Below are 230,686 nucleotides of genomic sequence, written 5' to 3'. Positions count from 1 at the left end.
GCGCTCGGTCATCAGCGCGAAGAGCCGCGTCGGATCGTCGGACTTGACGCTGATGCGGGCCGCGCCGGTGGGGCGGTCGGAAAGTGCCTCGAACCCGCCTTCGACGCTGATGCGGGCGCCGTAGAAATCGCCGAGCGTCAGCCGCGCATCGGTGAGCGCGCCCTGCGACAGGGAAATCGCCGCTTCGACGTCACGGCCTTCCAATCCGAGGCCGGAGAAATGATCGAATTTCAGTCGGGCGCCGATACGGTGATCGAGAAAATCGCCCATCTGGGTTTCGCCTGTCACGAGGCTGGCGAGCGCCGTCATCGTTTCCAGGTCGAAGTCGTTGCCGGCGAGTTCGGTGGAGAGCGCCGGCTGCTCGCCGTCGTTCATTTCATGTTCGAGCCGGCCGGTCAGGCGCGCATTCCCGAAGACGATCTCGAGATTCTCGAAACGCTGCAGGTCCGGGGTGAGGCTGACATTGGCCGAAAAGCCGGCGGTCTTCAGCCGACGAATGGCGTCAGGAGTCTGGCCGGTCACCCATTCGGCGAAGCCGGAGGGCTGGTTGGACGCGAGCAGCAGTTCGCCCTGGAAACCCTGCGCGGCGGCGAGCGTCAACTTGCCCTTGGCGGAGAGCCGGGTGCGGCCCGGAAGCTCGGCCTCGGCCTCGTCGATCAGCCAGCCGTCGCCCGCAGGCCGCGTCTTGAGGGTGATGTTGCGGATCACCGTGTCGTCGGCGATCACGGCGGGCAGGGTGATCTCGGCGCGGCCGGGCATCGGCGGGACCGGAATGTCGCCGGCCAGGGCCAGGAAAGCGCGCAGACGGTCTTTGAGAGGCAATGCGGCGCTTTCGCCTTCGCCGCCGCCGATCCGGCTCATATCGACCTGTTGTCCCGCCGCCGTCAGCAGAAACTCCGGATTGCGGCCGGCGTCGATCGTCGCTTCGCCGGTCACGGTGTACGGATCGTCGACCGGCCCCATGCTGAACTGGTATTTGTCGATGCGGAGTCGGTCGTTGTTGAGCCTGAAATCGCCCTGGATGCGCGGGGCGGACGCCGAAACGGGATCGGCAGTTTCGCCGCCCTCGCGCTCGGAGGCCATCTGACGGCGCAGGCGGAAGGAGCCGGCATATTCAGGGCGCAGGTCTTCGAGCCCGATCAGACCTTCCATCTCCGCGACGATCGCCGGGTTCTGGGGCAAAAGCCGCAGCTTGAGGAAGACCTTGTCGTTTTCCGGCACGTTGGTCGACAGGCTGACGCTGCCGCGCTGGCCGTCGGCGGCGCCGGTTCCAGAGATCTTCCAGGGACCGGCGAGCGTCTTGGCGGAAAGATCGAGATCGAGATCGGTCAGCTTGCGGGTGCGGCCGGTCTGTTCGTCGATAAATTCGACCGCGCCGTCGGTGACCTCGACCTTTTCGAGCACCACGCTCGAGGCGGGGATGCGCGGCTCGCCCGTTTTGACCCAGTCGAGCGCGCCGTCGGCGCCGAGCCTCAGCGTAACCTTGGGCTGGTCGACCCGCATATTGTAGATCAACGCTTCGCCGCTGAGGAAGGGCGCGAGTTCCGTCTCCATCGAAAAGCTCTTGGCGGAGACGAGCGCGCCGCCCTTGCCATCCTCGCCGACGCGGACGTCGGTCAGCGTCACCGAAGGGAAGGGCAGGAGCCGCGCGTCGACCGAGCCATGCACCACCACCTTCTTGCCGATGATGCGGCTCGCCTGATTTTCGAAGTCCTGCCGAAAATCGGTCCAGTCGACGAAATAGGGCGCGATCAACGCTGAAAACAGCGCTGCGGCCACCAGGCTTCCGACGACGATGAACAGGCGCGCCAGCACGGTCTTGTCTTCCTCAGGTCCGTTTGGTCAGGAAGCGCGGCTGGACCATCCAGCCACGCTAGTCGTTTGTAGGTTAAGGGATATTGCCGATGACGCAAGCGCGAAGGCGGCTCATCCCCGGTCGAGCGCGAAGATCTTGCCGGGGTTGAAGATGTTGAGTGGATCCAGCGCGGTCTTGATCTGCCGCATCAGGTCGACGGCGCCGCCCAATTCGGCTTCGAGAAATTCCTGCTTGCCCTGGCCGACGCCGTGCTCGCCGGTGCAGGTGCCGTCCATGGCGAGCGCGCGGGCGTTCAGGCGCTCGATAAAGGCTTCGGCGCGGGCGATATCGGCGGGATCTTTGTCGTCGACGATCAGCGAGACATGGAAATTGCCGTCGCCGGCATGGCCGACGATCGGTCCTAGCAGGCCGTTGGCGTCGAGATCGGCCTCGGTTTCCGTGACGCAGTCGGCAAGCCGTGAGATCGGCACGCAGACATCGGTGGCGAGCACCGCCTTGCCCGGCGCGAGCGCCTTGACCGACCAGAACACATTGTGACGGGCTTTCCAGATTCTTGCGCGCTCCTCGGCGTTCGAGGTCGCGACATAACCGGTCGCGCCGTTGTCGCGGGCGACCTCGCCGAAGGCTTCGACCTGCAGCGCCACCGAGGCGGGCGAGCCGTGGAATTCGACGAAAAGCGATGGTTGCACCGGCAGGCTCAGGCCGGAATAGGCGTTGCAGGCGGCCACTTGCGGCGCATTCATCAGTTCGATGCGGGCGACGGGAATGCCGAGCTGGATCGTCATGATCACCGCTTCGCAGGCGTGCTTCAGCGTGGGGAAGGTGCAATAGCCGCCGGCGATTTCCTCCGGAATACCTTGCAGCCGAAGGGTCACCGAGGTGATCACGCCGAGCGTGCCTTCGGCTCCGACGAACAGACGAGTGAGGTCGTAGCCGGCCGAGGATTTGCGCGCGCGATGAGCGGTGCGGATTTCCTCGCCATTGGCGGTGACCACCGTCAACGCCAGCACATTGTCCTTCATCGTGCCGTAGCGCACGGCGTTTGTGCCCGAGGCGCGGGTCGAGGCCATGCCGCCGATCGAGGCGTTGGCGCCGGGATCGATGGGGAAGAACAGGCCGGTGTCGCGCAGTTGCGTGTTGAGCTCCTCGCGGGTCAGTCCAGGCTCGACGGTGCAATCGAGATCCTCGGCGTTCACGGCAAGCAGGCGGTTCATGCGGCTGAAATCGAGCGAGAAGCCGCCCGAGGCGGCGTTGACCTGGCCTTCCAGGGACGAGCCAGCGCCGAACGGCACGAGCGGAACGCGGTGCTCGGCGGCAATCCTGACCGCCGCCTTCACGTCCTCGGCGCTCTCGACGAAGATCACGCCGTCGGGCGGCTGCGGCGGCACCCAGGTCGTGGTGTGGCAATGCTGGTCTCGATAGGCCTGCGCAGTCGAAAAGCGCGCGCCGAAAACCTCTTGATAGGCGGACGCTGCGGCTAGAATGCCTGCATCGTTGCGGACTCCCGGTCGGATCTTGGAGATGCCCATGTCTCGATACTCCCTGCGCATGCTGACGGCGCGACGGCTTGAACTTCCATTATATCGTTGTAAATAAGAATGTTATGACCTTCTTGAGCATGAGCCCGCCTTGATTGATCCCGTCACTTTCGATACGCCCGTCATCGCCTATGGTCTGCACACGGAGCAGGACTGGTTCGACGCCACGGGCTGCCTCTCGAGCTGGGGGACGAGCCGGATTTTCGACGGAATCGCGGCGACCGGCTTCGCCATCCTCGACTGTGGCGAGGCATATCGCGCGCGGAGCGGCTGCGCAATGGCGCTGCGCCAGGCGATGACCAGCATTCTCGAGCCTGTCCGACAGGCGACACCGCTTCGAGGGGCTTTCCGGCTTCTCGACGCCGGCGGCGGCGCTTTACATGTCTATCTGGAGATCTACGACGCGCTCGGCCGGCTTTCCGCCGCCCAGGAGGCGGTTTATGCGCTTACAGCCGCCAGCGGGGCGGTCGCCGCGTTCACCGACGCCCAGCGCGCAAATATCGAGATCATGCTTCGCTACCACGCTCCGCTGCCGAAACCGAAGCATCGCGGCAGGATGGTCACGTTGGATGCGGCATAAAACGACCTGTTTCCTGATGAATGACCGGTAGTGGGGCGGTCGTGAAAGTTTAGCGGCGTAAATCAACCGAAAATTAGCGGTTGCTGTCGATCATCGGCCCCGTTGACAACGGGGGAATGCAGATGGCGGCGGCAAACTGGACGCTCGATCAGGTCCTTGGGCAACTCAACTCCGGCAATTCCTGGTCCGGCGACGAGATCACCTATTCGTTTCCCCGCGACGCGTCGCAATTCATCGGTTGGGACGAGGCGGACGGCTTCGTCGCCATGAACGACGCCCAGATCGAGATCGTGGAATATGCGCTGGCCGGTTGGGACGAACTGATTGCCGCGGATTTCACGCGGGTCGACAGCGGTTCCGATATCGAGATCGCTTACACCACCACGGGCATCGACTACGCCCACGCCTATTTTCCCGGCACGGGGAGCGTCTGGTTCAACTCTGACTACGACGACGTGAAGAATCCGGTCGTGGCTCAATACGGCTATGGGACCATCATCCACGAACTCGGCCATGCGCTCGGCCTCGACCATATGGGCGAGTATAATGGCGAAGGCGAGTGGGCGCCGTCGAGCTATCAGGACAGCACGGTTCTGTCGATCATGTCCTATTTCGGTCCCGATCATTTCGACGGCGAAGGACAGGTGATGTGGGCGGATTGGGAGAAGGACGGTCAGCTCTATTCGCCGCAGACCGCCATGCTCAACGACATCATGGCGATCCAGCATATCTATGGCGTCGAGACGTCGACGCGTCTCGGCGACACCGTCTATGGCTTCAACAGCAACATCGTCGGCGCGGCCGCCAAGATCTTCGACTTCACCATCAACGAGAACCCCATCCTCGCCATCTTCGATTCTGGCGGCCGGGACACGCTCGACTTCAGCGGCTTCCTCAGCGACAGCGTCATCTCGCTGGTGTCGGGAACCTATTCGGCCGTCAACGAGATGACCAACAACATCGCCATCGCCTATAACGCGGTGATCGAGAACGCGGTGGGCGGCGCGGGAGACGACGAACTCATCGGCAACGACATCGCCAACATGCTGAGGGGCGGCGCAGGCGACGATTTGTTGAAGGGCGGGGCGGGCACCGATACGGCGATCTTCAGCGGCGCGGCCTCGGACTACGCGATCACCGCCAATGACGACGGCTCCTATGCGGTCCGGGCGCTCGGCGGCGATGAAGGCAAGGACACGCTGATCGATATCGAGAAGCTCTCCTTCAGCGATGGCGAGGTGAATCTCACCGGCGACGTCGTCACCAACAGCGCGCCAGTCCTGGCCTCGGCCATCGCCGACATCCAGGCCGAAGCCGGGACGAATTTCCTCGTCGAGATTTCGCCCGGCGCTTTCGAGGATCCCGATGGCGATCCGCTGACCTATTCCGCGACCCTGGAAGACGGATCGGATCTGCCGGACTGGTTGAGCTTCGATCCGCAGACGCTGACGTTCAACGTCGCCCCCGGGGCTGGGGATGTCGGCGCGGTGTCGGTGCGCGTGACGGCCAGCGACGGCAAACTGACGGCGTCCGACCTTTTCGCAATTGTGGTCGATGAGGCCAATACGGCGCCGGAGATCACGGCCGACATCGCCGCCGTGACCGAAGGCAAGACGGTGCTGGTCGACGTTCTGGCCAATGATGTCGACGCGGACGACGACGGGCTGACCTTGATGTCGGCCTCGGTCGTCTCCGCCAACGGCACGGCCGTGATGGAAGATGGTCAGTTGCGCGTCGCCTATGAAGGCATGGATCTCGCCCGTGGCGAAAAGGCCGAAATCGACGTCGTTTACATGGTCACCGACGGGTCGGCGATGTCGGAGGGCAGCCTCACCGTAACGGTAAACGGCGTATGGAACACGATCAGGGGCACGGCGAAGAGAGATACGCTCTTCGGAACCGACAGCGACGATTTCCTCCAGGGTTTCAAGGGCAATGATACGATTTACGCCTTTGGCGGAAACGACACGCTGGATGGCGGCGGCGGCAGCGACACTCTGTGGGGCGACTTTGGCGCCGACACATTCCGGTTCGCCTCGAAAAGTGGTCGCGACATCATCTTTGATTTCACGGAGTCGGACAAAGATCGCATCGATCTCTCCCGCGTCTCTGAGATCAGCAATTATCGGGATCTCGTCAAAAACCATCTGAAGGATGAGGGCGACGCGGTGATCCGTATTTCGAACGGCAACTCGATCACCCTCGACGGCGTCGACGCCGGCGGTCTTGATCGCGGCGATTTCATCTTCTGATCTAAGCACGAAAAAAGCGCGGCAGACACTGCCGCGCCGATGCATAAGATGATCAATCCGTCAGTTCTCGTCAGGCCGTTCCAGCTTGCCCTGATCGAGCGCTCGTTCGGCCTTTTCATTCAGTGACTTTGTCAGCTGCTTTTCGGCCTTGGTGCGTCCGAAGGTCAGGCGGTTCTGTTCGGCCGTCCTGTCTTTCTCCGCCCGGGCTTTCACTTTTCTGGCCTGCCGGAGATTGATGATGTCGGCCGCCATGGCGTCTCTCAGTTCTTCTTGCGGAACGCGTCGAGCGAGACGACCGAGCCGCCGGCCTTGGCGTCGTCGCCCTTGGCTTCGCCTTCGACGGTCTTGGCTTCGTCCGAAGACACCGGGTAAGCGGTGATCTCGGCGCTGTCGCCGGTTTCCTCGGCGACGGAAACGTCGAATTCGAGTTCGAAATTCACGGAAGGGTCGTAGAAACCGCGCACGGCGGCGAAGGGAATGGTCAGCTTTTCCGGCTTGTCGGAGAAGCTCAGGCCGATCTCGAAATAGGCGTCATGCACCTTGAGATCCCAGAACTGGTGCTGGACGACGATGGTCATCTGTTCGGGATATTTCGACTTCAGATGCTGCGAAATGCGCACGCCGGCGGCCTGGGTCAGGAAGGTGATGAAGAAATGATGGTCGCCCGGCAGGCTGCCCGTGGCGGAAACTTCCGACAACACCTTGCGGATCACGCCTCGCAGCGCATCCTGAGCCAAAATATCGTAGCGGATGTGATCCTGCCCCATGTCGATTCCCATTTCCAATTCCAGATGTTGCTCTGACTATGCCATTTTCTGCTGCTTTGGCAAAGCTTTTCGTGGTCGGGAGGCGGCGCGCGGACGGGGGAAGGTAAGTGGAGGCTTCTGTTGCCAGGCGCCTCCGAGCCCCGCCTTACAGTGCTACCCGTAAGGACTTAATTTGGGTTTCTGGCACCGCGATTAAGCAGCGACAGCGTAACCCTGAGCGTTGTTGTCGTTTGCAACTACTCTGTTGACCCGATAACGGTGGTATCATGCCGAGCAAAAAGTCGATCTTTACGCCCTTGTCGATCCTATTTCGCCCCCATCAAAAGCGGCTCGTCGGATGAGCCGTTTTTGGTGGAGGCGCCGGGTACCGCCCCCGGGTCCAATGGGTTTATTACACCGCCCGTTTATTGCCATAGCCGGCGAACCGGCAACGTCTATATAGGAGCCGGGGCTCGGTTTGGGAAGTGCATAGACGAAGTTTTCCGCTCTCGCCGTCATCTTCTCGTCATCGTCCCGTCACTCCGGTCGAACGGGTCGTCTTGACGGATGCCGTCTCCAGGTCCACCTAATATCCGTCGGTGGAGACCAGGGAGAGGATCGATGAACGACTATCTCGAGAATGTCCGGAAATATGACGCGTCTGCGGATGAAGCGGTGGTCGCCAAGATCGTCCGCCATCTCGGCATCGCGCTGCGAAATCGCGATTCTTCGCTGGTGTCCGCCTCCGACGCCCAGGAACTCGCCCGCGTCGAGGAGAAATGGTGCGGCAAGAAGCTCGGCGTCGTCGGGCCGGCGGCGAAAGCCGCTGTGGACGCGGTCTGCGAGGTCATGGCGTCGGAACGAGCGAAATCGCGGGTCACCTTCTACTATCTCGTCGCCAAAGAGCTGGGCAAGCTCGAAACGCTCTGACGGAGCGGCGTCGCCACCTTGGATAAGGTTGGCGCGGGCACAAGAGATTGTTGAGCAGGGGCGGCATTTGCCTATATGTGGAGCGACGCAGAAAGCGGAGCGCCGACGATGAAGCAATATCACCAACTCCTGTCGCATGTTCTGGAGCGCGGCGTCGACCGCGGCGATCGCACCGGCACCGGCACGCGCGGCGTGTTCGGCTATCAGATGCGTTTCGATCTGGCCGAGGGCTTTCCGCTCGTCACCACCAAAAAGCTGCATCTGCGGTCGATCATCCACGAACTCCTTTGGTTCCTGAAGGGCGACACCAATATCCGCTACCTGCAGGACAACGGCGTGACGATCTGGGACGAATGGGCGGACGAGAACGGCGACCTCGGCCCGGTCTACGGCTCGCAATGGCGTTCCTGGCCTGCGCCCGACGGCGGCCAGATCGACCAGATCGCCAATGTGATCGAATCCATCAAGACGAACCCCAATTCACGCCGGCATATCGTCACCGCCTGGAATCCGGCCGAGGTCGAGCGCATGGCGCTGCCGCCCTGCCATTGCCTGTTCCAGTTCTATGTCTCCGAAGGCAAATTGTCCTGCCAGCTCTATCAGCGCTCGGCGGATATCTTCCTCGGCGTGCCGTTCAATATCGCCGCCTACGCGCTGCTGACGATGATGGTTGCGCAGGTGACGGGGCTGAGGCCCGGCGATTTCGTCCACACGCTCGGCGATGCGCATCTCTATTCCAACCATTTCGAGCAGGCCAGGCTGCAGCTCACGCGTACGCCGAAGGCGCTGCCGACCATGAACATCAACCCGGAGGTCAAGGACATTTTCGGCTTCCGCTACGAGGATTTCGAACTCTTGGGCTACCAGGCCCATGAAAGCATCAAGGCGCCGGTGGCGGTATGAAGATCTCCCTCGTGGTGGCCATGGCCGAAAACGGCGTGATCGGGCGCGACAATGGCCTGCCCTGGCGTCAATCCTCCGACCTCAAGCGCTTCAAGGCGATGACGACGGGCAAGCCCGTGGTGATGGGGCGCAAATGCTACGCCTCGATCGGCAGGCCGCTGCCGGGTCGCCCCAATATCGTCATCACGCGCAACCGGGATTTTACGGCCGACGGCGTGGCGGTCGCGCATGATTACGATGCTGCGATCGCCCTGGCCGCGGGTGAGGCGAAACGTCTCGGCGTCGAGGAAATCTGCGTCATCGGCGGCGGAGAGATCTATCGCATCGCCATAGAGACCGCCGACCTGCTGCATGTGACACATATTCTGGCGGAGATCGACGGCGACACCTTCTTTCCCGCGATCGATCCGGAGATCTGGGCGGCGGGCGAGGCGGAAGAACTGCCGTCCGGCGAGAAAGACGATCATCCGACCCGGTTCGTGACCTACCGGCGGCGGTCCGCATCCCCGACATAATTTTAGCAAAAGAACGCTGTTCTCTGGCGCTCGTCGTTGAAAGACCGGGGGTGGATACCTATAAAGTGTCCGGGAAACCGACGGTCGTGAACTGCCGGTGTTGAGGTTTGGCAAAAAGAGGTGTGAATGCCCTGGAGCAATCAGAACGGCGGCGGCGGCCCATGGGGCGGCGGCGGCGGCGGCAAGAATCAGGGTCCCTGGGGGCAGGGACCGAACCGGCCGCGCGGCGGCGGAACGCCACCGGATCTCGACGAGATCATCCGGCGCAGCCAGGATCGGTTGAAAACCATGATCCCCGGCGGCATGAATGGCGGCATCTTCGTCATCGTGCTGATCCTCGCCGCGGTGTTCTGGCTTCTCAACGCCGTCTACACCGTCCAGCCGGATGAGCGCGGCGTCGAATCCCTGTTCGGCAAGCCCAAGGAAGAAATCTCCGGCCCCGGCCTGCATTTCGTGATGTGGCCGATCGAAACGGTCGAACTCGTCAACGTGGCCGAACAGCAGCAGAAGATCGGCGCCGTGGGCGACCAGGGCGAGGGGCTGATGCTCACGGGCGATCAGAACATCGTCAATGTGCAGTTCTCGCTGCTGTTCTCGGTCGGCGATCCCCGCGCCTATCTCTACAATGTGTCCGAACCCGGCCGAACGCTGGCGCAGGTCGCCGATTCCGTGATGCGCGAAATGGTGGGACGTCGACCCGCTCAGGACATTTTCCGCGACAACCGTCAGGCTGTCGCCCAGGAGGTCAAGGACGCGATCCAGCAGACCGCCGATCGCTACAAGCTCGGCGTCGTGGTCAACACCGTGTCGATCGAGGACGTGTCGCCGCCCAAGGAAGTCTCGAGCGCCTTCGATGAAGTCCAGCGCGCCGAGCAGGACGAAGACAAGATGATCGAGCAGTCCAACCAGTACGCCAACCAGGTTCGTGGTCAGGCGAATGGTGAGGCGGCCAAGATCCGCGAAGAGGCCGCCGCCTACAAGAACCGCGTCGTCAAGGAAGCGGAAGGTGAAGGTCAGCGCTTCCTGTCGGTCTATGAGCAATACAAGAAGGCGCCGGATATCACCCGCAAGCGTCTCTATCTGGAAACCATGGAACAGGTGTTGCAGAACTCCAAGAAGGTCATCACCGACACTGCGGCGGGCCAGAACGGCGTCGTGCCTCTTCTGCCGCTCAATCAGTTGACGCAGCCGGCGCAGAAGGAGACGCAGAAATGACCAATCGTCTCGCTGTCGCCGCCATCGGCCTGTTCATCATCGTGGTCGGGCTGTTCTCGTCCTTCTACATCGTCAACGCCCGCCAGCAGGCGATCGTCATCCGCTTCGGTCAGATCACCGACGTGAAGACGGAGCCGGGCATCTATTTCAAGATGCCTTTCGCCTTCCTCGACGCCGACCGAGTCCAGTATGTGTCCAACCAGGAACTCCGTCTGGACCTCGACAATATGCGCGTGCAGGTCTCGGGCGGCAAATTCTACGAAGTCGACGCCTTCGTGGTCTACAAGATCACCAACGCCCGGCTGTTCCGCGAAATAGCCGCCGGCGACGTCGTGCAGGCGGAAAGCCGGTTGCGCACCCGCCTCGACTCGGCTTTGCGCCGCGTCTACGGTCTGCGCGGCTTCGAAGCGGCGCTGTCCAACGAACGCGCCTCGATGATGAAGGAAGTGAGAAACGACATCACCAAGGACGCCGAATCGCTCGGCCTCACCATCACCGATGTCCGCATTCGCCGCACCGATCTGACCAAGGAAGTCTCGCAGCAGACCTTCGACCGCATGAAGGCAGAACGTCTGGCCGAAGCAGAAGCCATCCGTGCTCGCGGTAACGAAGGCGCGCAGCGCCGTCGGGCCGTGGCCGATCGCGGCAAGGTCGAAATCGTCGCGGCCGCCAGCAAGGATGCGCAAATCCTGCGCGGTCAAGGCGATGCGGAGCGCAACCGCATCTATGGCGAGGCGTTCTCCCGCGATCCGGAGTTCTACGCCTTCTATCGGTCGATGCAGGCCTACCAGCAATCGCTGGGTTCGGGCGACTCCACCCTGGTGCTGTCGCCGGAATCGGAATTCTTCCAATATTTCAGCAGCGAAGTGCCGAAGCCTGGAGCGCCTCCGGCGCAGTAAATTCGCTGCTCACGGTGAATTCAACAGATCGAGAAGGGGTTGCTCTAGCCAGCAGCCCCTTCTTCGTCAAAAATCAAGGGCATGCTGCCGGGATGATTCCGGGCGATGCGCGTCCGGCTTGGTGAGGGTGACGATATGAAGGCAGAACAGAACAGCATCGGCGGCGTCGCCGCGGGGCGGGTGCTCGCCCTGGCCGTGAGCGCCGCGGTCGTCGGCGCAGCCATGCCGGCGTCGGTTTGGGCCCAGGCCCAGAACAGCGCCGTCACCAAGCCCGACCACGGTCCGGAATCGGTGGCCGATCTCGCCGAGAGCCTCACCGACGCAGTGGTCAATATCGCCATCCTGCAGAACGCCAAGGCCGACGGGGAGGAAGCCGACCAAGGCTTTCCGTCGCCGAACCTGCCGGACGGATCGCCGTTCCAGGATCTGTTCGACGATTATTTCAAGAAGAAGGATGGCGGCTCCGGCAGCGCGGAGAAGGTCAGTTCGCTCGGTTCCGGCTTCGTCATCGATCCGGCCGGCTATATCGTGACCAACAATCACGTTATCGAAGGCGCGACGGATATCGAGGTCAACTTCGCCAACGGCTCGAAATTGAAAGCGAAACTGGTCGGCGCCGACACCAAGACCGATCTCGCGGTGCTGAAAGTCGAGCCCAAGAAGCCTCTGCGCTTCGTGCGGTTCGGGGAGTCCCGCAAGATGCGGATCGGCGACTGGGTGATGGCGATCGGCAATCCCTTCGGTCTCGGCGGCTCGGTCTCCGTCGGCATCATCTCGGCCCGAAACCGAAACATCAATGCCGGACCCTACGACAATTTCATCCAGACCGACGCCGCCATCAATCGCGGTAATTCAGGCGGTCCGCTGTTCAACATGCATGGCGAGGTGATCGGCATCAACACCGCGATCATTTCTCCGACCGGCGGGTCGATCGGCATCGGTTTCGCGGTGCCGACGGAAATCGCCGCCAACGTCGTCAATCAGCTGCGTCTTTATGGCGAGACGCGGCGCGGCTGGCTCGGCGTCCGCATTCAGCCCGTCACCGACGACATGATCGAGACGTTGAAGCTGGAGACCGCGCGCGGCGCGCTGATTTCCGGCGTCATCAAAGGCGGCCCCGTCGACAACGGCGTGCTGAAGATCGGCGACATCGTGCTGAAGCTCGACGGCTTCGACGTCAACGAAATGCGCGATCTCACCCGCATCGTCGCCGAAAGTCCGATCGGAAAGCCGCTCGACATGGTCATCCTGCGCGACGGCAAGGAAATGACGGTCAAGGTCACGCTCGCCCGCCAGCCCGACGAAGAGGCCAAGAAGAAGACCGAGGAGGCCGCCGCCGCCAAGCCCGCGCCGGACGCAGGCTCCGCCGATGGCGCCGACAAAGGCGACAAGCCGGTTGATCTCGACCCCGCCGATACGCTGGGACTGACGGTCGCGGCGCTGACGCCCGAGAACCGCAAGGAATTGAAGATCCCCGAAACCGTGGAAGGCGTGGTCGTGCTCGAAGCGCCGGAGGATACCGAGGCCTACGCCAAGGGCGTGCGCAAGGGCGACGTCATCGTGGAAGTCGCCCAGGATTTCGTCGACACGCCGGAGCAACTGGCCGAAAAGCTGGCCGGTCTGAAGGAAAACGATCGCCGCAACGCCTATCTGATGATCGCCAACGCCAAGGGCGAATTGCGTCTGGTGGCCGTGCCGCTGGAATAGGCTCGGCTACGGAGAGAGCGTTTTCCTCCCGCCATTCCTCTGAAGTCGGCGCATAAACCGCAGGCCGCTTCAGGTGCGGCGCGCTCGCGGGCGGATCACGGATCCGTCACGCGCTCTGGAAATCCGTCTTCCTGTAGCCCTGGATGTAGAGAAGCGCGGTCAGGTCGCCGTGGTCGATGCGCATGCCGGCCTCGGCCGCCACGACGGGTTTGGCGTGAAGAGCCACGCCCGCGCCGGCGAGCTTGATCATGCCGAGGTCATTGGCGCCGTCGCCGACCGCCATGGCCTCTTCGGGGGAAATGCCGAGCTTGCCGGCGATGTCGAGGAGCGCGTCGACCTTGGCCTGCTTGCCGAGGATCGGTTCGGCGACGTCGCCGGTCAGCACGCCGTCGTCGTGCAGCAGGATGTTGGCGCGGTTTTCGTGAAAGCCGATCGTCGCGGCGATGGGCCCCGTGAAGACGGTGAAGCCGCCGGAGACGAGGGCGGTGTAGTGCCCCTTGGCCCTCATCGTGCGCACGAGCTCGACGCCGCCGGGCGTCAGCGTGATGCGCTTGGCGATGACCTCGTCCACTACGGAGAGCGGCAGGCCCTTGAGCAGCGCCACCCGTTCTCTGAGCGCCGGCTCGAAGGCGAACTCGCCATTCATTGCGCGTGCGGTGATCGCCGCGACCAGATCTTTGAGGCCGACTTCGGCGGCCAGTTCGTCGATGCATTCCTGGCCGATCATCGTCGAGTCCATATCGGCGATCAGCAGGCGCTTGCGGCGCGTCTCATAGTCTTGCACGACCACGTCGATCTTCTCGCCGTCCAGCGCCTGGCGCAAAGCCGCATCCGCTTCCAGCGCGCTGACGCCGTCGCGAAGCGTGATGTCGGCCGCGACGCCGTCGGCGAGCCAGTACAATCCCGATGCGGAAATCGCCGCCGCCGCCTTTTCAGCCAGACGCGGAACCAGTACAGGATGGGACGGATTGGCAATGAGAGTGGCGACGAGAGCCATCGGACTTCCTCGGATGGATGAATGGATGCGATTCTGATAACCGGGCCGACGGCCAGCGGCAAGTCCGCTCTGGCGGCGGAACTGGCCGCTCGCCACGGCGGCGAAGTGATCAACGCCGACAGCATGCAGGTCTATTCCGTGCTCGACTGGCTGACGGCCCGACCGCGGCCGGAGGAAATGGCGGGCGCGCCGCATCATCTCTATGGCGAGGTCGCGCCAAACGAACCCTTTTCTACCGGCGCCTGGCTGCGTCGCGTCGAGCCGCTGCTCGTCGATGTCAAGGCGAGAGGGAAGCTGCCGGTCTTCGTCGGCGGCACCGGGCTCTATTTCAAGGCGCTGGCCGGTGGTCTTTCCGAAATGCCGGAAATTCCCGAGGACGTTCGCGCGTCGTTGCGTCGACGGCTCCTGGAAGAGGGGCCGGAGGCGCTGCATGCGGAGCTCGACCGGCGCGATCCGCTCGCCGCGGCGACGCTCAATCCAGCGGATGGGCAGCGCATTCTGAGGGCGCTGGAAATCCGCGCCGTCACCGGGCGGTCCATTCGCGACTTGCAGGCGGAGGCGGGACCGGCGTTGATCGATGCTGCGTCCGCCGTGAAGATTATCCTGGAGCCGGAGCGTAGCCTGCTGCACGGCCGAATCAACCGCCGCTTCGAAAAAATGATGGAGGAGGGGGCGGTCGCCGAGGTGGAAGCTCTGTTGATGCTCGATCTGCCTCCGGCGACGCCGGCCATGAAGGCGATCGGCGTCGCACAGATCGCCGACATGCTCGCCGGCCGTATTACGCGGGCCGAAGCGATCGAACGTTCTTCGGCGGCTACGCGCCAATACGCCAAGCGCCAGTCCACCTGGTTCCGAAACCAGATGGACGAGAGCTGGATGCGGATCGCCGCGTCAGACGAATTGACCGCGCTCAGCGTTTGATCAGGCTGTCGAGCGGCTTTCTCAGGATGCTCTGCCGCCTCGCGGCCAGATCTTCGCGCGAGGATGGGGCGCCGCCGGGCGCAAAAGGCGTTTCTTCTCGCCGGTAATCGGATTTGAGCAGGGACGAGTAGCGATCCAGGCGTGAATCCGCCCGGGCGGTGTCCGGAGACTCGACACGGGCCTGGCCCGGCAACATGCCGGGATTGTAGGGCTCCAACGGCGAAGGACCGATTTCCTTGCGCAGAGACGGAATGTCCAGATCGTCGCCGCCCGAAGCGGTGACCACGGCGTCGAAGATCGAGGCCTCCACCGCCGAGATGCGCGATTGGAAATCGGAAATATCGGGGCCGCCGCTCGATCGCATGCGCTCGACCACCATGCCGAGATTGATCGAGTTCGGATCGAGTTCTGCTTCTTCCACCTCGACGCCGTGAGCGCTCGGCAGACGGTTTTCGGGCACGCGGTTGAATTTCAGCCGCATCGGCACCGGCACCGCCTCGCCAAAGGCGATGGCTTCGCCATTGGCGAGCGAGGAGATGAAGCTGAGCGCCGAGCCGGACGAGTTCGGCAGCGCCTTGCGGATGATGTCCTGGTCGCGATCATTGGACAGCCTCAGCGCAAAGACGGTCGAGCATTGCGACAGGATGGTCTGGTCGAGTTCGCCGGGACGCTGGGTGATCACCCCCAGCGAACAGCCATATTTGCGGCCCTCCTTGGCGATGCGGGCGATGGCCTGGCGCGTGGGCACGAAGCCGAGATTGGCGTCGGCGGGCACATAGCGATGCGCCTCTTCGCAGACGACCAGCAGCCTCACCGCGCCTTTGCTCCACAGCGCGATTTCGAACGCCATACGGCAGAGCACGGAGGCGACGGAATTGACGACTTCTGACGGAATGCCGGCGAGCTGGAAGGTGCTGATCGGCCTGTCGCCGCCGGGGATGCGGAAGATGGTGGCGATCGTCTCGTTGATCGTGTCGCTGATCGTGTTGGAGGAGAACATGAAGCGATAGCGCGGATCGTTGATCGCGGCGGCGAGTCTGAGTTTCAGGGCGCGCAGATAGGGCTTTTCGTTTCTGCCGTCGAGCTTGCCGATGCGTTCGTCGATCAACGCCATGAGATCGGCGATGCGATAGGGAACCGGCGTGTCGGCGGTGATGCCGTTCTTCTCCGACAGGCGCCGGGAGCCGGCTTCGGCTCCGCGAAAGCCGCGCTTCGCTTCCGGGATCATGTCGCGCAGGGCGTCGAGTTCGTCGGGAACGGCGGGTCGCCCGCGGAACAGCACTTCGGAAAATTCCTCCAGGCGAAACAGCCAGAAGGGCAGGTCGAGATTGCCGGTTTCGATGACCACGCTCTTGTCTGGGAAAGCGGCGGCGAATTCGTTGTGCGGATCGAGAATCAGCACGCGCAGTTTCGGATCCGACGCGATGGCCTCGCGCAACAGCAGGGTGACGGCGGTGGATTTGCCCGAACCGGTCGAGCCGACGATGGCGAAATGCCGCGACAGCATGGAGGGCATATGGATCGAGGCTTCGATCGTCTCGTCCTGGCTGAGCCTGCCGACGATGCAGTTTTCCCGCTTGCCGTTGTCATACATGCGCATCAGGTCCATCGAGCGGATCTGATGGGCGGGCGCGCCGAGATGGGGATAACCGGAAATGCCGGAGGAAAAACGTTCGACGCCGTCGGCGCCCACGCTCACTTCCCCCATGAGTTCGAGATCGACGAGAAATTCGTTGGTCTGGCCGGTTTGCCAGTGGTCCGAGGCGGCGCGCGCGGCGCGGGTGAGCGCCACGACCCGTCGGTCCTCCACCGAGATCGACAACAACCTGCCGACCGTCAACTGACTGGCGACGTCGCCGGCTTCGCCGCCGGTCAAAGCGAGTAGCGTCGCCGTGGAGCCGTTGCAGGCCACGACATGGCCGAGCGCGCGCGCGGCTTCGCCATGGACGCGCCGCTCCTGCAATCCCGCCTGCGGGGCGCTCTGCAACTCCCTGCTAAACAATGAATTCTCCAATATCCGTCGCGGCGCATGCAATAGACGCTCCAGACGGAATCCTCTGAATGCGTAGTCAAAACTAACGCTCCGGAGTTAATATCCTGTTTAGAGACAGGCGCCCCGTTCAGGGACGAGCGGGCTCTCCACATGCGCCGTTTCGATCCGGCGGCGGCGGCGGCGGCCGCTGCTCAATCCTTTGAAACGAAACGGTGGTTGCGGTTGACGAAGCCGGAAAATGCGATTATGACGGCATCCATGATCAAATTCGCAAACATTCTTGTAGTGGGAAAGCGCATGGGCAGGACGGTGTGACCGTCCGGCGATAGCCACCCATGCGCAAAACGAGGCTCCTCCGGGGGCCTTTTTTTATGCCCTGAAACTTGGTAATGCGCGCGGTAATTCGAAGGGAAGGAAATCGAGACAATGAGCGACATGCGGATGACGGGGGCGGAGATCGTCCTGCAAGCTTTGAGGGACAACGGCGTCCAGCACATTTTCGGCTATCCCGGCGGCGCCGTGCTGCCGATCTATGACGAAATCTTCCAGCAGGACGACATCCAGCATATTCTCGTCCGTCACGAGCAGGGCGCGGGCCACGCCGCCGAAGGCTATGCGCGCTCCACCGGCAAGGTCGGCGTCATGCTCGTCACCTCCGGCCCCGGCGCGACCAATGCGGTGACGCCGCTGCAGGACGCGCTGATGGATTCCATTCCGCTCGTCTGCATCACCGGCCAGGTCCCGACCACGCTCATCGGCTCCGACGCCTTCCAGGAATGCGACACGGTCGGCATCACGCGCCCCTGCACCAAGCACAACTGGCTGGTCAAGGACGTCAACGATCTCGCCCGCGTGCTGCATGAAGCCTTCCGCATCGCCCAGACCGGCCGCCCGGGCCCCGTCGTCGTCGACATCCCGAAGGACGTGCAGTTCGCCACCGGCACTTATGTGCCGCCCTCCGAAGTGCCGCTGAAGGCCAACTACCAGCCGAAGATCCAAGGCGATCTGAGCGAGATCGAAAAGGCTGTGGCGCTCATGGCCGGCGCGCGCAAGGGCGTCATCTATTCCGGCGGCGGCGTGATCAATTCCGGTCCGGTCGCGTCCAAGCTGCTGCGCGAACTGGTCGACCTCACGGGCTTCCCGATCACGTCGACGCTGATGGGCCTCGGCGCCTATCCGGCGTCCGGTCCGGCCTGGCTCGGCATGCTCGGCATGCACGGCACCTACGAGGCCAATATGGTCATGCATGACTGCGACGTCATGCTCTGCGTCGGGGCGCGCTTCGACGACCGCATCACCGGCCGCCTGAACGCGTTTTCGCCGAATTCGAAGAAGATCCATATCGATATCGATCCCTCCTCGATCAACAAGAACGTCCATGTCGATTGCCGCATCGTCGGCGACACCGCGTCGGTGCTCGAAGACATGCTGAGGATCTATCGCTCTCAGGCGAAAGCCGCCTCCAAGGATCGTCTGGCCGACTGGTGGGCGCAGATCCAGAAATGGCGCGGCCGCAATTCGCTGGCTTACGCCAAGAGCAATGACGTGATCATGCCGCAATACGCCATCGAGCGGCTCTACGAACTGACCAAGGATCGCGACACCTACATCACCACCGAGGTGGGGCAGCACCAGATGTGGGCGGCGCAGTTCTACCGTTTCGAAGAACCGAACCGCTGGCTGACCTCGGGCGGGCTGGGCACGATGGGCTATGGCTTGCCGGCGGCGCTGGGCGCGCAGATCGCCCATCCCGAGAGCCTGGTCATCGACATCGCCGGCGACGCCTCGATCCAGATGTGCATCCAGGAAATGTCGGCGGCGGTGCAGTATAACGCGCCGATCAAGATCTTCATCCTGAACAACCAGTATATGGGCATGGTGCGCCAGTGGCAGCAACTGCTGCACGGCAACCGCCTGTCCAACTCCTATACCGAAGCGATGCCCGACTTCGTCAAGCTGGCGGAAGCCTATGGCGGAAAGGGCATCCGTTGCGACAAGCCGGAGAACCTCGACGCGGCGATCATGGAAATGATCGAAAGCCCGCTTCCGGTGATCTTCGACTGCCGCGTGGCCAATCTCGCCAACTGCTTCCCGATGATCCCTTCGGGCAAGGCGCATAACGAGATGCTGTTGCCGGACGAGGCGACCGACGAAGTCGTCGCCAACGCCATCGACGCCAAGGGCCGCCAGCTGGTTTGATAAAGATCGGCGGGAGGGATATGCTCCGGCTCATCCTTCCCGCCAGGAGATCGCAATGGCCAAGGTGAAGATCAGTCCCGACGACGTGGTGGCGCTGCCGAGAGCGGTGCTCGAGGCGCATGGCATCGCCGAAGGCGACGACGTCGAAGTCACTGGCGGCCGCAAAGAGGTGCGGCTTACGGTGGCGTCTCCGGCGGCGGGTCCGCAGCGGAAGCTGACGGTCGAGGAGTTCCTCGCCATGCGACCGCGCTACAACGGTCCGCCGATTACGGATGAGATGATCGAAGAGGCTATTGCCGAGGAAGTCAGGGAACGCTGGGAGCGGAAGAACCAATAACCATGGAAGCCCGTGTTCCAACCGCGCTCTGGCGCTAGCGGCGCAGAAGTTTCGAAATTCAGTCAGCGTCGAGCTGGCGCACTAAACACAAGGGCAGGAAACAGACATGAACGCACATCTTCAGCCGACCGGTTCGGCTTATTTCATCTCAAAGGAAACCGAGCTAGCCGAGAGCCATACGCTATCGGTTCTGGTGTCCAACGAGCCGGGCGTGCTCGCCCGCGTCATCGGCCTGTTCTCGGGCCGCGGCTACAATATCGAGAGCCTGACGGTGTCGGAGACCGAGCATAAGTCGCATCTGTCGCGCATCACCATCGTCACGCGCGGCACGCCGCATGTGCTCGAACAGATCAAGACCCAGCTCGACCGTATCGTGCCGGTGCATCGAGTCGTCGATCTGACGGTTCGCGCCCACGAGATGGGCCAGGAGCGTCCGATCGAACGCGAGCTCGGCCTGATCAAGGTGGCGGGCAATGGCGAACATCGCGTCGAGGCGTTGCGGCTCGCCGACGCCTTCCGCGCCAAGGTCATCGACGCCACGACCGATCACTTCGTGTTCGAGATCACCGGCAAGCCGTCCAAGATCGACCAGTTCATCGCCATCATGCAGCCGCTCGGCCTCATCGAGGTGTGCCGCACCGGCATCGCGGCGATGAACCGCGGCGCGCAGGGCATGTAAGATCTTCTTCGGCGGCCATCGCGGCCGCCGCTTCCTTTCCTCAGATCATTTCGAGCGGGATCTTGCGTGTCGGTCGAGGGAAGACTTCGTCGAGCGTCGCAAGAGCCTCTGGCGTCAGCGTGACGTCTGCCGAGGCGCGATTTTCTGCGACCCGCTCCGGGCGGCTGCTCTTCGGGATGGCGATTACGCCGGCCTGTCCAAGCAAATAAGCGAGGGCGATCTGGGCCGGCGTCGCCTGATGCGCCTTGGCGATCCGAATGAGTTCGGGGTCGCTCAGCAGCTTCCCCTGTTCGATGGGCGAATAGGCCATGATGGCGACGCCTTGGTCGCGACAATAGGGGATCAGGTCCACCTCCGGTCCGCGGCGGCAGAGATTGTAGAGGATCTGGTTGACGAGGCAATTCTCACCATTTTCGACCTCCATCAATTCCCGCATGTCGTCGGTATCGAAATTCGATACGCCCCACGCGCCGATCTTGCCGTCGGTCTTGAGCTGTTCGAAGGCGGCCACGGTGTCGGCCAGCGGATGTTCGCCGCGCCAGTGCAGGAGATAGAGATCGATGCGATCGACGCCGAGCCGCGTCAGGCTCCGCTCGCAGGCGTCGATCGTCCCCTGTCGGCTGGCGTTCCAGGGATAAACCTTGGACACGAGATAGAACTCGTCGCGGCGTCCGCGGATGGCCTCGGCCACCACCTTTTCGGCGCCGCCTTCGGCATACATTTCCGCCGTGTCGATCAATGTCAGACCGAGATCGAGGCCATGGCGGAGGCTCGCCGCTTCCGCAGGCGTCTGTGAGGCGCTTTCGCCCATCATCCAGGTGCCCTGGCCGAGAGTGGGGAGTTCGGCGCCGTTCTTGAGGCGAAGCGTCGGGATCGGGGCAGCGGGCATCATGTGTCTCCTTGCGTTCATTCTGATCATTGCAGAGCCAACGCCAAGGATCAATTTTCGTTCACGGTTGCTCAAGACTTCTCATTGGACAGAAAAATCGCGACCTCTATGGTCCCTCGAACTTGGTGAGGGTTCAATGTCTCCTGAAATTCTGCTGTCGCTGGTCCTGTTCGCGTTCACCACTTCGGTCACCCCCGGCCCGAACAATATGATGTTGCTCGCCTCGGGCGTGAATTTCGGGCTGAGACGGACGATCCCGCATATGATCGGCATCGAGGTCGGCTTCGGCAGCCTGCTGATCGCCTGCGGCTTCGGACTGGGCGCGCTGCTCGAAGCGGCCCCGATACTCTATACGCTGCTGAAGATCGCCGGCGGGCTTTACCTTCTGTATATCGCCTGGTCGATCGGCATGTCGCGATCGCTGGGAGAGGGCGGCGAGGCGAGCGAGCCCATGCGCTTCTTGTCGGCGGCGGCGTTTCAATGGGTCAATCCGAAAGCCTGGGTCATGGCCGTGTCGTCGATGGCCGCCTATGCCGATCCGGCCCATCCGGTGCTGTCCGTCTTTATCGTCGCCATCGCCTTCCTGCTGCTCGCGCTGCCCTGCCAGGGCGGCTGGACCGTGTTCGGCGCGCTGCTGCGCGACTGGCTGTCTGAGCCGGTGCGGCTGAAATGGTTCAACCTGACCATGGCGGGGCTCCTGGTGCTGAGCCTCTGGCCGATGCTGCGCTGAGCCGATTTGCCGAGTCTCAGCAAGGGCTTGGCGCCAAACGCTTCAGTTCATGAAGAGAGTCAGGTCGGGCTTGTTGAGCATCAGCCAGAAGATGCCGATGACGGCGGCGAAGGCGGGGAAGCCGCAGGCGAACCAGATGCGATAGAGCCCGAAGTAAGCGGACGGCAAGGCCGCGCCGTCGGCCGCGGCGCGGCGAGCGAGATCGCGCATACGGATCTGGATCGCCACCACCGGCAGCCAGAACAGGCCGGTGAAGACGTAAAGCGCCAGCGACAACAGTATCCAGCCCTCCGTCAACGGCCAGCCGATTTCGCGCGCCAGCAGATAGCCGGTGACGGGCTGCAGGATCGCGGCAGTGGCGGTGAACAGAGTATCGGCCACCACCACCGTGCCCGACACATGGGCGATGAGTTTCGCGTCGCGGCTGCGATGCGCCATGACCATGAAAAAGGCGATGCCCGCGCCGGTGCCGAGAAGCACGGCGGCGCCGACGACATGGGCGAGCCGCAGGAAAGGTTCGAGCTCCATCACCGTTCCTCGAGTATGGCGAGCGTGACCAGCGACAGAAGGATGGCCGGCAGGACCTTCACATAAGGGCCGATCGGATCGAGCCACAGCGCCGGCTCCAACAGGCTGCCGCCCAGCAGATAAGCGGACGCGAGCCCCATTTGCCCCAAGAGCGCCAGGCGCGCCGTGGGACGATAGAGCAACATCAGGCCCAGGGCGATGTCGGCCAGCGATGTCACGACCACGGCCAGCGTCGACAAACCCGGCGACAGGAAGGGGAGGAAATGGCCTGCCGCCTGTTCCAGCGCGAAAAACGGAATCAATCCGGAGACGAGCCAAAACAGGCTCAAGACTAAAATCACGACCGGCTTAAGCAGATACATCCGCGCGAACCAGAGATCCTGAACGCCGGAGGAATGCCGCCCTAGGATCGAATTCAGCGACTGAAACGGCATCGGCGCCAGTTCTGAACTTACATGGACGCCGTCGACCATCACCCGCATGGCCGTGGAGCGCAGGGGCGATCGCCAGCCGAGCCACCCGGCCAGATCGGCGATGGCGGAGATCGGCCGGGCAACGCTGTCCGGCAGGGCGATGACGGGAGCATCGCCGAGACCCAGCCAGCGACGATGGGTGGCGACGAGATCGGCGAGCCTCATTCTCTCTGGTCCGGTCAGCGCGAAATCGCTTCCCGCGGCAATCTTGCCTGCGACGGCGCGCGAGATGGCTTCGGCGACATCATCGAGCGCCACGGTCGCCATGCAACGGTCGGCATGCACGAGCGGCAAGATGAAGGGCAGGGCCGCCAGCCCGCGCAGGAGGGCCGTGCCGCCATAGGCATTGCGGCCAACCACGAGCGACGGCCGCAGGATGACCCAGTCGAGCGGGGAGGCCTTGAGAGCGTCGTCGGCCTGTCGCTTGGTGGATAAGAAGGCGGTGTCGGCGGCTCCGCCTCCGGTTTCGGCGGAGATCTGGACGATGCGCCGAATATGGGCTGGTTCTGCGGCCGCATAGAGCGCGATCATCGCAGCCGTCTGTACGGCGGCGAGATCGTCCCGCAGGCCGTCCTGCAATGCGCCCGCGCAGTTGACGACCATGTCGACGTCGGCCAGAATTGCAGTCCAATCAGAGGCTTGCGTCATGCGGCTGAGATCGACTTTCAGCCAGTTGATGTTCTGATTCAGTCGGCGCGCCCGCGATAGATCCCGACCGAGGCCGGTCACCGAATGTCCGTCGGCAAGCAATCGATTGGCGACGGCCGAACCGATGAAGCCGGTTGCGCCGAGGACAAGAATGTTCATGCGTCACTCATCGTCTGGAATGTTATCGGGGGTCAATCGAAATACACATCATTGCTTGTCAATGTTGCAATCGTCATGCCTTCGACAATCAATCGATCCTGCCCGGAGAAGATCACCAGATCGCCCGCCGAATTCTCCATGACGTGATGCGCCTTGAGATCGGCAAATCCGGTTACCCCGTTCAGCTCCTTGAGCGCCAGCTTGTCGGTATCGTCCTGAAAGTCGATGATCGTATCGCCGCCATAACCGGTCTTGAAATAGAACGTGTCCTCATCGCCGATCGCGCTGCCGCCGCTCAGCATGTCATTGCCGGCGCGCCCATCGAGAAAGTCGTTGTTGTCCTGGCCGAACAGCTTGTTATTGGCGCTGTTGCCCGTCAGGCCGTTGCCGCTGGCGTTGCCTTTGCCTGTCGTATTGCCGGCGCCGAGCAAGACCAGCATTTCGACATCGGCGGCCAGCGTGTAGCTGACCGTGGATCGGACTATGTCTGTGCCGCCGCCGAAGGCTTCGACCAGCCGTATCGTGCCGTTTGACGTCCAGAGCGTGTCGTTGCCGGCGCCGCCGATTACGTCTTGATCGACGGTTCCTTTGCGGGTGTCAAAACTGTCGTTGCTGCCGCCGAGATCGATCTTGCCCTGAATATCGCCGCTGTTGACGACGATTTCGCGACCATTGAAGCCCTTGATTGCCGTGGTCTTGCCGATCAGCAGACCCTCGTTGTTGATGCGCAGGACATCGAATTCGTCGCTGAGCGAGTTGATGCCGTCCTCGTTGCTGCGTATCGTCGCTCCGCCGAGATTATCGACCCGGCCGCCGGCGATGGTGACCGCGTCCGATCCCGCCTTCAGCGTTCCCGCGTTGGTGAAGTGTCCCTGGTCGTAGTAACCAATGCCATCGCCAAACATGCTGATCAGGCCGCGGTTGGTGATTTCGCCGCCATGCACGGAATAGATCCCGTCGTCGCCGATCAATTTCCCTGTGCCGGTCACGAGAATGATGGATCCTGTTCCTTGGTCGAATATCGTGTCTTCTTCACAGCGCAAGACGCCCCTGATCTCGACGCGGTTGTTGGTGGCCGTACCGGTAAGGTGAATGGCCATGTCGGGATCACGGATCGTCACGCCCTGATCAACGATAAAACGATCGCCGCCGCCATCGATGATCAGTGTGGTATTGCGGTTGCTGCTCACATGGAAGGTCGACACGCCTTTACTCCGGATGTGGTTTCAGGTTGCGCATAGCGTTGCTATCCTAGCCCGGATTCTCGGTAATGTCTCAGGCCGTCATCATATCGATCCTGTCGCGCACTTGCATCGCGCCCCCGAATCCTGCCTAGTCCCGCCATGCAATTTTCGACCCAACAGGATGAGGCGCTCCAAGCCGTCGCGCGCTGGCTCAAGGACGGACGGAGCCAGGTGTTCCGGCTGTTCGGCTATGCCGGCACCGGCAAGACCACGCTCGCCAAGCATTTCGCCGAGAATGTCGACGGCGAGGTGCTGTTCGCCGCCTTTACCGGCAAGGCGGCGCAGGTGTTGCGTTCGCGAGGCGCCTCCAACGCCAAGACGATCCATTCGCTGATCTATCGCCCGAAAGGCGAGGAGGAGGTGGAGGACGAGGTGACGGGCAAGACGAATATCGCTCCTATGTTCTCCATCAACCGCCAGAGCCCGGTGGCGAAAGCGCCGCTGATCGTCATCGACGAATGCTCGATGGTCGACGAGGCGCTGGGAAAGGATCTCCTGAGTTTCGGCACGAAAGTGCTGGTGCTCGGCGATCCCGGCCAGCTGCCGCCGGTGTCGGGCGGGGGGTTCTTTACCGAGCAGGAGCCGGATTTCCTGCTCACCGAAATCCACCGCCAGGCGCGCGACAATCCGATCATCCAGCTGGCCATGCAGATCCGCGAGGGTCGCGAAATCATGCATGGCGACTACGGGACCGCGCAGGTGATCTCGCGCAACGATGTGACGCAATCGCTGGTTCTGGAGGCCGACCAGGTGCTGGTCGGCACCAACAAGACCCGCAAGCGCTACAATCAGCGCTTGCGCGAGCTCAAGGGGTTCGCGAGCGGCTATCCGGCCGCCGGCGACAAGCTGGTCTGCCTCAGGAACGATCAGGTCAAGGGCCTGCTCAACGGATCGCTCTGGCAGGTGATGTCGTCGTCGAAGGAGACGACGAAGCCGGGCATCAACCTGCTGGTCCGGCCCGAGGACGACGACATGGATCGCGGCGCGGCCAAGATCAAGCTGCTGAAAGCCGCCTTCGAAGAGATCGACGGCGAGATCCCCTGGTCGATGCGCAAGCGCTATGACGAATTCGACTACGGCTATGCGCTGACCGTGCACAAGGCGCAGGGCTCGCAGTGGAACAATGTCGTTCTGTTCGACGAAGCCTGGGCCTTCCGCGACAGCCGCGAGCGCTGGCTCTACACCGCCGTCACCCGCGCCGCCGAAACATTGACCATCGTGCGCTGATCGGGGATCGAGCCGCGAGCGAGGTCGAATTCCAAGAACAGCGCAAAATAAGAAATATGGTCGGTCGTGGCCGAGCCGGTGACTGGGAGCGTCGCGCAGCGCCGGCTGCCTGCAAAATATCCTTTTCCAGGCTTCATCATGGATGGAGCTGTTGCGGGTCGGCTACCTCGTCCTTCTATCCGGAAACAAGTCTCATTCGTCAGGCATGGGCGGCGACTGCGCGGAGGTGTCGCCGATGAGCTTCAGAAAGGCTTGGCCAGCCTCGCCTGCATCCTTGATCGCGGCAGTCTCGGCGAAGATCGGTTTGAACTCGGCGATACGGGCATGAAAGGCCGCCTTGACAGCTTCGATCGCGTCGGCGACCCCCGCTATTCCTTCCAGTCGCGCCATTTCTTCGCCGAGCCCTGAAGCGCAGCGCGTGATCCAGTCATTTCGCATGGCGTTTCTGGGCGTATAGAATTCCATGAAATCCCGGAGGAACTCCTTTGTGATCGAGATGCCGTCTCGGCCGGTCTTCTTCGCGTAATCGCCTCTATTGCGGGAAAATTTCCAGAGAAACTCCTCGGCCGACTTGAAGAAGTAGTGATAGATGCAGGCAAAATCCCGGTTGGGATTGTCGCTCAGGGCGGTGCCGTAGATTCCCGAATGCGCCGAGGCTTTTTGATGGCTGTGAAGCGCCGATGTCGAATCTCTGAACAGGATTGTGGATTTGACAGGCGCGATCGGAAAATGCGGTTCTGAATAGATAAATTTGCGGGGCTTGCAGAGTGATTTCACATGCGCGTCCACCGCGGGATTCCCGAGTTGGTCGACGAACCTTTCGCGCAGCGGAAGATCCCGCCAGTGCGACTCGCCGGTTGGGCCGATAAAGACCCAGTTCAGCGCGATAGCGTCGACGTCCTGGCGCTCCTGCCAGTCGAGATAGTCGATGACGGAGGAAAAGCGCGCCGGATTGACGACGAAATACTCGTCCATGTCGATGGTCAGGCACCAGCGATAGTCCAGGATATCCGGCAGAATGCCGAACGCATGCCCATAGGCCTTCAGTTGAGCTGCGCCGCCCTCCGGCACGAGATTTCTGATCCAGACGATCTCGCCGGCTTCGGCGAGCGCCGCAAGAAGCAGGTCGGATTGGTCGTCGTTGTCGTTGCTGTAGATGAAGATTTTTTCAAAGCCCAGCACACGATGATGCGCCAGCCATTCGATCAGGTAGATGCCCTCGTTGCGGGCCGTGGCCACAATACAGGCGTTTTTGGTCGGCTCGACCATGCGGCGCGCGGCGCTTGCGCAGGCATGCGGCAGCGATCGGTAAACACGGTCGCGGGCCGCTTTGGTGATGGCGTCGAAAGACGAGTCGATCTCGCGGATCGAATGTCCGGGCCTTTCGCGGGCCGCCGCCTTCAAGAGGTCCACGAAGCCGTGTTTCGCCCAGATGTCGTCCGGAAACTTGGCGGCGAACGTCTCGGCAATCTTCGGGTCGGCGAACAATTGCGATGCAAAGGCATTCAGCCGCTTTTCGCCGACTATGGGCAGAACTCCGTTGACCGTATCGACAAGATCCGGCTTCATCTGCTTCACCGCGCCGGCGATATCGACGTCGACCATCAGGCTGCGCAGGACAGGCGCCAGGGCCTCGAGCCGGTCACGAAGATAATTGAAGCGTTCTGGGAGAGCGACTTCGGTCAGCCGGAACTCTTCCCATTGCCTGGCCTCGCGTCGATTGGCCGAAATCACATGCTCCGTGTCATCAGAGTTGACGGGTGGCGCGCACAGGTAAAGCCCATTTTCAAAGGAGACGAGATTGTAGATCTCTTCGCGGCCGGTCTGATACGCCATGAGCGGCAGGAAGGGGGCAGGTAGCCCGAGATTGTCGCAGCGGATCGGCAGGGCTTCGGCCACTGCGCTGGCCACGAAAATGAAGCGATCGTCGTCGTTCAGTCTCGCTGCGATCACGGGCACATGGCGTTCGTCGAGACTGTCGTAAGTCGTGTTGAGCAGCCTGCCAGATCCATCTTCCGCGCAGACGACTTCGTCTCGTGACGTCCTAAACCTGAAAAACTTCATGCGACGGCCCAACATACAGCATTAGGCGTCGTATAGATGAGATCGGCGGGCGTGTATACTCATCGTCGAGCGTCTCGAACAGTTGGGGTGTGGCGGGCGACAGCGCCGATATTGCGAACCTGTCGGGACGCCGGGGCCGTCAGTCCCCCACGATGCCGAGCAGCACCGCCTTCGCGACCGCCTGAAAGCGATTGGAGGCGCTGAATTTACGAACGATTCCGCCTTCCATCGTCAATACCTGTTCGAGCGCGATGTCGAGGGCTTTGGAAATGCGGACGGGATTATAGCCCTCGGCCATCAGTTTCAGGCAATGGAATTCGCTGTCGCTGAGGAAGGGCGGGTGCGCCGGGAAGTTCTGATTGTCGGCGTCGTCGCGCACCGCGTCCATTTCCGTGAGCGCCGTGGTGATCTGCTGCATCTGGCGACGGATCAGCGATTCTTCGGCGACGAGTTCGTTGCGGCGGGCGATCAGCGCGGCCCGTAGCTTGGCCTCGCTCTCGGCGACGCTTTCGGAATAGGTGAGTTCGGTCAGAAGATCCTGGATCTGCGCGATGGCCATACCGGTCTCACGGCAGAGATTGATCAGGCCCATCATGCGGATCTGTCGATGCGAATAGATGCGCATCGCGCCGTGACGATCGGGTTGCAAGAGCCCCTTTTCCTCGTAGAAATGTAGGGTGCGATGCGTGACGCCGAAGAAATTCGCCATTTCGGCGATCGGCAAGGGGTGTTCCGGCAGCGGGCGCGGCAACGGCGCTTCGGGTAGATGGGCGATCGCCTGCCAATCGGACGAGGCGTCCGAGACGAATTGAAGACGATCCGGGCTCTGCTCTTGCATCTCGTCCTACTCTCTCCGGGGCTCTGTCCGGATCGGCGTTTCCTCTTCCCGCCAGCGATGTTTTGATGATCATTCGCCGTTACGGGGATTCACTTCATGCTCAGCGCCTCATGCACCTCCGGTTGTCGCCCGCGTTGTCGCCTGGCATAACGTCCGGATCCAGGAATTATCGTCGTATCAGTAAACTGCGTGTGGATTCGCCACAAAGCATCATCTAATATTCGATAATACTCATACACTATTTTTCAATTTCAGGTAATGGAAAAATACTGTTTCCACCTTCGTCTTTCGTCCATGCGTCGTCAACGACATCCTAGCGCAACCATGCCCGGCAAACCTAGCGCCAACTTTGTGATTGATCAAATTTGCGCGTAGAAAGATGAAGAAAAGTCGCTGGAGTCGCGATCTGCGATCGGTTAGTTAAGCCTGATACAGGGATCGGGAGTAAACGTCATGGCCGCCAGCCTATCGGTGAACCTCAACGCCATCGCCATGCTGCGAAATCGCCGGGATTTGCCGTGGCCGAGCGTGGTCGGGTTGGGCCGCGCGGCGCTCGAGGCGGGAGCCGGTGGATTGACCGTGCATCCGCGGCCCGACCAACGCCATATCCGCTTCTCCGACGTGCCGGAATTGAGGGCGCTGATCGATCGGGAGTTTCCCGGTCGCGAATTCAACATCGAAGGATATCCGTCGGAGGATTTCCTGCAACTGGTCGAGGCCGCCCGGCCGGATCAGGTCACTCTCGTGCCCGACGACCCCTCACAGGCGACTTCCGACCACGGCTGGGATCTTGCTGAAAACCGCACTCTGCTGGGCGAGATCTGCGGGCGTCTGCGTGACGGCGGCATGCGTTCGTCGCTCTTCGTCGACGGAGGCATCGGCGGCGAACTCGTTTCCATCGCCCGTGACGTGGGGGCGGACCGTATTGAACTCTATACCGGTCCCTATGGCGGATGTTACGACGACCCGGTTGCAGCGGCGGACTGGATCGAAAAGCTGGGCGGAACCGCCGACCATGCCCGCGATTTTGGTCTCGGCGTCAATATCGGCCACGATCTCACCGTCGAGAATCTGCCGGCCCTGATGGCGCGCATTCCCTATGCCGACGAAGCGTCGATCGGACATGCGTTGACGGCGGACGCGCTTCTGTACGGGATGCCGGAAACGGTTCGCCGGTTTCGCCGCGCCCTCGGCCAGACGCTCTGATCGGCGCAAGGGCGGTCCGCGCCGCCCTTGCCGCCAGTGAATCATACAATTTTATGTGTATTGTCGCTGTTCACTATTAATTGAAACCATGCCCGCACTATTCGTCTTAAATACCGTTTTCACGGCGGGTGAGACGAATTGTTTGTCTTTTATTCGTCTATTTGAGGAGTTATGGACTGGCTTGTAAGAGCGTTGACCGCAATGCTGCGAACGGCTGGGATTTGTCCTTATGTTGACCTTGCCCGAAAGGGTGCGTTTCAAAAAGAAACCCTATCTCTCCTTGAGATCGCGCCTGAACGCGCGGCAGGTGATGACGCAGGCGCAGGTCTTTTTCAGTGAGGTGCGGGCGGAGCTGCACCGTCAAAAGACGACCGACCATGGCCTCGCTTTCTTCCGGTACAATCTCTTCGCGCCGAATGGCGAGATGGAAATCGATTTCGGCTATTTCACGCCGCGCCTGCTCGTCGCCAGGACGCCGTTCCGTTCCGCCTATATGCCCGCCGGCAATTTCGTCAGCGTAAACTGGCATGGCCACTACGACCGTCTGCGCGAGGTGCATTCCATGCTCCGCGGCTGGATGGAGATCATGGGGTGTCCGCCGGAGCAGATGCCCTCGGCGGACGGTCAGGCCTTTGCGTGCAGCCTCAATATCTTTCACCGCAGCATGGTCCATGACCCCGATCCGAAGAACTGGGTCACGGAAGTCGCCTATGCGCTGCCGCAGTCGGCTGGTTGAAGGCACAGGCCGCCTTCCGAATCACGGGGCCAACCCGGCCCGGTCTGTTATTCTCCCGGAGACCTCAGCGCCTTGTCGCGCTTGCAGGTCTTGAGCGGCAATTGCTTGAAGCTGGAAATCGAAACGATCCGGCTTTCGCCGACATCGACCTCCGCGTCGACGCAGGCGCAACCATAGCCGTAATTGCCATTGGTCGCCACATAGTCGCCGGCCGAGATGTCGCCGATCAGGTCCATGCCTTCGGCTTCGCCGCTGCCCTGGGCCGCGAGGATCCAGGACCCGTCGCGGTCGGTGAGCCACCAGTTGCCGGGGGTGGGATTTTCGATCCAGCCGCAGAGTTTTTCGGCGGACGCCGCCCCGGCCGTCGCGGTGAGGGCCAGGGCGATGAGAAGAGTCTTGATGCGCATGAATTGCCTCCGGATGTGCGGGCCGGATGATACCAGCCCGCGCATCTGAGGCGAAGGGGTTCGGGACTATGATTTCCGCGTCGCGCGTCCTGGCCGGAATTCAGTGAGGAGCGCGAGCAGAGCGAGGGTGGGGAACGCAAGGCCGACCCAGCTCGTCCGTTCCCAGCCGCCGGTGGCGTAGGCCCAGCCGCCCAACGCCGAACCGACCGCGCCGCCTGCGAAGAAGAAGGCCATGAACAGGCCGTTCAAGCGGCTGCGGTTTTCCGGCGACAGGCTGTAGATGGCGCGTTGCCCGCAGACCAGACTGGTGGTGACGCCGAAATCGAGGATGATGGCTGCGGCGACCATGAGCCCGAGCGCCAGCTTGGAGCCGTCCGTCGCCACATGGCTGATCAGGAAAGCGACTATCGCCATCAGCATCGCCGCGATGGTGGCGAAGCGGGTGAGGCCTCGGTCGGCGAGACGTCCGGCGATCGGCGAAGCGATGGCGCCGGCGGCGCCGGCCAGCGCAAAGAGCGCGATGCCGGTCTGGCTGAGACCGAAAGCCGGACTGGCGAGCAGCAGCGGCGAGGCGGTCCAGAACAGGCTGAAGGCGGCGAACATGCCGGCCTGATAGACGGCGCGGCGCTGCAGCACCCGTTCGGTGGCGGCGAGCCTGGCCATGGAGGCGAGGAGCGCGCCATAGCGCATGCGGGCGACCGGGCGACGTTCCGGTATATTCAGCCGGAGCACGATGGCGATCACGGCCATAAGCGCGGCGGTGATGAAATAGACGGCGCGCCAGGACATGAATTCCGACAGGAAGCTCGAAAAGGGCCGCGCCATCATGATGCCGATCATCAGGCCGGACATGACGTTGCCGACGACGCGGCCGCGGGCGTGATCCGGCGCCATGCCGGCGGCGAAGGGCACGACGACCTGGACGGCGACCGAAGCGAGGCCGATGGCGAGCGAGGAGGCGAGAAACAGTCCGGCCGTGACCGAAAAGCCGGCGCCGAGCAGCGCGAGGCCGGCGGCCAGGATGAGCCCGATCATCAGCCTCCGGTTTTCCAGGAGATCGCCGAGCGGCACGAGGAAGAGCAGGCCGAGGCCGTAGCCGATCTGGGTCAGGGTGACGATGAGGCCGGCGGCTGCGGGGCTCATGCCGAGTTCGAGGCTGATCGGCCCGGCCAACGGCTGGGCGTAATAGAGATTGGCGGCGACCAGCCCACAGGTCGCGGCGAACAGGAAGGTGAGAAGAGGCGAGATCGCCTGCGGCGCGCGCGCGCCTTCAGCGGTGGTGGCGATGGACATCGGAGGCTCCGGTCGGGGTTTTCGTCTTGGGAGGACGGTTAATCGAGAAGTTTCATGGCGGTGGCGGCGATGGCCTGCATCTCCGCCTCGCTGCGTCCGGTCTTGCCGATGACGCGCATGCCGTAGAGCAGGCAGAGCATCGCCTTGGCGGTCGCCTCGGCATCGACATGCACGGGAATCGAGCCGTCGGACTGGCCGTCGCGGATCACGTCGAGGATCAGGCTTTCACGGACGGAGACGGCGTTTTCGATGCGGGCCTGCAGATCGGGATCGAAAAGGGCGAGATCGCGCGCCGACCCGATGACCAGGCAACCGCGACGACCGGACTCGCCATGGGAATTTCCGGCGTAATAGTCGATCAGCCGCCTCAATCGTTCTCGGCCAGTGGCGGCCTCATTGAGATGGTCGGCGATGCGGAGATCACGGGTGGAGGTGTAGCGGTCGAGCGCGGCGGCGAAAACGCCGCGCTTGTCGCCGAAGGCCTTGTAGATGCTGCCGGCTGTCAGGCCCATGGCTTCGCCGAGATCGCTGATCGCGGCCGCCGCATAGCCTCGCTCGATGAACAGGGCCATGGCGGCGTCGAGCGCCGCTTCGGTGTCGAATTCGCGCGGGCGACCGCGGCTTTTCTGCAGGTCCAGAGTATCGGACATGATCGCGCCTTTCGGAAATGATCGTTTCCCATTTAATAGGGAATGATCATTTCCAAATCAAGCGTTTTTTCGTCCATCGTCAGGCGCTGAGGCGCATTTGCTTCGGAAAGGCGAAACGGGCCGCCGCGTCGCAATGGATCGCAGTGGAATCGAAGCCCGGCAGCGGCGTCTTCTCCGGGTCGAGGCTCAGGCAGATTTCGGTGCAGCCGAGAATCACGCTGTCGCAACCCTGATCCTTCGCGGCTTCGATCAGGCCGGTGAGGTCGGTGCGGGAGCCGTCCAAGACATGGCCGGCGCACAGCTCTTCGAAAATGATCGCGTGGGTGCGGGCGCGGCCGGATTCGTCAGGCGTCGCCAAGTCCAGCCCATGCTGTGCGAAACGGCGGTGATAGAAGCCGTCCTCCATCGTGTATCGGGTGGCGAGCAGCAGCGGCTTGCGTTTGCCCGCCGCCTTGAGCGCCAGCGCCGTCTCGTCGATGATGTGGAGCAGGGGGACCGAGACCGCCGCCTCGACCTCGTCGGCCACTTTATGCATGGTGTTGGTGCAGATCAGCACGCAATCGGCTCCGGCCAATTGCAGCTTCGCGGCGGCGTCCGACAGCACCGCGGCGGCCTTGTCCCACCGACCGGCTTTCTGCAGCGTGACAATCTCGTCGAAATTCACCGATCGCAGCAGAATGTCGGCGGAGGCAAGGCCGCCATAGGCGGCGCGCGCCAGACGGTTGAGATTGGCGTAATAGACTGCTGTGCTTTCCCAACTCATGCCGCCGATCAGGCCGATTTTTTTCATCTCGTGTCCCCTATGACTCGTTCCGACATGAAATCTAGCGCGTCGATCGCGGCGGATGTTTGCGAATTGGGTCGAACTCATCTATCTTGGCGCTGAAAAATTGCATCATTTAGCTTCAGGGCGCGCGAAACGAGGCGCGAAACGGATATGCTCGACGATCGAGATCGCAAACTTCTGGATCTGATGCAATCGGATGCCGGTCTGCCGGTGGCGGAACTCGCCGAGCGCGTGGCGCTGTCGGTGTCGGCCTGTTCGCGACGGATACAAAGACTGGAGGCCGAGGGCTATATCATCGCCCGCCGGGCGGCGCTCGATCCCAACAAGATCGGCCTGCCGACCACGGTGTTTGCGCTGATCAAGACCTCACGGCATTCCGACGATTGGGTCGAGGCCTTTCATAAGGCCATCGCCCGTATTCCCGAGATCGTCGAGGCGCATCGGCTGACGGGCAACTACGACTATATCCTCAAGATCGCTCTGCCGTCGGTCGAATATTACGATGTGATCTACAAGCAGATCATCCGCCAGGTGGAGCTGTTCGACATGTCCGCCTCGATCTCGATGGAGGCGCTGAAACAGGGCGGCGCGCTGCCGGTGACGCATGCGGTCTAGCCATGTCCCGGCTCGCGCCGGGCCATGGCGGGGCGTCGCGCCGTCAGCCGCGCTTTTCGCTGTCGAGATGGGCCATCATCTGTTCGGCGTAGCGTGTGCCGGCCACGGCGTCGGCCGGCACGGCGGCCTCGATATGGGCGATATCCTCGGCCGTGAGCGTCTTATTCAGCGCTCCGAGCGATTCCGACAATTGGGTCCGCTTGCGGGCGCCGATCAGCGGCACGATGTCTTCACCCTGGGCGACGACCCAGGCGATGGCCGCTTGCGTCGCGCTCATGCCGCGTTCCGTCGCGACCTCCTGCAAGGCTTTGGCCAAGGCCATATTGCGTTCCGCGTTCTCGCCCTGGAAGCGCGGGCTATGGGCGCGGAAATCGCTGGCCGCGATGGCGCCTGTGTTGAACGATCCGCTGAGCAGGCCGCGCGACAGCACGCCATAGGCGGTAACCGAAATGCCCAGTTCACGCGTCGTCGGCAGGATGTCGGCCTCGATACCGCGCGACATCAGCGAATATTCGATCTGCAGATCCGAAATCGGATGGACGCTGGCGGCGCGGCGGATCGTATCCGAGCCTACTTCCGACAGGCCGATATGGCGGACATAACCTTCCTTGACCATGTCGGCGATCGCGCCGATCGTGTCTTCGATCGGCACATCCGGGTCGAGCCGCGACGGGCGGTAAACGTCGATATAATCGACGCGCAGCCGCTGAAGCGTATAGGCCAGCGCCGATTTCACCGCCTTCGGGCGGGCGTCGTAACCGAGCCAGGCGCCGTTCGGCGCGCGCATCGCGCCGAATTTGACGCTGAGCAGATATTTGTCGCGCGGGACGTTCGCCAGTCCTTCGCCGAGCAGCATTTCGTTGTGGCCCATGCCGTAAAAGTCGCCGGTGTCGAGCAGCGTGACGCCTGCATCCAGCGCCGCATGCAGCGTGGCGATGGATTCGGCGCGGTCGGCCGGTCCATACATGCCCGACATGCCCATGCAGCCGAGGCCGACAACCGAGGTCTGTGGGCCGGTTTTTCCGAGTGTGGTGGTCTTCATGTTCCGTCTCCTTTGCATTCGTCCCGCCCTGCGGTTCCGGGAATGAGGGTCTTTTACCGCGCTCTCGGTTGTGCGATAATCCGGATGAGATGAAACACCCCGTGCGGAAAATCGTACAATGAGCCAATTGCCGCTCGCCGACCTCGAAGCCTTCGCGGCCGTCGCAGAATCCCGCAACTTCAGACGGGCGGCATCATTGCGCGGCGTCTCGGCCTCCGCGCTCAGCGAAGCGGTGCGACGGCTGGAGGCGAAACTCGGCGCTCGCCTGCTCAACCGCACCACCCGCAGCGTAACGCCGACCGAAGAGGGTGAGCGGCTTCTGGAAAAGGTGCGGCCGCTGATCTCGGAGATCTCCACGGCGCTCGAACGGGTGGCGGAAACATCGGACCGCCCTGCGGGTCGTCTGAGGTTGAACGTGCCGTCTTTCGTGGCCCGACAGATCCTGCCGCCGATCGCGATCGCCTTTCTCAGGGAATATCCGGCCGTCACCCTCGAAGTGCAGGCGAGCGACACTTTCGTCGACGTTTTCGCCCAAGGCTTCGACGCGGGCATCCGCTATGACGAGAGCCTGGAACAGGACATGATCGCCGTCCCGATCGGCCCGCGTACCCAACGCTTCGCCGCCGTGGCCTCGCCGGACTATCTCGCCCGACATGGAACGCCGCGGCATCCGCACGACCTGCTCAAGCACGCCTTTATCCGCCATCGCTTCGACAGCGGCAGAATGTCGGCGATGGAGTTCGAGAAGGACGGCGACGTCATCCGCGTCGCCCCCGATGGACCGCTGGTCGCCAACATAATCGATATCGAACTCGCGGCGGCGCTCGGCGGTCTCGGCGTGCTCGCGACCTTCGAGGAGGTCGGTCGCGCTCATGTCGCCACGGGCGCGCTCGTGGAGGTGCTCAGGGATTGGCAGCAGCCTTTTTCCGGACCCTATCTCTACTATCCCAGCCGACGGCATATGCCGTCGCCGCTTCGGGCGTTCGTGGATTTCATCCGGCGCTGGCCAGGCTGATTCTCAGGGAAAAAGACGGCGACAGGTGTTTGTCGCTTGTACGGGAGAATATGCGTCATCGCGTCGAAGGACGATCCCTCCTTATTGTTCCGGTCCGTCTCTGAGGTGCGGACCCTGTTTGAATAGCTGTTGCCGAAAATCCAGCCTGGGCCCCTTGACCTCCCCCATAATCCCCTGCATAACCATCGCGAACCGTACCGTACGGTACCGCACTGCAGCATTGAGGTGGAGCGATGTTGACCACGGCAGAGACCAATCCGGATCAGTTTTCGCCACGGCAGAACGCCGTGCTGGAAGAGGCGCTTCGCCTGCTCGTCTCAGGCGGCGAAAAAGCGTTGACGACGGCGGGGGTGGCGCGCGCGGCCAATTGCTCCAAGGAGAGCCTCTACAAGTGGTTTGGCGATCGCGACGGGCTGATGGAGGCGATGATCGCCTATCAGGCCTCGAAGGTGAAGACGGGCGAGGCCAATGCCGGCGCGCTGACGCGCGACAGCCTGGAAAAGATGCTCGACGATTTCGCCATCGCGCTGCTCGACGTGCTGTCGGGCGATGTGTCCCTGGCGCTCAATCGCCTCGCTATCGGCCAAGCCAGCCGCGACGGCTCGCAGCTCGGCGAAATGTTGCTGGAGCGCGGGCGTAAACAGATCGGCCGCCGCGCCGCGACCCTGCTGATCGCCGCCAAGCGGGCGCGCCTGATCGAATTCGACGATGTGACGGAAGCCTACGAGGTTCTGTACGGATTGATCGTCAAGGACTGGCATGTCCGGCTGCTGCTCGGCGAAGACATGTCGGCGGCGAAAAAAGAGTTTGGTTCGCGGGCGAAGAGGGCGGTTGCCGCCTTCCTTCGGCTCTACGGAACCGATAAGGGGATGGCGGGCTAAGACCGCCGAATTCAAAGACAGACAGCTAAGGGAAGGACATTCAACATGCGCGTCTATTACGATCGTGATGCCGATCTCAATCTCATCAAGTCCAAGAACGTCGCCATCATCGGCTACGGTTCGCAGGGTCGCGCCCATGCGCTGAATCTCAAGGATTCGGGCGCCGGCAATGTCGCCATCGCGCTGAAGGCCGGCTCCAAGACCGCCGCCAAGGCCGAAGCCGACGGCTTTAAGGTCATGACCGTCGCCGAAGCCGCCGCCTGGGCCGACCTGATGATGATGGCCACCCCGGACGAACTCCAGGCCGACATCTATCGCGACGAAATCGCCGGCAACATCCGCGACGGCGCGGCAATCGCTTTCGCCCACGGCCTCAACATCCATTTCGGCCTCATTGAGACCAAGGCTTCGGTCGACGTCGTCATGATCGCGCCGAAGGGTCCCGGCCACACCGTGCGCGGCGAATATCAGAAGGGTGGCGGCGTTCCCTGCCTCGTCGCCATCCATCAGAACGCGTCGGGCAACGCCCTCGAGCTGGCTCTTTCCTACGCCTGCGGCGTCGGTGGCGGCCGTTCGGGCATCATCGAAACCACCTTCAAGGAAGAATGCGAAACCGACCTGTTCGGCGAGCAGGTCGTTCTCTGCGGCGGCCTGGTCGAACTCATCCGCGCCGGCTTCGAGACGCTGGTGGAAGCCGGTTACGCGCCGGAAATGGCCTATTTCGAATGCCTGCACGAAGTGAAGCTGATCGTCGACCTGATTTATGAAGGCGGCATCGCCAACATGAACTACTCGATCTCCAACACGGCCGAGTGGGGCGAATATGTCACCGGTCCGCGCATCATCACCGCCGAAACCAAGGCTGAGATGAAGCGCGTGCTGCACGACATCCAGACCGGCAAGTTCACCTCGGACTGGATGCAGGAATACCGCGCCGGCGCCGCCCGCTTCAAGGGCATCCGCCGCATGAACGACAATCACCAGATCGAAGAAGTCGGCGCCAAGCTGCGCGGCATGATGCCCTGGATCGGCAAGAACAAGCTGGTCGACAAGGCCCGCAACTGATCGCGTTGCGCTTTTCAGGATTTGAGATTGAGAAACCGGGGGCGACCCCGGTTTTTTCGTGATCGGCCTTCAAGCGGTGGCGATATCCCCGTCGCCGTCGACCGCCACGCGGTTGCGGCCCTTCTGCTTGGCGCGGTAGAGCGCGCGGTCGGCGCGGGCGACGAGATCGGCAGGGCTCAGATCGGCGCGGGTGCGGGTGGCTGCGCCGAAGCTCGCGGAGATGGACGGCGCAGCGTCGGCGAGATCGCCCAACTCCGCCGCCGCGATGGCGCGACGGAGCCTTTCCGCCAGGCGCGCGGCTTCGAAGGCGTCGGCGCCAGGCAGGATGAGGGCGAATTCCTCGCCGCCATAGCGCGCGGCATGGAAGTCGCTGCCGTCCAAGACCTCGGCGATGACGCTCCCCACCAACCTCAGACAGTCGTCGCCGACCTGATGGCCGTGGCTGTCGTTGAACGCCTTGAAGTGATCGATGTCGAGCAGAATCAGCGACAGCGGCGCCTGGGTGTCCGAGGCGAAAGCCGCATTCAGCGCCGCATCGAAGCTGCGGCGATTGGCGATTCCGGTCAGCCCGTCGGTCAAGGCGTGGCGCGCAAGTTGCTCATTGGCCTGTTTCAATTTTCTGTTGGCGTCGGCCAGCTGCTGCAGCGCGGTTTCGCGCTCGTATTCGGCCAAGATTTCGCCGAGATAGAGATCGCTGAGACGAGCGAGATAGGTGAGTTGAAACAGAAAATAAACAAGGCATATCAACGCCATCATCCACTGGCCTTCGAGGGCCGCCGCGATCGACACGGTGCTCATCAGAAGCGCGATATTGATCAGCATTGGGGCGGGCGACATGAAGGCCCGCGCCGCCGAGGACTGGATGATGCCGCAACCGACGGCCAGGATGATCAATTTGCTGTCGGGGGTTCCACCGAGATAGAGCGAGGCTAGGGAAAGGGCCCAGCACAGGCCGGAGGCTACCGACAGGATGGCGAAGATCCGCGTCCATTTCGTCAGCGAATGATCTCGGCGGCGTCGGAACGCGATCTGACCGAAGACCCGCAGAGAGAGTTGTAGGGCAATAAGGCATGCTACAAAGGAGACGGGACCCGTCTGGCCGTTCAGCCAGGGCTGAAGGGCGGCAAGGCCTATGGCGAGCGCAGCCATGACATGCGGCGTGATGTGAAAAAGTTGGGCGAGCTGCCGCCAATGGGTCTCGGGCAGGCCGAGATCCAATCCGATCATGATCCGGGTCAGTTGATGGAGCCGCTGCACGCTGTCCTCTCGTCAAGCATCTCAGTGGCTATTTATTTTAACTTGTATAAAAAACTACTACTATTGCGAAGCAATGCGCCTGCAAACTCTCGTAAAAATACCCTCCGTAGCATGGCAAGCGACGTTTTCGCGCTTCGACAGTGACCAAAAAGCGTTGCTTGAAATTAGGTCAGTATTGTTGACTTATTGTCCCTGCCGTGATCTTCTGGCGGCATAATATCGGAGAGGAAACGAATCCATGGATTGGCAACAGGTCTTCGCCACGCGCGCGAGCCGCATGAAGGCGTCTGAAATTCGCGAATTGCTCAAGCTTCTCGAGCAGCCCGACATCATCTCCTTCGCCGGCGGCATTCCCGACGTCAACCTGTTCCCCAAGGCCGAAGTGGCCGAAGCCTATGCCGAAGTGCTCGCGAGCCCGCAGGGCGACGCCGCGCTGCAATATTCGGTGTCGGAAGGCTACAAGCCGCTACGCGAATGGATCGCCAAGGAAATGGGCAAGATCGGCATCGCCTGCACGGCGGATCACGTCTTCATCACCTCCGGCTCGCAGCAATTGCTCGATTATCTCGGTAAGCTCTTCCTGTCGAAGGACGATACGGCGCTGGTGACCTGGCCGACCTATATGGGCGCGCTCGGCGCCTTCAACGCCTATGAGCCGAATTATGACAAGCTTCTGCCGCTCTCTAACCGCGAGCCGTCGTCCTATCACGACGCCGCCAAGGAGAAGGGCGGCGCGGTGAAATTCGCCTATTGCGTGCCGGAATTCCACAACCCCACGGGCGTGACCATGACGCGTCCCGAGCGCGAATGGCTGCTCGATCTGGCCCAAAAGCTCGATGTGCCGGTGATCGAGGACGCCGCCTATCAATCGCTGCGCTATGCCGGCGAAAGCGTGCCGCCGATCCTGGCGCTCGATCTCGAGCGCAATGGCGGCGACATCGAAAAGACCCGCACCTTCTATTGCGGCACTTTCTCCAAGACGCTGGCGCCGGGCCTGCGCATCGGCTGGCTGGTTGGCAATTCCGAAGTCGTGCGCAAGCTGGTGCTGATCAAGCAGGCCGCCGATCTCCACTCTTCGACCATCAACCAGATGGCCATCCACAAGGTCGCCGAGCGGCTGTTCGACGATCAGATCGCCAAGATCCGCAAGGCCTACGGCCACCGCCGCGAGAAGATGCTGGCGGCGCTCGACGCCTATATGCCGGCGGGGCTGGAATGGACGCGGCCGGAAGGCGGCATGTTCGTCTGGGTGACCCTGCCCAAGGGCATGGACGGCGCCCGGCTCCTGGCCCGCGCCATCGAAACGGTGCGCGTCGCCTTCGTGCCCGGCCGCGCCTTCTTCGCCGACGGCTCGGGCGAGAACACCATTCGCCTGTCTTTCTCCTGCGCTTCAGACGAGATGATCGACGAAGGCGTCAAACGACTGGGCCAACTGATCGCCGCGGAAAGCGCAGCGTTGGCGGCTTGAACGGATCTGGCGCAGCCAAGGGCGGCCGCTCAAGCGCCTGATCTATCGTCGTCTCGCGGATCGACTGACGGCGTATTCCGACCGTCATTCGGCTGCCGCTCCTTCTTCCCGCAGGCGCGGGGAGAAAGTCCCGGCGAGGGATGGGGGCTGCGTAGGCCGTCAAACTCCTGCCCCGAACGCCACCCGCGCCACCTTTACCGTCCCGGACCCCCATGGAAACCAACCTCTATCTGCCGGTGAAGCGTTTCCTCGAAAGCCTGGGCTTCGAGGTCAAGGGCGAGGTGGGCGGATGCGACGTGGTCGGGCGGATGCAGGGAGAGGCGGGCGAGGTGGTGGTCGTCTGCGAACTCAAGATGAGCTTCAATCTCGAACTGCTGCTGCAGGCGGTCGATCGGGCGCAGGCCGCCGATGAAGTGTGGATCGCGGCCAGGGTGTCCGCCAAGGGCAAGGGGCGCGAGACCGACCGGCGCTTCCGCGACCTCTGCCGTCGCCTCGGGCTCGGCATGATCGGCGTCGACGATCGCGGCGAAGCGCAGGTGCTCGTCAAATCCGTTTCGCCCATGCCGCGCACAAATCCCAAACGCCGATCGCGGCTGATGCGCGAATTCGATCGCCGGCGCGGCGACCCGATCCTCGGCGGCTCGACGCGAACGCCGCAAATGACCGCCTATCGCCAGCAGGCGCTGGCGGTCGCCGCCGCTGTGCGGGACGGTCGCGTCCGCCCTGCCGAGATCCGCCCCGATTGTCCCGATGTCGGAAAAATCCTCCAGAGCAATGTCTATGGCTGGTTCGCGCGCGTCGAGCGCGGCGTCTACGCGCTGACGGCTGCGGGGGAGGAGGCGCTGACGCGTTGGAGCGCGCAAGCGCCGGGCGGCTGAGAGGCGGCCATCACCCGACACAGCATGCCGGCGAGCAAGGCCGCGCACCGCGGATCGATGCAAATTTCCGTGAAACCCTGGAAGGAAGACGTCTGGTGGGTGATGTAGGGCTCGAACCTACGACCCGCTGATTAAGAGTCAGCTGCTCTACCAACTGAGCTAATCACCCGTTCCAGAAGCGCTCGTTGCGCGTCTGACCGGGCGTATAAAGGGCTTCTTCGGGCTTGGCAAGTCCCTTAACCCGGGAAAACACCACGCTTATCAACAGGGTTGAGGACTCATTTCGAAACGCCGCGATTCTCTCAGACCTTGCGGCGGAGCCGCCTTCGGGCGGGCGCCGCCGCCGGCATGTGGCTCGCGATCAGGTCCTGGGCGTCGTCCAGCGTCAGGGGGCGGCCGAGATGGTAGCCCTGGCCGAGGTCGAAGCCGAGACTGGCCACCGCCGCCGCCTGACTTTCCGTCTCGATCCCTTCCGCCACAGTCGTCGCGCCAAAGCCGGACGCGATCGCCACCACGGCTTTGGCGATCGACACGGAGCCCTTGCTGCAGTCGAGGTCGGCGATGAAGCTGCGGTCGAGCTTGATCTTGTCGAACGGGAAGTCGCGGAGATAGGCGAGGGAGGAATAGCCGGCGCCGAAATCGTCGATCGAGATTTTCACGCCGAGCGCCTTGAGCGATCTGAAGAGTGCGAGACTGTGTTCGGCGTCGCCCACGAACACGGATTCGGTGATCTCGAGGTCGAGGCGATGTGGTTCGAGCCCGCTCTCGGCGAGAGTGTTTTCCACGAGTTTCGGAATGTCGGAGCCTTGTAACTGTCGGGGCGATAGGTTGACCGCCATCGTCAATTCCTTCGGCCAGCCGGCGGCGACGGAGCAGGCGCGCCGCAACACCGATTCTCCGAGCGGAGCGATGAGCCCGGTCGTCTCGGCGAGATCGATGAAGTGGCCCGGGCCGATCAGGCCGAAACGAGGATGCCGCCAGCGCACCAGCGCCTCGAAGCCGGCCAGACCGCGGTCGCCCAGTCGAAAGAGCGGCTGATAATGCAATTCCAGCTCATCGCGCCCGATGGCGTCGCGCAGTTCCGCGGTCATTTGACGGCGACGCTGAGCGGCGGCGCTCATGATCGGCGAATAGACGCGAAAGGTCGCGCGGCCCGCTTCCTTGGCGGCGTAGAGGGCGATGTCGGCCAGTCGCAACAGCTCCTCGTCGCTGTCGGCGTGATGCGGCGCGAGCGCCACGCCGAGGCTGCAACTGAGCATTTCCTCGCCGTTTTCGAGAACGAACGGCGTGTTGAACACCGCCTGCACCCTTTCTCCGAAGGCGTCTACTTCGCCGGCGTCCGGAAAACGGGCCATGAGCGCGAATTCGTCGCCGCCCAGTCGGGCGACCAGCGTGTCCGGCAAGGTCTTCGTCAGCCGGGCGGCGAGCTGACGCAGCAACGCGTCGCCGGCGCTGTGGCCGCCGGTGTCGTTGATGTCCTTGAAGTTGTCGACGTCGAGAAAAGCCAACGCCACGACGCCTCCGGCCGCCATGGCCTCGTTCAGCCCTTCCATGAAAGCGGCGCGATTGGCCAGCCCGGTCAGGGGATCCTCCAGCGCCAGACGTTCGAGTTTCCGGGCGAACATCCGCGCCTCGGTGACGTCCTCGGAGACGCCGAGCAGGAAGCGCTGCGGCTGGTCGGCGCCCAGCCGCAGCATTTTCTTGGTAGTCTTGATGATCCGCTCGGAACCGTCGGCGACGCGATGCCGCGCCTCATAGACATAGGCTTCGCCGGAGGCGGCCGCCACGCGGTCCGATTCCTGAAAGACTTTCGTTGTCTCCGCCGAGAAAATGTCGTCGTCGCGGCGACCCAGCACATCGGCGGGATCCTTGCCGTCGATGGCCGCGCTCACCGCGTTGAAGATGATATAGGCGCCGTCCGCATCCATGTCCTTCACGAACACGCCGTTCGGCATGTTTTCGATGATGGCGTTGAGAATGATGTGCGCTTCCTCGACCTGTCGCTTGGCGAGGTTGAATTCGCTGCGGTCCTGCACGATCGCCAGGATGGCATCGGCGCCGTCGAAGCGGATGGTCCGCCCATAGGTCTGCACTTCGAATGTCTCGCCGTCGGCCTTGAGGTGCAGCCAGCTGTCTCTGCGCTCGATATCGCTCCGCGCCGTCACGGCGCATTGCATCCTCTGCCGCTCATGGTCCGGGCGGATGTCGAGGACCGTCATATCCGCGAGTTGTCTGCGGCTGTAGCCGTAAAGCGAGACCATGGCGTCGTTGACAGCCAGGAACTTCAGCGTTTGCGGATCATAGACCCACATCGGCGACGGGTGGGTTGCAAACAAGAACTGGAAATCATCTTGGCCGATCGATTGGCGAGGCTCGTTGAAATTTCGCATTATTAGTCACTTTGAATGAATAATTATGAGAAGGTATCGGAAAAGTGTGAACAAATGAAAAAACACATCACGCAGTACATGATCTCTAGAGACAGTCGAGGCGTTCGGATGATCATTATTTCCGCGTCTTGTGCGCAGCTTGATCGCGATGATGAAATCGACGAGTCGTCGCCCCGATAATCGGGCCGGGAGCATTGAGACGCCATATCGCGCGACAAGAAAAGGCCCAAGCCCGGTCTTTTTCCGAAAGTCTGTGCACAAAGGCCGGGGAAAGTGTCTGGTGGGTGATGTAGGGCTCGAACCTACGACCCGCTGATTAAGAGTCAGCTGCTCTACCAACTGAGCTAATCACCCGTTCCAGAAGCGCTCGCTGCGCGTCTGACGGGGCGTATAAAGGGGTTGCCGAGCCTTGGCAACCCCCGGTCCGTCACAAAAATGAAAAAAATCCCCGTACTCGAACCGGCGGCGCGGAGGGTTGAAAAATCACAGGAAAATCTCGCCTGCCGCCAACTTCACCGCCTGTCCGCCGATGCGGGCGCGGATGACGCGGCCGGCTTCTGTGTCGATATGCAGATGGATATGCGACGTCCGACCCATCTCCACGCCCTGCTCGATGAAGAGGGCGTGGCGTCCGTCGGTGAGCCCGTCGAAGTGGTGGATGGCGCCGCTCATCGCCGCCACCGCCCCGCCGGTCGCAGGGTCTTCGACGATGCCCATGTCGGGCGCGAACATGCGGGCGTGGAAGCTGGCGCGGTGATCCTCGCCGCCGCGGCAATAGAGATAGCAGGCGCCGGACGGGACGGCTTTCGTCCACAGTTTCGGATCGAAACGAACGGCCGCGGCAGCCGACAGTCCCGAGACCGGGACCATGACGAAGGGCACGCCGGCGCTCCACAGCGACAGGCGGTGGTTTTCGAAGCCTATATCGCCGGCGCTGAGGCAGAGCGCGTCGGCGACGGCCTGTATGTCGAATTCAGCAGGGATTTCTTCAGACAGGCGTGGCAGGTCGAATTCGGCAAAAGAAATCTCGCCCGCTGCGAGGCGGACGGCGGCGCGCACGGGGCCGATTTTCTCCTCGAGCATCGAGACGAGATCGATGCTCGCGCCGGGCGACTGGCGTTCGGCGAGCGCGATGGCCGCGCCCACCGTCGGGTGACCTGCGAAAGGCAGTTCGCGGCCGGGAGTGAAGATGCGCAGCTGCGCCGTATGCGCAGGGTTGTCCGCCGGCAACACGAAGACGGTCTCCGAAAGGTTGAACTCGCCGGCGATGGTCTGCATCGACTCATCGGAAAGGCCCGAGCCGTCGAAGACGACGGCGAGCGGATTGCCTTTCAGCGCGTTGGCGGTGAAGACGTCGTAGATGGCGTAGGCGCGGGACATGGTCATCCTTTCCGGTCGAACAGCCAGGTGAGCAGGGGGGGCATGAAGGCGGGATAGTCGTGCGCCGCGGGATCCGAGTCGCGAATCGCCAGCGCGCCGTCGATTTCCGGTTCAGGGTCGGCGGCGACATGGGCGGCGATGCGATCGAGCATCTCCTGCGCGGTCAGGTCGAAGAAGAAGCGCCGAAACACGGTGACGGTATTGTCCGATTGCACGGCGTAGGTTTGCGCATCGGCGCGGGCGGTCGCGATGTCGAAGCCGGTTTCCTCCAGCACCTCCCGGCGCATGTTGAAGTCGAGATCGCAACGGCCTGATACGACGTCGTTTTCGTCCATGGAGCCCGCCGCGCAATAAACCCTGCCGGGATTGGCGGTGTGGGCCCCCATGCGTATGGCGATCAGCGCGCCGTCCGACGAGATCGGCAAGGGCAGGGCGAAAAGGTGGTATCCGCCTGCCGGACGCGCCAGACGCCGCCAATGCAGGAAGGTGGCGAAGGGCGCCAGATAGGCTTCGCCTTCGATGCGATCGTCGACCAGGGACAAGCGACGCTGGAAGACCATGCGGCCGTTGAACAAAGCGGGATTGGCTGCGACTTCGCGCGCCCAGTTTTCCTCGATCGCCGCCTGGTTTTCCAGAACCCAGGGATGATCGCCGTCATGCACGACGAGGGTATGGGCGGCGAGCGGAAACACCTGACCGGCCGGCGGGAAACCGGCGTTTTCGAGATCGTGATCGATGTTCACGGCAGATGGAGCTCCATGACGACGGGGCAATGATCGGACGCCTTCGGCCGGTCCCAGCCGATGCGGGGATAGCGCTCGACCTCCTGCCCAGGCGGAAAGGGGGTGCGGAACGGTTGACCGGACCTGACGATATCGGGCGCGGCCGCGGGATTGGCTTCGGACAGCGACGGCGACAGCCAGATGTAATCGAGCTGGCAGAGATGCCGTTCCTCGAGTCCCCGGGCGTGAAACAGGGTCCAGCGATCGTCGGGCGCGCGGCGCCTGACGACGTTCTCGGCGAAGCCGTCGCCGCTGAACACGTCGAGCGCGCTTTCGCGCTCTTCCGTCGGCGTGAAGGCGAAGCCCGTTCGGCGGTCGCCGGAGATCAGCAGCTTTTCCTGGTAGTCGTTCATGTCGCCGCAAATGACGAAGTTGCGATGGGTGACGCCCTGGCCGAACCGCGTCTCGATGATGCGCCTGACGGCGCGCGCCTCGGCGCGGCGCAGCGCCATGGTGGCCGTGCGGCCGTCCATGCCGTCGCGCGGGCTGGTCATGGACTTGAAATGGCTGACGAACACCGTCAGGCGCTTGCCGCCGATCCGGACGTCCAGCTCCAGGCAGTCGCGCCGGAAGATTCGGTCGTCGGGCTTTTCCGTCGCGGTCAGAGCTTCGTCGTAGAGGCCGAAATCGCGGAAGGTCACGGCGGCGTGGCTGCGTATGTCGATGAATTCGATCGGCGCGCCGTCGCGGGTGCGTTCGCGCATCATCACCGCCACCTCGATGCCGCGGCTGTCGTTTCCCTTGATCAGATATTTCTGCCGATAGCCTTCGCCGACCATCTTGTAGAGATAGCCGTATTCGAAGGCGTTCAGCGCCTCGAGGCTTTCGACCTCCTGCAGGCAGAGAATATCGGCGTCCGCGTCGGCGATGGCCAGCGCCGAATGCTGTCGTGTGTCGTCGGTGGAGGCGATCATGCGCGCCTCCTCCAGCCGGCGATAGTCGGCTTCCGAATCGATCGTGTAGAGCCTGAGGGCGCGGTCCTGGCGGAGCTGATTGCGAAAGCCGGTGAAATCGAAGCGATTCAATAGGTTTTCGATGTTGAATGTTCCGATCCGAACGGCCATCACTGTCTCCGCTGATGCGCCGTGACGCTAGCACGGGGCCTGACGGCTAGGCAAACCGCCTATCCCGGCGCCTGCGCTGTAAACTTATTTTGGGTGCAGCTAAAATGTCGATTGAAGGTCTCGCGGCCGACGTGATTTACTGCCGGCCGGGTAGGGCAAGGCCCGTAAATTTTGGGAAAACAAAGGGGAGTTCTCCGCAATGAAACAGTTTCTTCTCGCTTGCGCCATCGCCTCGGCTGCGATGGCGAGCCCGGTCGCAGCGCTGGCTGACGATCTTTTCGGAGCGATCGCCTATTCCGGCAGCACGGGATCCTATGGCTGGAGCACGGGCTTCAGCACCCGCCGCGCCGCCGAGCGCGAAGCCCTGGGCAATTGCGGCGACCGCGCCAATGACTGTGAGGTCGCAACCTATTTCAAGAACGCCTGCGGTTCGCTGGCCGCCGGCGCGAATGGCGGCTGGGGCGCCAATTGGGGCGATCACATGGGCGAAGCCGAGCGCAAGGCCATGCGGGTCTGCAAGAAAAACGACAGCGGCTGCTCGGTCGTGGTCACCAAATGCGCCGACGATTGATCTGAAGATCTCGGCCTGAAACCTCTCGCCCGCCGTTCCGATCGGCGGGCTTTCCATTTCGATCGTCGTTCGCATGACGACCCTCCCGCGCAATCGGGCTTGCGCCGCCGGCGGGGCGGTGTACCGTCTCGACCACAGCGAGTTTTTTTCAGATCCGTGGCCTTACAATCCGCTCCGAGGAAACTATGTCTGCTAAGCGATTGCCGACCCGGACTTTGGGGCTGTTTGTGAAACGGTTTTGGGCGGCGGTCGGACAGTCGAGAGGGCATACAGAGAATGACGATAGCGCAGGACGATCAAAGAGCCGCGCGACCAGACCATGACGGCGTGGGCGAACCCGTATGGCCCGTGGCGCGCAATCCGGTTTTGGACTGGCTGGTCGGCGAGACGCGCAGCGAGAGATTTCTGGACAACCTGTTTCTCGACATGTGTGAGCGCCTGAACGCCGCCGGCCTGATGATCGGTCGCGCGACCATTCACCTGAGGGTGCATCATCCGCAATGGCTCGGCGCGCGGATTCTGTGGCGGCGCGGCATGGTCGAGGCGGAAATCGACACGTTCGACTACGGCATCGAAGAGACGCCGCAATTCCAGCGCAGCCCGGCCCGGTTGCTCTATAGCGGCGTCAACGAGGTACGGCAGATCCTCGGCGATCCCGCGCTCGACGAGCCTTTCCCATTGTATGGCGATCTCTACCGCCAGGGCCTCACCGAATATCTCGCCTGGCCGCTCGAATACACGCTGGACAAGAAGCACATCATCACCTTTTCCAGCGATCGGCCCGGCGGTTTCCGGGATTGGGAGATCGTCGCGCTCCGCGATATCCTGCCGATCTTCGCTCTGGCGTCCGAGGTCCGCGTCAAGAATCGCATGGCGCGCACGCTGCTCGAGACCTATGTCGGCCCGCATGCCAGCGAGCAGATCCTCGCCGGCGCCTCGACCCGTGGCAGCGGGGCGACGATCGAGGCGGCGATCATGATCTGCGATCTTCGCGATTTCACGTCGCTGTCCGATCTCTGGCCGCGCGACGACGTCATCGACATGCTCAACGCCTATTTCGATGCGCTGTCCGAGCCGATCGAGCGGCAGGGCGGCGAGATCCTCAAATTCATGGGCGACGGGCTGCTTGCGATATTTCCGCTGTCGGACCCGGAAGCCTGCGCCAAGCTGCTGCTCGCAATCCGCGACACTCGCCGGCGCATGGAGGCGCTGAACCTGGTTCATGAGGAGCGGGGCCTGCCCAATCTCCGCTTCGGGACCGGCGTGCATATCGGCGACGTCATGTATGGCAATATCGGCTCGCGTCGTCGGCTCGATTTCACCGCCATCGGTCCTGTGGTCAATATCGCGTCTCGGCTAGAAACCCTGACCAAGGATATCGGCCGAAGCGTTCTGCTTTCCGGTGATTTCGTCGAGCGCGCCGGTTGTTGGGACGAGGTCGACAGCGTCGGGCCGCATGTGCTGAAGGGTCTGAACCATCCCGTGGATGTCTACGCGCTGCAAACGTCGACCAAGATCTCCTCGGATTGATCGGACAATCACGCGTCGTCCGGAGACGTATCGCACCGCGAGCCGATCTCAAGCAGAGGGAGACGTCGCATGTCGATGACGAGCCGAGGGTCCGTCGGACATTCCAACTGCTTTGCCTGAGAACGCAACGATTTCGGAAAAGCGCGCGGCGGACGGAAAGGGCTCAGCGGGCCGGCATGAGCGTCTTGGTCCGCCCCGACAGCCAGTAGCCGACAAGGCCGATCCATTCATGGGCGGCGAGATCGAGATTGGTCAGGCCGACCGCCGTGGAACGCGGACGGTTGAGCGGATGGGCCAATCCCCGGGTGCGGTAGTCGACCGGGTAGGGGACAAGGTCCAGCCCCTGTTCGCGGAACACCGCCACCGAACGCGGCATATGCGAGGCGGAGGTCAACAGCAGCCAACGCTCGCCGGGCTTCGGCTCGATCGCCTTCCTGGTTTCGACGGCGTTTTCGAAGGTCGTGCGGGAATTCTCCTCCATCTCGATCCGTTCGGGGGCGACGCCCATGCCGATCAGCGCCTGCCGGGCGAAGGAGGATTCGCTGACGCGACCCTTGTCGGTGTCCGAACTCCAGCCGCCCGAGAGAAAGACGCGCATGGTCGGGAAGCGATTGGCGAGCGCCGCCGTCTCGGTCACCCGTTCCGCGGCGTCGTTGAGAATCACCTGACCCCGCGTGACGGACAGATGCAGGTCGACCGCGCCGCCGAGCATCACCACGCCGGTCGGCGGCTCGGTGAGGTCGGGAACCGGGAAGCGATCCTCCAGCACGGCGACCGGCAGATTGCCGAGCGGGGTGAAACCCGCGGCGAGCGGAATGGCGAGCGCCAGCGCGCCCGCGACATATCCGAGCCGGCGCCAGCCGACCAACAGCAGCAACGTCGCGAGAGCGCCAAGCGCGACCATGATGTTGGACGGCAGGATCAGCGTGTCGACGAGCTTGGACAGAAAGAAGAACATGTCGGCTCCTGAATGGCGCGGGCGGTTGTGACAGCCCGACCCTATAGGCAAATCCTTTTCGAAATCGAAAGGCCGCGCCGTCAGCCGCGTCGGCGGTTCATCAGCAGAGCCAGCATCGGCGCGCCGATCATCGCCGACACCAGGCCGGCCGGGATCTGATAGGGGAAGGCGAGCATGCGGCCGCACCAATCCGCCAGCGCCATCAGGGCCGCGCCGATCAGGGCCGCACCGAGCGTCTGGGCGCCGGCATGGCGCAGGCCGGCTTCGCGGGCGAGATGCGGCGCCATTAGGCCAATAAAACTCATCGGTCCGACCGTCAGCGTCGCGGCGGCTGTGAGCAATGCCGCCAGCGCATAGAGCGCCAGTCGTATCTTCGGTAATGCGAGACCCAGCGCCTGCGCCGGCGCCGGGCCGAGCGGCAGGATCTGCAGCCAACGTCGCGCCAGCGTCGCCAGCGCGACGAGGACGAGCATCGCGACCAGCGACATCACGGCGGTCTGAACATCGACCGCATAGGTCGAGCCGCTCATCCAGCGCATCAGCGCCATGCCGCGCGGATCGCCCATCGCGCTCAGGGCGCCGGACAGGGCGTCCGCCATGGCGCTGATCGCCACGCCGGTCAGCAGCACCCGCTCGGCGGCGAAGCCCGATCTGCGCCCCATGGCGAGGATGCCGAGCAGCACGCAACCCGCGCCGAGGCCGGCAAAGCCGAGTTGCAGCGCCAGGACAGGGGTGGCCACCACCAAAAGCGACAGCGCCATGCCCATGGTCGCACCGGCGCTGATCCCCAGAACCTCCGGGCTGGCCATCTCGTTGCCGGTCAGCCGTTGTAGGATGACGCCCGCCACGGCCAGCATCGCCCCCGCGCCGATGGCTGCGAAGATGCGGGGCGCGCGATAGGGCATCACATCGTAAAGCGCCTGACCCAGGGACAGCTCGAAACCGCCGTCGAGGCCGCGGCCGACGAACAGGGCGATGACGATGATCAGGGTCGCCAGGACAATAGCCAGAACCGGCGTCCAGCCCGGGGTGGAGCGTTGCGAGGTCGTCGGAGCGGCGCTGGCGCGAAAGCGCGTTTTCAGCCGCGGCAACAGGATGAGCAGCAGCGGCGAGCCGAAGACGGCGGTGACGGCTCCGGTCGGCAGCGAATCCGAGAGATCGCCGAGCATGGCCACGAGCGCCGCGTCGGTCAGCGTCAGCAGCGCCGCGCCGATCAGGCTCGACCAGACGAACAGCGACAGCGGCCGACGTGCGCCGCTGATCCGGGCGAGCAGCGGCGCGACGAGACCGATGAAGCCAATCACCCCGACGGCGGCGGTGGCGACGGCGGCGAGCGTCACGGCGATGGCGACCGCGGCGAACCGGGCGTAACGGATCGACAGGCCGCGGCCGGCGGCGCCCTCCTCGCCGAGATCGAGCAGGCCGAGCGGCCGGATGACCAGAAAGGCGAGCGCCGAGAGGATTGCGAGTTTCGGCGCCAGCGCGAGCGGGACCGCCCAACTCTGCTGCGACAGCGAGCCCGCGCCCCAGACATACAGGCCGACCAGATAGCGATCGTTCATCAGGATCAGGATGGCCGACAAAGCGCCGCACCACAGGCTGATCACCATGCCCGACAGCACCAGCGAGAAAGGGGTGAGGCCGCGCCGGGCGCCGATCAGAAAGACGAGGCCCGCAGCGACGGCGCTGCCCACAAGCGCGATCCCGTCCCGACCAAGGGAGAGGAGCGCGGGCGCATAGAGCATCGTGGCGGCGAGCGCTAGTTGCGCGCCGGCTGCGATGCCGAGCGTGGTGGGCGAAGCGAGCGGATTGCGCAGCGCCTGCTGGAGGATCGCGCCGGACAGCGACAGCGCCGCCCCGACCATCAGCGCGGTTGCGATGCGCGGCAAAGCGGCGTTCAGGAAGACGAGCCGCGCCATCTCGTAATCGACGGCGGACGGGTCGAGCGCAAGAAACCGGTCGATTCTGCTGAAGACCAGCAAACCTGCGAGCACCATGAGCGTGACCGTGAGCGCGAGCGGGCTGCGGCGCGGGTCGAAAGCGGAAAGGGTCATGAGCGCGCCTCGATCGCCGATGTCAGAAGGCGCGCAAAACGCGTGGCCTCGCCCACCATCCCGAAAGCGAGCGCAGGCGGCAGGATGGACAGGCGTCCCGTGCGATTGAAGGGCAGCGCCTTCCAGATTGGGCTGTCGCCGATCCTGGTCATGACGTCCCGCGGCGTCGGCTCGAACAGAATGGCGTGGACGCCGTCGCCCGCCGCCGCGCCGAGGCCTTCGAGGCCGGTCGCGGTGAAACCCCAATAGTTGCAGGGCGATGTCCAGGCGTTGCTCAGGCCCAGGCGGTCGAGCGCGCCCTGATAGAGGCCCGGCGCGCCATAGACATAGGCGTGGCGGTCGTCGATCAGATAAAACATCAGGACTTCGCGCTCCGGCAGGCGCGCGAGACGGTCGCGGCAGTCGGCGAACAGCCGATCGGACCGGTCGAGATAGGCCGACATCGATGCTGACGCGCCGAGATAGTCTCCCATGCGCCGTGTTTCGGAGATCGCCTTCGGCAGCACCGGCTCGCCCGAGCCGTCGAAGACGGAGATGCGCAGGCAGGGCGCGATATCTTTCAGCTTCGGCAGCAAGGCGTCGAGAAAAGGCGTGGTGATGATGAGATCGGGTTTCAGCGCCGCCAGCAGTTCGAAATTCACCTCCCAGGCGCTGCCGAGATTGACGACGCCGGCTGGCAAGGCAGGCGCGCCCATCCATTTGTCCCAATCGGCGGCTTCGGCGACGGCGGCGAGCGCGCCACCCGTCTCGATCAGCGTCGAGGCGACGGCGTAGTCGAGCGTGGCGATGCGGCGGAAGCGCGGCGTCTCGGCGCGGGCCGAAAAGGCCAGGGGCGCGACGGCGAGGCTGGCGATCACCGCGCGGCGGCTGAGGGGGAGGCGATCAGGAAACATAGGCGAGCGGAATGTCGAGGGCGGGATGCGGCATCACCGTCATGTCGACGCCGTAAATCATGCGCAGCGTGTCATCGGTCATGATGGCGCGCGCCGGACCGGAGGCGACCAGTCGGCCGCCCTTCAGGGCGTGGATGTCGTCGGTGAAACGGGCAGCCATGTTGACGTCGTGCAGTACGATGATCACCGACAGCGACTTTTCTCGAGACAGGCGGCGGATCAAGGCGAGAAGTTCGAGCTGGTGGGCGATGTCGAGCGCCGAAGTCGGTTCGTCCAGAAGCAGGCAACGGCTGTCCTGGGCCATCAGCATGGCGATCCAGGCGCGCTGCCGCTCGCCGCCGGACAGGGTTTCCACCAACCGGTCGCGCATTGCGGCGGTGTGGGTGATGTCGAGCGCCTCTTCGACCTTGGCGCGGTCGAGCGCCGTAAAGCGGTCGAGCGCGCCATGCCAGGGGTAGCGGCCGGCTGCGGCCAGTTCACCCACCGTCATGCCGGCCGCCGCCGTGAGGTCCTGCGGCAGATAGGCGACCTCGCGGGCGAAGCGGCGGGCGCCGAAGGCGGCGACAGTTTCGCCGGAAAACAAAATGTCGCCGCCCGTTGGCGCAATCTGCCGCGCCAGCAGCTTGAGAAGCGTGGATTTTCCCGATCCGTTGTGGCCGATCAGGGCCGAAACCGAGCCGCTCTTGAAATCGATCGACACGTCGTCCAGAAGCTGCCGGTCCGAAATCTTGAAACTGAGGCTGCGTGTGGAGAAGACCGGCTTTGTATGAGACATGTCAGTTCCTTTCGCTCCGCCCGTTTCACGGAGGCCTGCGGCGTCAGCCGCGTTGAAACGCCGCTATATAATATGATAAGGCAAGTCAAGTTAGCTTGCGGCCCATGCCGCCGCCATGGATAAGGTTTCGCGTCTCGATGAATTTCGTTCCCCGCATGAGCAACCGCATCGGCGGCTACACCGTCGAGCGCTACTTCCATCGGCGATACTGGAACGGCATGGCGGCCGACCTCTGGGATGTGACCTGCGCGCCGGGGGCTGGCGGCTTCTACAGCGCCCGGGATCCTCGCCTGTTCGTCGCGCTCGCCGCGGATGGCGGCAGCGACGCGTTGTTTGAGATGCGGGAGATCGGCGGCGACAGTCGCGCGCGCAGCGTCGCGCCGTTCATCTCCTTCATTCCGGCCGGCATGGATATCGAGGCCTATTCGCACGGCATCCGCTCGGTTCGGCATCTCGATCTGCATTTCGACGCCGATACGCTGGAACGCAGATTGGGTGCGGATTACGCGGCCGCGGCCTTTCAGAGACCGCGATTGATGATGTCGGAGCCGCAGCTCTTCGCGCTGTCCGAGCTTCTCGCGCAGGAATGCCTGGCGGACGAGCCGCTGCATGATCTCTATGGCGACGGCCTGGCTTTGTCGTTGCTGCTCGCCGTGATGAAACTGCCCGCTTCCGAACGGCGGATGGGCGGCAAGCTCGCGCAATGGCAGCTGCGCCAGGTGACCGATTTCATCGAGGATAATTGCCTTCGGACCATCCGGCTCGATGAGCTCGCCACGATCGCCGGCCTGTCCGCCTGCTATTTCAGCCACGCCTTCAAGGCGTCCACCGGCCTGCCGCCGCATCAGTGGCAGATGCGGGCGCGGATCAGTCGCGTCAAAGCGAGGCTGATCGAGACGCGTCAGCCGCTCGCGGAGATCGCGGCGGAAATGGGGTTTTCGGACGCGGCGCACCTGACCCGGATGTTCCGCCGGCATGTCGGATCTCCGCCATCGGTCTGGCGTCGGGATCAGGCTGATTGAACGGCGCGGCCGTCAATGCTGGTGATTTTGCGCAAAAACGTTCAAGCCCGCAAAAGAATGGTCAAGCGGCTCGGGATAAGATGACTTATCGAGTCATCTTATCATCAAGCGAGAAGCAGGCGCGTGAGCGCCCGCGAAGGGGACAGGCATGACACGAAGAATCAGAAAGGCGCGTCTCGCGCCTTGGCTTGCGGCCGGCGTCGCGGCGACCGCGATCCTTTCGGCGCAAGGCGCCCTCGCGCAGGAAGCCACCCAGCTCAAGAAGCTCGTCGTCGAGACGGACAAGGCGGCCGAAGCGACCGGTCCGGTGGACGGCTACGCCGCCGTGGCGACCGAAGCGGGCGCCAAGACCGCCATGCCGATCAACCGCGTGCCGCAATCGGTCAGCGTGATCGGTCGCGAGGAGATCGAGGATCGCGCCGTATCCGGCAAGATCGACGAAGCGCTGCGCTACGCCTCGGGCGTCACCGCCCAGCCGTTCGGCAGCGATCCCGACACCGACTGGGTCTATATTCGCGGTTTCGACGCCACCCAGACCGGCGGCTTTCTCGATGGCCTCAATCTCCAGAGCTATGGGTTCGGCGGTTTCCAGATCGATTCCTATTTCCTGGACCGGATCACCGTGCTCAAGGGGCCGTCGTCGGCGCTGTATGGCGGCGGCAGCCCCGGGGGCATCATCGACATGGTCCGCAAGACGCCGACCGCCGAGCCGCTCCTCTCGACGGAAGCCGGCGTCAACAATTTCGGCAACGGCTATGTCGGCATCGACGCGTCCAACGCGATCAAGGACAGCGCTTTCAGCTATCGCATGACGGCCAAGGTGTCGGGCGGAAACTACCAGACCGACTACGGCAACGATCTGCGCGCCGCGGTGATGCCGCAGCTGACCTGGAGCCCCGACGACGCCACCACACTCAACGTCTTCGCTTATTATTCGACGCTCGACCAGCGCCACGGCGCAGGCAGCTTCCTTCCCTATTACGGCACGGTGAAGAACGCGCCGTTCGGCAGGATCGATCCGGACAACTTCTACAGCGAGCCCGATCTCGACGAAGGCTCCTCACGCCAGACCCTGATCGGCTACAGCTTCAAGCACGAGCTGGAAAACGGCGTCACGCTCAAGCAGACGCTGCGCTACGGACATGTGAAGAAGTACGAAAACGCGCCTTACACCTATGGCTGCTATGACGCCGTCACCTATTTCAGCGATTGCTCGTCGGCGGATGCGGCCAATGCCGAATTCTACCGGATCGGCTTCGAGCATCGGACCAGCGTCGACTCCTTCAATGTCGATACGCATGCCGAGGGCTCCTTCGACACCGGCCCCGTCAGCCATGATCTGATGGTCGGGATCGACTATCGGTATTTCGGCATCGACCAGGTGCAGGCGTCGGGTTATGCGGCGCCGATCAGCGTGCTGGATCCCGCTTATGGCGCCGACATCGTCACCTCTCCCTACCTGGTCCAGGATCTTGTGCAGCAGCAGGTCGGTCTCTACGCGCAGAACCAGATGCGTTTCGGCTCCGGCTGGGTCGCCACGCTCAACGGTCGCTACGACTTCGTGCATACGGATTCGGATTACGACCTCGGCGGAACGGACTATGTCGCCGACAACAAGGCGCTGAGCGGCCGGGCCGGCCTCGCCTATGAATTCGCCAACGGCGTCACGCCCTATGTCAGCGCGTCGACCTTCTTCGATCCGGTGATCGGCACGACCGCGGGCGGCGATGGACTCGATCCCGAGGAAGGCTACCAGCTCGAGGCAGGCGTCAAATACCAGCCCGATTTCATCGAGGGGGTCTTCACAGCCTCGGTGTTCCAGATCGTCAAGCAGAACTGGACGCTCACCAATCCTGCGACCTACGCCAGCGAGCAGGTCGGCGAGGTGAGGTCTCGCGGGATCGAGCTGGAAGCCAAGGTCGATCTGACCGAGCAATGGCGGGCCGTGGCCGGCTTCACCTATCTCGATCTCGACATCACCAAGCACAATATCGCGACCTATGTCGGCAATTCACCCTATCTGATCCCGGAAGTTTCCGCCTCGGCCTGGCTGGATTACAAGCTGCCGGCCGGCATGCTCGAAGGCGTCAGCCTCGGCGGCGGCCTGCGGTACCAGGGCAAGAGCTGGGCCGATATGGACAATACGCTCAGGGTGCCCGATGCGGTCGTCGCCGACGCCGCTATCCGCTATCAGAAAGACAATCTCGGCGTCTCCCTGACCGCGACCAATCTGTTCGACAAGGAGTATGTCACGGGTTGCCAGGGACCGCTGGTCTGCTCCTACGGGGCAGGGCGAACCGTGATGCTGAAGATCAACAAGCTCTGGTAAAACGAGTCCCAAACGGGCCGAGTTCGAAAAGAAAAGGCCGGCGGATCGAGCATCCGCCGGCCTTTTCAATGAGAATGCCGTCGTTCAGGGGCGATGCGGATCCGGGGTGATCTCGGGCATGGCCTCGTTGGCCTGCTTGGCCTCGTAGACCCATTCCCGCCAGATCGACACCAGCAGCGCCATCAGCACCGGGCCGACGAACAGACCGAGGAAACCCATGGTCTTGACGCCGCCGACGAGACCGAAAAACGTCGGCAGGAACGGAAGCTTGATCGGGCCGCCCACCAGCTTGGGTCGGAGCGTCTTGTCGACGATGAACAGTTCGACCGAACCCCATGTGATCAACGCCACGCCGGCCATGAAATCGCCGCTGGCGGCGAGATAGATCGACACGAGCGTGAAGGACAGCGGCGCGCCGCCCGGTATGAGCGCCATGACGCCGGTGATGAGCCCGAGCGTTACCGGGGAGGGAACCCCGGCCAGCCAATAGGCGACGCCGAGCACGATGCCTTCGCCGATCGCGATGATCGTCATGCCCGAAACCGTGGAGCTGATGGTCAAGGGAACGATGCGCGAGACGCGCCGCCAGCGACCGGGCAGCACCTGTTCGCCGAGCTGGTCGAGCTGGGCGACGAGATGTTCGCCGTCTCGATAGACGAAGAGCAGCGTGATCAGCATGAACAGCAGGCTGAGTATCTTTTGAAAGGCCGTGGCGCCGACGACGAGCACGCCCTGGCCGATATTGCCGATATTGGCGCCCGATACCACCTGCACCAATTCGCCGAAGCCGCCCGGCTTGCCGAAATGCAGGGTCCATTGTTCGCTCAGGAAGTCGCCGACCAGCGGGATCTGCAGCAGCCAGGCGGGGGCGGGGGCTCCCGCCGCGTTGGCCGCCATGGCCCAGGCGCTCCAGACCTTGATTTCCTTGATGGCGGCGACGATGGCGAGCGACAAGGGCGCGATGATCACCACCATCACCAGCATCAGGGCGATGGAGGCCGCCAGCGTGCGCCGGCCATTCATGGCGGCGAGAATGCGCCTGTAGATGGGCCAGGTGGCGAAACCGATCACCAGGGCCGCCAGCACCGGGACGACGAAGCCATAGAAAAAATAGACGCCGGCAATCAGCACGAACAACAGCAACCAGCGCGCCGCCGATGTGGGGCCTACCAACGCCGAGCGCCGCGGCGTCCGTGCCGTCTGCTCCGCCGAAGGCGTGATGTCTGCCGGGTCTGTCACGATTGCCATGTCTTTGTCTCGCTAATGCCGTTCCAGCGCGATTCGCTATCCGAAGGCGGGGTGTTAGGAAAGCGTCTTAAAGGTCGCGATTGATGAAATTATTGCGAAAGACCGAATTGTGATCAGATTGAGGAACTTTGGCGACCCGGCCCGGCGTCGACGCTCCTCGCCGGGAAAACGGTTTCGCCGGTGGTGTTCGACATTGCATATGTCGGTTTCATCGGAGCAATCCGCAGCGCGGCGCTTGCAGTCCGGCGTCAGGCGACCCTGTCGGCGGGGCGCAGTTGGGGAAAATAGCGCGCGGCGATTTCCGAGGCCGTCACCGGGCGGGAGAAATGATAGCCTTGCAATTCGTCGCAGCCCGACAGTTTGGCGAAGGCGGCCTGCGTCTCTGTCTCGATCCCTTCCGCCGTCACCGCCACATTCAGCGCATTGGCCAGCGAAATCGTCGCTTTGAGCACCGCGCTGGCGTTTTCATCCGCTTCGAGATCACTCACCAGCGAGCGGTCGATCTTCAGTCTGTCGAAGCCGAATTTTCGCAATGCGCCGATGCTGGCGTAACCGCAGCCGAAATCGTCGAGCGCGATCTTCACCCCCATCTCTCTCAAGGCGTCGAACGTCTTCTGCGCCTGTTCGGGGTCGGATATCAGAACGCCTTCGGTGACCTCGATCGTCAGTCGGCTGGGCGAAAATCGGTTCCGCTGCATGACTTCGGCGAGATTGGCGACGAGGAAGGGATTCTTGAGCTGGATCGGCGAAATATTCAGCGCCAGCCCCGTATCGCCCCAATGAGCCGCGGCCCTGAGGGCGAGTTCGGCGATGCGCAGGCCGAGCTGGTCGATCAAGCCGGAGCGCTCCGCCGCGGGTATGAAGAGATCCGGCCGCACGAGCGATCCATCCGGTTTTTTCCAGCGCGCCAGCGCCTCGACGCCGCCCAGCGCGCCCGTGCGGGCATTGATCAACGGCTGGAAAGCGACGTCGATCTCTCCATCCGCCAGGCCCTGGCGAAGGTCCTGCTCCATATCCCGCTGCCGACGGGCGTCGCGGTCGAGCCCCGCCTCGTAATCGACATTGACGCCGCGGCCCATTTCCTTGGCGCGATACAGCGCGAGATCGGCCCGGCGCAGCAATTCGTGAATATCGTCCGCGTTCGGGTCGGAGGAGGCTACGCCGACACTCGCGCCGATCTTGATCACGCGACCGTCAATATCGAAATGCGCCGACAGCGCTTGCTGGATCGACGCTCCGATGTCGGACGCCATGCGACGGTCGGAGAGAACGGCGAATTCATCGCCGCCGAGGCGGGCGATCGCCGCATCCGACGGGATCGTGAGAGCGATGCGGTTGGCGGCTTCGCGGATTAACTGATCGCCGACCGGATGGCCCCATATGTCGTTGACGGCCTTGAAGCCATCGAGATCGACGAGATGCAGCGTCAGTACGGGCCTGGTCGCGGCCTCGAAGCGCTTCTGCGCCGCCTCGTACAGCCCGGAGCGGTTGAGAAGACCGGTCAAAGGATCGTGCGCGGCCTGCCAAGCCAGGGATTTTTCCCGATGCCGGGCGTCACGCAGGAGCAACGCGGCCACGCCGATGATCGCCGCGACGATGGCGACGAAAACCCCGGCGGCCGTGGCCAGCATATGTTCGACCTTTTCGTAACTGGCGCTTCCGGGCTTCTGGCTCGGCCAGACGAAATAGGCGATGCGCTCGCCCTTGATGTTGCGCAGTCCGATGGAGAGATTGTCCTTCACCGGCGCGTTGGCGAGCGTGAGACCGCGAATATTGAAGGTTCCGCGCACGTCCGCGATCATTCCCGGCGTCATATGCTTGGCGAACAACAACACATGCGACCGGCCGAATGATTGTCCCGGCGGCATGACGCTCGGTTGGATGGGGGCGGCACCGACCACGGCGACTCCGATCCTGGTGCGTATGAAACTGACGGACAAGTGATCGCGGTTGATCGCCACATCTCGGGCCCGCGCAAGGAGCGTCGACAGGGAGAGGTCGAAGAACTGCTCCGCATGCGCAATCTCCACCCCCGCATGATATGCCACGACGGGTCTGTTGAAACCGTCATAGACGATAGCCGTGTCATAGAGGGGGTAATCCTCGGTGGTGGAGGCCCAGTTGTCGATGATCCACTGTCGGGCGTCAGGCGTCTTCATGACCTCGAAGGCGTCGTCCCAGAACGCGTTGTCGCGCAATGTAGCCGAGAGTCGCGAGCGCAACGCCTTGGAAGCGCCCTGCGCGGCGGAGACGGCGCGGGCGTCGTCCAGGCGGTCGGCGTTGTGAAAGATGGAGGTGACGGACTGGACGACGAGGGCGGCCAGCGTCGCGCTCAGCGCCACGAGGAGAAGGCCGACGACCACTACCATGCCGGCATGGTTCAAGCCGTTTCTCTTGTCGGGCCAAATCCGCATATCGCCTCCGCGTATCCGCTGTCGTGGCGGTCGTTCTCTCCAGCTATATTACCTCCTTCGAATAATTCACAGTTAACGCGCCCGAGAAATCCAGGGGTTTTTGCGAAAAGTCTGGTTCGGCCGGGAAAAAAGCCGGCATGCGGCGCAACCTCTCGGGCCGTGGGGCGTTGTGTCTCCGCCAGCGGCGGGCCCAGTGTCCGGCCGCGCCATAAACGCAAAAAGACGACATGGAGTGTGGTGATGAGTGGGTTCAACGGCGGTCTCAGGGGGCGGCGCGTGATGGTTCTCGAGGACGACGTTCTCATTGCCATGGATATGGAGGATTTTCTGCTCGGCCAGGGCTGTCAAGTCGTCGGGCCGATCTCCAACGTCGAATCCGCACTCGAGAAGGTGGAGACCGGCGGGCTCGATGGCGCCGTCGTCGATCTCAACCTGCGCGGTGAACTGTCCGTGCCCGTGATCGAAGCGCTGAAGTCGCGCGGCATCCCCGTCATCGTCTGCAGCGGCTATGCCGAGCTTTCGGGCGTCCGGGACATGCTCGCCGATGTGCCCATGGTGACCAAGCCTTGTGACTTCAACGCCCTGTCGAAAATCCTGGCCGACAGTTTCACTGCGGCCGCAGCCCCTCAGTCAGCGGAAAACTGAGCACGCAGCGCAGGCCGTCCCGGCCGAAGTCCATCATGGCGCGACCTTCCAGCTCGTATTCTATCAGGCTGCGGATCAACCGCGATCCCAGCCCGCCCTGACCCGGCGCGGTGATGGCGGGCCCTCCCTTCTCGACCCATGTGAAGTGAAGCAGCGGCGCGTCGCCCTCGCGCGGCTCCAACGTCCAATCGACATCAACCCTGCCATGCTGCGACGACAGCGCGCCGAATTTGGCGGCATTCGCGATCAGTTCGTGAAACGCCATGGACAGCGACAGCGCGATGCGCGGGCTGATGCGCACATTCGGCGACATCTCCACCACGATCCGCTTTTCGAGATCGTCGAAGCTGGCCGCGGCGCGGGTCAGCACGTCGAGCAGGGCGGTTTCATTCCAATTGTTTTCGAACAGGAGCGCGTGCCCATCGGCGAGCGCGGTGACGCGAGCGCTCAGGCTTCTCTCGAAATCCTCGACGGTCTTGGCGACGCGCGCGGTGCGTCGCACGAGCGACAGCATCACCGCCATGTTGTTTTTCACGCGATGGCTGAGTTCACGCACCAGGATTTCGCGCTGCTGTTCGGCGTGACGCCGGCGACTGCGCTCATTTGCTTCCGCAAGCGCGCGTTCGACGGCCGAGGGCAGTCGGTTCAGCCTCTGTTTCAGAACATAGTCGGTCGCGCCGCGGCGAAAAGCGTCGATCGCCGCGTCCTCGCCGAGCACGCCGGAGACGAAGATGAACGGTGTTTCAGGCGCCTGCGCCACCACGACGTCCAGCGCGGCCATTCCATCGAAATCCGGCAGCGAAAAATCCGACAGCACGAGGTCGTAACGGCCGTTGGAGAGCGCATCGACGAAGGCCTGCCTCCCGGTGGCGATCGTCAGCGTCGGGCGCGGTTCGACGCGGTCGATCTGTTCGGAGATGAGTTCTGCGTCGATGACGCTGTCCTCGAGCAGCAATATGCTCGCGATCGCGGCGGTATTCTCAGTCATGACGGCGATTTCCCGGTGGTGGTTCGTTGAGGAGCGCCCAGAAGACGCCGAGATCTTGGATCGCCTTGAAAAATTCGTTGAACTCGACCGGCTTCACCACGAAGGCGTTAACGCCGAGTTCGTAGCTGCGGATCAGGTCCTGTTCTTCGCGGGACGAGGTGAGCATGACGATGGGGATGTGGCGCAGCCTGTCGTTGCTCTTGACGCGCTCCAGCACTTCGAGACCATCGACTTTGGGAAGCTTCAGGTCGAGCAGCACCACGGTCGGATCGCCAGGCGTGCGCTCGGCTTGCACGCCTTCCCGGAACAGATAGTCGATCGCCTCGGCGCCGTCGCGCGCGATGACGATCTCGTTGGCCAGCTGACATTTTTCGAGAGCGGTCAGCGTCAGCTCAAGATCCCGCGGACTATCCTCCACGAGCAGAATGGGCCGAAGTTCAGGCAAGTTTCCTGTCTCCTTTCGGATTTGTCGGCAAACGGAACTCGAATCGCGCTCCGGCGTCGGGTTCGCCGGTGGCCGATATTTCACCGCCATGCCGTTCGATGATGCGGCGTGTCAATGCCAGGCCGATGCCGGTTCCCTCGAAATCCTCCACGCGCTGCAGGCGCTGGAAGACGCCGAAGAGCTTGCCGTAATAGGCCATGTCGAAGCCCACGCCGTTGTCGCTGACGCTGAACGTGGAGATGTCGCCGATGCGCTGTCCGGAAATCTCTATAGACGCTTCGGCGCGCGGGCGGGTGTATTTCACCGCGTTTTCAATCAAATTGAACCAGGCCTGGCGGAGGAGACCCGGATCTCCATGCGCCGGCGGCAGGTCTCCTATCGTCCAGGCGATCTTGCGATCCTCGAGGGAAGGCTGAAGGCTGCGCACGACTTCGGCCACCAGCTTGTTCATGTCCACCGGTCGGGAGGCCATCGCCGTTCGACCGAGCTGGGAGAAATTCAGGAGATCGTCGACCAGCCGGCCCGCCGCCATGGCGGAATCGGTGATCGTGGCGAGGTAGTGCCGGGACTTTTCATCGAGCCCCGGCGTTCGCTCGCGCAGCAGCTGGGCGAAGCCGACGATATGGCGAAACGGCGCACGCAGGTCGTGCGAGACCGAATAGCTGAAAGCCTCCAGCTCCTTGTTCGAGCGACGCAGTTCATCGCTCAGTTGGGCGAGCTCCTCGGCTTTCTTGAGCACGATGTTGATGATCGCGGCGCGCAACGCCCGGGCCGCCTCGACCTCCGTCATGCGCCAGGGGGCCGATTTGCCGCGCACCTGTTCTTTCCAGGCGTCGAACGAATGGCGGGGGTGAATGCGTCCGTTTTCCGACACCGTCTTGTGGGGACGTCCGCCCCAGGTGACGGTCTGGACCACTTCCGGACGAAACCAGATCAGCCAGCTATGATGCAGTTCCGACACGCGCAGCGCCATGACGCCGCTCGCGACCTCGACCATTTTTCCGTCTGTATCGAAGATCTCCGACAAACGGTCGGTGACGACGACGTCACCGTCGTCGCGCTCCGACAGCCAGGCGATGAGGCGCTTGATGTCGCCGAGGGGCGGCACACGGCCGACGGTCTTGACGTCGTCGCCGTCCTCAACGATCGCGGCTCCGCTCGCCGAGACGAAGGCGAGCAACTGGTCGGAAGCCCGCAACAGGCCCTCGCTCCAGGTCGCCGCCGATGTCGTGGCGCCGATCAAATGGCCGTGGACGCTGGCATGCCGGGCGCGCTGGGACGCGTTTTCGGAATCTCGTTGCGAGGCGATGCGGATCGCCAAGGATTGCACGGCGAAGTCGCAGGCGTCCCTGAGCGCCGGCGACACATAGTGAGCCGCGCGGCTGTGACAGGCCACCAGACCCCAGAGCTGGCCCGAAACCATGATCGAGATCGACATGGACGAGGCCGTGCCCATGTTGCGCATATATTCCAGATGCACCGGCGAGACGCTGCGGATCTGCGAGAAACTCAGGTCCAACTGGTCGCCGGCGTCGGGATGCAGGGCGGCGAGATCCACCGGCGTATAGTCGATATCGGGAATGATGCGCGTGCGGTTCAGGGCGTAGAGACGACGGGCCTGCGCGGGAATGTCGTCGGCCGGGAAATGAAGGCCGAGATAGGAGGGCAGGGCGCCGGAATTCCACTCCGCCAGCACCTGGCCATTCCAGGCCTCGTCGAAGCGGTAGACGAGGGCGCGATCGAAACCGCTGAGCTGCCCGACGAACCGCGCCGTCGCCTCGAGCGCCGCATCGATATCGGCCCGGGAGGCGAGCAAAGGCGCGAAGTTTGCGAGATGCGACAGCAGTTCGTCGGTCGCATCACCCGACAGAGGTTCGAAATCGACGATCGCGACATCGCCGCTGCGATGAACGAAAGCCGTGCACCCTGCCTTGGGCAGGGCCTTGCGCAGCGTCTTTTCCTCCCCGCGGCGCCAGGAGCCGATCGCGTCGCAGAGATCCGCCATGGCTCCCGTTGTGAAACTTTCTCTCTCTGGCCGGAACTTCAGTCTGGACTCGAAGTTCCGTGACGCCCAGAGCGGCGTCGAAGAGGTCATGTCGAGCGCAACCAGGGCCCCGTGAGGCTGGATTGCGCCCGGTATGTGTATGGGCTCGCGCGCACAGGCGTCGAGATCGGCTTGGGATGTCAACGTCGCCCGCTCCTTGTCGCGCCGAACGGCGCCGTATTGATCGTTTTCAGGCCGCCAGGGCCCTCCGGTAATGTCTTCGATGTCTTCATCGTCGGTTTATCGGGCCATCCAGCCATCGTTGCCGCGGCCATGGCCGCGATTGCGCATGGCCTCGGCCATATGCGCCTGCGGAGCGGAGGATTTTGCCTGTTCTGCGGCGCGATCGAACAACTCCGCCAGCCAGGCGCGATCAGGCTCGACCGCCGACAGCGCTCGTTCTATCCGTTCTACGGCCGAACTGTCGGGCTGGATGTAATCGGGCTCTTCCATCGCAACCGAAACCGCCTGGACCCGAAGCCTTGCTCCCACGCCGTCCTGATATTGCGACAGCAGCAAGCCGACCAGTTTGAGCTGATCGCGGATGCGCGCGCGCGGCTCGTGCGCGATCAATCGCTGAAACGCTTCGATCATCTCGCGGCGCGTGGCCGGCAATTCCGCCGCGTCGAGGATGTCATGGCCGATCGGATGGTCGCGCAAATCGGCAAGAAAACGGACGACGAGCGTTCGCGCCTCGGCCAGTTCGCTTGAAGATCTCTTTGCGCCGTGCATGTCACCGAAATAGGTCATTCTCTCTGCCTGTCGTGTCATCAGGCGATCAACGCCGGATTGAGCAAATAGTTCACTGTCAGTCATTCCGCTGTTGCTCATCCTCAGTTCCCATCCGATCTTTCTTAACTGCAACGGCCTGAAGTTCAAGCGTGGCTGGGAAATGCGGTGGGTTCGTGGTCGCCACATCAATATCGATAGCAATCAAGCAGGCCCTGCGCGCTGAATGCCGCTGTCATCGGATTGATCGAGCTCTGCAGACATGCGGCGCAGGAGACGTGAGAAGGCTAAAACGCCGGTTGCCGGAGAAGACTTCTTCATGTCGTCGCGGGGGTTGAGGTTGGACCGTTCGGCGTTTAATCAGATCCCGGAGGTGTTATTTCCTTCGCCTAAGAACTGTCCGCAGCATCCAGGCGTATATGCTGTCGAGTGACTAGAAAGCATGCGCTATGGATCCCGCACGAGACGAGGCGAGAGACTTGTTCAACGGCAAGACTCTGCTGGTAATCGATCAAGATTTCTTTCTCTCCGACCAGACGCGGCGGCTGGTGGAGGGCTGGGGCGGCGCATTTGTCGTGGTCGGCTGCGTTGCCGAGGCTCACGAATTTTTGAAGAGCCGGCAGGTCGACGCCGCAGTCATCGATATCGAATTGGAAACGCGCGACGCGTTCCTCCTCTGTGAACGGCTGGACGCGCTCGGCATTCCCTTTATATTCGCCTTCGGCGACAGCGCGCCGGACGCGGTTCGCGCTCATGGCGGCTTTTCGCTACGGGGGGCGGTCGACGCGTTGATCGATGTCGGGCATGGCCTCTTTCGTCGCAGCGCCGTTCCGCCGGTTCACTGATCAGCCGACGCCGCCGTCCGCGTCGCTGCCGACGCCATCCTTGTCGACCAGAGCGCCAGACCCTGGCGTCTTTTCATGATCGGTCAGATCCTGGCGCGCATGCGGCCCTTCCGCCGGACCTTTTTTCGACTTGTCCTTTACGCTCGCCGTCTCGTCGCGACCTTCGATGTCTTTCTGCGCCGTGCTCATCATCCGCTCCTGTTCGATTGCCGCGATCAAACGTGAAGCGCTGCATTTCTGTTCCCTGCCGCCACTGCTTCACGATCTTTTCGACAAACGGCCGGAACCGAGCGGAAGCCCTGGTGTTGTCCGTGTGCAGGAGAGAACCTCACGCGATCCTCTCGATCTCCTGCGAAAGGGCCGCTCCCCGGACGGAACGCTTGGCTGACCTCCGGAGCGTGAAGCCGGCGGAGCGGCTTCTTTGCGGAGAGACAACGGAACAAGTCGGCGGCTGCCGTGTTGATCCGCATCAGTCGCATGCGGATCAGGGGAATACACATGCCGAACCCGGACTACATTTCGCTTAACAAGGATCAGATCGTGAAAGTCGGCGTCAACGCGTGGCGCGCGGCCGTAGCCGAACGCGTCGGCTTCATGGTCGACGGCGCGGCTTACTTCACCGCGCTCGACGAGGCGTTGCGCCAAGCGCGCCGAACGATCTGGATCGTCGGCTGGGACTTCAACCCCGACATCTATCTGCGGCCAGATCGCCCGAGCGAGACCTTGGGCGAGCTGCTTCGCTCGCTCGTGGAGGCGAACGGCGACCTGGAGATCCGAATTCTCGTCTGGGCCATGGGGCCGATCTATTCCGGCAAGTCTCTCGCCTTGTTTTCCGAAAACAGTTGGTCGGCGCATCCGCGCATCCATCTGCGCTTCGACCGCCGGCATGCGATCCGCGGCTCCCATCACCAGAAATTCGTGACGATCGACGATCAACTGGCCTTCATCGGCGGCATCGATCTCACCCACAAGCGCTGGGACGACCCTCGCCACGATCCCGACAATCCGCTGCGCGTCACGCCGTCAGGCGAGACCTACGAGCCCGTGCATGATCTGCAGGCGGCGCTGTCGGGGTCTGCGGCTGCGATGATCGGCGATCTCGCCAGACGCCGCTGGCGGCACGCCAACGGCGAGGATATTTCGCCGGCGCCCATCGAAAGCACCGACGCCGTCTGGCCGGGGAGCGTCTCGGACGACTTCGGCGGGTGTGAGGTGGCGCTCGCCCGCACGGAGCCCGGCATTCGCGGCCGCAGGAGTCGCCGCGAGGCGATGCGGTTGACGATGGACGCGCTCGCCTCCGCGCGGGATTCGATCTATATCGAAACGCAATATCTCGCCTCCTTCGAGGTCGGCCGACTGCTCGCCAAACGCCTTGCCGAACCCGACGGGCCCGAAGTGGTGGTGATCGTGACGCGTCTTTCGCATGGTTTTCTCGAGAAGATCATGATGGGAGCCAATCGCGACCGGTTGATCCGCCGTCTGAAACGCGCCGATCGCCATGGTCGCTTCCGCGCCCTTTATCCGGTCGTGCCGGATCACAGGGGCGGCGAATGCGACATCCTCGTCCACGCCAAGCTCGTGGTGGTCGACGATCGTTTCATCCGGCTCGGTTCTTCCAACCTCAACAATCGTTCCGAGGGCCTGGATACGGAATCCGACATCGCCATCGAGGCCGAGAACGGCGCATGCAAGGGCGCCATCCTGTCGTTGCGCGATCGGCTGATGGCGGAACATCTGGATTGTTCGGAGCAGGACGTTCGCGCAGCCGTCACGCGGCGCGCCAGCCTGATCGGCGCGATCGAGGAGTTGAACACCAAACCGCGCGGGCTGCGCATCCTGGCGGTCGACGCCGAAAAAGGCCAGACCGGACCGGTGTTCGGGACCGGCATGGTCGATCCGCGCAAGCCCTTCACGCCCATCAAGGGCGCCCGGCGGCTCTGGGACGCGCTCATGGGGCGGCTGACCAGCCTGGTCGCGCCGCAGGCGCGCAAGGACATGTAACGGAAACGCCCCGGCGGCGATATGCGACCGGGGCGTTTGGGTGGAGGACGGATAATGGATTATTCGGCGGCGGCGGGTTGATAGCCCGCCGCCTTCTTTTTCAGCAGAAGTTCGCTCATCGCCAGCAAGGCGAGGCCGAAGGCGAGCGGAATGAAGTAGTAGACCACGCGGAAAGCGATGACGGCGGCGATCGACGAGGCGCCCGGCAGGATATGCACGATCGTGGCTTCCAGCACGCCGAGGCCGCCCGGAACATGCGAGATGATCGCGGCGATATTGGCGGTGATCGAGGCGGCGGCGACCTTCAGATAGCTCGCCGGAGCAAAGGCCGTCAGCATCTGGTGCAGCGCGGCGGAGACGAAGGAGAAGTTGATCGTGCCGACCGCCACCTGCGCCAGCGCCAGCCGCATCGGCGGCAGCTTCATGCTCCAGGAGCGAATGCGCAGCGGTTTGCGCAGCACGGCGCAGAGCACGAGGTAGACGACCGGGAAGACGGCGAAGGCCGCGGCCAGCATGCGGATCGTGCTCGTATCGAGCTTCATCATGTCGCCGGCGTCTTCGGGCCGCAAAGCCATGCCGATCGATCCCAGCGTCGACAATCCGAGCGCGACGGTCACACCGCAGAACAGGATGATCTTGGCCACGGCTTCGCCATCGAGGCCCCAGCGGGAATAGAAGCGATAGCGCACCGCTCCACTCGACAGCGCCGCCACGCCGACATTGTGGCCGATCGACAGGCTGACGAAAGACGCCAGCGCAGTCTGGCGGAATTTCAACGGTTTGCCGGCGTAACGCGTCGCCAGCCAGTCGCCCACGGCGAGACAGAAATAGGAGCAGGCGGCGAAGCCCAGGCCGATCGCCAAATGGCTGACCGGTATCGAGGCGAGCGTCGTAAGGATTTCATCAAACGAATATTGCCGGAGCGTTCGCACGAGAAGGTATATCGCGCCGAGGATGGCGAGGACGAAAATGGCGCGCGCGAGATATTTGAGAAACATGGACCGCCGGTCTCCTGAAGTGTGGGAAGGGAACGAATCCGGCCGCAATGGGTTCCCCCGGCATGCTTACGCCGAAGGACATTCCCGCCCGGCGCGTTTTGCGCGCGCTCACCTATAATGTGCATAGCTGCCGTGGTTCGGATCGCCGACACGATCCGGAGCGCATCGCCGAGGTCATCGCCGAGAGCGGCGCCGAGGTCATCGCGTTGCAGGAACTCGATGTCGGTCGCAAGCGATCGGGCGGCATAGATCAGGCCGAGGTGATCGCGGCTCATCTGAAGATGCGGTCTCATTTCCATCCGGCGCTTCATGTCGAGGAAGAGCGCTATGGCGACGCGCTGCTGACGGCGCTGCCGTCGACGCTGCACCGCGCCGCGGCGCTGCCGTCCCGCGGCGAGCCGCGCGGCGCGTTGTGGATCGAGATCGACGTGGACGGCCGGAAGCTGCAGGTGTTCAACACCCATTTCGGCCTGTCCTCGGCGGAGCGGACCTTGCAGGCCGAAACGCTTCTCGGTCCCGGATGGCTCGGCCATGAGCGCTGCCGCCGCGCGCCGACGCTGCTGCTCGGCGATTTCAACGCGGTTCCGAGTTCGCGCGCATTCCAGGTGATTTCACGTTCGATGACAGTCGCCGCGCCGCGCGGAGAGGGTCGTTGGCGGGCGACGTTTCCGGCGCGATGGCCGCTGCTGCGCCTCGATCATGTCTTTCACAACAATCGGCTGAAATTGATCGACGCGCGGGTGATCGATACGCCGCTGGCGCGAAAAGCCTCCGATCACCTGCCGATCGTCGCCGACTTCGAACTGCTCAGCTGACCGGCCAGACCCAGAGCAGCATCGGAACGCTCACGATCACCACGATGAATGACAGGGGCAGACCGAGCCTCGGATAATCGCTGAAGCGGTAGCCGCCGGGACCCATGACCAGCGTATTGCACTGGTGACCGATCGGAGTGAGGAAGTCGCAGCCCGCGCCGATCGCCACCGCCATCAGGAAGGCTTCCGGCTTGTAGCCGAGCGTGGTGGCGAAAGACGCGGCGATGGGCGCCATGACCAGCACGGTGGCGGCATTGTTGAGGAACGGCGTCACCGCCATGGCGGTCACCAGAATCAAGGTCAGCGCGCCCCAGGACGGCATGGTATGGGCGAGTTCGCCGAGATTATGGGCGAGGATTTCGCTCGCGCCCGACGTCCTCAGCGTATCGGCGACCGGGATGAGCGCCGCGAGCATGATCAGGATCGGCCCGTCGAAGGCTTTGTAGACATCGGCGAGCGGAATGACGCCGAAAATCACCATGGCCAGCGCCGAACAGAAGAAGGCGACGGGCACCGAGGCGATGCCGATCGCGGTCGCGCCCATGGCGGCCGCCAGAATGATCACCGGCAGATAGGCCTGGCGGGTGGAGCCCAGCAAAATGTCGCGCTGGGCGAGCGGCAGGCAGGCGAAATCCTGAAGCACGCTCGGCAGCGTGGCGCGGCTGCCCTGCAGCACGATGACGTCGCCTTCCTGCAGCACCAGTTCCGACAAGCGTTCCGACAGGCGGTGTCCCTGGCGGCTTACGGCCAGCAGATTGACGTTGCGCCGGTTCGACAGCGACAATTGCCGCGCCGACAGGCCGACCAACGAGGATTCTCGCGTCACGACCGCTTCGACGGAAATCAGGTCGGCGCGGTCCTTGACCAGCGCGCGGGATCCCTGCAGCTTCAGTTTCGCGCCGAGCACGGCCCGATCGAGATTGTTGGGGCTGCCTTCGAGAATGATCGTGTCGCCCGTATGCATGACCAGATCCGGAAACGGCGTCATGCGAGTATGGCCGCGTATCACGGCAGTGGCGACGATTTCGCGATCGCCATATTGCAGCAGGTCGCTCAGCGCCTTGCCGTTGATCGGCGACTCGTCGGTCACCGTCGCTTCCGTCGAATAGATCTTGCTGTCGAGCGATTCCTCGAGCGACGGGTTTTCGTTGCGCCGCTCGGGCAGGATCCAGTGGAAGAAGATCAGGAAGGCTGCGCCGACCACGGTCAGCGCCGCGCCCACCGGCGTGAAGTCGAACATGGTGAAGGTCTCGCCGGTCAACTCCTGGCGCAGCCGCGACACGACGATGTTGGGCGAGGTGCCGATCTGCGTCATGAGGCCGCCGAGCAGCGCTCCGAAACTCATCGGCATCAGATAGAGCGACGGCGATTTGCCGCTCTTGCGGGCGAACTGGAAGGCGGCCGGCATCATGATGGCGAGGGCGCCGATATTCTTGATGAAGGCGGAGAGGATCGCGACCGAAAGAATGAGCAGCGCGAGCTGCGCATGCACGGTCTGCAGGTTGGGGAAGAAGCGTTTGATGGTGAGATCGACGATGCCGGACCGTGCGACGCCGTAGCTGACCACCAGAGCCGATCCGACGATGATGACGATGTCGTCGCTGAAGCCCGAAAAGGCCTTGTCGGCGGGTACGATCCCGACGATGACGCTCAGCGCCAGAGCGCCGCAGGCCACCACGTCGTAGCGGACGCGATCCCAGATGAACACGGCCATCATGAGCGCGATGACGCCGAGAGCGAGCAGTTGGGGAGTTGTCATGCGTGTCCGATCCAGACCAATCGAGCTCAAGGCGTAAATGCGCGGGTCAACGCTGTCAATCCAGCAATGTTCCTGTCCAAAATCCGGCATTTTGCGGCGCCGCTGTTTCCATCTCGCACCTGCTAGCATATGCTCGATTCCACCTGGAGCGCATGAGTTGAGCGTGGAACAACTTCAGGCTTGAACCGTTAGCCGGCCGCGGCAGGCGGGAGCCGCCGCCGATAGCGACGACATCCTTTCAGAGCCCGACGATGGGGAGTTCACAGCATGACAGACACCAAAGAGGACCGTATCCGCAAGCGTGCTCACCAGATCTGGGAAGGCGCTGGACAGCCGGACGGTCTGCACGAAGCGCATTGGTCGCAGGCGGTCGCTGATGTAGAGGCCGAGGACGAGGCGGCGGCCAAGTCCGCCAAGCCGCGCGCCGCCAAGAAGCCGGAGGGGGCCGAAAAACCCGCTGCGAAGAAACCGGCCGCCGCCAAACCCGCCGCGGCCGCCAAGAAGTCCGACGAAGCGACGTCCGCCAAAAAGCCTGCGTCTCGGAAAACCAAGGAAGCCCCTGCGGCCTGATTGGACCACTTCTCAATCGCATTCCGCCGCGGCGCGCCCACGCCGCGGATCGGGCCACTTGTCGGCGCGCCGAACGATTGGCGCTCATAGCGCTGTATTCCCAATAAGACCATGTCCTCACGCGAAAGGGGACCGCCCGTGACGGAGGTCCCCTTTCGTATGCTTGTCGTTTTCGTCACGGCCCCGCCAGAAGCACGGCGTAGGGCGCGTCGTCGAACAGATGATTTAGCGACACCGCTCCGTTTTCGACTGCGACAGTCTCCCCTGACGTCATCGACGTGAATGTGAGGCTCGCCAAGTCGGCGGGAAGAGGCAATGTGGCCTCGCGGAACGCAGCTGCGCCGTCGCCGTCGCGCATCAGGGCGAGCGGCAGGCGTGGCGCGACGACGATCAACGCCGTCTCTCCCATCATCCTGGCGAAAGCGACGGCATGGGCGCTAGCCGGACCTTCCACCGACAGGGGCGCGTAATGACCGTCCGCAAACAGTGCCGGAGCCCGTTTGCGGAGCGACAGCATGTCGGCGACCAAGCGGTATTTCTGTGTCGCGAGATCCGCCGCCGTCCGGGGCCAGCCAGGCGGCGCGTCGGATGCCTCCAGCGCCGTCAGCGCGTCGACGTCGAGCGGACGGCGATTGTCGGGATCGACCAAAGAGAAGTCCAGCCCTTCCGATCCCTGATAGATGTCGGGAATGCCGGGCGCGGCCAGCTTGATCAAGGTCTGGGTGAGACTGTTGATCAGACCGGCGCGGGCGAAGGGCAGGAGCGTCGTCTCGAAATCGGCGCGGAAGGCGGCGGCCTCCGGTGAGAACAAGCCGGCGGCATAGGCGAGGACGGCTTTTTCATAATCGTTGCCTGCGTCGGACCAGTTGCCGCGCAGTTTGGCTTCCCGCACGGACTTCTCCACATAGGCGAGGAAACGGTCGTGGAAGGCGGAGAGGCTGGCTTCGCTTTCGCCGTCTTCACCGAGCAGCCAGGCGCCGGCCAGCCCCTGATAGATCATCCATTCGACCTCGGGCTCCGGCGCAGGCCCATCCGGAAGCTGGACGACGCCGGTCGCATTCATCTTGCGCCAGCGCGAGACGGCGTCGGCCCAGACGTCGGGCGCTTCGGCGATCGCGAAGAGACGGGCGCGGGCGTCTTCGCCGCGCTTGGTGTCATGCGTCGAGGTCGCCGAAAGACCGTTCGGCTGGCGTAACGCGCGCTCCTTCATGCGGGCGTGAAAATGCTCGACGGAGCCGCCGGCGATGAAGGGGTCGCAACCGACTTCGTTGAGAGCGAGCAGTCGGTGATAGCGATAGAAGAACGTATCCTCGAGCGCTTTTGCCAGCAGGGGGCCGGTGAGATGCTGCATGCGGGTGCGGAAACGGACGGCGTCTTCGAGGTTTTCCGGTCGCATGTCGCCGCGTAGAATGGCTTGGAGACAGCGCAAATTGGCCGCGTCTGTCCCGTCGGCCTGGCGATAGAGGCGCTCGAAGATCTTCAGCAGCACATCGGCGTCCTGCGCGCGAAGGCCGGACTTCGAGCCATAGGTGCGATAGACCGGGAAGGCGGCGAGCAGCTCGCGCAGAGCCCTGCTCATGCCCTCGGGGTCCGGCGTCGAACAGTCTTCCTCGCAGGCGGCGAGATCCACGGCCATGCGCTCGAGCGCCTTGACCTCGCCTTCGAAATTGACGTCGATCATCAACTGGCGCGCCGTCCGAAACTCGGCTTGCGGATCTAAATCGCGCCCAGCGAGAGCAGAGTAGGCGCGATCGAGCGGCTCGAGATCGTCGGGCGCGAGCGCCAGCGCCGTGGTGGCGATCACTTCGTATCCGGTCGTGCCCTGCACCGGCCACTGCGCCGGCAACTGCTCTTCATGTTCGAGGATCTTTTCGACCACGAGATAGGTGTTGGGGCCAATGCGCTGCCGGAGCTTGACGAGATAGGCTTCCGGATCTGCAAGCCCGTCGATATGATCGACCCGCAGGCCGTCGACCACGCCTTTTTCGACCAGATCGAGAATGAGGGCGTGACTGTCCTCGAACACGGCCTCGTCCTCCACCCTGAGGCCGACGAGACCTGTGATCTCGAAGAAGCGGCGATAGCTGAGCCCGCTCGCCGCCTTCTGCCACTGGATGGGCGCCCAAGGCTGGAGCCCTACGATCTCGACCAGTCGTTCCGGCGACACCGCGCTGCGAAGCGCGGCGTTGAGATCGGTCGCCCCGGTGAGCGCCTGCCGCATCGCCTCGTGAAAGTCGTCGGAATTGTCGGGCCGGGCGGCGGCGGCGAGCGCCAGTATTTCCCGGAGGCCTGGACCCGACATGCAGGAGAGGGCGGCGGCGTAACTGCTCGGAGTGAGCGGATAGGCGCTGCCGTAAAAGGAAAAGGCCAGCACGCCCTGGTCTGCGTCGAAAGCCAGATGCGCTTCGTCGAGCCTTGCCGCCTCCTCGAGCGGCGTCGACAGGAAAGGCAGGGTCAGCCGCTGGCTCCAGTCGATGTCGAAATGACGGGCATAGGGGCTCTCGGCCCCCCATTCCACGACGCTCCGCCACCAGGCATTGTCGAGGGAAGCGGCGAGATGATTGGGCACGATGTCGAGAATGACGCCGATGTCGGCGGCGCGCAGCGCGTTGGCCAAACGGTCGAAGCCGTCGCGGCCGCCGAGGTCCGGATCGATCTCATTGGGATCGGCGATGTCGTAGCCATGGGTGGAGCCGGCGGCGGCGGTGAAAATCGGCGAGCAATAGAGATGGCTGACGCCGAGCCGGTTGAGATGGGGAACGAGATCGATGGCGCGATCGAAGGTCATGCCGTTGCGAAACTGCAGGCGGTAGGTGGCGGTGGGAAACGTCATGAAGCAAGGTTCCATTTCGGAGGGGCGCGGATCGAAACTCTCAGGATCAAAGCCGGTTCCCGTTCGTCGTCGGCAGCGGCTGGAATATTTTGCGTCGCACCATTCACCATGTCTGCATACGTTCATTGTGGCGACAGGAAAGGCGGGCTAAATTCCGCCGCCGAACAATCCAGGGAAAGCCCATGTCTCTCATCCGTCTCCGCCAGGATTTCATCGACCGCATCCTGCCCGCCTGGCTCGATGCGGCTTTCGATGAGAGGGCAGGGCAGTTCGTCGAGGGGCTGGAGCTCGACGGCGCGCAGGACGGGAGCGGCGTCGTGCGCATCCGCACGGCGGCGCGGCAGATCTATGTCTATGCGCAGGCGGCGGCCCTCGGCGTCGGCCCTGCCGACGGGTTGGAAAGGGCGGAGACGGCGTATGAACATCTGAGACGCATCGCCTGGGTGGCGGGGGATGCGCCCGGCTTCGCTCGCGCCATCAGCCTGACGGAGGGAAAAATCACCGATCCCGTCCGAGATCTCTATGATCACGCCTGCGTGCTGCTGGCGCAGGCCTGGCTCGCAGAGGCCACCGGCAAATCCGCCTATGACGAGGCGATCGCCGAGACTCTCGCGGTTATGGATGTCACGTTCAAAGCCCCTGGCGGCGGCTGGGCGGAAGATCATCTGGGGACGCTGCCGCGCCGGCAGAACCCGCATATGCATTGTTTCGAGGCGATGATCGCGCTGTGGGACACCGGCTGCGACCCGCGTCATGCTGCCCGCGCGGGTGAACTCTTCGGCCTGTTCAAGACGAGGTTCTTCGACGAGGAGATGGGCGCTCTTCGCGAGTTCTTCGGCCCGCTCTGGCGGCTATCGTCCGAATTGGGCTCCGACCGTTTCGAGCCGGGACATATGGCCGAATGGGTCTGGCTCATCCGGCGTTATGACGAACTGGCGGGCGGCGATCATTGCGATCTCGCGGCGCGCCTGCTGGCGACGGCGCTGAGGCTCGGCCAGGATGCGCAGAGCGGCTTTCTGATCGATGAAGTCGGTCCTGACGGTCGGCCGCGCAAGCGGACCCGCAGGCTCTGGGCGCAGGCGGAGCGCGTCAAGGCGCATCTGATGCTCGGCCTCGCCGATCCCGACGGCGAGCACCGGAGCCTGGCGGATAAGGCGGCTACGGATCTTCTCGAAGTCTATATGACCGGCGGCCCGAACGGCTTCTGGCGCGATTGCTTCGATCTCGATGGCAAGATGGTGGCGACTTCCGCGCCTGGCAGCTCGCTCTATCACGTCTGGTCGGCCGTCGCCGAGCTCGTCACCCGCAAGATCTGAACAAGCGCGCCGGCTGTTGCAACAAGCCGGCATTTCATTTATTCAATATTTCAAGAATCATAGGAATATTGAATCATGGATGACAAGGACGCGCTTTCAGCCTTCGCCGCGCTCGCGCAGGAGACCCGGCTCGGTATCGTGCGCATGCTGGTGGTGGCCGGCAAGGACGGGCTGGCGGCCGGCGACATCGCCGAGCGCGCCGGCGTCTCCGCCTCCAACGTCTCCTTCCATCTCAAGGAACTCGATCGCGCCGGGTTGATCGCGTCCGAACGCGCTTCGCGCTCGATCATCTATACGGCCAATTATTCTGCGCTCGGCGCGCTCGTGCAGTTTCTGATGCGCGACTGCTGCGCCGGCCATCCCGACATCTGCGCGCCGGCTCTCGACGTCGCAGCATGCTGCATTCCATCCGCAACGACCATTGGGGGAGCGTCATGACGGACAAGATCTACAATGTTCTCTTTCTCTGCACGGGCAATTCCGCCCGTTCGATCATCGCCGAGGCGCTGCTCAACCGCGCCGGCAAGGGGCGGTTTCGCGCTTATTCTGCAGGCTCTCAGCCCAAGGGCGAGGTGCATCCCTACACGCTCGATCTGCTGCGCAGCCTGAGTTACGACGTCAGCCAGGCGCGTTCGAAGAGCTGGGTGGAGTTCTCCGCCGAGGGCGCGCCGCATATGGACTTCGTCTTCACCGTCTGCGACAGCGCCGCCGCCGAATCCTGTCCGATATGGCCGGGTCATCCGATCACCGCGCATTGGGGCGTTCCCGATCCCGCCGCCGCGGAAGGCAGCGAGAGCGAAAAACGCCTGGCATTCGCAGACGCGCATCGCATGCTCGGCAACCGAGTCAATGCCTTTGTCAGTCTGCCGCTGGCGAGCCTTGACCGCCTGACGACCGAAAGCCGCGTACGCGACATCGGCCGCTCCCTGTCTGAGGCTGGGTGACCCATGACCGATCTTTCTCGGCGCCTCGTCGCCGAAACGCTCGGGACGGCGCTGCTCGTCGCCACCGTGGTCGGCTCCGGCGTCATGGCCGACCGCCTGAGTGACGATGTGGCTGTATCGCTGCTCGGCAACACCATCCCGACCGGGGCGATCCTCTTCGTGCTGATCACTTTGCTTGGGCCGATCTCGGGGGCGCATTTCAATCCGGCCGTCACGCTGATCTTCCTTGTCAGGCGTGAGATCGGCGGTCGCGACGCCGGCTTTTACGTCGGCGCGCAGATCCTCGGCGGCGTCGTAGGCACCATGGTTGCGCATCTGATGTTCGACCTGCCGCTATTGGCCGCCTCTGCCACAGTCCGCACCGGCGGCGCGCAGTGGTTCGCAGAACTGGTGGCGACGGCGGGGCTGGTGATCACCATTCTCGGCGGCTTGCGTCACAGGCCCGAACAGATCCCGACGCTGGTCGGGCTCTATATCACCGCGGCCTATTGGTTCACCGCATCCACCTCCTTCGCCAATCCGGCGGTGGCGATCGCCCGTTCGCTGACCGACACCTTTTCCGGCATCCGTCCAAACGACCTGCCGGGCTTTATCCTCGCCGAACTGATCGGCGCGCTTTTGGCGCTGGCGCTCTGCCGCTGGCTGTTCGCCGAGCGTCCCGTTCATCCTGAAAAACCCATGGGAGAAACAGTGTGAGCTTCACTGCCACCATCTATCACAACCCCGCCTGCGGCACCTCGCGCAACACGCTGGCGCTGATCGAACATGCGGGTATCGCCCCCACCGTGATCGACTATCTGAAGACGCCGCCATCGCGCGAGACGCTGATTGTGCTCATCCGCGACGCGGGCCTGACCGTGCGCGCGGCGATCCGCGAAAAGGGCACGCCCTATGCCGAACTCGGCCTCGACGATCCCGCGCTCACCGATGATCAACTTCTCGACGCGATGCTTGAGCATCCCATCCTGATCAACCGGCCTTTCGTCGTCACGCCGCTCGGCACGCGCCTCTGCCGTCCGTCGGAGAAGGCGCTGGACATTTTGCCCGACACCTTCAGCGGCCCCTTCGCCAAGGAAGACGGCGAACTGATTCTGGACGATCAGGGGAAGCGCCTTGTCTGATCCGCAATCCCAGCCTGAAGCAGCCGATCTGCCCGCGGCAGCGCTCGAGCATTTTCGCCTGCCCGATCTCGACGCGTTGCGCCGGCCGTTTTCGACGCATAAGCCGCGCATCCTGATCCTGTATGGTTCGCTGCGGCAGGTGTCTTACAGCCGCCTGCTGGCCGAGGAGGCGGGGCGGCTGCTCGCGCATTTCGGCGCAGAGGTTCGTTTCTTCAATCCCGAAGGGCTGCCTTTGCCGGACGGCGCGCCGGTGACGCATCCCAAGGTGCAAGAATTGCGGGATCTTTCGGAATGGTCTGAAGGCCAGGTCTGGGTGAGCCCGGAGCGGCATGGCGCGATGACCGGCATCATGAAGGCGCAGATCGACTGGATACCCTTGTCGATCGGCGCCGTCAGGCCGACGCAGGGCAAGACGCTTGCGGTCATGCAGGTGTCGGGCGGCTCGCAGAGTTTCAACGCCGTCAACCAGATGCGCATTCTCGGGCGCTGGATGCGGATGATCACCATTCCCAACCAGTCCTCCGTCGCCAAGGCCTGGACGGAATTCGACCAGAACGGACGCATGAAGCCGTCGTCCTATTACGAACGCGTGGTCGACGTATGCGAAGAATTGATGAAATTTACGCTCCTCACCCGTGATATATCCCCGTATCTGACCGATCGTTACAGCGAGCGGAAAGAAGCGGCGGAAAAGCTGGAGGAGCGGGTGACGCTGAAATCTCTATGAGCGTGGCGGCCGTCGGCCTTCGCGCGGAGGCCGAGGCCCTGCCGCGGCTGATCATCGCCACCCTCGGCCTGACGCAGATCGTCGGCTACGGCACGCTCTATTACAGCTTTTCCATTCTCGCGCCCGATATGGGCCGCGAATTCGGCTGGAGCGACGATATCGTCTTCGGCCTATTTTCCGCCGCGCTGATGGCCGGCGGCTTCGCCTCCGCCTGGATCGGCAAGCTTCTCGACCGGTTCGGCGCGAGCCGCATGATGGCGCTGGGCTCGGTGCTGTCGGCTCTGCTGCTCGCGGCGACCGCGTTGTCGCCCAACCGCGTCACGTTCGGCCTCGGCGTGGTGGCCGCGCAGGTGGCCTCCGGCCTCGTGCTCTATCAGGCAGCCTTTGCGGCGCTGGTGGAGATCGCGCCCCGCGTCGCCGGCCGCAGCATCACCTATCTCACGCTGATGGCGGGTTTCGCCTCGTCGCTGTTCTGGCCCTTCACCACCTGGCTGCATCATCAGCTGGATTGGCGGGCGGTCTATCTCCTCTTCGCCGCGCTCAATCTCGGCCTCTGCGCGCCGGCGCATCTCTTCGTGGTCATCCGCCGCCGCACCGACGCCGCCCGCGGCGTGGTGCGGTCCGCGGCCGCCAAGGTGGTGGGCGTGCTCAAGCAAGCCGAACGCAAGACAGGCTACCGCCTGGCGGCGGCGGCCTTCGCGCTGCAGGGTTTCACGCTCTCGGCCATGCTGGTGCATATGGTGCCGCTGTTGACGGCGCTGGGGCTGGGCGCTGCGGCGGTATCGATCGGCGTCCTGTTCGGCCCGTCGCAGGTGCTCAGCCGGCTGATCAACATGGTGTTCGGCGCGCGGCTCAGCCCGCTGACGCTGTCGCTGCTCTCGGGCCTGTTCATGGCCGGCGCGGTGGTCGTGCTGCTCGTTTCGGGCGGCGGATTGATCGGCGCCGGCCTCTTCGCCATCTGTCTCGGCATCGGCTCCGGCATCAACTCCATCGCCGCCGGCGCCCTGCCGCTCTGGCTGTTCGGCTCCGACGGTTACGGCGAGATCACCGGCCGCATGTCCGGCTGGCGTCTCGGCGCGTCGGCTGCGGCGCCCTATATCTTCTCGCTCCTGATGCACTGGTCGGGTCCGACGCTGGCGCTCGGGGTGACGGCGGGCATCGGCTTTCTGGCGGCGGGGTGCTTTTTGCAGCTGAAGCGGTTGCTCTGATCTTTGCGCTTGTGCCCTTATGAGTTGTGCTTGCGCAAGGTTCTGTCTAGGCTGACGCGATGCGCGGCGATGCGGACGAATGGTGGGCTTACGCAAGTGACGAGAAGGAGACGGCCTCGGTTCTGATGGCGGTCGAACGGTGGCGCGCATGTTATCACCACGCCGGACAAATTCTGGAATTCGCTCTCAAGGCGCTCTATCTTCGCCGTAACTCACTGGCGCTCATGCCCGAGCAGGCGCGCGGCGCTAAATGGCATCAGCTTGAAGTCATCGTCGAACATGCTAAACTTGAGGTCGAAATCGGTAGTTTGAGAACCGACAGACTTCGCTACGCCAACTGGCTGACGGCGCGCGACTGGAACAGCAATGCGAGATTTCCTGGAGCGAAGACCAGCAAAGCCGAGGCGCTCGATTTGATGTCGGCGGCTTCAACCCGAGCAAAGGCATATTTCCATGGCTCGAAAAGATTTATCTCCGCAGTTGATCGCCGATGGTCGAGCAACGCTCGAGGGGCTGGAAGAGATGCGCTTGGGCGTGCAGTCGGCCATGTGGGCCTATGATGAGGCGCTGGAAGCCTGGAGGTTTTGCCTGGTCTCCAGCCTGGTCGACAGCGCCGGTCGGAGGAAAGCCTACCAATTGCTGCTCCGGGCATTCGAACTGGGAGCGTTCCCGCTCTCTGTGGAGGATGTCTATCTCAGCAGCGTTGACGATGCGCTGTCGGCGGACGTCGAGTCGGCCTCCACACCTCCCGTGATCTACCGTGAGTCGAGCGTCGCTCCGTCCGAGACTGAGGCGCGCGCTCTTCAGCGCGCCTTCGAACAAACCCTGACGGGTTTGGAAAGGCGGTCGGTTCCGGCGTGAGGCAAGCCCACAATCTCAATAATGCGGCGGCGTGATCACCCAGACCGCCTTGACCGGCTCTGTCCCGGAATTGGCGCAGCGATGCGTTTCGGTGCTGTCAAAAGCGAAGCTGTCGCCGGCTTTGAGCTGGAAGAAGCGGTCGCCGACCCAGAGGTCGAGCACGCCTGAGATCACCACGCCGGCTTCGGCGCCGTTATGGCTGTAGTCGCCGCTGTCGGCGCCGGGTTCGATGGTGGAATAGAGCAGCTCGAGCGGGCCGCCAAGATTGGGCGACAGCAGTTCTTCCTGGATGCCGAGACCGGTAAAGGTGAGGCGGCGGCGGTTTTCCGCGCGGACGACGATGTCGCGCTCTTCGGCTGGCGCATCATCGGCGGGCTGGAAGAACCAGTTCATATGCACATCCAGCGCATCGCAGATCTTGCGCAAGACCCCGATCGGCAGTTGCGACTGATTGCGTTCGATCTGGCTGAGATAGCCCACCGAAATACCGGCGGCATCGGCGATCTGCTGCAGCGTCTTGCCGCGCATCTTGCGCAATTCGCGGATCTGGCCGCCGATCACGCTTTCGTCGATCTCGGCGCCGCCGGCGGGTTGAAGCGCGTTTTCCTGGGAGAGCAGCGGACGTGGGGGCATGGAACCTCTTTCAATGCCGTCAACCTAATCCTCATGAAAATTTCATGCAAGATTTTCATGCTTGCATTCTGAAGAATTCGCGCTAGCTTTCCGTTAACATGAAAAATTGAATGGGAAATTTCACGAGGCTTCGGCCTCGGATATCGGGGAGCGGATCATGTCGGAACTGCCAGCGACAGCGCGTGTGGTCATCATCGGCGGCGGCGCGGTGGGGGCGTCCTGCCTCTATCATCTCGCCAAAGCGGGCTGGACGGATTGCCTGCTGCTCGAGAAAAACGAGCTGACCGCCGGCTCCACCTGGCATGCGGCCGGCAATGTGCCGACTTTCTCCTCGTCCTGGTCGCTGATGAACATGCAGCGCTATTCGGCCGAACTCTACCGCAAGCTCGGCGGCGAGGTCGATTATCCCATGAATTACCATGTCACCGGCTCGGTGCGGCTGGGGCATAGCAAAGAGCGGCTCTTAGAGTTCAAGCGCGTGGTCGGCATGGGCCGCTATCAGGGCATGGATCTCGACATTCTCTCGCCTGCGGAAATCAAGGCGCGCTATCCCTTTGCCGAGACGCATGAGTTGGAAGGCGCGCTGTATGACCCGTATGACGGCGATATCGATCCGGCGCAGCTGACCCAGGCGCTGGCCAAGGGCGCGCGCGACATGGGCGCCAAGATCGTCCGCTTCTGCCCGGTGGATTCGGCGCGGCGCGAGAACGGCGAATGGGTGCTGGCGACGGCCAAGGGCGAGGTGCGCTGCGAATACGTCGTCAACGCCGCCGGCTATTACGCCCGCGAAGTGGGCAAACTGTTCGGTCGCGACGTGCCGATGATGGTGATGAGCCATCAATATATGCTGTTCGACACGATCCCGGAGCTCGAAGCCTGGTCCAAGGAGGTCGGCCACAAGCTGCCGCTGCTGCGCGACGTCGATTCCTCCTATTATCTCCGCCAGGAGAAATACGGCTTCAATCTAGGTCCCTATGAGGGCAATTGCCGGGCGCATTGGGTGACGGATAACGATCCCATGCCCAAGGATTTCTCCTTCCAGCTGTTCCCCGACGATCTCGACCGGCTGGAATGGCATATCAATGACGCGGTCGCGCGCGTGCCGATCCTGGGCACCGCCGGTCTCTCCAAGGTCATCAACGGGCCGATCCCATACGCGCCGGATGGCAATCCGCTGATCGGGCCGATGCCCGGCGTGCCCAACGCCTTCGAGGCCTGCGTCTTCACCTTCGGCATCTGCCAGGCGGGTGGCGCGGGCAAGGTGCTGGCGGAATGGGTCACCCAAGGCGAGACGGAATGGGACATGTGGTCCTGCGACCCCCGCCGCTACACCAGCTATACCGATACGGCCTATTGCGTCGACAAGGGCATGGAGGTCTACGGCCACGAATACGCCATCCACTTCCCCAAGCATTACTGGCCGGCGGGCCGCGACCGGCGGCAATCGGCCATCCATGACCGGATCGCCGGCTTCGGCGCCGTGTTCAAGCCCTATAACGGCTGGGAGCGGGCGATGTGGTACGCCAAACCCGGCGACGACACGTCGGAAGAGGCGACGCAAACCTGGGCGCGCAAGGGGCCGTGGAGCCCGCGCATCGAGGAAGAATGCCTGGCGGTGCGTGACGCGGCCGGCATTCTCGACCTGCCGGGTTTTTCGCGCTACCGGCTGCAGGGGCCGGGGGCGACCGAATGGCTCTTCAGCCTCACCACCGGCAAGATCCCCAAGCCCGGCCGCATCGGCCTAGCCTATTTCGCCGATGATAAGGGCCGCATCGTCACGGAAATGTCGGTGATGACGATCGCCGAAGACTTCTTCTTCCTGATCACGGCGGCGACGGCGCAGTGGCATGATTGGGAATGGCTCCTGAAGCACAAGCCGGAGGACGCGGCCTTTACGCTGACCGATGTCTCCGACCAGTTCTCCTGTCAGATTTTGAGCGGGCCGAATTCTCGCGCCATTCTGGCCGAGGTGTCGGATGCGGATCTCACGAAATCCTGGCTCAGCCACCAATCATGCCAGATCGCCGGGCGCTGGCTGCAACTGGTGCGCGTCTCCTTTGCGGGCGAACTCGGCTGGGAAATTCACACCAAGATCGAGGACACCGCCGCCGTGTTCGACGCCGTCTGGGCGGCGGGTCAAAAGCATGGCTTGAAGCCCTTCGGCATGGAGGCGCTGGACAGTCTCAGGTTGGAAAAAGGCTACCGCGCCTGGAAGGGCGATCTGTCGACCGATTACACCGTGCTGCAGGGCGGGCTGGAGCGCTTCGTCGATTGGGCCAAGCCTGATTTCAAGGGCAAGGCGGCCTTGGCGCGCGAGAAGCAGCAGGGCGTGACGAAGCGTTTCGTGCTCATGACCATCGAGGCCGGCGACTATGACGCGCCCTATATGTCCACGCTCTGGCATGGCGATGAGGTGGTGGGCGAGACGACCTCGGGCAATTGGGGTTTTCGTATCGGCAAATCCATCGCCATCGGCATGGTCAGATCCGATCTCGCCGTGCCCGGCCAGACCCTCGAAGTCGAAGTGTTCGGCGAGCGCCTGAAGGCCACAGTCCATGGCGACACGCCGCTTTATGATCCCATGAATGAAAGGCTGCGCGCGTGAGCCAGCCGGCCAGAATGACCGGCGTGGAACTGCTTGGGCATGGCGAGCCTGACAGACTCCGCTATCGCGATGATATCGCGGTTCCGTCGCCCAGGCCTGGCGAGGTGCTGGTGCGAATTGCGGCCGCAGGCGTCAACAACACCGATATCGCCACACGTCTCGGATGGTATGCTCCGCAGTCGCGCGGCGCGACGGCCGAAGGTGAGACTTTCGAGGATGGCGGCTGGTCGGGCGCGATCTCGTTTCCGCGCATTCAGGGGGCCGAATTCTGTGGCCGGGTCGTTGCCTTGGGCGATGGTGTGATTGGCTGGACCCCCGGCCAGCGCGTCATCTGCCCCACCAACATGCCGGAGCCCCGCGAGGACGCGCCCACCGCCTATCGGGCGCTCGGTTCGGATATCGACGGCGCTTTCGCCGAATATTGTGTCGTGCCGGCGCGCCATCTCCATGATGTCTCGGCGTCCCCGCTGTCCGACATTGAAATCGCCGCCATGCCCTGCGCATTCGGGACGGCGGAGAATCTGTTGGCGAGGGCGGGCGTAAGCGAGGGCGACCGGGTTCTCGTGACGGGCGCGTCGGGTGGCGTCGGACTTGCCGCCGTGCAGCTTGCCAAGGTTCGCGGCGCGCGCGTGACGGGCCAATGCAGCTTGGACAAGGCTGACGCCGTGCTGGCGGCGGGCGCGTGCGACATCATCGACAGAGGCGCGGAGCCGGAGGCGAGGACATTCGACAGGGTTATCGACATCGTCGGTGGGCCGCAATGGCCGGCGCGGATCCGCTCCCTGCGGCCAGGTGGAGACTATGCGGTGGCCGGCGCCATTGCCGGACCCATCGTCGAGGCGGATCTCAGAACCCTCTATCTCAACGACATCACGCTGCATGGCTGCACCTATCAGCCGAGAGATGTGTTTGCGAACCTGGTCGCCATGATCAATTCCGGACGTGTTCGGCCGCTTGTATCAAAGACGTATCCGCTCCGTGACATTGCCGAGGCGCAGGCTGAATTCCAGACAAAACGTCATTCCGGCAAAATCGTCCTCCTCATGCCAGGGGTAAATCCATGAAAAAGCCCATTCCCTCCAAGGCCCGCGCCGTCATCATCGGCGGCGGCGTGTCCGGTTGCTCGGTCGCCTATCATCTCGCCAAGCTCGGCTGGACCGATGTCGTGTTGCTCGAACGCAAGCAACTCACTTGCGGCACCACCTGGCATGCGGCGGGGCTGATCGGGCAGTTGCGCGCCAGCCAGAACATGACCCGGCTCGCCAAATATTCCGCTGATCTCTATGTCAAGCTCGAAGCCGAAACCGGCATCGGCACGGGCATGAAGCAGAACGGCTCGATGACCGTGGCGCTGACCGAGGCGCGCAAGCAGGAGATCTACCGCCAGGCCTCGCTGGCCCGCGCCTTCAATGTCGATGTGCGCGAGATTTCCCCTGAGGAAGTCAAGGCGATGTATCCGCATCTCAATACCGCCGACGTCAAGGCCGCCGTGCATCTGCCGCTTGATGGGCAATGCGATCCGGCCAATATCGCCATGGCGCTGGCCAAGGGCGCGCGGCAGAATGGCGCGCAGGTGATCGAGGGCGTCATCGTCACCGGCGTCACCACCAAGAACGGTCGTGTGACCGGCGTGACCTGCGAGCAGGACGGCGAGATCTATACGATCGAGACCGACAATGTCGTCAATGCGGCGGGCATGTGGGGGCGCGACTTCGCGAGGCAATCCGGCGTCACCGTGCCGCTGCATGCCTGCGAGCATTTCTACATCGTCACCGAGCCGATCGCCGGCCTCAAGCAATTGCCGGTGCTGCGTGTGCCTGACGAATGCACCTATTACAAGGAAGACGCCGGCAAGATGCTGGTGGGGGCCTTCGAACTCAAGGCCAAGCCCTGGCCGCCCCGGGGGGAGGCGATCCGCACTGACTTCTGCTTCGACCAGTTGCCGGAGGATTTCGACCATTTCCAGCCGATCCTGGAAATGGCCGTCAACCGCATGCCGATGCTGGAGACGGCGGGCATTCACACCTTCTTCAACGGCCCTGAGAGCTTTACCCCTGATGACCGCTATTATCTCGGCGAAGCGCCGGAACTCAGGGGATATTGGGTCGCGGCGGGCTATAATTCCATCGGCATCGTCTCCTCCGGCGGCGCCGGCATGGCGCTGGCGCAATGGATGAACGATGGCGAGCCGCCCTTCGATCTCTGGGAGGTCGATATCCGCCGCGCCCAGCCTTTCCAGCGCAACCGGACTTATCTGCGCGAACGCGTGTCGGAAACGCTCGGCCTGCTCTATGCCGATCACTATCCTTTCAGGCAGATGGACACGGCCCGTGGCGTGCGCCGCTCGCCGCTGCATGAACATTTGAAGGCGCGTGGCGCGGTGTTCGGCGAGGTTGCCGGCAATGAGCGGGCCAACTGGTTCGCCGAGCCGGGGCAAGAGCGGGAATATCGCTATAGCTGGGGCCGGCAGAACTGGTTCGACAATCAGCGCCGCGAACATCTCACTGTCCGCAACGGCGTCGGCCTGTTCGACATGTCGAGTTTCGGCAAGATCCGCGTCGAGGGCCGCGACGCGCCAGCTTTCCTCAACCGTCTCTGCGCCAACCAGATCGATGTGGCCGCGGGCCGCATCGTCTATACCCAGATGCTGAATGCAAAGGGCGGCATCGAGAGCGATCTGACCGTCACGCGGCTCTCGGAAACCGCCTTCCTGCTCGTCGTGCCCGGCGCGACGCTGCAGCGCGATCTCGCCTGGTTGCGCAAGCATCTCCGCGACGAGTTTGTCGTCATCACCGATGTGACGGCGGGCGAGGCGGTGCTTTGCGTCATGGGGCCGAAATCGCGCGATCTACTCGCAGCCGTCAGCCCCGACGATTTCTCCAACGCCGCCCATCCGTTCGGGACGGCGCGCGAGATCGAGATCGGCATGGGGCTGGCCCGCGCCCATCGCGTCACCTATGTCGGCGAACTCGGCTGGGAGCTCTATGTCTCCTCAGATCAGGCCGCGCATGTGTTCGAGACGATCGAGGCCGAGGGCTCGGCGCACAGCCTCAAACTCTGCGGCCTGCATACGCTGGATTCCTGCCGCATCGAGAAAGCCTATCGCCATTTCGGCCATGACATCACCGACGAGGACCATGTGCTCGAAGCCGGCCTCGGCTTTGCGGTGAAGACGACCAAGCCCGATTTCATCGGCCGCGACGCGGTGCTGGCCAAACAGGACAAGGGTCTCACCCGCCGCCTCGTGCAATTCCTGCTCGAAGACCCCGAGCCGCTGCTGTTCCACAACGAAGCGCTGGTCCGCGACGGCCGGATCGTCTCGACCATCACATCAGGCAATTACGGCCACCACCTCGGCGGCGCCGTGGGGCTGGGCTATGTGCCCTGCGAGGGCGAGAGCGAGGCGGAGGTGCTGGGGTCGCAGTATGAGGTGGAGATTGCAGGCGTCAGGGTGAACGCGCGGGCGTCTCTGGCAGCGATGTATGATGCGAAGGCGGAGAGGGTGAGGGGGTAATTTCTACTACCTCTTATTGTCCAAAGAAGGGTAGTAGACGAAACTCCAATGGGATGATGTAAGGCTGAATGATAGGTGTTGGAGGTGCTGTTGACGCTATATCATTATTGTTCGGTAAATACGTTTTTCTCAATAATTAACTCTGGCGAAGTTCGCCTTTCTCACCTTAATATGTCCAACGATACATTAGAGGGACGTTGGGCGCAGAGGCGTCTGATTGAGGCTAGTCTAAAATGTGGTTTGCAGCACAAATACAAGGAGGCTTTCGAGAATTATCTAAATAGCTTCGTTGATTTATGGGGAGGGCTTGGGTTTTGCCTGTCCAAAGAAGCAGACATGCTAAGCCAGTGGCGGGCTTATGCGGATAATGGCTGCGGCTTCGCCATTGGGTTTAACCCGTCTCAACTCATTGACGCTGTTAGAAAAAGCGTACCATCTGCCCAGCTTTTGACAGTGGAATATGATGAAAACCGTCAAATCAATTCTTTGACGCGGTTGGCCGCTGAATTGACGCGAATTGTCAACGAAGGCGCGTTTGAGCCATTGCGCTTCAATCTGAGTAGCAACGATGATCTCGGGAACGAGCGACACGCAATTAAAGCACTTCGGCAATCATTGGAGCATATGACCCCACGGTTAAGACCGTTCATGTATTCGATGAAACATCCATCATTCAGAGAAGAAAAAGAAATGCGGATCTTCTCTTTTTTTGATTATGATTCGGAAGAAGTGAAATTTCAACCATCTTTGTTAAAATTAACGCCGTATAGGAGTGTTAAAATAGGTTATGTGCAAGGACTGATTCAGGAGATTATTGTCGGACCACGAAATATTACTCCGCGCTTGCCGGTGGAGGTTTTTTTACGCAGGTCTCTGAAAGCCGATGTTGATGTGAGGTTTTCAGAAGTTCCATATCGTTGACACAGCTTGCTTTCGCTGCCCTCACTTCACCACCTTCAACGCAAGCAAACTCTTATACTTCCGCACTAGCCCCTGCTGCTCGCGCATCATCCGGTCGATGAAATCATTGTACTCGTCGAGATCCCGCACCGCGAGCTGCAGCACATAGTCCATGTCGCCGGCAGCATACCAGCAGGCCTGCACTTCCGGCGCTTTCACGGCCCAGGTCTGGAAGGCGTCGAGCGTGTGGCGGTGTTCGTTCTGGATGTCGAGCTCCACCAGCACGGTCAGGCCGCGGCCCCGCACCTTCGGATTGACGCGCGCCGCACTCTCTTCGATCGCGCCGTCCTGTTTCAGTCCGGCGGTGCGGCCCCTGGCGGCGAAGGCGTGAGTCTGCATTTGGCAAAGAGTTGCGACGACAGGAGAGCACTCAAGAAAATTGATTTGACCTCATAACATTCAAGTATAACTCTGATAGATATTCTGGATCCTGCTTAGAATTTAAGACGATGTTGGAGGATGACATGACGTCCATATTTGTGAATAGCGAATTCGATATGACGGATTTTAGTCCGCGTTATCTCATCGATACTAGCGTAAATCCCGTTTATGGCTGGGAATTGTCCTCGCGTGATGTCGATGAGGTGGTGTTTTTTCACGGAACTGGCCACTACTATGTCGTTTTGCAGGGGACTTTCGCTTTCGAGGATGGCGACGACGGAGCCGTATCGCTTGAATCGACGGTTACGAGTTTTCAGTTTTTCTACAAGGGCTATGGGCAGACCATCGTCAATGCTGTGATTTCCGACATAAATATAAGTTGGAAAGATCTCATGCAAACAACCACGTCCCTCCTCAGCAATGTGAGGCCGGTGACTTTCAAAGGCTCACCGGAAGCGGATGTCGGACACGGCTCACAGCGTTCGGATATGTTTTATATGGATGGCGGTCCCGATCAGGTGTCGGCTCGTAGTGGTGCGGACTACCTTGCGGGCGGCGCAGGAAATGACCTTCTCAAGGGCGGCGCCGGGCAGGATTATCTTCTGGGCGGAAGCGGACGTGACACGCTCTATGGAGGGGCGGACAGCGATACTTTTGCTTTTGTCGGCAAATCGGGACGAGATGTGATTTGCGATTTTGAAAAATACGAGTGGGTGTGGATTGAAAGTAATGTTGTTGAAGCCCATCACAATCTCGGCAAACGATATTTTTATCAGTCCGGCGATGATGTAGTTATTGAAATACCGGGAGAAATCAATATTTTGATTGAAGATACTTTGAAGCATCAGGTACGAGTTAGTATGATGTGATTTTATCTATAACTTCGTGGTTGATGATCGTCGCATTCACTTCACTACCTTCAACGCAATCAAACTCTTATACTTCCGCACCAGCCCCTGCTGCTCGCGCATCATCCGGTCGATGAAGTCGTTGTATTCGTCGAGATCCCGCACCGCGAGCTGCAGCACATAGTCCATGTCGCCGGTGACATACCAGCAGGCTTGCACCTCCGGCGCCTTGACGGCCCAGGTCTGGAAGGCGTCGAGCGTGTGGCGGTGTTCGTTCTGGATGTCGAGCTCCACCAGCACGGTCAGGCCGCGGCCCACCGCCTTGGGGTCGACGACGGCGGCGATCTTCTGGATCACGCCTGATTGCTTGAGTTTCGCGATGCGGCGCTCGACGGCGGAGGGGGAGAGGCCGACGCGGTCGGCGATGCGTTTGGCGGGCTGGTCGGCATTGTCCTGAAGTAGCTCAACAATGGTCCGGTCGATCTCATCCACGGCGGAAAACTCCTGTTGAACGCGGAATTTCGGCGTCGATGTCCGAAACGGCGCGGTCACTCCGCGCGGGTCTTTTCTATCCTGTCTCTATGACAAAGCACAGACAACTTTCCGCAGACCGCATCGCCGAGGCCATGGGCCGCATCGATCCCGTCTTTCTTCATTCGCCTGTTCTCACATCCGAGGCGCTCGGGTTCCACCTGATCGCCAAGGACGAGACCGACAATCCGATCCGCAGCTTCAAGGGCCGCGGCACGGGCAATTTCCTCGCCGCGCATCCGGGCAAAGAGCCGCTGGTGACGGCGTCGGCCGGCAATTTCGGCCAGGGGCTCGCCTATAATGCCGCCCGTTCCGGCCGGGCGCTCACGGTGTTTGCGAGCGTCAACGCCAATCCCCTGAAGATCGAGGCCATGCGCCGCTTCGGCGCCGAGGTCCGGCTCGAAGGCGAGGATTTCGACGCCGCCAAACAGGCGGGCCGCGCTTTCGCGAACGCCTCGGGTCATCTCTTTGTCGAGGACGGCGCGTCCGCCGAGATTGCCGAGGGCGCGGGCACGATCGCGCTGGAACTCATGGAGGCCGCAGGGCGCCTCGACCGGGTCTATCTGCCGCTCGGAAACGGCGCGCTCGCCGCCGGCATGGGCGCGTGGATCAAGGCGCGGTCGCCCGAGACGCGGGTGATCGCGGTGGCGGCCAAAGGCGCGCCCTGCATGGCGCTGTCGCATCAGGCCGGCCATCCCGTCTCGACGCGCTCGGTCAACACCATCGCCGACGGCGTCGCCGTGCGCGAGCCGGTGCCCGAGGCGGTGGAATGGCTGAAGGAGACGATCGACGCGGTCGTTCTGGTCGACGACGACGAGATCCTCGCCGCCATGCGGTTCGCCCGGGATGAATGGACCCGCATCGTCGAACCCGCCGGCGCGGCGGGTCTGGCGGGGGTGATGAAGGACAAAGCGTCGCTTGAGGGGGTGAGGGTGGCGACGCCGCTCTGCGGGGGAAATGTCACGGCGGCGCAGGCGCGGGAGTGGTTTTGAGGGGAGGTCGTATGGTGTTCTGCGGTTTGGCGTGAATGGTCTGCCCGGCCCCTCATCCGGCTGCCGCTGCGTTCTCCCCGTATGACGGGGAGAACGCAGCGGCAATGTCCGCGCCGCATCTTCCTTCTCCCTGCATGCGCGGTGAGAAGGTCCCGGCAGGGGGATGAGGGGCGGGTCGCGGCCTCGCTAAATTCGCCTCGACCTGAAAATAACCGGTTGCCGGACCTTCAACGCCCGTCGTCGTCGCCGTCCTCGTCATCGTCGTCGCGGTGATTGTGGTGGCTGTGGCGGGCGCCGGCGACCTGGTCGATGTCGCGGGCCGCGTCTTCGGCGCGCTTGCGCACGCCGTCGCGGGCGCGGGCCAGCGCCTGGGCTTCATCGTCGGTCATGCCTTCGCCGCGCAGCGCCTCGGCCATCATCGCATTGGTTACGCCCTGGCCTTGACGCACGGTCAGGACGCGCTGTGGATAGGGGATTTCGATGCCTTCTTCCTCGAAACGTTCAAGGATCTCGATGCGGATCGCATTGCGCACGCCCATGCCGGTAAACAGGTCGGCGAGATAGAAGCGCAGCTCGAAATTCAGAGCGGATTCGCCGAAACCCACGAATTCCACATGCGGCTCCGGCATGGTCAGCACCAGAGGCTGGCTGCGCGCGATCTCCAGCAGGATATCCATCACCTTGCGGGGATCCGAGCCATAGGCGACGCCGATCGGTATTTCGGAACGCGCCAGCTTGTTGCGCAGCGTCCAGTTGCCGACGGCGGCGTTGATCAGCTGCGAATTCGGCACGATGACCGACTGGTTGCGGAAGGTTTCGATCTCGGTGGCGCGCACCGAAATGCGGCGGACGAAACCCTCGACATTGCCGTTGACGATCCAGTCGCCGACGCGGAACGGACGTTCGGCGAGCAGGATCAGGCCGGAGACGAAATTCTGCACGATGGTCTGCAGACCAAAGCCGATGCCGAGGGACAGCGCCGAGGCGATCAGCGCGAGGCTCGAAAGATCGATGCCGGCGGCCGATATGCCGATGACGGCGGCGATCACCACGCCGGCGTAACCGAGCGCGGTGTTGACCGAGTTGCGCGCGCCGACATCGATCTGCGAGCGGGCCAGCACATTGCCGTCCAGCCAGCGCTGGAACCAGCGGGCCCCGAACAGGCCGGCGAAGAACACCACGACGCCGGCGAAAATGCCTAGCAAGGATATGCTGATATTGCCGATATGGATTTCGGTGAACAGTTCCACGAACATGCCGAGGATGTCGGCGGCGCGGAAGCCCCATTGCGATAGGATCAGGGGCACGCCGACCAGCACCACCAGCCCATAGCCGACGAGCCCGACCACCAGGCCGACCTGGTCGATGCGGATCTCGTCGAGATTGTGCCTCCGGGCGATGGCCGCGCCCATATTGGTCTGGGCGAAGGCGCCGCTTTCGGAAATGGCGTGGGCGGCGGAGAAGCCGATATACATCGTCACCATGATGGTGGAAGTGACGATCACCTGGCTGGAGACGAATTGCGCCAGGCCGATATAGCCCGACAGCGCCGTGACGATGAGGCCGACGCCGGTGGCCAAAAGCAGGATCCGGACATAGATCGGCCAGGCCCGGCTCGGCCCACCGTCTTCCAGCGGCAGGCGCGGCTTGATAAAGGAGGCGACGATCAGCGTGCCGCCGATCAGCAGCGCCGAGGCGATGCCCTTGACGATGCTGAGCGACACCGGCGCGCCGAACTGGGTGAAGGTCTGGGTCAGCACCGACGACAACGCATTGATGACGGCGAGCATCATGCCGATGGTCACCAGCCAGCGTGCGCCGCGATCGGTCAGGTCCACCAGCCGCCATTGCGGCTTGAGCGGCGAGAAGATCGCCCGTGAGAGACGCCAGATGAAGTAGACGCCGACGATGGCCCAGAGAGACGAGGCGAAGATGGCGTAGAGATCCTCGCGCAAGACCTTGAGATTGTAGAGAATGACCAGGCAGGTCAGCACGAAGGCGGCGGTGGCCGCCGCCGGAACGATCAGCGACAGGAAGCCCGCCGACACCCGACGGAAATAGGGCGGATCGAGGACGTCGGGATCGCGATGAGCCAGCGGCGCGAGCTTGCGCTTCAGCGGCAACATGAAGAGAATCGCGGCGAGCAGCGCGCCGAAAATTGCGCCGAGGAAGCCGCCGCGTTTAAAATTCCACATGAATTCCAGCGAGTTGGTAGTCGCGGACAACATTTGCCCGGACAGCGTCGTCGCTGCCGCCGAGGCTTCCGAGAGCAGGTCGCTGGAGATCGGCAGCCGCCGGAACAGCGTGTCGGTGAACAGCGTGCGGCGGCGCTCGGTGATATCGGCGCTCACGCGGGCGACCTCGGTCTTCAGCGCATCGACATCCGACAGCAGCGAACTCATCGAGGCCTTTTCGTCCTGCAGGCGCTTGCGATCGTCGGTGACGGCCTTGTCCTCGGCCTTGCCGTCCGTCGGCGCAGGTCCGAGTTCTTCCAGCCGCTTGGTCACCACCTCGTAGCGCGCTTCGAGATCGGCGGTGGAACCGGCGATGTCCTCGGCCAGCACATCGGCTTCGAGCTTCAGCAGCGACAGCGCGGAATCGTCGTCGCTGGATCGCGTGGCCTTGCCGCGCAAGGCCTCCAGGTCGCCGGCGGCCTTGTTGACGCTCGCCTGCACCTCGTCGCGCAGCGTGTCCACCGCGGTCTTCACCACCGTGCGCTGGGTCGAGGGCGCCTCGGCCGGGGGCTGGCTCGTCGCGGCAGGCTGCGGCGCGGTTTGCGCAAGCGCCGCGCCGCCATATGCGGCCGTCAGCGCAGCGGCGAGGAACAGGGACAGAAAGGGCAATCTTTTCATGGCGGTCTCGTCGCGTGGTTCCGGAATCGCGCTGATCACGCGCATGGTTTCCTTTTCCTTAACGGAAAAGGCGGATGCGGCAAGCGGCGGATCAGTTTCGGCGCATGATCCAGAGAAACGCCAGCCCGCCCACGAGCCCGGTGACGACGCCGATCGGCATGTCTTCCGGCGCCATGATGGTGCGGGCGGCGAGATCGGCCCAGATCAGCGCCACACCGCCGCTAAAGGCCGAAAGCGGCAAAACGCGGGCATTGTCGGATCCGGCGAGCGCGCGGACGAAATGCGGGGCCATCAGGCCGACAAAGCCGATCGCGCCTGAGAAGGCCACCATCACGCCGGTAAGCAGCGCCGAAACCACGAACAGCGCGATGCGGAAAGGCTGTACCGACACGCCCAGCGTCGCCGCCGTCTCGTCGCCCATGGCGATGGCGTTGAGCGCCCGAGCATTGGGCTGCAGGAAGGCGAGGGCGACGGCGAGGGTGACGGCGGGGTAGAGAAGATGCGGCCATTCGGCGAGGCCCAGGCCGCCGAGCATCCAGAAGGTCACCGATTGCGCCGCGCGGGGATCACCGAGGAAAACCAGCAGGTTGGCGAGCGCGGTGAAGACGAAGGAGACGGCGACGCCTGCCAGAACCAGCCGGTCCGCGCCATTGGCGTGGCCGACGCGCGCGGCGATCGGAACGGTGATCATGGCGACGAGCGCCCCGGCGAAGGCGAAGACCGGCACGGTCAGCGCTCCCAGCACCATGCCGACATGGATCAACGCGATCACCGCGCCGACCGCCGCGCCCGAGGAGACGCCGAGCAGATGCGGATCGGCGAGCGGATTGCGGGTCAGCGGCTGCAGCACCGCGCCGGTCAGACCGAGACCCGCGCCGACCAGCCCGCCGAGAATGACGCGCGGCAGCCTGACATCCCAGACGATGCTTTCCCGTCCCGCCGACCAGTCGACCGCAATCATATCGGGCGCAATCTTGTTGGCCACGATCTTCCACACCGTGAGAGCGGGAATGGAGGCTGCGCCCAGCGACACCGCCATGATCATGGTGAGGCAGAGAAGGCCGAGGAGCGCCGCGGTGATCAGGAGGAGGCGGAGAGGGGGCATGGGGAGCGGTTGCTACTTGTTTTTGTTTCAGTTTTGCGTGCAAGATTTGTAGGTAGGCGTTTTGGCGCGCCCGGTTCCTGCGTTTCAGAGATGTCGGGGATCTTGGCCACCCCCTCTGTCCTGCCGGACATCTCCCCCTCAAGGGGGAGATTGACTCGCGGTGATGCCTCGCTTTCTCTTGACGCCATCAGTTGCGTCAACGAGGCCATTCAATGTAGCGGAAACCGGCGCCCCAGCCGATCTCCCCCCTTGAGGGGGAGATGCCCGGCAGGGCAGAGGGGGGTGTTTCCGGTCCGCAGCGCTAGCGAGTCGTCCAAGTTGCCGCCGCTCAATGCGCGCTGATCACATATTGCGCGGATGAAACGCCTTGGCCAATCGTGCGATCGCTCCGATGTTGCGTGGACCCGGCGTCGCCTCGACATAGTCCAGCACGACGAAACGATCATTCTTGACCGCGTCTACATTCTTGAAGGCCGGGTTGGTTTTCATGAAGGCGATCTTCTGCTCGGCGGTGACTTCGCCGTAATTGACGATCACCACGACTTCGGGATTGCGCTCGATCACCGGCTCCCAGGAGACTTCGGTCCAGCTTTTTTCGACGTCGTCCATGATGTTCTTACCGCCGGCGGCTTCGATCATGGCGGTGGGGATGCCGTATTCGCCCGAGGTGAAGGGCTTCTCCTCGCCGGAATCGTAGACGAAGACGCGGGCGGGACGATCGATCGGGCCGACGCCCTCGACGATTTCGGCCAACTCCTTGCGATAGCCCGCCACCAGCGCCTCGGCGCGGTCCTCGACGCGGAAGATCTTGCCGAGATTGAGGAGGTCTACGAACATATCGTCCATGGTCGGCTTGGCCTTGTTCATGATGTGAACGCAGCTTTCGGTCAGCTCATAGACCTTGATGCCGAGCGGCTGAAGGGTTTCCGGCGTCACGTCGCCGCCGACCTTCATGCCGTAATTCCAGCCGGCGAAATAGAAGTCGGCGTCGGCGCCGAGCAGCACTTCCTTGGTCGGATATTTCGGCGACAGTTCAGGCAATTCCTTGACCCCGTCGCGGATTTTCTCGTCCAGCGTCTTCCAGCCGGATACGCCGGTATAGCCGACCATGCGGTCCTGCAGCTTCAGGACCAGCATCATTTCGGTGAGGTTGACGTCGTTGGAGATGGCGCGGCTGGGGGCGGCGTCGAAGGTGACGTCGCGGTTGCAACTCTTGACCGTGACGGGGGCGGCGAAGGCGGCGGTGGCGAAAAGCGAGAAGGTTGCGCCGACGATGAGAGAAAGGGTTTTCACAGGAAAGCTCCGGAATAGGACGAACGGGAAAAGGCGAAGCGCGCGGAGCCCTCGGCGCCGATGCGGAATTTTGCGGCCTCGACGCCGAAAGCGCCGGCGATGGCTGTTTCGGTGAGCACCGTCTCGGGCGGGCCGAAGGCCGTCAGCCGTCCGCCGTTGAGAATGGCGGCGCGCGAGGCGAAGCCGGCGGCGAGATTGATGTCGTGCAGCGTGGCGATGACGGTGACGCCCAAGCCTTCAAGCAGATGCAGGATGTCGAGCTGGTGGCGGATGTCGAGATGGTTCGAGGGCTCGTCGAGGATCAGCAGACGCGGCTCCTGGGCGAGCGCCCGGGCCACCAGCACACGTTGCTTTTCCCCCCCGGACAGGGTGGAAAACTGCCGCCCGGCGAGGTTTTCGAGGCCGAGATGCTCCAGCGCATGGTGGACCTTGGCGCGGTCTTCCTCCGACCAGCGGCTTAATCCCCGCCGCCAGGGAATACGGCCCATCATGACGATGTCGCGCACGCTGAAAGGGAAGGCCGCCGGGCTTTCCTGCAGCACCACCGCCACCTTGCGGGCGAAGTCGCGCTGCGGGATCGACCAGATGTCCTCGCCGCCGAGCAGCACCGAGCCGTCGCTCGGCCGGACGCCGCGAAACAGGCAGCGCAAGAGCGTCGTCTTGCCGGCGCCATTGGGGCCGACGATCGCCAGACGTTCACCGGCGGAAATTCGCAGGGAGATGTCGGCGATGAGTTTCGGGCCGCGCGGCGGGGCGAAGCTGACGCCGCGGGCTTCGAGATCCAGACCGTCCACCGCGCAGTTCATGACGCGGCCTCGGGCAGACGCCCGGTTTTGTGGAGAAGGCGGATTGGCGCCGCCATACGCATCAGGTTATGACCGGCGAGACGCCGGCCGCCATTCGATAATCGCATCGGAACACCCCGTCCGTGGTTACTGTCGCTGAATGGCAGGTCTCCTGGCTTGCGGGTCTTCGCCGGTCTGCGCCTTCCCAGCTTTCGCCAGTGGCTCGTTGCAGACAGGCTCGCCGCATACAGTTGCGGGGGCAGCCACGGCTTCGGCCCCTCTGGGGTCGTCCTCACCGTGTTCCCTATTAAGCCGTCGCCCATTTTCGCGGCGACAGCGCCATTCTTCTCTGTCATGCCATCAACTCTCTTATCGCGCAAGCCGGATCGCGACATCCAGTTTCGTCTCTTGCTTTGTAATGGTATAACATTTGTTGACTGTCAATCGTTCACCATGGTTTTCGACGCGGTGTTTACGGGTCGCGGCTAACAATAGGGGAGAAGGAGCCGCGCATGCTGAACTGGAACACGATCACCGAACATGGCGACTATGCTGCGGAACGCTCGGCGTTGCTGACGTTGCTGGAGGGCGCGACGACCAAGCCGTATGTCGATATCGTCGGCGTGCCGACGATCGGCATCGGCTTCAGCCTGCGCGCCAATCTCGACAAGGTGCTGCTGGCGATGGTCGGGGAGGAACATTACAGCGAGACACTTCTGTCGAAGCTCGACGCCGTGGTGGACAAGACCCATTCTTACGGCTCCAGCGCCACACTGATCTCGGCGCTCGACAAGGTGATGGCGGCGTGGAGCAAGTCGGTCGACAGCGATGTTCCCAAGACATTCGCCTTCGCCAGCAGCGACCAGATCGCCGAAGCGCTCGACCTGATTTCCCCGACCTATGACAGCTATGTCGACAAGTGGTTGTCCGGCATTCCGGACTCCGATGAGCGCATGGCGCTGTTCTCGCTGGCTTACAACAATCCGGGCCTGCTGGGCTCCGGGTTGAAGGCCGCGATCGAGGAGGGGGATCGCGCCGAAGCCTGGTTCCAGATCCGCTACTATTCCAATGGCGGCGCGAGCGCCGGCCAAGGCATCGCCAACCGCCGCTATGTCGAAGCCGATCTCTTCGGACTCTATGACAAGGACGGCAAGGCGACATTCTCGGAAGCGGTTCAAACGGGCCAGATGCTGGCGGAATGGCATGAGAAAATTCTGAGTTACGAGGCGAATTACGATCCGGGCGAGGCGGCGAAGATCAAGGGCGTCGAAACGATCGGCGACATCACCGAAGAACTCGCGCCGGCCATCCGCACGGCGCTCAAGACTTTCGGCCTGTCGGCCAAGACGGAGGTCGAGGAACTGCTCGCCACCGACAAGGGCGTGACCACGGTCTATGGCGACGGAACGAGCGCCGACAGCGCCGCAAACGATGCCGACATGTTGATCGGCCGCGCGGGCGCCGACACGCTCTATGGCGGGACGGGAAACGACATTCTCGTCGGCCGCGCCGGCAGCGATCTTCTGTCTGGAGGAGCGGGAGACGATCTGTTCGTCTTCTCGACCGCAAAGGACAGCACCGCCAAGGCTTCTGATCTCATCGACGACTTCACCAAGGGCGAAGACCAGATCGCGCTGACCAAGGCGCTCGATGGCGACTACGATTTTCTCGCCCGCGGCGTCGGCTTTTCCGGCGAGGGCGCCGAAATCGGCTGGCGTTGGAAGGGCGGTGACACGCTGGTAACGGTGGACCGGGATGGTGACGGCGGGGCCGATCTAATCTTCAAGCTGGATGGGAAGATACGGCTGACCGACGCGGATTTCATGATGTGAGCAGTAAACACGTCGCCATTCCGCGATTTCCGACTTCTGGGCGGATAGTCGACTTTCCAACGCGGTGATGTCTATAAGGCTGGCGAAACAGGACGCCGCCGCTCAGCGACTACGTCAACGGAGAGCCCATGACCACCGCCCGCGACATCATCGACGCCCTCGAACTCGAGCCGCATCCGGAAGGCGGCTGGTATGTGCAGACCTTCAAGGACGGCGAGACGCGGGACGGCAGAGCGTGCTCCACCTGTATCTATTATTTGTTGGAGGCCGGGCAGCGTTCGCATTGGCACAAGGTCGATGCGGTGGAGGTCTGGCACTATTACGCGGGCGCGCCGCTGACCTTGCGCCTTTCCGCCGATGGCAAGACGGCGCGCGCCTCAACCCTCGGCCCCGACGTGCTGGCGGGACAACATCCGCAGGTCGTGGTGCGCAAGGACGAATGGCAGAGCGCCGAGAGCCAGGGCGACTGGACGCTGGTGGGCTGCACCGTCGCGCCCGGCTTCGACTTCGCGGGCTTCACCATGGCCGAGCCGGGCTGGGAGCCCGGCTGATCAGGCGAGATCCGGCTGCGGCGGGCGCGGGATGCGGCTATCGGGATCGATCCGCGCCGCATCTTCCTTTCCCTTGGCCCCGTCCTCGATCTCACGGTCCGACAACTCGCCGAAAGGCGCGATCGGGATCGCCTTTCCGGTCAATGGATCAATCTGCGGGGCGGCGTCTCGGGGAGATTGGGCGACAGGCTTGGGGTTCATCATAGCAGTCCTTTCTGTCTGATGCAGGCTGTTTTGAACCCAACGGCCCGTCACGCGCCTTGTTCCCCGGTGGATAACCTCGCGTTTGGGCAACTTAACGCCCCCGGCAGTGTTTCGGCTTCGGCCTCAGGCTTTTATGACAGTTTCATGACAATTCATGGAAAGTGACATGCTGGGCCTGTTTAGGAAATTGATGCCGCGGGAAGACCGCTTCTTCGATCTGTTCGAGCGCCACTCGAAGGTGGTGATGGCGGCGGCCGAGGAGTTGCGGGCGCTTCTCGCCGGCGAGGGCGATCTCGAGGCGCATTGCGACCGCATCGTCGCGCTCGAAAACGAGGCCGACGACATCACCCGCGAGGTGCTGCTCGCGGTGCGCAAGAGCTTCATCACCCCCTTTGATCGCGGCGACATCAAGGACCTGATCCAGTCGATGGACGACGCCGTCGACATGATGCAGAAGACGGTGAAGACCATCCGCCTGTTCGAGCAGAAGAGTTTCGAGCCGGGTATGAAGGAAATGGGTGTCACCATCGTCGAGGCGGCGCGGCTCTGCGCCGAAGCCATTCCGCTGCTCGATCGCCTGGGGCCGAACCACACGCGGCTGACGGCGATCGCCGAAGAGGTGATGCGGGTGGAGGGGCGCTCCGACGACCTGCACGACCAGGGCCTCAAGGACCTGTTCCGCAAGCATGGCCACAGCAATCCGATGGCCTATATGATCGGCAGCGAGATCTATAGCGAGCTCGAAAAGGTCGTCGACCGCTTCGAAGACGTCGCCAACGAGATCAGCGGCATCGTGATCGAGAATGTCTGATGGATGCGACCCTCGCTCTGCCGCTTCTGATCGCGCTGGTGGGAATCGCGCTGTTGTTCGATTTCCTCAACGGACTGCATGACGCGGCCAATTCCATCGCCACCATCGTCTCGACCCGCGTTCTCAGGCCGCAATATGCGGTGTTCTGGGCGGCCTTCTTCAATTTCATCGCCTTTCTGTTCTTCGGCCTGCATGTGGCCGAGACGCTGGGCAAGGGCATCATCGATCCTTCGATCGTCTCGCCGCTGGTGATCTTCTCGGCGCTGATGGGCGCGATCATCTGGAATGTCGTCACCTGGATCTTCGGCATTCCCTCAAGTTCTTCGCATGCGCTGGTCGGCGGTCTCGTCGGGGCGGGCCTCGCCAAGACCGGCGGCGATGCGCTGGTGCTGACGGGGCTGTTGAAGACGGTGGGGGCGATCTTCCTGTCGCCGGCGATCGGCTTCTTCCTGGCGCTTCTGCTGGTGCTTCTGGTGTCCTGGCTATTCGTGCGCCAGACGCCGTTTGCGGTCGACAAGACTTTCCGCTTCGCCCAATTCGTCTCGGCCTCGCTTTATTCGCTCGGCCACGGCGGCAATGACGCGCAGAAGACCATGGGCATCATCGCCGTGCTGCTCTATTCGCAGGGCTATCTCGGCGGGAATTTCCATGTGCCGTTCTGGGTGGTGATTTCCTGCCAGTCGGCCATGGCCTTGGGCACGCTGATGGGCGGCTGGAAGATCGTGCATACGATGGGCTCGAAGATCACCAGGCTCAATCCGATGCAGGGCTTCTGCGCCGAAACCGGCGGCGCGCTGACCCTGTTCGGCGCCACCTGGCTCGGCATTCCCGTCTCCACCACCCACACCATCACCGGCGCGATCGTCGGCGTCGGCGCCGCCCGCCGCGTCTCCGCCGTGCGCTGGGGTCTGGCCGGCAATATCGTCATCGCCTGGATCGTGACGCTGCCGGCGGCGGCGGCGATCTCCGCCGCCTTCTATTTCCTCGGCGGATTGTTCGGCTGATCGCGGCGGGCGGCTCAGGCCGCCCGCGCTTCAAGAAGCGCCATGTCGAGCATGAAGGAGCCGTCGGGCTCGATCTCGAAATAGGCTTTCACATCGGCGCTCGCGCTCTCCTGCACCGAGCGGATCGCGGCGACGAGCTCGGGCGGCGTCGCCATGCGGGCGATCCAGCTCGAAAACTCCATCTGCATCCGCCAGCGCTTGACGCCCGTCACCTCGAAGCCTGCCTGTTCCAGCATCACGGTCCATTCGGCCAGCGAATAATCGCGGACATGCGAGGTGTCGCGGAGCGTCTCTACAACCTGCAAATGGCTGTCATAGAGCGGATCGGCCGAGGCGACGACATCGACGAAGAGGGCCGTCGCGCCGGGCTTCAACACGCGCCGCGCTTCGCGCAGGCCGGCTTTGGCGTCGCGCCAGTGATGGGCGGTGAAGCGACAGCCGAGCATGTCGAAGGCGGCATTTTCAAACGGCAACTTTTCCGCCGGCGCCCGGACGGTGTCGATATTGGTCAGTCCGCGCGCCGCGGCGGTCTCAGTCACGGCTTTCAGCATGTCGGCGGAGAGATCGCAGGCGGTCACCCGGCCGGCATGTTCGGCCAGCCGATAGGCGACATGGCCGCCGCCGCAGCCGAGATCGATGGCGCGGGCAGGGCGGATCGCGGCGGCGACCTTAGCGATATAACCGAGATCGGCGCCCTGGGCGTGAACGCTGGAGGCGACATAGGCTTGGGCGCGGGGGCCGAACTGCCCCTCGACATGGGTCTGGTGGCTCTTTCGCATCGATTGTCTCCTGTCTTGACTCGGCGACTATGACAGGCATTTATTCTGTTACAAGATGAGGCTTTATCCTGGTATAAGATCTGCCATGACCAGCGACCACCAACGAAAACTGCTGGGCGATTTCGTCCGCGCCCATCGCGAACGGCTGACGCCCGACCCGCCCACGGGCCGGCGTCGCACGCCGGGCTTGCGGCGCGAGGAACTGGCGGCCCGCGCCCAGCTCTCCGCCACTTGGGTGACCTGGATCGAGCAGGGGCGCGATGCGCAGGCCTCGCCGCAGGCGCTCGCGCGTCTCGCCGAGGCGCTGCTGCTGACGCGGGCCGAACGCGCCTATCTTTTTGAGCTCGCCGGCCGCCGCGATCCCGATCATGCCCAGGCCGAGCCGAGCGAGCGGGCGCCGGACAGTCTGGCCGCAATGGTCGAGGCGCTGCCGCATCCGGCCTATGGCCTAGACCGGTTCTGGAACGCCATCGCCTGGAATATCGCGGCGGCCGATCTCTTCTCCGGCTGGCTCGGGGAGGGGCGCGACCGAAATCTGCTGCGCTACATCTTCCTCGACCCTTCGGCCCGGCGCTTCATCCTCGATTGGCCCGATCGCGCCGCCCGAGCGCTCGCCGAATTCCGCGCCGATTTCGGCGCCAGCTTCAACGATCCGCCGATGCTGGCGCTGGTGGAGCGTCTGGTCGCCGACAGCGCCGATTTCGCCGCGCTCTGGAAGGCGCAGACGGTGATGGATCGCGAAGGCGGCGATCGGGGATTTCTGCATCCGGAGCGCGGGATGGTGCGTTACCGGCAGTTCACGTTTCGGCCGGCGGACCGGCCGGACTGCAAGCTGGTGATGCTGGTGAGGGAAACCCGACTGTCCTGAGATGGTAATCGCCTGACAGTTGATCTGAAGTTTCGATGCGCGACCGCGAGAGTCGAGCGCTTCGAAACGGGTGTGGCCATGCCGCGCGAGAGCGGGTTTGATGGTGTCGCCAAACATCTCGAATCCGAGGACAACGAACATGGCCACGATGGACAAAATAGCACGTCGCAAGCTGTCTTTTCTCGATCTCGCGAGCGAACTTTCCAATTTTTCCCGCGCCTGCAAGGTGATGGGCTATTCCCGCCAGCAATTCAACCAGATCCGCCTCAACTTCCAGACCTATGGAGCCGAAGGAATGATCGACCGGCTGCCTGGAGCGAAGGGGCCACATCCGAACCGCGTGCCCGCCGAGATCGAAGAGGCGATGCTCGCGCACAGCCTCGATCATCCCTGCCACGGCGCGCTTCGGGTCGAGCAGGAACTCCGGCTCAAGGGTCTTGCCGTCTCTTCAGGCGGCGTGCGCGGCGTCTGGCTGCGCCATAACCTGCTCACGGAACACGAGCGGCTGTTGCGTCTGGAGAATGAGACGACTAAACCGCGCTTCAAGACTTGTAGCCGTAAAAGACTGACGGACGCTAACCACGGGCACTAAGATCTGCCGAGGGTCAGAGCAAGCGCTCAAAGTGTAAGATTCTCATTTTTTGACTCAAATAACTTAGCGACTGAGCAGGAACCGTTCAGTCCAACACTAAGGTCAGGATCTAGAATTTTCGAAAATTCAGATTGCACGAGATCGAGCAAAGTAGACCGGATATTATCAAATTCTTGATGCCCACCCTGCCTAAATGATCTCGACTGTGTGATCAAAATCCTGTTAATATAAAAGCACAAGTCAAAAAAATGAGGAAATGGTATTATGAGGAGAATTCTTTGCACAGCTGCTATTGCCCTTTCTCTTCTCATCCCATCTGCGCTCACCGCGCAGGAGCTTCCAGCCAACATAACAGCTATTTTGGATGCGATTAAATCCGCCTGCCTTGTGAGCGAGAAGCTGGACAAGGCGTACGCCCTTAAAGTTCGTGCAGCAATTGACGTCATTGAAAAGTCACTTGCAGCAGAAGTTGAGGCTTCAGAAAAATACTCGAAAGTGTACTCGCAAGTAAGTGAAATCGATGCCGCGGCAAACAACCAGTCGTTGGACAGCGCACGAAAATGCATAAAAGATACAGGTATATTTGCGATACTTAATGTTCCTCCATCAAAAATCAATATCGCCTTGGTAGACGGGACTAATCTCAGTTATCAATCTGACGCCGACATGACGGGTCGAAGTAATCTCGTAGTCCTTACTGAGCTATTGGCCGGAAAAATTGGAGACCCAGACCCGATTTTTCACCAAATTGGTGTAAGAGTAGACTGGTCGGATTGGGAGCAGATCGCAAACAAGCATCCTGATCTCGTGTTACTACATTGGTCTGCATTCGAGAAAAGTAAATCGGACGCTTCTGGAAAGCAGGTAAATTGTGAGCCGATGATCGACAATCGTTGCGGAAACAAAATAGTAAGAATGCTCAGCCTTATTGCTCGCCATAGCGGTAAACCTACGAAATTTATAATATACTCGAGATCAAAGTTTATGTGCGCGAAGCAATTTAAAGATGGTCTGATGGAAATTATGGCTCCATACGAACAAAAACTCTATGAAAATGTATTTCTTTTTAGAATTCCGAAGCAGAATGACGGGTTTGACGAAGCTGACACTACAGCTGCGCTCAGAGACATGGTTATGTGGATGTTTGACCGAGCATCGTTCAAAATGACACCTGCGAATTTAGCCGGAGGAGAACCTGTGGCTGAAGGGTGCTCCGTCATACCTGACTAGACCCAGCTCGACGGGCGTCGCTGCACAGAAACTGGTATTCTATCACTGTTTATAAGATCGACTCGCCCCAACGTTTTGTTGGGACGATACCAGCGTCATCGGCATGTCACATAACAAGCTGTTTCTTGAGTCGGAGGGTATTCACCCACTTGCGAAACTCGTCCCGAGATTCATTGGTGAGTGGTAGGCGAATATCGAACTCAGCGAGACGGCTATGGGCGAGAGCGTACCTCGTAAGCTCCACAACTTCGGCATTCAGTTCCTGCCTTAGACAATTCACGACATGAGGTCTCCTTTCCTCCCCGCGACACCCGTCCCCCATATCCCGACGCGCTCAGGCGCGCCTTGGCGGCAAGAGATTTTCCCTCAGTCGTGCAGTTTGGGTAGAATGTCGCATTCAGGCTTTAACGACGTCGCCTGACCCCGTAAAATCCCCGCCAACAACAATCGGGGTTGCATGCACATGGCAGAGTTTCCGCAAAAGGCAAAAGTCGTCATCATCGGGTTGGGCGGCATCGTGGGGGCCTCCATCGCCCACCATCTCATCGAGCGCGGCTGGGACGACATCGTCGGCATCGACAAGTCGGGCATCCCCACCGATATCGGCTCGACGGCGCATGCGTCGGATTTCTGCTACACCACCAGCCATGACTATCTGTCGGTCTGGACGACGCAGTATTCGATCGATTTCTATGAGAAGATGGGCCATTACGCCCGCATCGGCGGTCTCGAAGTCGCCCGCACCGGCGACGAGACCTGGATGGAAGAGATCAAGCGCAAGCTGTCCTCCGCCAAGGCCTTCGGCACCCGCGCCCATTATGTCAGCCCCGCCGAAATCAAGACGCTCTTCCCGCTGATCGAGGAAGATCAGGTGATGGGCGGCATGTTCGACCCCGACGCCGGCCTCGTGGTGCCGCGCTCGCAGACCGTCGCCGGCAAGCTGATCGACGCGGCCGAGAAGACCGGCAAGCTCTCGGTGTTCTCCAACACGCCGGCGAAATCGCTGATCGTCGAAAACGGCCGCATCAAAGGCGTCGTCACCCATCGCGGCACGATCATGGCCGATCACGTCATCGTCTGCGCCGGCCTCTGGGGCCGCTTGATCGCCGAAATGGTCGGCGAAGACCTGCCGGTGATGCCGGTCGACCATCCGCTGACCTTCTTCGGTCCCTATAACGAGTTCGAAGGCACCGGCAAGGAAATCGGCTATCCGCTGCTGCGCGACCAGGGCAACTCCGCCTATATGCGCGACACCGGCGATCCCAAGACCACCGAAGGCGGCCAGATCGAGTGGGGCTATTACGAGACCACCAATCCGCGCATGTGCCATCCGCGCGAGCTGCTCGAAAAGCACGAGGCGCGCCTGTCGCCCTCGCAGCGCGACCTGGAAATGGAGCAGATCATCGAGCCGCTCGAGCGCGCGATGGAGCTGACGCCGATCCTCGGCGAACTCGGCTATAATGAGAGTCACAGCTTCAACGGTCTCTTGCAGGTGTCGGCCGCCGGCGGCCCGTCTTGCGGCGAGAGCCAGAAGGTTCGCGGCCTGTGGTATTGCGTCGCGATCTGGGTCAAGGACGGCCCCGGCTACGGCAAGCTGATCGCCGACTGGCTGACCGACGGCCGCACCGAGATCGACCACAACTCGATCGACTACGCCCGTTTCTATCCGCACCAGCTGACGGAAGAGTTCATCGCCAACCGCTGCTTCGAAGCGGCCCAGAAGATCTATTTCCCGGCCGTGCATCCGCGCGAGCCCTACGCCACCAGCCGCAACGCCAAGCGCTCGCCGATGTATGAGCGCGAAGTCGAACTCGGCGGCCACTTCATGGAGCTCGGCGGCTGGGAGCGCGCCCATGGCTACAAGGCCAATGAGCATCTGCTCGAAAAATACGCCGACCGCGTGCCGGTGCGCGCCAACGAATGGGACAACCGCCATTTCTGGCGCGTCTCCAACGCCGAACATCTGGCGATGAGCGAGGATTGCGGCATCGTCAATCTCAGCCATTTCCACATGGTCGACATCGAAGGCCCTGATCATGTCGAGCTGATGGAATGGCTCTGCGCCGCGAAAATCGGCGGCGACGCCAATATCGGCAAGGGCGTCTACACCCACTTCCTCGATGACGAGGGCATGGTGCGGGCCGACTTCACCGTGTTCCGCATGGCCGACCGCTGCCGCCTGGTGAACGGCGCCGACGCTGGCCCGCGCGACTTCCACTATATGAAGCGGGTCGCGGAGGATCGCGGCCTCGACGTGACCATCACCGATGTCAGCGAGAAGTACATCACCATCGGCATCTGGGGCCCCAACGCCCGCGACACGCTGAAGAAGGTGGTCGCCGATCCTGCCGGCCTCGACATCGAAAACTTCGCCTTTGCCGCCATCAAGCCGATCGAGATCGCCGGCAAGCATGTCACCGCCTTCCGCATCTCCTATGTCGGCGAGCAGGGCTGGGAACTGCATATGAAGTATGAGGACGGCCTCGCCGTCTGGGATGCGCTGCGCTCCACCGGCGTCATGGCCTTCGGCGTGGAAACCTACGCCAATTCCCGCCGCATGGAAAAGAGCCTGCGCCTGCAGAACGCCGACCTCCTGACGCAGTACAACCTGATCGAAGCCGATCTGGCGCGTCCGAAGGTCAAGGAAGCCGATTTCCGCGGCAAGGCCAAGCATCTCGAATACAAGGCCCGCGCGCATCAGCCCGCCATGCTCTGCACGCTGGTGATGACCGACAATGTCGACGCCTCGGGCGTGGCCCGCTACCCGGTCGGCACGCTGCCGGTCATGGATCCGGACACGGGCGCTGTGCTGGTCGACGAACTCGGCCGCCGCTCCTACACCACCTCCATCGCCTTCGGCCCGACGCTCGGCAAGAACATCGCGCTGGCTTACCTGCCCTGGGACTACTGCCAGGTCGGCCGCAAGCTGAATGTCGAGTATTTCGCCGAAACCTATCCGGTGGAAGTGGCGGCGGTGGGCTACAAGCCGCTGTATGACCCGGAAAATGTGAAGCCGCGGACGTAAGAGGCGTCAGGGTTTTGAGAGATATGAGCCCGCCGGTTGAGAGATCGGCGGGTTTTTTGTGTAGAATTTGCCAGCTTTATTGCTATTTTCAGTTGCTGACGTTGCGGCCAGCAATTTTTCTTGAAAAATCGTATCTTATGGGATACTAGGATCATGGATGTCCGACGCCATCCGTTTTTTGATCGCTGGCTACGCAGTGTGAGAGACCTACGTGCTGCTTCCAAAATCGCCTTGCGTCTCGAGCGCTAGGCGGACGGGAATTTTGGTGATTTCAAGTCACTCGGCGACAGTGTTGACGAAATGCGGATCGACCATGGTCCGGGTTACCGGATTTATTATGCACAGCTAGGCCGAACAATTGTGGTTCTTCTTTGCGGCGTAGACAAAAAACAGCCAGAAGCGACATTTTGGTCGCCAAGCGCTTGGCTCAGGATTTGAAGGATTGGCCCGATGATCTCCATTAAGGATCTTCCCCGGTTCGACGCCGCCGACTATCTCGGCAGCGCCGAAGGGCGCGCCGACTATCTGGCGCTGGCACTGGAAGAGGGCGATGCGGTCGAGATCCGCCGGGCGCTCAACACGGTGGCTCGCTCTCTCGGGATGTCCGCGGTCGCGGAGGAGGCCGGTCTCGGGCGGGAAAGCCTGTATAAGGCGCTCGGCGAAAGCGGCAATCCGGAATTCGCCACCATTCTCAAACTGATGAAGGCGATGGGGTTGAAACTGTCGGCGTTGCCGATCGCGAAATCTGAAGGGGAGGAGGGGTAGGCGCGGTTCAAGGCTCCAACGGCATTTCGACCTGTACTGATGTCGTGCACGGCCCCTCATCTCCAATCCGCTACGCTGACAAAGCGATCTCGTATCCTTCGCCCGCTAACCCGCCGGTAACGTTAAATCCACGCCACGCCCGCGTCCTGCCCATTCAGCATCCTTGCTCGCCGTTTATCAGCCGTTGCTTAACCGAATTTCAAAAGCTTGCTGTTAAACGGTTTTAGAGGGGCGCTATCCAGACAAGGGGCTTTTATGGATTTCCTGGGTGTTTCCGGAATGCACTATTCCGGCGTGTCGTTGAAGGGCAGCCGCGTGATCGTCGCCGAAGATTCGGCGGTGTTCACGTCGATGATCAAGCAGCGGATGAAGGAACTGCTTGAGATCGATGTCGAGATCTGCCGCGACTTCGAGGAGATGCAGAAGGCCAACGAGACGTCGGATGAGGAAATCCTGCTGGCGATCTCGAACATGAACCTGCCGGGGGCGGAGAAGGGCGAGGCGCTGAACTATCTCGTCGATGTCGGCATTCCCACCATCGTGTTCACCGGCACGCTGCAGGACGCCACGCGCGACAAGCTGCTCGCCAACCAGATCGTCGATTATATCCTGAAGGACAGCGTCTTCGCCGTCGACATGCTGGTCGAAGCCGCCTGCCGTTTCCTGACCAATCACCACCACCATGTGCTGATCGTCGACGACAGCCAGACGGCGCGGGCGCTTCTGACGACGCGCCTGAAGCGCTACAACTTCAAGGTCAGCGTCGCCGACAGCGGCCAGAAGGCGCTGGAAATCCTCAAATCCAATCGCGACATCAACCTGGTGATCACCGATTACAACATGCCGGATATAGACGGCTTCGAACTGACCCGGCGCATCCGCTCCCATATCGGTTCGAACGAGATCCGCATCATCGGCGTGTCGTCGTCCACCGACCGGCTGTTGTCGGCGCGGTTCCTCAAGGCCGGCGGCAACGATTTCATGCTGCGTCCGTTCATCGACGAGGAATTCTATTGCCGCGTCAATCAGAACCTCGATACGCTGGCGCAGATGAAGTTCATGCTGGATCGCCAGAAGCGCGCCTGAGCGCGGAAATCGACTGCGGCGGCCGGGCGAATTCGATGTTTGGACGCCGTCTTTTCCATCAGCTGATATGAATATAAATTCAAGGCCGCCGCATGTTCATGCTTCCCTCATAGGATGTGTCTCGCCTGATCATTTTTGGTGGCATTTCGCGAATATCCCGAATTTCCCCAAGGGCCCGACAGCTGCTTTACGTTGCGTTAAGAGGTGACCCCCATATTTTAATCACATGAGCAGGGGTTGCAATTATCGGATGTAGATCCGCTCGGCCCCACCGATCGCCGCTGCGATCGATGTTTTCGTTGTTTGAGGGGTGGGCCCTGTCATTGTTGTGGGATCCGACACGAAGCGCCGGAAGTGCGGCAGCGAAGCGGTCAGGCCGTATCTTGCTCGTCGAAGACACGCGCTTTTATTCCACCGCCATCCGCGATCGGCTGGAGCGGCGGCTGAACAGCGATGTTCATCACAGCCCGACGCTCGCCGGCGTCATGCGATTGATCGAGGCCGAGGGCGACGCTTTCGACCTCGCGATCCTCGACCTCTGCCAGGCCGACGCCGCCAATGGCGAGGCGCTGGATTTCGTGATGAGCCGCGGCATCCCTTCGATCGTGTTCAGCGGCATTTCCAGCGACCGCAAACGCGACGAGTTGCTTGCCCGCGAGGTGGTGGATTATGTTCCGAAATGCTCCTCGGGCTCCATCGATCTTCTCGTCCGCGCCGTCGAGCGGTTCCTGTCCTATGCATCCGCTTCCATCCTGGTCTATGATCAGCGCGGGTCGCGCTCGCCATTAATCGAGAACCTCGAGGGTGGAGCGCATCCGTTCACCGTCGCGTCGCGCGAGAGCGAAGTCATGCGCATCCTCGATCATTCCGACGGGGTGCAACTGGCGCTGATCGATGCGGATGTCGGCATGGGCGCATGCGCCGCCTTCATCGACCGCGTCCAGCAGCGCTATCCGCAGGATCGGCTGCGGATCATCGGCTTTTCCACGCGTCAACGCGACGGCGACGTGGCGGAGTTCTTTCGCGCCGGTGGAGACGACTTCGTTCATCTGCCGGTCGTGACGTCCGAGTTGCTCGGCCGCATCGATCACATGCTGGCGATGCAGGCGCATATTCACGCGCTGCGGCGCATGGCGTCGCGCGACTACCTCACCGATCTCTACAATCGCAGGTATTTTTACGAACTCGGACCGAAGATGGTCGAAACAGGGCTACGCCAGGGGCAGGCGCTCGCCATGGGCCTGCTCGACATCGATCACTTCAAGCGGCTCAACGACACCTATGGGCATGAGATCGGCGACGTGGTGCTGAAGTCGGTGGCAAAGCGCCTGGTGCAACATGTCGCCAACTCGACGCATATCGCGGCGCGGCTCGGCGGCGAGGAATTCGGCGTGTTGTTCGTCGGGCTCGACATCGAGCAGGCGCTCGCCTCCTGCGAGAAGCTGCGCCAGGATATCGGCGATATCCGCATCGTGGTCGGCGACGAGGAAATTTCCGTCACCGTCTCGATGGGATTGGCGGCGATCAGCGACGAGGAAAGCTTCGACAACTATTTGAACGCCGCCGACCAGTATCTTTATCTCGCCAAGAATTCCGGCCGCAATCGGGTGTTCTCGGACTATCAGGTCGCCCGCATGGCGGCGGCCTGACGTTCGAACGCCCGGATGTCCGGCGTCGTCACATGACGGCGCCGTTGACGCTCGGCATGGTGGCGAGTTGCTTGCGATCGGCGCGCTCCTGCTGCGGCGAGCGGCCGTAGAGTTCGCGGTAACATTTCGAGAAATGCGAGGCCGAGACGAAGCCGCAGGCGACCGCCACTTCCACCACCGGCATCGACGATTGCACCAGCAGATGGCGGGCGCGATCGAGACGGATTTCGAGATAATAGCGCGCCGGCGAACGGCCCATTTCCTGGCGGAACAGTCGTTCGATCTGGCGACGCGACAGGCCGGCCTTGTCGGCGATGTCGACCAGCGACAAGGGCTCGGCGAGGTTGTTTTCCATGATCTCGATGATCGACAGGACCTTGGAGTTCTGCACGCCGAGGCGAGCCCTGAGCGGCAGGCGCTGGCGATCCGTCGCAGAGCGGACGCGATCGGTGAGATGCTGTTCGCAGACGCGATTGACAAGATTGTCGCCGAAATCCTCGCGGATGAAATAGAGCATCATGTCCAGCGAGGCGGTGCCGCCGGCGCAGGTGTAGACATTGCCGTCGATTTCGAACAGATCGGCATGCACATCCGCCTGCGGGAAGGCCTCGGCGAAGCCCGGAAGGTTTTCCCAGTGGATGGCGCAGCGCTTGTTGTTGAGCAGACCCGCCTGGGCCAGCACATGCGCTCCGGTGCACAGGCTGCCGACCGCGATACCCCGGTTGAAGACTTCGCGCAGATAGGCGTTGACCGACTTGTTGCGGAAATCCTCGACATAGATGCCCGAGCACATCAGCACCATGTTGGGACGGTTTTCGCCCGTCAGGTTCTTGCGCTCGTCCATCAGCGACGTCTTGGCTTCCAGGCCGATCCCGGACGAGGAATAGACCTTCTGCCCATCGACCGAACAGAGCCGCCATTGATAGGCCTCGTAGCCCAGCATGCGGTTGGCGATGCGCAGCGTCTCCACGGCGGCGGAGAAGGGCAGCATGGTGAAATTGGGCACCAGGAAGAAGACGATCGTCCGCTTCACCTGCTGTGTCTTCTTGGAAACGGAGTAGCTTTCGGGCCGCATGGCAGGTGAATCCTCGTCTGTCGCTGAGAAACAAAGTGGTCTGAATGCGTCACTTTGCAATGGCCTTATGGCGACAGTTTATATCTTTTTTGCGGCGGCGAGATTTTGTTCCATGTTTCGGAGCTTATATTTCCACGCAGGCAGGCGGATTTTCTCTTTGGGAAATAAGGATTCCTCAAAAGAAAAGGGACCCGGTTTTGTCGCCGGATCCCTGATATCGATGGCGTCGGGCGGCGTCACTTCTCATTCATGCGCTCCGCGCCAGGAAACCCGACGTCCTTCATGACGTCGAAAGGAACGTTTTCGAGCGACAACAAATCCTGACGGGCGCGCCAACGCTCTGAAATGCCGTACAGAAATGATGCGGCGAAGGCGCGTGCCCGGTGCAGCGCGCCGTGCGAACCCGTAAAACCGGTCTCTAGACTGGACAAAGCCATGATGAAACTCCTTTCCGCTTTGCTGACAGTCGGAGTATCGCGCTGTCCAATCCATAAGACAAACGAATATATGTGAACCTAGATATCAGTAATTTTGACGTATCGCGCTGGGGTCGTCGGCCTCACGCAAACTTCTGCAGAATTGCGAGCATGCGCCGGGCCAGCGCGCCGTAAGGAGGATAGAGTAGACCGCCGGCGCCGAAACGGGATTGAATGAAGACCGGTTTTTCCTTGCTGAGCGCCCTGAACCCATGTTCGCCGTGATAATGGCCGTAACCGGAGGCGCCTACGCCGCCGAACGGCAATCCGTCCTGGGCGAGATGCAGGATGACGTCATTGACGGTGACGCCGCCGGAGATCGTATTGGCCAGAACCTGGTCGCGAATACGTGCATCCTCGCCGAACCAGTAGAGCGCCAGCGGTCTTTCACCGTCGTTGACCTGCGAGATCGCATCCTCCACGCGGTCATAGGGCAGGATGGGCAGAAGCGGACCGAAAATCTCCTCCCGCATCACCGCCATCTCCTTCGTCGCATTCAGGATCAGGGCCGGGGGTAGGATGCGGTTCGCGTCATCGGGTTCGCCGAGCCAGATCACCTCCGCGCCCTGTTGCCGCGCCTCGGCGGCGATCTGCTTCAGCCGTTCATAATGCCGGGGGGCGATGATGCTGGTGTAATCCGGATTTTGGGAGAAGGACGGATATTGTTGCAGCATCGCCGCCTTCAGCGCCTCGACCGTTTCTCCGAGGCGCGCGCGCGGGGTGAGCACATAATCGGGCGCGACGCAGGTCTGGCCGGAATTGAGGAGCTTTCCCCAGGCCAGCCGGTCGGCCGTGCGCCTCATGTCGGCAGAGGCGTCGATGATGGCGGGGGACTTGCCGCCGAGTTCGAGGGTGACGGGGGTGAGATTGCGCCCGGCGACTTCTGCGACTTTTCGGCCGACGCCGGTCGATCCGGTGAAAATCAGGTGGTCGAAGGGCAAGGCGGTGAAAGCGGCAGCCACATCCGCCCCGCCGGTGACGACAGTCACTTCGTCGTCGCGAAACGTCTCCGCAACAGCGCGGGCCAGCGCGGCGCCGAAGGCCGGGGTATATTCGGAGGGCTTCAGCATGGCCCGATTGCCGGCGGCGAGCGCCCCGACCAGCGGGCTCAGAAGCAGTTGCAGCGGATAATTCCACGGCGCGATGATGCCGACCACTCCGAGCGGCTGGCGATGGATATGGGCGCGACCGGGCTGGAACGCCCAGGAAACGCCGACGCGTTCGGGCTTCATCCATGATTTGAGATGTCGCCGCGCATGGCGCAAGGCCGCGCGCACGGTCATGGTTTCGGTCAAGCCTGTCACGATGGCGTCACGACGGCCGAAGTCGGCGTCTATGGCGCGGGCGAAGGCGTCCTGGTGGGCGACGAGCAGCCTTTCTAGACGGTCGAGCCGGTCACGCCGCACAGCGAAAGACGGCGACATGTCTCCCCGATAGGCCATTTGCTGCCGGGCGAGCAGGGTGGTCAGACTCTGCATATCTGCATCCGCGACCTGCGGCGTCTCCTGATGAATCGTCACTCGTTTCCTCCCGGCTCATTCGGCGCTCTTTCAAACATGAGCATATATCAGTATTTGCGTGCCGGACTAGGCCGTCGTCAAGAGCGCGCGTGACGAGGATTGTCGACCGGACAGCGAGGTCGTCAAGACGAGGGATTGACGAAAATCTGGAATTGAGGTTCAATGAAACGCAATGAAGCAGCTTCATTTGTGAGATTTTCTGAAGGGTCGACCCGATGGCTTCGCAGATCGCCTCCACGCTCCCGACACTCGAGCTCGATATTCTCAAGACATTCGTCGCGATCGCCGACACCGGCAATTTCACCACCGCCGCCGAACGCGTGTTCCGGACGCCGTCGGCGGTGTCGATGCAGATCAAGAAACTCGAGGATCAACTCGGCGTCAGCCTGTTTCGGCGAGACGCGCGCTCGGTGACCCTGACGCATCATGGCGAGGTGCTGCTCGGCTATGCCCGGCGCATGCTGGCGATGAATTACGAAGTGGTGTCGCGTTTCGTCACGCCGGACATGGCGGGCGTGGTCAGGCTCGGGTCTCCCGACGATATCGGCACGCTGATGCTGCCGGCGATTCTCAAGCATTTCGGCGAAATGTTTCCGTCGCTCGCCGTCGACGTGACGATCGACAATTCCGTGCCGCTGCGGAGAGCGCTGGCGGAGGGCAAGCTCGACCTGACTTTGTTCAATTTCCTCGATCCCAGTATTTCGCCCAATCCCGCCGAACGGGTGATGACCGAGCAACTGGTCTGGGTGGGCAAGAAGAACGGCCGGGCGCATCTGCGTGATCCGCTGCCCCTGTCGGTGTGGAACGAAGGCTGCATCTGGAGGAAGCGCGCCATCGAAGAATTGACCCGTTCGGCGCGGCCGTTTCGCATCGCCTATTTCTGCGGACATCATATGGGGCAACTCGCCGCGATCCAGGCCGACCTCGCCATTGCGCCGCTGGCCCGCTTCATGGTGCAATCCGACATGACCGTGCTCGGCGAGGCCGAAGGGCTCCCGAATATGGGCCATTACGATATCGGTCTCGCGGTCGGCGAAGAGGCGTCCGCGCCGGTGAGGGCGGTCGCCGATTATATCCGAATGACGCTCGCCGATCGCGGCCTGGAGCGCCTGACGGCAGCGGCGTAAACTGCCCTTGTCGCCGGGTTCGCTCCTTCCCGTGTGGACGAGGGCGCGCTTCCTGGACCTCGGCAGTCATCAGACTGTCATCCGTCCGACATAGATGATCATCGTTTTCAAGATAAACCCTCTTCAACTCATGGGTAAACGATGACCACCACCACTGTTGCCGCCTCCACGACCCTCGCCGCTCGCCTCAGCATGTCCGGCGAAGACATTTTGACCGTCGATGCCGGCGGCGTGTTCAGCGTTTCAGCCAATTCGCAGACCGTACGCTTCAACGGCGCGACCGATGGGGCTTCGATCGTCAACAACGGGCTGATCGAGAACACCGCCGAAGAAGGCCGCGCCATCCGCTTTGAAACCTCGGTCGGCGCGACGCTCTCCGCCATGATCGAGAACAATGGCCAGATCGAAAGCGACGACGACGCGATCCAGATCCAGGCGGGCGCAGTGACCTCTGGGCAGGTGACGATCACCAACACCGGCGACATCGAATCCGCCACCGGCCAGGCGATCGATTTCGCGGGCGGCGCCGGCGGCTTCATCACCGCGGTGGTCAACAGCGGAGCCATCCTCGGCGCCACGAACGACGGCGTCCGCGTCGGCGGCGTCGGCGACATCGACAATTCCGGCACGATCTATGGCGGCAGCGGCGACGACCTGATCGAGAACGCCGACGGCATCCAGTTCGAAGAGGGCGCTTCCGGTTCGGTGAACAATTTCGCCGGCGTCATTCTGGGAGACCGGCACGGCGTCAACGCCGATGAAGACACCGTCATCACCGTCGACAATGCCGAGGGCGCAGAAATCACCGGCCGCAACGGTTCGGGCGTCGGTTCCGACGGCTCCGCCACCGTTACTAATCATGGCGTGATCACCGGCAGCTACACCGAAGGCGTCGACATCAATGGTCCCGAAGGGGAAGTCGCCGACGGCGTGTTCGACGGCGACGGCGACGGCGTCGACATCGATTTCGAGGCGACGATCCACAATTACGGCGTGATCCAGGGACTGGGCGCGAATGGCAACGGCTCGGACGGCTTTGAGAACACTTCCGAAGGCATCGCGGCCGGCGGCGGCGCGATCAACAATTACGATGGCGCGACTATCAGCGGTCTCGGCCTCGGCATCCTGATCGACGACAGCTCGCGCGGCAATGCGTTCTATCTGACCACGATCGTCAACGAAGGTTCGATCACCGGGGTCGAGGACACCGGCGTCAAGATCGTCAGCGACCTCGACGACACGATCAGCAATGCCGGAACGATCACCGGCGGCAATGGAATGGCGGTGATCTTCGGATCCGGCGACAACGTCTTTGCGATGACCGGGGACCATGCGCTGGTCGAAGGCAGCGTGATCGGCGGCGACGGCGTCGATACGCTGGATTACAGCGATTACGCGGGCGCGGTGACCATCAATCTGGCGACGGGCGCGGCTAACGCGATCGATTCGATTTACGGCTTCGAGGTCGTCGTGGGCGGCGCGCTTTCCGACACGCTGACCGGCTCGGCGAATGCCGACACGCTGCAGGGCGGTGCGGGGCTGGATTCGCTGTTGGGCGGCGCCGGCAACGACAATCTGTTCGGCGGCGACGGCAAGGATACACTGAATGGCGGCCTCGGCGACGACACGCTGCAGGGCGGGGCGGGCAACGACGTCTATATGCTGACCAACGCCGATGGCGACGTGATCCTCGAAGACGGCGACGCCGGCGTCGACATGATCGTCACCGCCTTTTCGATCGACCTCGGCGGCTACGCCAATGTCGAGAATGTGGACCTGAACGGCAAGAGGGCCTCGGACATTGAAGACAACGATCTCGACAATGTCCTGCGCGGCAACAACCGGTCGAACGACATCCACACCGGCCTCGGCAATGACAAGCTCTATGGCGAGGGCGGCAGCGACCTGTTTCACTTCGCCGCCTTCGGCGCCGAGAATTCCGATCGCCTGATGGATTTCGACGGCAACGACGCCGTTGCGCTGGACCGCTCGGTGTTTTCCGGCCTCGCGCGCACGGCCGGCCATCTGGTCGCCTCCGATTTCGTCGCGGGCGCTGCAGCCAAGATCGCCGACGAAGCCGTCGTCATCTACAATTCCAAGACCGGCATTCTGTCCTATGACGCCGACGGCAAGGGCGGCGACGCCGCCGAGGCGATCGCCTTCATCGGCAGGAAGCTCGAGAATTTTGACTTCAACGACATCCTGCTGCTCTGAAACACAAATATGTGCTTAAAGTGAAGCGACTCCCCGGCCGTCTGTCGGGGAGTTTTTCATTCGGCCGTAACAGGTTTGAGCGCGTCGCCTGCAGCGCTCGCCGGCGCAGCGCACGATTGAGGCTGGACGGCGCGTCATGCATCTGTCACAAGGCGCGCGGGATGCGACTGCCGTTAACTTTAGAACGGGGTCGGGCTGCTGATTGACGTCAGGCGGCTGCCGCGAGACCACGCTGGCCGTCCCGCTTTCTCCTCCCTATCGTATCCGACCGCGCCGTCTCTCAGCCGCGGCTGCGTCTGCGGCGGCGGCCGCCGTCTTCGCCGCCATCCTGATTGACTGCCTTCTTTTCCGGCAGCGTCACCACCTTGGCGAGTTCGGGGAAGGGGTCCACCTTGTTGGGCATGGCCATGGCGTCGATGAACAGCTGTTGGAAATGCGGCTCGAGCGCGGTCTCGATCTTCTCGATCTTCTTGACGGTCGCCTCGATCTCGCGGCGATGATCGCGGTTGAGCAGCGCCATCAGCGCGCCGGTGCCGGCGGCGTTGCCGACCGCCTTGACCTCGGTGAGTTCGCAATCCGGGATCAGGCCCAGCACCATAGCGTATTTCGGATCGATGAACGAGCCGAAGGCGCCCGCGAAGCGGATCGTGTCGACCTTGTCGACGCCCTGCTTTTCCATCAAGAGCTTGATGCCGGCATAGAGCGCCGCCTTGGCGAGCTGGATGGCGCGGATGTCGTTCTGAGTCACCGTGATCTTCGGCTCGCCGTCGCGCAGCAGATAGGAGAAGGTGCGGCCATTGGCGATGATGCGGTGGCTCTTTTCCGCCATGGCGCCGTCGACGACGCCGTCTTCGGAGATCACCCCTGACAGATACATTTCCGCCACGACCTCGATAATGGCCGAGCCGCAGATGCCGGTGACGCCCACCGCGGCGGCGGCTTCCTCGAAGCCGTCTTCATCCGACCATTTGTCGACGCCGATGACGCGGTATTTCGGCTCCAGCGTGACCGTATCGATGCGGACGCGCTCGATGGCGCCTGGTGCGGCGCGCTGGCCGCAGGAGATTTCCGCGCCTTCGAAGGCCGGGCCGGTCGGGGAGGAGGCCGCGACGACGCGCTCGCGATTGCCGAGCACGATTTCGGCATTGGTGCCGACATCGACCAGCAGCATCATCTTGTCCTGGCGATAGGGGCCCTCAGACAGCGTCGCGCCGGCGGCGTCGGCTCCGACATGGCCGGCGATGCAGGGCAGCATATAGAGCCGCGCGCCGCGATTGATGTCGATGTCGATGTCCGAGGCCCAATATTGCAGCGCGCCCGACACGGCCAGCGCGAAGGGGGCCTGACCCAGTTCGGTCGGATCGATGCCGACGAACAGGTGATGCATGATCGGATTGGCGACGAAGACGGAATCGAGGATGTCGTGGCGGTCGACGCCGCCTTCTTCGCAAACTTTGCCGATCAGCCCGTTGACCGCTTCGCGGACGGCCTTGGTCATGGCCTCGCGGCCATCGGGGTTCATCATCACATAGGAGACGCGGCTCATCAGATCCTCGCCGAAGCGGATCTGCGGATTGGAGGCGCCGGACGAGCCGACGATCCGTCCCGACAGCAGCGACACAAGATGCATGGCGATGGTGGTCGAGCCGATATCGCAGGCGATGCCATAGGCCTCGTTCTTGAGGCCCGGCCACAGGCCGACGATGAAGGGGCGCGAGGAATCCATGTCGCGATGGATGGCGGCAGTCACGCCCCATTCGCCCTTGCGCAGGATCGACTGGATCTGCGGAATGAGATGCGGCGCGATCAAGAGATCCTTCCAGCCCCAATCCTTTTCGAGCACGGCCTTCAGGCGATCGAGATCGCCGAGCGGCTTGTGCATGTCGGGTTGTTCGACCTCGACGTAACAGAGCTGGACGGCGGCGTTGCGTTCGATGACGCGGTCGGATGCCGCCTTGCGCACCACCTGCGCATTGACCACCGTGTCCTGCGGCACGTCGATGACGAGGTCGCCCTGCACTGTGGCGGAACAGGAAAGGCGGCGTCCCTCCGGCAGGCCGCGGACGCGGTCGTAACGCTCTTCCTTGGGGCCGATGGGAGAAATATGGTCGTTGGAGGAGGTGATGCCGTGCTTGGCGAAATTGCCCTCCTGCACCTCGACCTGGCAGCGGCCGCAGGTGGCGCGTCCGCCGCAGACGCTTTCGACATAGACACCCAATTGTCGCGCCGCCTCGAGAACCGGCGTGCCGATGGCAAAACGGCCGCGCTTGCCCGAGGGCATGAAGAGGACGAGGGGGTCTTTTTCGAATGCGTCTGTCATGATCTTCTTTCCGGCGTCTTCAAGGGACGGGGATTGAGGGCTGGGTCACGGCAGCATGCCCGCGACGCGGCAGTGATAGTTGTCTATTCCCGACATGAAAAGATCACCGGGCGGAAAATTGGTGGCGGTCTCACGTCAAGGAATTGCAGTACGCCTTGCTCAAGCAGTCGGAGGAGGTGATAAAAGCTGGTTGAATAAGTCATTGGGGGCTGAGGATTGGAAGAGTTCGCGAAGTGGCTTACGGATCATGGGCCGTAAATTACAGTAGTGGTCCCGCTGATCGCGTTTGCGGGATCAGCTTTTGCATACGTTATTAAATTGTTCTTGGACCTGGCCGATCGACGTAAGGCGCACTTTTTGGAGCTGGTTGCACTGCTTGATCAACAAGGGACATTGGCAGGCAAACTGGCAGCAGTTTATCAACTAAGTACATATAGCCGCGATTCAGACAAAGAGTTTCTGATCCGCTTATTCGATAACAGAGATAAAATTATTGAGGGAGCGTCTGCGGACATTCTTAAAGAAGAAATGCGAATTGCAGCCGAAAAATTGAGATCTGTTTAGAAGCAAGAACATAAAGCACTTAGGGCTAATTTACCGCAAGAATCGTCTGGATGCCATACTGCCGCACATAATCCACCCGGGAGCCGTCCCAGTGGTAGCAATAGTGCCGCCCCTGGATGGGGATAGGAATGATATCAGGCCAGAAGACGCCTATGCAGCGTTGGTCCGCCATCCTGACGCTGTTCCACAAAAGACCGTTGCTGCCCGCCGCCCGGAGCCCGCGTCCCTCGACTTGGGAGGCAGAGTAATCATCGGGGTGCAGGACGTCGGGCACGGCATTCACGTCATCGAGGACCTGATCGACGCTGCCCACCAGGACCCGAAAGTCGGAGGTCCATCCTGGAGATTGGGCGGTCGCACGCATGAAGCTCTGATGATGATGGATCGTCTCGGCGAGAGCGACGTCTTCGCTTTCGCCGGCATAGTAAATCCCATAGCTCCCGTCTGTGAAGCGTCCGGGGCGCGCTGTCGAGCAATGGACGAACGGCGCCATCACATAGCTGGCGCCGATTCCTGACACGCGCCGATGCGCCGGCACTTTCCCGAGATCGCCCACCTCGAACCGGATGCGCGGATTGGTCTTCGCCTCCACAGCGACGAGGAGCTCCCAGTCGCGGGGATCGGCGATGTCCTCAAACAGATTGATCGGCGGATAAATGGATCGGATGATGCGATAGGTCTTCGGCCACCGCACCTGAGTGGGGACAGAGAGACCACTCACCATGCGCTTCGCTCGGCGTCGAGCCATTCGCGCATCACGGCCAGATCAGAGAGTTCGCCGCCCAACATTACCTCCAGCGCTGATTTGCCGCCAAAGGCGGCATTGGGAGCCTTGATCCAGTCATATCCTCTGGCGGGTTCCTTGAACACATAACGCAGCCCTTTGTGGATCCCCATTAGGTGCGCCATGCGCATCTTCAGGTCTCTCGGGATGCGTCCGGCATTGCCCTCTTTCCAACGCGCCCAAGTGCGTGGCGACAGTCCGCCCAGCAGTGTGCATGCCTGCGCGTCGGTGATCTTCCATGCGCTAAAGAGGTTCACCGTCGTACGGGCGAGCGCGGCTGCCTCGCTATCCGAGATTTCAGTCGATCCGATTTCAAATGGTGTCACAGAGATTGGCTGGAGCTGCATGGCATCCTCTCTTTCTGGCATAAATATAATGCATTTCCGCCAAATGGCAAATGTGCTGCATAGGCCATATCATGGCCTAGAAAGCCGGACGCGCGTTTTCGTATGGCGCTAGATCAAGCAATAACGAAAAAAGCCCGGCGCTTTCGCAACCGGGCTTTCCAAAAGTCAAAGGCGTTGCGCTTACTCCGTCGCAGCCCCACCACCCACGCGGGCTGCGCGGCCGCCGCGACGGCCGCCGCCGGTCGAGGCCGATGCCGGGGACGGAGCAGGCGCTGCGCCGCCTTCGGCGGGCTTGTAGTCGCGATAGGTCTTGATCCAGTTGTAGCAGTTCTCGTCGGTGCCGTTGAGAACGTTGGCGGCGCGCACGGCTTCCATTTCGGCCGGGCGGCAGGGGTTCATGATGGCGGAGGTCATGCCGGCGCCGATGACCATCGGGATGAAGCCGGCATTGATGCCATGGCGATGCGGCAGGCCGAAGGAGATGTTGGACAGGCCGCAGGTCGTGTTGACCTTGAGCTCTTCGCGCAGGCGACGCACCAGCGCGAAGACCTGAAGACCGGCCGAACCGACGGCGCCGATCGGCATCACGAGCGGGTCGACGACGATGTCATAGGGCTTGATGCCGTAATCGGCGGCGCGTTCGACGATCTTCTTGGCGACGGCGAAGCGGACGTCCGGGTCCTGCGAAATACCGGTTTCGTCGTTGGAGATGGCGACCACGGGGACGTTGTACTTGGCGCAGAGCGGCAGGATGGCTTCGAGCTTTTCTTCCTCGCCGGTGACGGAGTTGACCAGCGGACGGCCCTTGGCGACCTTGAGGCCGGCTTCGATGGCTGCGGTCACCGAGCTGTCGATGGCGAGCGGCACATCGACCAGGCCTTGGACGATTTCGAGCGTCTGGATCAGCAGGCCCGGTTCGGTTTCGTTCGGGTTGACCGAGGTCACGCCGGCATTGATGTCCAGCATGGTGGCGCCGGCGGCGACCTGTTCGAGCGCGTCCTTGATGACGGTTTCGAAATTGCCGGCCTGCATTTCGGCGGCCAGCTTCTTGCGGCCGGTCGGGTTGATGCGCTCGCCGATGACGCAGAAGGGCTGGTCGAAACCGATGATGATTTCCTTGGTGGCGGAAGCAACGATGGTGCGGGTCATGTCCGTCTGATCCTCGAAATTAAGATGCGGCGCGCGCCGAAACGGCAGCGGAAGAGTTCATATCCCAAGAGCCACGCTCGACAAGCCATTCCGCGGATTTCTTAAGGCCGCCGAAGGGGAAAACGTGGATCTGCTTGATGGCAGAGTCGGGGTTGGCGAGGAAGTGCTTTTCGATCGGGCCGACCACATCCTCCGGCGAATGGCTGGTGGCGAGCGCGGTCAGCGACATTGCGTTCTTCTTGAGGAAGGAGATCGAGTTGCCGACGCCGCACATGGCCGCGTATTTGATCAGGGTGGTGATCTTGGCGGGGCCCGCCACGCCCAGGTGAACCGGCAGGTCTACGCCGGCAGCCTTGAGGCCCTCAGCCCAGGCGATGAACTTCTTGGCGTCGAAACCAAACTGGGTCGCGATGCGGACGCGGGCGCCGGTGCGTTCGGAAAAAGCCTGCTTGAGTTTTAAAGCCTCGATCGCAACGGCTTCGGAAAAATCGGGCGAGCCTTCGGGATGGCCGGCGACAGCGATGTCCATGATGCCGTATTTGTCGAAGAAGCCGGTGTCGAGCACTTCCATGGTCGAGCCGAATTCGCCCGCCTGCTTGTCGAGGCCGCCGCCGATGATCAGCACGTCCTTGACGCCGGCTTCGCCGACGGTGCGCTTGATGCGCTCTTCGAGCGCGACCTTGGTGGACAGGCGGCGCGAGGCGAAATGCGGCACGGCGGTGTAGCCGAGGGACGTGACGCGGCGGGCGGCGGCGACCAGCGTGTCGGTGGTGTCGGTGCCGATATCGGTGATGTAGACGCGGCTTCCGGCGGGAAACAGGCCCGGCAGGTCGGCGGATTCGATCGCCTGCTTCGGGGCGACTTCGATGGAAGCGGGAATTCTGGACATGAATGGGGGTCCTTGCGTGCTGGGCCTGGATTAGTTCTGTTCGCGACCGCCGGCTTTCACCAGCGCCACGAGCCGATCGCGGTCATAAGCGGCTTCGAGCTCGGCGGCGGCCTTGTCGGCCTCGCCTTCGAGATCGTCGGAGACCGGTACGGGGTCGGCCTTTCGCCATTCGGCGAGGTAATCATCCGTTTCCGCGGCGCCGGTGCGCATGGCGCACATATCGATCGCCTCGGTGAAGCGCAGCGACAATTCGCGCTTGGCGTTCTGCCGCCCCTTCTTGATGATCACCTGCGCGGGGATGTCGCGCCAAAACACAATGATGCGGTCCGCCATTCCCGAATACTCCTGTCAGGACATGCTGTCGCGGACCTGCGTTGCTGTGCGCCGGTCCGCTCTCCTCCGATGGGACTACAATGGAGCGGGAAGGGGGCTCGTGGCCCGGCTAGTCACGACGTCGCTTTGGTCTTAATGCGACACGCCTGTCGGCACATTGACAAAGCGCATCCAAACCGAGGGATCAGAAGGAGAAAAACGTCTTGACGCTCGCCCAATAGGTTGGAATTTGCCGGAGGACGGCAGGCACGGCGGAGAGAATTTCATAGCCGACATAGCCGATGACCACGGTGAATGCGAGCCCGAGCGCCACGCCCGCGAGCATGGTCAACCCGTCCCGTTCCGTCAATCCGAGGCCGATCAGCGCCAAGGCATAGGCCGGCCCCATATTGCCGAGGGGAATCGGAAGAAAGATGATCAGCGCCAGCAGCAGGGCAAACAATCCCAGAAACCGCTCATAGAGACGCATCTCGCCGACCCAGAAGCGCGGCTTGATGAAGCGTTCCGTCCAGGCGATCCAGGGAAGGAACTTATCCAGCACCTTGGCGAAGGCGCGGTTGTCGAAGGCGTATTCGTGGAGCCGGCGAGGCAGCCAGATCGTATCCAGCCGCGAGAACGCCATCTGAAACGAGACGAACACCAGCGGCAGCCCGAGGACGAAGGTCGCTCCCGGCGGAAGCGGAATGAGATTCGGCAGACAGAAAACGACGAGAAAAGCGCCGAAGGAGCGTTGCTCCATCCCGTCGGCGATTTCACCCAAGGTTATTTTTTCACCGGCATTGTCGGAAAGTTCGCGCAACAGATGCGACAGGCTCTGCCTGGGACGGGGGTGTTGGGGCTTCGCCGCGCTCATATCCATTCGGTCACACTGTCTCCAATTCCTCGGCCGCTCCCATGTAACGGTTGCGGGCAGGCTATCAAACAACAATGTCGCTTTTTTTTCGTTACGATCAGGCCCGCTTGAGCGCGTCGGTCAGATCGCCATAGCCGGTAAAGCGGTATTCGTAATCGAGCTTGAGGTAATCGGCGGCCCATTTGGCCTTGTTCTGCAGGTCCTCGTCCTCGGTCTGGGCGAGATAGACGATTTTGGTGTAGTTGCCGAACACCATGTCGCGCAGTTCAGGATGCTTGTCGAGCTTCAGCGGCTCGATCACGAAGGCTTCGAACTGACGGGTGATCAGGTCCGTCAGGTAAAAGGCGGTGAATTCGGTCTCGCATTCGGCGAGGAATTTATCGTTGCCGGTGAAGAAGGCGTAGCAATGCGGCCCGGCAATACGTTCGACGCCTTCCTCGGCGCAAATCTTGTCGAGTTCGCCCTGGGTGCCGCATTCCGCATAGCCGATAAAGATCTTTCGAAAGCCTTCGGCGCGGGCTTCGGCGATTTTCTCCCGCATGGCCGGCGCGATCTTCTCGGGAAAGACGTGCCATATTGCGGGCAGACACTGAAGATCGATATGGTCGAGGCCATGCTGGCTGCAAATGGCCAGCACTTCGCGGGCGATGGCGCCGCAAGCGATGACGCGCAACCGATCAGGCGCGCTCTCCGACCCTCGATTTTCGCTCATCGGTGTTCTCCTTCGCATAAATGCGCTCAATCTAGCCTCCGGCGCGAACAAATCCGCTCTTCGCGCGTTAGATCGGCGGACGGCCGGTGTATCGACCGGTTTTGGGCCCGATCATACGCTTCAACGGAGAGCAGACATGACCAAGATTTCGACCCGCATCGCCTTCGCCCTCATCGCCGCGCTCGCATTGTCGTCCTGCGGCAACACCATTCGCGGCATGGGCAAGGATGCGTCCAACACCGTCGACGCCACGCAGGACGCCGCCAACGACGTCGCCAACTGATCGGCTCAGCCAAAATCGAAAATGGCCGCGCGGAGTTCCCGCTGCGGCCATTTGTGCTTGGAGCCTGACGGCCGAAATCAGACGCCGGCGGCGAGCTGATTGTGCTTGCGCTTGATGAAGTCCTTGGCGGTTTCCACCGCGATCGCGGCGTCGCGGCAATAGGCGTCGGCCCCGACGGCCTTGCCGAATTCTTCGTTGAGCGGCGCGCCGCCCACGAGAACGACGTAGTCGTCGCGGATACCCTTTTCCTTCATCGTGTCGATGACCACCTTCATGTAAGGCATGGTGGTGGTCAGCAGCGCCGACATGCCGAGAATATCAGGCTTTTCGCGCTCGATCGCGTCGAGGTAGTTTTCGACCGGATTGTTGATGCCGAGGTCGATCACGTCGAAGCCCGCGCCTTCCATCATCATGCCGACAAGGTTCTTGCCGATGTCGTGGATGTCGCCCTTGACGGTGCCGATGACCATCTTGCCGAGCTTCGGCGCGCCGGTGGCGGCGAGCAGCGGACGCAGGATGAACATGCCGGCCTTCATGGCGTTGGCGGACAGAAGCACTTCCGGCACGAACAGGATGCCGTCGCGGAAGTCGACGCCGACGATGCGCATGCCCTCGACGAGCGCTTCGGTCAGGATGTCGTAAGGGGCCCAGCCGCGATCCAGAAGGATCCTGGTGGCTTCCTCGATTTCTTCCTTCAGCCCGTCGTAGAGATCGTCGTGCATCTGCTGCACAAGCTCTTCGTCCGAAAGCTCGGAGAGAATGATTTCATCGTCTGCCATGGCGCTCCTCGTCATCAATCTGCGGGCGCCGGATTCGGCGAAACCCTATGTTTCACTATAGTTAGCCTTGGACGTTTGCAAAGCGTTTTCGAAAGCGACGCTCTCCCGCACGAAAGCGACGGCAGCTTGCGACAAGCCGTATAATTCTTTTTTCGAATAAGCCGTTTTTAACGCGTGTTCCGCTAGGGAAGGCTGTTGGAGGTCGCCGATGCATATGAAAAGGCTGTGCAGTTTTCTTGTTTTTTTTCTATGGGCCGCAGCCTGCTGCGCCCAGGAAGCCGTGCTGGTGATCCGCACAGCCGAGAAGGTCGTCGAGATCCCGCTTTCGAAAATCGAGAAGCTGCAGCAAAGCGAATATGTCGCCATCCTACCTGGAATGGACGACAAACCGCATCGCGCGCGGGGTCCTCTTCTCAAGGATGTCCTGGCGTTGGCCGGTATCTCGGGGACGACGTTGATGGCGATCGGGTTTGATCGCTACCAGGCCGAGATTCCAATGTCGGATCTCGACGACTTCCCGGTGCTGGCGGCCCGCGAGGTTGACGGCAAGCCATTGACGTTGCGCGACAAAGGCCCTCTTTGGATCGTCTACCCTTCCGAAGCGCATCCTCACCTGCGTCTTAATCCGATCTACGAGGCGCGAAGCGTCTGGCAGCTGAAGGAAATCTCCATCCGATGATTCCTCGCCGCGCGTTGCGAAACCTCGCCTTGTTCCGATTTCCGGCCATGTTGCTGGCGATGGGCGTGATGCTCGTCGTCACCATCGGCAATATTTCCGCCATCGCGGATGGTTTGGGAATGCATCTGTTCAATTCCGCCCGCTACGAAGAGGCGACGCGGATGGAAATGGAGCTGTCCGATCTGTTGGTCAAGGCGCATCGCTTTTCCTATGGCGATCGCGACATCACGCGCGCCGACGTCAATATGGCGCTGGACATTTTCTGGTCGCGCGTCAACGTGGTCGCCACCGCGAACTATCAGCGCGCTTTGCGCGAGGCCGATATCGAGGACGCCAAGGTCGCCGTCGAAATAAAGGAGCGGCTTGGCGATTACGAGGCGGCGATCCAGAAACTCGCGCCGGGCGAGCGGACCAGCATTCGCCCGCTGCTGTCGCTGATTCGCGAATTCCAGACCCGCGTCAACGATATGAGCAGCGACGCCTATAGCGCGCGGCGTTTCCAAATGCAGAAGATGATCGAGCAGGAGCTCGCGAGTCTGGCGTCGCTAAAATCCATGCAGTCGGAATTCGCGGCATTGGTCGGCGTCCTCGTGCTGTTCGTGATCGTCGAGCTCGTCATTTCGCGGCGGGTCAATGTTCGCCTGAAGAGAGCCGTCGCCGACAAGGAGGCGCTGCTGGTCACGGATGGGCTGACCGGCATCGGCAATCGGCGGGGATTCGAAACCGACCTGTCGTCGCGGCCGCCTCTCAGTGAATTTTCGCTTCTGCTCGTCGATCTCGACGGCTTCAAGGACGTCAACGACACGATGGGCCATCCGGCCGGCGACGCGCTGCTGCGTCATGTCGCGACGGCCCTGGCGGAAAACGCCTTGCCCCTCGGCGGGGTCGTGGCGCGTCTCGGCGGCGACGAATTCGCCGTTCTGTTGAAGGGATCGCGCCACAGGGCGCTGGATTACGCGGAAGCGGCGCTCGCCGACATCTCGCGGCCGATCTCGGTCGAAGGCAAGACGATCCAGGTGACGGCGTCGATCGGCGTGGCGCATTCCAGCGACGCCCGCGATGCGACGCCTTTCGTCGAGACGCTGATGAAACACGCCGATCTCGCGCTTTACGCCGCCAAGGCGGATGGACGCAATTGCGCCCGCTTCACCACGGACGACATGATCGCCGACAATGCGCGCAAGCGGTGCCTCGGCAAGGATCTCGCGAAAGCGATCGCCGATGGCGATCTCGACGCGGCCTTCCAGCCGATCGTCTCCATGAAGACGGGACAGACGCTCAGCGTCGAGACGCTGGTTCGCTGGTCGCATCCGCGGTTCGGAGCGATTCCGGCTCCGGAGATCGTCCAGGCGGCGGAAGGCGCCGACCTCATCCTGCCGATGACCTTGCTGATGCTCGACCGCGCCTGTCTGCTCCGCGAGCGGCTTTCGGTATCGAACGACGCGCCGCGGATGGCGGTGAACCTGTCGCCGGCCTTGCTGTCGATGCCGGATCTGGCCAAGGCGATCGCCGACGTCCTCGCCAAGAGAGGCTGTCCGTCGGAGAGCGTCATTCTGGAGCTGACCGAAGACGCGGCGATGTCGCTCAGCGAGCAGGTCATGGACAATCTCGAAGCGTTGCGGGCTGCGGGTCTCCGGCTCGCGGTCGATGACTTCGGAACCGGCTACTCCAATCTCAGCCGGCTGGCGGCGCTCGAATTCGCCCAGATCAAGATCGACAAATCGCTGATCCGCCGTATTTCGGTCTGCGACCGCACTTATGAAATTGTCCGGCATGTCAGTCGTATGGCGCATGATCTCGGCATGGAGGTGGTGGGCGAGGGCGTCGAGACGGAATCCGACCGCGCGCTTCTGATGGGGCTCGGCGTTCCGCTGGGGCAGGGCTATCATTTCGCCCGTCCGATGTCCGACCTGTCGCTGATGGCATGGCTGGGAGAGCGGCGTGAAGGCCAGGCGAGCGCCCGTCTTCTGGCCGGCTGAGCGCAGCCTATTTCCGCCGTCCTGTTCCATCTCCGCCGCGCTTCGCTTCCAGCGACATGGGTGGCGCTTTTAGGAATGTCCCTTTTGCGGCATGGTTTAGGATCAAACCAAACACTAGGCCGCGCAGGCGGCGATCGCAGAGGACGAGACCATGGATGAGACAGTCGAACCAGTAGCCGCTCAGGGAGAAGGCGGCGGACGTCGCGGACGCGGCGCTGCGGCGCGCAGAGCGTCGCGCGCGGGCGGAGGTCCCAACCCGTCTCTTCCCTATATCACCCGCAAGATCCGCGAATATGAAGTTCTCGACGAGGAAGGCCTGGCGCTGATCGAGAAGAACGCCGACACGATTCTCGAAGAGATCGGCATCGAATTCCGCGAAGATCCGGAAGCGTTGGCGCTGTGGAAGGAAGCCGGCGCCGATGTGCGCGGCGAGCGCGTGCATTTCCCCAAGGGCCTGTGCCGCGAACTCCTGAAGACCGCGCCGTCGGAATTCACCTGGCACGCCCGCAATCCGGCCCGCAACTGCCAGATCGGCGGCAAGGCCACGGTGTTTGCGCCCGTCTACGGCCCTCCCTTCGTGCGGGATCTGGACGGCAACCGCCGATACGCCACGATCGAGGATTTCCGCAATTTCGTGAAGCTGGCCTATATGGCGCCGTCGGTGCATTCGTCCGGCGGCACGGTTTGCGAGCCTGTCGACGTTCCGGTGAACAAGCGTCACCTGGACATGATCTACAGCCACATCAAATATTCCGACAAGCCGTTCATGGGCTCGGTCACCGCGCCGGAACGCGCCGAAGACACGATCGCCATGGCGAAGCTGGTGTTCGGCGACGACTTCGTCGAAAACAATTGCGTGACGCTGAACCTCATCAACGCCAATTCGCCGATGGTGTTCGACGAGACCATGGTGGGCGCGCTCAAGGTTTACGCCCGTCACAATCAGGCGACGGTCATCTCGCCGTTCATCCTGTCGGGCGCCATGAGCCCGGTGACGGTGGTCGGCACGCTGACGCAGATCCTCGCCGAAGTGCTGGCCGGCGCCTCCTTCACCCAGCTGATCCGCAAGGGCGCGCCGGTGCTGTTCGGCACCTTCGCCGCTTCGATCTCCATGCAGTCGGGCGCGCCGACCTTCGGCACGCCGGAGCCGTCGCTCGTCTCCTATGGCGCAGCCCAGCTCGCCCGTCGTCTGGGCCTGCCTTTCCGCACCGGCGGCTCGCTCTGCGCCTCCAAGGTTCCGGACGCCCAGGCCGCGCATGAAAGCGCCAATACGATCAACATGACCCTGCTCGCCGGCACCAATTTCGTGCTGCACGCCGCAGGCTGGCTCGAAGGCGGTCTCGTGTCGTCCTACGAGAAGTTCATGATCGACCAGGACCAGCTCGGCATGATGCAGAAGATGGCCGAAGGCGTCGACCTCTCGGTCGAGGCGCAGGCGCTCGATGCGATCCGCGAAGTCGGCCCAGGCAGCCACTATCTCGGCTGCGCACATACCCAGGCCAACTTCCAGACCGCTTTCTATCGCTCCGCGCTCGCCGACAACAATTCCTACGAACAATGGGAAGTGGAAGGCGAAAAGCGCATCGAGCAGCGCGCCAATGCGCTGTGCCGCTCCTGGCTGGAACAGTATGAAGCGCCCGCGCTCGACCCGGCGATCGACGAAGCCCTGCTCGCCTATATCAAGGAGCGCAAGGATTCCATGCCCGACGCCTTCACTTGAAGGGGTCCCGTAGCCAGGGAGAGCGGCGGTCGGATGCAGGTTGAGGATATGATCCAGCGGGACGTCTGGCGTCCGCACTACAAACCCGACTGGATGCGATGACATACTCCTCGGACACACTCGCAAACCTCCGTGCGGCGCTTGCGCCGCACGGACTTTTTTTGCGCGGCGTTCTGCATTTCGACGGCGACGGGCCGGAGATGGCGGCGGGCAAGATGGCGCGGACGGTCGTGCTGATCGGCAATATCGGCGGCTCGCTTTGGCCGACCTTTTCGCAATGGCTGGAATTCGAGGGGACGGGGCTCGCTCATCCCCTCGACGCCTGGTCGGAACGCGTGATCCGACCCTTGGCCGCCCCGGGCGAAGCCTGGTTTCCTTCGGAGAAGCCGTGGAAGCCGTTCCAGCAATGGGCGATGCGCGCCGAGGGGCTGCAATCCTCGCCGCTCGGCATTCTCATCCACCCTGTTCACGGCCTCTGGCACGGCTATCGTGGCGCAATCGGCTTTGCAGAGAGGATCGGCGAGGCGACTGTCACCTTCGATCGTCATCCCTGCGATCACTGTCCCGACAAGCCCTGTCTGGCGGCCTGTCCGGCGGGGGCGATCACGGACGCAGGGTTCGGCTATGCCGCGTGTCGTGGATTTCTCGCCTCGGATGACGGGCAGGCGAGTTGCATGACGGGAGGATGCTTGTCCCGCGCGGCATGCCCTGTCGGGGCGGAGCATCGCTATGCGTCCGAGCAATTGCGGTTTCATATGGAGGCGTTGTCGCTGTGAAGTGACATGGGCGCAAACTGTGCTAGATTGGCGGCAGATTGCAGGATTAAGCTCATGAGCGAACTTCACAGGATCACGATCAGTTCAGACAAAAACGGTGGCCGTCCCAGTATCCGCGGATTGCGCATCCGTGTTGTCGACGTGTTGGATCTCCTCGCTTGCGGAGCTAGCAGAGAAGAGATTCTTGAAGACTATCCGCTCCTCGAACCCGAAGACATCACCGCCGCATTGGAATATGCAGCCCGACAAGCTGAACAACCCGTTCCGCGCGTCGCCTGATGCGTTTTCTGGTCGACGCGCAATTACCTACTGCGGTTGCGCGCTGGATCAGTTCGAGAGGACATGACGCGGTCCATGTTTCTGACCTCCATCTTCAAGACGCCAGCGACAGCGTGATTTGGGATTTGGCGCTGCGCGAATCTGCCGTGATTGTCTCTAAAGATCAGGATTTCGCCGATCGCCGCTCACGCGTGAAAATGGGGCCTCAAGTGGTGTGGATCAGAATCCGAAATTCGCGCAAGGCCGCCTTGCTTGCTCGCCTTGCTGAGATTTTCACCGAGGTTGAAGAAAGTTTGCTTGCCGGTGAAACCATCATCACCGCGCGTTGATCACCCAACCGCGCGCCTGCTCCACAGAATATTCCCGATCACCGCCGCCAGCACGATGGCGCCGCCGATCAAGGTTTGCGGCGTCACGCTTTCCTGAAAGGCGATCCACACCCACAAAGGCGCGAGAGGCGTGTCGAGCGTCGAGATCAGCGCCGTCTGCATGGCCGGCAATTTGCGCGAGCCGAGCGAGAACAGGGTCAGTCCCGCGGCGGAATTGACGAGGCCGAACAGGACCAGAAAGATCAGTTGCGGCGGTTGAGCCGCCGAGAGATCGGCGAAGGGAAGGCAGATCAACCCACTGGTCAGCGATCCCACGCAGGCGCATCCGGTGATCGAGATTTCGGGGTGACGTCGGATCAGGATGATGCAGAGCGTCATGCAGAGCGTCGACAGAACCGACAGCGCGTCCCCCGCAAGCCCGCCGTCGGCGCCGAAGCCCACCATGATCGCCACGCCGATGAGCGCAAGGCCGGCCGCGGCGACCGAGGCTGGCGTCGGCGTTTCGCGCAGCACGAACCAGCCGAGGAACCCGGCCATCAGCGGCAGCGTGGCGAAGATGACCGCGTTGTGCGCCACCGAGGTGAGGCCAAGCGAGCCGACGAAGGCGGTCATGCCGGCGACGACGAACACGATATAGAGCAGCGACGCGCCGCGCATGTTCGTAAACAGGCGCGGCCAGTTGCGCCCTTCGGTCATGACGATGATCGCAAACAGGCCCAGGCCGCCGAAAATGCCGCGTCCTGCGATCATGGCGGCATAGTCGAGTCCGATCAGCCGCGTGAAGAAACCGGCCGTGCTCCAGGTGGCGGCGGCCAGCATGACGAAGATCACGCCGATCTGGCGGTCGCGATGGATCTGGTCGAAGGCGAGGTCGGTCATGCCGGGCTTCCCATGGGTTGGCGGCGCTGGGTCCAGAGGACGTGGGCGAACACGGCGGCCATGACCACGCCGCCGCCCACGAGCGTCTGCGCAGCGACGGTCTCGCCGAACGCGATCCACACCCAGAGAGGCGCGAGCGGCGTATCGAGCGCCCCGATCAGGCCCGTTTCGATCGCCGGCAGGCGTTTCGAGCCCCAGGCGAAGCAGGCGAGGCCCATGGCGGAATTGACCGCGCCAAAGGCGGCGAGCTGCCAGAGTTCGACGGTGGTGACCGACAGGGGATCGCCCAGCGGCCAACAGATCAGCCCGCTCAACAGCGCGCCGATGGCCGCCGCCGGCGCTGCCGCCATGGTCGGGTTCTTGCGCATCAGGATGATCGAGAAGCCCATGCACAGCGTCATGCCCAGAGCCAGCGCGTCGCCGAACAGCCCGCCGTCGGCGCCGAAGCCGACCATGACGGCGACGCCGACGAGGGCCGCGACACTGGCCGTGATCGCTCCGCGGTCGGGGATCTCGTCGAGGAAGATCCAGCCGAGAAAGGCGGCGATGAAGGGGATGGTTGCGTAGATCACCGCGCCATGCGCCACCGATGTGTGGGCAAACGAGGTGATGAACATAATCATGCCGCAGACGGTGAGGGCAATATAGGCGAGCTCCGGCTTGCCGATGCGCAGGAATTCCCGCGTCCAGCCGCGACCATGCATCAAAATCACCACAATCAGCAGACTGAGCGCGCCGAAGATGCCGCGCCAGGCCAAAAGCGTGAAGCTGTCATGTGGGATGAGGCGGGTGAAAAAGCCGGCGGTGCTCCAGGCGACCGCCGAAAGCGTGACGAGCAGGAGCCCGAGTTGATAGTCGCGGCGCGGTGTCATGGGAGGCCCTTGCGGAGAGTTCGAACAAAGTTAGAACAAACTTCTCCCGCTTTCTACCGCAAGCGGTTGAAAACAGCCGCTAAATTTTCTTGATCCCAGCCCCAAGGTTTTTTGAAGATCGGGCTCGGCGGTCGTCATCGGCGGCCGCGACAGGTCACACCGGCGCGGGCGGGAAAGCGCGTTCGAGCCCTTTCGAGCGCTTCAACCCCTCGCGATAGGCGGCGTAAGCCGGGTGCTGGGAGGATTTCGCGAGCTCCAACAGGCGGAACTGAAGCCGCGCCGGGGCATTGTGACCCAGCCATTCGCCGGTCTTTTCAAGCTTGAGCGAATTCAGAAAACGCGCTTCCGCCGCGCGGTTCAGCCAGAGCGTCAAGCCTTCGATGAGATTGTCGTCCTGAACGGGATTTTCCATCAGCAGCTTGAGGAAGCTCTGGTCGGCCTCCTGAAAGGTCTGGACTTTTTCGGCGACGGCGTCGCGGTCGGGAAAGGGGGCTGCGGTCATTGCGTCTTCATCCGTTCAGTTCGTCCTGGCGACGGGCGGCGGCGGATCGATGTCTTCGGGAGGCAGTCCGGCCCGTGCGCGCATCATCATTTGCCCATACGCCGATTCGAGGTTTCGAGCGAAAAATGCGGGATCGAAAACGCTGGAGCCTGCGACTTTCCCAAGTATTTTTCGGGAGAGAGCCTGCCTCTTCTCGGCGTCGCGGGCGAGCGAAACGGCCAGATCGACATAACCGGCGTCATCCGAGACGGTCAATTCGTCGAGCCCGAGCGTATCGAGCAGGCTTTCGGTCATCCGGCCCCAGAAGGCGTCCGTGCGCATCGAAACCACGGGCAGTCCGAGTTGCAGCGCCTCGGCGATCATGGCTGGGCCATTGTGCGGGAAACTGTCGAGCGCGACATCGGCTGCCGCCAGGCGCGCCATACGTTCGGCGCGGCTGGCGGCCGGCGTCGAAAAGCGAACTCGTTCTCCCGCCACGCCCGCCTCGACCATGGCGGCCAGAAGATTGTCTCGGCTGAAGCGGTTGGCGAATTGCAGCCAGAGCACGGCCCGCTCTTCCGCCTTGAGGATAGCGGCGAGACTTGCAAAGCAGGCGGGCGACAGCCGACGCTTTTCATGAAAGAAGGCGAAAACGACGGCGTCCTCCGGCAAATCCAGCGACGCGCGGCTTCGAATTTCCATCTCTCCCGTCCACGGCGGCAGCGGGGCGAAGACGCCCGGCAGACGACAGATCTTCTCTCGATATCGGCGCGTCGCCTCGGGGGGCACGACCGTGGCGTCGGCGATGACATAATCATAGTTCAAGCCGGCGCTCGGACCGGTGACGCCGAGAAAGCCGACCGTCAAGGTCGCCAGACCGCCCGCCAACAGGTTCTGGCGGCCGTTCGGGGCGTGGCCGGCGAGATCGACGAGGATGTCGAGGCCGAGGGCGCGGATGTCGGCGGAAGCGCTGTCGTCGTTGATCCCGCCGATCGCGAGCGCCGGATGACGTGTTTCCGGCGACGTTTCCGTCTCCAGCGTGATCAGGCTGAAGGCGATCCGGGAGGCGTCATGGCATGCGAGGACCGGCTCGATCAGCCGCATGGGAGACGATTCGGGGGTTAGCGAGGGCAGGAGATAGCCGATCCGCAACATCGTCTGCTCGGTGGAGAGCAGTGGCTTTTGCTGTTGCGGCAAGTCCTGGGGGAAGAGCCGCAAGTCGGCCGCCAGCGCCTCGTCGTCGGCCCAGTCGATATGGGTGTAGGGATCTTCCGCCGAGCGCCAGAACGGATCGCCGCCGCGAAGCCGGGCCATGAGAGCGTCGTTTTCTTCGGCGATTTCGCGGAACAGGCAGGTATGGCGCAAGGCGCGATAGTAGAAACGGTGCGTGCGCGGATCCTGCGGCGCGAGATCGCGGGCGTTTAGGCCGGCCTGAAAGGCTTCGTTCACAGCGAGATGTTCGAGAAACAGATGGCCGGCGATCAGCATGAAGGCGGCGTGATCGCGGCCTTCGGTTTCGGCGGCCCGCCTAAAGTGTCTGGCGGCTCTGAGTGGAGATCCGGTCCGCAAATGGCATTGCGCCAGGATCACCAGCAAGGCTTGCGGGCAATCTGGTTCCTGGGCCAATACGCCGTAATCGGCGATGACTCCCTGGTATTCCCCCGCCTGATAACGCCGAAGCGCATCTTCGAGCGCTGACGTCATGGAGCCTCCGGTTTCGATCGCGACTGGAATGGAATCATCGGCGCGGTGTGTCCCCTTTGGAAAAGAGATATCGCTAGCCATGCTTGTCCGACCCTGACCCCGCGCAAGTCACGAAAAAGGGGCCCTCGCCGGGCCCCTTAAATCGAATCTCCGCTCCGTCGGTTTCAGCCGCGGCTACGGCCGCGACGTTCGCGGGGCGCGGCGGCGTCTTCGGCGGTCTTGTTGCGCAGCGGGCCGATGCGTTCGACGATGGTCTCCAGTGTCGGGCGGGGGCCGGGCGTATGGCTGTCGACGGCCTGGCGGATCGCGGCGAGGTGCTCGCAGGAGGTGCCGCAGCAGCCGCCGATGATTTTCGCGCCGGCGTCCATGGCCAGCCGCGCGTAATCTGCCATCAGGGGCGGGGTGCCGGAATAATAGATCTTCTCGCCGCGGAATTCGGGGATGCCGCAATTGCCCTTGACGACGACGGTGGCGTCCGGCTTGGCCTCGGTCATGGCGAGCAGGGTGGCCAGAATGTCGGAGGCGCCGACGCCGCAATTGGCGCCGACGGCGACAGGGCCTTCGCCGATATCGGCGGCGACGCCATGGATATCCTTGGGCGCCAGACCCATCATGGTCTTGCCGGCGGTGTCGAAGGAGCCGGTATAGACATAGGGCATGCCGGTCTTCACGGCTGCTTCGCAGGCGGCGCGGATTTCTTCGGCCGAGGACATGGTCTCGATCCAGGCGACGTCTGCGCCGCCTTCCTTGAGGCCGGCCATCTGCTCGGCGAAGGACGCGACCGCGTCTTCATAGGACATCGCGCCGAGCGGAATCAGCAATTCTCCGGTCGGACCGACCGAGCCCGCGACGATCACCTTGCGCGGGGCCTTGTCGGCGACGGCGCGGGCGATCTCGGCCGCCTTCTTGTTGAGTTCGTGAACCCGGTCCTGCGCATGATGCAGTTTGAGGCGATGGCGAGTGCCGCCGAAGGAATTGGTCAGGATGATGTCGGCGCCGGCGTCGACGAAATCCTGATGCAGCTTGGTGATGTTCTCCGGCTTGTCCTCGTTCCACATTTCGGGCGCTTCGCCGGCTTCCAGGCCCATGGCGAACAACGAGGTGCCGGTGGCGCCGTCGGCGAGGAGAACGCCCTTCTGGGCGAGCAGGTCTGATAGCGGATTGGCGGTCATCGGCGGGTCCTCGCGATTGCTGTTGGAAAAAGATATAAAGATATCTTTATGTGATGGCAAGGGCCGTCTTGTTCGGGCGGACGCGTTTGCATCCGCCCGAACATAGTCAGAGGTCGAAATGCTGTTGGGTCAGCTTGACGCTGTCGTCGAGGTGAAGGAGAAAATCGACCTTGCCGTCACCGTTCATATCTCCCTTGATCCAGGTGTCGCTCTTCTCCTTGTCGACACGCAGTTCGCCGGCATGTTTGGAGAAGCTGTCGTCGCCGATGAACGTAAAAGCCTGATTGCCTGACTTGTGGGTATTGGCGTCGATCGCGCCGAGATCGATCACGTCCTTCTGTCGGACGTTAAAATCGAGGATCGTATCGGCGGATTTGACTGTTGACCCGGTATCCGAGGCCGCGAATACGAAGACGTCCTTACCGCCGCCGCCGATCAGCGTGTCGACGCCCGCGCCGCCGATGATCCTGTCGTTTCCGCCGCCGCCGTTCAGTCGATCGTCGCCTCCGAGACCCGAAATCGTCGTCTTGTTGTCGCCGCCCGTCAGGTTGTCGTCCTTGGATGTTCCTTTCAATGTCGGCGAGTTCGAGACCGCAGACAGTTTATAGTCGCCGATGGTGGAGAATGAATTGCCTGCGGCTTCCAGATAGATTTTGCCGGATATGTCGGCTTTCCAGGTAATAGTGGCGGAGTCACCGTTGTCATAGACCAGGCGGTCGCCATTCTTATCGTGCAATGCGAGATAGACGTCATCGGCGCCATTTTTCCCGCCTGTGCCGGTCAGGTCGAACTCATAGGTGCGGCCCTTGCGAACGGTCAGTTGATGCCAGTCACTGTCCTGGTTCGCGTCGATCTTGCTTTGCGTAACGCCTCCTTCGACGATGATGCGATCCGTGTCGGTGTTGTTGACGATCGTATCACGTCCGACATTGGTGATCTTATACTTGCCGATATCGCCGCCGCTATCGGTGACTTCAACGAAATAGACGCCGTCATCCTCCGCAGTATAGGCGTTGGCGAAGCTCGAGCTGGAATAGTTGGTTCCTGAGGAAACGATATTTCCGTCGGCGTCTCGAATATTCACGTCGCCGTCCGGCAACTTGCTGGCGCCTGTCCCATCGACGCGAAACGCGTAGCTGATGCCAGCTTCGAGTTTCACCTTGAACCAATCCGAATCGCCGTTCACCTCGATGGCGCTGGTGTGGGTCTTGGTGGACCCCAGCGAAACGGTCGTCTGGTTATTGCGCAGGATCGTATCGTTGCCGAGCCAGGACAGTTTGTAGTTTCCGGTGTCCGAGCTGTCGGCGACTTCGAGGTAATAGGCGCCGGTGCGTTCCGCGGCGTCATAGATCGAGTAGCTGGAATTGCTGTAGTTGGTTCCCGACACGACGACGTTGCCGTCGGCGTCGCGCAAATTGAGATCTCCATCCGGCAAGCTGCCCTGGGAGCCGTCGCCGGAGACGTTGAAACCATAATTAAGGCCGGCTTTTAGTTCCACCTTCACCCAGTCGGAATCGCCGGCGACGTCGATCGCGCTTTTGAATGTTTGGCCTTGGGCCAGCGTGGCGGTGGTGGCGGCGTTGCGCAGCACCGTGTCGTTGCCGAGCCAGGTGAGCTTGTAGTTGCCGAGATCGCTGCTGTCCGTGACGCCGACGTAATAGGGGCCGGATGCCGGCGCCTTATAGGTAATGCTCGTGCTGGTCTGCGAATAATTCGTTCCGCCGGTCAAGCGATTGCCCGTGCTGTCGTAGAGATAGAGATCGGCGTCGGGAAGTGACGATCCCGAACCGTCGCCTGAAACTTTGAAGCCGTAATCAAGGCCTGCGGTCATTTCCGCGCGGTACCAGTCGCTGTCGCCGGAGAATGTCAGTTCGCCGTTCAGCACTTGGCCTTGGGTGATGGTCGCGGTGGTGGACGTATCGCCTGGTATGGTCGTGGACATCTTCACTCCTTCCTCTTTCACATCTCGGCGCGCGCCAGACGGATGAGAAGAGATCGAGCGTCCATCTCCCGGCGGCGCCGCGGCAGCCGCAACTCAGAAAGCAATTAAGGCATTAATAAGAAACGGAATTTTGCGTATCGTCGCAAAATATCGGTATTTATTTTGGTGCGCTAATAGATGGGAGCTTCGGCGCCGGCGGATTTCGTCGAGATCACGTGCTGGATCAAAGCGAACGGTGGGATGATTTCAGCGCAAGAAAGCCGAGCAATTATTTGCCGCAAAAGCGCGTCAGGCACTAGCAAAACGTTAAATTGCTGGACGCCGCCATGTCGGCGGCGTCCATTAGACGAATCGCAGGCTTGCGATCAACTCACCATTTCTGGTGAACGTGCGGCGCGATCATCTCGTCATAGATCGCCTTCACCTCGGCCATGACTTCATCCGAAAGAGCGGGGAGGGCGGAGGCCTGGGCATTGTCTTCGGCCTGCGCCTCGTTCTTGGCGCCGGGGATGACGACGGTGACGGCATCGTTCATGAGGATCCAGCGCAGCGCGAATTGCGCCATGGTCGCGCCGCCCGGAACCAGGGGGCGCAGGCGTTCGACGGCGGCGAGGCCGACCTCATAAGGCACGCCCGAGAAGGTTTCGCCCATGTCGAAGGCTTCGCCGTTGCGGTTGAAAGCGCGGTGGTCATCCGAAGCGAACTGGCTCGCAGCGCTCATCTTGCCGGTCAGCATGCCGGAGGAGAGGGGGACGCGGATGATGGTGGCGATATTTTTCGCCTTGGCTTCGCGGAAGAACAGGTCAGCCGGGCGCTGGCGGAAGATGTTGTAGATGATCTGCACCGAAACGACATTCGGGAATTCGATCGCTTTCAGCGCTTCCTCGACCTTTTCGACCGAGACGCCGTAATAGCGGATCTTGCCCTTGGCGGTGAGCTCGTCGAGCGCCGCAAACATTTCCTGGCGGTAATAGACTTCTGTCGGCGGGCAATGCAGTTGGACGAGATCGAGCGTCTCGACGCCGAGATTGGTCAGTGACCGATCGATGAAAGCTTCGATATTGGCCTTGGTGTAGCCATCGGCCACATGCGGGTTCAGCCGCCGGCCGGCCTTGGTGGCGACCATCGGGCGCTCGCCGCCGCGTTCCTTCAGCACGTCGCGGATGATCTTTTCCGAGCAGCCGTCGCCATAGACGTCGGCGGTGTCGATAAAGGTCATGCCGGCGTCGAGCGCGGCATGAAGCGCGGTCTTGGCGTCGCCTTCCGCGACATCGCCCCAGGAGCCGCCGATGGCCCAGGCCCCGAAGCCGATCTCCGACACCGACCAGGGCGTGCGGCTGAACTGACGTGATTTCATGTGGTCTCTCCTCTTTGCAGGCGCATTTTTCAGCCGGAGGGGAGGAAGTCAATGAGAGGCAATTGTAATACAATACTAAAAAAGGCCGCGCCTTGCGGGCGCGGCCGAGTTCGAGTACCCGCTTTTTGTAACTCAGATGACCTTGCGCTTCTCCAGCACGTCTTCCAGCCAATCGGTGCGCATTTCCGGGACTGAGGAAATGAGCTTTTCCGTATAGGGATGGAAGGGTGGCGAGAAGATCTGCGCCGTCGGACCATCGGCCACCACTTCGCCGCGCAGCATCACCGTGGTGCGGTGGGCGATGCGGCGGACGATGCCGAGGTCGTGGGTGATGAACAGATAGGCGAGGCCGAGTTCGTCCTGCAGCCGCTTGAGCAGTTTGAGGATTTCCTCCGCCACCAGCTGGTCGAGCGCCGAAGTCGGCTCGTCGCAGATGATCAGATCCGGATTCGCCGCGAGCGCGCGGGCAATACAGATGCGCTGCTTCTGACCGCCCGAGAGCGCGGTCGACAGGCGACCGGCGTAATCTTCGGGAAGCCCGACCTGGCGCAGCAACTCGGCGACGCGCGCATCGACCTCGGCTTTCGACTTGTTGAAGTAGAAGGCGTAGGGTCGGCCGATGATGTCGCCGATGGTCTGGCGCGGGTTGAGCGCGACGTCCGGCAGCTGGTAGATCAGCTGCACCCGGCGGAGCTCTTCCTTCGAGCGGCTCTTGTAGGATGCCGACATTTCCTTGCCGCCGAACTTCACCGAGCCCGAGCTGCGCGACAGAAGACCGGTGATCAGGCGGGCGAGCGAACTCTTGCCGGATCCGGATTCGCCGACGACAGCCACGGTTTCCGCTCGGGCGACGTCGATCGACACGTTTTTGAGCACGGTGAAATCGCCGTATTTGCCGACGACATTATCAACCTTCAGCACGATTTCGCCGCGGGTTTCCTCGATCGTGTCCTCGTCGAGCTTGTCGGCCGCCTTGCGCTCGGAAACGAGGGCGGCTGTGTAGTCCTTTTCCGGCCGCATCAGGATCTGCTCGGTCTGGCCGAGCTCGACCATCTTGCCGCCGCGCAGAACCATGATTCGGTCGGCGACCTGCGCCACGACCGCGAGGTCATGGGTGATGTAGAGTGCGGCGGTGTTGAGCTCCTTTATGAGCTTCTTGATCAGCGCCAGCACTTCGATCTGCGTGGTCACGTCGAGCGCGGTGGTCGGCTCGTCGAAAACGAGGATGTCGGGACGGCAGGAAATCGCCATCGCCGCCATGGCGCGCTGCAGCTGGCCGCCCGAAACCTGGTGGGGATAGCGCGAGCCGAAGTTGTCGGGGTCCGGCAGACCGAGGGAGCGGAAGAGATCGACGGCGTTCTTCTTGGCCTCGTCCGGCTTCATCAGACCATGCTGGATCGGCATTTCGCAGACCTGCTCCATGATCGTGTGGGCAGGGTTGAACGACGCCGCGGCGGACTGGGCGATATAGGCGATGCGCTGGCCGCGCATGTCGCGCCGGCCTTCCGGCGACAGATCGCGGACGGACACGCCGTCGATCTCGACCTTGCCGCCGGTGATGCGGCATCCGGCTCTCGCATAGACCATCGATCCCAGACCGATGGTGGATTTGCCGGCGCCGGATTCACCGATCAGGCCCAGCACTTCGCCGCGTTGCAGCTCGAGCGAGACATTGTCGACCAGCACATTGCCGGAGACCGATTCGATGCGCAGGTCGGTGACCTTGAGGATGGGATAGGCCATGGCTCACATCTCCGCCGAGGCGCCCGAGGGACGGGCATTGATGGACAGGATCCAGTCGACGACGAGGTTCACGCCGATGGTCATGATGGCGATCATCAGCGCGGGCCACAGCGGTGCCGGCAGGCCGGAAACGATCGCGCCGCGGTTTTCCCAAACCATTCCGCCCCAGTCGGCATGCGGCGGCTGAATGCCGAGACCGAGGAAGGAGAGACCGGCGACGAACAGGAAGTTGAAGCAGAAACGCAGGCCGAATTCCGAGATCATCGGCGGCAGCGCGTTCGGCAGGATTTCCTTGCGCATGATCCACCACAGGCCCTCGCCGCGCAGGCGGGCCGCCTCGACGAATTCCAGCACGGCGATGTTCATCGACACGGCGCGAGCCAGGCGGAAGACGCGGGTAGAATCGAGGATGGCGATGGTGATGACCAGCGTCGGGATCGAGGAGCCGAACATCGACAGCACGATCAGCGCGAAGACCAGGAGCGGGATCGACAGCATGATGTCGACGAAGCGCGACAGGATCTGATCGATGATCGGGCCGCCGGTGGCGGCGAGCAGGCCGGCGATCGTACCCATGGTGAAGGACAGGATCGTGGTGGCGAGAGCCACGCCGATGGTCATGCGGGCGCCGTAGATGATGCGCGAGAGCATGTCGCGACCGTTCTGGTCGGTGCCGAGCCAGTGCGCCGCGGACATGGTTTCCCAGCGCGAGCCGACCGATTCCGATTCCGAATAGGGCGCGACCCAGGGGGCGAATATCGCGATCAGCACGAAAGCCAGCACGATGGCGATGCCGATCCAGGCGGCTGCGTTTGGTTTGTAACCGAAGATCGTCATATCACTTCCCCAGAGAAGGCTTGCGCAGGCGCGGATTGACGAGAATGCTGATCACATCCGCCGTCGTGTTGAGCACGATGAATGCGCCCGCGAATACCAGACCGCAGGCCTGGACCACCGGCAGGTCGCGCTTGGTCACGCCATCGACCATGAACTGGCCGATGCCCGGATAGTTGAACACTTTCTCGATGACCACGACGCCGACGATGAGATAGGCCAGATTGAGCGCGATGACCGCGATGATCGGCGCCGCCGCATTCGGCAGCGCGTGACGGACGATGACGCGGCTGCGCGGCAGCCCCTTGAGGAAGGCCATTTCAATATAAGGTTGCGACATGATCGCCAGAACCGCCGATCGCGTCATGCGCAGCATATGCGCGGCGACCAGGAGCGTGAGGGTGATAGCGGGCAGGATCGTCGTCCAGAGTTTCGTGCCGAGCGACATGCCGGGATAGACCATCACAAGCGACGGAAGCCACCGAAGTTCGACCGCGAACACCAGGATCAAAACATAGGCAATGAAGAATTCCGGCACCGAGATCGTGGCGAGCGAGACGATGTTGGCGAGCTTGTCGGGCCATTTGCCTTCGTTAATGGCGGCGAGAATGCCGAGACCCACGGAAAGCGGCACGGCGATGCAGGCTGCGAAACCGGCGAGGAAAAGCGTGTTTTCAAATCTCGGAGCGATCGACTGCAGTATATCGCGCTTGTTGGTCATGGCTTTGCCAAAATCGCCCTGCAAGGCGTTGGTGAACCACTCGAAGTAACGGACGTAAGCAGGGCGGTCGAGCCCGAGTTCGGCCCGGAACACCGCGAGCGTTTCGGGCGTTGCGCCCTGTCCCAGAACCGCCGAGGCGACGTCGCCGGGCAGGATTTCCGTCGCGGCGAAGATCAGCACGCTGACGGCGAACAAAGTCACGACTGCAAGCGCGAGCCGCGTGGTTAACAAGCGAAGCATGTCATCGCCCCCTTTTTAAGTCTTATGGGCAAATTCCGTGACCCACCCCCACATCCCCGCGCGGCTGGACATCGGATAGAATACGGGCGCGGAAAGTCCTTTCCGCGCCCGAAATCGCGCTATCAGGCGAACCAGGCCTTTTCGGCAACACGGTTGTCGTCCATGTCGTAGCGAGCATGCGGCTTGACGCCCTGAACCTTCGGCGAATAGCCGTCGAGGTAGTCGGTGATCGCGAAGCAGATCATGCCGCCGTCATCGGCGATCATTTCCTGGCACTTGCCGTAGATTTCCTTGCGCTTGGCGTCGTCGAGTTCGATGCGGGCCTCGGCGACCAGCGCATCGAATTCCGGCTTGCGCCAGTTGGAGTCGTTCCAGTCCGAAGCAGAACCGTAGACCTGGCTGAAGGTCTGGTCGGCGGTCGGGCGACGGCCCCAATACACGGCGCAGAACGGAACCTTGAGCCAGACATTGTCCCAGTAGCCATCGGGAGAGACGCGGTTGACGCTGAGGTCGATGCCGGCTTTCTTGATGGATTCCTGGTAGATGGTGGCGCAGTCGACCGCGGTGCCCCAGGCGCCTTCCGACGTCTGCAGCTCGATCTTGGTTCCGGCGGCGAGACCGGCCTTCTTGAAGTGGAAGGCGGCCTTGTCCGGATCATAGGGACGCTGCGGCAGGTTGCTGTTGTAGTAGGGGTTGAGCGGGTCGAGGGTGTGGTCGTTGCCCTGGATGGCGTAGCCCGAATAGACCTGATCGATGATCGCCTGACGGTCGATGCCGTATTTCAGCGCCAAGCGCAGGTCCTTGTTGTCGAAAGGCTTTTCGGTGACGCGCGACACGAAGCAGAAGCGGTTGCCGGTGCCCTTGGTGCGGACGATCGCGAGGTTCGGATCCTTCATCAGACCATCGACGGTGCGCGCATCGAGACGGTTGGCCGCATCGACCTGGCCGGACTGGAGCGCCGCGGTGCGGGCGGCCGGATCCTGGATGTAGATGATTTCGACGGCGTCGAAATTGCCGCGGTTCGGCTTCCAGTAGTCGCCACGGTTCTTGAAGGCGATGCGAACGCCCGGCTCGAAGCTTTCGAGCGTGTAGGCGCCGGTGCCCACCGGGTTGGACCAGTCGCTGAAGTCCTTGGGGACAACGAGGATGTGGTAGTCGCCGAGGATGGCCGGGAAGTCGGCGTTGCCGGCCGACAGCGTGATGCTGACCTGGCTCGGGGAAGCGGCCGTCATGTCGGCGATCTGCTCGAGGATGCCCTTGGCCGGCGACTTGGTTTCGCCGCGATGCAGGTTGATCGAGTAGATGATGTCGTCGGCGTCGAGCGTCTTGCCGTTGGAGAACTTGATGCCCTGACGGACGTTGAACGTCCACTGCTGCGCGCCCGGCTCGACGTCCCAGCTTTCGAACAGTTCGCCGGTCGGATTGCCTTCGTTGTCGAACTCCACGAGACCGTTCATGAGCGCGAGCGAGGCTGCGATCATCACCGAGTCGGCGTAGGTGCGGGGATCGAGAGAGTCGGAGGCGGAGCCGCCTTCCATGCCAATGCGCAGCGTGCCGCCCTTCTTGGGCTCGGCGGCCTGCGCCTTGGAGAACATCGAGGACGCCGCGGGAATCGCGATGCCGGTGGCCAAAGCCAACTGCATGAAGTCGCGACGCGACAGGCTTCCCTTGCGGGCGAGCTGTTCAGCCGCTTTCAGTTTGCTTTCGAAGTCATTCATGTGTGGTCTCCCTTGTTATGCTGCGAATGGCTGAAGGCCGGTTGTTCCCCAAAGGGCCTCAGCGATTGTGGTGAAACCGATCGTCGCCGCTTGTCGCGCAGCGCATCGATCCGTCAGGCGAGTGGCGAAAAATGTCGGGAAGGATTCGAAAGCAGACGCTCCGCGATCGCCGAGATTCCGCTTGCCGCTGTCATCCATACAGAGCATGTCTCCCAGTTGCCCGAAGCGAAAGCCGCTCCGGTCACAGTTGAATGATCGCCCGCGTCGCACTGGCGCATGCGAGGCGATATTCCACAAGTTTTTCGTTCCCAGGCGCGAGCAATTTTTATGATACTCTAAACGCAGCTTCCGCCCCGCTTGAGACTGTTTGCGCTCGCGAAAATGAACTGTACGGCTTCGAATGAATAAATCAACACCCTCTTCAGCGGGCGAGGTCCAGGCTTGAAAAATCCTATTCAAAATGCGACGAGCGCCGCCGCATGTGATGTCGCTTTATGCGTTCTGCGCTTGAAAATACATCAATAGGTGGTCCTCATCAGGCCCAGCAAGGCTTTGGACGCCAATGTTATTCGTCCTGAGACCTAATGTGTCGAAAATGCGTCGTGCAATCAGCGACAAAAATTTTTTTGGCTGATCTTCAAAAAAAATCGTGTGAAGGTCTTTTCAGCTTTTTTTGAAACCGAAGCCGCTCATAAACCATCCGGTAAGAATGTATCGATAAATCTCTAGTCGCGGCGGGCCGAGGCACCGCTTCTCCGGATCAGGTAGTGCGTTCCGGAGCTCCTCGCGCCGCAACTTTCCCTCTTTCATCCTTCGCCGTCGTTGCAGGCATCGCGCATGACGCGGCCGCGTCGCAGGGCGCTCTTGCCTCCTCGTGCTGCGGGTGGCATGCCTTGATCGAAAGCCGAGGGAGCGACGAGATGGCCAAAGCGATCATGCTGCAGGGAACGGGTTCGGATGTGGGCAAGACGGTGCTCGTCGCCGGGCTGTGCCGGATCGCGGCGCGGCGCGGGCTCGCGGTGCGGCCGTTCAAGCCGCAGAACATGTCCAACAACGCCGCCGTCAGCGACGACGGCGGCGAGATCGGCCGGGCGCAATGGCTGCAGGCTCTGGCCTCGGGCGTGGCCTCCAGCGTTCATATGAATCCGGTGCTGCTGAAGCCGCAATCGGAGACCGGGAGCCAGATCATCGTTCAGGGCAAAGTCTACGGCCAGGCCAAAGCGCGGGACTATCAAAGACTGAAGCCCGAACTGCTGGCGCATGTGCTCGACAGTTACTGTCGCATTTCCGACGGCGCCGATCTGGTCGTCGTCGAAGGCGCAGGATCTCCGGCCGAAATCAATCTGCGGCCGGGCGACATCGCCAATATGGGATTTGCCCGAGCCGCCAACATTCCCGTCGCGCTGGTGGGCGACATCGACAGGGGCGGGGTGATCGCCTCGGTCGCCGGCACGCATTTGATCCTCGATCCCGAGGATCGCGCCATGGTGACCGGCTATCTCATCAACAAATTTCGCGGCGACGTCAGCCTGTTCGATGACGGCGTCAAGGCGATCGAGCGCTTCACGGGGTGGCCCTGCTTCGGCGTCGTGCCATGGCTGAAGGCCGCCGCACGTCTCCCTGCCGAGGATTCGGTCACGCTGGAGCGACTGGTGAAGGGAAAAAGCGGTGCGCTGAAGGTGGCGGTGCCTGTGACGCCGCGAATCGCCAATTTCGACGATTTCGATGCGCTCGCCGCCGAGCCCGAAGTGGAACTGACCTATGTGAAGCCGGGCGAAGCGATCCCGGCGGACGCCGCACTCGTCGTTCTGGCGGGGTCGAAGTCGACGATCGGCGATCTCAAGGCTTTGAGAGCGAGCGGCTGGGAACGGGACATTCAGCAGCATGTTCGCCGCGGCGGTCGAGTCATGGGGATTTGCGGCGGCTACCAGATGCTCGGCCGCAAGATCAGGGACCCGCTGGGACTAGAGGGCGAGGACCGCGAGATCGACGGTCTCGGCCTTCTGGATGTCGAGACGGTGATGGCGCCGGAAAAGCGGCTTGCCAACAGCGCCGCGCGCTCCCTTGCCTATGACACGCCCCTGCAAGGCTACGAAATCCATCTCGGCGAAACCGCCGGCGCGGACTGCCTGCGTCCCTATGTCGAAATCGATGGCAAATCCGACGGCGCGATGTCCGCCGACGGCCAGGTTGTCGGCACCTATCTGCATCGCATCTTCGATGCGGACGGTTTCCGGCAGGCCCTGTTGGCGAGCTTCGGCGTCGCGGGCGGAGGCTTCGACTACCGCGCCGAGGTGGAGCGGGCGCTCGACGATGTCGCGATCGAACTCGAAGCGACGCTCGACCCGGCATGGCTCGACGATCTCATGCGGGTGTGATCGTCGCGATGCGCGTCTTTTGTTGAGGGCGCCGTCGTTTATGTCGCATTTGGATTGACGCGGTTCGGCGCGGTCCCTTATGATCTGCTTGTTTGGTTCCCGGAGGACGCAAAGTCCAAGGGATCAAAAGGGAACGGGAAGGGTGGACCCAAGCGGGCATCCTCATCCCGGCCGACCCCGCGACTGTAGAGCGGCAGAGGCGATTCCGGTGCATTTCTCGGCGCATGTTTCGGACTGTCGGCATCGGGCCGGCGCGGAATGTGTGGCGGAAATGTTCAAAGCCACTGGATGGCTCGAAGCGACAACACGGGCATGGACGCCTCTATTTCTACGAATCGTCCTGTCTGCGCTTCCGGCGACACATCCGGGAAGGCGAGGAATTGCCGATGCATGGGCCCGCCCATGTGAAAGCCGTGAGCCAGGAGACCTGCCAGACACACAGGGGCGCATGCCCGACCATAGCCAGCGGCACGGAGGTTGTTTTGGCGCTATCGGCTCTTTCTGTTCAGGCTCGCGAGTTGTTCCGGCGGGTCGTATGTTGATCATGTCTGGATGCGCGTGGATGCTCGCGGCCCTTTCCGGTCGCGGCGCAGAATATCGTCAGTCTCGCGTCGAGGCGGATTTGCCTTGACCGAGCCTTCACATGTGTTCGTGCTGGGCGGAGCGCGGTCCGGCAAATCCCGATTTGCCGAGGGCCTGTGCTCGGCCGCCGGCCTGAAGAAACATTACATTGCCACCGGCCGCGCCTGGGATGCCGAGATGGAGGCGCGCATTGTCGCCCATCGCGCCGATCGCGGCGAGAGCTGGACGACCCACGAAGCGCCGACTGCGCTGGTAGAAACGCTCGCCGCCATCGACGACCCCGACCATGTCGTTCTCGTCGATTGCCTGACGCTCTGGGTCACCAATCTGATGATGGAAGAGCGGGCGGGCGCCGCCGAATTCGAGGCGCTGGCCCAAGCCGTCGCCTCCGCCAAGGCGCATGTCGTGCTCGTCAGCAACGAAGTGGGTCTCGGCATCGTGCCGGACAACAAAATGGCGCGCGATTTTCGCGACCATGCCGGGCGCTTGCACCAGCGGATGGCCGAAATCGCAAACGAAGTCTATTTCGTCGCGGCGGGACTGCCGCTGAAAATGAAGGGTTAACAAATGCAGAAGATACCGGCCACCGTGATCACGGGCTTTCTCGGCGCGGGCAAGACGACGATGATCCGCAATCTGCTGTCCAACGCGGGCGGCAAGAAGATCGCGTTGATCATCAACGAATTCGGCGATCTCGGCGTCGATGGCGACGTGCTCAAGGGCTGCGGCGCCGAAGCCTGCACCGAAGACGACATCATCGAGCTCAACAATGGCTGCATCTGCTGCACCGTCGCCGACGACTTCATCCCGACGATGGAAAAGCTGCTCGCCCGCGACGTGAAGCCCGATCATATCGTGATCGAGACCTCTGGCCTTGCGCTGCCGCAACCGCTGGTCGCCGCCTTCAACTGGCCGGGCATCAAGACGGCCGTGACCGTCGACGGCGTGGTGACGGTGGTCGACAGCGCCGCCGTGGCCGCGGGCCGTTTCGCCGACGACCACGACGCGCTCGACGCGCAGCGCAAGGAAGACGAGGGGCTCGACCACGAAAGCCCGATCGAGGAATTGTTCGAGGACCAGCTGACGGCCGCCGACCTGATCGTGCTCAACAAGACCGATCTGCTCGACGCCGCCGCCATCCAGTCGGTGCGCGACGCCGTCAATGCCGCCACCAGCCGCAAGCCGAAGATGATCGAAGCCAGGAACGGCGAGATCCCGGCCTCCGTGCTGCTCGGCCTGGGCGTCGGGACCGAAAGCGACATCGAGAACCGCAAGTCGCATCACGAGCTCGAGCATGAAGGCGCGCCGCACGATCACGACCACGACGAATTCGAAAGCTTCATCGTCGAGCTTGGCGCTCTCAAGGATGCGGGCGCTTTCGTGGAAGCGCTGAAGCCGGTGATCGACAGACACGACATTCTCCGCCTGAAGGGCTTTGCCGATGTCGCGGGCAAGCCGATGCGGCTGGTGATCCAGGCGGTCGGCTCGCGCATCGAGACCTATTTCGACCGCCCCTGGGCGCCCGGCGAGGCTCGCGCCACCCGATTGGTGGTCATCGGCCTGCATGACGAGATGGACGATGTCGCGATCGCGGCGGAGATCGAGTCGTTGGGGTGAAGGCCACGCTTTGCCGGGTGACCAAGCTGTTGTAGGTTGGAGCCATGACACTCAACCAACACAGCATGATCACGCCGGCGGACTATCCCCAACTGGCGGCCTTGATCTGGAACGGCGACCCCTCGCGCGCGCTGCCGGCGAGGGAGGTTTTTTCTCTCTATGAGAGGAATTGGCGGTTTCTGGATCATGAACAGCTGAGCCGGCCGGAAGCGGATCTGATTGTCCAACTCGCTCGTCTGTTCGGGCGGGGCGTACTGCTGGTCTCTTAACTCTCGAAAGAATCGGTTTGGTCCATGCTGAGACATTTCAACCGGCCGGAGCATGAAACAATTGCGAAACTGCTCCGGAATATGGATCAGGGCTTTTTTCTCGATAGCCGCTGCTGGTTTGGGGGAGGCACGGCAATCGTCATGACGCATGGCGAATACCGGCTTTCGCTGGATGTCGGTTTCCTGTGCTCCGACATGCAGGGCTATAGAGTGTTGCGCGGCATAGCCGTCGAGCATGGCGTCGAAGGGCTATTTGGAGCTGACGTCGAACCCTTGCGCGAAGTTCGTGCGGATCAATATGGAATTCGCGCCGCGGTGAAATTCAATGATCAGGCCATAAAGATCGAGATCGTTCGGGAAGGACGCATATCGCTCGATGGCGCTCTGGACGCCGAGCTGGGCGCGCCGCTGCTGTCGAGACCCGATATGTTTGCCGAAAAGCTTCTCGCCAATGCCGATCGCGGCCAAGATCCGTCGATCGGTTATCGCGACGCGATCGACCTTGGGATGCTCCTGGCCGACGAAGGCGCTTTTCCTGCGGTCGCCATAGCAAAGGCGGAGTCCGCCTATGGAGTCGATATCGAACGAAAGATGCGCTGGGTGGCGAGAAAACTGTCGGATGAAGCGGAACTGAAACGCGCCGCAGAGCGGCTGATGATGGGTGAGGATCTGGCAAAGCTCGCGATGGAACGGGTGTCGCGGGCCATTGCTCGTGCATGGCCAACCGCTCAGGGGACTTTCTGATGCATCTCCTTCTCGCCCAGAAAGGCTCGCTCTCCGATAGCGAAGAAGCGGTCGATCTCGGCCAGACGCCGGGGGAAATCGTGTTTCTGTCGGCGGCCGACACCGAGATCGCCTCCGTGGCTCGGGCCACCGCCGAGAGCGCGGTGGACTGGCGGATCGTCAATCTCGCCAGCCTCAAACATCCGATGTCGATCGATCTCTGGATCGAGAAAACCGCGCGGCATTCCAAGCTGGTGGTGCTGCGCGCGCTGGGCGGCTACGGCTATTTCACCTATCTGATCGAAGCGCTCATGGGCGCGGCGCAGCGGAACGGCTTCCAGTTCGCCACGCTGCCGGGGGACGATCGTCCCGATGCTGGTGTGGATGCGTGGTCGACGGTTGCGGCCGACGACGTCAAGACGCTGTGGACCTATCTTGTCGAGGCGGGGGCTGAGAATGTGTCCGGGTTTTCGCGCTATTGCGAAGCCCTGATCGGGCGCGGGGAAAAGCCAGCGGCGCCGGTGAAGCTCGACAAGGCCGGGATCTGGTGGCCGGGGAGAGGCGTGGTCAGTGCGGATGTGTGGGAAGAGGCGTCTCTGGGTGGATTACCCCCCTCTGCCCTGCCGGGCATCTCCCCCTCAGGGGGGGAGATTGGCTGGACGCGCGACCTTCGCCCAGATCTCGACGGCGCCAAAAAGAGCGAGGCCTCGCCTCCTTCGATCTCCCCCCTTGAGGGGGAGATGTCCGGCAGGACAGAGGGGGGTGAGCGGCTAGCACAGAGCTATGCCGAGGCAGCTATGCCGAGTGCCAAAACCCCGCTCGCCGTCATCACCTTCTACAAAGCCCTGGTGCAATCCGGCCAGACCGCACCGGTCGAAGCCCTGATCGAGGCCTTGCAGGCGCGCGGCTTGCGGGTGTTGCCGCTCTTCGTCTCCAGCCTCAAGGAGCCGGTGTCGGCCAAGACGATCCGAACGCTGTTTCAGGCCTATGCGCCTGACGTCGTGCTGAATTCCACCAGCTTCGCGGTCGTTTCGCCGGGCGCTGAAAAGACCGGCACGGTGCTGGACGAAACCGGCGCGCAGGTGCTGCAGGTGATCTTTTCGGCGCTGACGCGCGAGGCCTGGGAAGCGTCCACCATGGGGCTGGCGACCCGCGATCTCGCCATGAATGTGGCGCTGCCGGAAGTGGATGGCCGGGTGCTGACCCGGGCGGTGTCGTTCAAGAAGGCGGCGACGTTCGATCCGCGAGCCCAGGTCAACATTGTCGGGCCGGAGCCGGAGCCGTCGCGCATCGCCTTCGTGGCGGAGCAGGCAGCGCGCTGGGCGCGGCTGCGCAAACTCGACAATGCCGACAAGAAGGTGGCGCTGGTCCTCGCCAATTACCCCAATCGCGACGGGCGCCTCGGCAATGGCGTGGGTCTGGATACGCCGGCGGGGTCGCTGGAATCGCTGAAGGCGATGGCGGCGGCGGGCTACGTCACGGGCGATCTTCCCGAAAGCGGCGACGCGCTGATCAATCATCTCATGGCCGGTCCGACCAATGCCGCCACGGACGGACGCGAGATCCGCGAGACGCTGTCCTTGAGTCATTACAAGGACTTCTTCGCGCGTCTTCCCGTTCAGATTCGGGATGAAGTCACGGCGCGCTGGGGCGAGCCGGAAGAGGATCCCTTCTTCCTGGACGGCGTCTTCGCGCTGCCGCTTTGCCGTTTTGGCAATGTGTTGACCGGCATCCAGCCGGCGCGCGGATACAATATCGATCCCAAGGAAACCTATCACTCGCCCGATCTCGTGCCGCCGCATGGCTATTTCGCCTTTTACGCCTTCATCCGCGAGGCGTTCGGCGCCGATGTCGCCATCCATATGGGCAAGCATGGCAATATGGAGTGGCTACCGGGCAAGTCGCTGGCGCTGTCGGAGACCTGTTATCCCGAAGCGGTGTTCGGGCCGCTGCCGCATCTCTATCCCTTCATCGTCAACGATCCGGGCGAGGGCACGCAAGCCAAGCGGCGGTCCTCCGCCGTCATTCTCGACCATCTGACGCCGCCGCTGACGCGGGCGGAGAGCTATGGCTATCTAAAGGATCTCGAAGCGCTGGTGGACGAGTATTTCCTCGCCCAGGGATCCGATCCGCGCCGCATCGTGCTGCTCAAGAAGCAGATCCTCGATCTCGCCGCCGACACCGGCCTCGGCGAGGATGTCGGCATCGCCGGCCTAGACGAGGACGCGGCGCTGCAGAAGCTCGACGCCTGGCTGTGCGACCTCAAGGAATTGCAGATCCGCGACGGGCTGCATGTGTTTGGCGTGGCGCCGGAGGGGCGGTTATTGACGGACCTGACGGTCGCCTTGGCCCGCGTGGCGCGCGGGTATGGCGAGGGCGGCAACGCCAGTCTGCAGCGGGCGATGGCTTTGGATATGATGGAGGAGGGGCTTCTTACGGAGATGGTGGCTCACCCCCCTCTGTCCTGCCGGACATCTCCCCCTCAAGGGGGGAGATTGGAGGATGCGCGATCCTCGCGACCCACTGGCATCAGTGATGAAACTGTTGAGCCTGCCGTTGAAGCGAGCGGCCGCCCCCAGCCAATCTCCCCCCCTGAGGGGGAGATGTCCGGCAGGACAGAGGGGGGTAATCCTGGCTCAAACTTCGACCCGCTCGACTGCGACATGGCCGTCGCGTGGTCCGGTCCTCGTCCGGTAATCCTCGCGGACCTGCTCGACGCTCCCTGGCGCACCAATGGCGACACGGTGGAGCGCATCGAATTGCTGGCCGCAAAATTCGTGTCCGGCGAGACGCCTTGCCCCGACACCTGGCCGCGCACTCGCATTGTTCTCGATCAGGTCGAGACGCGACTGAAACCCTCCATCGAAGCCTGTGGCCAAGCGGAAATAGACGCGTTGATGCGTGGGCTGGCGGGTCGCTTCGTCTCCCCGGGCCCCTCCGGCGCGCCGACGCGCGGGCGGCCGGATGTGTTGCCGACGGGGAAGAATTTCTACTCCGTCGACACACGTTCGGTGCCGACGCCGACGGCCTGGGAGCTCGGGCGGAAATCGGCGGATTTGCTGGTGACGCGCTATGCGCAGGATCACGGCGACTGGCCGAAAAGCCTGGGCATCACCGCCTGGGGCACGTCCAACATGCGCACCGGCGGCGACGACATCGCCCAGGCGCTGGCGCTGATCGGGGCAAAGCCGGTCTGGGACATGGGTTCGGCGCGGGTGACCGGCTATGAGATTGTTCCGGTGTCCATGCTGGGGCGTCCGCGCGTGGATGTGACCTTGCGCATCTCCGGCTTTTTCCGCGACGCGTTTCCGGAACAGATCGCGCTGTTCGACAAGGCGGTGCGCGCCATCGGCGGGCTCGACGAAGACGAGGCCGACAATCCGATCGCGGCGCGCATGAAAGCCGAAGCGGCGGCGATTTCAGCCAAGGGCGAGGCCGACGACAAGAAGGCGGCGCGCCAGGCCGGCTACCGCGTGTTCGGCTCCAAGCCGGGCGCTTACGGCGCAGGCCTGCAGGCGCTGATGGACGAGGGTGGTTGGGAGGAAAAGGCCGACCTCGCCGAGAGTTTCGTCGAATGGGGCGGTTTCGCCTATGGAGCCGAGGCAGAGGGCGAGGCTGAACGCGGCCTGTTCGAGACGCGCCTTTCGCAGATCGAGGCCGTTGTGCAGAATCAGGACAATCGCGAGCACGACCTGCTCGATTCCGACGATTACTACCAGTTCCAGGGCGGCATGGCGGCGGCGGCGGAGCATCTGTCCGGCCAGAAACCCGCCATCTACCACAACGACCATTCGAGGCCGGAAAAGCCGGTGATCCGCTCGCTGGAAGAAGAAATCTCGCGCGTGGTGCGCGGCCGCGTCGTCAATCCCAAATGGATCGCCGGCGCCATGCGTCACGGCTACAAGGGCGCGGCGGAGATGGCGGCAACGGTCGATTTCATGTTCGCCTATGCAGCGACGACGGGGGCGGTGAAGAGCCATCACTTCGAGGCTGCCTATCAGGCCTATCTGATGGACGAGACGGTGCGCGATTTTCTCACCGAGAAGAACGAGGCGGCGCTGAGGGAAATCGCCGACAAACTTCTCGACGCGATCGACCGGAAACTCTGGTCGCCGCGCTCCAATTCGGCGCGCTTCGAGCTTGAGGAGATGGCGGGTTTCGCCACCAGCAGCTTGAAATAACATGTGAGTTGTTGTACATGAAAACGTACGAAGGAGATTTCAAAATGGCGCATATCAATGTCAGCGAATTCCGACAGAATCTCGCAGCTCATCTCGATGAAGTGGAAGACAGTCGGGCGCCGCTCTTCGTCACCCGTGGGAAAGGCAAGGCTGTCGTCATCCTCGCGGAGGATGAATATGCGAGCATGGCTGAGACCATTCACCTGCTGTCCAATCCTGTCAATGCTCAAAGGCTGCGTGATTCTATTGCTGAAGCGGAAGCCGGCAAGGTTTTAGTCAGGGATCTCATCCCGGTAGAGCAATGACCAAGATCCAATGGACCGAAAGCGGCTGGGCCGATTATGTCCATTGGCAGGAAGCGGACCGTGATGTCGCGCACCGGATCAACGCGCTCATCAAAGATTGTGTTCGTTCCCCATTTGCCGGAATCGGCAAACCAGAACCGCTTCGCGGTGAACTAAGCGGGTATTGGTCCCGGCGTGTTACTTCGGAGCATCGGCTGATCTATTCGTTTGGTGGAAAGGGTGACGAACAAGCGCTCACCATTATTTCCTGCAGACTGCACTATCAGGACATTGGAAAGAAAAAGCATTGACCGAGACCCCTTCCGAAACCACCGCTCCCCAAGACGACGCCCGCCATGCCGAAAAAATGGCCAAGAAGAAGGCGGCGCGCGACAAGATCATGGCCGCCAAAAGCGGCGAGAAGGGACTGATCATCGTCAACACCGGCAAAGGCAAGGGCAAGTCGACCGCCGGTTTCGGGATGATCTTCCGCCACATCGCCCACAAGATGCCCTGCGCTGTCATCCAGTTCATCAAGGGCGCCTGGGCGACCGGCGAGCGCGACCTGATCGAGGCGCATTTCTCCGACATCTGCGAGTTCCACACCATGGGCGAGGGCTTCACCTGGGAAACGCAGGACCGCGCCCGCGACGTGGCGCATGCGCAGAGGGCCTGGGCGAAGGCCAAGGAGCTGATTTCCTCGGGCGAGAAATCCATGGTGCTGCTCGACGAGATCAACATCGCCATCCGCTACGACTATATCGACATCGCCGAGGTGGTGGAGTTCCTCACCAACGAAAAGCCGCCGATGTGCCATGTCGTGCTGACGGGCCGCAACGCCAAGGACGAGTTGATCGAGATCGCCGATCTCGTCACGGAGATGGAGCTGATCAAGCATCCGTTCCGCTCGGGCATCAAGGGGCAGCAGGGCGTGGAGTTCTGACGGTTGTCCACAGGCCGGCCGGCGCGGGACGCCGAAGCCGTCCCGGTCGTTATAACGCCAGCCAAACCCTCACAGGATTGGCGGGGTCGGACAGCAGCTTCACCGCCAGCGCGATACAGGTGACGACGAGCAGCGGCTTGATGATTTTCGCGCCGTTCTTCATGGCGAGTTTCGAGCCGACCTGAGCGCCGAGAAACTGACCGGCGCCCATCACCAGGCCGGTCTTCCAGGAAATGACGCCGGAGATGGTGAAGACGAGGAAGGCGCCGATATTGGAGGCGAAGTTCAGCATCTTCGTATGCGCGGTCGCCTTCAGCAAGCCGAAACCGGCCAGCGTCACGAAGGCCAGCATGAAAAAAGAGCCGGTGCCCGGCCCGAACACGCCGTCATAAAAGCCGATCAGCGGCACGATGGCGAGGCCGAACAGGAAGGGCGTGATGCGGCTGTGACGATCCTCGTCGCTGATCCTCGGCTTGAAACCGAAATAGAGGGCGATGGCGATCAGCAACACGGGCATCAGCGCCTTGAGCACATCACCCGGGATGAAGGTGGTGAGCACGGCGCCGAGCGCCGCCCCCAGCGCGGACATCAACGCCATCGGCAATTGCGTCTTCAGTTCGACATGTCCGCCGCGCGCATAAGCCAAAGTCGCCGAACCCGAGCCGAACAGCGATTGCAGCTTGTTGGTGCCGAGCGTCTCGATCGGCGGAAATCCGGCGATCAACATCGCCGGCACGGTGATCATGCCGCCGCCGCCGGCGATGGCGTCGATGAAGCCTGCGAGGAAGGCTGCGGCGAAGAGGAAGGCGAGAAGGGCGAGCGTGATTTCGGGCAAAGTGGACATCCTGTGACAGGTCGACCCATGCCACCCGCGTCGATCCGTTTCAAGCGCGTTCACCCTGACTGAGGAGGAAACCGGCTTTCTCTTGACCCCGCCGCCTGACCGGTGTCAAAAGCGCCACACTGGAATAGGAAAGACTATCTGAATGAAGGCCAGGATCATCCTGCATTGCGGGGCGCCCAAGACGGGATCCACGAGTTTCCAGCACCTGCTCTACGCCAACCGGCCGCTGCTTCTGGAAAAGGGATTCTATTGTCCCGCCGTGTCGCGCAAGAAGCGGGTCAAGGACGATGTCCGCATCCTGCTCGGCGAAATGTCGAAGCCGGAAAACGACAATCAGGCCTATCGCTTTCATATCGGCGAAGTGATCGAAAAGATCCGCGCCGAGACCGGCTGCCATACGCTGATCATCTCCAACGAGAACCTGCTCGGCAAACCCTTTATGGGGCCGAGGCGGAAATTCTATGAAAGCGCCGAGGAGCGGGCCGAGCGGCTGCATCTGGCGCTGCAGGATTACGATGTCGACGTGCGTTTCGTGATCCGCGACTACGCGGGCTTCCTGCCGTCCTGGTATGTGCAACAGGTGCGCATGGGCAGCGCCATGCGATTTTCGGATTTCCTGCACGGCTATGATTTCAAGGGCATGAACTGGGCGGCGCCCGTTTCCGCGCTGCGCCGTCATTTCGAGCCCGGCCGCGTCGGCATTTTCGATCATGCCGACATGATCGCCGATCCGATCGGCTTTCTCCGGGCGATGTTCCCGGATGTGATGGCGGCGCTCGGCGACAGAGGCCGCGAATTGCCCAACAAGAACATCTCCATCGGCGCCGGCATGGTGGAACGCTACCGGCGCTGGAGCGAAATCGCCACGCGCATTTCGCCGAGCCCGCGCTGGCGGGCGCGCATTCACCAGATCGGGCGGCGCTATGGGCTCCTTCCTCTCGAACGCTTCTCCCGTTCGCCGAAGCTGGTCATGCCCGACGACATGGCCAAGGCGCTGAGGGCGCGCTATCAGGCTGATCGCGACGCGTTGCGGCCGCAGCGGGTGCCGCCTGTATCGCCTGGGGCATCGGCCTGACATGGCGGCGCGGCTCTGGCTCGGTTTCGGCCTGTCGGAAGCCGCCGGCAATGAAGATGCGGTGGACGCCATCGCCGCGCTTCTGGACGGCACGGGTTTCACGGTCGCCGATCTGTCCGGCGCCGGCACCATCGACCGGAGATCTCAACACCCGGCGGTCGCTCGGATCGGGGCGCTGATCGGCAAGCCGGTGACCCTCTTTCCAGCCGAACGGCTGGAGCGGGAGACGCCGCGGCTCAAAAATCCTTCCGAAACGATCTACCGGCTGATGGGCTGTCATGGCGTCGCAGAAGCGGCGGCTCTGGCTCAGGCCGGCGAAACCGGGGGCCTTCTGGTCGAAAAGCGGCTGATGCGCCGGGTGACGTTGGCGATCGCGCAGTCTTTTGACTGATTGGTAAAAAATGCTGGCGTTTTGCCCCGCCCTTTGCCAATGCTCGCCTCGTCCACACTGAAAGAAAGAGGCGAGCCATGCATAAGGTGATTTTCGATACGGATCCGGGCGTCGACGACGCGATGGCGCTGCTCTTCCTGGAGCGGCATCCCGACATCGATTTGATCGGCGTGACCACCACTTTCGGCAACGCTTCGATCGAAACCACCACCCGCAACGCCCTTTATCTCAAGCGCGAATGGAATATCGCCGCGCCGGTGGCAAAGGGGTCTGGCGTCAAATATATGCCGGGCGAAGAGGTTCATCCCTATCCCAAGCATATCCATGGCGACGACGGGCTCGGCAATATCGGCGTTCCCGACGTGACGGACGTTCCGCTCGACCCGCGCGCGGCCGACGATTTCATCATCGAGACGATCAAGGCGCATCCCGGCGAAGTGACGCTGGTGGCGGTGGGACGCATGACCAATCTCGCCAATGCGCTGAAGAAGGCGCCGGAAATCGCCGGCCTCGTCAAGGAGGTGGTGATCATGGGCGGCGCGCTCGACGTGCCGGGCAATATCACGCCGGCCGCCGAGGCCAATATCCACGGCGACGCCGCCGCCGCCGACGCCGTGATGATCGCGCCGTGGGATGTCGTGCTCGTGCCGCTCGACGTGACATTGAAGATGGTGATGAGCCGCAGCCAACTCGGCGACCTCGCCAGCCAGGGCGACGACGCCGTCAAGCTGCTCGATCGTCTCAGCCAGTTCTACATCGATTTCTACGACGGCCACTTCAAGGATTCGATGGTGGTGCACGACACCTGCGCCTGCCTCTATGTCGTGGCGCCTGAATTGTTCGCCACCCGCTCCGGCGTCGTCCGCGTTTTCACCGAAGGTCTCGGCGAAGGCAAGACCATGCAGAAACCCGACGGCATGGGCTTTGGCCCGAGCGCCTGGGACGGCCAGAAAAGCCAGCTCGGCTGCGTCGGCATCGATGCGGAAGGCGCGATGACCCTGGTCTGCGAGACGCTGGTTCGTCGTTGATTGCAGGGGCGGGGAAGCGTCTGCGGCTCCGCTCTTTTCCTCGTAATGGTGTGCTCCGCCCCTCATCCCCCTGCCGGGACCTTCTCCCCGCATCGCGGGGAGAAGGAGGGTGGAGCGCCGACATTGCTTCAATCGCCCTTCGCCCCGCGATGCGGGGAGAAGGTGGCGTCAGCCGGATGAGGGGCGGCGCACGACAGGCGCTAAAAGCTCAGTAAATCAGTCGCTTATCAGAGTATCTTTTTATCCGGAATCACCCTTCTTCCACTCCACCTGAAAACGTCACACCTCCTCCTGTTGCGTGAACGACGAACGGACTGTCGCAAAGGGGCTAGGCGGCGCGGGCGTGAACGCGTTAGTGTGGAGAGATATGCGGGCGCGGCCCATGTGACGGTTCAATGACGGCGGCTCGATTGCAAATGGCTTCGTGGCGGCTTAGGAAGCAGGGATGGACGAACTCTTTTCGCATTTGCCGGCATTCCTGCCCGGAACCGTCTGGCTCACGGGCGCCGGTCCGGGCGATCCCGGCCTTTTGACGCTGCTCGCCGTCAAGGCGCTGCGCGAGGCCGATGTGATCGTCTATGACGCTCTGGTCGACGAATCCTGCCTCAAATTCGCCCATGCCGGCGCCGAACTCGAATATGCCGGCAAGCGCGGCGGCAAGCCGTCGGCCAAGCAGCGCGACATTTCCCTTCGTCTCGTCGATCTCGCCAAACAGGGCAAGCGCGTGCTGCGCCTGAAGGGTGGCGATCCCTTCGTGTTCGGACGCGGCGGCGAAGAGGCGCTGACGCTGGTGGATCACGGCGTCTCCTTCCGCATCGTGCCGGGCGTGACAGCAGGGATCGGCGGGCTCGCTTATGCCGGCATTCCTGTCACCCATCGCGAGGTCAACCACACCGTCACTTTTCTCACCGGTCATGATTCCTCGGGCATCGTGCCCGACAGGATCGATTGGGAAGCGGTCGGGCGCGGCTCGCCCGTGATCGTCATGTATATGGCGATGAAGCATATGGCCGAAATCGCCCGCAAGCTGATCGCCGCCGGCCGCAAGCCGCTGGAGCCCCTGGCGATCGTCTGCAACGCCGCCACCGCCCAGCAGACCGTGTATGAAACCACGCTCGCCAATGCCGACGGCGTCATCAAGGCCAATGGCATCGAACCGCCTGCGATCATCGTGCTGGGCGAAGTCGTGCGGCTGCGCGGCGGGCTGGATTGGCTGGGCGCGATGACTGGCCGCAGTCTCGTCGGAGATCCGCTCGGGCCTGTCGGTTTGAAAGATCCCGCATGAGCGGTCTGCTGATCGCGGCGCCGTCGTCGGGATCGGGCAAGACGACGATCACCTTCGGCCTGCTCCGAGCGCTCAAGCGCCGGGGCGTGGCGGTGAATGCCGGCAAGGCCGGCCCCGATTATATCGACCCCGCTTTCCATGCTATCGCATCCGATGGCCCTTGCGTCAATTTCGATCCCTGGGCGATGCGGCCCGAGCTGTTGCGCCAGCAGGCGTTGTCGGGACCGCTGATCATCGAGGCGATGATGGGCCTGTTCGACAGCGCCGCCGACGGCGTCGGCTCTCCCGCCCATCTCGCCAAACTGCTGGGACTGAATGTGGTGTTCGTGGTCGATTGCGGGCGCATGTCGCAATCGGTCGGGGCGCTGGTGCGCGGTTACGCGACGCATGACCCGGACATCAGGATTTCCGGCCTGATCCTCAACCGGGTCGGCAGTCCTCGGCATGAAAGACTGCTGCGCAACGGTCTTGAGGGGCTCGACATCCCCATTCTCGGCGTCATGCCGTCCGATAAGAGGCTCAGTCTGCCGGAGCGGCATCTCGGCCTGGTGCAGGCCGGCGAAATCGGCGAAATCGACGCCTTCATGGACTATGCCGCCGAACGCGTCGCCGAGCGGATCGATGTGGATGCGCTGCTGAAGCTCGCCGCGCGGCCGACAATGGCGCGCGAGACGGTCGTCTGCCGCATCCCGCCGCTCGGACAGCGGATCGCGGTGGCGCGGGACGAAGCTTTCGCCTTCTCCTATCCTCATCTTCTCGACGGCTGGCGGGCGCAAGGCGCGGATATCAGGTTTTTCTCGCCGCTCGGGGATGAAGCGCCGGCGGAAGACGCCGACGCCGTCTATCTGCCCGGCGGTTATCCCGAACTGCATGCGGGACGGCTGGCGGACGCCTCGCGCTTCAAAATCGGCATGGCCACGCGTGCGGCGGCGGGCGCGGTGATTTATGGCGAGTGCGGCGGCTATATGGCCTTGGGAGACGAATTGATCGACGCTGGGGGGCGCCGGCACGAGATGCTCGGCCTGCTGCCGCTGGTCACCACCTTTGCGGAGCGCAAGCGGCATCTCGGCTATCGGCGGGCGATGGCGCTGGCAGGCCCTTTTGCGGGCGTGCGCTTCAACGCCCATGAATTCCACTATTCGAAGGCCGCGCACGAGGGCGAGGCCGACAGGCTGTTTGCGGTGAGCGACGCCGAAGGAGCCGATCTCGGCGCGGTCGGGCTGGCGCGGGGCAATGTTTCCGGCTCCTATATGCATCTCATCGATCTCGGGAGCGGTTGAGCCATGGCGCGCATTCTGCATGGCGGCGCCATCGCGGCGGCGGCGCGGGTCTATGGCGGCGATCCCTGCGACTGGCTCGATCTCTCGACGGGTATCAACCCCAACCCGCCTCACATCCCAGGGATTCCGACCCGGGTCTGGAACCGGTTGCCGGATGCGGACCTGATCGACCGGGCGCGAGCGGCGGCGCGCGCCTGGTATCTGCGCGGCGTCGAGGCGGATAGCGACGAGGCCGGCTTGCCGCTCGCCGTTCCCGGCACGCAGGCGCTGATCCAGATCCTGCCGCGTCTCGCGCCGGCCGGGCGTCCGATCGCCGTTCTCTCGCCGACCTATGGCGAATATGGGCTTTGTTTCCGCCGCGCCGGCTTCGCGGTCGAGGCGATCGCCGACTTGGCGGAGTTGCGGCCCGAGCACGGGTTGGTGATCGTCGTCAATCCCAACAATCCGACCGGTCGTCTCCATGACGCCGGCGAACTTCGGGATCTGGCGCGCCGGCTCGAAGGGCAGGGGGCGCGGCTGCATGTCGACGAAGCCTTCGGCGACTCCCGTCCGGAGGCGACGCTCGCGGGCTTCGCGCCGAAGACGCGCAATGTCACTGTCAGCCGATCGTTCGGAAAGTTCTTCGGGCTGGCGGGGGTTAGGCTCGGCTTCGTGTTCGCCCGTCCCGATACGCTCGAATTCGTCGAGGCCGAGCTCGGCCCCTGGGCGGTGTCCGGCCCGGCCCTGCATCTCGCCGCTGAGCTAATGGCGGGCGATGGCGGCGCCGTGGCGGAGGCGATTGAACAACGTTCGGCGGCGTTGTCGGCGGTTCTCGATGACGCAGGCCTCGGTCGCGTCGGGGGCACTGATCTGTTCCAGACCGTTATCCACGAAAATGCGTCCGCTCTCTTTGAACATCTCGCCCGGTCTCATATATTGGTCCGCAAGTTCGATTACGCCGCCGACTGGCTGCGGATCGGACTTGCGCCGGATGAGGAAGGGGACCGGAGGCTGGCCAAGGCGCTCGCCTCCTTCGAGGGATAGATGCTTACATTGATCATGCTGGCGGTCGCGCTGACGCTCGACCGATTGGTCGGCGATCCGCACTGGCTCTGGGCGAAGCTGCCGCATCCGGTCGTCGTCTTCGGCAAGGCGATTTCCTTTTTCGAGAAGCAGTTCAACGGCAAGGGGCTCAATGATCGCGACCGCCGCTCCTATGGCGTGCTGACCATCGTTGCGCTTCTGTTCGGCAGCGTTCTTGTCGGCTGGTTCTTTCATCGGCTGCTAATGGCGCTCGGCCCGTTCGGCGTGATCTTCGAAGTGCTAATCGTCGCCGTGCTTTTGGCGCAAAAGAGCCTGTCGGATCATGTCGCCGCCGTCGCCGTCGGCTTGCGCGCCGATGGCATCGAGGGTGGACGCAAGGCGGTGGCGATGATCGTCGGCCGCGATCCAAATCGCCTTGATCGCGCCGGCGTCTCTCGCGCGGCGATCGAAACCCTGGCGGAGAATTTCTCCGACGGCGTCATCGCGCCGGCGCTCTATTACGCCATATTCGGCCTGCCGGGCATCTTCGCCTACAAGATGCTCAACACCGCCGATTCGATGATCGGCCACAAGACGCCGCGATACCTGCAATTCGGCTGGGCGTCGGCCCGGCTCGACGATCTCGCCAACTGGCCGGCCGCCCGGCTGTCTGCGCTGTTGATCGCCGCCGCCGCCTTCTTCCAGGCCGGTCCGCGGGCGGCGCGGCGTTCGCTGACGACGGCCTTCTCGGATTCCGGCCTGCATCGGTCGCCCAATTCCGGCTGGCCCGAATCGGCCATGGCGGGGGCGATCGACGTGGCGCTGGCCGGACCACGCGTCTATGCCGGCGAAACCGTCTCCGAACCCCTGCAAAACGGCGCCGGCCGCCGCGATATCGACGCCAAGGAAATCGACGAGGCGCTCGGCGTTTATGCGTCGGCCTGCACATTGTTCAATGTGGCGGTCGCCGCGCTGGCGTTGCTCATCATGCTCATGGTCTGACGCCGGTCAGACATCCATGCCCGCGACTTCGGCCAGACGATCCATGTCGGGCACGGTGACATGGCGGTTGTTTTCCACCTGAATGACGCCGTCGCCGCGCAGTTTGGTCATCTGACGACTGACGGTCTCGATGGTCAGACCGAGGAAATCGGCGATGTCTGCGCGCGACAGCGGCAGGTCGAAGCTCGTCTCATCGAGGTTTTCGGGGTCGAAATGGGTGGCGATCATATAGAGGAAGCTCGCCACCTTTTCCTGCGCCGTCTTGCGCCCGAGCGTCAGCATCCAGTCGCGGGCTTCGTCGAGTTCGGCCAGCGCCTGATTGTGGAGCCGATGTTCGAGCTCGGGAGAGCCGGCGACGAGGCGGTCGAGCACCGCCTTGGGCATGGAGCAGATTTCGCTTTCTGTGGCGGCTTCGGCCGTCAGGCTGCTTTCGGTGGAAAAGGGCCGGCCGAGAAAGTCGGGGGCGAATTGCAGCCCGACGATCTGCTGGCGGCCATCCGCGAGCATTTTCGTCAGTTTCACCACGCCCTTGAGAATATTGGCGTAGGCGGCGATCTTCTCGCCCTGGCCCTGGAGTTCAGCGCCCGAAGCCAGCTTCTTGCGCGTCGTGTATTTGCTCAGTTCGGCCAGTTGCTGCGCATTCATGGCCCCGCAAACGCCGCCATGGCGCGCCTCGCAGGACCGGCAAACCACCGGAATTTCTGAATTGTGAATGTCCCTACGCGGATTGTCCATCGCCCTCGACCCGTTTGTCTTCCGAATTTATAGCGGTCCAAATATTCTCGCGAAATGCGACCAATGTTCCGTCGTTCGTTTTGTTTCTGAACTTGACGATATGTAAATTTTCGGATGCGTGAATTGATTGAGATCAAAGTTCGGCGCAAGCGACGGAACTAGGGTGAAAGCCATGGAGGACCCCATGGCCCAGCATCTTCTCAGCAAGTATTCCGGAAACGTGCCCCGCTACACGTCCTATCCAACCGCGCCGCATTTCCACGAAGGCATCGGTCCATCCACCTATGCGTCATGGCTAGGCGCGCTCGGCGAGAACGACACCGTTTCGCTCTATGTCCACATTCCCTATTGCGACAGGCTCTGTTGGTTCTGCGCCTGCCACACCAAGCAGACGCAGAAATACGAGCCCGTACGGGCCTATCTCGACGCGCTCTATCGCGAAATCGCGATGGTGGGCGCGCTCGTCTCGCCCAGGGCGCGGGTCACTGCGCTGCATCTCGGCGGCGGTTCGCCCACCATGCTGGCGCCGGAGGACATGATCGAACTCAAGTCTCGGCTTTCAGCGGCGTTCTCTTTCGGACCGGACGCCGAGATCAGCGTCGAGATGGACCCGAACGATCTCGATCATGCGCGCTACGATGCGCTGGCGGCGATCGGCATGACGCGCGCGAGCCTGGGCGTCCAGGATTTCGCCCACAAGGTCCAGCAGGCGATCAATCGCATCCAGACCTTTGCGCAGACGCGCAGCGTGGTCGAGGAGGTTCGCAAACGCGGCGTCAGGTCGCTGAACTGCGATATCGTGTATGGCCTGCCGCATCAGACGCTGGAAACGCTTTCGGAAACCGTCGAAGACATCATCTATCTCAACCCCGAACGCATCGCGCTGTTCGGCTATGCGCATGTGCCGTGGATGAAGAAGCATCAGACGATGATCGACGAGACGTCGCTGCCGGGATCCGCCCTGCGTTACCGCCTGATGAACAAGGCGGCCGCCATGTTGCGCGAAGCGGGCTATGTTCCGATCGGCATCGACCATTTCGCCCGCCCCGGCGATCCGCTCGAGAGAGCGATGCGGGAGGGCAGGCTCGCTCGCAACTTCCAGGGCTATACCGATGAAGGGGCCACCGCTTTGATCGGTCTCGGCGCATCGTCGATCGGCAAGCTGCCGCAGGGCTATGTCCAAAACAACCCCGCCACCGGCGTCTATCAGAAACAGACGCTCGACGGAGCCTTGACGACGGTGCGCGGCGTGGCCTTCAGCGATGACGACCGCCTGCGCGCCTATGTCATAGAGCGGCTGATGTGCGACTACGCGTTGTCCTTTTCCGACCTGTCGAGGCGGTTCGGTTCGGCGGCCGGCACGATATTGGCGGAGGCGCAGGCGCTGGTCGCGGCCGATGCCGATGGACATGTGGCCCTCGACGGCGACCATTTCGTGGTGTCCGATGAGGCGCGGCCCTTCGTGCGGTCGATCGCGGCATATTTCGACGCCTATTTGGCCCAGGGCCGCGGACGGCATTCCGCCGCTGTGTGAGAAATAGCCCCGAGGAATCGCGACGCCGCCGATCTCCGGCGGCAAAAGATCGCGAAATTTGGCGGAAATGCCGGTCCACCCAGAAAAAGTGGATTGAAAAACAAGGCGGTTGATCCGGTGCGTGCAAATACCCGTATATGAAACTTTACAGACGCGCCGCGTAAAAGATAAAAAGGCGCATAAGCCTGCGATTGTACCGTGTTCGCCGGAAGGATGAGATAGGGAGAGCGAAGTTGCAATCTCTGATAGATACGCTTCGTCATAAATGCAGGCAGTTGTCGCGAGCGGTCGCGCTCGGCGAGGATGACCTCGTCGAAAAACTCGACGGCGAAATTCAACCCATGATCCGCCAGGTTCTCTGGGACGTGGGCCAATGCCCGGAAGAGCACTACCAGCAGTTGCGTGCGATATGCGAATTGCTGCGCGATGACGAAGGCGACCGCGCCAGCGTGCTCGACAAGGCCAGCGCCATGATGCAGGTGCTCGACAGGATGTTCCGCGATCGCGCCCGCCAGAACGCCTCGACCGGCAAGTTTCGCGACGCCCTGCGCGCAAGCGGCAAGATCAATCAGGCGCTGCTCGATCAATTGCCGGACAGCGTGCTGCTGGTGGGCCGTGATCGTAAGCTCGTCTTCGCCAACAGGGATTTTTGCGCCCGCTACGGCTGCAAACCCGAAGAATGCGTCGGCGCGTCCTTGGCGGAGTTCTTCTGCGCCGCCGGCGATTATCATCTTTTGTCGGCCTATATCGACAAGGCCTTCAACGAGGGCGTTTCGACCGCCGGCTTCCGGCTCGACCATGTCGTTTTCGACATCAAGCCCTTCGAACTGGATGGCGACAAGGCCATGGGGGTGATGGTGCTCATGCGCACCATGCCGGCAACCGAACACTGACAGTTCGTCGGCGCATCGTGAGATGCGAGTTTTCGGCAGGATCGCAAAACGCGTTCCCACTTTGCGGCAATATGCTTTAGAAGCGGAATCCGACGCTGTTTTTCGGAGAAAAGACGTTGCAGATCGACGATATTCTGTCCGCCGTGTATCGAGATGTCGCCCCTCATATCGGCGAGGGCAAGGTCGCCGACTACATTCCGGCGCTCGCCAAGGTCGATCCGAGAAAGTTCGGCATGGCCATCGTTACGTTGGACGGCTCGGTCCATACGATCGGCGACGCCGAGGACATCTTCTCCATTCAGAGCATCTCGAAGGTCTTCACCTTGACCCTGGCCTTGGGACGCGTGGGCGAGGGGCTTTGGAAGCGGGTCGGCCGCGAACCGTCGGGGACGGCCTTCAATTCGATCGTGCAACTCGAAAACGAGCATGGCATCCCCCGCAATCCCTTCATTAATGCCGGCGCGATCGTGGTTGCCGACACGCTGCTGTCCGGCCATCAGCCGCGGGAAACCCTGGGCGAGATCCTGAGCTTCGTCCGCGGCCTTGCCGATGACGAGTCGATCTATATCGACGCCGAGGTGGCGCGGTCGGAACAGATGACCGGATTCCGTAACGCCGCCCTCGCCAACTATATGTATTCGTTCGGTAATATTCATAATCCGGTGGAGAAGACGCTGGGCGTCTATTACCATCAATGCGCTCTGGCGATGTCCTGCGTCCAACTCGCGCGCGCCGGGCTTTACCTCGCCAGCAGCGGCCGGATGTCGCCCAGGGGGCCGAATGCGGTATCGGCCGAACGAGCCCGCCGCATCAATGCGCTGATGATGACCTGCGGCCATTACGACGCCTCGGGGGATTTCGCCTTCCATGTCGGCCTTCCCGGCAAGAGCGGCGTCGGCGGCGGCATCCTCTGCATCGCGCCCGGCAAGGCGGCGATCGCGGTCTGGGCTCCGGGGCTCAACGAGAACGGCAATTCGGCCACCGGCACCCGCGCGCTGGACTATCTTGCCCGACGCACCGGCTGGTCCGTTTTCGCCTAGATCGATTGCTGTTCCGAAGAGGAAAACCCTCGACGGCCTCGTCTCGGCCGATTTGGTTCGGTGGCTATGTGGAGGCAGCGCGTCTCTGATTCAGTTGCGATCAAATTTGCACGGTTGTGAGACGGAACGTGAGTATGCTAAGTAATACTCGTGACGTAGGCGATAGGCATCCTCGCTCCATTTCCTGCGGCGTCATGCGCGGCTTATCCCTGCAAGCCTCCCGAATGTCGCCCGAGAACCTCAATACGTCATGTCCGTCTTTCCCTGGACGGTCTCCACGAAAGTCTCCGGCCTGCCCTCCAGTCGCCGGGGACTTTCATCGCCCGGATCAGCCGGCCTTTTCCAGCCCGACAGTGTCGAGTTTGTCGATGAGATGCTCGCGTTCGAAGGCGATGTGGCGCCGGACGGCTTCGAAGAAGCCCCGCAGCATATAGCCGGTGGCCTCCATGTTGATCTCGCTGCCGCCGGCCCCGAGCAGCAGCAACCGCTCCGCCAGTTCCTCGGCAAAACACTCGTCCTCGAAATGCTCGAATTTCAGACGGGCCAGGGTTTTGGCGAGATCGCCGGGCAGGCCGCGCGTCTCAAGCGCCGGAAACAGCACGTTTTCTTCGTAGTGGTGCAGCCCCTTTATCATCGGTCCCAACGCCTTTGCCGCATAGATGCATTTTTGACGATTGACGCTGGCGGGGAGGGAATCGGCGATCTGCTCCAGTTCCGCGCAAAGGTGCAATTGCTCCTGATGGGCATTCAACCACCAATCGAGAGGCAGATGCGCGGCGTCCGGATTTGAGACGGCGCCGGGTCCGGCATTTTGACGGATCGTTTCGGGCATGTCGGTTATTCCTCGGGCATTGTCGCGTATATCCACAATCGCTCGAAAAAGCCGAATAAGCCTTGATTCAGATCAAGGCTGCTTTTGCCCCTACCTGAGATGTGTCGAGGGACCGCAGAGGAATCTTTGTCTTTGGGCTCCTCTGCGTCTTGGTCCGGTTGCGGACGAAGGATTTCAGGGACGTTGGGGGATGCCAACAATGAACTACACACTCGAAACGATACTTGTGGCGCTGGGCGCCTTCCTGGCGCTTCTCGCTGCCGGGTTCGCCCAGGACCACCTGTTCCAGCAGCATATGTTCGTCGCGTTCATATCGCTTGCTCTGGGAACGGTACTTCTGCTTCGCCACGCGAAATTCGCGACGGCGGCGCCGGTCTCCGCCGCGCAGGCGAAAACCGAATATATGGATGGCGTGGTGCGCTACGGCGTCGTCGCCACCACCTTCTGGGGCATTGTCGGCTTTCTGGTCGGCGTCGTCGTGGCGCTGCAGCTCGCCTTTCCCGATCTCAACATCGAGCCCTGGCTGAATTTCGGCCGCACGCGCCCGCTGCACACCTCCGCCGTCATCTTCGCCTTCGGCGGCAACGCGTTGCTTGCGACTTCCTTCTACGTGGTCCAGCGCACCAACCGCGTCCGCCTGTTCGGCGGCAACCTCGCCTGGTTCGTATTCTGGGGCTACCAGCTTTTCATCGTGATGGCCGCCACCGGCTATCTGCTCGGCATCACCCAGGGTAAGGAATATGCCGAGCCCGAATGGTATGTCGATCTGTGGTTGACGATCGTCTGGGTCTGTTACCTCATCGTCTTCCTCGGCACGCTGCTGATCCGCAAGGAGCCGCATATCTATGTGGCCAACTGGTTCTATCTCTCCTTCATCGTGACGATCGCGATGCTGCATGTGGTGAACAATCTCGCCATGCCGGTGTCGTTCCTCGGCGTGAAATCCTATCCGGTCTTCGCCGGCGTGCAGGACGCGTTGACGCAATGGTGGTACGGCCATAACGCCGTCGGCTTCTTCCTCACCGCAGGCTTCCTCGGCATGATGTATTATTTCGTGCCCAAGCAGGCGAACCGTCCTGTCTATTCCTACCGGCTGTCGATCATCCACTTCTGGGCGCTGATCTTCATGTATATCTGGGCCGGCCCCCATCACCTGCACTACACGGCGCTGCCGGACTGGGCGCAGACGCTGGGCATGGTGTTCTCGATCATGCTGTGGATGCCCTCCTGGGGCGGCATGATCAACGGCCTGATGACGCTGTCGGGCGCCTGGGACAAGATCCGCACCGACCCGATCATCCGCATGATGGTCATGGCCATCGCCTTCTACGGCATGTCGACCTTCGAAGGCCCTATGATGTCGATCAAAGCGGTCAACTCGCTCAGCCACTATACCGAATGGACCATCGGCCACGTGCATTCCGGCGCGCTCGGCTGGGTCGGCATGATCACCTTCGGCGCCATCTACTATCTGACGCCCAAGCTGTGGAACCGTCAGCGCCTCTACAGCCTGCGTCTCGTCAACTGGCACTTCTGGCTGGCCACGATCGGCATCGTGATCTACGCCGCCGCCCTTTGGGTCGCCGGCATTCAGCAGGGCCTGATGTGGCGCGAGTATAACGAGCAGGGCTTCCTGGTCTATTCCTTCGCGGAATCGGTCGCCGCCATGTTCCCCTACTACGTGCTGCGCGTGCTCGCCGGCCTGCTCTATCTCGGCGGCTCGCTGCTGATGGGCTTCAACATCTTCATGACAATCAAGGGCTACGAACGCAAGGAAGCGCCGCTTCCGGGCGCCATGCCTGCGGCCGTTCCGGCCGAGTAAGGGAGCACACTCATGGCTTTGCTTGATAAACACGCAATCCTCGAGAAAAACGCCACGCTTCTCCTGGTCGGCTCGCTGCTCGTCGTCACCATCGGCGGCATCGTGGAAATCGCGCCGCTGTTCTATCTCGAGAACACGATCGAAAAGGTGGAGGGGATGCGCCCCTACACCCCGCTCGAATTGGCGGGACGCAACATCTATATCCGTGAAGGCTGCTATGTCTGTCACAGCCAGATGATCCGTCCGTTCCGCGACGAGGTCGAACGCTACGGCCATTACAGCCTGGCGGCGGAATCGATGTACGACCATCCCTTCCAGTGGGGCTCCAAGCGCACAGGCCCGGATCTCGCCCGCGTCGGCGGCCGTTACTCCAACGAATGGCATGTGCAGCACCTGACCGAACCGCGCGACGTGGTGCCGGAATCGATCATGCCGAGCTATTCCTATCTCAAGACGACCGAACTCGACGTGAAGGACCTCAACGTCACCGCAAACCTCCAGGCCAACGCGACCGTGGGCGTGCCCTATACGTCGGAAATGCTGGACAAGGCTGTGGACGACTTCAAGGCGCAAGCTGATCCCAATGCGGATACGGCCGGCCTGCTGGCCCGCTATCCCAAGGCGAAGGTCGGCGATTTCGACGGCGATCCCGCCAAGCTGACCGAGATGGACGCTCTCGTCGCCTATCTCCAGATGCTCGGCTCGCTGGTCGACTTCTCCACCTATAACGACGCCTCGGGCTATCGCTGAGGAGGGACGGACATGGAAACCTACGAAGCCATGCGCGCCTTCGCCGACAGTTGGGGAATGCTGGCCATGCTGGCCTTCTTCGCCGCGGCGATCGTCTTCATCTTTCGGCCCGGCGCGAAGAAACACGCCGACGAGGCCGCGCTTATCCCTCTCAAGGAGGATTGAACAATGGCAGAGAAACATATCGACGAACTCTCGGGCGTCGAGACCACCGGCCATGAATGGGACGGCATCAAGGAACTCAACAACCCGATGCCGCGCTGGTGGGTGTACACCTTCTACGCGACGATCGTCTGGGCCATCGGCTATACGATCGCTTTCCCGGCCTGGCCGCTGCTCAGCGACGCAACTCGCGGCGTGCTCGGCTATTCCAGCCGTGAAGACCTCGCCCAGGAAGTGAGCGTGGCGGCGGAGGGACAGAAGGTGTTCCTCGACAAGATCACGGCGATGCCGGTCGCCGACATTCCGAAGGACGCCGCGCTCAACGAATTCGCCATGAACGGCGGCGCCGCCGCCTTCAAGGTGAACTGCGCCCCTTGCCATGGTTCGGGCGCCCAGGGCGGGCCGGGCTTCCCCAATCTCAACGACAATGACTGGCTGTGGGGCGGCAAGATCGACGACATCTACGCCACGATCCAGCATGGCATCCGTTCGGACGATCCGGACAGCCGCACGTCGGAAATGCCGGCCTTCGCCGAAATGCTGCAGCCGCAGGAGATCAAGCAGGTCGCGGCCTATGTGGTCAGCCTCACCGGCACGCCGGCCGATGCGGGCATGGTCGAGCCGGGCAAGCAGCTGTTCGCGGACAATTGCGCTTCCTGCCACGGCGAAAACGCTGAGGGCAATCGCGAATTCGGCGCGCCGAACCTCGCCGACGCCATATGGCTGAAAGGCGAAGGCGAAGACGCTATCATCCGTCAGGTCAATGCGCCGAAACACGGCATGATGCCCGCCTGGGGCGGCCGTCTCTCGGACGCCACGATCAAGCAGCTCGCAGTCTATGTCCACGCTTTGGGCGGCGGCGAATAAAGCTTGCGCCCGGTTCCTTCCGGGCGCCACGATCTCTCCAGCATGATCAGCCGGCTCATCCGGCCATGCTCGCCTGCCGCGCCCCTGAAAAGGCGCGGCTTTTTTTGAACGAGTGTGAAATAATCCACCTGCCGCCCCCTTCGGGCCGCTTGAAACCAATATGCGCGAGGGCTACAGGAGCATTGGTATTACAGGGAGTTGGCTCATGCCCAGGACAGTGCTGCATCTCGGAGCGCACAAAACCGCGACGACATATATTCAGAGAAAGTTCGCGCAGAATCGCGGCATTCTGAAGCGGCATGATCTGCATTTTTACAAACTTGAACAATTGCGAAAGTCTTTCACGCCGCTGGTCTATGGCAACAAGAAAGAAAATACCGCCTTTATTTCCCAGATGGCTGAGACGGCCGCCGCGGGCGACGTGCTCATTTCTGAAGAGAACATTCTGGGCATGGCCGGTGAGTTGGTGAAGAAGGGGAACTTCTACCCCGATATTGCCTCTCGGCTGAAACTGGTGGTCGAGAACCTCAACGTAGAAGCGCCCGATATCTATCTCTCGCTGAGGGAATATTCCGCATTCGTGGTGTCGATGTATTGCGAATATCTGCGTCACCAGAAATTCATCGAATTCGAAACCTTCATGGACACGTTCCGCAAATCCGGCTTCAACTGGACCCAAGTGGTCCGCGACGTCCGAAGCGGTTCACCGAAATCGCGAATTTTTGTCTGGGATTTCGCCAAATTCAGAGAGTCGGAGCACGAGATCGTCTCTCACATGATCGGTTTCGACGCCGACGAATTGAACAACAAGGATGAAAGCGTGCGGGAGTCGTTTTCGCAGATTGCGATGGACGCTTACAGGGCTCTCGGAACCGTCCTGGAAGGAAAGGAGCATCGCAGGATGCTGCAGGTCCTGGCGATCAACTTCCCGCGCGGTGAGTTATACCCGGCTTACAAACCCCTTTCTCAAGAGGAAACAGCAGGATTTCAAAAGAAGTATGCAGAGGATCTCGCAGACATCGCCAAGAATGTCGAGGGCGTCTCGTTCCTGGTGTAACGAGAACCCGTGCGGAGCCGAGGAGATGTTCGACTCGGATGGTCGCCGAAAGCATGAGCGTCGCATGGGCGCGCGCCGGTCGAGGATCAGAAGCCGGATCAGGCGACGGCCGGCGATCTTATCGTTGCCGTCTGCCGCGCTACATCGATTAAATTGAACATATATGTTTGCGATCGGGTGTTCATTGGTTATATCCACGCTCGATAAAAAATGCTCATGACAGCATAAGTGAGTGAGACATAATGGCAAAACTGGCGTTTGTTGTATTGGCGCACGAAAACGCGGAACAGGTCGGCGATCTCGCCGCGTTGTTGGTGTCATGGAAGAATGATTGTCATGTTGTGATCCATTATGATCGCAATTCGTCGAAAACCGAATTTGCAAAACTCTTGTCCCGATTTGCCGACAATGATCAGGTGCATGTTCTGAAAAACCGCGTGAAATGCGGTTGGGGCGACTTCAGCCTGGTAGAAGCTCCGATGCGCGCATTGCGCTATATCAGGTCGGCGAAAATCGATTGCGATCGCATCATGCTGATCAGCGGCGCGTGCATGCCGATCCGTCCGCTCGCCGAATTGTCCAATTTTCTGGACCGCCATCCGAATATGGAGTTCATCGAAAGCCGTGATGAAAGCTGGATAAAGGGCGGGTTGCGGCATGAGCGGTATCAATACAGGCACATCTTCAATTTTCAGCGAAACTACAAGTTGTTTCACTGGAGCTATCTGATCCAGAGAGCGATTATGCCAAAACGACGTTTCCCGCGGGGCCTTGAGCCGCGTTGGGGATCGCAGTGGTGGTGCCTGAGTTGGAAACTTTGCGAAAAGATTCTGGACTTCGTTGACAAACGCAAGTCGGTATACCGGTTTTTCAAGGATACCTGGATACCGGACGAGTCCTTCTTTCAAACGATGGCGTATCGTTTTACGCCGAACGACAAGATTTCCGATCGCACCCTGACGTTCTTCGAATTCAATGACTGGGGAAAGCCCTTCGTGTTTCTGAATGACCATCAGGGCATTCTGGAGGATCTTCCCTTTTTCTTTGCCCGCAAGATCGGGGGACGCGCGCTGGCTTTGCGCGAACATTTTCGCGACGTGGCCCTTCAGCCTGCCGCCGAACCCACTCCGCATATACCGGCGCGCGGTGGGTTTCCGCTTCGGACTGATCGTCTCCTCGCCGAATTGCCGAAGTCGGAGGCGAACGGACCCAGTCTGTTTCACCAGTTGGGGCGCAAGGGATTGGCCGCCACACTCGCATATTGCCAGCAACCCTACGCTGTCCTGTACGGGCCTCCGGTGTTCACCGCGCAGATCTCCGCCTTGCTGCGGGCCAATACCGATCTGACGGTGCTGGGTCGCATCATGCATCCGGAAAAGGTGGATTTCGGCCCGGGCGTGAACGATTTTCAAGGATTGACGCCGGATGATGTGGAGATCCGGAATTTCGATGGCGGAAACTATTTTTCGCGCATTCTGAGCCGCTGCGCATCTCCGCTGGTGTTCGAACTATGCCCGGGTGAGCACCCGATCGCCGAACGCGCCCTGTTGCAGAGCGGGGCCGGCATGCTGCTGCCGATCGCGCCGTCGAGCGCCTCCGACGAGGCCTGGCTGCTATTCTGGTTGCTCTGTGCGAATTCCACGCAAGGGGCTGCCGCGCTCGGAGCAGAAGAGACCGGATCCGGGCTCCGCGGGTTGTGGAGAACCATCGACACGCATTCGCGACCGGAAGCGCGCACCGAGATCGCCAAGCAACTCCTGCGCGCCAGAGAAAAGCAGATCGCCAGCGACGAGCAGTTCCGACAAATCAGCGCCGGCGTCTATGGGCGAGTGGGCGACGTCATCGGCGCGAATATTTCGAAAATCGATGCCGCCCTTCAAGCCGTCAGCAAAGAGGACATCCTGTCGTCCTTGGCGCCGCCGCAACGTCATATGACAAGTGCTTTTCTGGGAAGCGAAGGGAAGTGGGAAATTCTGAGACGCGCCTTTCCGATGTAACCCTATCCTTGCCCGCTTTTTGTAACGGAAATGACAGATGAGCCGCTTACGCACGATTATCCAGAACCAGTTTGGTCGCCACTGGGCTCTTTTTAAATTTGGGCGGCAATTGCGTCTGGCGGTCGACAACACCGCCGCTCTCAAGAAGAACGACATCATTCTGGTGACGTGCCTGAGAAACGAGCTGTTTCGTCTGCCGTTTTTCACCGATTATTACCGCAAACTCGGCGTCCGGCATTTTCTGATCGTCGACAACGATTCCAATGACGGGCTTCTCGACTGGGCGAGCGGCCAGACGGATGTGTCCGTCTGGCATACGACGGACAGCTATCGCGCATCGAATTTTGGGATGGAATGGTGTAACTACCTTCTCCGGAGATACGGATGCGGACGTCTATGCGTCACGGTCGACCCGGACGAGTTTCTCGTTTATCCCAATATGGAGACGCGCGATCTTCGCGATCTCGGCGAGTTCATGAAAAACGAAAAGCGTGACGCCCTGCATTGCGTGATGCTGGACGCATACGGAAATGGTCCGCTCAGCGAGGCGCTTTACGCATCCGGCGACGATCCATTCAAGGTTTGCCCGTATTTTGATCGCGACGGGTATATTCAGGAAGCTCGGGTCGATACCGACACCTATACGCGCGGCGGTCCACGCATGCGCATCTACAACCAAAAGTCCCCGGAATACTCCCCGGCGCTCAACAAGGTTCCGGTTGTGTGGTGGCGATGGACCTATCGCTACACAAGCTCCATGCACGACATTCGTCCACGCCGGCTGCACAAGGTCGGCAATGACGGGCGCGCCGCCATTACAGGCGCGCTCTTCCATTTCAAATTCCTGGCGTCTCTGCAGGAGAAAGCCAAGGAGGAAATGCATCGCAAGGAACATTACAACGCGAGCGCCGAGTATCGAAAATATGTCGATACGAATGACCCCGTCTTCTATTGCGATGGTCTGAGCGTCGCCTATGAGAATCCGGATCAGTTGATCCGACTGGGCTTGATCAACAGAGGAAATTGGTTTTGAGAATTGTGTCGCAGCTTAAAGCTGCGACACGAAGTCCTTGCCGAATTCTTTCTCCAGGAACGAATACTGTACCTTGAATCTGTCGCGCAACATGTCCTGTACCAAGTTCGGGATCGGCGCCGATTTGGTTTTGTGGACTTTCTCTTCCGTCCCGTCATAGCTCTTGGCCGGGTCGACGCCGAGAAAGCTCTCGACCTGGCGCATGACGCCGTGTGGGTCCTGATTGACTTTTCCAAAGGGCAAGAACAGAAAATCCTGGTCGGCAAACCGGCTGCGCCAACGCGGAATGAAGGTCGCATAGTCGCCGCGATTGTTGACGTCCCAATCCTCGACCATGTCGCGCCAGTCCGATTCCTGCATGTTTTCGCGGGGCTGGCGTTCCAGAGCCATGCGCAACTGGGACAATGCCCGGGCGACGGGGTCGCGGATGATGTAGATCAAGCGCGGCGCGCCCAGCAGGCTTCTGACATAGTCGATGCCCTGCTCGGGGATGGTCGAATATTCGGGCGTGATGTCGCCCAGCACCTTGCCCTTCGCGTTCGGGCGGTCATAGGCGTTGCGGTACCAGCTGTCCGTAAACGGGTCGGTCATCAAGCCACAGAGATAGCGCAAATAGCCGAAATCGACATAGTCGCCATTCTTGACATGGTGGCGGACGGCGGCGGAAGTGTTCGTCCTGATGTGGTAATTTGTCCAGGAACGGTTTTCCGGCACGAACAAGTGGTTGAAGTAATGCAACTCCTTCACGGGCGGCATCCAGATCTGATGGTGCCGCTGCAGATTGACATACAGCCATGAAGTGGCCGCTTTCTGAGCGCCGATGCATAAAAATTGCGGGAGAGCCATAATTACCTCGTCACTTTAATTTCGTAGTCCCGGATACGCCCTGCAGCACTGCCGAAAGGGAGAGCGGCAAGGTATGGCGCATGCTGTAGCCCTGGGGCAGATTGCAAGTCATGGCTGCCGCTCGCCCCTGATGCGAATTCTCATAAGCACGACCTGCCGGGGCTTGTACAGCCGAATTCAGATTCCGAAAAGACGTCGTCTGTCGCCGAGGTGAAGTTTTAATTCTGGCTTTGCACAGTGATGGCTCGGTTGGCGCGAATGCCGTCTTCGACCTGGCACGCTGCCGAAGAGCAGAAAACCCGCCAAACCTTCTTTTCCTCACCCTTCGGCAAGTCGACGGCAGCGCGGCTCTGGCAAGCGGTTTGAACGCTGGCGAGTCCGCGCACTGTCTGCATTTTCGCGCCTGTTGACATTGATGAGCAAGAGTTTGCGAAGTTGATTGACGCCTAAAACCTCATGGGATAGCGCTTACCCTATTTTTATCGCGTTGGACAACGCCGCCTTGGCCGGGCGAGACCGCTATCGGAGTTAACGTCATGCTTTATTTTCACAAGAAGAGGTTGGTGCTTCTCTGCCAACCGAAGACCGGGACAACCGCTTTGCATGAGGCGCTTTCGTCCGAAGCTTCGACCGCAATAAGAACTCCCCCGGCCGTCAAGCATCTTCCTTATGGGGCCTTCGTGAACAAGATTGCGCCTTGGGTGACTGGCGGGAAATTCGATCGATCGAAGTTGACAGTCGTGTCGGTCATGCGTGAGCCGCTCGACTGGTTCGGCAGTTGGTATCGCTATAATACTCGGGAAGATCTTGCGGATCCCAGCGCCAAGCTACATGGGAAATACACGGGAAACATCAGTTTTGACGAGTATCTCAACGCTCTTCTGATGCCGAAAAGCCAAGCGCCCGAATATGCCCGGCTGGGTGGGCCTTGCTCGGTTGCGCTCGACAATAGCGGCTATGTCGGCGTCAACAGGCTGTTCCGCTACACAGACCTAGACGCACTTGTCGAATTCTTGTCCAAGAAACTCGACAGACCGATTCAGCTGCCAAAAGCCAATGTCTCGGAAGCCAGGGCGCTGGAAGCAAGCCAAGAGACTCTTTCCAAGATCAAGCAGCACTTCGCCACCGATTTTCAGATTTATGACAATCTTAGGCCGGATGGGTCTGTGGCCAACGTGACCGGGATCCGCGTACAGCGCGGTTGAACGCCGCGTTGCATCCGCAACTGCGTCATCACTTGTGCGGCACATTGCCCGGGCTTGACTTATATCAAGGAGGCTTTGCGGGCGGGGATTAAAACGGGAAACCTCAAGAGAAGGGGTTTCCGTCATGAATGTCCGCCCGGAAGAGCTGCCTGCCGAGGAGGCGACGATCGAGCGTCTGGAGGCGCAGCCAGTCAACGCCGCGAAAGTCCGCCAGCCGCTCTACGCCGCACGCAAGAAGATCCATCCGAAGCGCGCCGAGGGGGCATTTCGACGCTTCAAGTGGATGGTGATGGCAGTAACCCTGGGCATCTACTACCTCGCGCCGTGGATACGTTGGGATCGCGGGCCCTATGCGCCGGATCAGGCGATTCTCATCGATCTCGCCAATCGACGCTTCTATTTCTTCTTCATCGAGATCTGGCCGCAGGAATTCTATTTCGTCGCCGGTCTTCTGATGATGGCCGGTCTCGGGCTCTTTCTCGTCACGACCGCGGTCGGGCGCGCCTGGTGCGGCTACACCTGTCCTCAGACCGTATGGGTCGACCTCTTCCTGGTGGTCGAACGCGCCATCGAGGGCGATCGCAACGCCCGCATCAAGCTCGACACGGCGCCGTGGAGCCTCGACAAGATCTGGAAGCGGACCGTGAAACACGCGATCTGGGTTCTGATCGGAGTGCTGACCGGCGGCGCCTGGGTGTTTTATTTCGCCGACGCGCCCGTGCTGCTGCACGACCTGATCTTCTTTCATGCGCCTTCGGTGGCCTATTTCACCATCGCCATCCTGACGGCCACGACTTATGTGTTCGGCGGGCTGATGCGGGAACAGGTCTGCACCTATATGTGCCCGTGGCCGCGCATCCAGGCGGCGATGCTGGATGAAAATTCCTTGGTCGTGACTTATAACGACTGGCGCGGCGAGCCACGTTCGCGCCACGCCAAGAAGGCGGCCGCCACCGGTCAGTCGGTCGGCGATTGCGTCGATTGCAACGCCTGCGTCGCGGTCTGTCCCATGGGCATCGACATCAGGGACGGCCTGCAGCTCGAATGCATTACCTGCGCGCTGTGTATCGACGCCTGCGACGGGGTGATGGACAAACTCGGCCGCGACAAGGGGCTGATCGGCTATTCCACCCTGTTCGATTATTCGACCAATATGGCGATCGCCACCAACGAAAACACCGCGCCGATCGATCCCGCCCGGGTGCGCGATCCCGACGGCCGCTATCACGACAAGATTCGCCACTTCAACTGGCGGATCATCTTCCGACCGCGCATCATCCTCTACACGGTGCTGTGGTCGCTGATCGGCGTCGGCCTGGTGACCGCGCTGATGATGCGGGACCGGCTGCAGATGGACGTGCTGCATGACCGCAACCCGCAATATGTGATGGAATCGGACGGTTCGATCCGCAACGGCTACACGGTAAAGATCCTGAACATGGTCCCCGAACCGCGCATGGTGATGCTGTCGCTGCGCGACATGCCGGGCGCGACCATGAGCCTCGCCGGCGAAACATGGTCGCAAGGCCGCTTCATCGGCGTCGAGCTCGAGCCAGATACGGTCAAGACCATGAAGATCTATGTGACCATGCCGAAGGACGCCCTGCCGTCCGAGACCCGTGATTTCACCTTCCATGTCGAGTATCGCACCTCCGGCGAGGCGGATGCATACACGGCGAGCTTCATCGTTCCGGAGAAACGCAAATGAACAATCCGGCTGAACCAAAGCATTTCACCGGCCGCCACATGTTGGCGATCATGATCGCCTTTTTCGGCGTCATCATTTCGGTGAATGTGTTCATGGCTTATATGGCCAGCAAGAGCTGGAGCGGCATTCTGGCCAAGAACACCTATGTCGCGAGCCAGGATTTTAATATGAAGGCGGCGGAAGCGCGCCACTGGGCCGAACTGGGCTTTTCAGGCGCGTTCAAGGTCGAGAGCCGCCGTCTTGAATATCGGCTGCAGGGGCCGGCCGGCGAAATCGAACGGCTCGCCGCAATCACCGCGCTGTTTCATCGGCCGGTCGGCGACAAGCAGGATTTCAGCCTGACGTTGCCGCGGGTCGCCCCGGGGGTATATTCGGTAGAGCACGATCTCGCTCCCGGGCAATGGATCGTCGATCTCGCCGCCGTCGACGACGGCGAGACCGTCTATCACCAGGCCGTCCGCATCTATCAGCCGGAGAAGTGAGATGAGTTGCTGCGCTCCCGGAACAGAAGGCGCGATCGCGGCGGATGTCGGTCTACCGCCCGCCGAGGAGATCTGGCTGTCGTCGCGCCCTCTCGGCGAGGGTCGGCGTCAAAGCGATTTCAGCGTGCCCGAGGTGCATTGCGGCGCTTGCATCACGGCGGTCGAGGGCGCTTTGCGCAAGCTGCCGGAAGTCGAGCGGGCGCGGGTGAACCTCTCGACCAAACGCGTGTCGGTGGTGTGGAAGGAGGAAACCGGCGGCGTCAAAGCCGATCCCTCCCGCCTGATCGGCGCGATCCTCGGCGTCGGCTATCGGCCGCATCTGTTCCAGGATCTGGAAGCGGGCGCGGACGCGGAACGCCGCGACCACCTGCGCGCGCTGGCCGTGGCCGGCTTCGCGGCCACCAATATCATGCTGTTGTCGGTGTCGGTCTGGTCTGGGGCGGAAGCCTCGACTCGCGACCTGTTTCACTGGATCTCGGCGATGATCTGCGCGCCGGCGCTCGTCTATTCCGGCCGCTTTTACTATCGCTCTGCCTGGAATGCGCTGAGGCGCGGCCGCACCAATATGGATGTGCCGATCGCGCTCGCCATCACGCTGTCCTACCTCATGTCGCTGTGGGAAACCATTCATCACGGCGATCACGCCTGGTTCGACGCCACCGCGTCGCTGCTGTTTTTTCTGCTGATCGGCCGCACGCTCGACCATCTGATGCGCGACAGGGCGCGCTCTGCCGTCATCGGGCTCGCGCGCCTGTCGCCGAAGGGCGCGATGGCGATCGGGGCCGACGGCAAGCCGGAATATCGCCCCGTCGCCGACATCCGACGCGGCGACCGCCTGTCGGTCGCGGCCGGCGAGCGCCTGGCCGTCGACGCCGTGGTGCTTTCTGGCGAGAGCGATATCGACTGGTCGATCGTCAATGGCGAAAGCGCGCCGCAGCCGACGCGGGCAGGGGACAAATTGCTCGCCGGCACGATGAACCTGACCGGCGCGCTCACGGTCGAAGCTGCCGCAGAAGCCAAGGAATCCTTCCTGGCGGAGATCGTCAGCCTGATGGAAGCGGCGGAGGGCGGCAAAGCGCGTTATCGGCGGCTGGCGGATCGCGCCGCCCAGCTCTATTCGCCGGTCGTTCATTGCACCGCTTTCCTGTCGTTCCTCGGCTGGGGGCTGATCGGCGGCGACTGGCACCAGGCGCTGCTGGTGGCGATTTCCGTGCTGATCATCACCTGCCCCTGCGCGCTCGGTCTCGCCGTGCCCGTGGTGCAGGTCATCGCCGCCGGTCGCCTGTTCCGCGAGGGCGTCATGGTCAAGGATGGTTCGGCCATGGAGCGGCTGGCGGAGGCGACGCATGCGCTGTTCGACAAGACCGGCACGCTGACGCTCGGCAAGCCGCGGTTGGTCAATGCGGCGGATATCGCGCCGAAAGCACTGGCGATGGCCGCCGGTCTCGCCGCCCATTCGCGGCATCCCGTCTCTCGCGCCATCCTGGCCGCTGCGCCTGTGGCGATGGCGGTCGAGACCATAACCGAGATCCCCGGCGGCGGATTGGAAGCACGGAGAGCGGACGGCGTGTGGCGGCTCGGGGCGCGGGCTTTCGCGCTGGGAGCCTCATCGGTCGTCGATCCGAACCTGCCTTACACCGAGAGCGTGCTGTCGCTGGACGGCCGGGAACTCGCAGCCTTCCATTTCGAGGATGCGGTTCGCCCCGGCGCAGCCGAGACCATCCGGCGTCTCCACCGCCGGCGCATTCCAAGCGCGATCATTTCGGGCGACCGCGAGCCGGTGGCGGCCGCGCTCGCGGAGCGTCTTGGAGTTCCGGCATGGCGCTCGGGCCTGACGCCCGAGGGCAAGGTCCGCGCCGTGGAGGAAGCCTCCGCTCGGGGCTTCAAGGTTTTGATGGTCGGCGACGGCATCAATGACGCGCCCGCGCTGCGCTCGGCGCATGTTTCGATCGCGCCGTCCACCGCCGCCGATATCGGCCGGCAGGCCGCCGATTTCGTGTTCATGCGCGAGTCTCTCGACGCGGTGTGTCTGGCGATCGACGTGTCACGACGGGCAGGGCGACTGATCCGCCAGAATTTCGCGCTGGCCGTCGGCTATAACCTCATCGCGGTGCCGGTGGCGATCGCCGGGCTCGCCACGCCCCTGGTCGCTTCCATCGCCATGTCGACGTCGTCGATCATCGTGGTCGCCAATTCGCTTCGTCTCAATGGTCGCCGGCGCCTGGTCGACGCGGCGCCGGCGACGAAGGCTCCGATCGGAAAGGCGGTGCTTACGCCATGAATATGCTGATCTATTTGATTCCCGTGGCCCTGGGGTTGGGCGCGCTGGGACTGTTCGCCTTTCTCTGGTCCTTGAAGTCTGGTCAATATGACGACCTCGACGGCGCCGCCTGGAGGGTGCTCGACGACGGCGACGGCAAACCCGGCGAATAAACCGCCGCCCAGCCTTGTCAGCGGCGGCGAGCCGCGTATAGTCCGGCCAAAACTAAATCGTTTTGGAAGGAACATCGTCATGGAAAAGGCGGAAATCGGACTGATCGGTCTGGCGGTGATGGGCTCCAATCTGGCGCTCAACATCGCCGAGAAAGGCAACCGCATCGCGGTTTTCAACCGGTCTCCGGACAAGACCGACACCTTCTACGCCGAAGCCGGCGACCTCCAGGGCAAGCTCGTTCCCTGCAAGTCGCTCGAGGAATTCGTGGAAGCGATTCGTCCGCCGCGCCCCGTCATCATCATGGTGAAGGCCGGTGATCCGGTCGATGAACTGATCGCCACCCTGCGCGATTATCTGTCGCCGGGCGACATCATCATCGATGCAGGCAACGCCAATTTCCGCGACACGATCCGCCGTTTCGAGGGTCTGGAGGATTCGGGCCTGACCTTCATCGGCATGGGCGTGTCGGGCGGCGAAGAAGGCGCGCGCCATGGGCCGTCGATCATGGTCGGCGGCACGGAAGAGTCGTGGAAGCGCGTCGAGCCGGTGCTCACCTCCATCGCCGCCAAGTTCAAGGACGACCCTTGCGTCGCCTGGCTCGGCGAAAACGGCGCGGGCCATTTCGTCAAGACCATCCACAACGGCATCGAATATGCCGATATGCAGATGATCGCCGAAATCTACGGCATCCTGCGCGACGGCTTGGGCATGTCGGCCGCCGAATGCTCCGAGATATTCGGCAAGTGGAACGAGGGTCGCCTGAACTCCTACCTGATCGAAATTTCCGAAGCCGTGCTCAAGGCCAACGACCCGATTTCCGGCAAGCCGATGGTGGACCTCATCGTCGACGCCGCCGGCCAGAAGGGCACCGGCAAATGGTCGGCGATCGAGGCCCAGAACATGGGCGTGCCGGCCACCGCCATCGAGGCGGCCGTCGCCGCGCGCAGCCTGTCGTCGTTCAAGACGCAGCGCGAAGCCGCTGAAAAGATCCTCGGCCTGCCGGGTCAGGGCGCGATCAATCCGACAGACAAGGCCGCCTTCATCGCCGATCTCGAAATGGCGTTGCTCGCCGGCAAGATCGGCGCCTATGCGCAGGGCTTCGCCGTTATGGCGGAAGCCTCCAAGGAATTCGGCTGGTCGCTGCCGATGCCTGTTATCGCCAAGATCTGGCGCGCCGGCTGCATCATCCGGTCGCAGTTCCTCGACGAAATCACCTCGGCCTTCACCGCCATGCCGGACGCCGCCAACCTGATCGTGACGCCGGCTTTTGCGACCATGGTCAAGGACACCGACGGACCGCTGCGTCGCGTCGTATCCGCCGCCGTGATGTCTGGTCTCCCGGTTCCGGCGCTGGCTTCGGCGCTCGGTTATTTCGACAGCTATCGCCGCGGTCGCGGCACGGCCAACCTCATCCAGGCCCAGCGCGATTTCTTCGGCGCGCATGGCTTCGACCGTCTCGACGGTGTCGACAAGCATCACGGTCCCTGGGGCTCGGGTCTTGCCGACTTCCAGAACGCCTGATCGTTTCGGCGCCAAATGTGACGAGGGCGGGCCTATCGGTCCGCCCTTCGTCTTTCTACGCTCCTCTTGTCAATGCATGAGAGGAATGTAGATGAAGCCCCTGTTTTTGATGATGTTTTTGAGCGCGGCCACGGCCGCTTCGGCCGGGTCCCTGAGCGTCGAAAGTCCCGAAATGGCGATTGGCGCGCTGGCGCCGGCGCAGTTCGCCGATATGTTCGGCTGCTCGGGCGGCAATGTCTCGCCCGAGATTCGCTGGTCGGGCGCGCCTGAGGGAACAGAGAGCTTCGTGGTGACGATCTATGATCCCGACGCCCCGACCGGTTCGGGCTTCTGGCACTGGGTGGTGGCCGACATCCCCGCTGGCGTCGACTCGCTGCCCGCCGGCGCCGGTTCAGACCCCGCAAAGCTGCCAAAAGGCGCTCTCGCCGCGCGCAACGACGCCGGTGTTTCCGGCTTCCTCGGAGCCTGCCCGCCGCCCGGTTCGAAACATCGCTACATCCTGACCGTCAAGGCGCTCAAGACCGCGAAGCTGGGCGTGCCCGCAAACGCCACGCCGGCTATGATCGGCTTCGTCTCGAATATGGTCAAGCTGGATGAGGTCAGCATTGTCGCCACCGGCGCGCGTTGATAGACATTTTGCGATCCCAGCGCCCTCTGGCGTGGGAGCAATGGAGCAGGCCTTGCGTCATCTTCTGGCAGCCCGCCCGGGCATCGGCGCTACCGGCCATATCACCCAGGCAGGTCGGCTCGGATATACGTCGATCACCAACGATCTGCCGCTGATCATCATGGTCAGGCGGGGCCACAAGCTCATCCAGTCTTCCGGGACGACGATCCGGATCGACGAGGGAGAGGCGGTCGCCATCGCCGCCGGGCAGGCGATCGATTTCGAGAATGTCGCGGCCGAAGACGGTGATTACGAGGCGCGTTGGCTGGTGTTTGACCCGTCGGTCGTCGCGGGTTTCCCGCCGCCCGCGGCGGCGTTGCCGATTGCCGCCCCGCAGCGCCTCGGACGCATGCCGCCCGGGCTTTTAAAAGCCTATGAGCAGGCCGTGGAGGCATTGACGGACGAGGATGAGGTTCCGGACCTCGTGGCCCGCCACAAACTGGGCGAACTGCTCGCCTGGCTGGCCTCGGCCGGGTGGCGTTTTCCGCCTGCGGTCCAGGAAAGCTATACGGCGCGCATACGTCGTCTCGTCGGCGCCCGACCGCATGGCGTCTGGTCGGGTGCGGAAATCTGCGCGCATCTGGCCGTCAGCGAGGCGACGCTGCGTCGGCGACTGTCGGAAGAAGGGACCAGCCTGCGGGCGGTGTTGACCGATGTGCGCATGACGCATGCGATGCAGCTTCTGCAATGTTCACGGCTGCCGGTGTCCGAAATCGCCGCCCGGGCCGGCTTCGAATCGCAAAGCCGTTTCGCCATCCGCTTCCGCCATCGCTTCGGCTTTCCGCCGAGCGCGATCCGCGGTCACCGCAGGGTTCAACCGGGATAGACGAGGCTGCCGTCCGGCATGCTGATGGATTGCAGCCGTTCGGGAGGGACGCCTTCGATACGGCCGAGCACCGCCTTGGCGAGTTCTCGGCCCGCGAGCCGGATGTCTTCGTTCACCGTCATGATGCCGGGATGCATGTAGCGCAGTAGGTCGGCCGGCTGCTTGGACACCATGTCGAGATCCTCGCCGATCTTCAAGCCGAGCGCTTCCGCCGCCGAAGCGATCGCCACCGCGCCGGCGCTTGAGCCAGCGATGAAGCCGTCGACACGGCCCTTGCCGGAAAACAGCTCTAAAGCCGCCTTGTGAATCTGGTTCATCGAATTGTCGAGATAGACGTCGGAGAACGGCGCCGCCTCGGCGCCGAAATCGCGAAGCCCCCGAGCAAAACCTGAGCGCATATGCCGGTGATAGGTGTAGCGCGGCATCGGCTCGAGAATGGCGATGCGCTTTCGCCCGTTCGCGGTGAGGCGCCGCACGGCCTCATAGGCATAGGAGTCGTTGTCGAAATCATGGAAGGGATGGGCGATGCCCATATCCGTACGGCCATGCGTGACGAAGGGCAGGTTTCTCTCGGTCAACAGCCGAATGCGCGCATCGTCGGGTTCTGTGGAGGACAGGATCACGCCGTCTGCGGAGCCGGTGTCGAGGATATAGCGCACCGGCGTCATCGGATCGCGATCGGCCGAATAGGGCGTCACGATCAGATGATAGCTGGTGTTGGCGAGAATTTCCGAAATGCCGTAGACGATATGGGTCGTCAGGCCCATCAACTCTTCGGAGAGATTGAGGATGAGGCTGATGACATTCGTCTTGCCGGTGCGCAGGCGCACGCCGGCGCGATTGGGATAATAACCGATCTGGCTGGCGACCAGCCGCACCCGCTCCTTGGTCTCCTGGCTGATGTCGGGCGCGTCCTTCAACGCGCGCGACACCGTCGTGACGCCGAGCCCGGTCATGAATGCGATCGTCTTCAAAGTCGGGCGCTCCCCCGGCGCCGGACCATTGCTCGCTTGCTGAGCACCCTTCATCGTTCATTCCTTGTATGCCCCGCCCGCGTCCTACGCCACTTTGACGCCCGGCGCCACGCCATCCTCCGGCAATCGCAAAAATCTGTAACGTTGCAGCTGTTTTGTCGAGAGACATTCGTTGCGGCGGCGCACAACCTGGTATTGCTGCAGTCGCGAGCGGTGGGCAAATTCTTTTCGCGGGCGCCAGAGAAAGTCGAGGGCGCGCCGTGTCTTTAAGATGAGTAATAAAACAATAAATACAATTACTTAAAGTCAGTTTTCATGTCTTGAATACGTGCCGTTCGACAGCCTACTAAAGAGTAGGCATAAGCCGGATAAATCGTTTGAAAGGGGTTTACATCGAGCCTCGAAAAAAATAGCATCTTGGTGGTTGCAGGGTTGGAGACTTTCGAATAAGTTTTTCCGGCAACGTTTCAGTGAGGGAGGAGACTCATGAACATTCGCCTTTTCGCAGGGGCCCTGGCGGCTTCCGTTTCGCTGTCCTTCGGCATCGCTCACGCAGCGGATCTCGAAGTGACCCATTGGTGGACATCCGGCGGTGAAGCCGCCGCCGTGCAGGAGCTCGCCAAGGCGTTCGACGCCACCGGCAACAAGTGGGTCGACGGCGCCATCGCCGGTTCGGGCGGCACCGCCCGTCCGATCATGATCAGCCGCATCACCGGCGGCGACCCGATGGGCGCGACCCAGTTCAACCATGGTCGTCAAGCCGAGGAACTGGTTCAGGCCGGTCTGATGCGCGATCTGACCGACGTCGCCACCAAGGAAAAGTGGAAGGACGTCATCAAGCCGGCGAGCCTTCTCGACAGTTGCACGATCGACGGCAAGATCTACTGCGCCCCGGTCAACATCCACTCCTGGCAGTGGCTGTGGCTGTCCAACGCCGCATTCAAGACCGCCGGCGTAGAGGTTCCGAAGAATTGGGACGAGTTCGTCGCCGCCGCTCCGGCGCTCGAGAAGGCCGGCATCGTTCCGTTGGCCGTGGGTGGTCAGCCCTGGCAGGCCGCCGGCGCGTTCGACGTGCTGATGGTCGCCATCGCCGGCAAGGACACCTTCTACAAGGTGTTCAAGGACAAGGACGCCGAAATGGCTGCCGGACCTGATATCGCCAAGGTGTTCAAGGCCGCCGACGACGCGCGTCGCATGTCCAAGGGCACCAATGTGCAGGATTGGAACCAGGCCACCAACATGGTCATCACCGGCAAGGCCGGCGGTCAGATCATGGGCGACTGGGCGCAGGGCGAATTCGCCTTGGCTGGCCAGAAGGCCGGCGTCGATTATTCCTGCCTTCCGGGCCTCGGCGTGAACGAGATCATCTCGACCGGTGGCGACGCCTTCTACTTCCCGGTGCTCAAGGATGAAGAGAAGTCCAAGGCGCAGGACGTGCTGGCCGCGACGCTGCTCGCCCCGGCAACCCAGGTCGCCTTCAATCTCAAGAAGGGCTCGCTGCCGGTGCGCGGCGACGTGGACCTGTCCGCCGCCAACGACTGCATGAAGAAGGGTCTCGACATTCTCGCCAAGGGCAATGTCATCGAGGGCACCGACCAGCTGCTTTCGGCCGACAGCCAGAAGCAGAAGGAAGATCTGTTCTCCGAATTCTTCGCCAACCCCTCCATCACCCCTGAAGACGCTCAGAAGCGCTTCGCGGATATCATCGCGAACGCCGACTAAGAGCCGAAAGGTCGCCTGCGGGCCTGGCGGGAGACAGTCTCTCGCCAGGCCCGCGACAACCGGATCACGGGGAAAGCGACCGGGCGTCGCAGCGGAAGGCATCGCCTTTCATGCGCGCCCGTCGGCGTGATCCTGACAGAGGAGAGTTGTTCCGATGACGGGCCAAGCGCATGCCAGTCGACCCAGCAAACTGTTTCGCAATCTGAATTCCAAGATCGCTTCGATTCCGATGATCCTGACCGCCCTGGTGATTTTTCTGGGCGGCACGATCTGGACGGTCGTCTATTCCTTTACGAACTCCAAGCTGCTGCCGCGGCTGAAATTCGTGGGACTCGACCAGTATGAGCGGCTCTGGGATGCTCCGCGTTGGCAGATCTCGATCGAAAACCTCGCGATCTACGGCGTCCTGTCGCTGATCTTCAGTCTCGTGATCGGTTTCGTGCTGGCGGCGTTGATGGATCAGAAGATCCGTTTCGAAAACGCCTTCCGCACCATTTTCCTCTATCCTTTCGCGCTGTCCTTCATCGTGACCGGTCTGGTCTGGCAGTGGATCCTCAACCCGGAATTCGGGGTGCAGTCGATCGTGCGCAGCCTGGGTTGGGACACCTTCACCTTCAATCCGCTCTATGAGCCCGACATCGTCATCTACGGCATCCTGATCGCGGGTCTCTGGCAGGGAACGGGCCTGATCATGTGCCTGATGCTCGCCGGCCTGCGCGGCATCGACGAAGACATCTGGAAGGCGGCGCGCGTCGACGGCATTCCGATGTGGAAGACCTATGTGTTCATCATCATTCCGATGATGCGGCCCGTCTTCATCACCACGCTGGTCATCATCACGTCCGGCATCGTCCGCCTCTACGATCTCGTCGTCGCCCAGACGTCGGGTGGTCCCGGCATCGCCTCCGAAGTTCCGGCGAAATATGTATACGACTACATGTTCCAGGCGCAGAATCTCGGCCAGGGCTTCGCCGCATCGACCATGATGCTGCTCACCGTCGCCATCATCATCATCCCCTGGGCCTATCTCGAATTTGGAGGAAAGAAGCGTGTCTGACACCGCCATCACCGCTCGCTCCGCCGCCTCCGCAGAACCGCGCGGGCCCAAGCCCCGACGCGCGCTCTCGCGCCGCAACATCATCCTCTACGGGCTTCTGATCTTCGCCGCCGTCTACTATCTGCTGCCGCTCTACGTGATGTTCGTCACGTCGCTGAAGGGCATGCCCGAGATCCGGCTCGGCAACATCTTCTCGCCGCCGGTGGAAATCACCTTCGAACCCTGGGTCAAGGCCTGGGCCACCGCCTGCACGGGACTGAATTGCGACGGCCTGTCGCGCGGCTTCTGGAACTCGGTGCGCATCACCGTGCCGTCGACGGTGATCTCGATCCTGATCGCCTCGATCAACGGTTACGCGCTCGCCAATTGGCGCTTCAAGGGATCGGAAGTGTTTTTCACGATCCTGATCGTCGGGGCCTTCATTCCCTATCAGGTGATGATCTATCCGATCGTCATCGTGCTCCGGGAAATGGGCGTCTACGGCACGTTGACGGGTCTGGTGATCGTGCACACCATCTTCGGCATGCCGATCCTGACGCTGCTTTTCCGCAATTACTTTACGTCCTTGCCGGAGGAACTGTTCAAGGCCGCGCGCATCGACGGCGCCGGCTTCTGGCAGATCTATTTCCGCATCATGGCGCCGATGTCGTTGCCGATCTTCGTGGTCGCCATGATCCTGCAGATCACCGGCATCTGGAACGACTTCCTGTTCGGCGTCGTCTTCACCCGGCCGGAATATTACCCGATGACGGTTCAGCTCAACAACATCGTCAATTCGGTGCAGGGCGTGAAGGAATACAATGTCAACATGGCCGCCACGCTGCTGACCGGCGCGGTGCCGCTGATCGTCTACTTCGTCTCCGGGCGTCTGTTCGTGCGCGGCATCGCCGCCGGCGCAGTCAAGGGATAAACTCATGAAAAGCGTAGAAGTCAAAGACCTGACCCTTGCATTCGGCGCGGTGAAAGTTCTCGATCACCTCAATATCGACATCGAAGACGGCGAGTTCCTGGTGTTGCTCGGCGCCTCCGGCAGCGGCAAGTCGACCTTGCTCAACTGCATAGCCGGTCTGCTCGAGCCCACCGACGGGCAGATCTTCATCAAGGGCAAGAACGTCACCTGGCTCGAGCCCAAGGATCGCGGCATCGGCATGGTGTTCCAGTCCTATGCGCTCTATCCGCAGATGACGGTGCGCAAGAACCTGTCCTTCGGCCTGCAGATCGCGGGCATGGCGCAGGCGGAAATCGACAAGCGCGTCGCCCGCGCCGCCGAAATCCTGCAGATCCAGCCGCTGCTCGATCGCAAGCCGGCGCAGTTGTCGGGCGGGCAGCGCCAGCGCGTCGCCATCGGTCGCGCTCTGGTGCGCGACGTCGACGTCTTCCTGTTCGACGAGCCCCTGTCGAACCTGGACGCCAAGCTGCGTTCCGAACTGCGCGTGGAGATCAAGCGGCTGCACCAGGCGCTCAAGAACACGATGATCTATGTCACCCATGACCAGATCGAGGCGCTGACGCTCGCCGACCGCATCGCGATCATGAAGGACGGGATCATCGTGCAGCTCGACGATCCCATGACCATCTACAACCGGCCCAAGAACCTGTTCGTAGCCGGTTTCATCGGTTCCCCGGCGATGACGTTCCTCAAGGGCGTGATCGAGGCGGGCGAGGGCGGCCCCGTCGTCAATGTCGACGGCGTTCGCATCCCGCTCGATGGATACGAAACCGAGGCGGCTCTGCCGGCTGGCCGGAAGGTCGTTCTCGGCCTGCGTCCGGAACATATCGGCGTCGATGACGCTTCTGCGGGACAATCTTTCGACGCGGTCGTGGATATTGAGGAACCGATGGGCGCCGACAATCTGCTCTGGCTGAAATTCGCCGGCCACACCATGTCCGTCCGCATCGCAGGCTCGCGCCGCTATGCGGCCGGGACGCATCTGAAGCTGTCCTTCAATATGGCGCTCGCATCGCTGTTCGATGCGGAGAGCGAGTTGAGGATCTGACGGGCAGCAGCCGAGCCGCCGCTCATCCGGCTGCCGCCACCTTCTCCCCGCAGTCGGGGAGTACGGCGATGGGGCAGGGATGGCGCTCCAACCTCCTTTTCCCCGTGGTCACGGGGAAAAGGTCCCGGCAGGGGGATGAGGGGCGGGTTTCGCCCTATCCGGCCATTTCAAAGGAATGAACGCATGACCCATCTGATCGATCTTTCCGGCTCCTGGTCTCTGGCCGCCGAGGGGCAGCCAGAGGGGTTGACCATCGCGCTGCCCGGCGATGTCCATTCGGCGCTGCAGGCGCAGGATATCATTCCCGATCCCTATTTCGGCAAGAATGAAGAACTGGTGCAGTGGGTCGCCCATAAGGATTGGACCGTGTCGCGCCGGTTCGACCTGCCGATGGGCGTGGTCGAGGGCGACTGGTATCTCGATCTCGATTATGTCGACACGGTCGCGACGATCCGCGTCAACGGCATCGTCGTCGCCCGCACCGACAATTGCTTCCGCCGCTACCGCCCCGATGTGACCGGGGCGCTGAAGCCGGGCGCGAACGAGATCGCGATCACGCTGCATTCGCCTGTGGCCGAAGGCAAGAAGGTCTATGACACGCAGCCCTTCGAAGTGCCGTGGAGCGCCAATTGCCCGATCCCCTACGGCAATATGCTGCGCAAGCCGCAATGTCATTTCGGCTGGGATTGGAACATTGCGCTCGCTCCGTCGGGCCTCTACGGCACGATCGCGCTCAAGAAGATCGAGACGGCGCGGATCGAGCACGTCACCGTGTCCCAGAAGCACAAGAAGGATGGAAGTGTCGAGCTCGACGTGGCCGTGACGCTCTACGCGCGCGATCCGGGAACCGCGCCTGTCCAATTCGAACTCGACGGATGGTCCTTGAGCCGCGATTGCGGCGTCAGCGCGGGCGAAACCGTGCTGCATCATGTCTTTGTCGTGGAAAAGCCGAGGCTCTGGCAGCCGGCGGGTTCCGGCGCGCAGGAACTCTACACGCTCAAAGTCTCGGTCGGCGAGGAGACGGTCGTCAAGTCGATCGGCTTGCGCACCGTCGAACTGCTGACCGATCCTGACGAAGCGGGCAGCCGCTTCGCTTTCCGCGTCAACGGTCAGGAGGTGTTCTGCAAGGGCGCCAACTGGATTCCGGCCGATGCGCTGTTCTCCCGCATGAGCCCGGAGAAGACCGAGGCGCTGCTGCAATCCGCCGTCGACGCCAATATGAACATGATCCGCATCTGGGGCGGCGGATTCTACGAGCATGACTGGTTCTACGACATCTGCGACCGGCTGGGGCTGATGGTGTGGCAGGACTTCATGTTCGCCTGCAATCTCTATCCCTCGACGCCCGCGTTTCTCGACAATGTCGCCCATGAAGTCGACTATCAGGTCAGGCGGCTGGGGCATCACGCCTCGATCGTCCTCTGGTGCGGCGACAACGAGCTGGTCGGCGCGCTCACCTGGTTCGACTGCTCGCGCAAGGATCGCGACCGCTATCTCGTCGCCTATGACCGGCTCAACCGCACCATCGAGACGGCGATGCAGAAGGCTGCGCCCGACCTGATCTGGTGGCCGTCGAGCCCGTCCTGCGGCTATTTGAATTTCGGCGACGCCTGGCATGCCGACGGCGCGGGCGACATGCATTTCTGGTCGGTCTGGCACGAGAACAAGTCCTTTGACCACTACCGCACGGTCAAGCCGCGCTTCTGCTCGGAATTCGGCTTCCAGTCCTATACGTCGAACCTGCTGATCAATCAGTTCGCCGACAAGAAGGACGTCAACATCGCCTCGCCGGTGATGGAGGTGCATCAGAAGAACCCCGGCGGCAACGAGCGGATCGCGGGCACGATGTTCCGCTATTTCCGCTTCCCCAAGGACTTCGCCAATTTCGTCTATCTCAGCCAGATCCAGCAGGGCCTGGCCATCAAGACGGCGGTGGATTACTGGCGCTCGCTCAAGCCGCATTGCATGGGCACGATCATCTGGCAGCTCAACGACACCTGGCCTGTGGCCTCCTGGGCGAGCCTCGATTACGGCGGCAACTGGAAGGCCATGCATTACCAGGCGCGGCGTTTCTTCGAGCCGGTGACGATGGTCGCCATTCCCTCGGCGGATGGCGCCGAGATCGAGATGCGGATGGTCAACGATCTCACCGACAATATCGAGATCTCGGCGGACTTCTACACCGTCGATCTCGCCGGCGGCCGTCACCCCCTTCGGTCTGCCAAAGCAATCTGCCGCCCCGACAAGGCGATGACGCTGGAGACGATCGCGGCGACGGAGATTCCGGCGGACCATTTGCTGTTCTGGGATTTCCGCACCTCCGCCGGCAATGAAGGTCGTGGTCACCATGTGGCAACAACCTATAAGGCGCTGGATCTCGCGCCGGCGGGTCTCATCCACGACGTCAGACCGGCGGGCGAGGGGCGCTGGCATATCTCGCTGACATCGGCCGGGCTGGCGCTCTTCGTGATGCTGGAGGCCGACGTCGCCGGTCGCTTCTCCGACAACGCCTTCGACTTGCTTTCCGGCGAAAGCAGCACCATCACCTTCACCGCAGAGGATTCGTCGGCGACGCCGCGCTTCGTGGTGCGGGATCTCGAATCGTGTCAAGCGGTGGAGTGAAGATTTGAATTTGAAGGCGTGCTTCGCCCCTCATCCGGCTGCCGCCACCTTCTCCCCGCATTGCGGGGAGAGGGGAGATGGAGCGGAGGTCGCGCCACAATCTCCTTCTCCCCGCAGGCGCGGGGAGAAGGTCCCGGCAGGGGGATGAGGGGCGTTGCACGGCTGCATCCAATCATCTCCACCCAATTCCCGCCCTCGGGCGATCAATGGAGGACACCATGACCAACGTCTCTTTTCAGCTCTACAGCGCGCGCAATTTTCCGCCGCTCTCGGACATCTTCAAGCTGTTGGGTTCGCTCGGCTATAAGGAAGTCGAAGGTTTCGGCGGCATTTACGGGCCGATGGACGGCGACGCCGTCAAGGCGCTGAAGGCGGATCTCGACGCCAACGGCCTGACCATGGCGACCGGCCATTTCGGGCTCGACCAGCTCGAAAACGAGACGAGCCGCATGCTCGACATCGCCCGCACCCTCGGCATGGACGCCGTCTATTGCCCCTATGTGATGCCTGACGATCGGCCCACGGATGCCGCCGGCTGGACTGCGTTCGGCGCTCGTCTCGAAAAGGCCGGAAAGCCCTTCCGTGACGCCGGCTTCGATTTCGGCTGGCACAATCACGATTTCGAATTCGTGGCGCTCGCCGACGGTTCGCTGCCGCATGACCGCATTTTCGAAGGCGGTCCGTCGCTGTCCTGGGAAATGGATGTCGCCTGGGTGGTGCGCGGCGGCGCCGATCCCCTGAAATTCATCGACGCCTATAAGGACCGCATCACCTCGGCCCATATCAAGGACATCGCGCCGGCAGGCGAGAATGCCGACGAAGGCGGCTGGGCCGATGTCGGCCATGGCACGGTCGATTGGCCGGCGATCTGGGCGGCGCTGAAAGCCACCAAGGCGCGCCATTTCGTCGTCGAGCACGACAATCCCTCCGACATCACCCGTTGCGCAACGCGCTCCATCAAGACCATCCAATCCTTCTGAGGACGAGAAACCATGACCAAGGAATATGGCGTTGGCGTCATCGGCTGCGGAAACATTTCCGAAGCCTATTTCCGCCTGATCCCGATGTTCAACAATCTCAAGGTCGTCGCCTGCGCCGACCTGCATATGGCCGCAGCCCAGGCCAAGGCCGAGCAGTTCGGCGTCCTGGCCCAGGATGTCGACGCGCTGCTCGCCAATCCCGATGTGGATGTGGTTGTCAACCTGACCATTCCGGAAGCGCATTATCCGGTGTCGAAGAAGGCGCTCGAAGCCGGTAAGCATGTCTATTCGGAAAAGCCCTTCGTGCTCACAATCGAGCAGGGCGAGGATCTTCGCCGCATCGCCGATGAAAAGGGCCTGCGCGTCGGCTCGGCGCCGGACACCTATCTCGGCGGCTCCCACCAGTTCGCCCGCAATCTGATCGACAGCGGCAAGCTCGGCAAGATCATGTCCGGCACCTGCCATGTGCTCGGGCCGGGCATGGAAATGTGGCATCCGAACCCGGACTTCTTCTTCCAGCCGGGCGGCGGCCCCATCCTCGACATGGGCCCCTATTACGTCAACAATCTCGTCAACCTGATCGGCCCGGTGAAGCGCGTCGTGGCGCTCGCCAACAAGGCCAAGGAAGAGCGCACCATCACCAACGGTCCGCGCAATGGCGAGAATGTGCCGGTGATCGTCGCCACCAATATTCATGCCGTGCTGGAATTCGCTTCCGGCGCGCAAGTTGCGTTGATGGCGAGCTGGGACGTCTGGGCGCATCGCCACCAGAATATGGAGCTCTATGGTACCGACGGCGCGATCTTCGTGCCCGACCCCAACTTCTTCGGCGGCAAGGTCGAAGTGGCGGGCACCGACCGCGAGCCGAAGGACGTGGAGGTCTGGGACCACCCGATGACCGCCAAGAACTACGAATTCGCCTGGGGAACGCAGGCCAATTACCGCGGCGTCGGCCTGTCGGACATGATGGCGAGCATCGCGACCGGCGGCGACTATCGCTGCTCGCTCGACCGTTCTCTGCACACGATCGACGTGCTCACTTCGATCCTCAAAAGCGCGGAAGAGGGCAAGGCGGTCGATATCCGCACCACCTGCACCCAGCCGGCCGCCTTCGGCATCGACGAAGCAAAAGCGCTTCTGCGCTGAGGCGTGCGCCTTTCGTCTCCCCGGTCCGCCGGGGAGACCTCCACGCCGAGCGTTCGAAACGCTGCTTTTGAGGTACGTGAGGCAAACTCGCCAATTGCCGCTTGCCTCTGCAAAGCCATGAAGGGCATAGTCCCGCCGCACAAGAAGAATGGAGGATTCCCCATGGCATGGCGCCCCGCAGACAATCGCTATGAAAAGATGAAATACAACCGCGTCGGCAAGAGCGGCCTGAAGCTGCCGGCGATTTCGCTCGGCCTGTGGCACAATTTCGGCCACGACGCCAAGCATCAGACCAAGCTGGAGATCTGCCGCACGGCCTTCGATCTCGGCATCACCCATTTCGATCTCGCCAACAATTACGGCCCGCCTCCGGGCAGCGCCGAGGAAGCCTTCGGCGAGATCCTGCGCACCGATTTCGCCGGCTATCGCGACGAGCTGATCATTTCCTCCAAGGCCGGCTATCTGATGTGGCCCGGTCCCTATGGCGAATGGGGCAGCCGCAAATATGTCATCGCCTCCTGCGACCAGAGCCTGAAGCGGATGGGCCTCGACTATGTCGACATCTTCTATTCGCACCGCTTCGATCCGGAGACGCCGCTCGAGGAAACCTGTGGCGCGCTCGATCATATCGTTCGCTCGGGCCGGGCGCTCTATGTCGGCATTTCCTCCTACAACACCAAGCGCACCCGCGAGGCGCACAAGATCCTTCAGGATCTCGGCACGCCCTGCATCATCCATCAGCCCAGCTATTCGATGATCAACCGCTGGATCGAGGAAGACGGTCTGGTCGACGCTTGGGAAGAGTTGGGCATGGGCTCGATCGTGTTCTCGCCGCTGGCGCAGGGCATGCTGACGTCCAAATATCTGAACGGCATTCCGGAAGGCGCGCGCGCCAGCCTCGACAAGTCGCTCAATCCCGACTTCCTCAACGAGAAGAATGTCGAGAACATCCGCGCGCTTAACCGCATCGCCGAAAAGCGCGGCCAGACGCTGGCGCAGATGGCGATCGCCTGGGTGCTGCGCGGCGGCAGGGTGACCTCGGCGCTGATCGGCGCGTCGCGCGCGAGCCAGGTGGAGGATTGCGTCAAGGCGATCGACAATCTCGATTTCACCGCGGAAGAACTCGCCGAGATCGACGTCTACGCCAAGGAGGCCGACATCAACATCTGGGCGGCCTCCGCCGAGCGCAATGGGCCGGCGCGGAAGAAGAAGTAAGAGAGGTTTGAGGCCGGCCGGTTGCAGCCCCTCATCCGGCTGCCGCCACCTTCTCCCCGCGCCTGCGGGGAGAAGGGCGATGGAGCGCCGTCCTTGCCACATCCTCCTTCTCCCCGCATGCGCGGGGAGAAGGTCCCGGCAGGGGGATGAGGGGCGTCCCTCCGGCGGATGATATTACCGAGAATTTTCGAGGAGGAGACCATCATGATCCGCAACCCCATCCTGCCGGGCTTCAATCCGGATCCCTCCATCGTCCGGGTCGGCGAGGATTACTACATCGCCACATCCACCTTCGAATGGTATCCCGGCGTGCAGATCCACCATTCGCGCGATCTCGCCAATTGGGAGCTCGTCTGTCGGCCGCTGAACCGCAAGAGCCAGCTCGACATGCGCGGCAATCCCGACAGCTGCGGCGTCTGGGCGCCTTGCCTCTCTTACGCCGACGGGCTGTTCTGGCTCGTCTACACCGATGTGAAGCGCTTCGACGGCTCGTTCAAGGATGCCCATAACTATATCGTCACCGCGCCGTCGATCGAGGGGCCGTGGTCCGATCCCGTCTATGTCAATTCCTCGGGCTTCGATCCCTCGCTGTTTCATGATGACGATGGGCGGAAGTGGTTTCTGCAGATGCTGTGGAACCATCGGCCCGAAGCGCACAACACGATCGGAGGCAACAGTCATTTCGACGGCATTCTCTGCCAGGAATATGACGCCGCTGCGGGCAAGCTGATCGGGCCGACCTACAACATCTTTGGCGGCACCGATCTCGGCCTCGTCGAGGGCGCGCATATCTTCAAGAAGAACGGCTTTTACTACATCACCGCCGCCGAGGGCGGCACGGGCTATGAGCACGCCATCGCATTCGCCCGCGCCGAACAGGTGCTGGGCCCTTATGAATTGCATCCCGACCAATATCTGCTGACCTCGAAGGATGCGCCCGACGCGCCCCTTCAGCGCGCCGGTCACGGCCAATATGTCGAGACGCCAGAGGGTGAGCCCTATGTGGTTCATCTGACCGGACGGCCGCTGCCGCCGCTGCGGCGCTGCACACTGGGCCGCGAGACGGCGATCCAGAAATGCGTCTGGGACGAGGATGGCTGGCTTAGGCTCGCCCATGGCGGCCTCGCGCCGGCTGTCGAGGTCGAGGCGCCCGGGGGCGCCACGCAGCGGCCCGAGCCGGAGCGCGTCGAGGCGGAATTCGACAGCGTCGATCTTCCCAGGGACTTCCAGTGGCTGCGGACGCCGGAGCCGGACATGCTGTTTTCGCTCACCGCCCGCGCCAGCCATCTCCGTCTTTATGGCCGGGAGAGCATCGGCTCCTGGTTCGAATTTTCACTGGTGGCGCGCCGGCAGGAGCATCATCGCTTCCGCGCCGAGACGATCATCGAGTTCGATCCGCAAACATATCAGCAGGTCGCGGGCCTAACCCATTACTACAACCGCTACAAGTTCCATGCGCTGGCGGTGACCTGGCATGAGACGCTCGGGCGCTGCATCACCATCCAGTCCTGCCCGGGCGACTATCCCGGCGGACGGCTCACTTTCCCGGTGGGCTCCGGCGAGGCGTTGCCGGCAGGCCGCATCCACCTAGCCGCCGACGTGCGCGACAATGCCCTGCAATTTTTCTGGAAAGCGGAGGACGAAAGCGTCTGGAGGGCGATCGGCCCGGTTCTCGACGCTGGCGTGGTGTCCGACGAGGGCGGCGCCGGCGAACACGGCTCCTTCACCGGCGCTTTCGTCGGCATGTTCGCCTATGACATCACCGGCGGCGCCATGGCGGCGGATTTCGACCGTTTCAGCTATCAGCGCCAGTCGTAAGGGCAAATAAAAACCCGGCCGCGCGAGCAGCCGGGTTCTTCGTGGTATCGAAATCGATCAGTTCGCGACGCGAATGCCGGCGCGAACTTCCTGGATCGCGATGCTGATCAGGCTGCGCGCCTTGGCTTTGTGGCCACCCTTGTTGTCGGTCGCCTTTGCGAGAAACGCGTCAGCCGTAATGAGATGGTCCAATGCGCTTCTCATATTCGGTTGAGCGGCGATGGCGGTAACGCTGGCGCCGGTTGCGATACCGATGGCCATGGAGATGGCGACGATCGTCGGAGTCTTGAATTTCATGGAAGTTCCTTTCCCTATAAAATGCCCCTTTGCCACAGCAGCATTCGCAACACGAGGCGCGAGCCGCTGCGTGACGTCGAGAAGTCGATGTGTACGCGAGAACAAAGTCCGAGACCGAATCCAGTCGCGGAACTGAGGCGACGTTACGGTTGGCGCGGGCGCTTCGTCAACCCGGATAGCCTATGAGTTTCCCGACGTTTCAAAATAGATCGAGATGGATGGGATCGAGGTTTTGCCGCGCCCGTTCCGCCGCCAGCGCATAGGCTTTTTCGAGACCGGCGCAGAAGCGCTCCGCATTGAACAGCGGCGCCGTTTTGCGGCTCGACGCCAGGTGTCGACGCACAGCGGAGAGATGGTCGGGTGACCTGGCGAGGCGCACGGCCTGGGCCACGAAGGCCACGCTGTCGGCGGCCACGAAATCCGGCAGTCCGACAGCGTTCAAAAGACTTTCGGAGACGCGAGAAGCGAAGTTCGAGCCCTTTTTGGTCAGGGTCGGGACCCCGGCCCAGAGCATGTCGGACGTTGTCGTATGGCCGTTATAGGGAAACGTGTCGAGATGCAGGTCGGCAGCGGCGGCGCGGGCGAGATGGGCTTCGTAATCGGCGGTCGCGGCGAAGATCAACCGGTCGCGCGCGACGCCTTCCTTCTCCATTCGCGCAGCGAAATTCTCGCGCATCAGCGGAGCTTCGAGGAGCGTCCAGAGACGGCTTTCGGGCGTGTCGCGCAGGATCTCGGCCCAGAGTTTCAGCGTCTCGAGCGTGATCTTGCGGTTGGCGTTGAAGCTCGCGAACAGGAAGCGGTCATCAGGCAGGCCCAGCGTCGCTCGGTCGATCCGCGCGGGAAGGGGGCGTGTTCGCGCGTCGTTCGGCTGATAACTGTCGGGCAGGCGTATGAACTTCTCGTGGTAATGCGGTCTTGCGCTGTCCGGCAATACGAAACGGTCGCCGATGACATAATCCAGGTCGATCATCTGGGTGGAGCCGGGATAGCCAAGCCAGGCGACGTGAACCGGCGCGATCGGATGATTGAGCACATGGCTGCGCGAGCCGCCGGTGTGCCCCTTGAGATCGACGAGAATGTCGACGCCGTCGTCGCGCATGCGCTGGGCGATCTCGCCGTCGCTGAGAGCGCCGACGCTGACGATCTGGCCCCATTGGGAGCGGCCGCCGTCGTCGCGGCGGATCAGCTCCTCGGGTGTGTAGCAATAGAGCGTCACGTCGAAACGGCTGCGGTCGTGGCGCTCCAGCACCTCGCGCATCAACCGCATCGTGGCGTGCGTGCTGCTGAAATCGTTGGAGAAATAGCCGATGCGCAGGCGCGCGCCCCAACTGTGCGCCATGGCGCGACGGGCAGCGGTGCGGTCGGCGGAACAGCCGGGCCCGAGGGTCGGGCGATTGGCGGCCAGCCGGTTCAGTCTCTCGTCGGCGCAATGCAGAAGATTGGCGTAGGGCGTCTCGCCGTCATGAGCAGCGGCGTCGCCGAGGCGCGTTCGTCGCTCTTGCATCCGGCGCTCCTGCGCCTCGATCGTGTCGTAGTCGCAGAACTCGCGCGCCACCGCCATCAGCTTGGCCTGGGCGATGTCGTCGTCGGGCCTGAGCGCCGCCAGTTTCTTGAACAAGGGCAGCGTGAAGGGATTGCGGATTTCACCGGCGATCAGTTCGGCGGCGAGATTGAGGTGGTCCGGATTGTCGCTGGCCGTCAACCGGTTCTTGAACAGGCCGAGCAGTTCGCGCTCGCCGCGGGCGTGAAATTCACGCGCGAGCAGATAAATGATGTCCGGATCGCCGTCATGGATTTTTTGCGCCTTGATCGCCGCCGCCAGCGCCTGGTCGGGGTCCCCGGCCAGGTCATGGGCGAAAGCGGCTTTCTTCCAGTATGGGAAGGCGTTTGCGCCCGCGGCGTTTGCGGCCATTTCGAAGGCGCCGGCGGCGTCGCGGGTCATGGCGGCGGCGCTTAGGGCGTCGCCGAACAGGCCGATCATGTCCGCGCCGGCGTCGCCTTGCGAGAGCGCATCGTTGATCAGGCGGAACGCCGTGTCGAGGTCGCCCGCGTCCAACGCGGCGCGGGCGGGTGTAAGCCGGTCTTGCATAATCGGGGCGCTCCCTACGAATCGAGAGATTATGCAGGATCGTGGCTGGCGCGGAGGTCGCTCAGACCATGCGCTTCAAGGTCTGGATGACTATTTCTCCGCGATCCCTGAACATCAAGGCTCCCGCTTCGCCCGGCGGAACGACTGAAGCACCCTGCCAATCGGGCTCATGGGGCCGTAATGTGGGTTTGATGATCTTGCCGTCGCCATCGACCTCGAAGCAGTGATAGCGGCGGCGGGGTCTCTCCTCGCTCATGCCGCCTTCGCGCTCCAGTCCGGGAAGGGATCGGCGAGATCGCGCCAGCGCTCCGGGCGGAAGTCGGATTCGGGAACAAGGCAGGCGTCGAGTTCGGCGCGGATGGCCGCTTCGTTCATCGGATCGGCGCCGATGAACACCATCTCCTGCCGACGGTCGCCCCAGACCGGATCGAAGCGGTCATAGATCGCCGAGCGGCTGGCCTGATCGGTCGGCCAGCGCTCCTGCGGCACGGCCGCCCACCACAGGCCGATCTTCTGTGTCCGGACGATCGCGCCGGCATGGCTGAGTTCGCCGACATAATGCGGCCGCGTCGCCAGCCAGAAGAAACCCTTGGCGCGCACCACGCCCGGCCAGGAGCGGTCGATGAAAGCCTTGAACTTGGCGGGATCGAAGGGCCGGAGCGCCCGATAGACGAAGGAGCGTACGCTGTACTCCTCGGTTTCCGGCGTGTGCTCGGCATAGCCGTAGAGTTCCTTGTACCAGAGCGGATGGGTATGGGCCTTGTCGAAATCGAAGCGGCCCGAGCCGAGGATCTCGGTGGGATCGACGCGGGCGAAATCGGTTTCGATGATGCGGGCGTCGGGATTGAGCGCGGCGACGATCTTGCGCGCCGCGTCGAGATCGGCGGGGTTGGCGTCGGAGACCTTGTTGATGATCACCACGTCGGCGAATTCTATCTGCTCGACCAGCAGGTCCACCAACAAGCGCGCATCGCCTTCGCCGGCGGTCTCGCCGCGATCGGCGAGAAAGTCGTCGGAGGCGTAGTCCTTCAAGAGCGAGGCGGCGTCGACAACCGTCGCCATCGTGTCGAGACGGGCGAGATCGGACAGGCTGAAGCCCGCCTCGTCGCGAAATTCGAAGGTGGCGGCGACCGGCAACGGCTCCGAAATGCCGGAGCTCTCGATCAACAGATAGTCGAAGCGCTTTTCGCGGGCGAGGCGGCTGACTTCGTTGAGCAGATCGTCGCGCAGCGTGCAACAGATGCAGCCATTGGTCATTTCGACCAATTGCTCATCGGTGCGGGAGAGATCGGCGCCGCCTTCGCGAATGAGTTCGGCGTCGATATTGACCTCGCTCATGTCGTTGACGATGACCGCGACCTTCAGCCCCTGGCGATTGTTGAGCACGTGGTTCATCAGGGTCGTCTTGCCGGCGCCGAGGAAGCCTGAGAGGACGGTGACCGGGAGACGCTGATCTGCGAGTTGATTTCTCATAATGTTATACCATTACATGTGATTGTCTGGAAAAGGCGGGCGCACCGGCCCGCCTCGGTTGTCCGGCCTCGTCACCTGGCGGCGAGGCAATCCTTGAGGGAGCGGGCGATGCCGAGCATGAGATCGCCATAGAGCGCTTCGCCCTTCTCATAGGAACCACCCTCGGGATCGAGAACGCCGCTCTTGGCGTCGGCGCCTTCCAGGACGACCCGCACCAGCTTCGGTTCGAATTGCGGCTCTGCAAAGACGCAGGTGGAGCCGAGTTCCACCACTTTCGCCCGGATCTGTTTCAGACGCGCCGCGCCCGGCATCGTCTCGGGGGAAACCGTGATCGATCCAGCGACTTTCACGCCGAATTCCTTTTCGAAATACTGGTAGGCGTCATGGAACACGATGAAAGGTTTATCCTTGACGGGAGCGACCTCCGCCTTGATTTCAGCCGAAAGCGCATCGAGGCTGGCGTTGAGATCGGCGAGGTTCTTCTCATAGGTCTGGGTGTGTTCGGGATCGGCCAGGACGAGAGTCTTGGTCATGGCCGCCGCCATCAGCTTGGCGTTGCCGGTGTTGAGCCAGAGATGCAGGTCGACTTCTTCGCCATGATCGTGCTTATGGGTTTCGGCGGCATGGTCATGGCCTTCATGCGTTTCCCCGGCATGATCGTGGTCATGGCCGGCTTCCGGCTTTTCGTCGGCGTCATGGTGATGGTCGCCGTCTTCATGACCGGCTTTGTCGTGTTCATGACCTTCCTCGCCATGGTCATGGGCCTCGAAAGCGCCGCCTTCGCGGGTGTGCAGCTTCAACAAGCCTTCGATCTGGTCGAGTTCGAGGATGCGCGCCTTGCCGCCGATCGCCTCCAGCGGTTTCTCCATGAACTTCTCCATGTCGTGGCCGACCCAGAAGATCACATCCGCTTCCTGCAGCCGGGATGCGTCGGAAGGCTTCATCTGGTAGGTATGCGGAGAGGCGACGCCATCCACGAGCAATTCCGGTTCGCCGACGCCCTTCATCAGCGAGGCGGCCAGCGAGTGAATGGGTTTGATCGTCACGACCACTTTCGGCGCGGCCTGGGCGGCCAAGGCGGAAAACGCCAGAAGCGAAACGGAAGCGAAGGCGGTGGCGAGCGTGAAACGCATGGGAGATCCTTTTTATGCGTTACGGCTGGATAATTGCCGTAATGTTATTACATAAATTGCGTTACGCTATAACGTATGACATAACCGCTGCCAAGTCCCGACTCTGGAAAATTCTATGCTCGACAGAAATCCGCAACCTGATCAATTGGTTGGTCTCGATGGCGCCGGCGTTTCCCGCAATGGCCGCTGGCTGGTGCGCGGCGTCAGCTTTGCGGTGCGCAAAAGCGAGATCGTTACGCTGATCGGGCCCAATGGTTCTGGAAAGTCCACCTCGGCGCGCATGGCGTTGGGGCTGATCAAGCCTGACGAGGGCAAGGTGTCGCAACGTCATGGTCTCAGGATCGGCTATGTGCCGCAGAAGATGAGCATCGATCGCACCATGCCGCTGACCGTCGAGCGGCTGATGACGCTGACGGGTCCATTGCCTCGCCGTGATGTCGCCGATGCGCTCGCCGAGACCGGCGTTTCGCATCTCGCCAAGGCCGAGGTGCAGCATCTCTCGGGCGGCGAATTCCAGCGCGCGCTTCTCGCCCGCGCCATCGCCCGCCGACCCGATCTTCTCGTGCTCGACGAACCGGTGCAGGGCGTCGACTTCTCGGGCGAAATCGCGCTCTACGAATTGATCGGCGAGATCCGCGACCGTATCGGCTGCGGCGTGCTGCTGATCTCGCATGATCTTCATGTGGTGATGGCGGCGACCGACACTGTGATCTGCCTCAATGGCCATATCTGCTGCACCGGAACGCCGCAGACTGTGTCGCAAAGTCCTGAATATCAGCGGCTGTTCGGCCTGCGGGGCGCCGGGGCGCTGGCCATCTACGCCCACCATCACGACCACACCCATCTGCCGGATGGCCGGGTGCTGCATGCCGACGGCTCGGTGACCGACCATTGCCATCCTGACGACGGCCATCACCACGATCATGACGACGAGGTCGATCATGACCATGAACATGGCCCTGATTGCGGCTGCGCCCATGAGCGCAACCGGCTGGTTATGCCCAAGGCCATGACTTCGGGAGGCCGCGATGCTTGACGACTTCTTCATTCGAGCGCTGATCGGCGGCACAGGGCTGGCTTTGACCACAGGTCCCCTCGGCTGCTTCATCGTCTGGCGGCGCATGGCCTATTTCGGCGACACGATGGCGCATTCGGCGCTTCTCGGCGTGGCGTTGTCGCTGCTGTTCAATCTCAACATCATGATCGCGGTCTTCGTGGTCGCTGCGGCGGTGTCGTTGCTGCTGCTGCTGTTGCAGAAAGTGCAGTCGCTGTCGGCGGATTCGCTGCTCGGCATTCTCTCGCACGCCTCGCTGTCGGTCGGGCTGGTCATCCTCGCCTTCATGTCCTGGGTGCGCGTCGATCTCATCAGCTTCCTGTTCGGCGATATTCTGGCCATCGGCGAGGGCGATATCGACCTGATCTGGGGCGGCGGCATTCTGGTGCTGCTGACGCTGGTCTATCTCTGGCGGCCGCTGGTCGCCTCCACCGTCTCGGAGGATCTGGCCGAGGCCGAGGGGTTGCAGCCGAAAAAGGCGCGGCTGATCTTCATGCTCCTGTTGGCGGTGGTGATCGCCATCGCCATGAAGATCGTGGGCATTCTGCTGATCACCTCGCTTCTCATCATTCCAGCCGCCGCCGCCCGTCGCTTTTCGACCTCGCCGGAGATCATGGCGGCCTTGTCGGCGCTGATCGGCGTCGTCGCCGTATGGGGCGGACTTTATGGATCACTGCAATTCGACACGCCGTCGGGGCCGTCTATCGTGGTGGCGGCGCTGGCGCTGTTCGTCGTCAGCCTGCTTCCGCTCGGACGCAGCCGGCTGGCCGAGGAAGGTAGAACATGATGAAACCGGAACAGACCCTCACCAAGAACCAGGCGCTGGTGCTCGGGGCGTTGAACGGCGCGGCCGCGCCGCTGAGCGCCTACGACATTCTCGACCGGCTGCGCGGCGACGGCTTTCGCGCGCCGCTGCAGGTGTATCGCGCGCTCGAAAAGCTCGTCGAGCAGCGTCTGGTGCATCGTCTGGAAAGTCTCAACGCCTTCGTCGCCTGTGCGCATCCGCATGATCATCACGATCATCATCACGGCGTCATCGCTTTCGCGATCTGCGAGACCTGCGGGCAGGTGAGCGAATTTCACGACCACACGATCGAGGGCCAGCTCAAGCAATGGCAGGCGGCCACCCAGTTCAAGGCCGAAAAGACCACGATCGAAATTCGCGGCGCCTGCAAGAACTGCGTTTGATTGCGTCGAGACCCAGTCAGCCCTATCCGCCCGAGGTCGCCATAGAGCCCGTCTGCGGGGTGACATTGCCGCTCGACGTCTGCCAGGCGCCGTCGGGTCGGGCCCGCCATCTGACGAGGTCGACGCTCGTCAGTATGCGGCTGCGCCGGTTTCCCGGCGAGGCATACACCGTTTCCGGTGGGGAGTGAGGCGGCAGGACGTGTCGATTCTGTCACCAAGCCGCTGCTGGCGCCGATAGCGGTCGCGGCGGCCATGTGTCCGTCGTCCGTGTCCATTCCGGCAGCGAAAGACGAGGCGACGAATGTCCCAAGATAGAACATTAACACAAATTCAATCTTCAGGCACCGAGTCGAGGTCGTGATGCAGCCTGAACGAGCCACGGATTTTAACCATCGATCTCTTTATTCATACGGCGGTTTTGCGATCGCGCCGGATGAGGATGGGAAGATTAGCGCACTCTACGATAGATTTGACTTACTCGAAATCGCGTGAAAGTTTTCTCTCCGCTTAATTCATTTTCAAGTAGTGGCGCATAGGATGCCGCTACGTGAGAGATGAGGATGCGCGGTTGATGAAACGCTCTTTTGGGAAGAGGTTTCTGAATATTTCACTGGAGTCGAACATACGCTTTCGCAAGAAGGTGCTGTTCGGCGTCGGCCTGAGTGTGATCGCCTCGCTCGCCGGCGGCGTCAACGCCGTCTACAACATCAACAAGGTCGAGGACGCGGTGAAGTTCTCGTCAGCCGCAGCGTCTCCCTTGCTGATCGGCGTGATTTCTCTTTCCGAGAGCTATCAGAAGCTTCAAAGCGTGTTCGACCCGGTGATGAAGAACTGCGCGGGGCTGGAAGGCGCCGAGCGCTATCTCAAGCAGTCCTCGGAAAACCAGACTCGCAAGCTGAAATTCCTGACCGCCATGGCGGAGCAGGCCGACGCTGCGCAGGAATTGCGGCGCTACGAATTTTCGGGCTCGAAGATCTTCAAGACGCGCAGCGCGCTGCTCGACGTCTGTCATCGCGTCACCTCCGCCAAGGCGCGGGTCGCCGTCGGTGAGAATACGTTGCGAAGCGTCGTCAACCTGATCGAGGTCGAAGTCTCGAGCGAGATCATGGAGATCGAAAAGGCGGCGGTGCAAAAGGCGGAGGCCGGTCTGAGCTATGACGACGCGGTTCGCAATCCCGCCTTCGGCCCAATCCAGACGTCGCCTGCGTCCCGCAGGACCCCCGGCGCCCTGCGCAACTTCTACAAGCTCAAGATCCTGGCGATCGAACTGGACGGCTTGAACACGAAATTCGCGAATGCGCCGCGGCTCTACGATCTTCAACGGCTTCGTAAGGCCTATTGGGGTCGGCTGGAAGCGATCGGACGCATCCTGGCCGAGGCGAAAGTTCATTTCGATCGCGTTCAGAGAGCTGATGAATATGTCCGCCTGCAGGCGCTGGTCGACGAGGCCAAGAGGATCTCGCACACAGCCCCACAGTCCATCTTCAACGCGCAAACCAGCGTGGTGCAGAACGAAACCGCCAAACAGGCGCTGGTCTCTCGTCTCGAACGAGAGCAGGGGCAATATTCGGTGGCGCTGCTCAACATCATGGACGTCGCGCAACGCATCAACCGCAATGCGCAACTGCGCACCGAACGGCAGTCGATTTCCGCGTCCTGGGAAATCGCCATCAGCGTTTTCCTGAGCGCGACCCTGCTGTTGTTGACCGGCATGTATTTCCGCAGGGCCGTCACCGAACCGCTCGAAGCGTTGACGGCGGACGTCAGCGAACTCGCGAAAAATGAGAATTTCGACGACGATCCGATCGATCCGGCGCTTCTGGCGCGCGCCGACGAAATCGGCGATCTCGCGAAACAGTTTTCCTCCACCTTCCAGGCGCTGGGCAAGGCGCGCAGCCAGTTGCAGGAGGCGAGCCGGCAGGAATTGTCGATCCAGCGAGACCGTCTCTACGGCGCGGTCGAAAACATGCCTCAGGCGCTGTTCATGCTCGATCGCGATGGCAAGATCATCGTCGCCAACCGCCGCCTCTACCAGTTCTATCTGAAAGACGAGGAAATCGATCTCGTCGGCATGCCAGTCGGCGATTTCATCGCGATCTGCCGTCGCAACGGCGTCGGCATCAAGCGAACTCTGTCCGACGACGTGTTCGGCGAGGAGGAGACTCGCGGCGAGGGCTATCAGCATTCCCAACGCATGGTCGAGCTCGAGGACGGGCGCATCATGACAATGACGGTGACGCGACTGCCCGACGGCGGCCATGTGGTCACGCATGAAGACATTACCGAAAAGCAGGCGGCGCAGCAGAAAATCACCCATATGGCGCTGCATGACGCGCTGACCAATCTCGCCAATCGCACGCTGTTTCGCAGCCATGTCATGGCGCAGAAACTCGACGCCCCCGATGCTCGGGATGCGGCGCTGCTCTATCTCGACCTCGATCGCTTCAAGATCGTCAACGACACGCTGGGGCACCCGGTGGGCGACGTCCTCCTCGTCCAGGTGGCGGAGAGATTGCGCGGCGCTCTCGGCGGCGGCTGTTTCGCCGCCCGGCTCGGCGGCGACGAGTTCGCCATTCTGCAGACCGGGGTGGCCCAGCCCGAGGGTGCGCTCGCCTTGGCCGAACGGATCATCGGCGTCATCAATGCGCCCTTCGACATCGAAGGTCATCACATCGTCATCGGAACATCGGTCGGCATCGCGCTCGCGCCTCGCGACGGCGTGGATGCCGATGAGCTCGCGAAAAACGCCGATCTCGCGCTCTATTGCGCAAAGCAGGAGGGCCGAGGCAAGCATCGCTTCTTCGAGCCCGACATGGACCGCAGGATGCGCGACTGGCGCGAGATGGAGCATGATCTGCGCGAGGCGATCAACGCCCGCCAGTTCGAACTGCATTATCAGCCTCTGGTGATGCTGCAGGGAGAAAAGGTCGTCGGCTTCGAGGCGCTAGCGCGCTGGAAACATCCTCGCCGCGGCTTCGTGTCTCCGGCCGAGTTCATTCCGGTCGCCGAGGAGACAGGCATGATCTGCGAACTCGGAGCCTGGATCCTGGAGGCGGCGTGCGAGATGGCGACGCGCTGGCCCGACGACGTGGTGGTGGCCGTCAACATTTCCCCACTGCAGTTCGACGCCGGCGACCTGCCGGCCGTGGTCGCCGCAGCGCTCGGCCGCGCCGGCCTGGCGCCCAGCCGGCTGATGCTCGAAATCACCGAAGGCGTGTTCCTCAACGACACCGACAGCACCATGGCGGTGCTCAACGAACTCAAGGCGCTGGGCGTCGCCTTCGCCATGGACGATTTCGGCACCGGTTACTCGTCGCTCAGCTATATCCGCAAGTTTCCGTTCCAGAAGATCAAGATCGACCAGAGCTTCGTGCGCGGCATGGACGCCGATCCGGAATCGATCGCCATCATCCGGGCCGTCACCAATCTGTGCCGCGATCTCGGCATGATGACGACGGCCGAGGGCGTCGAGACGGCCGAACAGGCGGCGATGCTGCGCTCGATCGGCTGCGAGATGGCGCAGGGTTATTTCTTCGGCCGGCCGACGCCGGGCGAAGCGACCTTCGGTCTCGTGGAGCCGGACAAACGCAAGATCGCCTGAGCCGGTTCAGAGCGGACGAAGGCGTTTCGAAAAGCGCTTCCAGTTCTCGACATAGCTGTCTGCGGAGCGGCGCAGGCCGTCTTCCGCCTTCTCGTCCAGCGTCCTGATGGCGCGGGCGGGCGAGCCGACGATCAGCGAATTGTCGGGGAACTCCTTGCCTTCGGTCACCAAGGCATTGGCGCCCACCAGGCAGTTGCGGCCGATCCTGGCCCCGTTGAGGATTGTCGCGCCCATGCCGACCAGCGAATTGTCGCCGATCTCAGCGCCATGGACGATGGCGTGATGGCCGATGGTGCAGCCTTCGCCGATGGTCGCGGGGTATCCCCAATCTGTGTGGACCATCGCGCCTTCCTGGATATTGCTGCGCGCGCCCACCGTGATGCGCTCATTGTCGCCGCGCAGCACCGCGCCGAACCAGACGCCGACATCCTCGCCCAGCGTCACCCGGCCGATGACATGCGCGTCGGGCGCGATCCAGTAGCGTCCCGGCTCGGGCGTGACGGGCGTTTCGTCGTCCAGCGCATAAAGGGGCATGTCGTCCTCCGATTCCTTTTGAACCCATGGCCGCAGTTTTTCGTTAGGTGGCGGGTATTGCAAGCCTTTGAACGCGGCCGAGGTTGACAGTCCAGCCGTTTGCGTTCAATCAGCGAGCCATTCCTCTCATGTTTTTCGAAACCGGAGTTCAGATGTTTGGCATCGACTACGCGGCGCTTGCCGCCTTCGCCCAGGTCGTGATGATCGACCTCGTTCTCGCCGCCGACAACGCCATCGTCATCGGCATGGCGGCGGCAGGGCTTGCGCCCGACCTGCGCAAGAAGGCGATCCTGATCGGCATTCTCGCCGCCACGGTGCTCCGCATCGTCTTCGCGCTCGCCACCACCTGGCTGCTGCAACTGATCGGCCTCATCCTAATCGGCGGCATCCTGCTGCTCTGGGTAAGCTGGAAGATGTATCGCGAGCTCACCGTCAAGGAGGAAGAGGTCGTCGACGCCGAGGAAGCGCTGACCGACACCGACCAGAACGCCGACGGCGTGGTGGCCGGCAAGCCGCGCAAGACGCTGCGCGACGCGGTGTTCCAGATCATCGTCGCCGACGTGTCGATGTCGCTCGACAATGTGCTCGCCGTCGCCGGCGCGGCGCGCGACCACATGACGGCGCTCATCTTCGGCCTGGGCTTGTCTGTCGTGCTGATGGGCGCGGCCTCCGCAGCCATCGCCAAGCTCCTGCATCGCTTCCGCTGGATCGCCTGGGTCGGCCTGCTGGTCATCCTGTTCGTCGCCATCCGCATGATCTATGAAGGCGCCGATCAGGTGCTGGGCCATACGCTGCCGAACATCCCGCTGCTCAAGAGCGGCGCGCCGGCCGGCGCGCACTGAGGCGCCGACCGATGTATGCCGCAGCGCTCGTCGATAGGGAGAAGATCTTTTCAGTCGCGCCCATGCTCGACTGGACGGATCGGCATTGCCGCTACCTGCTGCGGCTGCTGTCCTCGCGTGCGCTGCTCTACACGGAAATGGTGGTGGCCGACGCCGCCATGCACGGCAAGCGTGACAGGCTGTTGGGCTTCGACGCGACCGAACATCCCATCGCGCTTCAGCTCGGCGGCTCCGATCCTGCCAAGCTCGCCGAGGCCGCGCGCATCGGAGCGGATTGGGGCTATGACGAGATCAATCTCAATGTCGGCTGCCCTTCCGATCGTGTGCAATCCGGAACCTTCGGCGCCTGCCTAATGCGGACTCCCGAAGTCGTGGCCGCGGGCGTGGCGGCGATGAAGGCGGCGGTGTCTATTCCCGTGACGGTGAAATGCCGGATCGGCGTCGACGAGCAGGATCCGGAAGAGGCGCTGGATCGCCTCGCCGAGGCGGCGCTGGCCGCCGGAGCGGATGCATTGTGGGTGCATGCGCGCAAGGCCTGGCTTCAGGGACTGAGCCCGCGCGAAAACCGCGATATCCCGCCGCTGGATTACGATCGCGTCTACCGGCTGAAGCAGCGCTATCCCGACGTGTTCATCGGCATCAACGGGGGCATTCAGACGCTCGACCAGGCCGAGGCGCATCTCGCTCATGTCGACGGCGTGATGCTCGGCCGCGCCGCCTATCACGACATGGCTTTGATGGGCGAAGTCGACGCCCGGATCTACGGCGCCGCGTCGAGCCCGGTCGACTGGATCGTCATCCGCGACGCCATGATGGCCTATGCCGAGGCGCATATCGCCCAGGGCGGCAAGCTCGGCAACATCACCCGCCACATGATCGGACTGTTCTCCGGAGTCGACGGCGCTCGACGTTTCCGACAGATCCTGTCGTCGGACGCCGTCAAGGCGGGAGCGGGGCCGGAAGTGATCGCGCGAGCCTTCGCCGCAGTGGAAATTGGCGTCTCTCTGGCCGTGTCCGCTTGAGTTTTCATCGCCTTTCGACGCCGCCGTCCACAATTTCGTCGCCTGCCGGTGGAAAAAGGGAGGTTGGCTGCTTCGCGCTTGAAGCGGCGCGGGCGAGGGGATAGGCCTTGGATCGGCGAGACGGAAAAGGAAGACGAAGCGTGATCGATCCCTATAGCGTGTTGGGCGTGGACCGCGACGCGGGCGAACAGGCCATTCGCGACGCCTGGCGCAAGGCGGCCAAGACCGCGCATCCGGATGCGGGCGGCGACACGGAGAATTTCGCTCGGCTGCAGACCGCCTACGACGTGCTGAAGGACCCGGTGCGCCGCCGCGTGTTCGACGACACCGGCTATGATCCCGAACTCGCCGATCCCCGGGATCTGCAGGGCGTGATGATGCTGGAGAAGCTGGTCAACGACGTCATTCTCGACGAGCGCGAACCCGGCAGTTTCGATCCGGTCGCGGCCATGCGGCGGAAGCTGTCGGACGATATCGTCAAAAACCGCATGCATATTCTCGAACTCGAGCGGCATCGCAATCGGGTGCGCCAGCATATCGATCGTTTGGGCCGGCGGCCGGAGACCGATGTGCTCGGCTCCATGCTGCGCGCCCGCAGCCAGTCGATCACCGAGGCCATCCGCAAATCCGAAGAGCAGATCGGCACGATCGAGCGCGCCTACGCTATGCTCGAAGGCTATAGCTACGAGTTGGAGGCGCTGGTGGAAGCGATCCGGGAAGAGGCGGCGGAGTAGATCTGCGCCGCCCGGACGCGACAGCGTCTACTGCAACAGCCGCAGCATCGATTGCGGTTCGGCGTTGGCGATCGACAACGCCTCGTAACCGAGCGATTCCTGACCCTGCAGGGCTTTCAGCCGCGTCGATTCCTGATTGAGGTCCGCGTCGACGAGATTTCCGACGCCTTTCTTCAGCGTATCGGACAGCCGATTGGCGAATTCGTTCTGCATCGTCACGCGCGTGTCCAGCGCGCCGAGCGTGCCGGCCACGTCGGTGACGTCGAGCAGCATGGAATCGATGACCTGCAGCATTTCGTCGAGTTCGAGGTCGGTGGTGGCGTTGGACAACGTCATTTCCTGCGGCGTAAGCGAAGGCGCCGAATAGGAGTTGGACCTCGCGACGTCGAACAGGACATAGCCGGTCGAATAACCGAGCGTGACGGCGTATTTCTCCGAGGTGAGAACGCCGAATTCGCCGCCGGTGGCTTCGGAGAGATCGAGAATGGCGTAGGGGCCGTCGGCGGCGGAATTGGAGCCGAAATAGAGGCTCTGCACGCGCACGGAATTGTCGGTGCTGCGGACGAAACCGCCGATGATCTCTTTCTCGCCGGTCAGCCAGGGACTGTCATAGGTCGAGAACTGCACCCAGTTTTCGGCGTTGAACGTGGCCGATTCTCCGATGCTGAGGATCTGCGCCTTCAACTGTTCGACTTCGACGCCGAGCTTGTCCTTGTCGACGCCGGGCTCACGTGCGGCGACGAAGCGCGCCTTGATCTCGGCCATGAGGTCGGCCACCTGGCTCACGCCGGTATAGGCGGTGTCGGCGGTCGCCGCACCCAGCGCCAGCGCGTCCATCACCGAGGACATCGCGTCGGTGTCGGAGCGCATGGTGGTGGCGATAGACCAGTAGGCGGCATTGTCGGACGCGACCTGCACGCGGTAGCCCGAAGAGACCTTGTTCTGCGTTTCGGCGAGATCGCCGTGAATGTTGCGAATGACCTGAAGAGCCTTGGTGGCGCTGTTGTTGGTGATGATGCTTGGCATGACCTGACATTTGACAAAAAAGGCGGGTTCAAAATGCCTTTCCCGGCAAGGAGAGGCGGCTCCAAAACGCTGAACTATGGCAAAGTTTGTGAACGATCATGGTTAATGCGAGGTAAATGGCCGGCGTCAAATTTCGCCGTCGTTAACGCCTGTGGCCGGAGAGGCGCGTAGGGCTCAGCGCGAAGGCGTCGAAAAACAAGAGAAATCTAAAATGAACCTCTCCGGCGGTCGCTGCAGAGGTTAATCGTCGCGCCGCGCCGCTATGTGGGGCGAGCAAAAGAAATGGCCGGGACGAACCCGGCCATTGCCTGAAGGCTCATGTCCGAGCGCCGTTCAATCCGCCTTGCGGATCGACTGGATGATCGAGGCGACATCGCCGTCATACTTGTCTTCGGCGCCCTGGGTGCCCCAATAGGTGAGCACGAGAATATGGCTCGCGTCGATGACGACCGCGGCGAGACCGATCGAAGCGGCGCCGTCCTTGTCCTTGCCCGTCCAGTCGATCAGCGAGATCGGCATGCCGTTGATCTCGGTGTCCTGACGCTTGGCGCTGTCCGGATTGATCTCGACGCCGTTGTCCATCAGGAACTTGATGGCGTCTTCGACCGCGCCGTCGACGCTCTTGCCGTCGGCGACGTCGGCGGAGAGATAGATCGCGTCTTCCGGCGAGGTGGCCTGCACGCCGGTTTCGGTTTCTTCGGCGCTCCACGGTTCGGGGAAGGTGATGACGGCGATCGGCGCATCCGACGGGAAAGCGATGTCGCCGGCATGGGCGAAGCCGCCGATGGAAAGAGCGGCGAGCGCCGCGATGATAAGGCGTTTCATGATGGGGTCCCCCTGATGGAAAGACCCATTGCTTAGCGGAAATTCATGTCGCCCGCGCGAGAAAAGCCGGGATTCCCCCAAAAATGATGGGAAGCGCCCGTCCGCAATGGCTTAGAGATCGAAATCGGCCGATGTGAGATTATGCTTTCCGCTCAGGCGGACCATCAGGTCGGCGGTTCCGTCGCCATCGGTGTCGCCCTGAATGACCGTGTCCGATCCGGATTTCGCGATCCGCAATTCTCCGGCCTTGTCATGGAAGGCGGATCCGCCGATGAACGTGAAATCCTGATCGCCCGCTTTGTTGGCGTTGGCGTCGATGGCGTCGAGTATGATCCGATCCGCTTCGGTGAAATCAGCGATCACGTCTGCCCGTGCGGCGTTGGCGGCGGTGTCGCCGCGGGCGAAGACGAAGTGGTCCGCCCCGCCGCCGCCGGTCAGACGATCCTTGCCGCCTCCTCCGTCGAGAATGTCGTTTCCGCCCTTGCCGTTCAGGGCGTTGGCGGCGTCGTTGCCGAACAGAGACTGGATTCCTGCTCCGCCGGCGAGATCGACGGCGGCGATGCCCAGCGCATGGATCTGCCGGACATTGGTCGATACGCCCGCGACATCGCCGTTGGTCCAGACCTCGACGCCGTTGACCACGTCGAGTTTCACATTCTCGTCGAACGCGCCGAGCTGGACGGAGACTTTGCCGGACGCGAGCGAAAATGCTATGGTCCGGGCCGCGCCAGAGCCGAAGTTCAGCTCATAGCCGCCGCCTGCGCCCGTCTTGTCGCTCTCGCCGCCGCTCGAAACCACGCGCCCTACCATCTGCTCGCCGACGCTGAAGAAATCATCCTTCTTCACGGTGTCCTTGTAGACCACGCCGGTGACGAACAGCGCCGAGCCGCTTCGGGCGAAATCCTGGGAGACCATGGAGCTGTCGAATGTGCCGGTGCTGAATTCGAATTCGCCGGATTTCTGGCCCACCCCGACCTCGCTGAACAGATCGGAGAGAATGTTCAGTCGATGGCCACGTCCTTCGACGCCTTCGTCGATGAACAGATCGGCATGCTGCTGGATAATGAAACTCGTCAGCTCAGCATTGGTCAGCGGGCTGCTGTCTCCTCGCACGGAAATGTTCTCGCCCGAGGCGGAACTGCCCGAAAACGTGTAGCCGGCCGTCTCCATTCGGTCGCCGGGATTCACACCCGTAAAGCCGGATGTCTTCTCTGTTTCGAAATGGCTGAATATGTCATGCGACAGCATCCAGGCGCTGTGCTTGTCCGCCGCCTGGGCGAGATCGTCATTGCCGGCCAGCACCTGTTTCGGCGCGGTGGAAATCCTGTCGCCAGAGGATACGCCTTCATTGAGGGCGATGCCGAAGCGCCTGGCTTCGCCCGCCGGGTCCAAGCGAGCCCGGTTGATCAACTCCAGCATCAGTTGTTCCTGCGCCGTCATGTCGGCCATCGGTCGTCTCCTCGGCTCGGCGGTTCATCCTAGGGGAGGCAGTGTAGCGCGCATTATGGCGAGGGGAAGATGGGGCGTCGTGTCAAATCTGGGTGGGAATTTCGACGGCGGATCCAGTGATGGGCCGCATGCGCCGGGCTGCTGGCAGCCCGGCGCTCCGAATGGCGGTTTACAGATCGAAGCTGTTGGCCTGCAACTGCTTTGTCGATTCCACGAACAGCGAGAAGTCGGATTTGCCGTTGCCGTCGATGTCGCCATAGACCATGTAGCCGTCTTTCGACGATACGCAGCGCAGCTCGCCGGCATGTTTGCCGAAGGCGTCGTCACCGATGAAGGTGAAGGCGTCGTTGGCCTTGGACTTCACCCGGGCATCGATGTCCGAGAGATCGATCAGGTCGTTCTGCTTGCGGTTGAAGCTATCGAGCGTATCCCCGTTCAGGTCGCGGATCGTCGAGAACAGGAATGTATCGCGGCCTGCGCCGCCATCGAGCGTGTCGCGGCCCAGGCCGCCGATCAGGGTGTCGGCTCCATTGCCGCCGAACAATTTGTCGAGGCCAGCGCCGCCCATCAGCACGTCATTGCCGGCTGCGCCATTCACGACGTCGTCGCCGGCATTGCCGTTCAGCTTGTTCGCCAGGACATTGCCGTTGATAACATTGGCGATATTGCCGCCTTCCACGCTTTCCTGATGCGTGGTGAGGGTCAGCGTCTTGCCCGATTTCGCGGTTACGAAGTTCTCGTAGGACAGGGTGAAGGTCTCGGTGGTCGAGCCCGCTTCGTAGATCGATGTGCCGTTGAACAGCTCGATCGAGAAGAGTTCCCCGACCGGTTCCGATCCTTCGAACATCGCGAAGCCGGCCTGCCACTTGTCCTGATAGACGCTCACGTCGATCGCAGCTTCCAGTTCGCCGTAGAGGATCTTCCAGTCGACCTTCGAGGTGAATGTAAGGTTGGTGACCGCCTGAATGGCCATGCTGAGCTGGTAGGTGGCCGTCACGGTCATCTGACCCTCGCCTTCCGGCGTGTCGAACTCGAACTTCTCTCCGAGTTCGCCCGTCAGCGTCTGGCCGAGGCTGGTCTTCATCTCGACGTCGATGTCCGGCGTGGCGATGATCTCCTGTTCGAATGCGGCTTCGCCGACCAGCTTGACATCCAGGCCGCCGGTGTCGACCGAAATCGAACCGATACCGAGATCGAGGCTTTCGTCGACGGAGAGCGGCACGGGCAGGAACTGATCGAGATCGAGTTCGGCCGTCAGGAACGGGCTGGATTCGCTGGTGATCTTGTAGGCGCCGAACTGGCCGCCCTCGACCACTTCGACATCCGAATATTCGAATTCCGGGATGCTGGCTGCGACCGTTCCGAAACCGAGATCGAGTTCATAGATCTCGCCGTCGAGACCGCCGAGCGTTTCCGCCGTGATCTTGAACAATTCGGTGTTGGGCAGCGACACATTGATGTTCTCATCGATGACGTTGCCGGAAAATTCGCCGGAATCGAAGAACACATCGTAGGAGAGACCAGCATCGACCTTCATGGCCGCCTGGATGCCGGCTTCCAGCTCGAGCTTGATATAGGACTCGGCGGCGCTCGGTCCGATGGCGGACAGCATGTCGGCGGTTTCGCCCGTCAGCTGGAAGGCGGACGTGTCGACGAACGACACGCCGTTCAGCAGGTCGGTCGCCGAGGTCGATGCGTTGCTTTCGAAGGAGACCGTCGATTCCAATTGGCCGAGGTCGAGATGGGCGGTGCCGAGCAAAGCGAAATTGATGGCGTAGCTGGCTTCGAAGTTCACCCAGATGTCGGCGATGCCCAGCAGGTTCTGGGACAGTCTGTTGGAGGTCGTGTCGCTGTCGGAAAAGGACAGGTCGAGGAAATTGAAATCCAATCCGGTTCCGGCTGCTGCGCCGAACATACCGCCCTGAAATGATAATTGCATGTTTCTCTCCAGATGCCCGCGAACGGGGCCGGGCGCGCGTTCTCCGCGCGTCCCTCGCAAGCTTGAATTTTGTTGGCAGACGTCGAGCCCGGAACAACGGAGCTCTCGAAATTGTCTTTAAAATTCAGCGGTGTCCCCGATCAATCGCCGGCGGGCGGCAGGCGGCCGGATTGGAGTGAATTTTTGACAAATGGTGCGAAATTTGCGTAATGGTAATATACGCCGGAGGCAGGTATCGCGTTTTGTGCGAGACCGCGTTGGGCGGAAGCAGATGCATAGGGTGCTTTAAGTCGTGTTGTTTGAGGCGCGTGAGGGTAGAGACGGCGATTTCCAGTCCTTTGATCAATTCAAAGCTCTCGGCCGACATCTCGCATCGCATCCATTCTTTCTAAGCATGCTCGTCGGGGTCGTCCTGCTGAAAGCCGTGGGGGTGGTCGTGCCGGAGTTTCCCGGAATGGACCATGTCTCGGAGCTGGGTCTCATGTCCGTGAGGCTTGCTCTCTATGCGTTGGCGATCGCGGTCATATTTCCGTACTGGCTGCATTTTGCGCTGTCGCGGAACATTCCGTTCTATTTCGCGCATGTCATGCATTTCACATTCGTGCACAGCCTGAGTTTCGCCGTGACCGCCTCATTCGTCTACGATTACCCTACCGACCAGGCGGTTATTCGTTTTTTGCGGCAGGAGCTGTTCAATCTGATCCTGAGCGTGCCCTATGTCTTTTACTTCAAATCGGAAATCTATCGCCGGCTCGCGAAACCCGGCTGCGAGCTGCCGATCTGGCGACCGTTACGCAGGCAAACTCCGCTCGGCGCTGAGCCGGCTGCGACACTCGACCCCGACGGAGAAGAAGAAAATCTGAGTGTCGAATCGACGCGACCGAATTTCGATTGGCTAGCGGACGCCCTGACGATACAGGCGCAGAACCAATATGTGATCGTTCGAATGGAAAGCGGCTCTCAAATGGTCCGCATGACCATGAAGGAGGCGATTGCGCATTTGGATGAAAGGCAGGGGGTGCGCATACATCGGTCGTGGTGGATCCGGCGCACCATGATCAAATCCGTCCAACGCGACGGCCCCAATCTGAAGGTGGTCGCGACCAACGGCGAGATCTATCCCTTGTCCAAATCGAATCTCGGCGAGGTGCAGGCGATCATCGCGCTCACCAAGCCGGCCTAGGTCGCAAAAACCATCTGGCGGGGACACTGCAGATTTGATCCGCCGCCGGGCTCCCGGAGCACAAGTTCAACTGTTCCAGCCGGGTCATGTCGGGATCCGCGCGCCCCGGCTCGAGGACGCTTCAGATTGGATCCGGCTTTCACTGCTCGGGCTGGCTGGTGAGCAGGTCGCGCAGGCTCCAGGGGAATTCCCCCTGCGGACTGGCGATGTCATCCACCTTCCAACCGCCATTTTCCCTCACCAGCGTATAGTAGAGTGTCATCGGGCCGCCGTTGGTGAAGGTCACTTTAAGCTCGGCGGTGTCGTCGATGATGATGGGAGCGCCCGGTCTTACATTTTCGGCCGCGCCATCCTGGCCGCCGATCACCGGGTCGAAATCGACAGAGCCGATCTCGTCATCGGCTTTGCCGTCCCGATCTTTCTGGAACAGCGTATTGAGCCCCTTCGAGAAGAACACGCCATACGGCGACGGGGCGTCCGCTTCGCTCTCGTTGGGGTCATAGGCGTAAATCGCCTCGATGAGCGCTTGTGGGGTCTTATCGGTCGCGGCGTCGGCGCCGAAAGCGGAAGCGACAAGGGCGAACAGGGTGAGCATGAAGGTACCAAAGCGCACGGACAATCTCCTGAGGACAGGATGTTATCCCTATGCGAGGATGGGAGAAACGGCCACAACCTTCTTTGTGTGGATCGTCCCGATCATGCGCCGACGATCGTCCCCGACGTTTCACCGTCCCGGCTTGCCGGTCTTTCCCTTGGTCTTCTTCGCCTTGGCCGCGTCGCCCGCGTCCTCATAGCTGCCGACTCCGGCTTTGGCGCGAATGATCGGCCGGAAACCGTCGTCCTTGATGCCGGGCTTTTCCGGCAGCGGCCCTGCCGCGAGCGGTTTTTCGGTGCGGCGCACGGTCATCTCGTCGAGATCGTTCTTACGAAACAGCGGTCGGGCCATGTCGGTGCCGGGGCCCATATCGTCCAGCGACGGCTTGGCGAAATAGGAAGGCTGGGCAGGGTCGGCAGGCGCGGCGTCGCGGGCGCGCAGCGATGCCGCCGTGCCGCCGCTCGCGGCCTCTCGCGCCAAGGGATCGTCCATATTGGCCAGTTCGACGGCCTTGAGGCGCTTGATTTCGTCGCGCAGCCGGGCGGCGGTCTCGAAATCGAGATCGGCGGCGGCGTCGCGCATCTGTTTTTCGAGAGCGGCCAGATGGGCTGCCATGTTGCCGCCGACCAGATCATTGGCCGTGCCGCCCTTGACGCCCTTGACCTGAATGTCGGCGCGGACATGGTCGCGCTCGTAGACGCTGTCGAGAATGTCGGAGATCTTGGCCTTGACCGATTCCGGCGTGATGCCGTTGGCGGCGTTCCAGGCCATCTGCTTTTCGCGACGGCGGGCGGTCTCCTCCATGGCCCGCTCCATCGAGCCGGTGACCTTGTCGGCATAGAGGATGACCTTGCCGTCGACATTGCGCGCGGCGCGGCCGATGGTCTGGATGAGCGAGGTTTCCGAACGCAGGAAGCCTTCCTTGTCGGCGTCGAGAATGGCGACGAACCCGCATTCGGGAATGTCGAGACCTTCGCGCAGCAGGTTGATGCCGACCAGCACGTCGAAGGCGCCGAGACGGAGATCGCGCAGGATCTCGATGCGCTCCAGCGTGTCGATGTCGCTGTGCATGTAGCGGACGCGCACGCCCTGCTCATGCAGATATTCGGTCAGATCCTCGGCCATGCGCTTGGTGAGCACGGTGACCAGCGTGCGGTAACCCTTGAGCGTGGTGTCGCGGATCTCTCCCAGCACGTCGTCGACCTGGCTGCGGGCGGAACGCACCTCGACCGGCGGATCGATGAGGCCGGTGGGGCGGATCACCTGTTCGGCGAAGACGCCGCCGGATTGCTCCAGCTCCCATTCGCCCGGGGTGGCGGAGACGGCGACCGTGTCGGGCCGCATCGCGTCCCATTCCTCGAACCGCAAGGGTCGGTTGTCCATGCAGGAGGGCAGGCGGAAGCCGAATTCCGCCAGCGTCGCCTTGCGGTGGAAGTCGCCCCTGTACATGCCGCCGATCTGCGGAATGGTGACATGGCTTTCGTCGATGAACAGGATGGCGTTGTCGGGGATGTATTCGAACAGGGTGGGCGGCGGTTCGCCGGGCTTGCGGCCGGTGAGGTAGCGCGAATAATTTTCGATGCTTTGGCAGGAGCCGGTGGCTTCGAGCATCTCAATATCGTAGCGGGTGCGCTGCTCCAGCCGCTGGGCTTCCAGCAGACGGCCGGCCTTTTCGAGTTCGGCCAGGCGAAGCGTCAACTCCTCCTTGATCGACTTGATCGCCGAGTTCAATGCCGGGCGCGGCGTGACATAGTGGCTGTTGGCGTAGATCTTGACGCTCTTCATGTCGCCGGTCTTGGCGCCGGTGAGCGGATCGAACTCGGTGATCGACTCGACCTCGTCGCCGAACATGGTGATGCGCCAGGCAGCGTCCTCCAAGTGGGCGGGGAACAATTCGATCGTGTCGCCGCGGACACGGAAGGAGCCGCGCTGGAAGTCCATCTCGCGGCGCTTGTATTGCTGCTCCACCAGGTCGGCCAGCAATTGCCGCTGGTCGATGCGGTCGCCGACTTCGATCTGGAAGGTCATGGCGGTGTAGGTTTCCACCGAGCCGATACCATAGATGCAGGACACCGACGCGACGATGATGCAATCGTCACGCTCCAGGATGGCGCGCGTGGCGGCGTGGCGCATCCGGTCGATCTGCTCGTTGATGGTCGACTCCTTCTCAATATAGGTGTCAGTCCGCGGCACATAGGCTTCCGGCTGGTAATAGTCGTAGTAGGAGACGAAATATTCCACCGCGTTGTTGGGGAAGAAGTTCTTGAACTCGGAATAGAGCTGGGCGGCCAGCGTCTTGTTGGGCGCGAGGATGACGGCCGGGCGCTGGGTTTCGGCGATCACTTGCGCCATGGTGAAGGTCTTGCCCGAGCCGGTGACGCCGAGCAGAACCTGGTTGCGCTCGCCGGTATTGAGGCCGCCCGAGAGTTCGCGGATGGCGGTGGGCTGGTCGCCGGAGGGCTTGTATTCCGTCTCCATCTTGAAGGGAATGCCGCCTTCGGATTTCTGCGGCCGGGCAGGGCGGTGCGGCATCCAGATCTCGCCGTTCTTGAACAGCGGATTGCCGCTCTCGATCAGCGCGGACAGCGCTTCGACGGTCGCGGTCACGGCCCCCGTCGCCAGGGCGCCGTCGGTGTCGATGGGGCCGGCGGCTTTCTTGCCTTTGGCGGCCTTCTTCTCGGCGGCGCGGGCATTGGCCTGCAGCGCCTCGGCGTCTTCGAGCGAGATTTCGAGGCCGGCGATCGGGTTGAGGCCGGCCGCAGCGCGGGTGCGGGGATCGTTGGAGCCGCCGATCGAACCGCCGCGCGCCGAGCGCTTGTCGCCGATTTCCGCCGACTTTGCTTTCACGGCCTGAACTTCGGCATGCTGGCGGGCGGCGTTTTCCACCGTCTTGCGGTGCTTGCCCGCCTTGGAGCGGATTTCGCGCATGCTCTCGGCGCGGGACGCCTGTTCGGCCTCCTGCTCGAGTTGTTTCACCCAGTCGGCCACCGAGCCGGACAGGGGAGCGCCTTCGAAAGACGCCTGCGGGGCTTCCTCGAAGCCGGACGGATTTTTCGGAGCTTTTGCCATGGAGGATATATGGACCGGGAATCGGCGGAAATAAAGTCCCGCAGAGTACAAAAGGGAAACGGATCGGGTTTTCCTCGCGGCGCGCCGACGCGCTGCGTGTGGATAGAGCAGCTATTTGCGCCGACAGGACAGGTCGCCCAACCGCGCGGCCGGCTTACCCTCGACGATGACCGTCGGATCGCCGGTCGCGGCGCAGGTCGTTTCGCCATCGGCTCCAGGCTTGACATGCACCATAGGCTGTCCCTCGATACGCACCGAGGGAATGATGTCATAGAGCGAGGCGGGACACTGCGCGACATCGGACAATCTCAGCGCCGGACGACCGCCGATCATCACCGACGCCGCTCCCTTCAGCGCGCAATCCGGCAACAGCTCCGCCGACGTCGCGGTCGCGAAGAAGCAGGCGACCACGGCGGAAAACGCCCGCCGGACGCCTGCGACCGTCGTCGGCCGGAAAGGCATGAGGCTCAACCGCGCAGATAAGCGGGGCGCGCGCTGGCGACGTCCAATCCAGGAAAAACCTTGGTCGAGAGGTCGCCGCCCGAAATGTCGAATTGCGCATTGAGCAGCGAGGCGGCGATTTCCCGCACGTCCATGGTCGGCATCAGGTCGCGATTTTCGAACAGCGCGTCTTCCGACAGACCGGGCCATTTGCCGTAAACCTTGCCGCCGCGGATCGCTCCGCCGGCGAGGATGGCCACCCCGCCGGTGCCATGATCGGTGCCTTTCGAGCCGTTCTGGCGGACGGTGCGGCCGAATTCCGTCATCGCCAACACGGCGGTCTTCGACCAGATGTCCGGCCCCATTTCCTTCTTGAGCGTCACGATCGCCGCCACCAGATTCTTCAACGGATTTTTGAAGACGTTGGTCTGGGCGATATGCGTGTCCCAACCGCCGACCGAGAAATTGGCGATGCGATACTTGTCCTTCAGCATGCCCGCCGTCAGTCGGGCGACGCTTGCGGCGTTGTCCGCGCGGGCGCCGGTGGAGAAGATCGTGTCGCTTTGCGCGTCGGCGCCGGTGGCTTCGGCGAATGCCTGCGAGAAGGCGGGATCGTTGGCGTAGAGCCGCTTGAAGAAGGCGGCCTCGTCGGAGCCCATGTCGAGATCCGAACGCGTCGACCATGTGTCGACCGGATTCGGACCGGTCAGGATGAGTTCCGAGGATGCGCTGACATCGATGGCTTTGCGCATGTCGACATTGCGAATGCTGCTGATCGCCCTGTTCAGCCAGCCCGTCTCTTCGTCCGAAGGGCTGTCGCCGCCGGATTCGAGAATGTCCTGACCGTCGAAATGGCTGCGGGTGTCGCGATAGGGAGTGGACACGGCGTGAACGAAGCCGAGATCGCCGCTTTTCCAAAGCGGCAGCAGGTCCTTGGCGAGCGGATGCAGGCCGAAGCGGCCGTCGAGATCCAGCAGGCCCTTGGACGGATCGAGCGCGAGGTCGGGGCGGTAGCGCGCCAGAAGCGGATCGGTATAGGGTTGCACGAGGTGCAGCCCGTCCAGCGCGCCGCGCAAAACGATGGTGACCATGCGCTTGTCGCCCGGCGCGGCGGCGAAGGACAGCGGCGTAAAGGCGGGCGAGGCGGCGGCGCAGCAGGCGCCGGCGAGAAAGGTTCTCCGGCTCAGGGCGATCTTTTCCATGGTCCTCAGTCCTTTCGTCAGCGACGGTTGAATTCGGGGGAGGCGAGCGTCAGCGCCACGCCTGCGGCGCGGTTCGGCGCCTGCGACACGATGGTGATCGTGTCGTCGCGGGCGGCGTCGGCCAACACGACCTTGAGGAACTTGACCGGATCGGTCTGCCCGGCGCGGCGGCGGGCGAGCCGCTGCGCCCAGGAGATGCGGCCGGTGATCTGGCTGGCGGAAACCCAGGCGTCGAACCCCTCCGGAAAGCCCGCCGGGCTCGACGGTTGCCAGATCGGTTGACCGAGATTGCGCAAGGCGCGCACCGTGAGCGGATTATGCGGAATGCGGGCGCGCTTGGCCCGCTCGGCCTTCTTGCGTTCCGCCGGCGTCATCTTGTCGTCCGACATCATCATCTCGTCGTCGGCGTCCGCCGTCTTGGCTGCGGGACCGGGTGCCGCGGTTTCGCGCTCGTCCATCTCCGGTTCCGTCATCGCCTTCGCCTTGGCCGGAGGCACTGCAAAGTCCTGCTCATCTGCGAGCGTGGCCCGCAGGCCTGCGACGACGAAATCGAAGGGCTGGCGCGCCTTCTCGCTGGGATTGGCCCAGGCTGCGGGATGGTCGAGCATCGCCTGGTAAACGGAACGCAGGTCCCCGTCCGTCTTTTCCCAGGCGCGCGTCATGGCCTCGACGAGTTCCGTCGGCGGCTTGTCGGACACGAAATGAACGACGAGCTTGCGACAGATATGACGCCGGGTCTGAGGGGCGGCGGCGAGGTCATCGAGCATCGCTTCGATGTCTTTAATGGTGCGGCGCGGCCCGCCATAGGATTTCCCGAGAACCTCGATTGGACCGGGTTCTGCGCGCTGGCGCTGATAGACGACCTCGCCCCGGCCATTGACGTTGAGCCCGGTCAGCACCAGCGCGGCATTGCGCACGTCGTCCTGACCGTAGCCGCCGTCGACGCCCAATGTGTGAAGTTCCAGCAGTTCGCGGCCGAGGTTCTCGTTAAGCCCTTTTTTATCGTTTTCCTTCACGCGGGGAGAATTCGGACCCATCGACCGCACCTGATCCAGATAGGTCAACATCGCCGGATGAAGGATGGCGGCGCGCAGCAACTCGCGGAACGAGCCCGTCATGGCGGGCCGCAGCGCTTCGGCTTCGTACAGCGCCACATAGAATCGGGTCTTCGACTTCTGAGCCGAAACCGAGAAATGGTTGACCCAGAACATCGCCAGCCGCTCCGCGAAACCATTCGGCGACAAGGCGGCCTGTTCGATGCGCGCATGGAGGTCGATATTGTAGAGAATGCGCGCCTTGTCGATGATCTTGCCCCGCGCCACCGGACGCTCGTCCTTGGGAATCTTGTTCAGTTTGGCGAATTCGCGATCGAGCGCCTCGATGTCGGCGCGCCGTTGTTCGAGGCCTCCGACCGGAAACCGCAGCGCTTCTTTCCGCGCCGCGTCGAGTTGCCTCATGAGATCCTCCGGTCCGGTCGGTCCGGTCTCCCCGGGTCGCAGGCCGTAACCGAAGCGGATGGCGCTCATCGTGGCGCGGGACAAGGACATGGAGCAACTCCTCGACTACATGATTGACGCTGTTCTGGCCTCGAAATCAGACGAATTTGCGGATATCAGAACCGTCATGAACGGAAGATGAAGGATGCGCCGAGCGCGATCAGCGCGAAGCCGATGATCTGGTTGACGGTGACGCTCTCCTTGAGCCAAAACACCGAAAAGCCGACGAACACGACCAGCGTGATGACTTCCTGCATGGTCTTGAGCTGAGCCGTCGAATAGTGGGCGCTGCCGATGCGGTTGGCGGGCACGGCCAGACAATATTCGAAGAATGCGA

General features: G+C 62.4%; 208 protein-coding genes, 2 tRNA genes, 1 other RNA gene, 1 pseudogene and 2 riboswitches (2 of these 214 only partly in view). Of the genes and pseudogenes, 120 read left to right on the top strand and 92 right to left on the bottom strand.

Annotation, left to right across the window (positions count from 1 at the left end; translation table 11 throughout):
• Positions 1-1,815: the 5' portion of an AsmA family protein gene (locus tag OCK01_RS03020; protein ID WP_263822637.1), read on the bottom strand. 1,791 nt of this gene lie to the left of the window's left edge; only the first 1,815 of its 3,606 coding nucleotides appear in the window; its start codon is at positions 1,813-1,815; its stop codon lies beyond the left edge, outside the window.
• 111 nt (positions 1,816-1,926) lie between these two features.
• Positions 1,927-3,345 (bottom strand): FAD-binding oxidoreductase, encoded by a 1,419-nt coding sequence (locus OCK01_RS03015; RefSeq protein ID WP_263822636.1) that lies wholly within the window; start codon positions 3,343-3,345, stop codon positions 1,927-1,929.
• Between the two features lie 100 nt (positions 3,346-3,445).
• On the opposite strand from OCK01_RS03015, the gene OCK01_RS03010 reads away from it, so the two are divergent.
• The gene (locus tag OCK01_RS03010; protein ID WP_263822635.1) at positions 3,446-3,934 is read left to right on the top strand and encodes a thioesterase family protein; all 489 of its coding nucleotides are present in this window, start codon (positions 3,446-3,448) and stop codon (positions 3,932-3,934) included.
• A gap of 122 nt (positions 3,935-4,056) precedes the next feature.
• Entirely contained in the window at positions 4,057-6,186 is a 2,130-nt protein-coding gene (locus tag OCK01_RS03005; protein ID WP_263822634.1) for a M10 family metallopeptidase C-terminal domain-containing protein, read from the top strand.
• A 60-nt stretch (positions 6,187-6,246) separates the two neighbouring features.
• On the opposite strand, the gene OCK01_RS03000 is transcribed toward OCK01_RS03005, so the two are convergent.
• The 3 genes from OCK01_RS03000 to ssrA all read right to left on the bottom strand — a co-directional run bounded on the left by OCK01_RS03000 (position 6,247) and on the right by ssrA (position 7,421).
• Entirely contained in the window at positions 6,247-6,438 is a 192-nt protein-coding gene (locus OCK01_RS03000) for a DUF4169 family protein (protein WP_263822633.1), read from the bottom strand.
• Between the two features lie 8 nt (positions 6,439-6,446).
• On the bottom strand, positions 6,447-6,953 hold the full coding sequence (locus OCK01_RS02995; RefSeq protein ID WP_182829455.1) for an SspB family protein: 507 nt from the start codon (positions 6,951-6,953) through the stop codon (positions 6,447-6,449).
• Positions 6,954-7,059: 106 nt separating this feature from the next.
• Positions 7,060-7,421: a transfer-messenger RNA gene (gene ssrA / locus OCK01_RS02990) on the bottom strand.
• A 132-nt stretch (positions 7,422-7,553) separates the two neighbouring features.
• Here ssrA and OCK01_RS02985 point away from each other — a divergent pair.
• The 6 genes from OCK01_RS02985 to OCK01_RS02960 all read left to right on the top strand — a co-directional run bounded on the left by OCK01_RS02985 (position 7,554) and on the right by OCK01_RS02960 (position 13,101).
• Positions 7,554-7,862 (top strand): DUF2853 family protein, encoded by a 309-nt coding sequence (locus OCK01_RS02985; protein WP_263822632.1) that lies wholly within the window; start codon positions 7,554-7,556, stop codon positions 7,860-7,862.
• A 108-nt stretch (positions 7,863-7,970) separates the two neighbouring features.
• A complete protein-coding gene (locus OCK01_RS02980; protein WP_263822631.1) occupies positions 7,971-8,765 on the top strand; it encodes a thymidylate synthase in 795 nt (264 codons plus the stop codon).
• Entirely contained in the window at positions 8,762-9,280 is a 519-nt protein-coding gene (locus tag OCK01_RS02975; RefSeq protein WP_263822630.1) for a dihydrofolate reductase, read from the top strand. Before OCK01_RS02980 ends, OCK01_RS02975 begins: the two co-directional genes overlap by 4 nt.
• 126 nt (positions 9,281-9,406) lie before the next feature.
• The gene (gene hflK, locus OCK01_RS02970) at positions 9,407-10,495 is read left to right on the top strand and encodes an FtsH protease activity modulator HflK (protein WP_182829049.1); all 1,089 of its coding nucleotides are present in this window, start codon (positions 9,407-9,409) and stop codon (positions 10,493-10,495) included.
• Positions 10,492-11,394 (top strand): protease modulator HflC, encoded by a 903-nt coding sequence (gene hflC / locus OCK01_RS02965; RefSeq protein ID WP_263822629.1) that lies wholly within the window; start codon positions 10,492-10,494, stop codon positions 11,392-11,394. The genes hflK and hflC overlap by 4 nt, the downstream gene beginning before the upstream one ends.
• Before the next feature lie 135 nt (positions 11,395-11,529).
• On the top strand, positions 11,530-13,101 hold the full coding sequence (locus OCK01_RS02960; RefSeq protein ID WP_412178961.1) for a Do family serine endopeptidase: 1,572 nt from the start codon (positions 11,530-11,532) through the stop codon (positions 13,099-13,101).
• 106 nt (positions 13,102-13,207) lie between these two features.
• Here OCK01_RS02960 and serB read toward each other — a convergent pair whose 3' ends face one another.
• On the bottom strand, positions 13,208-14,098 hold the full coding sequence (gene serB, locus OCK01_RS02955; protein WP_263822628.1) for a phosphoserine phosphatase SerB: 891 nt from the start codon (positions 14,096-14,098) through the stop codon (positions 13,208-13,210).
• Between the two features lie 21 nt (positions 14,099-14,119).
• Between serB and miaA the strand changes: the two genes are divergently transcribed.
• Positions 14,120-15,019, top strand: a complete 900-nt coding sequence (miaA, locus tag OCK01_RS02950; protein ID WP_263822627.1) for a tRNA (adenosine(37)-N6)-dimethylallyltransferase MiaA — start codon at positions 14,120-14,122, stop codon at positions 15,017-15,019.
• Here the strand turns inward: miaA and OCK01_RS02945 are convergent.
• Entirely contained in the window at positions 15,009-17,021 is a 2,013-nt protein-coding gene (locus OCK01_RS02945; protein ID WP_263822626.1) for an ATP-binding protein, read from the bottom strand. The two genes, miaA and OCK01_RS02945, sit on opposite strands and share 11 nt — an antisense overlap.
• Positions 17,022-17,162: 141 nt before the next feature.
• Here OCK01_RS02945 and OCK01_RS02940 point away from each other — a divergent pair, with 141 nt between their 5' ends.
• From OCK01_RS02940 to ilvN, 4 genes are all read left to right on the top strand, one after another.
• Positions 17,163-17,327: a hypothetical protein gene (locus OCK01_RS02940; protein WP_263822625.1), complete on the top strand. Its 165-nt coding sequence runs from the start codon at positions 17,163-17,165 to the stop codon at positions 17,325-17,327.
• 111 nt (positions 17,328-17,438) lie between these two features.
• Positions 17,439-19,211 carry an acetolactate synthase 3 large subunit gene (locus OCK01_RS02935; protein WP_263822624.1) on the top strand — a complete coding sequence of 591 codons (1,773 nt, stop codon included), beginning with the start codon at positions 17,439-17,441 and terminating at the stop codon, positions 19,209-19,211.
• Between the two features lie 55 nt (positions 19,212-19,266).
• On the top strand, positions 19,267-19,548 hold the full coding sequence (locus tag OCK01_RS02930) for a hypothetical protein (RefSeq protein ID WP_263822623.1): 282 nt from the start codon (positions 19,267-19,269) through the stop codon (positions 19,546-19,548).
• Positions 19,549-19,654: 106 nt separating this feature from the next.
• Positions 19,655-20,227: an acetolactate synthase small subunit gene (ilvN, locus tag OCK01_RS02925; RefSeq protein WP_263822622.1), complete on the top strand. Its 573-nt coding sequence runs from the start codon at positions 19,655-19,657 to the stop codon at positions 20,225-20,227.
• Positions 20,228-20,267: 40 nt separating this feature from the next.
• Here ilvN and OCK01_RS02920 read toward each other — a convergent pair whose 3' ends face one another.
• Positions 20,268-21,116 (bottom strand): aldo/keto reductase, encoded by an 849-nt coding sequence (locus OCK01_RS02920; RefSeq protein ID WP_263822621.1) that lies wholly within the window; start codon positions 21,114-21,116, stop codon positions 20,268-20,270.
• 136 nt (positions 21,117-21,252) lie between these two features.
• Here OCK01_RS02920 and OCK01_RS02915 point away from each other — a divergent pair, with 136 nt between their 5' ends.
• Entirely contained in the window at positions 21,253-21,846 is a 594-nt protein-coding gene (locus OCK01_RS02915; RefSeq protein ID WP_263822620.1) for a LysE family translocator, read from the top strand.
• Between the two features lie 42 nt (positions 21,847-21,888).
• On the opposite strand, the gene OCK01_RS02910 is transcribed toward OCK01_RS02915, so the two are convergent.
• The 3 genes from OCK01_RS02910 to OCK01_RS02900 are packed head-to-tail and all read right to left on the bottom strand — an operon-like array spanning position 21,889 to position 24,859.
• A complete protein-coding gene (locus tag OCK01_RS02910) occupies positions 21,889-22,374 on the bottom strand; it encodes a DUF2269 family protein (protein WP_263822619.1) in 486 nt (161 codons plus the stop codon).
• Positions 22,374-23,654, bottom strand: coding sequence for an SDR family oxidoreductase (locus OCK01_RS02905; RefSeq protein WP_263822618.1), 1,281 nt, complete (start codon positions 23,652-23,654; stop codon positions 22,374-22,376). The genes OCK01_RS02910 and OCK01_RS02905 overlap by 1 nt, the downstream gene beginning before the upstream one ends.
• 32 nt (positions 23,655-23,686) lie before the next feature.
• Complete coding sequence (locus OCK01_RS02900) at positions 23,687-24,859, bottom strand: calcium-binding protein (protein ID WP_263822617.1); 1,173 nt, start codon at positions 24,857-24,859, stop codon at positions 23,687-23,689.
• Positions 24,860-24,997: 138 nt separating this feature from the next.
• Here OCK01_RS02900 and OCK01_RS02895 point away from each other — a divergent pair, with 138 nt between their 5' ends.
• On the top strand, positions 24,998-26,125 hold the full coding sequence (locus OCK01_RS02895; RefSeq protein ID WP_263822616.1) for an ATP-dependent DNA helicase: 1,128 nt from the start codon (positions 24,998-25,000) through the stop codon (positions 26,123-26,125).
• Between the two features lie 192 nt (positions 26,126-26,317).
• On the opposite strand, the gene OCK01_RS02890 is transcribed toward OCK01_RS02895, so the two are convergent.
• Positions 26,318-28,189: a glycosyltransferase family 2 protein gene (locus tag OCK01_RS02890; protein WP_263822615.1), complete on the bottom strand. Its 1,872-nt coding sequence runs from the start codon at positions 28,187-28,189 to the stop codon at positions 26,318-26,320.
• Between the two features lie 139 nt (positions 28,190-28,328).
• On the bottom strand, positions 28,329-29,027 hold the full coding sequence (locus OCK01_RS02885; protein WP_263822614.1) for a MerR family transcriptional regulator: 699 nt from the start codon (positions 29,025-29,027) through the stop codon (positions 28,329-28,331).
• Positions 29,028-29,480: 453 nt separating this feature from the next.
• Here OCK01_RS02885 and OCK01_RS02880 point away from each other — a divergent pair, with 453 nt between their 5' ends.
• Complete coding sequence (locus tag OCK01_RS02880) at positions 29,481-30,233, top strand: pyridoxine 5'-phosphate synthase (protein WP_263822613.1); 753 nt, start codon at positions 29,481-29,483, stop codon at positions 30,231-30,233.
• Between the two features lie 229 nt (positions 30,234-30,462).
• A complete protein-coding gene (locus tag OCK01_RS02875; protein ID WP_263822612.1) occupies positions 30,463-30,969 on the top strand; it encodes a hypothetical protein in 507 nt (168 codons plus the stop codon).
• Between the two features lie 47 nt (positions 30,970-31,016).
• Here OCK01_RS02875 and OCK01_RS02870 read toward each other — a convergent pair whose 3' ends face one another.
• The 4 genes from OCK01_RS02870 to OCK01_RS02855 form a co-directional block, all read right to left on the bottom strand.
• Positions 31,017-31,376 carry a DUF4087 domain-containing protein gene (locus OCK01_RS02870; protein WP_263822611.1) on the bottom strand — a complete coding sequence of 120 codons (360 nt, stop codon included), beginning with the start codon at positions 31,374-31,376 and terminating at the stop codon, positions 31,017-31,019.
• 66 nt (positions 31,377-31,442) lie between these two features.
• Entirely contained in the window at positions 31,443-32,669 is a 1,227-nt protein-coding gene (locus tag OCK01_RS02865) for an MFS transporter (protein WP_263822610.1), read from the bottom strand.
• A 38-nt stretch (positions 32,670-32,707) separates the two neighbouring features.
• Complete coding sequence (locus tag OCK01_RS02860) at positions 32,708-33,319, bottom strand: TetR/AcrR family transcriptional regulator (RefSeq protein ID WP_263822609.1); 612 nt, start codon at positions 33,317-33,319, stop codon at positions 32,708-32,710.
• 79 nt (positions 33,320-33,398) lie between these two features.
• On the bottom strand, positions 33,399-34,109 hold the full coding sequence (locus OCK01_RS02855) for an aspartate/glutamate racemase family protein (RefSeq protein ID WP_263822608.1): 711 nt from the start codon (positions 34,107-34,109) through the stop codon (positions 33,399-33,401).
• Positions 34,110-34,256: 147 nt separating this feature from the next.
• On the opposite strand from OCK01_RS02855, the gene OCK01_RS02850 reads away from it, so the two are divergent.
• Entirely contained in the window at positions 34,257-34,721 is a 465-nt protein-coding gene (locus OCK01_RS02850) for an Lrp/AsnC family transcriptional regulator (protein WP_182829071.1), read from the top strand.
• A 43-nt stretch (positions 34,722-34,764) separates the two neighbouring features.
• Here OCK01_RS02850 and OCK01_RS02845 read toward each other — a convergent pair whose 3' ends face one another.
• Positions 34,765-35,763: an aldo/keto reductase gene (locus OCK01_RS02845; protein ID WP_263822607.1), complete on the bottom strand. Its 999-nt coding sequence runs from the start codon at positions 35,761-35,763 to the stop codon at positions 34,765-34,767.
• Between the two features lie 118 nt (positions 35,764-35,881).
• Here OCK01_RS02845 and OCK01_RS02840 point away from each other — a divergent pair, with 118 nt between their 5' ends.
• The 3 genes from OCK01_RS02840 (at position 35,882) to ilvC (ending at position 38,724) form a co-directional block, all read left to right on the top strand.
• The gene (locus OCK01_RS02840) at positions 35,882-36,778 is read left to right on the top strand and encodes a LysR family transcriptional regulator (protein ID WP_182829073.1); all 897 of its coding nucleotides are present in this window, start codon (positions 35,882-35,884) and stop codon (positions 36,776-36,778) included.
• A gap of 233 nt (positions 36,779-37,011) precedes the next feature.
• Positions 37,012-37,659 (top strand): TetR/AcrR family transcriptional regulator C-terminal domain-containing protein, encoded by a 648-nt coding sequence (locus OCK01_RS02835; RefSeq protein WP_263822606.1) that lies wholly within the window; start codon positions 37,012-37,014, stop codon positions 37,657-37,659.
• A 45-nt stretch (positions 37,660-37,704) separates the two neighbouring features.
• Positions 37,705-38,724 (top strand): ketol-acid reductoisomerase, encoded by a 1,020-nt coding sequence (gene ilvC, locus OCK01_RS02830; RefSeq protein ID WP_263822605.1) that lies wholly within the window; start codon positions 37,705-37,707, stop codon positions 38,722-38,724.
• A gap of 69 nt (positions 38,725-38,793) precedes the next feature.
• Here ilvC and OCK01_RS02825 read toward each other — a convergent pair whose 3' ends face one another.
• Positions 38,794-39,981: a GGDEF domain-containing protein gene (locus tag OCK01_RS02825; RefSeq protein ID WP_263822604.1), complete on the bottom strand. Its 1,188-nt coding sequence runs from the start codon at positions 39,979-39,981 to the stop codon at positions 38,794-38,796.
• Positions 39,982-40,219: 238 nt separating this feature from the next.
• On the opposite strand from OCK01_RS02825, the gene OCK01_RS02820 reads away from it, so the two are divergent.
• Both OCK01_RS02820 and OCK01_RS02815 read left to right on the top strand, forming a co-directional pair.
• The gene (locus OCK01_RS02820) at positions 40,220-41,449 is read left to right on the top strand and encodes a PLP-dependent aminotransferase family protein (protein WP_263822603.1); all 1,230 of its coding nucleotides are present in this window, start codon (positions 40,220-40,222) and stop codon (positions 41,447-41,449) included.
• A 212-nt stretch (positions 41,450-41,661) separates the two neighbouring features.
• Positions 41,662-42,327, top strand: coding sequence for a DUF2161 domain-containing phosphodiesterase (locus OCK01_RS02815; RefSeq protein ID WP_263822602.1), 666 nt, complete (start codon positions 41,662-41,664; stop codon positions 42,325-42,327).
• A gap of 93 nt (positions 42,328-42,420) precedes the next feature.
• Here OCK01_RS02815 and OCK01_RS02810 read toward each other — a convergent pair.
• The 6 genes from OCK01_RS02810 to OCK01_RS02785 form a co-directional block, all read right to left on the bottom strand.
• A tRNA-Lys gene (locus OCK01_RS02810) sits at positions 42,421-42,496 on the bottom strand.
• 133 nt (positions 42,497-42,629) lie between these two features.
• A complete protein-coding gene (locus OCK01_RS02805) occupies positions 42,630-44,663 on the bottom strand; it encodes a putative bifunctional diguanylate cyclase/phosphodiesterase (protein ID WP_318530222.1) in 2,034 nt (677 codons plus the stop codon).
• Between the two features lie 332 nt (positions 44,664-44,995).
• A tRNA-Lys gene (locus OCK01_RS02800) sits at positions 44,996-45,071 on the bottom strand.
• 129 nt (positions 45,072-45,200) lie between these two features.
• A complete protein-coding gene (locus OCK01_RS02795) occupies positions 45,201-46,097 on the bottom strand; it encodes a PhzF family phenazine biosynthesis protein (RefSeq protein ID WP_263822600.1) in 897 nt (298 codons plus the stop codon).
• Positions 46,098-46,099: 2 nt separating this feature from the next.
• Positions 46,100-46,840, bottom strand: a complete 741-nt coding sequence (locus tag OCK01_RS02790; RefSeq protein WP_263822599.1) for an NUDIX hydrolase — start codon at positions 46,838-46,840, stop codon at positions 46,100-46,102.
• Positions 46,837-47,943, bottom strand: coding sequence for an endonuclease/exonuclease/phosphatase family protein (locus OCK01_RS02785; protein ID WP_263822598.1), 1,107 nt, complete (start codon positions 47,941-47,943; stop codon positions 46,837-46,839). Before OCK01_RS02785 ends, OCK01_RS02790 begins: the two co-directional genes overlap by 4 nt.
• Positions 47,944-48,142: 199 nt before the next feature.
• Here OCK01_RS02785 and OCK01_RS02780 point away from each other — a divergent pair, with 199 nt between their 5' ends.
• Both OCK01_RS02780 and OCK01_RS02775 read left to right on the top strand, forming a co-directional pair.
• Complete coding sequence (locus tag OCK01_RS02780) at positions 48,143-48,514, top strand: DUF4189 domain-containing protein (protein WP_182829079.1); 372 nt, start codon at positions 48,143-48,145, stop codon at positions 48,512-48,514.
• A gap of 276 nt (positions 48,515-48,790) precedes the next feature.
• Positions 48,791-50,044, top strand: coding sequence for an adenylate/guanylate cyclase domain-containing protein (locus OCK01_RS02775; protein ID WP_263822597.1), 1,254 nt, complete (start codon positions 48,791-48,793; stop codon positions 50,042-50,044).
• A gap of 163 nt (positions 50,045-50,207) precedes the next feature.
• Here the strand turns inward: OCK01_RS02775 and OCK01_RS02770 are convergent, their stop codons facing one another.
• The 4 genes from OCK01_RS02770 to OCK01_RS02755 form a co-directional block, all read right to left on the bottom strand.
• Entirely contained in the window at positions 50,208-51,002 is a 795-nt protein-coding gene (locus OCK01_RS02770; protein ID WP_263822596.1) for a YdcF family protein, read from the bottom strand.
• Positions 51,003-51,082: 80 nt separating this feature from the next.
• Positions 51,083-53,056, bottom strand: a complete 1,974-nt coding sequence (gene fhuB / locus OCK01_RS02765; protein WP_263822595.1) for a Fe(3+)-hydroxamate ABC transporter permease FhuB — start codon at positions 53,054-53,056, stop codon at positions 51,083-51,085.
• The gene (locus tag OCK01_RS02760) at positions 53,053-53,913 is read right to left on the bottom strand and encodes an ABC transporter substrate-binding protein (protein ID WP_263822594.1); all 861 of its coding nucleotides are present in this window, start codon (positions 53,911-53,913) and stop codon (positions 53,053-53,055) included. The genes fhuB and OCK01_RS02760 overlap by 4 nt, the downstream gene beginning before the upstream one ends.
• 25 nt (positions 53,914-53,938) lie before the next feature.
• The gene (locus OCK01_RS02755) at positions 53,939-54,724 is read right to left on the bottom strand and encodes an ATP-binding cassette domain-containing protein (RefSeq protein WP_263822593.1); all 786 of its coding nucleotides are present in this window, start codon (positions 54,722-54,724) and stop codon (positions 53,939-53,941) included.
• Positions 54,725-54,861: 137 nt separating this feature from the next.
• On the opposite strand from OCK01_RS02755, the gene OCK01_RS02750 reads away from it, so the two are divergent.
• The gene (locus OCK01_RS02750; protein ID WP_263822592.1) at positions 54,862-55,746 is read left to right on the top strand and encodes a helix-turn-helix domain-containing protein; all 885 of its coding nucleotides are present in this window, start codon (positions 54,862-54,864) and stop codon (positions 55,744-55,746) included.
• Between the two features lie 148 nt (positions 55,747-55,894).
• The gene (locus OCK01_RS02745; protein ID WP_263822591.1) at positions 55,895-58,075 is read left to right on the top strand and encodes a TonB-dependent siderophore receptor; all 2,181 of its coding nucleotides are present in this window, start codon (positions 55,895-55,897) and stop codon (positions 58,073-58,075) included.
• An 84-nt stretch (positions 58,076-58,159) separates the two neighbouring features.
• Here the strand turns inward: OCK01_RS02745 and OCK01_RS02740 are convergent, their stop codons facing one another.
• Together OCK01_RS02740 and OCK01_RS02735 are read right to left on the bottom strand one after the other, a co-directional pair.
• Entirely contained in the window at positions 58,160-59,323 is a 1,164-nt protein-coding gene (locus tag OCK01_RS02740) for an AI-2E family transporter (protein ID WP_182829086.1), read from the bottom strand.
• Positions 59,324-59,571: 248 nt separating this feature from the next.
• Positions 59,572-61,737, bottom strand: a complete 2,166-nt coding sequence (locus tag OCK01_RS02735) for a putative bifunctional diguanylate cyclase/phosphodiesterase (RefSeq protein WP_263822590.1) — start codon at positions 61,735-61,737, stop codon at positions 59,572-59,574.
• 240 nt (positions 61,738-61,977) lie between these two features.
• Between OCK01_RS02735 and OCK01_RS02730 the strand changes: the two genes are divergently transcribed.
• The gene (locus tag OCK01_RS02730; protein WP_182829087.1) at positions 61,978-62,382 is read left to right on the top strand and encodes a response regulator; all 405 of its coding nucleotides are present in this window, start codon (positions 61,978-61,980) and stop codon (positions 62,380-62,382) included.
• Here OCK01_RS02730 and OCK01_RS02725 read toward each other — a convergent pair.
• The 4 genes from OCK01_RS02725 to OCK01_RS02710 all read right to left on the bottom strand — a co-directional run bounded on the left by OCK01_RS02725 (position 62,345) and on the right by OCK01_RS02710 (position 66,738).
• Positions 62,345-63,370: a sensor histidine kinase gene (locus OCK01_RS02725; protein WP_263822589.1), complete on the bottom strand. Its 1,026-nt coding sequence runs from the start codon at positions 63,368-63,370 to the stop codon at positions 62,345-62,347. The genes OCK01_RS02730 and OCK01_RS02725 overlap by 38 nt on opposite strands.
• Positions 63,363-63,815: a response regulator gene (locus OCK01_RS02720; RefSeq protein ID WP_182829089.1), complete on the bottom strand. Its 453-nt coding sequence runs from the start codon at positions 63,813-63,815 to the stop codon at positions 63,363-63,365. The genes OCK01_RS02725 and OCK01_RS02720 overlap by 8 nt, the downstream gene beginning before the upstream one ends.
• Positions 63,808-66,003: an ATP-binding protein gene (locus OCK01_RS02715; protein ID WP_263822588.1), complete on the bottom strand. Its 2,196-nt coding sequence runs from the start codon at positions 66,001-66,003 to the stop codon at positions 63,808-63,810. The genes OCK01_RS02720 and OCK01_RS02715 overlap by 8 nt, the downstream gene beginning before the upstream one ends.
• A gap of 96 nt (positions 66,004-66,099) precedes the next feature.
• On the bottom strand, positions 66,100-66,738 hold the full coding sequence (locus OCK01_RS02710; RefSeq protein ID WP_263822587.1) for a hypothetical protein: 639 nt from the start codon (positions 66,736-66,738) through the stop codon (positions 66,100-66,102).
• A gap of 299 nt (positions 66,739-67,037) precedes the next feature.
• Between OCK01_RS02710 and OCK01_RS02705 the strand changes: the two genes are divergently transcribed.
• The gene (locus OCK01_RS02705; protein ID WP_263822586.1) at positions 67,038-67,433 is read left to right on the top strand and encodes a response regulator; all 396 of its coding nucleotides are present in this window, start codon (positions 67,038-67,040) and stop codon (positions 67,431-67,433) included.
• Here the strand turns inward: OCK01_RS02705 and OCK01_RS02700 are convergent, their stop codons facing one another.
• On the bottom strand, positions 67,434-67,622 hold the full coding sequence (locus OCK01_RS02700; RefSeq protein ID WP_263822585.1) for a hypothetical protein: 189 nt from the start codon (positions 67,620-67,622) through the stop codon (positions 67,434-67,436).
• A 309-nt stretch (positions 67,623-67,931) separates the two neighbouring features.
• On the opposite strand from OCK01_RS02700, the gene OCK01_RS02695 reads away from it, so the two are divergent.
• Positions 67,932-69,434 carry a phospholipase D-like domain-containing protein gene (locus OCK01_RS02695; RefSeq protein ID WP_263822584.1) on the top strand — a complete coding sequence of 501 codons (1,503 nt, stop codon included), beginning with the start codon at positions 67,932-67,934 and terminating at the stop codon, positions 69,432-69,434.
• Between the two features lie 59 nt (positions 69,435-69,493).
• On the opposite strand, the gene OCK01_RS02690 is transcribed toward OCK01_RS02695, so the two are convergent.
• Entirely contained in the window at positions 69,494-70,432 is a 939-nt protein-coding gene (locus tag OCK01_RS02690) for a lysylphosphatidylglycerol synthase domain-containing protein (protein WP_263822583.1), read from the bottom strand.
• A 62-nt stretch (positions 70,433-70,494) separates the two neighbouring features.
• On the opposite strand from OCK01_RS02690, the gene OCK01_RS02685 reads away from it, so the two are divergent.
• Positions 70,495-71,247 (top strand): endonuclease/exonuclease/phosphatase family protein, encoded by a 753-nt coding sequence (locus tag OCK01_RS02685; RefSeq protein ID WP_263822582.1) that lies wholly within the window; start codon positions 70,495-70,497, stop codon positions 71,245-71,247.
• On the opposite strand, the gene OCK01_RS02680 is transcribed toward OCK01_RS02685, so the two are convergent.
• A complete protein-coding gene (locus tag OCK01_RS02680) occupies positions 71,240-73,006 on the bottom strand; it encodes an SLC13 family permease (RefSeq protein ID WP_263822581.1) in 1,767 nt (588 codons plus the stop codon). The genes OCK01_RS02685 and OCK01_RS02680 overlap by 8 nt on opposite strands.
• A gap of 267 nt (positions 73,007-73,273) precedes the next feature.
• Here OCK01_RS02680 and OCK01_RS02675 point away from each other — a divergent pair, with 267 nt between their 5' ends.
• Complete coding sequence (locus OCK01_RS02675; protein WP_263822580.1) at positions 73,274-73,576, top strand: DUF2934 domain-containing protein; 303 nt, start codon at positions 73,274-73,276, stop codon at positions 73,574-73,576.
• 175 nt (positions 73,577-73,751) lie between these two features.
• Here OCK01_RS02675 and treY read toward each other — a convergent pair whose 3' ends face one another.
• On the bottom strand, positions 73,752-76,409 hold the full coding sequence (gene treY / locus OCK01_RS02670; RefSeq protein ID WP_263822579.1) for a malto-oligosyltrehalose synthase: 2,658 nt from the start codon (positions 76,407-76,409) through the stop codon (positions 73,752-73,754).
• 182 nt (positions 76,410-76,591) lie between these two features.
• Between treY and OCK01_RS02665 the strand changes: the two genes are divergently transcribed.
• The 9 genes from OCK01_RS02665 (at position 76,592) to OCK01_RS02625 (ending at position 82,586) form a co-directional block, all read left to right on the top strand.
• A complete protein-coding gene (locus tag OCK01_RS02665) occupies positions 76,592-77,725 on the top strand; it encodes an AGE family epimerase/isomerase (RefSeq protein WP_263822578.1) in 1,134 nt (377 codons plus the stop codon).
• A gap of 75 nt (positions 77,726-77,800) precedes the next feature.
• Positions 77,801-78,163: an ArsR/SmtB family transcription factor gene (locus OCK01_RS02660; protein WP_263822577.1), complete on the top strand. Its 363-nt coding sequence runs from the start codon at positions 77,801-77,803 to the stop codon at positions 78,161-78,163.
• Positions 78,160-78,669, top strand: a complete 510-nt coding sequence (locus OCK01_RS02655) for an arsenate reductase ArsC (protein ID WP_263822576.1) — start codon at positions 78,160-78,162, stop codon at positions 78,667-78,669. Before OCK01_RS02660 ends, OCK01_RS02655 begins: the two co-directional genes overlap by 4 nt.
• Positions 78,670-78,672: 3 nt before the next feature.
• Positions 78,673-79,365 carry an aquaporin gene (locus tag OCK01_RS02650; protein WP_263822575.1) on the top strand — a complete coding sequence of 231 codons (693 nt, stop codon included), beginning with the start codon at positions 78,673-78,675 and terminating at the stop codon, positions 79,363-79,365.
• Positions 79,362-79,790 (top strand): arsenate reductase (glutaredoxin), encoded by a 429-nt coding sequence (gene arsC / locus OCK01_RS02645; RefSeq protein WP_263822574.1) that lies wholly within the window; start codon positions 79,362-79,364, stop codon positions 79,788-79,790. Before OCK01_RS02650 ends, arsC begins: the two co-directional genes overlap by 4 nt.
• Positions 79,783-80,517: an arsenical resistance protein ArsH gene (gene arsH / locus OCK01_RS02640; protein ID WP_263822573.1), complete on the top strand. Its 735-nt coding sequence runs from the start codon at positions 79,783-79,785 to the stop codon at positions 80,515-80,517. Before arsC ends, arsH begins: the two co-directional genes overlap by 8 nt.
• Complete coding sequence (gene arsK / locus OCK01_RS02635; RefSeq protein ID WP_263822572.1) at positions 80,514-81,725, top strand: arsenite efflux MFS transporter ArsK; 1,212 nt, start codon at positions 80,514-80,516, stop codon at positions 81,723-81,725. Before arsH ends, arsK begins: the two co-directional genes overlap by 4 nt.
• A 59-nt stretch (positions 81,726-81,784) precedes the next feature.
• Entirely contained in the window at positions 81,785-82,285 is a 501-nt protein-coding gene (locus OCK01_RS02630) for a hypothetical protein (protein ID WP_263822571.1), read from the top strand.
• Positions 82,254-82,586 carry a hypothetical protein gene (locus OCK01_RS02625; RefSeq protein ID WP_263822570.1) on the top strand — a complete coding sequence of 111 codons (333 nt, stop codon included), beginning with the start codon at positions 82,254-82,256 and terminating at the stop codon, positions 82,584-82,586. Before OCK01_RS02630 ends, OCK01_RS02625 begins: the two co-directional genes overlap by 32 nt.
• 15 nt (positions 82,587-82,601) lie before the next feature.
• Here OCK01_RS02625 and OCK01_RS02620 read toward each other — a convergent pair whose 3' ends face one another.
• Positions 82,602-83,219 (bottom strand): helix-turn-helix domain-containing protein, encoded by a 618-nt coding sequence (locus tag OCK01_RS02620; RefSeq protein WP_263822569.1) that lies wholly within the window; start codon positions 83,217-83,219, stop codon positions 82,602-82,604.
• A gap of 157 nt (positions 83,220-83,376) precedes the next feature.
• Here OCK01_RS02620 and OCK01_RS02615 point away from each other — a divergent pair, with 157 nt between their 5' ends.
• The 4 genes from OCK01_RS02615 to OCK01_RS02600 all read left to right on the top strand — a co-directional run bounded on the left by OCK01_RS02615 (position 83,377) and on the right by OCK01_RS02600 (position 90,259).
• The gene (locus tag OCK01_RS02615; RefSeq protein ID WP_263822568.1) at positions 83,377-85,824 is read left to right on the top strand and encodes a GcvT family protein; all 2,448 of its coding nucleotides are present in this window, start codon (positions 83,377-83,379) and stop codon (positions 85,822-85,824) included.
• On the top strand, positions 85,821-86,888 hold the full coding sequence (locus OCK01_RS02610; protein ID WP_263822567.1) for an alcohol dehydrogenase family protein: 1,068 nt from the start codon (positions 85,821-85,823) through the stop codon (positions 86,886-86,888). The genes OCK01_RS02615 and OCK01_RS02610 overlap by 4 nt, the downstream gene beginning before the upstream one ends.
• Positions 86,885-89,338: a GcvT family protein gene (locus OCK01_RS02605; protein ID WP_263822566.1), complete on the top strand. Its 2,454-nt coding sequence runs from the start codon at positions 86,885-86,887 to the stop codon at positions 89,336-89,338. Before OCK01_RS02610 ends, OCK01_RS02605 begins: the two co-directional genes overlap by 4 nt.
• A gap of 90 nt (positions 89,339-89,428) precedes the next feature.
• A complete protein-coding gene (locus tag OCK01_RS02600; protein WP_263822565.1) occupies positions 89,429-90,259 on the top strand; it encodes a DUF2971 domain-containing protein in 831 nt (276 codons plus the stop codon).
• Between the two features lie 21 nt (positions 90,260-90,280).
• Here OCK01_RS02600 and OCK01_RS02595 read toward each other — a convergent pair whose 3' ends face one another.
• Entirely contained in the window at positions 90,281-90,637 is a 357-nt protein-coding gene (locus tag OCK01_RS02595) for an Lrp/AsnC family transcriptional regulator (protein WP_263822564.1), read from the bottom strand.
• 125 nt (positions 90,638-90,762) lie between these two features.
• Here OCK01_RS02595 and OCK01_RS02590 point away from each other — a divergent pair, with 125 nt between their 5' ends.
• Complete coding sequence (locus OCK01_RS02590; RefSeq protein WP_263822563.1) at positions 90,763-91,548, top strand: calcium-binding protein; 786 nt, start codon at positions 90,763-90,765, stop codon at positions 91,546-91,548.
• A gap of 36 nt (positions 91,549-91,584) precedes the next feature.
• Here the strand turns inward: OCK01_RS02590 and OCK01_RS02585 are convergent, their stop codons facing one another.
• Complete coding sequence (locus tag OCK01_RS02585) at positions 91,585-92,019, bottom strand: Lrp/AsnC family transcriptional regulator (RefSeq protein ID WP_263822562.1); 435 nt, start codon at positions 92,017-92,019, stop codon at positions 91,585-91,587.
• Positions 92,020-92,108: 89 nt separating this feature from the next.
• Between OCK01_RS02585 and OCK01_RS02580 the strand changes: the two genes are divergently transcribed.
• Positions 92,109-93,050, top strand: a complete 942-nt coding sequence (locus OCK01_RS02580; RefSeq protein WP_263822561.1) for a threonine/serine dehydratase — start codon at positions 92,109-92,111, stop codon at positions 93,048-93,050.
• 227 nt (positions 93,051-93,277) lie between these two features.
• Here OCK01_RS02580 and OCK01_RS02575 read toward each other — a convergent pair whose 3' ends face one another.
• The 4 genes from OCK01_RS02575 to OCK01_RS02560 form a co-directional block, all read right to left on the bottom strand.
• Positions 93,278-95,902 (bottom strand): mechanosensitive ion channel family protein, encoded by a 2,625-nt coding sequence (locus tag OCK01_RS02575; protein WP_263822560.1) that lies wholly within the window; start codon positions 95,900-95,902, stop codon positions 93,278-93,280.
• A 91-nt stretch (positions 95,903-95,993) separates the two neighbouring features.
• Positions 95,994-97,007 (bottom strand): FecCD family ABC transporter permease, encoded by a 1,014-nt coding sequence (locus tag OCK01_RS02570; protein WP_263822559.1) that lies wholly within the window; start codon positions 97,005-97,007, stop codon positions 95,994-95,996.
• 342 nt (positions 97,008-97,349) lie between these two features.
• Positions 97,350-98,300: an ABC transporter substrate-binding protein gene (locus tag OCK01_RS02565; protein ID WP_263822558.1), complete on the bottom strand. Its 951-nt coding sequence runs from the start codon at positions 98,298-98,300 to the stop codon at positions 97,350-97,352.
• On the bottom strand, positions 98,297-99,106 hold the full coding sequence (locus OCK01_RS02560) for an ABC transporter ATP-binding protein (protein ID WP_263822557.1): 810 nt from the start codon (positions 99,104-99,106) through the stop codon (positions 98,297-98,299). The genes OCK01_RS02565 and OCK01_RS02560 overlap by 4 nt, the downstream gene beginning before the upstream one ends.
• A 123-nt stretch (positions 99,107-99,229) precedes the next feature.
• Positions 99,230-99,444: riboswitch (cobalamin riboswitch) on the bottom strand.
• A 153-nt stretch (positions 99,445-99,597) separates the two neighbouring features.
• On the opposite strand from OCK01_RS02560, the gene OCK01_RS02555 reads away from it, so the two are divergent.
• Together OCK01_RS02555 and OCK01_RS02550 are read left to right on the top strand one after the other, a co-directional pair.
• Entirely contained in the window at positions 99,598-100,917 is a 1,320-nt protein-coding gene (locus OCK01_RS02555; RefSeq protein WP_263822556.1) for a M10 family metallopeptidase C-terminal domain-containing protein, read from the top strand.
• Positions 100,918-101,045: 128 nt separating this feature from the next.
• Complete coding sequence (locus tag OCK01_RS02550) at positions 101,046-101,468, top strand: cupin domain-containing protein (protein WP_263822555.1); 423 nt, start codon at positions 101,046-101,048, stop codon at positions 101,466-101,468.
• On the opposite strand, the gene OCK01_RS02545 is transcribed toward OCK01_RS02550, so the two are convergent.
• Positions 101,469-101,669: a hypothetical protein gene (locus OCK01_RS02545; RefSeq protein WP_263822554.1), complete on the bottom strand. Its 201-nt coding sequence runs from the start codon at positions 101,667-101,669 to the stop codon at positions 101,469-101,471. It lies immediately after the preceding gene.
• Positions 101,670-101,838: 169 nt separating this feature from the next.
• Between OCK01_RS02545 and OCK01_RS02540 the strand changes: the two genes are divergently transcribed.
• A complete protein-coding gene (locus OCK01_RS02540) occupies positions 101,839-102,483 on the top strand; it encodes a DUF47 domain-containing protein (protein ID WP_263822553.1) in 645 nt (214 codons plus the stop codon).
• Positions 102,483-103,487 carry an inorganic phosphate transporter gene (locus tag OCK01_RS02535; protein ID WP_263822552.1) on the top strand — a complete coding sequence of 335 codons (1,005 nt, stop codon included), beginning with the start codon at positions 102,483-102,485 and terminating at the stop codon, positions 103,485-103,487. The genes OCK01_RS02540 and OCK01_RS02535 overlap by 1 nt, the downstream gene beginning before the upstream one ends.
• A gap of 14 nt (positions 103,488-103,501) precedes the next feature.
• Here OCK01_RS02535 and OCK01_RS02530 read toward each other — a convergent pair whose 3' ends face one another.
• Entirely contained in the window at positions 103,502-104,266 is a 765-nt protein-coding gene (locus tag OCK01_RS02530; protein WP_263822551.1) for a class I SAM-dependent methyltransferase, read from the bottom strand.
• Between the two features lie 85 nt (positions 104,267-104,351).
• Here OCK01_RS02530 and OCK01_RS02525 point away from each other — a divergent pair, with 85 nt between their 5' ends.
• The 8 genes and pseudogenes from OCK01_RS02525 to OCK01_RS02490 all read left to right on the top strand — a co-directional run bounded on the left by OCK01_RS02525 (position 104,352) and on the right by OCK01_RS02490 (position 113,481).
• Positions 104,352-105,134, top strand: a complete 783-nt coding sequence (locus tag OCK01_RS02525) for a helix-turn-helix transcriptional regulator (protein ID WP_263822550.1) — start codon at positions 104,352-104,354, stop codon at positions 105,132-105,134.
• 139 nt (positions 105,135-105,273) lie between these two features.
• Positions 105,274-105,654: pseudogene (locus OCK01_RS02520) on the top strand (helix-turn-helix domain-containing protein); the annotation flags it as partial.
• Between the two features lie 336 nt (positions 105,655-105,990).
• A complete protein-coding gene (locus OCK01_RS02515; protein ID WP_263822549.1) occupies positions 105,991-106,956 on the top strand; it encodes a hypothetical protein in 966 nt (321 codons plus the stop codon).
• 463 nt (positions 106,957-107,419) lie between these two features.
• Positions 107,420-109,981: a GcvT family protein gene (locus OCK01_RS02510; protein WP_263822548.1), complete on the top strand. Its 2,562-nt coding sequence runs from the start codon at positions 107,420-107,422 to the stop codon at positions 109,979-109,981.
• A gap of 300 nt (positions 109,982-110,281) precedes the next feature.
• On the top strand, positions 110,282-110,419 hold the full coding sequence (locus tag OCK01_RS26430) for a hypothetical protein (RefSeq protein ID WP_318530221.1): 138 nt from the start codon (positions 110,282-110,284) through the stop codon (positions 110,417-110,419).
• 12 nt (positions 110,420-110,431) lie between these two features.
• Positions 110,432-110,746, top strand: a complete 315-nt coding sequence (locus tag OCK01_RS02500) for an addiction module antidote protein (RefSeq protein ID WP_263822547.1) — start codon at positions 110,432-110,434, stop codon at positions 110,744-110,746.
• A 255-nt stretch (positions 110,747-111,001) separates the two neighbouring features.
• Positions 111,002-111,832: a response regulator gene (locus tag OCK01_RS02495; RefSeq protein WP_182829126.1), complete on the top strand. Its 831-nt coding sequence runs from the start codon at positions 111,002-111,004 to the stop codon at positions 111,830-111,832.
• 383 nt (positions 111,833-112,215) lie between these two features.
• Complete coding sequence (locus OCK01_RS02490) at positions 112,216-113,481, top strand: diguanylate cyclase (protein WP_182829127.1); 1,266 nt, start codon at positions 112,216-112,218, stop codon at positions 113,479-113,481.
• Between the two features lie 28 nt (positions 113,482-113,509).
• On the opposite strand, the gene OCK01_RS02485 is transcribed toward OCK01_RS02490, so the two are convergent.
• The 3 genes from OCK01_RS02485 to OCK01_RS02475 form a co-directional block, all read right to left on the bottom strand.
• On the bottom strand, positions 113,510-114,556 hold the full coding sequence (locus OCK01_RS02485; protein ID WP_263822546.1) for a GlxA family transcriptional regulator: 1,047 nt from the start codon (positions 114,554-114,556) through the stop codon (positions 113,510-113,512).
• Between the two features lie 236 nt (positions 114,557-114,792).
• Entirely contained in the window at positions 114,793-114,993 is a 201-nt protein-coding gene (locus OCK01_RS02480) for a hypothetical protein (RefSeq protein ID WP_263822545.1), read from the bottom strand.
• Between the two features lie 122 nt (positions 114,994-115,115).
• Entirely contained in the window at positions 115,116-116,552 is a 1,437-nt protein-coding gene (locus OCK01_RS02475; protein ID WP_263822544.1) for a coniferyl aldehyde dehydrogenase, read from the bottom strand.
• Positions 116,553-116,767: 215 nt separating this feature from the next.
• On the opposite strand from OCK01_RS02475, the gene OCK01_RS02470 reads away from it, so the two are divergent.
• Together OCK01_RS02470 and OCK01_RS02465 are read left to right on the top strand one after the other, a co-directional pair.
• The gene (locus tag OCK01_RS02470) at positions 116,768-117,679 is read left to right on the top strand and encodes a LysR family transcriptional regulator (protein WP_182829129.1); all 912 of its coding nucleotides are present in this window, start codon (positions 116,768-116,770) and stop codon (positions 117,677-117,679) included.
• 141 nt (positions 117,680-117,820) lie between these two features.
• On the top strand, positions 117,821-119,893 hold the full coding sequence (locus OCK01_RS02465; RefSeq protein ID WP_263822543.1) for a calcium-binding protein: 2,073 nt from the start codon (positions 117,821-117,823) through the stop codon (positions 119,891-119,893).
• Positions 119,894-120,173: 280 nt separating this feature from the next.
• On the opposite strand, the gene OCK01_RS02460 is transcribed toward OCK01_RS02465, so the two are convergent.
• Positions 120,174-122,213, bottom strand: a complete 2,040-nt coding sequence (locus OCK01_RS02460) for an ASKHA domain-containing protein (RefSeq protein WP_263822542.1) — start codon at positions 122,211-122,213, stop codon at positions 120,174-120,176.
• A gap of 267 nt (positions 122,214-122,480) precedes the next feature.
• Between OCK01_RS02460 and OCK01_RS02455 the strand changes: the two genes are divergently transcribed.
• The gene (locus tag OCK01_RS02455; RefSeq protein ID WP_263822541.1) at positions 122,481-122,777 is read left to right on the top strand and encodes a hypothetical protein; all 297 of its coding nucleotides are present in this window, start codon (positions 122,481-122,483) and stop codon (positions 122,775-122,777) included.
• Between the two features lie 25 nt (positions 122,778-122,802).
• Here the strand turns inward: OCK01_RS02455 and OCK01_RS02450 are convergent, their stop codons facing one another.
• From OCK01_RS02450 to OCK01_RS02420, 7 genes are all read right to left on the bottom strand, one after another.
• Positions 122,803-123,501 carry an RES family NAD+ phosphorylase gene (locus tag OCK01_RS02450; protein WP_263822540.1) on the bottom strand — a complete coding sequence of 233 codons (699 nt, stop codon included), beginning with the start codon at positions 123,499-123,501 and terminating at the stop codon, positions 122,803-122,805.
• Positions 123,495-123,908 (bottom strand): MbcA/ParS/Xre antitoxin family protein, encoded by a 414-nt coding sequence (locus tag OCK01_RS02445; protein WP_263822539.1) that lies wholly within the window; start codon positions 123,906-123,908, stop codon positions 123,495-123,497. The genes OCK01_RS02450 and OCK01_RS02445 overlap by 7 nt, the downstream gene beginning before the upstream one ends.
• 180 nt (positions 123,909-124,088) lie before the next feature.
• Complete coding sequence (locus OCK01_RS02440; protein WP_263822538.1) at positions 124,089-125,057, bottom strand: methyltetrahydrofolate cobalamin methyltransferase; 969 nt, start codon at positions 125,055-125,057, stop codon at positions 124,089-124,091.
• A 19-nt stretch (positions 125,058-125,076) separates the two neighbouring features.
• Positions 125,077-125,946, bottom strand: a complete 870-nt coding sequence (locus OCK01_RS02435) for a methylenetetrahydrofolate reductase (protein ID WP_263822537.1) — start codon at positions 125,944-125,946, stop codon at positions 125,077-125,079.
• A 30-nt stretch (positions 125,947-125,976) separates the two neighbouring features.
• Complete coding sequence (locus OCK01_RS02430; RefSeq protein WP_263822536.1) at positions 125,977-126,279, bottom strand: virulence factor; 303 nt, start codon at positions 126,277-126,279, stop codon at positions 125,977-125,979.
• Positions 126,280-126,463: 184 nt separating this feature from the next.
• Positions 126,464-127,132 carry an exopolysaccharide biosynthesis protein gene (locus tag OCK01_RS02425; RefSeq protein WP_182829136.1) on the bottom strand — a complete coding sequence of 223 codons (669 nt, stop codon included), beginning with the start codon at positions 127,130-127,132 and terminating at the stop codon, positions 126,464-126,466.
• 97 nt (positions 127,133-127,229) lie between these two features.
• The gene (locus OCK01_RS02420) at positions 127,230-127,844 is read right to left on the bottom strand and encodes a DUF1638 domain-containing protein (protein ID WP_182829137.1); all 615 of its coding nucleotides are present in this window, start codon (positions 127,842-127,844) and stop codon (positions 127,230-127,232) included.
• Positions 127,845-127,980: 136 nt separating this feature from the next.
• On the opposite strand from OCK01_RS02420, the gene OCK01_RS02415 reads away from it, so the two are divergent.
• A complete protein-coding gene (locus OCK01_RS02415; protein WP_182829138.1) occupies positions 127,981-128,127 on the top strand; it encodes an entericidin in 147 nt (48 codons plus the stop codon).
• Positions 128,128-128,204: 77 nt separating this feature from the next.
• Here OCK01_RS02415 and OCK01_RS02410 read toward each other — a convergent pair whose 3' ends face one another.
• Positions 128,205-128,906 (bottom strand): corrinoid protein, encoded by a 702-nt coding sequence (locus tag OCK01_RS02410; protein ID WP_182829139.1) that lies wholly within the window; start codon positions 128,904-128,906, stop codon positions 128,205-128,207.
• 280 nt (positions 128,907-129,186) lie between these two features.
• On the opposite strand from OCK01_RS02410, the gene OCK01_RS02405 reads away from it, so the two are divergent.
• The 6 genes from OCK01_RS02405 (at position 129,187) to OCK01_RS02380 (ending at position 134,668) form a co-directional block, all read left to right on the top strand.
• Positions 129,187-129,585 (top strand): hypothetical protein, encoded by a 399-nt coding sequence (locus tag OCK01_RS02405; protein WP_263822535.1) that lies wholly within the window; start codon positions 129,187-129,189, stop codon positions 129,583-129,585.
• On the top strand, positions 129,582-131,564 hold the full coding sequence (locus OCK01_RS02400) for a putative bifunctional diguanylate cyclase/phosphodiesterase (protein ID WP_263822534.1): 1,983 nt from the start codon (positions 129,582-129,584) through the stop codon (positions 131,562-131,564). Before OCK01_RS02405 ends, OCK01_RS02400 begins: the two co-directional genes overlap by 4 nt.
• A 151-nt stretch (positions 131,565-131,715) precedes the next feature.
• Complete coding sequence (locus tag OCK01_RS02395) at positions 131,716-133,284, top strand: trimethylamine methyltransferase family protein (RefSeq protein WP_263822533.1); 1,569 nt, start codon at positions 131,716-131,718, stop codon at positions 133,282-133,284.
• A 98-nt stretch (positions 133,285-133,382) separates the two neighbouring features.
• Entirely contained in the window at positions 133,383-134,060 is a 678-nt protein-coding gene (locus OCK01_RS02390) for a ferredoxin (protein ID WP_263822532.1), read from the top strand.
• Positions 134,061-134,114: 54 nt separating this feature from the next.
• Positions 134,115-134,339 (top strand): DUF433 domain-containing protein, encoded by a 225-nt coding sequence (locus OCK01_RS02385; protein WP_263822531.1) that lies wholly within the window; start codon positions 134,115-134,117, stop codon positions 134,337-134,339.
• Positions 134,339-134,668, top strand: a complete 330-nt coding sequence (locus OCK01_RS02380; protein WP_263822530.1) for a DUF5615 family PIN-like protein — start codon at positions 134,339-134,341, stop codon at positions 134,666-134,668. The genes OCK01_RS02385 and OCK01_RS02380 overlap by 1 nt, the downstream gene beginning before the upstream one ends.
• On the opposite strand, the gene OCK01_RS02375 is transcribed toward OCK01_RS02380, so the two are convergent.
• The 11 genes from OCK01_RS02375 to OCK01_RS02325 form a co-directional block, all read right to left on the bottom strand.
• Entirely contained in the window at positions 134,669-135,547 is an 879-nt protein-coding gene (locus OCK01_RS02375) for a DMT family transporter (RefSeq protein ID WP_263822529.1), read from the bottom strand. It lies immediately after the preceding gene.
• Complete coding sequence (locus OCK01_RS02370) at positions 135,544-136,419, bottom strand: DMT family transporter (RefSeq protein ID WP_263822528.1); 876 nt, start codon at positions 136,417-136,419, stop codon at positions 135,544-135,546. The genes OCK01_RS02375 and OCK01_RS02370 overlap by 4 nt, the downstream gene beginning before the upstream one ends.
• Before the next feature lie 154 nt (positions 136,420-136,573).
• The gene (locus tag OCK01_RS02365; RefSeq protein WP_263822527.1) at positions 136,574-136,921 is read right to left on the bottom strand and encodes a hypothetical protein; all 348 of its coding nucleotides are present in this window, start codon (positions 136,919-136,921) and stop codon (positions 136,574-136,576) included.
• A 15-nt stretch (positions 136,922-136,936) separates the two neighbouring features.
• The gene (locus tag OCK01_RS02360; protein WP_263822526.1) at positions 136,937-138,604 is read right to left on the bottom strand and encodes a hypothetical protein; all 1,668 of its coding nucleotides are present in this window, start codon (positions 138,602-138,604) and stop codon (positions 136,937-136,939) included.
• Positions 138,605-138,768: 164 nt separating this feature from the next.
• Positions 138,769-139,776: a betaine--homocysteine S-methyltransferase gene (bmt, locus tag OCK01_RS02355; RefSeq protein ID WP_263822525.1), complete on the bottom strand. Its 1,008-nt coding sequence runs from the start codon at positions 139,774-139,776 to the stop codon at positions 138,769-138,771.
• A gap of 106 nt (positions 139,777-139,882) precedes the next feature.
• Positions 139,883-141,718 carry a calcium-binding protein gene (locus OCK01_RS02350; protein WP_263822524.1) on the bottom strand — a complete coding sequence of 612 codons (1,836 nt, stop codon included), beginning with the start codon at positions 141,716-141,718 and terminating at the stop codon, positions 139,883-139,885.
• A 370-nt stretch (positions 141,719-142,088) separates the two neighbouring features.
• On the bottom strand, positions 142,089-143,075 hold the full coding sequence (locus OCK01_RS02345; RefSeq protein WP_263822523.1) for an aldo/keto reductase: 987 nt from the start codon (positions 143,073-143,075) through the stop codon (positions 142,089-142,091).
• Positions 143,076-143,207: 132 nt separating this feature from the next.
• Positions 143,208-144,818 carry an ABC transporter ATP-binding protein gene (locus tag OCK01_RS02340; RefSeq protein WP_263822522.1) on the bottom strand — a complete coding sequence of 537 codons (1,611 nt, stop codon included), beginning with the start codon at positions 144,816-144,818 and terminating at the stop codon, positions 143,208-143,210.
• Between the two features lie 3 nt (positions 144,819-144,821).
• Positions 144,822-145,655: an ABC transporter permease gene (locus OCK01_RS02335; protein WP_182829152.1), complete on the bottom strand. Its 834-nt coding sequence runs from the start codon at positions 145,653-145,655 to the stop codon at positions 144,822-144,824.
• Position 145,656: 1 nt separating this feature from the next.
• Positions 145,657-146,613, bottom strand: a complete 957-nt coding sequence (locus OCK01_RS02330) for an ABC transporter permease (protein ID WP_182829153.1) — start codon at positions 146,611-146,613, stop codon at positions 145,657-145,659.
• 122 nt (positions 146,614-146,735) lie between these two features.
• Positions 146,736-148,331: an ABC transporter substrate-binding protein gene (locus OCK01_RS02325; protein WP_263822521.1), complete on the bottom strand. Its 1,596-nt coding sequence runs from the start codon at positions 148,329-148,331 to the stop codon at positions 146,736-146,738.
• A 920-nt stretch (positions 148,332-149,251) separates the two neighbouring features.
• Here OCK01_RS02325 and OCK01_RS02320 point away from each other — a divergent pair.
• From OCK01_RS02320 to cobO, 9 genes are all read left to right on the top strand, one after another.
• Positions 149,252-150,709, top strand: coding sequence for a cobyric acid synthase (locus tag OCK01_RS02320; RefSeq protein WP_263822520.1), 1,458 nt, complete (start codon positions 149,252-149,254; stop codon positions 150,707-150,709).
• Positions 150,710-150,785: 76 nt separating this feature from the next.
• Positions 150,786-151,159: riboswitch (cobalamin riboswitch) on the top strand.
• 177 nt (positions 151,160-151,336) lie between these two features.
• A complete protein-coding gene (cobU, locus tag OCK01_RS02315; protein WP_263822519.1) occupies positions 151,337-151,855 on the top strand; it encodes a bifunctional adenosylcobinamide kinase/adenosylcobinamide-phosphate guanylyltransferase in 519 nt (172 codons plus the stop codon).
• 3 nt (positions 151,856-151,858) lie between these two features.
• On the top strand, positions 151,859-152,908 hold the full coding sequence (gene cobW, locus OCK01_RS02310; protein ID WP_263822518.1) for a cobalamin biosynthesis protein CobW: 1,050 nt from the start codon (positions 151,859-151,861) through the stop codon (positions 152,906-152,908).
• Between the two features lie 44 nt (positions 152,909-152,952).
• Entirely contained in the window at positions 152,953-153,177 is a 225-nt protein-coding gene (locus OCK01_RS02305) for a hypothetical protein (RefSeq protein ID WP_263822517.1), read from the top strand.
• Positions 153,178-153,201: 24 nt separating this feature from the next.
• Positions 153,202-153,921 carry a nucleotidyl transferase AbiEii/AbiGii toxin family protein gene (locus tag OCK01_RS02300; protein ID WP_263822516.1) on the top strand — a complete coding sequence of 240 codons (720 nt, stop codon included), beginning with the start codon at positions 153,202-153,204 and terminating at the stop codon, positions 153,919-153,921.
• On the top strand, positions 153,921-158,081 hold the full coding sequence (gene cobN, locus OCK01_RS02295; RefSeq protein WP_263822515.1) for a cobaltochelatase subunit CobN: 4,161 nt from the start codon (positions 153,921-153,923) through the stop codon (positions 158,079-158,081). Before OCK01_RS02300 ends, cobN begins: the two co-directional genes overlap by 1 nt.
• Positions 158,082-158,125: 44 nt before the next feature.
• Complete coding sequence (locus OCK01_RS02290) at positions 158,126-158,386, top strand: type II toxin-antitoxin system Phd/YefM family antitoxin (RefSeq protein ID WP_263822514.1); 261 nt, start codon at positions 158,126-158,128, stop codon at positions 158,384-158,386.
• The gene (locus tag OCK01_RS02285) at positions 158,383-158,676 is read left to right on the top strand and encodes a Txe/YoeB family addiction module toxin (RefSeq protein ID WP_263822513.1); all 294 of its coding nucleotides are present in this window, start codon (positions 158,383-158,385) and stop codon (positions 158,674-158,676) included. Before OCK01_RS02290 ends, OCK01_RS02285 begins: the two co-directional genes overlap by 4 nt.
• The gene (gene cobO / locus OCK01_RS02280; RefSeq protein ID WP_263822512.1) at positions 158,673-159,308 is read left to right on the top strand and encodes a cob(I)yrinic acid a,c-diamide adenosyltransferase; all 636 of its coding nucleotides are present in this window, start codon (positions 158,673-158,675) and stop codon (positions 159,306-159,308) included. Before OCK01_RS02285 ends, cobO begins: the two co-directional genes overlap by 4 nt.
• 49 nt (positions 159,309-159,357) lie before the next feature.
• On the opposite strand, the gene OCK01_RS02275 is transcribed toward cobO, so the two are convergent.
• A complete protein-coding gene (locus OCK01_RS02275) occupies positions 159,358-160,152 on the bottom strand; it encodes a TSUP family transporter (protein ID WP_263822511.1) in 795 nt (264 codons plus the stop codon).
• A 142-nt stretch (positions 160,153-160,294) separates the two neighbouring features.
• Between OCK01_RS02275 and OCK01_RS02270 the strand changes: the two genes are divergently transcribed.
• The 7 genes from OCK01_RS02270 (at position 160,295) to cbiB (ending at position 167,215) form a co-directional block, all read left to right on the top strand.
• The gene (locus OCK01_RS02270; RefSeq protein ID WP_263822510.1) at positions 160,295-161,227 is read left to right on the top strand and encodes a hypothetical protein; all 933 of its coding nucleotides are present in this window, start codon (positions 160,295-160,297) and stop codon (positions 161,225-161,227) included.
• 1 nt (position 161,228) lies between these two features.
• Positions 161,229-161,618, top strand: a complete 390-nt coding sequence (locus tag OCK01_RS02265; RefSeq protein ID WP_263822509.1) for a cobalamin biosynthesis protein — start codon at positions 161,229-161,231, stop codon at positions 161,616-161,618.
• 77 nt (positions 161,619-161,695) lie between these two features.
• Positions 161,696-162,646, top strand: coding sequence for a nucleoside hydrolase (locus OCK01_RS02260; protein WP_263822508.1), 951 nt, complete (start codon positions 161,696-161,698; stop codon positions 162,644-162,646).
• Positions 162,647-163,091: 445 nt separating this feature from the next.
• Positions 163,092-163,931: a uroporphyrinogen-III C-methyltransferase gene (gene cobA, locus OCK01_RS02255; RefSeq protein WP_263822507.1), complete on the top strand. Its 840-nt coding sequence runs from the start codon at positions 163,092-163,094 to the stop codon at positions 163,929-163,931.
• Positions 163,928-165,211 (top strand): cobyrinate a,c-diamide synthase, encoded by a 1,284-nt coding sequence (locus OCK01_RS02250; RefSeq protein ID WP_263822506.1) that lies wholly within the window; start codon positions 163,928-163,930, stop codon positions 165,209-165,211. The genes cobA and OCK01_RS02250 overlap by 4 nt, the downstream gene beginning before the upstream one ends.
• Positions 165,212-165,214: 3 nt before the next feature.
• Positions 165,215-166,234, top strand: a complete 1,020-nt coding sequence (cobD, locus tag OCK01_RS02245) for a threonine-phosphate decarboxylase CobD (protein ID WP_263822505.1) — start codon at positions 165,215-165,217, stop codon at positions 166,232-166,234.
• A complete protein-coding gene (gene cbiB / locus OCK01_RS02240) occupies positions 166,235-167,215 on the top strand; it encodes an adenosylcobinamide-phosphate synthase CbiB (protein ID WP_263822504.1) in 981 nt (326 codons plus the stop codon).
• A 6-nt stretch (positions 167,216-167,221) separates the two neighbouring features.
• Here cbiB and OCK01_RS02235 read toward each other — a convergent pair whose 3' ends face one another.
• Entirely contained in the window at positions 167,222-167,950 is a 729-nt protein-coding gene (locus OCK01_RS02235; protein WP_182829168.1) for a Crp/Fnr family transcriptional regulator, read from the bottom strand.
• A 184-nt stretch (positions 167,951-168,134) separates the two neighbouring features.
• Here OCK01_RS02235 and hemN point away from each other — a divergent pair, with 184 nt between their 5' ends.
• From hemN to OCK01_RS02220, 3 genes are all read left to right on the top strand, one after another.
• On the top strand, positions 168,135-169,484 hold the full coding sequence (gene hemN, locus OCK01_RS02230) for an oxygen-independent coproporphyrinogen III oxidase (protein WP_263822503.1): 1,350 nt from the start codon (positions 168,135-168,137) through the stop codon (positions 169,482-169,484).
• Positions 169,485-169,717: 233 nt separating this feature from the next.
• On the top strand, positions 169,718-170,377 hold the full coding sequence (locus OCK01_RS02225) for a PAS domain-containing protein (protein ID WP_182829170.1): 660 nt from the start codon (positions 169,718-169,720) through the stop codon (positions 170,375-170,377).
• Between the two features lie 116 nt (positions 170,378-170,493).
• A complete protein-coding gene (locus OCK01_RS02220; protein ID WP_263822502.1) occupies positions 170,494-171,417 on the top strand; it encodes a glutaminase in 924 nt (307 codons plus the stop codon).
• A 328-nt stretch (positions 171,418-171,745) separates the two neighbouring features.
• On the opposite strand, the gene OCK01_RS02215 is transcribed toward OCK01_RS02220, so the two are convergent.
• The gene (locus tag OCK01_RS02215; protein WP_263822501.1) at positions 171,746-172,249 is read right to left on the bottom strand and encodes a hemerythrin domain-containing protein; all 504 of its coding nucleotides are present in this window, start codon (positions 172,247-172,249) and stop codon (positions 171,746-171,748) included.
• Between the two features lie 199 nt (positions 172,250-172,448).
• Here OCK01_RS02215 and ccoN point away from each other — a divergent pair, with 199 nt between their 5' ends.
• The 7 genes from ccoN (at position 172,449) to OCK01_RS02180 (ending at position 179,937) form a co-directional block, all read left to right on the top strand.
• The gene (gene ccoN / locus OCK01_RS02210; protein ID WP_263822500.1) at positions 172,449-174,071 is read left to right on the top strand and encodes a cytochrome-c oxidase, cbb3-type subunit I; all 1,623 of its coding nucleotides are present in this window, start codon (positions 172,449-172,451) and stop codon (positions 174,069-174,071) included.
• 12 nt (positions 174,072-174,083) lie between these two features.
• On the top strand, positions 174,084-174,821 hold the full coding sequence (ccoO, locus tag OCK01_RS02205) for a cytochrome-c oxidase, cbb3-type subunit II (RefSeq protein ID WP_263822499.1): 738 nt from the start codon (positions 174,084-174,086) through the stop codon (positions 174,819-174,821).
• 12 nt (positions 174,822-174,833) lie between these two features.
• The gene (locus OCK01_RS02200) at positions 174,834-174,986 is read left to right on the top strand and encodes a cbb3-type cytochrome c oxidase subunit 3 (RefSeq protein WP_137157394.1); all 153 of its coding nucleotides are present in this window, start codon (positions 174,834-174,836) and stop codon (positions 174,984-174,986) included.
• 3 nt (positions 174,987-174,989) lie between these two features.
• Entirely contained in the window at positions 174,990-175,850 is an 861-nt protein-coding gene (ccoP, locus tag OCK01_RS02195) for a cytochrome-c oxidase, cbb3-type subunit III (RefSeq protein ID WP_263822498.1), read from the top strand.
• A 205-nt stretch (positions 175,851-176,055) separates the two neighbouring features.
• On the top strand, positions 176,056-176,907 hold the full coding sequence (locus OCK01_RS02190; protein WP_263822497.1) for a hypothetical protein: 852 nt from the start codon (positions 176,056-176,058) through the stop codon (positions 176,905-176,907).
• A 242-nt stretch (positions 176,908-177,149) separates the two neighbouring features.
• The gene (locus tag OCK01_RS02185) at positions 177,150-178,904 is read left to right on the top strand and encodes a beta-1,6-N-acetylglucosaminyltransferase (RefSeq protein ID WP_263822496.1); all 1,755 of its coding nucleotides are present in this window, start codon (positions 177,150-177,152) and stop codon (positions 178,902-178,904) included.
• 37 nt (positions 178,905-178,941) lie between these two features.
• Entirely contained in the window at positions 178,942-179,937 is a 996-nt protein-coding gene (locus OCK01_RS02180) for a glycosyltransferase family 2 protein (protein WP_263822495.1), read from the top strand.
• Between the two features lie 15 nt (positions 179,938-179,952).
• On the opposite strand, the gene OCK01_RS02175 is transcribed toward OCK01_RS02180, so the two are convergent.
• On the bottom strand, positions 179,953-180,783 hold the full coding sequence (locus tag OCK01_RS02175) for a sulfotransferase (RefSeq protein ID WP_263822494.1): 831 nt from the start codon (positions 180,781-180,783) through the stop codon (positions 179,953-179,955).
• Positions 180,784-181,319: 536 nt separating this feature from the next.
• Here OCK01_RS02175 and OCK01_RS02170 point away from each other — a divergent pair.
• From OCK01_RS02170 to OCK01_RS02135, 8 genes are all read left to right on the top strand, one after another.
• Positions 181,320-181,988: a hypothetical protein gene (locus OCK01_RS02170; RefSeq protein ID WP_263822493.1), complete on the top strand. Its 669-nt coding sequence runs from the start codon at positions 181,320-181,322 to the stop codon at positions 181,986-181,988.
• A gap of 124 nt (positions 181,989-182,112) precedes the next feature.
• The gene (ccoG, locus tag OCK01_RS02165; protein ID WP_263822492.1) at positions 182,113-183,696 is read left to right on the top strand and encodes a cytochrome c oxidase accessory protein CcoG; all 1,584 of its coding nucleotides are present in this window, start codon (positions 182,113-182,115) and stop codon (positions 183,694-183,696) included.
• Positions 183,693-184,178 carry a FixH family protein gene (locus OCK01_RS02160; RefSeq protein ID WP_263822491.1) on the top strand — a complete coding sequence of 162 codons (486 nt, stop codon included), beginning with the start codon at positions 183,693-183,695 and terminating at the stop codon, positions 184,176-184,178. Before ccoG ends, OCK01_RS02160 begins: the two co-directional genes overlap by 4 nt.
• Position 184,179: 1 nt before the next feature.
• A complete protein-coding gene (locus OCK01_RS02155) occupies positions 184,180-186,459 on the top strand; it encodes a cation-translocating P-type ATPase (RefSeq protein ID WP_263822490.1) in 2,280 nt (759 codons plus the stop codon).
• Positions 186,456-186,611, top strand: coding sequence for a cbb3-type cytochrome oxidase assembly protein CcoS (gene ccoS, locus OCK01_RS02150; protein WP_137157384.1), 156 nt, complete (start codon positions 186,456-186,458; stop codon positions 186,609-186,611). The genes OCK01_RS02155 and ccoS overlap by 4 nt, the downstream gene beginning before the upstream one ends.
• A gap of 79 nt (positions 186,612-186,690) precedes the next feature.
• Positions 186,691-188,133, top strand: coding sequence for an NADP-dependent phosphogluconate dehydrogenase (gene gndA / locus OCK01_RS02145; RefSeq protein WP_263822489.1), 1,443 nt, complete (start codon positions 186,691-186,693; stop codon positions 188,131-188,133).
• Positions 188,134-188,224: 91 nt separating this feature from the next.
• Positions 188,225-188,761 (top strand): YbhB/YbcL family Raf kinase inhibitor-like protein, encoded by a 537-nt coding sequence (locus OCK01_RS02140; protein ID WP_263822488.1) that lies wholly within the window; start codon positions 188,225-188,227, stop codon positions 188,759-188,761.
• Positions 188,762-188,813: 52 nt separating this feature from the next.
• Positions 188,814-189,626 carry a helix-turn-helix transcriptional regulator gene (locus tag OCK01_RS02135; RefSeq protein ID WP_263822487.1) on the top strand — a complete coding sequence of 271 codons (813 nt, stop codon included), beginning with the start codon at positions 188,814-188,816 and terminating at the stop codon, positions 189,624-189,626.
• On the opposite strand, the gene OCK01_RS02130 is transcribed toward OCK01_RS02135, so the two are convergent.
• The gene (locus tag OCK01_RS02130; RefSeq protein ID WP_263822486.1) at positions 189,614-190,654 is read right to left on the bottom strand and encodes a LacI family transcriptional regulator; all 1,041 of its coding nucleotides are present in this window, start codon (positions 190,652-190,654) and stop codon (positions 189,614-189,616) included. The two genes, OCK01_RS02135 and OCK01_RS02130, sit on opposite strands and share 13 nt — an antisense overlap.
• 432 nt (positions 190,655-191,086) lie before the next feature.
• Between OCK01_RS02130 and OCK01_RS02125 the strand changes: the two genes are divergently transcribed.
• The 9 genes from OCK01_RS02125 (at position 191,087) to OCK01_RS02085 (ending at position 203,157) form a co-directional block, all read left to right on the top strand.
• Entirely contained in the window at positions 191,087-192,322 is a 1,236-nt protein-coding gene (locus OCK01_RS02125) for an ABC transporter substrate-binding protein (RefSeq protein WP_263822485.1), read from the top strand.
• Positions 192,323-192,476: 154 nt separating this feature from the next.
• Positions 192,477-193,379 carry a carbohydrate ABC transporter permease gene (locus OCK01_RS02120; protein WP_182829189.1) on the top strand — a complete coding sequence of 301 codons (903 nt, stop codon included), beginning with the start codon at positions 192,477-192,479 and terminating at the stop codon, positions 193,377-193,379.
• Complete coding sequence (locus tag OCK01_RS02115) at positions 193,372-194,289, top strand: carbohydrate ABC transporter permease (RefSeq protein WP_263822484.1); 918 nt, start codon at positions 193,372-193,374, stop codon at positions 194,287-194,289. The genes OCK01_RS02120 and OCK01_RS02115 overlap by 8 nt, the downstream gene beginning before the upstream one ends.
• A 4-nt stretch (positions 194,290-194,293) precedes the next feature.
• The gene (locus OCK01_RS02110; protein ID WP_263822483.1) at positions 194,294-195,376 is read left to right on the top strand and encodes an ABC transporter ATP-binding protein; all 1,083 of its coding nucleotides are present in this window, start codon (positions 194,294-194,296) and stop codon (positions 195,374-195,376) included.
• 183 nt (positions 195,377-195,559) lie between these two features.
• Positions 195,560-197,998 carry a beta-mannosidase gene (locus tag OCK01_RS02105; protein ID WP_263822482.1) on the top strand — a complete coding sequence of 813 codons (2,439 nt, stop codon included), beginning with the start codon at positions 195,560-195,562 and terminating at the stop codon, positions 197,996-197,998.
• Between the two features lie 218 nt (positions 197,999-198,216).
• Positions 198,217-198,978, top strand: a complete 762-nt coding sequence (locus OCK01_RS02100; protein WP_263822481.1) for a sugar phosphate isomerase/epimerase family protein — start codon at positions 198,217-198,219, stop codon at positions 198,976-198,978.
• Between the two features lie 12 nt (positions 198,979-198,990).
• On the top strand, positions 198,991-200,124 hold the full coding sequence (locus tag OCK01_RS02095) for a Gfo/Idh/MocA family protein (protein ID WP_263822480.1): 1,134 nt from the start codon (positions 198,991-198,993) through the stop codon (positions 200,122-200,124).
• 162 nt (positions 200,125-200,286) lie between these two features.
• Positions 200,287-201,339: an L-glyceraldehyde 3-phosphate reductase gene (gene mgrA, locus OCK01_RS02090; RefSeq protein ID WP_263822479.1), complete on the top strand. Its 1,053-nt coding sequence runs from the start codon at positions 200,287-200,289 to the stop codon at positions 201,337-201,339.
• A 204-nt stretch (positions 201,340-201,543) separates the two neighbouring features.
• A complete protein-coding gene (locus tag OCK01_RS02085) occupies positions 201,544-203,157 on the top strand; it encodes a glycoside hydrolase family 43 protein (RefSeq protein WP_263822478.1) in 1,614 nt (537 codons plus the stop codon).
• 57 nt (positions 203,158-203,214) lie between these two features.
• On the opposite strand, the gene OCK01_RS02080 is transcribed toward OCK01_RS02085, so the two are convergent.
• The 5 genes from OCK01_RS02080 to OCK01_RS02060 all read right to left on the bottom strand — a co-directional run bounded on the left by OCK01_RS02080 (position 203,215) and on the right by OCK01_RS02060 (position 208,149).
• Positions 203,215-203,454 carry a hypothetical protein gene (locus tag OCK01_RS02080; RefSeq protein ID WP_263822477.1) on the bottom strand — a complete coding sequence of 80 codons (240 nt, stop codon included), beginning with the start codon at positions 203,452-203,454 and terminating at the stop codon, positions 203,215-203,217.
• Positions 203,455-203,653: 199 nt separating this feature from the next.
• On the bottom strand, positions 203,654-205,543 hold the full coding sequence (locus tag OCK01_RS02075) for a hypothetical protein (protein ID WP_263822476.1): 1,890 nt from the start codon (positions 205,541-205,543) through the stop codon (positions 203,654-203,656).
• Between the two features lie 61 nt (positions 205,544-205,604).
• Positions 205,605-205,799: a hypothetical protein gene (locus OCK01_RS02070; protein WP_182829196.1), complete on the bottom strand. Its 195-nt coding sequence runs from the start codon at positions 205,797-205,799 to the stop codon at positions 205,605-205,607.
• Positions 205,796-207,016: a GTP-binding protein gene (locus OCK01_RS02065; protein ID WP_263822475.1), complete on the bottom strand. Its 1,221-nt coding sequence runs from the start codon at positions 207,014-207,016 to the stop codon at positions 205,796-205,798. Before OCK01_RS02065 ends, OCK01_RS02070 begins: the two co-directional genes overlap by 4 nt.
• 71 nt (positions 207,017-207,087) lie before the next feature.
• A complete protein-coding gene (locus OCK01_RS02060) occupies positions 207,088-208,149 on the bottom strand; it encodes a zinc ABC transporter substrate-binding protein (RefSeq protein WP_263822474.1) in 1,062 nt (353 codons plus the stop codon).
• Between the two features lie 115 nt (positions 208,150-208,264).
• On the opposite strand from OCK01_RS02060, the gene OCK01_RS02055 reads away from it, so the two are divergent.
• The 4 genes from OCK01_RS02055 (at position 208,265) to OCK01_RS02040 (ending at position 213,992) form a co-directional block, all read left to right on the top strand.
• Positions 208,265-209,185, top strand: a complete 921-nt coding sequence (locus tag OCK01_RS02055) for a metal ABC transporter ATP-binding protein (RefSeq protein ID WP_263822473.1) — start codon at positions 208,265-208,267, stop codon at positions 209,183-209,185.
• Complete coding sequence (locus OCK01_RS02050) at positions 209,178-209,990, top strand: iron chelate uptake ABC transporter family permease subunit (RefSeq protein WP_263822472.1); 813 nt, start codon at positions 209,178-209,180, stop codon at positions 209,988-209,990. The genes OCK01_RS02055 and OCK01_RS02050 overlap by 8 nt, the downstream gene beginning before the upstream one ends.
• Positions 209,990-210,391 (top strand): Fur family transcriptional regulator, encoded by a 402-nt coding sequence (locus tag OCK01_RS02045; protein ID WP_409526965.1) that lies wholly within the window; start codon positions 209,990-209,992, stop codon positions 210,389-210,391. The genes OCK01_RS02050 and OCK01_RS02045 overlap by 1 nt, the downstream gene beginning before the upstream one ends.
• Before the next feature lie 571 nt (positions 210,392-210,962).
• Positions 210,963-213,992 carry an EAL domain-containing protein gene (locus OCK01_RS02040; protein WP_263822471.1) on the top strand — a complete coding sequence of 1,010 codons (3,030 nt, stop codon included), beginning with the start codon at positions 210,963-210,965 and terminating at the stop codon, positions 213,990-213,992.
• Between the two features lie 6 nt (positions 213,993-213,998).
• Here OCK01_RS02040 and OCK01_RS02035 read toward each other — a convergent pair whose 3' ends face one another.
• Positions 213,999-214,526, bottom strand: a complete 528-nt coding sequence (locus OCK01_RS02035; RefSeq protein ID WP_263822470.1) for a gamma carbonic anhydrase family protein — start codon at positions 214,524-214,526, stop codon at positions 213,999-214,001.
• Positions 214,527-214,678: 152 nt separating this feature from the next.
• On the opposite strand from OCK01_RS02035, the gene OCK01_RS02030 reads away from it, so the two are divergent.
• From OCK01_RS02030 to OCK01_RS02020, 3 genes are all read left to right on the top strand, one after another.
• Entirely contained in the window at positions 214,679-215,368 is a 690-nt protein-coding gene (locus tag OCK01_RS02030; protein WP_182829203.1) for a YjbE family putative metal transport protein, read from the top strand.
• Positions 215,369-215,379: 11 nt separating this feature from the next.
• Positions 215,380-216,390 carry a tRNA dihydrouridine(20/20a) synthase DusA gene (dusA, locus tag OCK01_RS02025; RefSeq protein ID WP_263822469.1) on the top strand — a complete coding sequence of 337 codons (1,011 nt, stop codon included), beginning with the start codon at positions 215,380-215,382 and terminating at the stop codon, positions 216,388-216,390.
• A gap of 140 nt (positions 216,391-216,530) precedes the next feature.
• Positions 216,531-217,124: a J domain-containing protein gene (locus OCK01_RS02020; RefSeq protein WP_182829205.1), complete on the top strand. Its 594-nt coding sequence runs from the start codon at positions 216,531-216,533 to the stop codon at positions 217,122-217,124.
• Positions 217,125-217,151: 27 nt separating this feature from the next.
• Here OCK01_RS02020 and OCK01_RS02015 read toward each other — a convergent pair whose 3' ends face one another.
• The 4 genes from OCK01_RS02015 to OCK01_RS02000 form a co-directional block, all read right to left on the bottom strand.
• Positions 217,152-218,150 (bottom strand): flagellin, encoded by a 999-nt coding sequence (locus OCK01_RS02015; protein ID WP_263822468.1) that lies wholly within the window; start codon positions 218,148-218,150, stop codon positions 217,152-217,154.
• 333 nt (positions 218,151-218,483) lie between these two features.
• The gene (locus tag OCK01_RS02010; RefSeq protein WP_182829207.1) at positions 218,484-218,975 is read right to left on the bottom strand and encodes a histidine kinase; all 492 of its coding nucleotides are present in this window, start codon (positions 218,973-218,975) and stop codon (positions 218,484-218,486) included.
• Between the two features lie 111 nt (positions 218,976-219,086).
• The gene (locus OCK01_RS02005) at positions 219,087-220,424 is read right to left on the bottom strand and encodes a CAP domain-containing protein (protein ID WP_263822467.1); all 1,338 of its coding nucleotides are present in this window, start codon (positions 220,422-220,424) and stop codon (positions 219,087-219,089) included.
• 169 nt (positions 220,425-220,593) lie between these two features.
• Positions 220,594-222,363, bottom strand: a complete 1,770-nt coding sequence (locus OCK01_RS02000) for a hypothetical protein (RefSeq protein ID WP_263822466.1) — start codon at positions 222,361-222,363, stop codon at positions 220,594-220,596.
• A 292-nt stretch (positions 222,364-222,655) separates the two neighbouring features.
• Here OCK01_RS02000 and OCK01_RS01995 point away from each other — a divergent pair, with 292 nt between their 5' ends.
• Positions 222,656-223,546, top strand: a complete 891-nt coding sequence (locus OCK01_RS01995) for a LytTR family DNA-binding domain-containing protein (protein ID WP_263822465.1) — start codon at positions 222,656-222,658, stop codon at positions 223,544-223,546.
• A gap of 139 nt (positions 223,547-223,685) precedes the next feature.
• Here the strand turns inward: OCK01_RS01995 and OCK01_RS01990 are convergent, their stop codons facing one another.
• The 6 genes from OCK01_RS01990 to OCK01_RS01965 all read right to left on the bottom strand — a co-directional run.
• Positions 223,686-224,159 (bottom strand): DUF3828 domain-containing protein, encoded by a 474-nt coding sequence (locus tag OCK01_RS01990; RefSeq protein ID WP_412178960.1) that lies wholly within the window; start codon positions 224,157-224,159, stop codon positions 223,686-223,688.
• A 111-nt stretch (positions 224,160-224,270) separates the two neighbouring features.
• The gene (uvrB, locus tag OCK01_RS01985; protein ID WP_263822464.1) at positions 224,271-227,210 is read right to left on the bottom strand and encodes an excinuclease ABC subunit UvrB; all 2,940 of its coding nucleotides are present in this window, start codon (positions 227,208-227,210) and stop codon (positions 224,271-224,273) included.
• Between the two features lie 111 nt (positions 227,211-227,321).
• Positions 227,322-227,672 (bottom strand): PAAR domain-containing protein, encoded by a 351-nt coding sequence (locus OCK01_RS01980; RefSeq protein ID WP_263822463.1) that lies wholly within the window; start codon positions 227,670-227,672, stop codon positions 227,322-227,324.
• A gap of 5 nt (positions 227,673-227,677) precedes the next feature.
• Positions 227,678-228,853, bottom strand: coding sequence for a DUF1501 domain-containing protein (locus tag OCK01_RS01975; RefSeq protein WP_182829214.1), 1,176 nt, complete (start codon positions 228,851-228,853; stop codon positions 227,678-227,680).
• A gap of 17 nt (positions 228,854-228,870) precedes the next feature.
• On the bottom strand, positions 228,871-230,400 hold the full coding sequence (locus OCK01_RS01970) for a DUF1800 domain-containing protein (protein ID WP_263822462.1): 1,530 nt from the start codon (positions 230,398-230,400) through the stop codon (positions 228,871-228,873).
• A gap of 74 nt (positions 230,401-230,474) precedes the next feature.
• Positions 230,475-230,686, bottom strand: the 3' portion of a protein-coding gene (locus OCK01_RS01965) for a DMT family protein (RefSeq protein WP_182829215.1). Its footprint extends 142 nt past the window's final position; the window shows 212 of its 354 coding nt (coding positions 143-354); its start codon lies off the right edge, out of view; its stop codon occupies positions 230,475-230,477.

The organism is Rhizobium sp. TRM95796, assembly GCF_025779995.1.
In the GTDB taxonomy this organism is placed as follows: domain Bacteria; phylum Pseudomonadota; class Alphaproteobacteria; order Rhizobiales; family Rhizobiaceae; genus Rhizobium_E.
This window is presented reverse-complemented; position numbering and strand designations above follow the sequence as displayed.

Coding starts and splice junctions, on each gene's coding strand:
- OCK01_RS02550 (WP_263822555.1), top strand. CDS start 101,046: ATGACCACCGCCCGCGACATCATCGACGCCCTCGAACTCGAGCCGCAT.
- OCK01_RS02440 (WP_263822538.1), bottom strand. CDS start 125,057: ATGACCCGCACCATCGTTGCTTCCGCCACCAAGGAAATCATCATCGGT.
- cobN (WP_263822515.1), top strand. CDS start 153,921: ATGCATCTCCTTCTCGCCCAGAAAGGCTCGCTCTCCGATAGCGAAGAA.
- OCK01_RS02820 (WP_263822603.1), top strand. CDS start 40,220: ATGGATTGGCAACAGGTCTTCGCCACGCGCGCGAGCCGCATGAAGGCG.
- OCK01_RS02515 (WP_263822549.1), top strand. CDS start 105,991: ATGAGGAGAATTCTTTGCACAGCTGCTATTGCCCTTTCTCTTCTCATC.
- OCK01_RS02065 (WP_263822475.1), bottom strand. CDS start 207,016: ATGAGAAATCAACTCGCAGATCAGCGTCTCCCGGTCACCGTCCTCTCA.
- OCK01_RS02050 (WP_263822472.1), top strand. CDS start 209,178: ATGCTTGACGACTTCTTCATTCGAGCGCTGATCGGCGGCACAGGGCTG.
- OCK01_RS02010 (WP_182829207.1), bottom strand. CDS start 218,975: ATGAAACGCCTTATCATCGCGGCGCTCGCCGCTCTTTCCATCGGCGGC.
- OCK01_RS02655 (WP_263822576.1), top strand. CDS start 78,160: ATGACGGACAAGATCTACAATGTTCTCTTTCTCTGCACGGGCAATTCC.
- OCK01_RS02885 (WP_263822614.1), bottom strand. CDS start 29,027: ATGCAAGAGCAGAGCCCGGATCGTCTTCAATTCGTCTCGGACGCCTCG.
- OCK01_RS02425 (WP_182829136.1), bottom strand. CDS start 127,132: ATGAGCGCGGCGAAGCCCCAACACCCCCGTCCCAGGCAGAGCCTGTCG.
- OCK01_RS02870 (WP_263822611.1), bottom strand. CDS start 31,376: ATGCGCATCAAGACTCTTCTCATCGCCCTGGCCCTCACCGCGACGGCC.
- OCK01_RS02890 (WP_263822615.1), bottom strand. CDS start 28,189: ATGAAGTTTTTCAGGTTTAGGACGTCACGAGACGAAGTCGTCTGCGCG.
- OCK01_RS02480 (WP_263822545.1), bottom strand. CDS start 114,993: ATGGCTTTGTCCAGTCTAGAGACCGGTTTTACGGGTTCGCACGGCGCG.
- OCK01_RS02200 (WP_137157394.1), top strand. CDS start 174,834: ATGGAAACCTACGAAGCCATGCGCGCCTTCGCCGACAGTTGGGGAATG.
- OCK01_RS02785 (WP_263822598.1), bottom strand. CDS start 47,943: ATGGCCGTTCGGATCGGAACATTCAACATCGAAAACCTATTGAATCGC.
- OCK01_RS02875 (WP_263822612.1), top strand. CDS start 30,463: ATGTTGACCTTGCCCGAAAGGGTGCGTTTCAAAAAGAAACCCTATCTC.
- OCK01_RS02770 (WP_263822596.1), bottom strand. CDS start 51,002: ATGTTCTTCTTTCTGTCCAAGCTCGTCGACACGCTGATCCTGCCGTCC.
- OCK01_RS02350 (WP_263822524.1), bottom strand. CDS start 141,718: ATGTCCACGACCATACCAGGCGATACGTCCACCACCGCGACCATCACC.
- OCK01_RS02910 (WP_263822619.1), bottom strand. CDS start 22,374: ATGGAGCTCGAACCTTTCCTGCGGCTCGCCCATGTCGTCGGCGCCGCC.
- uvrB (WP_263822464.1), bottom strand. CDS start 227,210: ATGGCAAAAGCTCCGAAAAATCCGTCCGGCTTCGAGGAAGCCCCGCAG.
- OCK01_RS03000 (WP_263822633.1), bottom strand. CDS start 6,438: ATGGCGGCCGACATCATCAATCTCCGGCAGGCCAGAAAAGTGAAAGCC.
- OCK01_RS02070 (WP_182829196.1), bottom strand. CDS start 205,799: ATGAGCGAGGAGAGACCCCGCCGCCGCTATCACTGCTTCGAGGTCGAT.
- OCK01_RS02060 (WP_263822474.1), bottom strand. CDS start 208,149: ATGCGTTTCACGCTCGCCACCGCCTTCGCTTCCGTTTCGCTTCTGGCG.
- OCK01_RS02500 (WP_263822547.1), top strand. CDS start 110,432: ATGATCTCCATTAAGGATCTTCCCCGGTTCGACGCCGCCGACTATCTC.
- OCK01_RS03015 (WP_263822636.1), bottom strand. CDS start 3,345: ATGGGCATCTCCAAGATCCGACCGGGAGTCCGCAACGATGCAGGCATT.
- OCK01_RS02400 (WP_263822534.1), top strand. CDS start 129,582: ATGATTCCTCGCCGCGCGTTGCGAAACCTCGCCTTGTTCCGATTTCCG.
- ccoG (WP_263822492.1), top strand. CDS start 182,113: ATGAATGTCCGCCCGGAAGAGCTGCCTGCCGAGGAGGCGACGATCGAG.
- OCK01_RS02125 (WP_263822485.1), top strand. CDS start 191,087: ATGAACATTCGCCTTTTCGCAGGGGCCCTGGCGGCTTCCGTTTCGCTG.
- hemN (WP_263822503.1), top strand. CDS start 168,135: ATGGCCCAGCATCTTCTCAGCAAGTATTCCGGAAACGTGCCCCGCTAC.
- OCK01_RS02650 (WP_263822575.1), top strand. CDS start 78,673: ATGACCGATCTTTCTCGGCGCCTCGTCGCCGAAACGCTCGGGACGGCG.
- fhuB (WP_263822595.1), bottom strand. CDS start 53,056: ATGACCCTTTCCGCTTTCGACCCGCGCCGCAGCCCGCTCGCGCTCACG.
- OCK01_RS03005 (WP_263822634.1), top strand. CDS start 4,057: ATGGCGGCGGCAAACTGGACGCTCGATCAGGTCCTTGGGCAACTCAAC.
- OCK01_RS02160 (WP_263822491.1), top strand. CDS start 183,693: ATGAACAATCCGGCTGAACCAAAGCATTTCACCGGCCGCCACATGTTG.
- OCK01_RS02185 (WP_263822496.1), top strand. CDS start 177,150: ATGGCAAAACTGGCGTTTGTTGTATTGGCGCACGAAAACGCGGAACAG.
- OCK01_RS02555 (WP_263822556.1), top strand. CDS start 99,598: ATGCTGAACTGGAACACGATCACCGAACATGGCGACTATGCTGCGGAA.
- OCK01_RS02215 (WP_263822501.1), bottom strand. CDS start 172,249: ATGCCCGAAACGATCCGTCAAAATGCCGGACCCGGCGCCGTCTCAAAT.
- OCK01_RS02985 (WP_263822632.1), top strand. CDS start 7,554: ATGAACGACTATCTCGAGAATGTCCGGAAATATGACGCGTCTGCGGAT.
- OCK01_RS02940 (WP_263822625.1), top strand. CDS start 17,163: ATGCGCCGTTTCGATCCGGCGGCGGCGGCGGCGGCCGCTGCTCAATCC.
- OCK01_RS26430 (WP_318530221.1), top strand. CDS start 110,282: ATGCGGATCGACCATGGTCCGGGTTACCGGATTTATTATGCACAGCTA.
- OCK01_RS02725 (WP_263822589.1), bottom strand. CDS start 63,370: ATGACTGAGAATACCGCCGCGATCGCGAGCATATTGCTGCTCGAGGAC.
- OCK01_RS02540 (WP_263822553.1), top strand. CDS start 101,839: ATGCTGGGCCTGTTTAGGAAATTGATGCCGCGGGAAGACCGCTTCTTC.
- miaA (WP_263822627.1), top strand. CDS start 14,120: ATGGATGCGATTCTGATAACCGGGCCGACGGCCAGCGGCAAGTCCGCT.
- ccoN (WP_263822500.1), top strand. CDS start 172,449: ATGAACTACACACTCGAAACGATACTTGTGGCGCTGGGCGCCTTCCTG.
- treY (WP_263822579.1), bottom strand. CDS start 76,409: ATGACGTTTCCCACCGCCACCTACCGCCTGCAGTTTCGCAACGGCATG.
- OCK01_RS02085 (WP_263822478.1), top strand. CDS start 201,544: ATGATCCGCAACCCCATCCTGCCGGGCTTCAATCCGGATCCCTCCATC.
- OCK01_RS02975 (WP_263822630.1), top strand. CDS start 8,762: ATGAAGATCTCCCTCGTGGTGGCCATGGCCGAAAACGGCGTGATCGGG.
- ccoS (WP_137157384.1), top strand. CDS start 186,456: ATGAATATGCTGATCTATTTGATTCCCGTGGCCCTGGGGTTGGGCGCG.
- bmt (WP_263822525.1), bottom strand. CDS start 139,776: ATGACCGCCAATCCGCTATCAGACCTGCTCGCCCAGAAGGGCGTTCTC.
- OCK01_RS02735 (WP_263822590.1), bottom strand. CDS start 61,737: ATGCGGATTTGGCCCGACAAGAGAAACGGCTTGAACCATGCCGGCATG.
- OCK01_RS02690 (WP_263822583.1), bottom strand. CDS start 70,432: ATGTTTCTCAAATATCTCGCGCGCGCCATTTTCGTCCTCGCCATCCTC.
- OCK01_RS02755 (WP_263822593.1), bottom strand. CDS start 54,724: ATGTCTCATACAAAGCCGGTCTTCTCCACACGCAGCCTCAGTTTCAAG.
- OCK01_RS02340 (WP_263822522.1), bottom strand. CDS start 144,818: ATGGCCTATCCCATCCTCAAGGTCACCGACCTGCGCATCGAATCGGTC.
- OCK01_RS02905 (WP_263822618.1), bottom strand. CDS start 23,654: ATGAACATTCTTGTCCTCGGCGCAACCGGCTTCATCGGTTCGGCCGTC.
- OCK01_RS02495 (WP_182829126.1), top strand. CDS start 111,002: ATGGATTTCCTGGGTGTTTCCGGAATGCACTATTCCGGCGTGTCGTTG.
- OCK01_RS02300 (WP_263822516.1), top strand. CDS start 153,202: ATGCTGAGACATTTCAACCGGCCGGAGCATGAAACAATTGCGAAACTG.
- OCK01_RS02580 (WP_263822561.1), top strand. CDS start 92,109: ATGACAAAGCACAGACAACTTTCCGCAGACCGCATCGCCGAGGCCATG.
- OCK01_RS02855 (WP_263822608.1), bottom strand. CDS start 34,109: ATGAAAAAAATCGGCCTGATCGGCGGCATGAGTTGGGAAAGCACAGCA.
- arsK (WP_263822572.1), top strand. CDS start 80,514: ATGAGCGTGGCGGCCGTCGGCCTTCGCGCGGAGGCCGAGGCCCTGCCG.
- OCK01_RS02860 (WP_263822609.1), bottom strand. CDS start 33,319: ATGTCCGATACTCTGGACCTGCAGAAAAGCCGCGGTCGCCCGCGCGAA.
- OCK01_RS02705 (WP_263822586.1), top strand. CDS start 67,038: ATGGATCCCGCACGAGACGAGGCGAGAGACTTGTTCAACGGCAAGACT.
- OCK01_RS02035 (WP_263822470.1), bottom strand. CDS start 214,526: ATGCCCCTTTATGCGCTGGACGACGAAACGCCCGTCACGCCCGAGCCG.
- OCK01_RS02005 (WP_263822467.1), bottom strand. CDS start 220,424: ATGGCCGACATGACGGCGCAGGAACAACTGATGCTGGAGTTGATCAAC.
- OCK01_RS02465 (WP_263822543.1), top strand. CDS start 117,821: ATGACCACCACCACTGTTGCCGCCTCCACGACCCTCGCCGCTCGCCTC.
- OCK01_RS02365 (WP_263822527.1), bottom strand. CDS start 136,921: ATGACCGCAGCCCCCTTTCCCGACCGCGACGCCGTCGCCGAAAAAGTC.
- OCK01_RS02695 (WP_263822584.1), top strand. CDS start 67,932: ATGCCGAACCCGGACTACATTTCGCTTAACAAGGATCAGATCGTGAAA.
- cbiB (WP_263822504.1), top strand. CDS start 166,235: ATGCTTACATTGATCATGCTGGCGGTCGCGCTGACGCTCGACCGATTG.
- OCK01_RS02320 (WP_263822520.1), top strand. CDS start 149,252: ATGGCCAAAGCGATCATGCTGCAGGGAACGGGTTCGGATGTGGGCAAG.
- OCK01_RS02595 (WP_263822564.1), bottom strand. CDS start 90,637: ATGCAGACTCACGCCTTCGCCGCCAGGGGCCGCACCGCCGGACTGAAA.
- OCK01_RS02445 (WP_263822539.1), bottom strand. CDS start 123,908: ATGCAGCTCCAGCCAATCTCTGTGACACCATTTGAAATCGGATCGACT.
- OCK01_RS02605 (WP_263822566.1), top strand. CDS start 86,885: ATGAAAAAGCCCATTCCCTCCAAGGCCCGCGCCGTCATCATCGGCGGC.
- OCK01_RS02630 (WP_263822571.1), top strand. CDS start 81,785: ATGCGCGGCGATGCGGACGAATGGTGGGCTTACGCAAGTGACGAGAAG.
- OCK01_RS02590 (WP_263822563.1), top strand. CDS start 90,763: ATGACGTCCATATTTGTGAATAGCGAATTCGATATGACGGATTTTAGT.
- ilvN (WP_263822622.1), top strand. CDS start 19,655: ATGAACGCACATCTTCAGCCGACCGGTTCGGCTTATTTCATCTCAAAG.
- hflC (WP_263822629.1), top strand. CDS start 10,492: ATGACCAATCGTCTCGCTGTCGCCGCCATCGGCCTGTTCATCATCGTG.
- OCK01_RS02615 (WP_263822568.1), top strand. CDS start 83,377: ATGTCGGAACTGCCAGCGACAGCGCGTGTGGTCATCATCGGCGGCGGC.
- OCK01_RS02260 (WP_263822508.1), top strand. CDS start 161,696: ATGCATAAGGTGATTTTCGATACGGATCCGGGCGTCGACGACGCGATG.
- OCK01_RS02665 (WP_263822578.1), top strand. CDS start 76,592: ATGTCTCTCATCCGTCTCCGCCAGGATTTCATCGACCGCATCCTGCCC.
- OCK01_RS02140 (WP_263822488.1), top strand. CDS start 188,225: ATGAAGCCCCTGTTTTTGATGATGTTTTTGAGCGCGGCCACGGCCGCT.
- OCK01_RS02745 (WP_263822591.1), top strand. CDS start 55,895: ATGACACGAAGAATCAGAAAGGCGCGTCTCGCGCCTTGGCTTGCGGCC.
- OCK01_RS02015 (WP_263822468.1), bottom strand. CDS start 218,150: ATGCCAAGCATCATCACCAACAACAGCGCCACCAAGGCTCTTCAGGTC.
- OCK01_RS02410 (WP_182829139.1), bottom strand. CDS start 128,906: ATGGCAGACGATGAAATCATTCTCTCCGAGCTTTCGGACGAAGAGCTT.
- OCK01_RS02380 (WP_263822530.1), top strand. CDS start 134,339: ATGCGTTTTCTGGTCGACGCGCAATTACCTACTGCGGTTGCGCGCTGG.
- dusA (WP_263822469.1), top strand. CDS start 215,380: ATGTATGCCGCAGCGCTCGTCGATAGGGAGAAGATCTTTTCAGTCGCG.
- OCK01_RS02275 (WP_263822511.1), bottom strand. CDS start 160,152: ATGTCCACTTTGCCCGAAATCACGCTCGCCCTTCTCGCCTTCCTCTTC.
- ccoP (WP_263822498.1), top strand. CDS start 174,990: ATGGCAGAGAAACATATCGACGAACTCTCGGGCGTCGAGACCACCGGC.
- OCK01_RS02000 (WP_263822466.1), bottom strand. CDS start 222,363: ATGCAATTATCATTTCAGGGCGGTATGTTCGGCGCAGCAGCCGGAACC.
- OCK01_RS02995 (WP_182829455.1), bottom strand. CDS start 6,953: ATGGGGCAGGATCACATCCGCTACGATATTTTGGCTCAGGATGCGCTG.
- OCK01_RS02100 (WP_263822481.1), top strand. CDS start 198,217: ATGACCAACGTCTCTTTTCAGCTCTACAGCGCGCGCAATTTTCCGCCG.
- OCK01_RS01975 (WP_182829214.1), bottom strand. CDS start 228,853: ATGGAAAAGATCGCCCTGAGCCGGAGAACCTTTCTCGCCGGCGCCTGC.
- OCK01_RS02510 (WP_263822548.1), top strand. CDS start 107,420: ATGGCAGAGTTTCCGCAAAAGGCAAAAGTCGTCATCATCGGGTTGGGC.
- OCK01_RS02920 (WP_263822621.1), bottom strand. CDS start 21,116: ATGCCCGCTGCCCCGATCCCGACGCTTCGCCTCAAGAACGGCGCCGAA.
- OCK01_RS02170 (WP_263822493.1), top strand. CDS start 181,320: ATGCTTTATTTTCACAAGAAGAGGTTGGTGCTTCTCTGCCAACCGAAG.
- OCK01_RS02370 (WP_263822528.1), bottom strand. CDS start 136,419: ATGACACCGCGCCGCGACTATCAACTCGGGCTCCTGCTCGTCACGCTT.
- OCK01_RS02700 (WP_263822585.1), bottom strand. CDS start 67,622: ATGAGCACGGCGCAGAAAGACATCGAAGGTCGCGACGAGACGGCGAGC.
- OCK01_RS02845 (WP_263822607.1), bottom strand. CDS start 35,763: ATGAAGACCACCACACTCGGAAAAACCGGCCCACAGACCTCGGTTGTC.
- OCK01_RS02325 (WP_263822521.1), bottom strand. CDS start 148,331: ATGAATGACTTCGAAAGCAAACTGAAAGCGGCTGAACAGCTCGCCCGC.
- OCK01_RS02420 (WP_182829137.1), bottom strand. CDS start 127,844: ATGAGCGAAAATCGAGGGTCGGAGAGCGCGCCTGATCGGTTGCGCGTC.
- OCK01_RS02265 (WP_263822509.1), top strand. CDS start 161,229: ATGGCGGCGCGGCTCTGGCTCGGTTTCGGCCTGTCGGAAGCCGCCGGC.
- OCK01_RS02430 (WP_263822536.1), bottom strand. CDS start 126,279: ATGGCGGACCGCATCATTGTGTTTTGGCGCGACATCCCCGCGCAGGTG.
- cobD (WP_263822505.1), top strand. CDS start 165,215: ATGGCGCGCATTCTGCATGGCGGCGCCATCGCGGCGGCGGCGCGGGTC.
- OCK01_RS02620 (WP_263822569.1), bottom strand. CDS start 83,219: ATGCCCCCACGTCCGCTGCTCTCCCAGGAAAACGCGCTTCAACCCGCC.
- OCK01_RS02250 (WP_263822506.1), top strand. CDS start 163,928: ATGAGCGGTCTGCTGATCGCGGCGCCGTCGTCGGGATCGGGCAAGACG.
- OCK01_RS02415 (WP_182829138.1), top strand. CDS start 127,981: ATGACCAAGATTTCGACCCGCATCGCCTTCGCCCTCATCGCCGCGCTC.
- OCK01_RS01980 (WP_263822463.1), bottom strand. CDS start 227,672: ATGCCTTTCCGGCCGACGACGGTCGCAGGCGTCCGGCGGGCGTTTTCC.
- OCK01_RS01970 (WP_263822462.1), bottom strand. CDS start 230,400: ATGTCCTTGTCCCGCGCCACGATGAGCGCCATCCGCTTCGGTTACGGC.
- OCK01_RS02530 (WP_263822551.1), bottom strand. CDS start 104,266: ATGCGAAAGAGCCACCAGACCCATGTCGAGGGGCAGTTCGGCCCCCGC.
- OCK01_RS02880 (WP_263822613.1), top strand. CDS start 29,481: ATGGCCGCCAGCCTATCGGTGAACCTCAACGCCATCGCCATGCTGCGA.
- OCK01_RS02460 (WP_263822542.1), bottom strand. CDS start 122,213: ATGACAGACGCATTCGAAAAAGACCCCCTCGTCCTCTTCATGCCCTCG.
- OCK01_RS02960 (WP_412178961.1), top strand. CDS start 11,530: ATGAAGGCAGAACAGAACAGCATCGGCGGCGTCGCCGCGGGGCGGGTG.
- OCK01_RS02730 (WP_182829087.1), top strand. CDS start 61,978: ATGAGTGGGTTCAACGGCGGTCTCAGGGGGCGGCGCGTGATGGTTCTC.
- OCK01_RS02080 (WP_263822477.1), bottom strand. CDS start 203,454: ATGAAATTCAAGACTCCGACGATCGTCGCCATCTCCATGGCCATCGGT.
- OCK01_RS02775 (WP_263822597.1), top strand. CDS start 48,791: ATGACGATAGCGCAGGACGATCAAAGAGCCGCGCGACCAGACCATGAC.
- OCK01_RS02285 (WP_263822513.1), top strand. CDS start 158,383: ATGACCAAGATCCAATGGACCGAAAGCGGCTGGGCCGATTATGTCCAT.
- OCK01_RS02915 (WP_263822620.1), top strand. CDS start 21,253: ATGTCTCCTGAAATTCTGCTGTCGCTGGTCCTGTTCGCGTTCACCACT.
- OCK01_RS02305 (WP_263822517.1), top strand. CDS start 152,953: ATGACACTCAACCAACACAGCATGATCACGCCGGCGGACTATCCCCAA.
- OCK01_RS02680 (WP_263822581.1), bottom strand. CDS start 73,006: ATGACAACTCCCCAACTGCTCGCTCTCGGCGTCATCGCGCTCATGATG.
- OCK01_RS02235 (WP_182829168.1), bottom strand. CDS start 167,950: ATGGACAATCCGCGTAGGGACATTCACAATTCAGAAATTCCGGTGGTT.
- OCK01_RS02105 (WP_263822482.1), top strand. CDS start 195,560: ATGACCCATCTGATCGATCTTTCCGGCTCCTGGTCTCTGGCCGCCGAG.
- OCK01_RS02685 (WP_263822582.1), top strand. CDS start 70,495: ATGCTTACGCCGAAGGACATTCCCGCCCGGCGCGTTTTGCGCGCGCTC.
- OCK01_RS02055 (WP_263822473.1), top strand. CDS start 208,265: ATGCTCGACAGAAATCCGCAACCTGATCAATTGGTTGGTCTCGATGGC.
- OCK01_RS02780 (WP_182829079.1), top strand. CDS start 48,143: ATGAAACAGTTTCTTCTCGCTTGCGCCATCGCCTCGGCTGCGATGGCG.
- OCK01_RS02560 (WP_263822557.1), bottom strand. CDS start 99,106: ATGAACTGCGCGGTGGACGGTCTGGATCTCGAAGCCCGCGGCGTCAGC.
- OCK01_RS02835 (WP_263822606.1), top strand. CDS start 37,012: ATGTTGACCACGGCAGAGACCAATCCGGATCAGTTTTCGCCACGGCAG.
- serB (WP_263822628.1), bottom strand. CDS start 14,098: ATGGCTCTCGTCGCCACTCTCATTGCCAATCCGTCCCATCCTGTACTG.
- OCK01_RS02935 (WP_263822624.1), top strand. CDS start 17,439: ATGAGCGACATGCGGATGACGGGGGCGGAGATCGTCCTGCAAGCTTTG.
- OCK01_RS02190 (WP_263822497.1), top strand. CDS start 176,056: ATGCCCAGGACAGTGCTGCATCTCGGAGCGCACAAAACCGCGACGACA.
- OCK01_RS02395 (WP_263822533.1), top strand. CDS start 131,716: ATGGATGAGACAGTCGAACCAGTAGCCGCTCAGGGAGAAGGCGGCGGA.
- OCK01_RS02895 (WP_263822616.1), top strand. CDS start 24,998: ATGCAATTTTCGACCCAACAGGATGAGGCGCTCCAAGCCGTCGCGCGC.
- OCK01_RS02030 (WP_182829203.1), top strand. CDS start 214,679: ATGTTTGGCATCGACTACGCGGCGCTTGCCGCCTTCGCCCAGGTCGTG.
- OCK01_RS02075 (WP_263822476.1), bottom strand. CDS start 205,543: ATGCAAGACCGGCTTACACCCGCCCGCGCCGCGTTGGACGCGGGCGAC.
- OCK01_RS02390 (WP_263822532.1), top strand. CDS start 133,383: ATGACATACTCCTCGGACACACTCGCAAACCTCCGTGCGGCGCTTGCG.
- OCK01_RS02980 (WP_263822631.1), top strand. CDS start 7,971: ATGAAGCAATATCACCAACTCCTGTCGCATGTTCTGGAGCGCGGCGTC.
- OCK01_RS02750 (WP_263822592.1), top strand. CDS start 54,862: ATGAATTTCGTTCCCCGCATGAGCAACCGCATCGGCGGCTACACCGTC.
- OCK01_RS02865 (WP_263822610.1), bottom strand. CDS start 32,669: ATGTCCATCGCCACCACCGCTGAAGGCGCGCGCGCGCCGCAGGCGATC.
- OCK01_RS02525 (WP_263822550.1), top strand. CDS start 104,352: ATGACCAGCGACCACCAACGAAAACTGCTGGGCGATTTCGTCCGCGCC.
- OCK01_RS02485 (WP_263822546.1), bottom strand. CDS start 114,556: ATGCGGCCCGAAAGCTACTCCGTTTCCAAGAAGACACAGCAGGTGAAG.
- OCK01_RS02120 (WP_182829189.1), top strand. CDS start 192,477: ATGACGGGCCAAGCGCATGCCAGTCGACCCAGCAAACTGTTTCGCAAT.
- OCK01_RS02660 (WP_263822577.1), top strand. CDS start 77,801: ATGGATGACAAGGACGCGCTTTCAGCCTTCGCCGCGCTCGCGCAGGAG.
- OCK01_RS02570 (WP_263822559.1), bottom strand. CDS start 97,007: ATGCCCCCTCTCCGCCTCCTCCTGATCACCGCGGCGCTCCTCGGCCTT.
- OCK01_RS02840 (WP_182829073.1), top strand. CDS start 35,882: ATGAGCCAATTGCCGCTCGCCGACCTCGAAGCCTTCGCGGCCGTCGCA.
- OCK01_RS02045 (WP_409526965.1), top strand. CDS start 209,990: ATGAAACCGGAACAGACCCTCACCAAGAACCAGGCGCTGGTGCTCGGG.
- hflK (WP_182829049.1), top strand. CDS start 9,407: ATGCCCTGGAGCAATCAGAACGGCGGCGGCGGCCCATGGGGCGGCGGC.
- OCK01_RS02575 (WP_263822560.1), bottom strand. CDS start 95,902: ATGAAAAGATTGCCCTTTCTGTCCCTGTTCCTCGCCGCTGCGCTGACG.
- OCK01_RS02385 (WP_263822531.1), top strand. CDS start 134,115: ATGAGCGAACTTCACAGGATCACGATCAGTTCAGACAAAAACGGTGGC.
- OCK01_RS02435 (WP_263822537.1), bottom strand. CDS start 125,946: ATGTCCAGAATTCCCGCTTCCATCGAAGTCGCCCCGAAGCAGGCGATC.
- OCK01_RS02850 (WP_182829071.1), top strand. CDS start 34,257: ATGCTCGACGATCGAGATCGCAAACTTCTGGATCTGATGCAATCGGAT.
- OCK01_RS02335 (WP_182829152.1), bottom strand. CDS start 145,655: ATGACGATCTTCGGTTACAAACCAAACGCAGCCGCCTGGATCGGCATC.
- OCK01_RS02330 (WP_182829153.1), bottom strand. CDS start 146,613: ATGCTTCGCTTGTTAACCACGCGGCTCGCGCTTGCAGTCGTGACTTTG.
- OCK01_RS02110 (WP_263822483.1), top strand. CDS start 194,294: ATGAAAAGCGTAGAAGTCAAAGACCTGACCCTTGCATTCGGCGCGGTG.
- OCK01_RS02545 (WP_263822554.1), bottom strand. CDS start 101,669: ATGAACCCCAAGCCTGTCGCCCAATCTCCCCGAGACGCCGCCCCGCAG.
- OCK01_RS02470 (WP_182829129.1), top strand. CDS start 116,768: ATGGCTTCGCAGATCGCCTCCACGCTCCCGACACTCGAGCTCGATATT.
- OCK01_RS02175 (WP_263822494.1), bottom strand. CDS start 180,783: ATGGCTCTCCCGCAATTTTTATGCATCGGCGCTCAGAAAGCGGCCACT.
- OCK01_RS02675 (WP_263822580.1), top strand. CDS start 73,274: ATGACAGACACCAAAGAGGACCGTATCCGCAAGCGTGCTCACCAGATC.
- OCK01_RS02930 (WP_263822623.1), top strand. CDS start 19,267: ATGGCCAAGGTGAAGATCAGTCCCGACGACGTGGTGGCGCTGCCGAGA.
- OCK01_RS02180 (WP_263822495.1), top strand. CDS start 178,942: ATGAGCCGCTTACGCACGATTATCCAGAACCAGTTTGGTCGCCACTGG.
- cobW (WP_263822518.1), top strand. CDS start 151,859: ATGCAGAAGATACCGGCCACCGTGATCACGGGCTTTCTCGGCGCGGGC.
- ilvC (WP_263822605.1), top strand. CDS start 37,705: ATGCGCGTCTATTACGATCGTGATGCCGATCTCAATCTCATCAAGTCC.
- OCK01_RS02155 (WP_263822490.1), top strand. CDS start 184,180: ATGAGTTGCTGCGCTCCCGGAACAGAAGGCGCGATCGCGGCGGATGTC.
- OCK01_RS02360 (WP_263822526.1), bottom strand. CDS start 138,604: ATGACGTCAGCGCTCGAAGATGCGCTTCGGCGTTATCAGGCGGGGGAA.
- OCK01_RS02345 (WP_263822523.1), bottom strand. CDS start 143,075: ATGAAATCACGTCAGTTCAGCCGCACGCCCTGGTCGGTGTCGGAGATC.
- OCK01_RS02130 (WP_263822486.1), bottom strand. CDS start 190,654: ATGAAGGGTGCTCAGCAAGCGAGCAATGGTCCGGCGCCGGGGGAGCGC.
- OCK01_RS02535 (WP_263822552.1), top strand. CDS start 102,483: ATGGATGCGACCCTCGCTCTGCCGCTTCTGATCGCGCTGGTGGGAATC.
- OCK01_RS02450 (WP_263822540.1), bottom strand. CDS start 123,501: ATGGTGAGTGGTCTCTCTGTCCCCACTCAGGTGCGGTGGCCGAAGACC.
- OCK01_RS02795 (WP_263822600.1), bottom strand. CDS start 46,097: ATGTCCCGCGCCTACGCCATCTACGACGTCTTCACCGCCAACGCGCTG.
- ccoO (WP_263822499.1), top strand. CDS start 174,084: ATGGCTTTGCTTGATAAACACGCAATCCTCGAGAAAAACGCCACGCTT.
- OCK01_RS02290 (WP_263822514.1), top strand. CDS start 158,126: ATGGCGCATATCAATGTCAGCGAATTCCGACAGAATCTCGCAGCTCAT.
- mgrA (WP_263822479.1), top strand. CDS start 200,287: ATGGCATGGCGCCCCGCAGACAATCGCTATGAAAAGATGAAATACAAC.
- cobA (WP_263822507.1), top strand. CDS start 163,092: ATGGACGAACTCTTTTCGCATTTGCCGGCATTCCTGCCCGGAACCGTC.
- OCK01_RS02095 (WP_263822480.1), top strand. CDS start 198,991: ATGACCAAGGAATATGGCGTTGGCGTCATCGGCTGCGGAAACATTTCC.
- OCK01_RS02375 (WP_263822529.1), bottom strand. CDS start 135,547: ATGACCGACCTCGCCTTCGACCAGATCCATCGCGACCGCCAGATCGGC.
- OCK01_RS02270 (WP_263822510.1), top strand. CDS start 160,295: ATGAAGGCCAGGATCATCCTGCATTGCGGGGCGCCCAAGACGGGATCC.
- OCK01_RS02040 (WP_263822471.1), top strand. CDS start 210,963: ATGAAACGCTCTTTTGGGAAGAGGTTTCTGAATATTTCACTGGAGTCG.
- OCK01_RS02815 (WP_263822602.1), top strand. CDS start 41,662: ATGGAAACCAACCTCTATCTGCCGGTGAAGCGTTTCCTCGAAAGCCTG.
- OCK01_RS02740 (WP_182829086.1), bottom strand. CDS start 59,323: ATGGCAATCGTGACAGACCCGGCAGACATCACGCCTTCGGCGGAGCAG.
- gndA (WP_263822489.1), top strand. CDS start 186,691: ATGGAAAAGGCGGAAATCGGACTGATCGGTCTGGCGGTGATGGGCTCC.